Annotated in this window: 200 protein-coding genes and 11 pseudogenes (1 of these 211 running past the window's edge); 114 read left to right on the top strand and 97 right to left on the bottom strand. The window is 69.6% G+C overall.

Annotated elements, in window-relative coordinates; genetic code table 11:
• On the top strand, positions 1-134 hold the 3' portion of the coding sequence (locus ACZ6JY_RS32315) for a Rieske (2Fe-2S) protein (RefSeq protein ID WP_469201591.1). Its footprint begins 118 nt before the window's first position; only the last 134 of its 252 coding nucleotides appear in the window; the start codon falls outside the window, past its left edge; its stop codon occupies positions 132-134.
• A 77-nt stretch (positions 135-211) separates the two neighbouring features.
• On the opposite strand, the gene ACZ6JY_RS32310 is transcribed toward ACZ6JY_RS32315, so the two are convergent.
• Positions 212-1,348 (bottom strand): PQQ-dependent sugar dehydrogenase, encoded by a 1,137-nt coding sequence (locus ACZ6JY_RS32310; protein ID WP_469201589.1) that lies wholly within the window; start codon positions 1,346-1,348, stop codon positions 212-214.
• 302 nt (positions 1,349-1,650) lie between these two features.
• Here ACZ6JY_RS32310 and ACZ6JY_RS32305 point away from each other — a divergent pair, with 302 nt between their 5' ends.
• Together ACZ6JY_RS32305 and ACZ6JY_RS32300 are read left to right on the top strand one after the other, a co-directional pair.
• Positions 1,651-2,814, top strand: coding sequence for a catalase family peroxidase (locus ACZ6JY_RS32305; protein ID WP_469201587.1), 1,164 nt, complete (start codon positions 1,651-1,653; stop codon positions 2,812-2,814).
• Positions 2,807-3,403 carry a cytochrome b gene (locus ACZ6JY_RS32300; RefSeq protein WP_469201585.1) on the top strand — a complete coding sequence of 199 codons (597 nt, stop codon included), beginning with the start codon at positions 2,807-2,809 and terminating at the stop codon, positions 3,401-3,403. The genes ACZ6JY_RS32305 and ACZ6JY_RS32300 overlap by 8 nt, the downstream gene beginning before the upstream one ends.
• Before the next feature lie 117 nt (positions 3,404-3,520).
• Here the strand turns inward: ACZ6JY_RS32300 and ACZ6JY_RS32295 are convergent, their stop codons facing one another.
• On the bottom strand, positions 3,521-4,627 hold the full coding sequence (locus ACZ6JY_RS32295) for a YncE family protein (protein ID WP_469201583.1): 1,107 nt from the start codon (positions 4,625-4,627) through the stop codon (positions 3,521-3,523).
• A 236-nt stretch (positions 4,628-4,863) separates the two neighbouring features.
• On the opposite strand from ACZ6JY_RS32295, the gene ACZ6JY_RS32290 reads away from it, so the two are divergent.
• Positions 4,864-5,046 carry a hypothetical protein gene (locus tag ACZ6JY_RS32290; RefSeq protein ID WP_469201582.1) on the top strand — a complete coding sequence of 61 codons (183 nt, stop codon included), beginning with the start codon at positions 4,864-4,866 and terminating at the stop codon, positions 5,044-5,046.
• Between the two features lie 41 nt (positions 5,047-5,087).
• On the top strand, positions 5,088-5,501 hold the full coding sequence (locus ACZ6JY_RS32285; protein WP_469201580.1) for a DUF6086 family protein: 414 nt from the start codon (positions 5,088-5,090) through the stop codon (positions 5,499-5,501).
• 51 nt (positions 5,502-5,552) lie between these two features.
• On the opposite strand, the gene ACZ6JY_RS32280 is transcribed toward ACZ6JY_RS32285, so the two are convergent.
• Complete coding sequence (locus ACZ6JY_RS32280; protein WP_469201578.1) at positions 5,553-5,687, bottom strand: hypothetical protein; 135 nt, start codon at positions 5,685-5,687, stop codon at positions 5,553-5,555.
• A 485-nt stretch (positions 5,688-6,172) separates the two neighbouring features.
• On the opposite strand from ACZ6JY_RS32280, the gene ACZ6JY_RS32275 reads away from it, so the two are divergent.
• Entirely contained in the window at positions 6,173-7,246 is a 1,074-nt protein-coding gene (locus ACZ6JY_RS32275; RefSeq protein ID WP_469201576.1) for an alkene reductase, read from the top strand.
• A 69-nt stretch (positions 7,247-7,315) separates the two neighbouring features.
• Here ACZ6JY_RS32275 and ACZ6JY_RS32270 read toward each other — a convergent pair whose 3' ends face one another.
• Positions 7,316-8,671, bottom strand: coding sequence for a WD40 repeat domain-containing protein (locus tag ACZ6JY_RS32270; RefSeq protein ID WP_469201574.1), 1,356 nt, complete (start codon positions 8,669-8,671; stop codon positions 7,316-7,318).
• Between the two features lie 154 nt (positions 8,672-8,825).
• Positions 8,826-9,758 carry a hypothetical protein gene (locus tag ACZ6JY_RS32265; protein WP_469201571.1) on the bottom strand — a complete coding sequence of 311 codons (933 nt, stop codon included), beginning with the start codon at positions 9,756-9,758 and terminating at the stop codon, positions 8,826-8,828.
• Between the two features lie 551 nt (positions 9,759-10,309).
• Here ACZ6JY_RS32265 and ACZ6JY_RS32260 point away from each other — a divergent pair.
• Positions 10,310-11,440 carry a glycosyltransferase family 39 protein gene (locus ACZ6JY_RS32260; protein ID WP_469201570.1) on the top strand — a complete coding sequence of 377 codons (1,131 nt, stop codon included), beginning with the start codon at positions 10,310-10,312 and terminating at the stop codon, positions 11,438-11,440.
• Positions 11,441-11,492: 52 nt separating this feature from the next.
• Here ACZ6JY_RS32260 and ACZ6JY_RS32255 read toward each other — a convergent pair whose 3' ends face one another.
• The 3 genes from ACZ6JY_RS32255 to ACZ6JY_RS32245 form a co-directional block, all read right to left on the bottom strand.
• Positions 11,493-12,542, bottom strand: coding sequence for a medium chain dehydrogenase/reductase family protein (locus ACZ6JY_RS32255; protein WP_469201568.1), 1,050 nt, complete (start codon positions 12,540-12,542; stop codon positions 11,493-11,495).
• Positions 12,543-12,611: 69 nt separating this feature from the next.
• The gene (locus tag ACZ6JY_RS32250; protein ID WP_469201566.1) at positions 12,612-13,964 is read right to left on the bottom strand and encodes a carotenoid oxygenase family protein; all 1,353 of its coding nucleotides are present in this window, start codon (positions 13,962-13,964) and stop codon (positions 12,612-12,614) included.
• Between the two features lie 133 nt (positions 13,965-14,097).
• Positions 14,098-14,661: a TetR/AcrR family transcriptional regulator gene (locus tag ACZ6JY_RS32245; protein ID WP_469201563.1), complete on the bottom strand. Its 564-nt coding sequence runs from the start codon at positions 14,659-14,661 to the stop codon at positions 14,098-14,100.
• 316 nt (positions 14,662-14,977) lie between these two features.
• Between ACZ6JY_RS32245 and ACZ6JY_RS32240 the strand changes: the two genes are divergently transcribed.
• From ACZ6JY_RS32240 to ACZ6JY_RS32220, 5 genes are all read left to right on the top strand, one after another.
• Entirely contained in the window at positions 14,978-15,142 is a 165-nt protein-coding gene (locus ACZ6JY_RS32240; RefSeq protein ID WP_469201562.1) for a hypothetical protein, read from the top strand.
• 136 nt (positions 15,143-15,278) lie between these two features.
• Complete coding sequence (locus ACZ6JY_RS32235) at positions 15,279-15,833, top strand: MauE/DoxX family redox-associated membrane protein (RefSeq protein ID WP_469201560.1); 555 nt, start codon at positions 15,279-15,281, stop codon at positions 15,831-15,833.
• A gap of 138 nt (positions 15,834-15,971) precedes the next feature.
• Positions 15,972-16,526 (top strand): TlpA family protein disulfide reductase, encoded by a 555-nt coding sequence (locus tag ACZ6JY_RS32230; RefSeq protein ID WP_469201558.1) that lies wholly within the window; start codon positions 15,972-15,974, stop codon positions 16,524-16,526.
• 199 nt (positions 16,527-16,725) lie between these two features.
• On the top strand, positions 16,726-18,564 hold the full coding sequence (locus ACZ6JY_RS32225) for an ABC transporter ATP-binding protein (protein ID WP_469201622.1): 1,839 nt from the start codon (positions 16,726-16,728) through the stop codon (positions 18,562-18,564).
• Positions 18,561-19,265: a S26 family signal peptidase gene (locus ACZ6JY_RS32220; RefSeq protein WP_469201556.1), complete on the top strand. Its 705-nt coding sequence runs from the start codon at positions 18,561-18,563 to the stop codon at positions 19,263-19,265. Before ACZ6JY_RS32225 ends, ACZ6JY_RS32220 begins: the two co-directional genes overlap by 4 nt.
• Here ACZ6JY_RS32220 and ACZ6JY_RS32215 read toward each other — a convergent pair.
• The 5 genes and pseudogenes from ACZ6JY_RS32215 to ACZ6JY_RS32195 form a co-directional block, all read right to left on the bottom strand.
• Positions 19,172-19,816, bottom strand: a complete 645-nt coding sequence (locus ACZ6JY_RS32215; RefSeq protein WP_469201555.1) for an RICIN domain-containing protein — start codon at positions 19,814-19,816, stop codon at positions 19,172-19,174. The genes ACZ6JY_RS32220 and ACZ6JY_RS32215 overlap by 94 nt on opposite strands.
• 514 nt (positions 19,817-20,330) lie before the next feature.
• Complete coding sequence (locus ACZ6JY_RS32210; RefSeq protein ID WP_469201553.1) at positions 20,331-21,839, bottom strand: DUF4246 domain-containing protein; 1,509 nt, start codon at positions 21,837-21,839, stop codon at positions 20,331-20,333.
• 217 nt (positions 21,840-22,056) lie between these two features.
• A pseudogene (locus ACZ6JY_RS32205) lies at positions 22,057-22,766 on the bottom strand (EamA family transporter); the annotation flags it as partial.
• Between the two features lie 206 nt (positions 22,767-22,972).
• Complete coding sequence (locus ACZ6JY_RS32200; protein WP_469201551.1) at positions 22,973-23,650, bottom strand: response regulator transcription factor; 678 nt, start codon at positions 23,648-23,650, stop codon at positions 22,973-22,975.
• Positions 23,647-24,915, bottom strand: a complete 1,269-nt coding sequence (locus ACZ6JY_RS32195) for a sensor histidine kinase (RefSeq protein ID WP_469201549.1) — start codon at positions 24,913-24,915, stop codon at positions 23,647-23,649. Before ACZ6JY_RS32195 ends, ACZ6JY_RS32200 begins: the two co-directional genes overlap by 4 nt.
• A 137-nt stretch (positions 24,916-25,052) precedes the next feature.
• On the opposite strand from ACZ6JY_RS32195, the gene ACZ6JY_RS32190 reads away from it, so the two are divergent.
• From ACZ6JY_RS32190 to ACZ6JY_RS32175, 4 genes are all read left to right on the top strand, one after another.
• On the top strand, positions 25,053-26,042 hold the full coding sequence (locus ACZ6JY_RS32190; RefSeq protein ID WP_469201547.1) for an ATP-binding cassette domain-containing protein: 990 nt from the start codon (positions 25,053-25,055) through the stop codon (positions 26,040-26,042).
• A complete protein-coding gene (locus ACZ6JY_RS32185; protein ID WP_469201545.1) occupies positions 26,039-27,637 on the top strand; it encodes an ABC transporter permease subunit in 1,599 nt (532 codons plus the stop codon). The genes ACZ6JY_RS32190 and ACZ6JY_RS32185 overlap by 4 nt, the downstream gene beginning before the upstream one ends.
• Before the next feature lie 23 nt (positions 27,638-27,660).
• Positions 27,661-28,467: an ABC-2 transporter permease gene (locus tag ACZ6JY_RS32180; protein WP_469201543.1), complete on the top strand. Its 807-nt coding sequence runs from the start codon at positions 27,661-27,663 to the stop codon at positions 28,465-28,467.
• A gap of 123 nt (positions 28,468-28,590) precedes the next feature.
• Positions 28,591-31,665, top strand: a complete 3,075-nt coding sequence (locus ACZ6JY_RS32175; protein WP_469201541.1) for an NACHT domain-containing protein — start codon at positions 28,591-28,593, stop codon at positions 31,663-31,665.
• Here the strand turns inward: ACZ6JY_RS32175 and ACZ6JY_RS32170 are convergent.
• Together ACZ6JY_RS32170 and ACZ6JY_RS32165 are read right to left on the bottom strand one after the other, a co-directional pair.
• Positions 31,604-32,131: a hypothetical protein gene (locus ACZ6JY_RS32170; protein ID WP_469201539.1), complete on the bottom strand. Its 528-nt coding sequence runs from the start codon at positions 32,129-32,131 to the stop codon at positions 31,604-31,606. The two genes, ACZ6JY_RS32175 and ACZ6JY_RS32170, sit on opposite strands and share 62 nt — an antisense overlap.
• A 244-nt stretch (positions 32,132-32,375) precedes the next feature.
• Positions 32,376-32,837 carry a DNA/RNA non-specific endonuclease gene (locus ACZ6JY_RS32165; RefSeq protein WP_469201537.1) on the bottom strand — a complete coding sequence of 154 codons (462 nt, stop codon included), beginning with the start codon at positions 32,835-32,837 and terminating at the stop codon, positions 32,376-32,378.
• 21 nt (positions 32,838-32,858) lie between these two features.
• Here ACZ6JY_RS32165 and ACZ6JY_RS32160 point away from each other — a divergent pair, with 21 nt between their 5' ends.
• The 8 genes from ACZ6JY_RS32160 to ACZ6JY_RS32125 all read left to right on the top strand — a co-directional run bounded on the left by ACZ6JY_RS32160 (position 32,859) and on the right by ACZ6JY_RS32125 (position 41,556).
• Complete coding sequence (locus ACZ6JY_RS32160; protein ID WP_469201536.1) at positions 32,859-33,194, top strand: hypothetical protein; 336 nt, start codon at positions 32,859-32,861, stop codon at positions 33,192-33,194.
• 255 nt (positions 33,195-33,449) lie between these two features.
• The gene (locus tag ACZ6JY_RS32155; RefSeq protein ID WP_469201533.1) at positions 33,450-34,097 is read left to right on the top strand and encodes a hypothetical protein; all 648 of its coding nucleotides are present in this window, start codon (positions 33,450-33,452) and stop codon (positions 34,095-34,097) included.
• Between the two features lie 37 nt (positions 34,098-34,134).
• Entirely contained in the window at positions 34,135-34,800 is a 666-nt protein-coding gene (locus ACZ6JY_RS32150; RefSeq protein ID WP_469201532.1) for a hypothetical protein, read from the top strand.
• 110 nt (positions 34,801-34,910) lie between these two features.
• Positions 34,911-38,279, top strand: a complete 3,369-nt coding sequence (locus ACZ6JY_RS32145; RefSeq protein ID WP_469201530.1) for an NACHT domain-containing protein — start codon at positions 34,911-34,913, stop codon at positions 38,277-38,279.
• A 167-nt stretch (positions 38,280-38,446) separates the two neighbouring features.
• Entirely contained in the window at positions 38,447-39,142 is a 696-nt protein-coding gene (locus ACZ6JY_RS32140) for a 2OG-Fe(II) oxygenase (protein WP_469201528.1), read from the top strand.
• On the top strand, positions 39,139-39,903 hold the full coding sequence (locus tag ACZ6JY_RS32135) for a hypothetical protein (protein WP_469201526.1): 765 nt from the start codon (positions 39,139-39,141) through the stop codon (positions 39,901-39,903). The genes ACZ6JY_RS32140 and ACZ6JY_RS32135 overlap by 4 nt, the downstream gene beginning before the upstream one ends.
• Before the next feature lie 13 nt (positions 39,904-39,916).
• Positions 39,917-40,669 (top strand): hypothetical protein, encoded by a 753-nt coding sequence (locus tag ACZ6JY_RS32130; RefSeq protein WP_469201524.1) that lies wholly within the window; start codon positions 39,917-39,919, stop codon positions 40,667-40,669.
• The gene (locus tag ACZ6JY_RS32125) at positions 40,567-41,556 is read left to right on the top strand and encodes a glycosyltransferase (protein WP_469201522.1); all 990 of its coding nucleotides are present in this window, start codon (positions 40,567-40,569) and stop codon (positions 41,554-41,556) included. The genes ACZ6JY_RS32130 and ACZ6JY_RS32125 overlap by 103 nt, the downstream gene beginning before the upstream one ends.
• Before the next feature lie 128 nt (positions 41,557-41,684).
• Here ACZ6JY_RS32125 and ACZ6JY_RS32120 read toward each other — a convergent pair whose 3' ends face one another.
• Positions 41,685-42,515, bottom strand: a complete 831-nt coding sequence (locus tag ACZ6JY_RS32120) for an isocitrate lyase/PEP mutase family protein (protein WP_469201520.1) — start codon at positions 42,513-42,515, stop codon at positions 41,685-41,687.
• A 259-nt stretch (positions 42,516-42,774) separates the two neighbouring features.
• Between ACZ6JY_RS32120 and ACZ6JY_RS32115 the strand changes: the two genes are divergently transcribed.
• Positions 42,775-44,214 (top strand): FG-GAP-like repeat-containing protein, encoded by a 1,440-nt coding sequence (locus ACZ6JY_RS32115; protein WP_469201517.1) that lies wholly within the window; start codon positions 42,775-42,777, stop codon positions 44,212-44,214.
• Positions 44,215-44,390: 176 nt separating this feature from the next.
• On the opposite strand, the gene ACZ6JY_RS32110 is transcribed toward ACZ6JY_RS32115, so the two are convergent.
• Positions 44,391-45,275: a calcium-binding protein gene (locus ACZ6JY_RS32110; RefSeq protein WP_469201515.1), complete on the bottom strand. Its 885-nt coding sequence runs from the start codon at positions 45,273-45,275 to the stop codon at positions 44,391-44,393.
• 968 nt (positions 45,276-46,243) lie between these two features.
• Between ACZ6JY_RS32110 and ACZ6JY_RS32105 the strand changes: the two genes are divergently transcribed.
• Positions 46,244-46,528, top strand: a complete 285-nt coding sequence (locus ACZ6JY_RS32105) for a hypothetical protein (protein WP_469201514.1) — start codon at positions 46,244-46,246, stop codon at positions 46,526-46,528.
• An 80-nt stretch (positions 46,529-46,608) separates the two neighbouring features.
• Here ACZ6JY_RS32105 and ACZ6JY_RS32100 read toward each other — a convergent pair whose 3' ends face one another.
• From ACZ6JY_RS32100 to ACZ6JY_RS32090, 3 genes are all read right to left on the bottom strand, one after another.
• Entirely contained in the window at positions 46,609-46,941 is a 333-nt protein-coding gene (locus tag ACZ6JY_RS32100) for a glyoxalase superfamily protein (protein WP_469201512.1), read from the bottom strand.
• Between the two features lie 81 nt (positions 46,942-47,022).
• On the bottom strand, positions 47,023-47,892 hold the full coding sequence (locus ACZ6JY_RS32095) for an NAD-dependent epimerase/dehydratase family protein (protein WP_469201510.1): 870 nt from the start codon (positions 47,890-47,892) through the stop codon (positions 47,023-47,025).
• Entirely contained in the window at positions 47,889-48,413 is a 525-nt protein-coding gene (locus tag ACZ6JY_RS32090; RefSeq protein WP_469201509.1) for a nuclear transport factor 2 family protein, read from the bottom strand. The genes ACZ6JY_RS32095 and ACZ6JY_RS32090 overlap by 4 nt, the downstream gene beginning before the upstream one ends.
• A gap of 135 nt (positions 48,414-48,548) precedes the next feature.
• Here ACZ6JY_RS32090 and ACZ6JY_RS32085 point away from each other — a divergent pair, with 135 nt between their 5' ends.
• Entirely contained in the window at positions 48,549-49,394 is an 846-nt protein-coding gene (locus tag ACZ6JY_RS32085; RefSeq protein WP_469201507.1) for a helix-turn-helix transcriptional regulator, read from the top strand.
• A 138-nt stretch (positions 49,395-49,532) separates the two neighbouring features.
• Here the strand turns inward: ACZ6JY_RS32085 and ACZ6JY_RS32080 are convergent, their stop codons facing one another.
• Entirely contained in the window at positions 49,533-50,825 is a 1,293-nt protein-coding gene (locus ACZ6JY_RS32080; protein ID WP_469201506.1) for an alpha/beta hydrolase family protein, read from the bottom strand.
• Positions 50,826-51,428: 603 nt separating this feature from the next.
• Here ACZ6JY_RS32080 and ACZ6JY_RS32075 point away from each other — a divergent pair.
• A complete protein-coding gene (locus ACZ6JY_RS32075) occupies positions 51,429-51,959 on the top strand; it encodes a VOC family protein (protein ID WP_469201505.1) in 531 nt (176 codons plus the stop codon).
• A gap of 295 nt (positions 51,960-52,254) precedes the next feature.
• Here the strand turns inward: ACZ6JY_RS32075 and ACZ6JY_RS32070 are convergent, their stop codons facing one another.
• Together ACZ6JY_RS32070 and ACZ6JY_RS32065 are read right to left on the bottom strand one after the other, a co-directional pair.
• Positions 52,255-52,509, bottom strand: coding sequence for a helix-turn-helix domain-containing protein (locus ACZ6JY_RS32070; RefSeq protein ID WP_469201503.1), 255 nt, complete (start codon positions 52,507-52,509; stop codon positions 52,255-52,257).
• The gene (locus tag ACZ6JY_RS32065) at positions 52,509-53,093 is read right to left on the bottom strand and encodes a DUF2975 domain-containing protein (protein ID WP_469201502.1); all 585 of its coding nucleotides are present in this window, start codon (positions 53,091-53,093) and stop codon (positions 52,509-52,511) included. Before ACZ6JY_RS32065 ends, ACZ6JY_RS32070 begins: the two co-directional genes overlap by 1 nt.
• 232 nt (positions 53,094-53,325) lie before the next feature.
• Between ACZ6JY_RS32065 and ACZ6JY_RS32060 the strand changes: the two genes are divergently transcribed.
• Positions 53,326-53,856, top strand: coding sequence for a hypothetical protein (locus ACZ6JY_RS32060; protein ID WP_469201500.1), 531 nt, complete (start codon positions 53,326-53,328; stop codon positions 53,854-53,856).
• 63 nt (positions 53,857-53,919) lie between these two features.
• Here ACZ6JY_RS32060 and ACZ6JY_RS32055 read toward each other — a convergent pair whose 3' ends face one another.
• Positions 53,920-54,834: an alpha/beta hydrolase gene (locus ACZ6JY_RS32055; RefSeq protein ID WP_469201498.1), complete on the bottom strand. Its 915-nt coding sequence runs from the start codon at positions 54,832-54,834 to the stop codon at positions 53,920-53,922.
• A 115-nt stretch (positions 54,835-54,949) separates the two neighbouring features.
• On the opposite strand from ACZ6JY_RS32055, the gene ACZ6JY_RS32050 reads away from it, so the two are divergent.
• From ACZ6JY_RS32050 to ACZ6JY_RS32035, 4 genes are all read left to right on the top strand, one after another.
• Positions 54,950-55,366, top strand: coding sequence for a MarR family winged helix-turn-helix transcriptional regulator (locus ACZ6JY_RS32050; RefSeq protein WP_469201496.1), 417 nt, complete (start codon positions 54,950-54,952; stop codon positions 55,364-55,366).
• Positions 55,367-55,729: 363 nt separating this feature from the next.
• Positions 55,730-56,056, top strand: coding sequence for a PadR family transcriptional regulator (locus ACZ6JY_RS32045; RefSeq protein ID WP_469201494.1), 327 nt, complete (start codon positions 55,730-55,732; stop codon positions 56,054-56,056).
• The gene (locus ACZ6JY_RS32040; protein ID WP_469201492.1) at positions 56,053-56,409 is read left to right on the top strand and encodes a DUF1048 domain-containing protein; all 357 of its coding nucleotides are present in this window, start codon (positions 56,053-56,055) and stop codon (positions 56,407-56,409) included. Before ACZ6JY_RS32045 ends, ACZ6JY_RS32040 begins: the two co-directional genes overlap by 4 nt.
• 1 nt (position 56,410) lies before the next feature.
• Complete coding sequence (locus tag ACZ6JY_RS32035; RefSeq protein ID WP_469201490.1) at positions 56,411-56,737, top strand: DUF1048 domain-containing protein; 327 nt, start codon at positions 56,411-56,413, stop codon at positions 56,735-56,737.
• A gap of 182 nt (positions 56,738-56,919) precedes the next feature.
• On the opposite strand, the pseudogene ACZ6JY_RS32030 reads toward ACZ6JY_RS32035, so the two are convergent.
• Positions 56,920-57,099, bottom strand: a pseudogene (locus tag ACZ6JY_RS32030) (ABC transporter); the annotation flags it as partial.
• On the opposite strand from ACZ6JY_RS32030, the pseudogene ACZ6JY_RS32025 reads away from it, so the two are divergent.
• Together ACZ6JY_RS32025 and ACZ6JY_RS32020 are read left to right on the top strand one after the other, a co-directional pair.
• Positions 57,094-57,371: pseudogene (locus ACZ6JY_RS32025) on the top strand (ABC transporter permease); the annotation flags it as partial. The pseudogenes ACZ6JY_RS32030 and ACZ6JY_RS32025 overlap by 6 nt on opposite strands.
• A gap of 352 nt (positions 57,372-57,723) precedes the next feature.
• Positions 57,724-58,335: a hypothetical protein gene (locus ACZ6JY_RS32020; protein ID WP_469201488.1), complete on the top strand. Its 612-nt coding sequence runs from the start codon at positions 57,724-57,726 to the stop codon at positions 58,333-58,335.
• A gap of 88 nt (positions 58,336-58,423) precedes the next feature.
• On the opposite strand, the gene ACZ6JY_RS32015 is transcribed toward ACZ6JY_RS32020, so the two are convergent.
• Both ACZ6JY_RS32015 and ACZ6JY_RS32010 read right to left on the bottom strand, forming a co-directional pair.
• Positions 58,424-59,656: an MFS transporter gene (locus ACZ6JY_RS32015; RefSeq protein WP_469201620.1), complete on the bottom strand. Its 1,233-nt coding sequence runs from the start codon at positions 59,654-59,656 to the stop codon at positions 58,424-58,426.
• The gene (locus tag ACZ6JY_RS32010) at positions 59,653-61,008 is read right to left on the bottom strand and encodes an FAD-dependent oxidoreductase (protein ID WP_469201486.1); all 1,356 of its coding nucleotides are present in this window, start codon (positions 61,006-61,008) and stop codon (positions 59,653-59,655) included. The genes ACZ6JY_RS32015 and ACZ6JY_RS32010 overlap by 4 nt, the downstream gene beginning before the upstream one ends.
• 119 nt (positions 61,009-61,127) lie before the next feature.
• Between ACZ6JY_RS32010 and ACZ6JY_RS32005 the strand changes: the two genes are divergently transcribed.
• A complete protein-coding gene (locus tag ACZ6JY_RS32005) occupies positions 61,128-61,493 on the top strand; it encodes an ArsR/SmtB family transcription factor (RefSeq protein WP_469201484.1) in 366 nt (121 codons plus the stop codon).
• Positions 61,494-61,600: 107 nt separating this feature from the next.
• Here the strand turns inward: ACZ6JY_RS32005 and ACZ6JY_RS32000 are convergent, their stop codons facing one another.
• The 3 genes from ACZ6JY_RS32000 to ACZ6JY_RS31990 are packed head-to-tail and all read right to left on the bottom strand — an operon-like array spanning position 61,601 to position 64,923.
• Entirely contained in the window at positions 61,601-62,512 is a 912-nt protein-coding gene (locus ACZ6JY_RS32000) for an MBL fold metallo-hydrolase (protein WP_469201483.1), read from the bottom strand.
• 49 nt (positions 62,513-62,561) lie between these two features.
• The gene (locus ACZ6JY_RS31995; RefSeq protein ID WP_469201481.1) at positions 62,562-63,527 is read right to left on the bottom strand and encodes a D-2-hydroxyacid dehydrogenase family protein; all 966 of its coding nucleotides are present in this window, start codon (positions 63,525-63,527) and stop codon (positions 62,562-62,564) included.
• Positions 63,520-64,923: an MFS transporter gene (locus ACZ6JY_RS31990; RefSeq protein ID WP_469201480.1), complete on the bottom strand. Its 1,404-nt coding sequence runs from the start codon at positions 64,921-64,923 to the stop codon at positions 63,520-63,522. Before ACZ6JY_RS31990 ends, ACZ6JY_RS31995 begins: the two co-directional genes overlap by 8 nt.
• A gap of 137 nt (positions 64,924-65,060) precedes the next feature.
• On the opposite strand from ACZ6JY_RS31990, the gene ACZ6JY_RS31985 reads away from it, so the two are divergent.
• Positions 65,061-65,663, top strand: coding sequence for a TetR/AcrR family transcriptional regulator (locus ACZ6JY_RS31985; protein ID WP_469201478.1), 603 nt, complete (start codon positions 65,061-65,063; stop codon positions 65,661-65,663).
• 88 nt (positions 65,664-65,751) lie between these two features.
• Here the strand turns inward: ACZ6JY_RS31985 and ACZ6JY_RS31980 are convergent, their stop codons facing one another.
• Positions 65,752-66,804, bottom strand: coding sequence for a LacI family DNA-binding transcriptional regulator (locus ACZ6JY_RS31980; protein WP_469201476.1), 1,053 nt, complete (start codon positions 66,802-66,804; stop codon positions 65,752-65,754).
• A gap of 140 nt (positions 66,805-66,944) precedes the next feature.
• Here ACZ6JY_RS31980 and ACZ6JY_RS31975 point away from each other — a divergent pair, with 140 nt between their 5' ends.
• The 4 genes from ACZ6JY_RS31975 to ACZ6JY_RS31960 are packed head-to-tail and all read left to right on the top strand — an operon-like array spanning position 66,945 to position 72,503.
• Positions 66,945-68,246 carry an ABC transporter substrate-binding protein gene (locus tag ACZ6JY_RS31975; RefSeq protein ID WP_469201473.1) on the top strand — a complete coding sequence of 434 codons (1,302 nt, stop codon included), beginning with the start codon at positions 66,945-66,947 and terminating at the stop codon, positions 68,244-68,246.
• A 32-nt stretch (positions 68,247-68,278) separates the two neighbouring features.
• A complete protein-coding gene (locus ACZ6JY_RS31970) occupies positions 68,279-69,214 on the top strand; it encodes a carbohydrate ABC transporter permease (RefSeq protein ID WP_469201471.1) in 936 nt (311 codons plus the stop codon).
• Entirely contained in the window at positions 69,211-70,032 is an 822-nt protein-coding gene (locus tag ACZ6JY_RS31965) for a carbohydrate ABC transporter permease (protein WP_469201470.1), read from the top strand. The genes ACZ6JY_RS31970 and ACZ6JY_RS31965 overlap by 4 nt, the downstream gene beginning before the upstream one ends.
• On the top strand, positions 70,029-72,503 hold the full coding sequence (locus ACZ6JY_RS31960) for a beta-xylosidase/alpha-l-arabinosidase (protein WP_469201469.1): 2,475 nt from the start codon (positions 70,029-70,031) through the stop codon (positions 72,501-72,503). The genes ACZ6JY_RS31965 and ACZ6JY_RS31960 overlap by 4 nt, the downstream gene beginning before the upstream one ends.
• Before the next feature lie 83 nt (positions 72,504-72,586).
• Here the strand turns inward: ACZ6JY_RS31960 and ACZ6JY_RS31955 are convergent, their stop codons facing one another.
• On the bottom strand, positions 72,587-73,975 hold the full coding sequence (locus ACZ6JY_RS31955) for a glycoside hydrolase family 10 protein (RefSeq protein ID WP_469201467.1): 1,389 nt from the start codon (positions 73,973-73,975) through the stop codon (positions 72,587-72,589).
• Positions 73,976-74,158: 183 nt separating this feature from the next.
• Between ACZ6JY_RS31955 and ACZ6JY_RS31950 the strand changes: the two genes are divergently transcribed.
• Positions 74,159-74,854, top strand: a complete 696-nt coding sequence (locus ACZ6JY_RS31950; protein ID WP_469201465.1) for an HD domain-containing protein — start codon at positions 74,159-74,161, stop codon at positions 74,852-74,854.
• On the opposite strand, the gene ACZ6JY_RS31945 is transcribed toward ACZ6JY_RS31950, so the two are convergent.
• Both ACZ6JY_RS31945 and ACZ6JY_RS31940 read right to left on the bottom strand, forming a co-directional pair.
• Positions 74,818-75,480 (bottom strand): response regulator, encoded by a 663-nt coding sequence (locus ACZ6JY_RS31945; RefSeq protein ID WP_469201464.1) that lies wholly within the window; start codon positions 75,478-75,480, stop codon positions 74,818-74,820. The two genes, ACZ6JY_RS31950 and ACZ6JY_RS31945, sit on opposite strands and share 37 nt — an antisense overlap.
• A complete protein-coding gene (locus ACZ6JY_RS31940; RefSeq protein WP_469201462.1) occupies positions 75,477-76,601 on the bottom strand; it encodes a sensor histidine kinase in 1,125 nt (374 codons plus the stop codon). The genes ACZ6JY_RS31945 and ACZ6JY_RS31940 overlap by 4 nt, the downstream gene beginning before the upstream one ends.
• Before the next feature lie 230 nt (positions 76,602-76,831).
• On the opposite strand from ACZ6JY_RS31940, the gene ACZ6JY_RS31935 reads away from it, so the two are divergent.
• The 10 genes from ACZ6JY_RS31935 to ACZ6JY_RS31890 all read left to right on the top strand — a co-directional run bounded on the left by ACZ6JY_RS31935 (position 76,832) and on the right by ACZ6JY_RS31890 (position 86,831).
• Positions 76,832-77,317, top strand: coding sequence for a DUF6223 family protein (locus ACZ6JY_RS31935; protein ID WP_469201460.1), 486 nt, complete (start codon positions 76,832-76,834; stop codon positions 77,315-77,317).
• Between the two features lie 320 nt (positions 77,318-77,637).
• Positions 77,638-78,942, top strand: coding sequence for a B12-binding domain-containing radical SAM protein (locus ACZ6JY_RS31930; protein ID WP_469201458.1), 1,305 nt, complete (start codon positions 77,638-77,640; stop codon positions 78,940-78,942).
• Positions 78,939-80,465: a B12-binding domain-containing radical SAM protein gene (locus ACZ6JY_RS31925; RefSeq protein WP_469201456.1), complete on the top strand. Its 1,527-nt coding sequence runs from the start codon at positions 78,939-78,941 to the stop codon at positions 80,463-80,465. The genes ACZ6JY_RS31930 and ACZ6JY_RS31925 overlap by 4 nt, the downstream gene beginning before the upstream one ends.
• Positions 80,462-82,231: an AMP-binding protein gene (locus ACZ6JY_RS31920; RefSeq protein WP_469201454.1), complete on the top strand. Its 1,770-nt coding sequence runs from the start codon at positions 80,462-80,464 to the stop codon at positions 82,229-82,231. Before ACZ6JY_RS31925 ends, ACZ6JY_RS31920 begins: the two co-directional genes overlap by 4 nt.
• Positions 82,221-82,496: an acyl carrier protein gene (locus ACZ6JY_RS31915; RefSeq protein ID WP_469201452.1), complete on the top strand. Its 276-nt coding sequence runs from the start codon at positions 82,221-82,223 to the stop codon at positions 82,494-82,496. Before ACZ6JY_RS31920 ends, ACZ6JY_RS31915 begins: the two co-directional genes overlap by 11 nt.
• 14 nt (positions 82,497-82,510) lie before the next feature.
• Positions 82,511-83,779: a beta-ketoacyl-[acyl-carrier-protein] synthase family protein gene (locus tag ACZ6JY_RS31910; protein WP_469201450.1), complete on the top strand. Its 1,269-nt coding sequence runs from the start codon at positions 82,511-82,513 to the stop codon at positions 83,777-83,779.
• Between the two features lie 27 nt (positions 83,780-83,806).
• Positions 83,807-84,241, top strand: a complete 435-nt coding sequence (locus ACZ6JY_RS31905; RefSeq protein ID WP_469201448.1) for a PaaI family thioesterase — start codon at positions 83,807-83,809, stop codon at positions 84,239-84,241.
• A 19-nt stretch (positions 84,242-84,260) separates the two neighbouring features.
• Positions 84,261-85,046: an enoyl-CoA hydratase/isomerase family protein gene (locus tag ACZ6JY_RS31900; protein ID WP_469201446.1), complete on the top strand. Its 786-nt coding sequence runs from the start codon at positions 84,261-84,263 to the stop codon at positions 85,044-85,046.
• Positions 85,043-85,948, top strand: coding sequence for an MBL fold metallo-hydrolase (locus ACZ6JY_RS31895; RefSeq protein WP_469201444.1), 906 nt, complete (start codon positions 85,043-85,045; stop codon positions 85,946-85,948). The genes ACZ6JY_RS31900 and ACZ6JY_RS31895 overlap by 4 nt, the downstream gene beginning before the upstream one ends.
• Before the next feature lie 106 nt (positions 85,949-86,054).
• Positions 86,055-86,831: a tryptophan 2,3-dioxygenase family protein gene (locus tag ACZ6JY_RS31890; RefSeq protein ID WP_469201442.1), complete on the top strand. Its 777-nt coding sequence runs from the start codon at positions 86,055-86,057 to the stop codon at positions 86,829-86,831.
• Between the two features lie 49 nt (positions 86,832-86,880).
• On the opposite strand, the gene ACZ6JY_RS31885 is transcribed toward ACZ6JY_RS31890, so the two are convergent.
• From ACZ6JY_RS31885 to ACZ6JY_RS31870, 4 genes are all read right to left on the bottom strand, one after another.
• Positions 86,881-88,092, bottom strand: a complete 1,212-nt coding sequence (locus ACZ6JY_RS31885) for an ABC transporter substrate-binding protein (RefSeq protein WP_469201440.1) — start codon at positions 88,090-88,092, stop codon at positions 86,881-86,883.
• A gap of 331 nt (positions 88,093-88,423) precedes the next feature.
• Complete coding sequence (locus ACZ6JY_RS31880) at positions 88,424-89,776, bottom strand: outer membrane protein assembly factor BamB family protein (protein WP_469201438.1); 1,353 nt, start codon at positions 89,774-89,776, stop codon at positions 88,424-88,426.
• A complete protein-coding gene (locus tag ACZ6JY_RS31875) occupies positions 89,773-90,324 on the bottom strand; it encodes a SigE family RNA polymerase sigma factor (protein WP_469201436.1) in 552 nt (183 codons plus the stop codon). Before ACZ6JY_RS31875 ends, ACZ6JY_RS31880 begins: the two co-directional genes overlap by 4 nt.
• A 107-nt stretch (positions 90,325-90,431) precedes the next feature.
• Entirely contained in the window at positions 90,432-91,676 is a 1,245-nt protein-coding gene (locus ACZ6JY_RS31870) for a GNAT family N-acetyltransferase (protein ID WP_469201434.1), read from the bottom strand.
• Between the two features lie 133 nt (positions 91,677-91,809).
• Between ACZ6JY_RS31870 and ACZ6JY_RS31865 the strand changes: the two genes are divergently transcribed.
• Positions 91,810-94,563: a helix-turn-helix transcriptional regulator gene (locus tag ACZ6JY_RS31865; RefSeq protein ID WP_469201432.1), complete on the top strand. Its 2,754-nt coding sequence runs from the start codon at positions 91,810-91,812 to the stop codon at positions 94,561-94,563.
• Between the two features lie 13 nt (positions 94,564-94,576).
• Here the strand turns inward: ACZ6JY_RS31865 and ACZ6JY_RS31860 are convergent, their stop codons facing one another.
• On the bottom strand, positions 94,577-94,972 hold the full coding sequence (locus ACZ6JY_RS31860) for a VOC family protein (RefSeq protein WP_469201430.1): 396 nt from the start codon (positions 94,970-94,972) through the stop codon (positions 94,577-94,579).
• A 116-nt stretch (positions 94,973-95,088) separates the two neighbouring features.
• On the opposite strand from ACZ6JY_RS31860, the gene ACZ6JY_RS31855 reads away from it, so the two are divergent.
• The gene (locus tag ACZ6JY_RS31855) at positions 95,089-95,265 is read left to right on the top strand and encodes a hypothetical protein (protein ID WP_469201428.1); all 177 of its coding nucleotides are present in this window, start codon (positions 95,089-95,091) and stop codon (positions 95,263-95,265) included.
• 94 nt (positions 95,266-95,359) lie between these two features.
• On the opposite strand, the gene ACZ6JY_RS31850 is transcribed toward ACZ6JY_RS31855, so the two are convergent.
• The 4 genes from ACZ6JY_RS31850 to ACZ6JY_RS31835 all read right to left on the bottom strand — a co-directional run bounded on the left by ACZ6JY_RS31850 (position 95,360) and on the right by ACZ6JY_RS31835 (position 101,602).
• Complete coding sequence (locus ACZ6JY_RS31850; RefSeq protein WP_469201426.1) at positions 95,360-97,114, bottom strand: PP2C family protein-serine/threonine phosphatase; 1,755 nt, start codon at positions 97,112-97,114, stop codon at positions 95,360-95,362.
• A gap of 218 nt (positions 97,115-97,332) precedes the next feature.
• On the bottom strand, positions 97,333-98,433 hold the full coding sequence (locus ACZ6JY_RS31845; protein WP_469201424.1) for a C45 family autoproteolytic acyltransferase/hydolase: 1,101 nt from the start codon (positions 98,431-98,433) through the stop codon (positions 97,333-97,335).
• Positions 98,430-100,097, bottom strand: coding sequence for an amidohydrolase (locus ACZ6JY_RS31840; RefSeq protein ID WP_469201422.1), 1,668 nt, complete (start codon positions 100,095-100,097; stop codon positions 98,430-98,432). Before ACZ6JY_RS31840 ends, ACZ6JY_RS31845 begins: the two co-directional genes overlap by 4 nt.
• A 74-nt stretch (positions 100,098-100,171) precedes the next feature.
• Entirely contained in the window at positions 100,172-101,602 is a 1,431-nt protein-coding gene (locus ACZ6JY_RS31835) for a purine-cytosine permease family protein (protein WP_469201420.1), read from the bottom strand.
• Between the two features lie 91 nt (positions 101,603-101,693).
• Between ACZ6JY_RS31835 and ACZ6JY_RS31830 the strand changes: the two genes are divergently transcribed.
• The gene (locus ACZ6JY_RS31830; protein WP_469201418.1) at positions 101,694-102,371 is read left to right on the top strand and encodes a TetR/AcrR family transcriptional regulator; all 678 of its coding nucleotides are present in this window, start codon (positions 101,694-101,696) and stop codon (positions 102,369-102,371) included.
• A 37-nt stretch (positions 102,372-102,408) separates the two neighbouring features.
• Here the strand turns inward: ACZ6JY_RS31830 and ACZ6JY_RS31825 are convergent, their stop codons facing one another.
• Positions 102,409-103,731 carry an APC family permease gene (locus ACZ6JY_RS31825; RefSeq protein WP_469201416.1) on the bottom strand — a complete coding sequence of 441 codons (1,323 nt, stop codon included), beginning with the start codon at positions 103,729-103,731 and terminating at the stop codon, positions 102,409-102,411.
• A 100-nt stretch (positions 103,732-103,831) separates the two neighbouring features.
• Between ACZ6JY_RS31825 and ACZ6JY_RS31820 the strand changes: the two genes are divergently transcribed.
• Entirely contained in the window at positions 103,832-104,866 is a 1,035-nt protein-coding gene (locus ACZ6JY_RS31820) for a helix-turn-helix domain-containing protein (RefSeq protein WP_469201414.1), read from the top strand.
• A gap of 9 nt (positions 104,867-104,875) precedes the next feature.
• Here ACZ6JY_RS31820 and ACZ6JY_RS31815 read toward each other — a convergent pair whose 3' ends face one another.
• Positions 104,876-105,508 (bottom strand): TetR/AcrR family transcriptional regulator, encoded by a 633-nt coding sequence (locus tag ACZ6JY_RS31815; protein ID WP_469201412.1) that lies wholly within the window; start codon positions 105,506-105,508, stop codon positions 104,876-104,878.
• Positions 105,509-105,656: 148 nt separating this feature from the next.
• Between ACZ6JY_RS31815 and ACZ6JY_RS31810 the strand changes: the two genes are divergently transcribed.
• The 3 genes from ACZ6JY_RS31810 (at position 105,657) to ACZ6JY_RS31800 (ending at position 112,286) form a co-directional block, all read left to right on the top strand.
• The gene (locus tag ACZ6JY_RS31810) at positions 105,657-106,391 is read left to right on the top strand and encodes an SDR family NAD(P)-dependent oxidoreductase (protein ID WP_469201410.1); all 735 of its coding nucleotides are present in this window, start codon (positions 105,657-105,659) and stop codon (positions 106,389-106,391) included.
• A 218-nt stretch (positions 106,392-106,609) separates the two neighbouring features.
• Complete coding sequence (locus ACZ6JY_RS31805) at positions 106,610-106,945, top strand: trypco2 family protein (RefSeq protein ID WP_469201408.1); 336 nt, start codon at positions 106,610-106,612, stop codon at positions 106,943-106,945.
• Between the two features lie 31 nt (positions 106,946-106,976).
• Positions 106,977-112,286 carry a trypsin-like peptidase domain-containing protein gene (locus ACZ6JY_RS31800; protein ID WP_469201406.1) on the top strand — a complete coding sequence of 1,770 codons (5,310 nt, stop codon included), beginning with the start codon at positions 106,977-106,979 and terminating at the stop codon, positions 112,284-112,286.
• 436 nt (positions 112,287-112,722) lie between these two features.
• Here ACZ6JY_RS31800 and ACZ6JY_RS31795 read toward each other — a convergent pair whose 3' ends face one another.
• Positions 112,723-113,193, bottom strand: coding sequence for a GNAT family N-acetyltransferase (locus ACZ6JY_RS31795; RefSeq protein ID WP_469201618.1), 471 nt, complete (start codon positions 113,191-113,193; stop codon positions 112,723-112,725).
• Between the two features lie 564 nt (positions 113,194-113,757).
• Positions 113,758-114,336: a TetR/AcrR family transcriptional regulator gene (locus ACZ6JY_RS31790; RefSeq protein WP_469201404.1), complete on the bottom strand. Its 579-nt coding sequence runs from the start codon at positions 114,334-114,336 to the stop codon at positions 113,758-113,760.
• A gap of 171 nt (positions 114,337-114,507) precedes the next feature.
• Between ACZ6JY_RS31790 and ACZ6JY_RS31785 the strand changes: the two genes are divergently transcribed.
• From ACZ6JY_RS31785 to ACZ6JY_RS31775, 3 genes are all read left to right on the top strand, one after another.
• Positions 114,508-115,365 (top strand): SCO6745 family protein, encoded by an 858-nt coding sequence (locus ACZ6JY_RS31785; protein WP_469201616.1) that lies wholly within the window; start codon positions 114,508-114,510, stop codon positions 115,363-115,365.
• Positions 115,366-115,447: 82 nt separating this feature from the next.
• Positions 115,448-116,389, top strand: a complete 942-nt coding sequence (locus ACZ6JY_RS31780) for an aminoglycoside phosphotransferase family protein (RefSeq protein ID WP_469201402.1) — start codon at positions 115,448-115,450, stop codon at positions 116,387-116,389.
• Between the two features lie 78 nt (positions 116,390-116,467).
• Positions 116,468-117,001, top strand: coding sequence for a GNAT family N-acetyltransferase (locus ACZ6JY_RS31775; RefSeq protein ID WP_469201399.1), 534 nt, complete (start codon positions 116,468-116,470; stop codon positions 116,999-117,001).
• Positions 117,002-117,623: 622 nt separating this feature from the next.
• Here ACZ6JY_RS31775 and ACZ6JY_RS31770 read toward each other — a convergent pair.
• Positions 117,624-119,144 carry a glycoside hydrolase family 43 protein gene (locus tag ACZ6JY_RS31770; protein WP_469201397.1) on the bottom strand — a complete coding sequence of 507 codons (1,521 nt, stop codon included), beginning with the start codon at positions 119,142-119,144 and terminating at the stop codon, positions 117,624-117,626.
• A gap of 104 nt (positions 119,145-119,248) precedes the next feature.
• Between ACZ6JY_RS31770 and ACZ6JY_RS31765 the strand changes: the two are divergent.
• Positions 119,249-119,743: pseudogene (locus ACZ6JY_RS31765) on the top strand (IS5 family transposase); the annotation flags it as partial.
• Here the strand turns inward: ACZ6JY_RS31765 and ACZ6JY_RS31760 are convergent.
• Both ACZ6JY_RS31760 and ACZ6JY_RS31755 read right to left on the bottom strand, forming a co-directional pair.
• A pseudogene (locus tag ACZ6JY_RS31760) lies at positions 119,727-119,992 on the bottom strand (transposase); the annotation flags it as partial. The pseudogenes ACZ6JY_RS31765 and ACZ6JY_RS31760 overlap by 17 nt on opposite strands.
• Positions 119,993-120,032: 40 nt before the next feature.
• Complete coding sequence (locus tag ACZ6JY_RS31755; protein ID WP_469201395.1) at positions 120,033-120,518, bottom strand: hypothetical protein; 486 nt, start codon at positions 120,516-120,518, stop codon at positions 120,033-120,035.
• A 728-nt stretch (positions 120,519-121,246) separates the two neighbouring features.
• Here ACZ6JY_RS31755 and ACZ6JY_RS31750 point away from each other — a divergent pair.
• On the top strand, positions 121,247-121,372 hold the full coding sequence (locus ACZ6JY_RS31750; RefSeq protein WP_469201392.1) for a hypothetical protein: 126 nt from the start codon (positions 121,247-121,249) through the stop codon (positions 121,370-121,372).
• Between the two features lie 277 nt (positions 121,373-121,649).
• Here ACZ6JY_RS31750 and ACZ6JY_RS31745 read toward each other — a convergent pair whose 3' ends face one another.
• The gene (locus tag ACZ6JY_RS31745; RefSeq protein ID WP_469201390.1) at positions 121,650-122,069 is read right to left on the bottom strand and encodes a winged helix-turn-helix transcriptional regulator; all 420 of its coding nucleotides are present in this window, start codon (positions 122,067-122,069) and stop codon (positions 121,650-121,652) included.
• Positions 122,070-122,172: 103 nt separating this feature from the next.
• Here ACZ6JY_RS31745 and ACZ6JY_RS31740 point away from each other — a divergent pair, with 103 nt between their 5' ends.
• From ACZ6JY_RS31740 to ACZ6JY_RS31730, 3 genes are all read left to right on the top strand, one after another.
• Positions 122,173-123,024, top strand: a complete 852-nt coding sequence (locus tag ACZ6JY_RS31740; protein ID WP_469201388.1) for an alpha/beta fold hydrolase — start codon at positions 122,173-122,175, stop codon at positions 123,022-123,024.
• Between the two features lie 493 nt (positions 123,025-123,517).
• Positions 123,518-123,682: a hypothetical protein gene (locus tag ACZ6JY_RS31735; RefSeq protein ID WP_469201386.1), complete on the top strand. Its 165-nt coding sequence runs from the start codon at positions 123,518-123,520 to the stop codon at positions 123,680-123,682.
• An 829-nt stretch (positions 123,683-124,511) separates the two neighbouring features.
• Complete coding sequence (locus ACZ6JY_RS31730; protein WP_469201384.1) at positions 124,512-124,961, top strand: DUF4383 domain-containing protein; 450 nt, start codon at positions 124,512-124,514, stop codon at positions 124,959-124,961.
• A gap of 119 nt (positions 124,962-125,080) precedes the next feature.
• On the opposite strand, the gene ACZ6JY_RS31725 is transcribed toward ACZ6JY_RS31730, so the two are convergent.
• Positions 125,081-126,007: an MBL fold metallo-hydrolase gene (locus tag ACZ6JY_RS31725; RefSeq protein WP_469201382.1), complete on the bottom strand. Its 927-nt coding sequence runs from the start codon at positions 126,005-126,007 to the stop codon at positions 125,081-125,083.
• 90 nt (positions 126,008-126,097) lie between these two features.
• Between ACZ6JY_RS31725 and ACZ6JY_RS31720 the strand changes: the two genes are divergently transcribed.
• The 3 genes from ACZ6JY_RS31720 to ACZ6JY_RS31710 all read left to right on the top strand — a co-directional run bounded on the left by ACZ6JY_RS31720 (position 126,098) and on the right by ACZ6JY_RS31710 (position 128,856).
• A complete protein-coding gene (locus ACZ6JY_RS31720; protein ID WP_469201380.1) occupies positions 126,098-126,958 on the top strand; it encodes an AraC family transcriptional regulator in 861 nt (286 codons plus the stop codon).
• A gap of 162 nt (positions 126,959-127,120) precedes the next feature.
• Entirely contained in the window at positions 127,121-127,462 is a 342-nt protein-coding gene (locus tag ACZ6JY_RS31715) for an ArsR/SmtB family transcription factor (RefSeq protein WP_469201378.1), read from the top strand.
• 11 nt (positions 127,463-127,473) lie between these two features.
• Positions 127,474-128,856 (top strand): alpha/beta fold hydrolase, encoded by a 1,383-nt coding sequence (locus ACZ6JY_RS31710; RefSeq protein ID WP_469201376.1) that lies wholly within the window; start codon positions 127,474-127,476, stop codon positions 128,854-128,856.
• A 3-nt stretch (positions 128,857-128,859) separates the two neighbouring features.
• On the opposite strand, the gene ACZ6JY_RS31705 is transcribed toward ACZ6JY_RS31710, so the two are convergent.
• Positions 128,860-129,330 carry a barstar family protein gene (locus ACZ6JY_RS31705; RefSeq protein ID WP_469201614.1) on the bottom strand — a complete coding sequence of 157 codons (471 nt, stop codon included), beginning with the start codon at positions 129,328-129,330 and terminating at the stop codon, positions 128,860-128,862.
• Between the two features lie 29 nt (positions 129,331-129,359).
• Entirely contained in the window at positions 129,360-129,701 is a 342-nt protein-coding gene (locus ACZ6JY_RS31700) for a hypothetical protein (protein WP_469201374.1), read from the bottom strand.
• Between the two features lie 147 nt (positions 129,702-129,848).
• Between ACZ6JY_RS31700 and ACZ6JY_RS31695 the strand changes: the two genes are divergently transcribed.
• Entirely contained in the window at positions 129,849-130,427 is a 579-nt protein-coding gene (locus tag ACZ6JY_RS31695) for a hypothetical protein (RefSeq protein WP_469201372.1), read from the top strand.
• Here the strand turns inward: ACZ6JY_RS31695 and ACZ6JY_RS31690 are convergent.
• On the bottom strand, positions 130,365-131,045 hold the full coding sequence (locus tag ACZ6JY_RS31690; RefSeq protein WP_469201370.1) for a TetR/AcrR family transcriptional regulator: 681 nt from the start codon (positions 131,043-131,045) through the stop codon (positions 130,365-130,367). The two genes, ACZ6JY_RS31695 and ACZ6JY_RS31690, sit on opposite strands and share 63 nt — an antisense overlap.
• A 108-nt stretch (positions 131,046-131,153) precedes the next feature.
• Here ACZ6JY_RS31690 and ACZ6JY_RS31685 point away from each other — a divergent pair, with 108 nt between their 5' ends.
• Complete coding sequence (locus ACZ6JY_RS31685) at positions 131,154-132,119, top strand: NAD(P)-dependent alcohol dehydrogenase (protein WP_469201369.1); 966 nt, start codon at positions 131,154-131,156, stop codon at positions 132,117-132,119.
• 154 nt (positions 132,120-132,273) lie between these two features.
• Here the strand turns inward: ACZ6JY_RS31685 and ACZ6JY_RS31680 are convergent, their stop codons facing one another.
• The 10 genes from ACZ6JY_RS31680 to ACZ6JY_RS31635 all read right to left on the bottom strand — a co-directional run bounded on the left by ACZ6JY_RS31680 (position 132,274) and on the right by ACZ6JY_RS31635 (position 142,232).
• Complete coding sequence (locus ACZ6JY_RS31680; RefSeq protein WP_469201367.1) at positions 132,274-133,647, bottom strand: tryptophanase; 1,374 nt, start codon at positions 133,645-133,647, stop codon at positions 132,274-132,276.
• A gap of 31 nt (positions 133,648-133,678) precedes the next feature.
• Positions 133,679-134,896: a tryptophan dimethylallyltransferase family protein gene (locus ACZ6JY_RS31675; RefSeq protein ID WP_469201365.1), complete on the bottom strand. Its 1,218-nt coding sequence runs from the start codon at positions 134,894-134,896 to the stop codon at positions 133,679-133,681.
• Between the two features lie 348 nt (positions 134,897-135,244).
• Positions 135,245-136,591: a cytochrome P450 gene (locus ACZ6JY_RS31670; protein WP_469201363.1), complete on the bottom strand. Its 1,347-nt coding sequence runs from the start codon at positions 136,589-136,591 to the stop codon at positions 135,245-135,247.
• Positions 136,588-137,193 carry a GTP-binding protein gene (locus ACZ6JY_RS31665; RefSeq protein ID WP_469201361.1) on the bottom strand — a complete coding sequence of 202 codons (606 nt, stop codon included), beginning with the start codon at positions 137,191-137,193 and terminating at the stop codon, positions 136,588-136,590. Before ACZ6JY_RS31665 ends, ACZ6JY_RS31670 begins: the two co-directional genes overlap by 4 nt.
• Positions 137,168-137,557 (bottom strand): DUF742 domain-containing protein, encoded by a 390-nt coding sequence (locus ACZ6JY_RS31660; RefSeq protein ID WP_469201360.1) that lies wholly within the window; start codon positions 137,555-137,557, stop codon positions 137,168-137,170. The genes ACZ6JY_RS31665 and ACZ6JY_RS31660 overlap by 26 nt, the downstream gene beginning before the upstream one ends.
• Positions 137,554-137,952, bottom strand: coding sequence for a roadblock/LC7 domain-containing protein (locus tag ACZ6JY_RS31655; protein WP_469201358.1), 399 nt, complete (start codon positions 137,950-137,952; stop codon positions 137,554-137,556). Before ACZ6JY_RS31655 ends, ACZ6JY_RS31660 begins: the two co-directional genes overlap by 4 nt.
• The gene (locus tag ACZ6JY_RS31650; RefSeq protein WP_469201356.1) at positions 137,949-139,148 is read right to left on the bottom strand and encodes an ATP-binding protein; all 1,200 of its coding nucleotides are present in this window, start codon (positions 139,146-139,148) and stop codon (positions 137,949-137,951) included. The genes ACZ6JY_RS31655 and ACZ6JY_RS31650 overlap by 4 nt, the downstream gene beginning before the upstream one ends.
• A gap of 632 nt (positions 139,149-139,780) precedes the next feature.
• Positions 139,781-140,413, bottom strand: coding sequence for a DUF2461 family protein (locus ACZ6JY_RS31645; RefSeq protein ID WP_469201354.1), 633 nt, complete (start codon positions 140,411-140,413; stop codon positions 139,781-139,783).
• Positions 140,414-140,654: 241 nt separating this feature from the next.
• Positions 140,655-141,293 (bottom strand): hypothetical protein, encoded by a 639-nt coding sequence (locus tag ACZ6JY_RS31640; protein WP_469201352.1) that lies wholly within the window; start codon positions 141,291-141,293, stop codon positions 140,655-140,657.
• Between the two features lie 72 nt (positions 141,294-141,365).
• The gene (locus ACZ6JY_RS31635; protein ID WP_469201350.1) at positions 141,366-142,232 is read right to left on the bottom strand and encodes a helix-turn-helix transcriptional regulator; all 867 of its coding nucleotides are present in this window, start codon (positions 142,230-142,232) and stop codon (positions 141,366-141,368) included.
• A gap of 197 nt (positions 142,233-142,429) precedes the next feature.
• Between ACZ6JY_RS31635 and ACZ6JY_RS31630 the strand changes: the two genes are divergently transcribed.
• Positions 142,430-143,353, top strand: coding sequence for an SDR family NAD(P)-dependent oxidoreductase (locus ACZ6JY_RS31630; RefSeq protein WP_469201348.1), 924 nt, complete (start codon positions 142,430-142,432; stop codon positions 143,351-143,353).
• A 48-nt stretch (positions 143,354-143,401) separates the two neighbouring features.
• Here the strand turns inward: ACZ6JY_RS31630 and ACZ6JY_RS31625 are convergent, their stop codons facing one another.
• The 3 genes from ACZ6JY_RS31625 to ACZ6JY_RS31615 form a co-directional block, all read right to left on the bottom strand.
• Complete coding sequence (locus tag ACZ6JY_RS31625) at positions 143,402-144,772, bottom strand: amidohydrolase family protein (RefSeq protein ID WP_469201346.1); 1,371 nt, start codon at positions 144,770-144,772, stop codon at positions 143,402-143,404.
• 25 nt (positions 144,773-144,797) lie between these two features.
• Complete coding sequence (locus tag ACZ6JY_RS31620) at positions 144,798-145,871, bottom strand: DMT family transporter (protein WP_469201344.1); 1,074 nt, start codon at positions 145,869-145,871, stop codon at positions 144,798-144,800.
• Between the two features lie 172 nt (positions 145,872-146,043).
• Positions 146,044-146,922, bottom strand: a complete 879-nt coding sequence (locus ACZ6JY_RS31615; protein ID WP_469201342.1) for an NAD-dependent epimerase/dehydratase family protein — start codon at positions 146,920-146,922, stop codon at positions 146,044-146,046.
• A 145-nt stretch (positions 146,923-147,067) separates the two neighbouring features.
• Here ACZ6JY_RS31615 and ACZ6JY_RS31610 point away from each other — a divergent pair, with 145 nt between their 5' ends.
• Positions 147,068-147,967 (top strand): LysR family transcriptional regulator, encoded by a 900-nt coding sequence (locus ACZ6JY_RS31610; RefSeq protein WP_469201340.1) that lies wholly within the window; start codon positions 147,068-147,070, stop codon positions 147,965-147,967.
• 198 nt (positions 147,968-148,165) lie between these two features.
• On the opposite strand, the gene ACZ6JY_RS31605 is transcribed toward ACZ6JY_RS31610, so the two are convergent.
• A complete protein-coding gene (locus ACZ6JY_RS31605; RefSeq protein ID WP_469201338.1) occupies positions 148,166-148,552 on the bottom strand; it encodes a VOC family protein in 387 nt (128 codons plus the stop codon).
• Positions 148,553-148,770: 218 nt separating this feature from the next.
• Between ACZ6JY_RS31605 and ACZ6JY_RS31600 the strand changes: the two genes are divergently transcribed.
• Positions 148,771-149,538, top strand: a complete 768-nt coding sequence (locus ACZ6JY_RS31600; RefSeq protein WP_469201335.1) for a class I SAM-dependent methyltransferase — start codon at positions 148,771-148,773, stop codon at positions 149,536-149,538.
• 7 nt (positions 149,539-149,545) lie between these two features.
• Here the strand turns inward: ACZ6JY_RS31600 and ACZ6JY_RS31595 are convergent, their stop codons facing one another.
• The 4 genes from ACZ6JY_RS31595 to ACZ6JY_RS31580 all read right to left on the bottom strand — a co-directional run bounded on the left by ACZ6JY_RS31595 (position 149,546) and on the right by ACZ6JY_RS31580 (position 160,625).
• Positions 149,546-153,202 (bottom strand): hypothetical protein, encoded by a 3,657-nt coding sequence (locus ACZ6JY_RS31595; protein WP_469201334.1) that lies wholly within the window; start codon positions 153,200-153,202, stop codon positions 149,546-149,548.
• Positions 153,199-155,928 (bottom strand): hypothetical protein, encoded by a 2,730-nt coding sequence (locus ACZ6JY_RS31590; RefSeq protein WP_469201332.1) that lies wholly within the window; start codon positions 155,926-155,928, stop codon positions 153,199-153,201. Before ACZ6JY_RS31590 ends, ACZ6JY_RS31595 begins: the two co-directional genes overlap by 4 nt.
• 73 nt (positions 155,929-156,001) lie before the next feature.
• Positions 156,002-157,093, bottom strand: coding sequence for a hypothetical protein (locus ACZ6JY_RS31585; RefSeq protein ID WP_469201330.1), 1,092 nt, complete (start codon positions 157,091-157,093; stop codon positions 156,002-156,004).
• A 271-nt stretch (positions 157,094-157,364) separates the two neighbouring features.
• A complete protein-coding gene (locus tag ACZ6JY_RS31580) occupies positions 157,365-160,625 on the bottom strand; it encodes an AfsR/SARP family transcriptional regulator (protein WP_469201328.1) in 3,261 nt (1,086 codons plus the stop codon).
• Positions 160,626-160,789: 164 nt separating this feature from the next.
• On the opposite strand from ACZ6JY_RS31580, the gene ACZ6JY_RS31575 reads away from it, so the two are divergent.
• Positions 160,790-161,551, top strand: a complete 762-nt coding sequence (locus ACZ6JY_RS31575; RefSeq protein ID WP_469201326.1) for an SDR family oxidoreductase — start codon at positions 160,790-160,792, stop codon at positions 161,549-161,551.
• Between the two features lie 530 nt (positions 161,552-162,081).
• Positions 162,082-162,600, top strand: a complete 519-nt coding sequence (locus tag ACZ6JY_RS31570; protein WP_469201324.1) for a hypothetical protein — start codon at positions 162,082-162,084, stop codon at positions 162,598-162,600.
• Positions 162,601-162,754: 154 nt separating this feature from the next.
• On the opposite strand, the gene ACZ6JY_RS31565 is transcribed toward ACZ6JY_RS31570, so the two are convergent.
• Both ACZ6JY_RS31565 and ACZ6JY_RS31560 read right to left on the bottom strand, forming a co-directional pair.
• Complete coding sequence (locus ACZ6JY_RS31565; RefSeq protein WP_469201321.1) at positions 162,755-163,459, bottom strand: response regulator; 705 nt, start codon at positions 163,457-163,459, stop codon at positions 162,755-162,757.
• On the bottom strand, positions 163,456-164,685 hold the full coding sequence (locus ACZ6JY_RS31560) for a sensor histidine kinase (RefSeq protein ID WP_469201319.1): 1,230 nt from the start codon (positions 164,683-164,685) through the stop codon (positions 163,456-163,458). The genes ACZ6JY_RS31565 and ACZ6JY_RS31560 overlap by 4 nt, the downstream gene beginning before the upstream one ends.
• Before the next feature lie 441 nt (positions 164,686-165,126).
• Here ACZ6JY_RS31560 and ACZ6JY_RS31555 point away from each other — a divergent pair, with 441 nt between their 5' ends.
• From ACZ6JY_RS31555 to ACZ6JY_RS31545, 3 genes are read left to right on the top strand one after another with little or no spacing between them, the layout of a single operon-like run.
• Entirely contained in the window at positions 165,127-166,059 is a 933-nt protein-coding gene (locus ACZ6JY_RS31555; RefSeq protein WP_469201317.1) for an ABC transporter ATP-binding protein, read from the top strand.
• Entirely contained in the window at positions 166,056-167,588 is a 1,533-nt protein-coding gene (locus ACZ6JY_RS31550; protein WP_469201315.1) for an ABC transporter permease subunit, read from the top strand. Before ACZ6JY_RS31555 ends, ACZ6JY_RS31550 begins: the two co-directional genes overlap by 4 nt.
• A complete protein-coding gene (locus ACZ6JY_RS31545) occupies positions 167,585-168,343 on the top strand; it encodes an ABC transporter permease (protein ID WP_469201313.1) in 759 nt (252 codons plus the stop codon). The genes ACZ6JY_RS31550 and ACZ6JY_RS31545 overlap by 4 nt, the downstream gene beginning before the upstream one ends.
• 99 nt (positions 168,344-168,442) lie before the next feature.
• Here the strand turns inward: ACZ6JY_RS31545 and ACZ6JY_RS31540 are convergent, their stop codons facing one another.
• Entirely contained in the window at positions 168,443-169,126 is a 684-nt protein-coding gene (locus ACZ6JY_RS31540; RefSeq protein WP_469201311.1) for a GntR family transcriptional regulator, read from the bottom strand.
• Positions 169,127-169,287: 161 nt separating this feature from the next.
• On the opposite strand from ACZ6JY_RS31540, the gene ACZ6JY_RS31535 reads away from it, so the two are divergent.
• Together ACZ6JY_RS31535 and ACZ6JY_RS31530 are read left to right on the top strand one after the other, a co-directional pair.
• A complete protein-coding gene (locus ACZ6JY_RS31535) occupies positions 169,288-170,637 on the top strand; it encodes an MFS transporter (RefSeq protein WP_469201308.1) in 1,350 nt (449 codons plus the stop codon).
• 189 nt (positions 170,638-170,826) lie between these two features.
• Complete coding sequence (locus tag ACZ6JY_RS31530) at positions 170,827-173,535, top strand: type 1 periplasmic-binding domain-containing protein (RefSeq protein WP_469201307.1); 2,709 nt, start codon at positions 170,827-170,829, stop codon at positions 173,533-173,535.
• A 146-nt stretch (positions 173,536-173,681) separates the two neighbouring features.
• On the opposite strand, the gene ACZ6JY_RS31525 is transcribed toward ACZ6JY_RS31530, so the two are convergent.
• Entirely contained in the window at positions 173,682-174,593 is a 912-nt protein-coding gene (locus ACZ6JY_RS31525; RefSeq protein WP_469201305.1) for a LysR family transcriptional regulator, read from the bottom strand.
• A 250-nt stretch (positions 174,594-174,843) separates the two neighbouring features.
• On the opposite strand from ACZ6JY_RS31525, the gene ACZ6JY_RS31520 reads away from it, so the two are divergent.
• The 4 genes from ACZ6JY_RS31520 to ACZ6JY_RS31505 all read left to right on the top strand — a co-directional run bounded on the left by ACZ6JY_RS31520 (position 174,844) and on the right by ACZ6JY_RS31505 (position 179,110).
• A complete protein-coding gene (locus tag ACZ6JY_RS31520; protein WP_469201303.1) occupies positions 174,844-175,476 on the top strand; it encodes an NADPH-dependent F420 reductase in 633 nt (210 codons plus the stop codon).
• Between the two features lie 133 nt (positions 175,477-175,609).
• A complete protein-coding gene (locus ACZ6JY_RS31515) occupies positions 175,610-176,551 on the top strand; it encodes an SDR family oxidoreductase (protein WP_469201301.1) in 942 nt (313 codons plus the stop codon).
• A gap of 85 nt (positions 176,552-176,636) precedes the next feature.
• The gene (locus ACZ6JY_RS31510) at positions 176,637-177,344 is read left to right on the top strand and encodes an NADPH-dependent F420 reductase (protein ID WP_469201612.1); all 708 of its coding nucleotides are present in this window, start codon (positions 176,637-176,639) and stop codon (positions 177,342-177,344) included.
• Positions 177,345-177,601: 257 nt separating this feature from the next.
• Entirely contained in the window at positions 177,602-179,110 is a 1,509-nt protein-coding gene (locus tag ACZ6JY_RS31505; protein WP_469201299.1) for a multicopper oxidase family protein, read from the top strand.
• 376 nt (positions 179,111-179,486) lie between these two features.
• Here the strand turns inward: ACZ6JY_RS31505 and ACZ6JY_RS31500 are convergent, their stop codons facing one another.
• Positions 179,487-180,377: an NAD(P)-dependent oxidoreductase gene (locus ACZ6JY_RS31500; RefSeq protein ID WP_469201297.1), complete on the bottom strand. Its 891-nt coding sequence runs from the start codon at positions 180,375-180,377 to the stop codon at positions 179,487-179,489.
• Between the two features lie 113 nt (positions 180,378-180,490).
• Between ACZ6JY_RS31500 and ACZ6JY_RS31495 the strand changes: the two genes are divergently transcribed.
• Both ACZ6JY_RS31495 and ACZ6JY_RS31490 read left to right on the top strand, forming a co-directional pair.
• Positions 180,491-180,868, top strand: coding sequence for a winged helix-turn-helix transcriptional regulator (locus tag ACZ6JY_RS31495; RefSeq protein WP_469201294.1), 378 nt, complete (start codon positions 180,491-180,493; stop codon positions 180,866-180,868).
• Positions 180,869-180,907: 39 nt separating this feature from the next.
• Positions 180,908-181,123 (top strand): annotated as a pseudogene (locus ACZ6JY_RS31490) (telomere-associated protein Tap); the annotation flags it as partial.
• A gap of 48 nt (positions 181,124-181,171) precedes the next feature.
• Here the strand turns inward: ACZ6JY_RS31490 and ACZ6JY_RS31485 are convergent.
• Together ACZ6JY_RS31485 and ACZ6JY_RS31480 are read right to left on the bottom strand one after the other, a co-directional pair.
• Positions 181,172-181,780, bottom strand: a pseudogene (locus tag ACZ6JY_RS31485) (hypothetical protein).
• 230 nt (positions 181,781-182,010) lie between these two features.
• Complete coding sequence (locus ACZ6JY_RS31480) at positions 182,011-183,249, bottom strand: FUSC family protein (protein ID WP_469201292.1); 1,239 nt, start codon at positions 183,247-183,249, stop codon at positions 182,011-182,013.
• A gap of 203 nt (positions 183,250-183,452) precedes the next feature.
• On the opposite strand from ACZ6JY_RS31480, the gene ACZ6JY_RS31475 reads away from it, so the two are divergent.
• Positions 183,453-184,283 carry a hypothetical protein gene (locus ACZ6JY_RS31475; protein WP_469201610.1) on the top strand — a complete coding sequence of 277 codons (831 nt, stop codon included), beginning with the start codon at positions 183,453-183,455 and terminating at the stop codon, positions 184,281-184,283.
• Between the two features lie 35 nt (positions 184,284-184,318).
• Here the strand turns inward: ACZ6JY_RS31475 and ACZ6JY_RS31470 are convergent, their stop codons facing one another.
• Together ACZ6JY_RS31470 and ACZ6JY_RS31465 are read right to left on the bottom strand one after the other, a co-directional pair.
• Positions 184,319-184,663, bottom strand: coding sequence for a globin domain-containing protein (locus tag ACZ6JY_RS31470; RefSeq protein ID WP_469201290.1), 345 nt, complete (start codon positions 184,661-184,663; stop codon positions 184,319-184,321).
• Between the two features lie 268 nt (positions 184,664-184,931).
• Positions 184,932-185,528: a TetR/AcrR family transcriptional regulator gene (locus tag ACZ6JY_RS31465; RefSeq protein WP_469201288.1), complete on the bottom strand. Its 597-nt coding sequence runs from the start codon at positions 185,526-185,528 to the stop codon at positions 184,932-184,934.
• Positions 185,529-185,676: 148 nt separating this feature from the next.
• On the opposite strand from ACZ6JY_RS31465, the gene ACZ6JY_RS31460 reads away from it, so the two are divergent.
• A complete protein-coding gene (locus tag ACZ6JY_RS31460) occupies positions 185,677-186,102 on the top strand; it encodes a RidA family protein (RefSeq protein ID WP_469201286.1) in 426 nt (141 codons plus the stop codon).
• A gap of 211 nt (positions 186,103-186,313) precedes the next feature.
• On the opposite strand, the gene ACZ6JY_RS31455 is transcribed toward ACZ6JY_RS31460, so the two are convergent.
• On the bottom strand, positions 186,314-186,814 hold the full coding sequence (locus tag ACZ6JY_RS31455) for a transposase (RefSeq protein WP_469201284.1): 501 nt from the start codon (positions 186,812-186,814) through the stop codon (positions 186,314-186,316).
• Between ACZ6JY_RS31455 and ACZ6JY_RS31450 the strand changes: the two are divergent.
• From ACZ6JY_RS31450 to ACZ6JY_RS31440, 3 genes and pseudogenes are all read left to right on the top strand, one after another.
• Positions 186,707-187,530, top strand: a pseudogene (locus ACZ6JY_RS31450) (transposase family protein). The gene ACZ6JY_RS31455 and the pseudogene ACZ6JY_RS31450 sit on opposite strands and share 108 nt — an antisense overlap.
• Positions 187,531-188,058: 528 nt before the next feature.
• Entirely contained in the window at positions 188,059-188,268 is a 210-nt protein-coding gene (locus ACZ6JY_RS31445) for a hypothetical protein (RefSeq protein WP_469201282.1), read from the top strand.
• 401 nt (positions 188,269-188,669) lie between these two features.
• Positions 188,670-188,954 (top strand): hypothetical protein, encoded by a 285-nt coding sequence (locus tag ACZ6JY_RS31440; protein ID WP_469201280.1) that lies wholly within the window; start codon positions 188,670-188,672, stop codon positions 188,952-188,954.
• 38 nt (positions 188,955-188,992) lie between these two features.
• On the opposite strand, the gene ACZ6JY_RS31435 is transcribed toward ACZ6JY_RS31440, so the two are convergent.
• A complete protein-coding gene (locus ACZ6JY_RS31435) occupies positions 188,993-190,108 on the bottom strand; it encodes an NAD(P)/FAD-dependent oxidoreductase (RefSeq protein ID WP_469201278.1) in 1,116 nt (371 codons plus the stop codon).
• A gap of 47 nt (positions 190,109-190,155) precedes the next feature.
• Positions 190,156-190,288, bottom strand: a pseudogene (locus ACZ6JY_RS31430) (ATP-binding protein); the annotation flags it as partial.
• 52 nt (positions 190,289-190,340) lie between these two features.
• Here ACZ6JY_RS31430 and ACZ6JY_RS31425 point away from each other — a divergent pair.
• The 15 genes from ACZ6JY_RS31425 (at position 190,341) to ACZ6JY_RS31355 (ending at position 205,739) form a co-directional block, all read left to right on the top strand.
• The gene (locus ACZ6JY_RS31425; protein ID WP_469201276.1) at positions 190,341-190,697 is read left to right on the top strand and encodes a hypothetical protein; all 357 of its coding nucleotides are present in this window, start codon (positions 190,341-190,343) and stop codon (positions 190,695-190,697) included.
• Positions 190,698-190,901: 204 nt separating this feature from the next.
• On the top strand, positions 190,902-191,543 hold the full coding sequence (locus tag ACZ6JY_RS31420) for an SMI1/KNR4 family protein (RefSeq protein ID WP_469201275.1): 642 nt from the start codon (positions 190,902-190,904) through the stop codon (positions 191,541-191,543).
• A 1,164-nt stretch (positions 191,544-192,707) separates the two neighbouring features.
• Positions 192,708-193,631 carry an AfsR/SARP family transcriptional regulator gene (locus tag ACZ6JY_RS31415; RefSeq protein ID WP_469201272.1) on the top strand — a complete coding sequence of 308 codons (924 nt, stop codon included), beginning with the start codon at positions 192,708-192,710 and terminating at the stop codon, positions 193,629-193,631.
• 205 nt (positions 193,632-193,836) lie between these two features.
• Positions 193,837-194,064, top strand: coding sequence for a thioviridamide family RiPP peptide (gene tvaA / locus ACZ6JY_RS31410; RefSeq protein ID WP_469201270.1), 228 nt, complete (start codon positions 193,837-193,839; stop codon positions 194,062-194,064).
• A gap of 152 nt (positions 194,065-194,216) precedes the next feature.
• A complete protein-coding gene (locus tag ACZ6JY_RS31405; protein ID WP_469201269.1) occupies positions 194,217-195,173 on the top strand; it encodes a phosphotransferase family protein in 957 nt (318 codons plus the stop codon).
• Positions 195,170-196,180: a T3SS effector HopA1 family protein gene (locus tag ACZ6JY_RS31400; RefSeq protein WP_469201267.1), complete on the top strand. Its 1,011-nt coding sequence runs from the start codon at positions 195,170-195,172 to the stop codon at positions 196,178-196,180. Before ACZ6JY_RS31405 ends, ACZ6JY_RS31400 begins: the two co-directional genes overlap by 4 nt.
• Before the next feature lie 35 nt (positions 196,181-196,215).
• Positions 196,216-197,079, top strand: coding sequence for a phosphotransferase family protein (locus tag ACZ6JY_RS31395; protein WP_469201265.1), 864 nt, complete (start codon positions 196,216-196,218; stop codon positions 197,077-197,079).
• A complete protein-coding gene (locus ACZ6JY_RS31390) occupies positions 197,076-197,702 on the top strand; it encodes a flavoprotein (RefSeq protein ID WP_469201263.1) in 627 nt (208 codons plus the stop codon). Before ACZ6JY_RS31395 ends, ACZ6JY_RS31390 begins: the two co-directional genes overlap by 4 nt.
• A 17-nt stretch (positions 197,703-197,719) precedes the next feature.
• Positions 197,720-198,916, top strand: a complete 1,197-nt coding sequence (locus ACZ6JY_RS31385) for a 50S ribosomal protein L11 methyltransferase (protein WP_469201261.1) — start codon at positions 197,720-197,722, stop codon at positions 198,914-198,916.
• Positions 198,913-200,268, top strand: coding sequence for a YcaO-like family protein (locus tag ACZ6JY_RS31380; RefSeq protein WP_469201259.1), 1,356 nt, complete (start codon positions 198,913-198,915; stop codon positions 200,266-200,268). Before ACZ6JY_RS31385 ends, ACZ6JY_RS31380 begins: the two co-directional genes overlap by 4 nt.
• An 11-nt stretch (positions 200,269-200,279) precedes the next feature.
• Complete coding sequence (locus ACZ6JY_RS31375) at positions 200,280-200,993, top strand: TfuA-like protein (protein WP_469201257.1); 714 nt, start codon at positions 200,280-200,282, stop codon at positions 200,991-200,993.
• On the top strand, positions 200,926-201,852 hold the full coding sequence (locus ACZ6JY_RS31370) for a phytanoyl-CoA dioxygenase family protein (protein ID WP_469201255.1): 927 nt from the start codon (positions 200,926-200,928) through the stop codon (positions 201,850-201,852). Before ACZ6JY_RS31375 ends, ACZ6JY_RS31370 begins: the two co-directional genes overlap by 68 nt.
• A complete protein-coding gene (locus ACZ6JY_RS31365; protein WP_469201254.1) occupies positions 201,836-202,663 on the top strand; it encodes a C1 family peptidase in 828 nt (275 codons plus the stop codon). Before ACZ6JY_RS31370 ends, ACZ6JY_RS31365 begins: the two co-directional genes overlap by 17 nt.
• A gap of 32 nt (positions 202,664-202,695) precedes the next feature.
• Complete coding sequence (locus ACZ6JY_RS31360) at positions 202,696-203,589, top strand: hypothetical protein (RefSeq protein WP_469201252.1); 894 nt, start codon at positions 202,696-202,698, stop codon at positions 203,587-203,589.
• Complete coding sequence (locus tag ACZ6JY_RS31355) at positions 203,574-205,739, top strand: B12-binding domain-containing radical SAM protein (protein ID WP_469201250.1); 2,166 nt, start codon at positions 203,574-203,576, stop codon at positions 205,737-205,739. The genes ACZ6JY_RS31360 and ACZ6JY_RS31355 overlap by 16 nt, the downstream gene beginning before the upstream one ends.
• Before the next feature lie 217 nt (positions 205,740-205,956).
• Here ACZ6JY_RS31355 and ACZ6JY_RS31350 read toward each other — a convergent pair whose 3' ends face one another.
• The 7 genes from ACZ6JY_RS31350 to ACZ6JY_RS31320 form a co-directional block, all read right to left on the bottom strand.
• On the bottom strand, positions 205,957-206,955 hold the full coding sequence (locus tag ACZ6JY_RS31350) for a nuclear transport factor 2 family protein (protein ID WP_469201248.1): 999 nt from the start codon (positions 206,953-206,955) through the stop codon (positions 205,957-205,959).
• Positions 206,956-207,043: 88 nt separating this feature from the next.
• Positions 207,044-208,411 (bottom strand): MFS transporter, encoded by a 1,368-nt coding sequence (locus ACZ6JY_RS31345; protein WP_469201247.1) that lies wholly within the window; start codon positions 208,409-208,411, stop codon positions 207,044-207,046.
• Positions 208,412-208,570: 159 nt separating this feature from the next.
• Positions 208,571-209,347: an HpcH/HpaI aldolase family protein gene (locus tag ACZ6JY_RS31340; protein WP_469201246.1), complete on the bottom strand. Its 777-nt coding sequence runs from the start codon at positions 209,345-209,347 to the stop codon at positions 208,571-208,573.
• Positions 209,344-210,123 (bottom strand): SDR family NAD(P)-dependent oxidoreductase, encoded by a 780-nt coding sequence (locus ACZ6JY_RS31335; protein WP_469201244.1) that lies wholly within the window; start codon positions 210,121-210,123, stop codon positions 209,344-209,346. Before ACZ6JY_RS31335 ends, ACZ6JY_RS31340 begins: the two co-directional genes overlap by 4 nt.
• Positions 210,120-211,430 carry a histidinol dehydrogenase gene (gene hisD, locus ACZ6JY_RS31330; RefSeq protein ID WP_469201242.1) on the bottom strand — a complete coding sequence of 437 codons (1,311 nt, stop codon included), beginning with the start codon at positions 211,428-211,430 and terminating at the stop codon, positions 210,120-210,122. The genes ACZ6JY_RS31335 and hisD (ACZ6JY_RS31330) overlap by 4 nt, the downstream gene beginning before the upstream one ends.
• Before the next feature lie 45 nt (positions 211,431-211,475).
• A complete protein-coding gene (locus tag ACZ6JY_RS31325) occupies positions 211,476-212,171 on the bottom strand; it encodes an alpha/beta fold hydrolase (protein ID WP_469201240.1) in 696 nt (231 codons plus the stop codon).
• Between the two features lie 5 nt (positions 212,172-212,176).
• Positions 212,177-213,316, bottom strand: coding sequence for a cupin domain-containing protein (locus ACZ6JY_RS31320; protein ID WP_469201239.1), 1,140 nt, complete (start codon positions 213,314-213,316; stop codon positions 212,177-212,179).
• A 226-nt stretch (positions 213,317-213,542) separates the two neighbouring features.
• On the opposite strand from ACZ6JY_RS31320, the gene ACZ6JY_RS31315 reads away from it, so the two are divergent.
• The gene (locus ACZ6JY_RS31315; RefSeq protein ID WP_469201237.1) at positions 213,543-214,541 is read left to right on the top strand and encodes a LacI family DNA-binding transcriptional regulator; all 999 of its coding nucleotides are present in this window, start codon (positions 213,543-213,545) and stop codon (positions 214,539-214,541) included.
• A 4-nt stretch (positions 214,542-214,545) separates the two neighbouring features.
• Here the strand turns inward: ACZ6JY_RS31315 and ACZ6JY_RS31310 are convergent, their stop codons facing one another.
• The 3 genes from ACZ6JY_RS31310 to ACZ6JY_RS31300 all read right to left on the bottom strand — a co-directional run bounded on the left by ACZ6JY_RS31310 (position 214,546) and on the right by ACZ6JY_RS31300 (position 218,472).
• On the bottom strand, positions 214,546-215,955 hold the full coding sequence (locus ACZ6JY_RS31310) for an amino acid permease (protein ID WP_469201235.1): 1,410 nt from the start codon (positions 215,953-215,955) through the stop codon (positions 214,546-214,548).
• 133 nt (positions 215,956-216,088) lie between these two features.
• Positions 216,089-217,450 carry a histidinol dehydrogenase gene (gene hisD / locus ACZ6JY_RS31305; protein WP_469201233.1) on the bottom strand — a complete coding sequence of 454 codons (1,362 nt, stop codon included), beginning with the start codon at positions 217,448-217,450 and terminating at the stop codon, positions 216,089-216,091.
• A gap of 110 nt (positions 217,451-217,560) precedes the next feature.
• Positions 217,561-218,472, bottom strand: a complete 912-nt coding sequence (locus ACZ6JY_RS31300) for a LysR family transcriptional regulator (protein WP_469201231.1) — start codon at positions 218,470-218,472, stop codon at positions 217,561-217,563.
• A 122-nt stretch (positions 218,473-218,594) separates the two neighbouring features.
• Between ACZ6JY_RS31300 and ACZ6JY_RS31295 the strand changes: the two genes are divergently transcribed.
• Complete coding sequence (locus ACZ6JY_RS31295) at positions 218,595-219,482, top strand: carbon-nitrogen hydrolase family protein (RefSeq protein ID WP_469201229.1); 888 nt, start codon at positions 218,595-218,597, stop codon at positions 219,480-219,482.
• A 220-nt stretch (positions 219,483-219,702) separates the two neighbouring features.
• Positions 219,703-220,068, top strand: a complete 366-nt coding sequence (locus tag ACZ6JY_RS31290) for a gamma-glutamylcyclotransferase family protein (protein ID WP_469201227.1) — start codon at positions 219,703-219,705, stop codon at positions 220,066-220,068.
• Positions 220,069-220,385: 317 nt separating this feature from the next.
• On the opposite strand, the gene ACZ6JY_RS31285 is transcribed toward ACZ6JY_RS31290, so the two are convergent.
• On the bottom strand, positions 220,386-221,156 hold the full coding sequence (locus tag ACZ6JY_RS31285; RefSeq protein ID WP_469201226.1) for an aminoglycoside adenylyltransferase family protein: 771 nt from the start codon (positions 221,154-221,156) through the stop codon (positions 220,386-220,388).
• A 425-nt stretch (positions 221,157-221,581) separates the two neighbouring features.
• On the opposite strand from ACZ6JY_RS31285, the gene ACZ6JY_RS31280 reads away from it, so the two are divergent.
• Positions 221,582-222,331, top strand: a complete 750-nt coding sequence (locus ACZ6JY_RS31280) for a class I SAM-dependent methyltransferase (RefSeq protein ID WP_469201224.1) — start codon at positions 221,582-221,584, stop codon at positions 222,329-222,331.
• An 18-nt stretch (positions 222,332-222,349) separates the two neighbouring features.
• Here the strand turns inward: ACZ6JY_RS31280 and ACZ6JY_RS31275 are convergent.
• Positions 222,350-222,634, bottom strand: a pseudogene (locus tag ACZ6JY_RS31275) (transposase); the annotation flags it as partial.
• On the opposite strand from ACZ6JY_RS31275, the pseudogene ACZ6JY_RS31270 reads away from it, so the two are divergent.
• Positions 222,627-223,142: pseudogene (locus tag ACZ6JY_RS31270) on the top strand (transposase); the annotation flags it as partial. The pseudogenes ACZ6JY_RS31275 and ACZ6JY_RS31270 sit on opposite strands and share 8 nt — an antisense overlap.
• A gap of 143 nt (positions 223,143-223,285) precedes the next feature.
• On the top strand, positions 223,286-223,690 hold the full coding sequence (locus ACZ6JY_RS31265) for a hypothetical protein (RefSeq protein WP_469201222.1): 405 nt from the start codon (positions 223,286-223,288) through the stop codon (positions 223,688-223,690).
• Positions 223,691-224,077: the final 387 nt, after the last annotated feature.

The raw sequence follows: 224,077 nt of genomic DNA, 5'->3' as shown, positions 1-224,077 counted from the left end.
ATGTCAACGCCGCGCGGCTGCGGATCAGCTGCCCACTGCACCACTCCAGCTTCTCGCTGGAGACGGGCGAGGCGGTCACCGGGCCGACGGAGCGCCGCCTGTGCACGCGGGAGGTCACCCCAACCACCGACTGACAGTCATGGTCACCGCCGGGCGGCGTGCCCCGAACCTTCCGGGCACGCCGCCCGCAGTGACCTTCACCCGGTGGCTGTCACGCCGGGTCGATGCGGAAGACGCTGCCGCCTATGTCGAGGACGTACAGCTCGCCCCTGCCGTCCTGCGCGAACGAGATGACCTCGCCGCCGCTGGCACCCAGGTCGTTCACGCCGGTCACTTCGCCGTCCCGCATCTTCAGGGAGCGCATGGTGCCGTCGCAGTAGTCGCTGAACACGTACTGACCCGCGAGGGCCGGGATGGCCTTGCCCCGGTAGACGAAGCCGCCGGTCACCGAGCATCCGAGGCCGGTGCGGTCGTACTCGTGGATCGGCGGCGTATGGTTCGCGGGCTCCGTGCCGCCCCGGAAGGGGTGGGTGCCCTCCATCTGGGACCAGCCGTAGTTCTCGCCGCCTTCGCTGTTCGCCGGGGCCCGGTCGATCTCCTCCCAGGCGCTCTGGCCGACGTCCCCGATCATCAGGTCTCCCGTACGGGAGTCGAAGGAGAACCGCCACGGGTTGCGCAGCCCGTACGCCCAGATCTCGTCCTTCGCCTTCGGGTCACCCACGAACGGGTTGTCCCGCGGAATCGCGTACGGTTTGCCGCCACTCGGGTCGATCCGCACCATCTTGCCGAGCAGCGTGTCGAGGTTCTGCCCGTTGCCGTGCGGGTCACCGCCGGAGCCGCCGTCGCCGAACGCGATGTAGAGGTAGCCGTCAGGACCGAACTTGATGTCACCGCCGTTGTGGTTCGCGTACGGCTGCGTCTGGGTGAGGACGGTGCGCCGGGTGCTCGGCCGGATCTTGCCGTCCTTCACGGCGAACTCGTCCACCGTGCTGGTGCCCTCGAGGTCGGTGAACGAGATGTAGAGATGAGTGAAGTCCGGGTCGAACGCGATCCCCAGCAGACCGCGCTCACCGTCGGTGGTGGTCTCGCGGGAGATGTCGAGGACGGGGTCGCTGAGCTTCTTGCCCTTCAACACCCGTACGGTGCCCGCGCGTTCGGCTAACCAGACGGTGCGGCCCGGTCCTGCGGTCCCGGCTGTCGGGTTCTTGGCCATGGCTACTTTGGTGAGCGAGACCTTGGCTGCCTGCCGGGGTGTGGCGGGTTCATCGGCGGACGCCGTGGTCAGGGCGAGAGATGCGACGAGACAGAGCGTGCCGATGATCGCCGAGCTTCTGGTGTGAACTCTCACCGTGATCCTCCTGGAGGCGGCGATTGGGGGATTCACCCGGCTGCCGGACAGTGGGATGGGGGTGCTGCCCGTACCAGCACGCAACGTGGGTGGGGGAGGGGTGCCACTGGTTACGCATGAGGGTACTGGGGAGCCCAGCCCTGGTACAGACCATGAACGCGGGTATCTCGGAGGGGATCCCATGTCCGGGAGATCGGCAAGCCCTTCAACATCGCGGCACATGCCCGCGTATCCCTCAACAACGTCATCGTCGTCCGGCGCCACGGTGTGCCGGACGACAGGAAGTCGGAGGGAGAGTTCTCTTGGAGAACGAAGACATACAGCCCGCCGCGACCCCCGCTCGTGCGCTGCGCCGCAGAACCGCGCTGCTCGGGATCGGCGCGGTGGCCGGTGTCGGGGCAGTGGATGTCGGGGCGTTCGCGTACGCGGGCGGTTGGCTGACGCCGGACAGGCTGACGCCGGCCCGGTTGGCGGACGGGTTCGAGACCGTGGCAGGCAAGCATCCGGGGTTCAGACGCAACCACGCCAAAGGGGTCAGCGTCACCGGTTCGTTCGTCGGCAACGGAGCCGGAACCGCGGTGTCGGAGGCCGTGGTGTTCGAGGACGGCAGACGGACCCCGGTGACGGGGAGGTTCTCACTGTCCGGGGGCGTCCCGGACGTCGCCGACGCCACCAAGACCGTACGGGGACTCGCGCTGCGCTTCGAACTCCCCGACGGCGAGCAGTGGCGCACCGCGATGGTCAACCTCCCCGTGTTCCAGGACCGCACCCCGCAGGGCTTCTACGACCGGATGCTCGCGTTCAAGGCGGTGCCTGATACGGGCCAACCCGATCCGCGGAAGAAGGCCGCGTTCCTGGCCGAGCATCCCGAGACGGTGCGCGCGATGGAGCTGGCCAAGAAGCACCCGCCCACCTCGGGCTTCGCGGACAGCACCTTTAATGGCCTCAACGCCTTCCATTTCACCAACGGTTCGGGCGGCAGCGTCCCGGTCCGCTGGTCGATGGTCCCCCTCCAGCCGGTGCGCGCGGCGGTCAAGGGACCCATCGGCAGGAACGAGCTGTTCGAGACGCTGATCAGCGCACTCGGCAACGGACCGCTGCGGTGGCGGCTGGTGCTCACCGTCGGCCGCCCCGATGACCCCGTCGACGACGCCACCATCGCCTGGCCCGACAGCCGCCGCAAACTGGACACGGGGGTTCTGACCCTCACGTCCGCGCACACCGAGGCGCCGGGCAACGCGCGGGACATCAACTTCGATCCCACGGTGCTGCCACGCGGCATCACACCGTCCAGCGATCCGCTGCTGAGCGCCCGTTCGTCCGTGTACGCGCAGTCGTTCGCGCGGCGCACCGGAGAGCCGGATACGACGGGTACGGTGAAGGTGACAGGGAAACGCGATGAGAAGCGCAATGAGAAGCGCGACGAGAAGCGCAATGATGAGCGCGACGAGAAGCGCGATGACTGACGCCGCGACAGGGGCCCGCGAGATTCCCGCCCCGCAGGAGCCGGTCACCGCCGGCGTACCGGAGCGGTTCTCGCTCTTCTCCCGCTGGCTGCACTGGGTGATGGCCGTCCTCGTCGTGGCCATGCTCTTCATCGGCGCGGCGATGGTGGCCTCCCTGGCCGACTACCGCCTTCTGGTGTCGGTGCACAAACCCCTGGGCCTGGCCGTTCTCCTTCTCGCGGTGATCCGCCTGGTGAACAGGTTGACCCATCGTGCGCCCCCGCACCCCCGGTCGATGGGCCAGGGCGAACGCAGGGCAGCCCTGGCGTCCGAGTGCCTGATGTACGGCCTGATGGTGTCCCAGCCGCTGGTCGGCTGGGCCATGGTGTCGGCATCCGACACACCGTTCGTCGTGGCGGGCGTGCACGTGCCCGCCATCGCGCCGGCGGACCCGAGCCTCTACTCCGCCCTGCACGAGACGCACCTGGTGCTCGGCTACGCGCTCTTCATCCTCTTCACCCTGCACATGCTGGCCGTTCTGGTCCACGTGCTGGTGCTGCGGGACGGCCTCCTCGACCGGATGGCCCTGTGGAAGACTTCGCGGAAGTAGCTACGCGGGAAGTAGCTACGTGGACTGCCCTCCTGCCTGGGGGGGGGAGACGCAAGCGGTCCGCCGACGTGGCCGGCGGACCGCGGTGAAGGTGAGAAGGGTCTGGGAGGGGGACGGTCAGTCGCCCAGTATGTCGGTCACCTCAAGGCGGTCCACGTCGACCTCGGCGACGGTCAAGTCGTCGTTGAGCACCCATGCGGTCTTCGAGTCGGCGCTGAAGCTGATCGCCTGCCGGGGCCCCTTCAGGGCGCCCTTCGGACCGCTCTTCACGGTGCCGGTCACGGAGTTGTCCTCCGGATCGATGGCGGTCAGCGTGTTGCCCTTCATGTTGCCGGAGAACAGGACCGATCCGTCGGGGGAGAGCGCGGCACCGTAGGGCTTCTCACCCACGGGTACCCTCGTGATCGTCTCGCCGGACTCGGTGTCGACGACGGAGATCTTGTCGGTCTCGCTGTTGGCCGCGTACAGACGATCGCCGGCACGGTTGACGGACACCGCACGCAGTCCTTGGAACCCGCCGATCTGCTTCGTCGCGTGGTCCTCGCCCTTGAGGTCGACGACCGAAACCTTGCCTTCGCCGTAGTTGGTGACATACAGCTTGTCACCCGCGTACGAGAGCTTGACCCCCTGCCGCGGCTCGGAGAAGCCGGTGAGGACGTCCGTCGGTCTGTTGTGGGCGAGGTCGATCACCGTGACGGTGTTCGCCGCCGCGTTGTTGGCGTACAGCGTCTTGCCGTCCCTGCTCTGCGCGGTGCCGAACACACCGGCCCCGAGCGGCAGACGCTGCTGAACGTGGAAGCCGGACATGGAGATGCGGTCCACGACACCGCGTGCGCTGTCGGACACGGTGAAGCTCTTGCTGTCCGGGGCGAAGAGGATGTTGCGCGGGCTGACGTACCCCTTGATCTCGGCGACCTTGCGACCGCTCGGTACGTGGATCACGACCAGGTGGTCCGAGTAGGAGTTCGTCGCCACGGCGAACCGCTCGTTCGGGCTGACGGCCAGGGTGTTGTTGGTGGCGTTGACGGTGGGGTCGCGGTCCTCCGGCTCCTTGGGGTTCTCAACCCTGGCCTTGCTGGTGTAGGCACCGAAGTCCACCACGGTGGTGGTGAACCCCTTCGACGACTTCGTCGCCGGTGAATCGGCGTTGGCCGTGGTAACCGCCGCGCTGCCGGCCAGGGCGAGTGCGGCGACCGCGGCGAGCGCGGTGGTGCTGACCGTCATCTGACGTGTGGTCCTGAGGCGTTTCACCTGAGCTGTCTCCTTGATCTGCGTACTGAGGCAGCGCACCGGAGCCACCTACGGACGACCGGTTCGCGCGCTCTGTCGGCTCTGTAACTGTTGTCGTGAGGTGATACGCGGCAGCGCTCCGTCGCGTTGAAAGGAAAAGAGGAAAGCCGAAGCGGGTGTGCGGCCTGGCCGCACGAGGTCCGGCTCGCCGAACTCCACGGCTACGAGAAGTGGCGTGGCAACTTGGGGCAGGGCTGTTCGCCGCGCACGAGAGGGACGGCGGCGCGTTCATCGGCTGGTTCATCCTGCGCCCCGAGCCGGAGGGCCCGCTGGACGAGGTCGAACTCGGCTACCGGCTGCGGCAGGAGACTTGGGGCAGCGCGGGTTCTGGTTCACTTTCCGTGGAGGGCTGACTGACCGAATGTTCCCCTATGACCAGCAGTGAGAGGCTGACGTGAGCCAGTACTACGACTTGGGCGACCAAACCCTGTGGAACCCATCCAACGGGGCGTCCAAGCTGTTCATGAGCCAGGTCGCCGTCTATCAAGCCGAAGTGGGTCTGCCATCCGGCATTGGCCCCATGGAAGCTGACGAGTGTCAGATCGACCCCATCGCATTCGCAGCGTTCGTCGATGCTCTTCTCGTCTGGCATAGCAAGACCAGGCATGCCGTCATGGCCGCCCTGTCCGAAGGGTTCGTTGCCACGGTGCTGGCCTTGGCTCAGACAGCGAACTTCGAGGTGAACTGGCAGGCGGCCGAGCACGCCGAGAGCGGCCATTTCAAGACGGCTTCGGCTCCCCATGCAAATGAGTGGACAGCGGCACTGCAGCAGAAGTCACGTGAACTCGCCCGGCACATGGCTACCTGAGGCTCTTCTGCCGACAGCCGCGGCAGCTGCGGCAGGCTCGTAAGCGTTGCCCTACGTGGAGCGGGCCACGCTTGCGGAGGAGATCGAAGCCGACTCGGCCGCGAGGCCGACCGCGGCCGGCGTCGACCACAGCGGCTCGGTCCACCGGCCGTACCGCCGCATCAGCCCGGCCACCAGCCTTCGCACCAATGCAGTTGACCCCGGCAGCAGGCTATCGCCTTGGCTGGGTGGCATGGCTTGCCGCTGCTTCCCTCTGCCCGGCAGCCCTGGAGACCGACGCGACCAACGAGTGCCTGTGGCAACATCCTTGCGCGCTGCGTGTGGCGTGCAGAATCGCCGCGCTCGGGTTCTGGGCCGCCGGTGAGGGGTCCGCGGACGAAGGGCCCGCGGGAGGGACCGTGTGCAGCACGGCCTCACGGTGGGCCACCGGGCTTGGTGAGCAGCCCCTGCTGCTCGTAGTAGCGCAGTTACCGGACACTCACCCCGGCACGTGCCGCGAGTTCCCCGGTCCGCACCGCGTGGTCACCTCCCGCGGTGTTCACCTCACCGCCCCTGTGGTGCACCCCACACGGCTTCGCGCCGTCCACCGGTTGCCTCTGACACTGGTGTCAGGTTTTAGCGTGCTCGTGGGCTTCGAGATCCGGAGCACAGACGTACGTGAGGACTACGACATGCCGTCTCTCTTCAGCGATTTCCACCTCGGTGAGCTCGTCCTGCCCAACCGGACCGTCATGGCGCCCATGAGCCGCGTCCGGGCCGCCGACGGCGGTCTTGCCACCCCCTCGATGGCTACCTACTACGCGCAGCGCGCCACGGCCGGTCTGATCGTCACGGAAGGCGTCCAGCCCAGCCTCGTGGGACAGTCCAACCCGGGCACGCCCGGCCTGCACACCGACGAACAGACTGAATCCTGGCGGCAGGTGACCGACGCGGTCCACATAAACGGCGGACGCGTCTTCGCCCAGATCATGCACGGCGGCCGGGTCTCGCACCACGAGACCACGGGTCTGCAGCCGGTCGGCCCGTCGGCCGTGCCCGGCGAGGGCAGCGTGTTCACCCCCACCGGTCCGCAGCCGATGCCCGTGCCGCGGGCGCTTCGGACCGACGAGGTCTCCGATCACGTCGGGTCCTACGCCAACGCCGCCCGCCGTGCCGTCGACGCGGGCTTCGACGGGGTCGAACTGCACGGCGCCAACGGTTACTTGATCTCCCAGTTCCTGTCGTCCAACGCCAACCTGCGCGACGACCGCTACGGCGGCTCGGTCACCAACCGGATCCGTTTCGCCGTCGAGGCAGCCGCCGCCACCGCCGAAGCCGTGGGCGCCGCCCGCACCGGCATCCGCCTGTCACCCGGCGGCGGTTTCTGGGGTGTGACCGAGGACGACGCGGCCGAACTGAACGCCGCCCTGCTGACGGAACTCGCCCGCCTCGACCTCGCGTACGTACACCTGGAGGCCACCACCGACGAGGAGACCCTCGTCCAGCTGCGCAAGACCTGGCAGGGCACCCTGATCGTCAACCCCAGCGTGCCCGGCGGCCCCAAGCAGGCCGGGCGGGCGGAGGCCGACCACTGGCTGGGCCTGGGCGCTGACCTGATCGCTTTCGGCCGCGGCTTCCTCGCCAACCCCGACCTGGTCGAACGGCTGCGCTCCGGCCTGCCCGTCGCACCCGTCGACGAGAACACCTTCTACCAGGGCGGCGACGCCGGCTACCTCACCTACCCGACGTACCAGCACACAGCCTGACCGAGCCACCCGGGCGCGCTGGACGCGATGCGACCCGACCAGCCGGTCGATCCGCCGCGTCCCACCGCGTCAGCAGGTCCGCCGGTATTCCACCGAGGGCAGATACGTGTGCCACGCCTCGCGTCCGAGCCCGACCCGAACCCGCGCGCAGACGTCACGGGCGGCACGCCCGGGGCCGACGAGCAGACGGCGGCTCGCGGTGTGCGGTGTGGCGACGCGCACCTCACTCCCGGTGAAGCCGATGGCGAGGACGGGCCCGTCCGCCGCCGGGTACGCGGCACCGGGCAGGCCGGGCGTGTCCGTCTCCCAGACACGCACCGTACCGTCGGCCGTGCCCGCCGCCAGGTGGCGGCCGTCGGCGGAGAATTCCAACACGGGTGCGCCGTCCGCGTCGCCTGCGTCCCAGGAACCGGCGGCGAGCACGCCGAGAGGGCGGGTGCCGCGCGCGTTCCACAGGGTGATCCGGCCGTCGTCATCCGCGACCGCGAGGTAGCGGCCGTCAGGACTGAAGGCCGCGGCGATCACCTCGTCCTCGCCGTGCAGCACCCGTGAGGAGCGTCCGCTCGGCACATCGACGAGGCTGCCGTCCCAGGTCAGCAGGGTTCGGCCGTCGGGTGTCAGCGTGCTGGAGGACCCGGAGGTGGGCCGGTGCAAGGCGCGCACGCGTTCCGTCTTCCCGCCGCCCTTCCATACCTCGACTCGTCGGTTGTCGTTGTCCCGTGCGGTGAGGGGTACCCCCGAGACGACGACGGGCCCCCTATCGGCAGGGACGGCCAGACTGTCCGCGTCGGCCGGCACGGTGGCGGCCCGTCCCGTCGCCCTTCCCTTTGTGAGATCCCAGCGCCGGACTGCCGTTCCGCGCTCGCCGTCGGCCCCGTACGCGAGTACGGTGCCGGCCTTCGAGAACACCGGGCCGCGCACACACTCTTCGCAGGTCCCACCCGGCAGCCAGTCGGTCACCCGGCCGCCGCGCGCGTCGCGCAACTGGAACCGCCAGTCGTGGCCGCGCCGTTGCGCTGCGGCGAGGGTGCGGCCGTCGGGGCTGAAGCGCGCGGACTTGAGCGGGTGCTCCAGTGGCTCCGCCGACAGCGCCTGGCGTATGTCGAGCGTCCGTACGACTCCTCCGGCCCGGTAACGGATGACCCCATCGGCCGTGTCCATACGGACATCGTCGGCGCTGTGGTCGTCGACGGGATGGGTGAGCAGGGGAGCGGCAGGAGACGCGGTGGCCCACAGCATGATCTGCCGTCCCGCCATGGTGAGCGCGAAGGCGCCGTCCGCGCTGAGGGCGCGCGGCGCGTTCGCCGCGTCGCCGCCGTCCGCGCCGGAGAAGACGGCGAGCTCCCGCTGCGCCGCCGCCGACCGCACCGCCTCCCGGGTCTCCGGCAGGTCCGCGATCCGCCAGGCCGCGACGCCCAGCCGCATGGAGGTGACCGGATCGGAGGTACGCAGCGTCCGGGCAACGGGCCGCCGCCTCCCGCGCCTCCAACTCCCCGATCAACGACCCCATCAGCATCGCCTCCTCCACCCACACGGTAGAGACCCGACCACGCCGCCGCCCCTCATGCGCAGTCGTACGTCAGCCCGCCCGCTCATAGGTAAGGACGGTCTTCGGGTGGTTGCCGATCTTGCGGAGGCGCAGCGGGCCGTCCGAGGACTTCACGTCGAAGGAGTACTCGGTCTCCTCCGGCGGACAGTTGACGGTCCTGGTGCCCTGATCGAGCTTGAAGTTGCTCATGGACAGGTCGTGCTGGTCGATGCCGGAGACAGTGGCGCTGCCCTTGCATCGCGGGCCGGTGCGGGACTCGATGACCACGCGTGCGCGTCTGCCCGACTCGACCTGGTGGAGGGTCAGCTGCTGGCTGCCGTCCCTGGCTCGCCACCGGCCCACGAACCAGGGGTGGATGGGCTTGTACTTCGTGGCCACCCCGGCGAAACCGGAGCCTTTGCGCCAGGTCAGCGTGGTGGTTTCCAGCATGCTGGGATCGACGAAGTCCACTCGGGCGCCACCGTCGCGGATGCGGGCCTTCGGCCAGGCGATGGTGCTTTTGGTCGGGTCGGTGGTCCAGGAGGAGAGGTCCCCGGTGGCGACGGCCGCGATCACCTCTTGCGGTTCTTCGCCGTCCCTGCAGTACGCGCCGAAGCCGGCCGCGAGCCACACGGTGTCCCGGTACGCCTTTGCCCTGATGCCGTGGCACGGTTTGGTGCCGGTCTCATAGACCGTCTTCCGGGCGGACCAGGCGTCGTCAGAGGCGTGGCGATGCTGTGCCTCCAGGCCGCGGCGAGTGAAGCGGAGGGACACCTGCCGGCCGTCGGACAGTTCGAGGACGGTGTGGTCGTCGTCGTCCTCGACGACCCGTGAATCAGGCTTGTCCTCGGGTTCGCGGTGGGACTTCGTGTGCTTCGCGCTGCTGCCGGACGGTCCCCTGTCCGATTGCTCGGCGCAGCCGCCGACGGCTGCGCCGAGCATCAGCACCGCTACCGCCCACGCCGCTGCGCTCTTCGTTCTCATGCCGTGTCCGCTCCCCTGTACGCCGTGCCGCGATGCCCGGGCCGGTGGGTGGCACGAACTCGGCGATGCTAGTCGGTGGGCGGCCCGCCCCGCTCGGCCCCCGCCCCGCTCGGCCCCCGGCACGGTGCGGCCCCGGCGGTTCCGTCACTCGTCGAGGACGGCGGCGACCGCACCCGGGCCCGGGCCGCCGCCTCCCGCGCCTCCAACTCCCACGATCAACGACCCCATCAGCGTCGCCTCCTCCACCCACACGGTAGAGACCCGACAACGCCGCCATCACCCACCACCACGATCTCCCAGCTCAAACCATCGGGGCCGTCCCCGGAAGAGAGCTACACCCCGCGGAGCAGGGAACGCGCCGCGCCGGGCCGCTGAACTCGACTTTCGCGGCCCGCTTCCGGGCCCGGAGCAGTCGGCCACACGATCCGCAGCGCACGCACGGGGAGCCCGTCATCACCACCAAGGCCCAGCAGTACGTCGACTCCGCCCGCCCGGCCTCACCCGGCCGTTCCGCGCCACCTGCCGTCTCGCGCGGCCACCTGGGCGCCACCATGGCACCCGTCCTGCGCTGCTGCCTGCTGCTCCGGGCCGGGCTGTTCGCCGGAGTCGTCTTCACGGCACTGCCGGCGGTGCAACGCCACACCCAGGAAGGACGCTCGTACGCGATGGTCTGCGCGCTGGTGATCTGGGCGACGTACCTCCTGTTCCTGGCGCTTGCGGCGACACCGGGCCGGCGCGCACGACCGAGGTGGATCGGCTACGGCACGCTGATGCTCCTCGCGTGCCTGCTGCACGAGTTCGCGGTGTTCGCCCTGCCCGCCCACGCGGTGATGGTGCCCCGTGAGGCACGGCGGCCCTGGGCCATGGCTGCCGGTGCGGTGACGGCGGGGGTGGCCCCGTTGGCCGTGGTGAGCCATCGCCAGCAGGACCAGGTGCACTGGCTGCACTTCGACGTGGTCGTGTACGCGGGGGCGGCCGGGCTCTGCGCCCTGGGGGCGTGCTGTGCCGTGCTGCTGCGCAAATGGACGGCGGGGCAGGGATCCGCCGTCATCAGGCCCGCCACGGCGCTGCTCACCGTGCCCACCTCGCTGCTCATGCTCCTCGCCCCGGTCAAACCGCTGTTCACGGAGCGCTATGTCCTGTACTGCATGGCAGGCGCCGCCCTGCTCTGGGGCGCGCTGCTCGACCGGGCCCTGGCCGGCGGCCGTCGCCGTGCCACGTCGGCCGTGGCGGTGGCGAGCGCGGGACTCGTGGCGTTGACCCCGGTGACTCTGGAACTGCGTACTCCCGGCGGCCGTCTGGACGACGCTGTCGCCGCCGGGCACGCCATCCGTACGGCGGGCAGGCCGGGCGACGCCGTGGTGTACATGCCGCTGCGGCGAAGGGTGTGGTCGCTGGCGGTGCCCGGGGCCACCGCGGGCCTGCGGGACATCGCCCTGGACCAGAGCCCGGCCGCCTCGGACACCTTGTACGGCACGGAGGTCCCCGCCCGTGCCATCCGCGGCCGGATGAGTGCTGAGCCGCGGATCGTGCTCGTCACGGATTCATCAGGCACGACGAGTGACCGGATCGAGCGGGAGACGGTGAAGCGCCAAGTCATCGGCAGCCGCTTCGACAAGTGCCGGTCCTGGAACGTCCAGGGCGCACGCGTCACGCTCTACGCGCGCCGCGGCCGCTGTTGACTCCGCGAAACCACCGGCATGCCCCATCCGCCGATCTGTAGCCGCGCGCCCCCTACGGCACCAGGACGACCTTGCCCACCACCGTGCCGGATTCGGCGAGGCGTACCGCTTCGGCGACCTCGGTGAGCGGGACGCGCGCGGCGACCTGCGGGGCGAGGGCGCCGTCGGCGAGCAGCGTGAAGACCTGGGTCAGGTCGGCGCGCAGCCGGGTGCGGAACGTGTCGAGCCTGCGGCGGCCGGCCCAGATGTTGTAGAAGTGGGCGCCCTTGCCGTTGGGCAGGGCGTTCCACAGCATCAGACGGGCGAACAACTTGAGGACCGGGGCCTTGGACGAGCCCTGGACGTCGCGGGTCGAGGCGGTGCCGTAGGAGACGAGGGTGCCCTTGTCGGCGAGCAGGCGGTAGGAGGTGACGATGCCTTCGCCGCCCACGTGGTCGAAGACCGCGTCGTATCCCTGCGGGGCGTGGGAGCGCAACTGCTCGGTGAGGTCGGGGGCCCGGTAGTCGACGGGGGCGGCGCCCAGCGCCCGTACGGCGTCGTGGTGCTTGGCCGACGCGGTGCCGACGACCCGGGCGCCGGCGATGCGGGCGAGTTGTACGAGGGTGGAGCCGACGCCGCCGTTCGCGCCGTGCACGAGGACGGTGTGGCCGGAGCGGACCTTGGCGAGGCGGTGGAGCATCTGCCAGGCCGTGATGCCGTTGACCACGAAGGTCTCCGCGTCCGCGGAATCGACCGCGTCGGGCACCTCGGTCAGGTCACCGGCGTCGACGGTGACGTGGCTGGCCCAGGCGCCTGTCTTGGTCAGTACCGCGAAGCGCCGCCCCAGCAGGTCGCCCGGTACGCCCTCGCCGACGTCGACGGCCCGCCCGACGAGGTCGTAACCGGGGACGAAGGGGAAGGGCGGCTGGTCGTAGTACTTGCCGCGGCGCATCTGCTGCTCGGCGAAGGAGACCCCGGCGGCCTCCATCGCCAGCACCACCTGCCCGGGCCCGACCGGGCGCTGGGGCCGGGTGCGCACCTGGATGCCCTCCGGATCGACGATGCCGGGCAGCAGCACTTCGGTGACGGCGGCGGTGGCGGTGCGGATCTGGGATTCATGCATGGCAGTGCTCCTCGTCAGATGTGGGCCGGTGCGCGTTCGGTGTGTGTTTCGGGGTGGGGCCGGGGCCTGTCAGAGGGCGGCGTCGGCAATCCATGAGCCGTGGATCATCGCGGGCACCCGCCGCGGGAGGTGGATGGTGGCGACCGGGGGCACGGTGAGATCGGAGGCGTCGATGACGAGCATCCTGGACGCGTCGGCGTTCAGGTCGCTCACGATGGTCAGGAGGTATCCCTCGTCCTCGCCGCTGGTGCCTTCCGCCTGGACGAACACCGCCTCACTGGGGAGTTGGCCGGTGCCGAAGGGCAGCAGCTGACGGGCGCCGGTGGTGCGGTCGTACTTCACCAGGGTGTGGTTGCCGATGCCGAGGTCGTCGGGGAACGACAGGGCGTACTGGAAGCGGTGCTCGCTGCCGGTGAAGTGGTCGTTGATGGTGGGGAACTCCACCGTCAGGTCATCGGTCGGCTGCTCGCTCACGATTCCCGCGGTCAGGTCGACGGTCCAACGGTGGCTGCGGGAGCCGGAGGTGGGCTCGGCGCTGCGGTCCGGGGCGCCGACCCACCAGTTCCAGGAGCGCTGCCAGCCCTCGCGGCCCACCGTGGGGCCCTCGACCACGATGTGCCCGGCGGCGTCCTCGTAGGCGTTGGCGAAGTGCATGCCGTACCCCTGGCCGATCTCGAACCAGCGGATCCGCCGGGCGCCGCCCGCCCCGCGCGGCATGACACCGATCCGCGAGGCCTGCGCGTCGCTCCAGCCGTACGGGATTCCGGACTGCTCGGCGGGGTCGAAGGTGACCGAGCCCTCCAGGAAGACCACGTAGTGCTCGGTGATGGCGAAGTCATGCTTCAGCGCGGCGCTCGCGCCGGGCACCTCCTGGCTGTCGAGCACCTGGCCGTCGGCGGAGGCGACGTGGTGGATCAGGAACGGCGGGAGGGGCGAGGAGGCGAAGAAGTGCAGCTCACCGCTGACCGGGTCCTCCTTGGGGTGGGCGGTCATGGCGGAGGTGAGCTTGCCGCCGAAGTCGTAGGCGCCCACCGTCTCCAGGTCGGCCGTCAGCTCGAAGGGCAGCGCCGCCTCCGACAGGGCCAGGAGCCGGCCACCGTGTTCGATGACGTGCGTACCGGCCGTGCTGGCCGTCAGGTCGGGGCCCCGGTCGGTCATGTACGGGGTGCCGTCCAGGGCGGGGGTGTGGACCCAGCGGTTGCGGTACCACTCCGCGCGGCCCCGGTTCAGCCGGATGCCGTGGACCATGCCGCTGCCCTTGAACCAGTGGGTGGGGGTGATGCCGGGCTTGGGGTTGTGGCTGTTGCGGACCAGACGGCCCGTCAGCTCGGGCGGCAGGGCGCCTTCCACGGTGAGCTCCGTCGCGGTGATCTCGTCGGCGACGGGGGTGTAGTGGCCGGTCAGATAGGGCTTGCTGGTCATCACGATGAGCCTCGATTCCGAAAGGCGCGGGTGGCGAGCAATAGGGATATGTGTGGTTGACCACTCACTAGGAGGGTCCAAAAAGAGACGGCCGCTGGGTCCGTGGACGTGCGGCCGTCCGTCCGGAGGAGTGTCAGTAGTGCGTGATCCCGGCGGCCAGGGTGCGGGTCCAGGGCGCGGAGACCGCCTCGGCGTCGATGGAGACCAGCAGGTGGCAGAGCATGCCGGTGGCGAAGAACTGCTGCACCTGCCCCTCGCTGCCCCCTGAGGCGCTCCGGACGTACTCGACCGTGCGGGCGTACCCCGCCCGGACCGCCTCTCTGATCGCCGGCTCGGAGACCGCGGCGGCCTGGGCGTGCAACTGGACCAGCATGAGGTCGTTGTCGCTGATCAGGTGGGCGTAGGCGTCACCCATCGAGGTGAGCACGGCCTCGGGGGAGCTGCTCTCGGCCTTCGCCGCGCCACCTTCGAGGGCGGCGCGGACCCGGACGAAGCAGTGCTCCACGACCGCGGAGAACAGGACTTCCTTGTTCGGGAAGAGGCGGTAGACGTAGGCCTGTGAGATGCCGGCGGCCTTGGCGACCTCCGTGGTCGTGGTACCGAAGTACCCCCGCGCCGCGAAGGCCCCGATGGCGGTGCGCAGCACGGTCTCGCGCCGTTCCTCGGCCGTGGACAGCCGCCGATGTTCCGTCTTCATGTGAGTACTCAACCACTCACTCTTTTTCGCGTCAAGCGTGGACCGCGAGCCCCAGGCTGGACAGTGTCCGGGACGCGTCTGGGACACCTCCGCCTGTCCCAGACGCGTCCCGGACAGCCGGACAGTGGAGCCGTCACATCAGGCGTCGCTAGGCTGCGGCACCGTCGCAGAGCAACAGGCGGCACAGCATGGGCGATTGGGCCTCACATGCCCCAACCGTGCGTCGCCCGATGTCCCTTCCGCTGCGCCGCCCCGCTCAGTGGCGCCCTCAGCTCGCCTCTTCAGAAGGAGGATCATGCGTAAGACAGTGGAATCCATGAGCAACAGGCTCCTGGGCCTGTTCGTCCCCAAGGTCGAAGCATCCGCCTCGGCACGGGCGTGTCAGTGCTTCAACGAGTGCTGGCAGTGCGCGCGCAGCGCCTGCTGCGTCAACACCTACTGCGGGTCGATCAACTGCTGGCGCAGCTGCCCGGGCTGCTGACCAGGTGACCAGGTGACGTGATCTGACGAACGGCTGGGGACACCGGCGGGAGGCGATCCGCGGCACGATTGTCGCCGCCCACCGCCTCGGTGTCCCCGGTACACGTCGCGTCCGCTCGCGGGAGGTGAGGAATCTGATGCAGTACGCGGAGTTCGGCATCCGCATTCTCATAGGTACGGTCTTTCTGGCCGCCGCCATCGGCAAAGTGGCCGGCAGACGGTCGTTCGCCGCGTTCACCGCCTCTCTCGGCCGGCTCGATGTCGTGCCCGACGCGATGACCCGCGCGGTCGCCGTGCTCGTGGTGGCGGCCGAATGGCTCGTCTGCCTCTTGCTCCTCGTGCCTCGGGCCGGCGCGGTGAGTCTGGGACTGGCCCTTGCCGCGGTGCTGCTGACCGGCTTCGCGGTCGCCATCCTCTCCGTCCTGGCCAGGGGTACGCGCGAGGCCTGCCGCTGTTTCGGCAGTGCGTCCTCGTCCCCACTCGGGGTGCGGCACATCGTCCGCAATCTCCTGCTCGGTGGGCTCGCCGCAGGCGCGGCGGGCACGACGCTGCTGGCCGAGACGCCACCCGGGCACGCGGCGGGACTGGTCGTGGCGGCTCTGGCCGGGCTGATGGGCGGCGGTTGTATCGCCGCACTCGACTCCATCGTGGCGCTGTTCCGCCCTCTGACCGCGACGACTTCGCACATGTAGCACGTCCGCACGCGAGCACCCAGCACGTCCGCACGCGAGCACGTAGCACGTCCCCACGGCAGCACGCCGCACGCCACGTCCACCGTCCGCACCTCCGCACCTCCGCACGAGATCCATTCCACGAGAAGGGAGACGCACGTGCCCATCCTCATCGCCATCGTCGTCCTGGTCGGTGTGCTGTGCACCCTCGACCTCATTCTCACCGTCGGTGTCATCAAACGGCTGCGGGAGCACACCGACTTGCTCTCCGAGCGAGGTGGCGGCCGGATGTCGCTCGGGCCCGGTGACGAGGTGGGGGAGTTCTCCGTCGCCTCGGTGGAGGGCGAACCGGTGCGGGGCGCGATGATCGAGAGCGAGACGGTCGTCGCGTTCTTCTCGCCGACCTGCGGCCCGTGCAAGGAGAAGCTGCCCAAGTTCGTCGAATACGCGCGTGGCGTGCCCCGCGGGCGTGAGCAGGTGCTCGCCGTGGTGACCTCCGACACCCCGGAGGACGCGGAGGCCGCCGCGCCCAGCGTGGCCGCGCTCACTCCCGTGGCGCGCGTGGTCACGGGGCGGGATGCCGAAGCCGTCGCGAGCGCGTGCAAGGTACGGGGCTTTCCGGTGGTCCTCAAGGTCAACCGGAGCACGGACGGCCGCCTTCTCGTCATGACCGACGAGGTCGACGTGGAGCGCCCGGCCGTCGCCTCGTACTGATCGAGCGGTCGTCCGACGGACCGCACCGGCTCCCCACCCACCTCGGGACCGCGGGACACAGGGAAGGATGAGCATGTCCCCTCGGACACCGCGAAGGCCTGGCCGTGGCACCCGGAAGTCCACCTCTTCGGCCCCGTCACGGGGCGCGGGGCCGCATGAGCGCCAGGGCCTCCGCCGCTGCGCGCAAGCGCTCAGTGCGCTGCGGCTGGTGGCCCGGGCGGCGTGCGGGACTCTCGTGCTGTACGCGGTGCCCGCCCTGGCGACCGGGTTCGTTCCGGTCGTCACCGCGTGGTCGGTCAAACTCATTGTGGACCGGCTCGCCGCCGGGGCCACCGCCCACGAGCTGCTGCTCCCGGCCTTGGTGCTCGTGGCCACCGGCATGGTGACCGGGGCGCTGCCGCACCTGGCGCACTATCTGCGGACCGAGATGGACCGCAGGGTCGGCCTGTGCGCGCAGAACCAGTTGTTCGAGGCCGTGGGCAGCTTCGCCGGGCTGGAGCGGTTCGAGAATCCTGAGTTCCTGGACCGGCTGCGTCTCGCCCAGCAGACCGTCGTCGCCTCACCGGCTGCCACACAGGCCGTCGACGGAGTGCTCGGCGCCATGCGATCGGTGTTCACCGTCGTGGGCTTCCTCGGCTCGCTGCTGGTCATCAGCCCGCCGATCATGCCGCTCGTGCTGCTCGCCGCCATGCCCTCCCTGGTGGCCGAATTCATGCTGTCGCGCCGACGCGCCGCGACCGCCTGGGAGATCGGACCGGACGAACGGCGCCAGTTCTTCTACATGGGGCTGCTGGCCAACGTCGAGGCGGCCAAGGAGATACGCCTCTTCGGCACCGGTGCCTTCCTGCGCGGCCGCATGATCAGCAGCAGGCGCGGCGCGGACGCGGCCCGCCGGATCGTCGACCGCCAAGAGGCGCGGCTCCGTACCGGACTGGGACTGCTGGCCGCCGTGGTGGCGGGCCTCGGACTGCTGTGGACGGTGCGCGCCGCGGGATCAGGCGGCCTCACCCCCGGCGACGTGGCCGTCTTCCTCGCTGCGGTGGCCGGGGTGCAGGCAGCGCTGACCACGTTCGCGGGCGACCTCGCGGGGGCGCACCACGCCCTGCTGCTCTACGGCCACTACCAGGCCGTCGTTGATGCCGGGCCGGAGCTTCCCCTGACCGCCGAGCCACGCGAGCTGCCGCCGCTGCACGACTGCATCGAACTGCGAGACGTTTGGTTCCGCTACTCGCCCCGCCATCCTTGGGCGCTGCGCGGCGTCAGCCTACGGTTGCCCGCAGGGACCGCCATCGCGCTCGTGGGACTCAACGGGTCGGGGAAATCCACACTGGTCAAGCTGTTGTGCCGGTTCTATGACCCGACCCGTGGCAGCATCCTGTGGAACGGCGTCGATCTGCGTGACGCCGACATAGCCGAGCTGCGCCGCCGCATCAGTGCCGTCTTCCAGGACTTCATGGAGTACGACCTGACGGCCGCCGAGAGCATCGCGCAAGGGGACCTCGAAGCGCTCGACGAGCCGCAGCGGGTGCGTGACGCGGCGAAGAGCGCCGGAGTCGACGACGTGCTCAGCGCACTGCCCCAGGGCTACGACACCCTCCTGTCCCGCATGTTCTTCGCCGCGGAGGACAAGGCGGACCCGGCGACCGGGGTCATCCTGTCCGGCGGTCAGAGTCAACGCCTGGCACTGGCGCGGGCGTTCGTACGCGACCGGCGCGACCTCATGATCCTCGACGAGCCGTCGGCGGGTCTCGACGCGGCGGCCGAGCATGAGATCCAAAGCTCGCTGCGAGCCCACCGGCAGGGCCGGACCAGCCTGCTCATCTCCCACCGTCTCGGCACCCTGCGCGACGCCGACGTGATCGTCGTCCTGGACAGGGGGCAAGTCGTCGAGCAAGGCACCCACGACGAACTGGTGGCACACCAGGGGCAGTACGCGCGCTTGTACGCCCTCCAGGCATCCGCCTACCGGTCCTCCACGGACCCGCCCGCACCCTCCGCGCCTACCCTGCCCCGCGTCCGAACAGGAGAAAGCGCATGAGTTCAGCCGACGGTTCCCGTACTTCACCCGTGTACGCGGAACAGCGCTCGTGGGCGGAGAGTGCCGTCACCCGCGCGCAGGCCCGCGCACGGCGTGCGCGGGCCGTCCGGGTCACCCTGTACCTGGCCGCCACCGGCCTCTGGGCGGGAGCGGCAGCCCTCGCGGTCACTGCTGGCGGCCCGGCCCGGACCGCGCTGTGCGGCGTGCCCGCTCTCGTGGTGACCGCCGTACTCGCGATCGCCCGTGCCGCGGAGAGGCGGCTGGTCACGGTGAACGTATCGGGAACCAGCATGGAGCCGGCCTATCGCGAAGGAGACGGCGTCCTGGTACGCCGCCGGATAGCCCCCGTCCGCGGAGCGGTGGTGGTCGTGGAACGGCCGCCGTATCGCGCCCCCTGGCCGGATGCCCCCTTGGCGCCGAATGCTCCCGCGCACGCCATCTACGCACGCCACTGGTTCATCAAGCGCGTGGCCGCGGTGCCGGGCGACCCCGTGCCGCGTACGGAGGTCCCCGCACTGGCGGACGCACCCGCGCAGCGCGTACCCGAGGGCATGCTCGTGCTGCTCGGTGACAACCGCGGCGAGAGCTACGATTCACGGTCCTTCGGCTACTTTCCCATGGCACGCGTTCTGGGCACGGCCGAGGAACCGGAGCGGCTCGTGCCGTCGCCGCGGTCCACGGCGCGGACGAGGAACACCTGACGGCCCTTGCCGGTGCAGCGCTGCATGACGGCTTCCGCACCCGGGGCCGTGCTGGAACCGGCGATGCCCACACACCCCTTGCCCTCGACACGCAGCACGAACCGGCCGAGAGCCAGCTCTCCCGACGGCTCGATGCTGAACAGGCTGCCGTCCGTGCAGTCGTCCATGGGCTCCAGCAGGCCCTCGCCACTGCCGCCGGTCAGCACCTTCAGGCAGCCTTTGCCATAGTCGGGATGGTGCCACTGGATGCGGTACCGGTCCTCACCCACCGGCTCCAGCAGCGTGCTCTGCGGGGCGGCCGCCGCACAGGGCCGCTGCACGGCGACCAAGGGTGTGTACCGCCAGTCGCGAACCCGCCCGTCGGACAGACACAGCTCGGGATCGCTCGCGACACGGACCGTCACCCATCCGCTGGGCGGCAGGTGTCCGGAGCCGACCGAGGCGGCCGTGCCGGGCGAGGTGTCGGCACTGGCCTGCTGGTCACTGGAGTCCCGCAGCGAGACGAGCCCGATGAGGACGGCCGCCGCCAGGAGCGCGACCCCCGTGGTCAATCGGCGTCGCCGATGCCACCTGCGCGGTCCGAGTGCGCGAGTGGGGCCGCGATCCGGCTCGAAAGGACCTGGCGGCCTGGCAGGGACGTCCGATGCGGGCGAAGCGGTTGCCGGGGGTGATGTGGCCGCGGTGGTCGCCGGGGCCGGCGCCGGTGGGTGCCCGTTGAGGACCCGGTCCCTGGCCTCGACCCACTCCGCGGCCCTGTCCCCGTCACCGCATGCCCGCACAAAGGCGACCAGGAGGTCGGGCCGTGGCGCCACATCCCGGTTCAGCATGCAGGACAGAGAGCTGCGCGGCAGCACCTCTCCGGCTGCCGCCGCGCGCTTCTCGAGCTGACGGAACGACAGCCCGGAGCGCTGCTTGAGGTGACGCAGGGACTCCGAGAGGGCCTGTACGGTTTGTATCTCTCCGGGTTCGAGACTGCCCTGGTTCTCCATGCACACGATCGTGGGGTCCGCTTCCGCGGTCCGGCAACGTCAATGTCTGCCACTTCGGACCGGAACGCACCGGCCTTCAGTGCTCGCAGAGCGAGAATTCGCGCTCGTAGAGCTGCTCATTGTGTTCGTCGACGAAGAACTTGCGTTCCCGCATGAGTTGCTCGCGGTGGTCCTTGGCCTGTGCGAGCGTCATGGTCGAGGTACTGGACCATGGTTGCTGCGGTGGTACGTCGGAGGTCGAGACGATCTTTTCCGACGGGTCGACCAGGAAGAACGCAAGAATTTTACGGTGTCCAGGGCGCCTGGGGTCGGTGAGGCGGAAGGAGCCGACGCGGTGTTGGAGGATGTTCGGGAACGCCAGGCAGCGGCCCGCCGGGGTCGATGCCGAGCCCAGTACCTGGTTCAGTGCGTCTTCGTTCTCCAGGCCGTAGACGTCGCGCATACCGTTGTTGTCGTTCTGCTCGTAGTCCGGGTCGTCGAGTGCCGCCCGGAAACTCAGCCGGCTCTCGGTGATGTTCTCGCTGTCCCAGTAATAGATGCCGGTCGAGACGATCCGCTCGTTCATCATCCCCTCGACATGCCAGGAACCGCCGGGGTACTCGGGCTTGTCCGAGGTGAGATGGATGGTGGCGAGTTTGACGATGACCTGGAGACGGCGGCCGCGCAGGTTGACCCGGGCGGATTCCTCGGGCGACTCGGGCGGGGTGAAGGCGGGGGCGTCGGGGATGGACGGGCGGCGATTTTCCCACCAGTCGTCCTGGGCCTCTTCCCATGCGTCAAGGGCTTCGGCATAGGCGCCCTCGTCACTGAAGGATGCTTTGTCCGGACACTCCGGCTCCGAGTCGTACCACCCGTAAGGATCGGCTTCGATTCGCGTGGGTCGCGGATGGCGCAGATCAGTGAGTACGTTCTCCAGCAGTGGGCGAAAGCGCGCGAACACGTCCGGCAGGACGGAGGCCAGTTCACGGTGGTTCTCGGGGTGGACGTTGTTGACGTACGAACGGAAGGCGACGGCGCCGTCGTCACTGACGTCGACGTCAGTGGGCAGCCACTGGAATTTCTCCGAGAATTCGTACTTCGAGTAGCGGTCCGTCGGATTCCGCCAAGCCCGCTCGGGCCCGCCGCTCACGTCTCTCACCAGGCAGAAAAGTGAGGGATGAACCAGGTCCAGTACCTGGCCGTCGGATCCGGGATGCCAGTCCTGTTCCGCTTCGGGGACCTGCTCCAGAACCCGGACCGCCTCACGCAGCCGGGATCTGAGTCCGTCGTCGATCAGAGTGTCCGACTGCCACACCCCGTCGACGGCGGACGCCTCGATGCCGGTTCGTCCGTCCCGAAGCGCGGCGTAATACTCGAGTTCGGCAAGCACGTAGCGAACTTGCGCCTCGGTGAGTCCCTGGGCGACCGCTTCTCGCGTCCACCTGGTGACGATGTCGGCATCATGCATCTTGTCGAACCACCCGGGCTTCGCCCGGATATGTGAGCTGCATTGCATCATCTGCAGTTCCCGCAGCGTTCGGGGTGTCGCGAACGCTATGGAACGTGAAGCGTTAAAGGGCAGCGGAAAAGCAGTCAAGCCGGTCAATTCTCCTGGTCTCCCCAGTCGGTGTGCGGTGGCGGGCAGGATACTTCAGCGGACTGACACTCACTCAGCGGTGGTCGCGGGCGCGAGACCTGCGCAGCCACGCCTCAAGGATCACCCCAGCCGTTGTGGAGCAGTCCACGGGCGACCGCGCCGCCCTGGCCACCGATCGCGCCCGTGACCAGAACGGTCTTGTGGTGCGGCATGACGAAGTCTTTCCGGTCTGGCCGAGCACGACGGCGCCGAGCACCGCGGCCACCAGCGGTGAGAGCAGGACGAGAACGGCGACCGAGGTGACGGGCAGCGTGGTGATGCCGCCGAACCACAGGACGTACGAGATCAGTCCGCCGACCAGGCCCGTCCAGAGGTAGCCGAGGGCGGCGGTCAGGTCGATGGTCGGAGGCGCACCCTCGGCCAGAAACGTGATGGGGAGCAGGAACAGCCCCCCTGCGGTGAGCTGCCAGCCGGCAAAAGCGGTTAGGCGCTCGGCCCGATCACCACCAGGCCCACGCCGGCCATGCCGATCAGTCCCCAGGCGAAGCGCCAGACGGACAGCGCCTCGCGCAGGACCGCCACGGCCAGGAGGGCGATGACGAGCGGCTGGGCCGCGGCCAAAGTGGCCGCCACGCCTCCCGGCAGGCGTTCGGCCGTGAGGAACAGGAGTGGGAGGGGTAGGCCGATGTTCAGCACGCCGAGCGCCGCGGCTTTCCCCCACCACCCTCCGCGCGGCAGTGTCCGGGTGAGTGCCAGCGCGATCAGGCCGCCGGGCGCGCGGTCGCCGAGGTGGCCGCAGCCGTCGGTGAGGTACGCGGACGGCTCGCCGGATGATGACGGCCGGTGCCGTGCCGCCGTTGCTGGACGCGGAACGTCTGCGCGTCCATCTGCTGCGCTGCCCGGTTGAGGGTGCGTTGTCCTGTCTACGGTGATCACCTCATCGCGCTCCTGCCGGTGGACCACGAGGGCGTCCACGAGGACGACCGTGCGGGTGGAGGCCTGGCCTCGCTGCCCTGCGGGTGCTGGCGCGGGACAATCAGCACTACGCGCTGGGCATCAGCGCCTCCGTGCCCTTACCGGCCACCGCTCAGGCCCTGCGGCCAAGCCCTGGAGCGGGGCGGAAACCCACTCCGGCCAATCACTCAACTCGGCGCGGCAGTTGCGTCCGTGATCCGATAGCCCACGCCGGGTGTGGTGGTGATGGCCGGGGGGTCGCCGAGTTTGCGGCGCAGGCGGCTGATGGTCACCGTGACCGTGTTGGTGAACGGGTCGGCATGCTCGTCCCAGACCTGTTCGAGGAGGTCCTCGGAGCTGAGAAAGGCGGGGCTCGCGTTCAGGAGGGCTTCGAGGACCGCGAACTCCTTGAGGCTCAAGTTGAGTTGGTGTCCGTCACGGGTGGCGATGCGGCGCAGCGGGTCGAGTTCGATGCCGGCCGCGCGCAGTGTGCGGGACCGGGCGGCAGGACGGCGGCGCGCCAGAGCGCGGATACGGAGGACGAGTTCGGGGAAGTGGAAGGGCTTGGCGAGGTAGTCGTCGGCGCCCAGGGTCAGCCCACTGACGCGGTCGCCGGGTGAGTCGGAGGCGGTCAGCATCAGGACCATCACGCGGCTGTACCGCTCGGTGATCATCCGGCAGAGGGTGTCGCCGTGGATGCCCGGCAGGTCGCGGTCGAGTACGACGACGTCGTACGCGTTGACGTCCAGCTTGGCCGCGGCGTCGACCCCGTCGTGGGCCATGTCCACGGCCATGCCCTGGTCGCGCAGCCCCTCGGCGATGACCTCGGCGAGCGGGCGGGCGTCCTCGACCACCAGGACTCTCAACGCGATGCGACCATCTGTGTGCCGGGGCCTTCTGCTGTCCTGCCGCCCGGGTGCGGGAGGGTGATGGTGACGCGCAGGCCGCCGTCGGGGCGGGCGCGCAGGTCCAGGGTGCCGTGGTGGGCCTCGGTGATGGCCGCGACGATGGAGAGACCGAGGCCGCTGCCCCGGCCCGTGCCGGTCCGGTCGGCGCCGAGGCGGCGGAAGGGCCGCGCGAGGTCCGCCACCCGCCGCTGGTCGAGGACCGGTCCGCTGGACTCGACGACGAGGGACACTGTGCCGCCGCCGTCGTCACTTTTGCCTGCTTCAGCCCGTACCACGACGTCGATCCAGCCCCCGGAGTCGTTGTGCGTGATCGCGTTGTCGATCACGTTGTCAACCACGCGGCGCAGCAGCGTATGGCTGCCCCACACCTGCGCCGAGTCGTCGATCGGTTTCTCGCGCACCGTCAGGCCCTTGGCCGCGATGTCCTCGGCCCGTCCGGCCAGGGCGGTCAGTGTGAGCCGGCCGAGGGCGAGCGACCCCGAGTCGGTGAACTGGCCGTGCTGCGTGCGCGCCAGGACGAGAAAGCTCTCCAGCAGCCGGTCCACCTGGTCGAGCTCGACGCGCATCCGGGTGGCCAGGGTGGCCGTGGTCTCGGGTACCGGGCCCGGTTTGGCGAGGGCCACGTCCAGGGATGCCCGCATCGTGGTGAGTGGGGTGCGCAGCTCGTGCGAGGCGTTGGCAACGAAGAGGCGCTGGGCGTCGAAGGAGCCTTCCAGGCGGCCGAGGAGGTCGTCGATGGTGTCGGCGAGGTCTTTCACCTCGTCGCCTGGGCCACCGATGGCCAGGCGTTCGTGCAGGCTGTCGGCGGTGATCCGGCGCGTGGCCGCAGTCATCACGCGCAGCGGGCGCAGCACCCGGCCCGCGACGAACCACCCCAGGCCGACCGAGATCACCGCCATGACACCGAGCGCGATGGCGGACCCGGTCAGGATCTCCTTGGCCTGGGTGTCGTGTGCCTGGGCCAGCTGTTGTTCCAGTTCGGCGACGCGGTCCCGGGCTTGGGCCGCCGTGGCGGGCTGACCGTTGCCGCTGCCGTTGCCGGGCGCGGCCTGGCTGTCGCTCGAACCGCCGGATGCCACCACGGCGGTGATGGCGAGCAGTGCCGTTCCGGACAGCAGGAAGAGAGTGACGTACAAGGCGGTGAAGCGGGCGCGGGCGGTGCCACGGCGCAGCCCGAGCCGGGCGGTCAGGCCCGTGAGCCGTCGGGGCGTACCCCACGTCATCCGCTGCTCCCTTCTCGTACCCGAACCAGGGATCTCCCGGCCAAGCTCCCGCGACCAGGTTAAGCGGCGGCACCTAACAGCGAGGTGACAGCGTCCGTTCGGCCCCTGTAACCCGTGCCGTCACAGGGTTGGGGCCCATGAGCGATGAGAGCGCTGCCGACGGTGGCAGCTACGACACGTACGCCACGAGGGCGACGAAGGCGACGATCGAGGTCATCGGCCTCCGCAAACGCTTCGGGGCCCAACTGGCCCTGGACGGCATGACGTTCAGCGTGCGCCCAGGGCGGGTGACCGCCTTCGTGGGCCCGAACGGCGCGGGAAAGTCCACCACCATGCGCGTGATCCTGGGCCTGGACGCGGCCGAGGAAGGGGAGGCGCTGGTCGGCGGGGTGCCGTACCGGAGCCTGCGTCGCCCGCTGCGGCACCTGGGGGCACTGCTCGACGCCTCCGCACTCCAGCCCAGCCGTACCGCCCGCAACCACCTGCTGTGGCTGGCCCATTCACAGGGGCTGCCCGCCGGGCGGGTGGACGAGGTCATCGACCAGGCGGGCCTGGGCCCGGCGGCCCGGCGCAAGGCGGGCGGCTTCTCCCTGGGCATGCGCCAGCGCCTGGGCATCGCGGCGGCACTGCTCGGGGACCCACCGGTGGTCATGCTGGACGAGCCGTTCAACGGCCTGGACCCTGACGGCATCGTGTGGATGCGCGGCTTCCTGGCCACGCTTGCCCGGCAGGGCCGCGCCGTCCTGGTCTCCAGTCACCTGATGAGCGAACTCGAGGACACCGCCGACCATCTCGTGGTGGTCGGACGCGGCCGGGTCGTCGCGGACACCACCGTGTCCCGGCTGCTCGCCGAGGCGTCCGGCGACCGGGTCGTCCTGCGGACCGCCGCGCCCCCGCACGCCACCCAGGTGCTGCACAGCGCGGGCGCCACCGTGGTCGCCACCGGCCCCGGCACTCTCGACGTCACGGGCCTGCCCGACGAGGAGATCGTGGCCCTGCTCGCCCGGAACGGGGTGCCGTTCTCGCAGGTTTCCGCACACCGGGCGACGCTCGAAGAGGCGTACATGGAACTCACCCGGGACGCGGTGGAATACCGGGGCATCCCGGCCGGGGAGGCCACGCGATGACCACCACCCTCACCCCACGCCCCCCGGCCACGCCACGTGCCGAGCGAGGTGGATTCCTCGCGACGCTGCATGCCGAGTGGACGAAGTTCCGTACGGTACGGGGCTGGGTGCTCGCCATGGCGGCGGCGCTCCTGACGACGATCGGGGTCGGCCTGCTCGGCACGGCCGCGCCGGGCCCCACCGGCCCCGGCACCGGTTCCGGCCCCAACATCGCTTCCGGTTCCGGCCCCGGTTCCACCTCCTACCCGAAGGGCCCCGGCGGCGAGGCCGTCAACGACAACTTCTACCTCGTCCACAAGAAACTGTCCGGCGACGGCAGCCTCACCGTCGAGCTGCGGTCCCTGACCGGAGTGGCCGACACCGGGACCGGCGGCCGGCCGGCCAAGGGCGCCCAGCCCTGGGCAAAGGCCGGGATCATCATGAAGGAGAGCCTCACCCAGGGCTCCCCGTATGCGGCGGTCATGGCCACCGGCGGCCACGGCGTGCGCATGCAACACGACTACACCCACGACACGGCGGGTCCCTCCGGCAAGGTGTCCATGAGCTCCCCGCGTTGGCTGCGCCTGGTCCGCTCCGGCGACGGCCTCACCGGTTACGCCTCCACCGACGGCTCCCGCTGGACCAAGGTCGACAGTGTGAAGCTGCCCGGCCTCACGCGCACCGTGCGAGCCGGGTTCTTCGCGGCGTCACCGGAGGCGAAGCAGGACACCGCGGTGGGCACGGGCTTCAGCCCCGCCGCGGCCACCGGCACCTTCGGTGCCCCGGCCCTCAAGGGCGGCTGGTCGAAGGGCGCGTGGAGCGGCACACAGGTGGGCGGCGACGCGGGCACCTCCGGCAGCTACACGAACACCACCAAGGGCGGTTTCATTCGGACCGTCGGTACGTTCACCGTGACCGGGGCCGGTGACATCGCGCCGGTCGTCGGCGGGCCCGTCATGGGCGCCGGCTTCTCCGTCGAGAACTTCCTCGTCGGCACATTCGCCGGGCTCATCGTGGTGATCGCCGTGGCCACGGTGTCCATCACCGGCGAATACCGGCGCGGTCTCCTGCGCACGACCATGACAGCAATTCCGCTACGGGGCACGGTACTTGGCGCCAAAGCCTTGGTGACCGGGGACGTCGCGTTCGCCGTCGGCCTGGTCTCCGCCGCGATCACCATCCCGATCGGAGTACGCGGCGCGCTCGGCAGAGGCTTCCACGTCTTCCCCGTCACGTCCGCGACCGAACTGCGCGTCGTGCTCGGCACCGGACTGCTCTGTGCGGCCACCGCAGTGCTCGCCCTCGGGGTCGGAACTCTGCTGCGGCGCAGCGCCACGGCCGTCGCGCTGGTCATCGCGTCGCTTGTGCTGCCTTTCCTGCTCGCCACCTCCGGCGTGTTGCCCCCGGGCGTATCGGAGTGGCTGCTGCGGGTGACTCCGGCAGCGGGCTTCGCCATCCAGCAGACCCTGCCGTACCACCCGCAGGTGCTCAGCGTGTACGAGCCGTCGACCGGGTATTACCCGCTGGCTCCGTGGACCGGCTTCGCCGTGCTGTGCGGCTACGCCCTGCTCGCCCTCGGCCTGGCCGTGGTGCGGCTGCGCAGGAGGGACGTGTGAGCCGCCTGAGCGATGCACGACTCATGAGCAAGGCGAGCGGCGGGTACGGGGACTTCGGCCGCGCCCTGCGCGCGGAGTGGACGAAGCTGCGCACCGCGGGGGGAACGGGCCGGCTGCTCCTGCTCGCCGTCACTCTGACCGTGGCCGTGGGCTGTGGCACCGCCAAGGCCGTGAAGTGCCCGGACACGGGGTGCGGCCAGGACGCCGTCAAGCTCGCCCTGACCGGCGTCGCCGTCGGGCAGGCGGTCGTCGTCGTCCTCGCGGTGCTGGCCGTCAGCGGCGAGTACGACTCCGGGATGATCCGCACCACCCTCACGGCGGTGCCGAACCGGCTCACCGTCCTCACCGCCAAGGCGACGGTCCTCACCGCGGTCGTCCTGGCGTCCGGGACGGCCGCCGTCCTGGCCTCCCTCCTCGCAGGCCGCTACATCCTGCCCGGCAACGGATTCACCGAGGCGCACGGCTACGCCCCGCTGTCCCTGGCCGACGGTCCGACCCTGCGCGCGGCCGCGGGCTCGGTCCTCTACCTCGCGCTGATCGCCCTGATCGGCCTCGGCGCGGCGACGGCGGTACGGCAGGCGGCGACCGCCATCGGGCTCGTGCTCGGGTTGCTCTACCTCTTCCCGGTCGTCACTCAGGTGGTCCACGATCCGCAATGGCAGCACCACCTCCAGCAGATCGCGCCGATGCCCGCCGGACTCGCGGTCCAGGCCACCGTAGATCTGCCCGGGATGCCCATCGGCCCGTGGGAGGGCCTGGGCGTGCTCGCCGCGTGGACCGCGGCCGCGCTGCTGGCCGGCACGCTGCTGCTGCGAGGGCGTGACGCGTAGTCACCCGGAGCCGAGCCGTTCCGCTGCCCGCGGTTGTCGCGGCGTAATAGCGTGGGACCCGGCCGCAGTGGGGGACACCCGCGGGGGCGTGGCGAAGTCGGGCGGCAGGTGGGTGGAGCAGGAATGCAGGGGCTTGAGACGGTAGTGATCCGGTTGGCGGCGACGGTCGTCTCCGCCGTGGTGAAGTCGGTCGTGACGCCGCAGCCCGGAGCCAACCTGGTCGAGCATCGGGTGCGGCCACTGCCGAAACCGCCTGGCCCCGAGAGACTGGCCCGAGTGCTTTCCCGGCGTATCGAGGAGGCGTACGCACCGCTGCCGGAGCACGAACGGCTCGCGGCGGTGGCCGCCGTACAGGACACGTTCGCGGCAGCGGGACCGCTGGACGCGCGGCGGTTGTTCGCGGTGGACCTGGACCCTCAGCGGCTGACGGACGACCTGCGCCGACCGGTGCCGGACCTCGCCGAGCGGGCGCGGGAGCTCTACGCCGAGCTGCTGGCGCTGTGCTGCGCGCACCTGGTGGAGCAACTGACGGCTCATCCGTCGTTCGCGGCTCGCGCGGCGGTGGAGCAGACGCGGCGCACCGGCGAGTTGCTGCGCGACCGGCAGCCGCCCGCGGCACCGGCGCTCGACTTCGAGCGGCGGTACGCGGCATACATCGCCGAGACCCACGGCCGACTGGAGCTGTTCGGCGTGTCCCTGGGCCGGCGCGCCCATGCCGAGTGGTCACTGGACACCGCGTATCTGAGTCTCACGGTGAGCGCCGACGGCCGGCCGAGCGGCCCGCACGCCGAGCAAGGCCTGTCGGGCGACGCGGCGCAGCCAGTCGTCCGGGTGGAGCAGGCCCTGGCCGGCTGCGATCGGCTGGTGCTGCGCGGAACGGCCGGGTCGGGCAAGTCGACTCTCGTGCAGTGGCTGGCCTGTAACGCCGCGCGCCAGAGCTTCGGACCGGAGCTGGCCGACTGGAACCGCTGCGTGCCCTTCGTCCTCCGGCTGCGCGCGTTCCACTCCCCTGACGGGCTTCCGCTGCCCGAGGACTTCCTGGCCGCCGCCGGAGTCCCGCTGCGAGCCCCTGAAGGCTGGACGGAGGGCTTGTTGGCCAGTGGGCGTGCGCTGGTGCTGGTCGACGGCGTCGACGAGGTGCCCGCCAAGCTCCGCGGCCGCGCGGAGGCCTGGCTGCGGTCACTGATCACCGCGTTCCCGCACGCACGGTATGTGGTGACCACGCGGCCCTCTGCCGTGCCGCAGGACTGGCCGACGGGCCAGGGCTTCACCGCGTACTCCCTGCTGCCCATGGAGCGCGGCGACGTCCTGGCCTTCATCGCACACTGGCATGAGACCGCCGAGCGGGAGTGTGAAGGCGCGGGCGAACGCGACCAGTTGAGCCGGTATGAGGCGAGTCTGGTCGAGGCGGTGACGACCCGGCGCGACCTCGGCCGCCTGGCGACCAACCCGCTGATGTGCGCCCTCCTGTGCGCCCTCAACCGCGACCGCCGCATGCATTTGCCGCGCGCCCGCAAGGAGCTCTACGACGCGGCCCTGGACCTGCTGCTGATCCGCAGAGACACCGAGCGCGACATCTCCTCGGTCGAGGACGTGAACCTCTCGCGCGACGAACAGACCGCGCTGCTCCAGCGGCTGGCGTACTGGATGATCCGCAACGCCCAGATCGTGGCCGACCGGCAGGAGGTCGTCGCGATGCTGGGGGAGTGGCTGGAGGCGATGCCACAGGTGCGTGCGCAAGGCGATGCCGAGAAGGTCTTCACGCATCTGCTCATCCGCAGTGGCCTGCTCCGCGAATCCGCGCCCGGGGACATCGACTTCGTGCACCGCACCTTCCAGGACTACCTGGGCGCGAAGGCAGCGGTCGAGGCCCGTGACTTCGGGGTGCTGGTGCGCAATGCCCATGACGACCAGTGGGACGACGTGGTGCGCATGGCGGTGGGACACGCACGGGTGGAGGAACGTACGCGGTTGTTGCGGCAGTTGCTGCGCCGCGCAGACAAGGTCCGCAGGCATCGGGAGCGCCTGGTGCTCCTGGCGGCGGCGAGCCTGGAGCACGCGCCCGAGCTGGATCCGCGGGTGCGCGGGGAGGTGGAGGAACGGACGGGCGCCTTGATGCCGCCGCAGAGCACCACACAGGCCGAATCCCTGGCCAGGGCAGGTGAACTGGTGCTGGAACTGCTGCCGGGGCCGGAGGGGCTCACCGACCGGCAGGCGGCGGCGGTCGTGGCGACGGCCCGGCTGGTCGGGGGAGACGCGGCGCTGCGGGTGATCTCACGCTTCCGTACGGACCAGCGTGGGCGGGTACGGATCGAGCTGGGCCTGGCGTGGTCGGCGTTCGACACCCAGGAGTACTTCGAGACGATCCTTGCGGGAACCGTCGGCGAGGGATACTTGCCCATCGCCAAGGCGGAGCAGTTGGCCTTCCTGCCGCATCTCCCCCACCTCGCCGAGCTGGCTCTCAACGGCGATCACGGCATACCCGACGTCGTCCTGAGGCACACGAGCCTGAAGGCCGTGCAGTTCATCAACAACAATTCGCTCGCCGACCTCACCCCCCTGGGCGGGCTGCCCCACCTGACCTCCTTGGCTCTCAACAACTGCCCGGCCGTCACCGACCTCCACTCACTGGAGGGGATGCCCCTGCGCGCGCTCTACCTCTACGCTCCGGGCGAACGCTGGTCGCTGGCTCCTCTGAGTGAGACGCCTGAACTGCGGCACATGGTCCTCGACTTCGCTCCGGTGGAGAAGTCGCTGGACGAGCTCCCGTTCGCTCCCCGGCTCGACGGTCTCGGGTTCTTCGGGCAGGGTGCGCGCATGCGGTTGTCCGGGCTTAGGGAACTGACGTCCCTGCGTTGGCTGACCGTCAACGAGGAGCACCAGTGGCAGGACTTCCTGGCTGCCGGGACCTTCTCCCCGCTGGCCTCACTACAGATCCTGGACGTCCCCGCCGTCGATCTGGCCGAGCTCACCGCGCACCAGGAACTCACCAAGCTGTACGTGGGACATGTGCCGCAGGTGGACGGGATCGCCGCCCTCGCCGAGCTGCCACAGCTGGAGGAGGTCGAGTTCGGCTCGTGCGGCCCGCTGGACCTGACACCTCTGGCGCCGCTGGAACACCTCCACGTCTCCGTCCTCAACTGCCCCCAGGCCACCGGCCTCGACCGCTTCCCGCCGGAGCGCCTGTCCATCGACTGACCCCGACTGGCGCGCAGCATGATGCCGTCGCCGATGGGTGCCGTGTGCGGCAGGAGTCCACCGGACCGGGCGATGCGGAGCAGGTCCGGAAGCGTGTACGGCTCGGCGCGCCGTCGAGGTCGACCTGGTAGCCGAGATCGCCGAGGCTCGCCGCGGTCATCCGGCTGAGGGGGTTGTCGCTGCCCGAGATGAACGGTGACATGAGCTCGTTGACGAACACCGCTTCCCGCCAGTAGCTGTCCCTGGTGCCCGGTCCGCCGCCGCCGGCTCCCGTGAGGAGGCCGAGGTGCTTCCACAGGTTCCCGATGCCCTGTACGTGGCCCATCTCGTGGGTGATGACGTCCACGAAGGTGCCGTCGGTCTCCATCCGTGCGAGATCGTCGGAGTCGAACCGCATGATGCCCTTCGCGGGGAGCATGGCACCGAACTGGGCGGTGCCGTCCCGGCAGTCAGTGCGGCCCGCCATGCCCAGGACGCCGCTCGGGCCGTCGATCGTGACGCCTTCCGCCTCGATCAGCAGGTCGTCGAGGGTGTCATCGCCGACGGCCGCGAAGGCATCTCGCTGATTAACCGTCAGACCACCAAGGATGCGGACTTCAGTTGGGCCGAATGGGGTACCTGTGCCCTCCGCTCACCGGGCCGGGGAGGCCGGGCGAGCGGAGGCGATCGGCGACGCGTCGTCGGATGTGGCCACGGGCCACCGTTGGTTCCTACTGGCTCAAGGCGATGTCGTCGTACGACTCCAGTCGCGTCCAGCGGCGCGCGGCTCGTACGCCAGGAGGCAGCAGGTCGGCGTCGGGCAGTGGTCCCAGGTTCAGCCCCGTGATCTCGGCGACGTCGGCCACCGGCACCTGGAAGGTGCGGAAGGCCCCCAGCGGGGGAGGATCGCCGGCACGCTCCGCATCCGCCATGGCTGGACCAGACGCCCGACCTGTCGAGGGATGCCGCCGCCCGGGCCCCCAGACGGGGTCGAGGCGGCGGACCATGTGCCCCTTGTCCAGGGGATTGTCCCGGTAGACGGGGTGGTCGGCCTGCTGACTCTCGGGCAGGCGGGGGTCGAACTGCCGGTCGTCGTCGCGGCCGAGCTTGATCAGTTTCGCGCCGTCGATAGTGACGCCGGTGGCGGCGGCGAGCCGCCGGTCGGGACGGAACAGACTCGCGACCCGGACCACATCGAGGTCACCTCCCGCGTCATGCCGCCGGCCGCACAGCACGAGGCGTACGCGAGGGACAAAGACCTCTACGACACGATCCAGCGGAGCCTGAATCCGAAGGACACCCTGGAACTGGCGGCCAGCGTTCTGCTCATCTCCGCCTGCGCGGACAACCAGCTCGCCGCCGACGGCTGGGAGAACGGGCTGTTCACCGGAACACTCCGCGAAGTGTGGGGCGAGGGGATTTTCACCGGCGGCCACAAGTCCTTCCAACGCGAAATCCTCCGCAGAATGCCGCCCAACCAGAGCCCCGGCCTCTTCGCGACCGGCAGCGCCAACAATGAATTCCTGCGGCAGCGGCCCTTCACCGTCTGAGGAACCGAGCTGCACCGTCCGAGGAACCGGGCACCACCTGAACAGGCGATTGCTCCCGGCAGGGCATCGCGGAATGCTCGCGGTATGCCGCCTGAATCACCCGATTCACCCGATTCACCTGGTTCACCTGGTTCATCTGATCCCCGTTACGGGGACATTCCTCGGGTCTCCGACTCGTTTCGCGCGGAGCGCCCGCGCGTACGGTCCGAGCCCAGCGCGACAGGCGCCCTGCTTCAGGGGCTGTTGGCCGCCGCCATGACCGCCGACGGAGAGGGCGCGCAAGCCCGCTACGACGAGATGCTGGGCCGCCTCCGCGAGCGGCCCGAGGACGCCGTCGCCGAGATCGCCCGCGCGGAGGGTCACCTCGACTCCCGCGACTACGCCGGTCGCTGGGCCCTGATCCACATCGCCTCCGCATTGCGGCACGATGGCGCCCTGCCCTATCTGCGCTCGATCGTCGCGACCCCGATCCCGCCCGAGGAGTCCGCCGACGCGCACAGCTTCTCGACGGTCACCGAGGAGACGATCCTGCGTACGACGGCGGTGGAAGGCATCGAGCACCTCGCGATGGAGGGAAGCGGAGAGGCCGTCGAAGCCCTGTTCCTGGCCCTGGAACAACCCTCCCTGTCGATGCGCCGCGCCGCCGTCCAGGCACTGCTCGCCACCCCCGGAGGCGAGCGCCACCGGCCCCGGCTGCTGGAACTCCTGCCGGAGGACCAGCGGTTCCTGCTCGACGTACGGCGGATCGACGTACGCGAGGCACCGCAGGTACGCGATCCCCGCGCACACCTCGCCGAAGGCGCGGGGACCGACCCCTCCCCGCCACACCCGCTCCTTCCGGAGGACCGGAACGGCCGCAGCGGGCCGAACGGCTCCGACGCCCCGCGGCTCCGGCCCAGCTGAAAACCGTGCCCCACCCCCACCCGGAAGAGGAAAGCCGATGGCCGTCTGCAGCGCGACCGTGCCCGACAAGAACACCAGCGGCGACAACCTGTACGAGCCACGCGTCACCCAGGAGTTCATCGACTGGGCGTGGCCGGCCTACAAGTTCAAGAAGAGCGAATGGGACGACGGCTTCGGCTGGGAGAACGTCGCCGACACCGACCTCCCTCTCGCCCGGATCCTGAATTCGATCTGGCTGTTGAACTACTCGGCCGAGGACTACATGAATGAGGACTACAACGGCGACGCCCTGCACTGGGCCTGCCGTTATGTCCGCGAGCAGATGAACGAACTGTGGGCCAGATGCGGCGACGGCAACGCGGTCGCGGCCGCCTTCAGCGACCGTATCGAGCTGTACTCCCTCTGCTTCTACACCAAGGACGTGTCCGGCCGGGCGGAGACCCTTGTCCACGAGGCCCGGCATCGGGGCGGCCAACCGCACAACGCGAACTTCCCCGCGGGTTCCACCTTCGGCGCGGGCAAGAGCGGAGCCGACTCGACCTGGGATTACGAGGGTGCCTGGATGTACGGAGCCCTCTACCTGTGGTGGTTCTACGCCGACGGGCGACGCACCACGACGGCACTGCGTGAAGCCGCCAAACAGCGGGGAAACGTAGTGATCGACAATGCCTTCGCCACACATCCGGGATTCACCATCGTGTGAAGGGACTCACCGGGCCTCCGCCCGCTTCGGACGGGTGAATGGCGGCGCGCGAGGTGTTGAATGCGCGGCGCGGCGGCTACATTCTCCGGCCCGCGTGGAAACGCTCTCGGGTGAACTTCGACAGGGCTTTCTCGCGACGGCTGATGGAACGGGGCTATGACCGCGCCCGCAGGTGGAGGGGGCGCAGAGGCCGCTGGTACTTCCTCCTCCTCGGCCTGACGTTGCTGGGCGCGCTCGCCCTGCTGCTCCTGGTGGTCATGGCCCTGGTCACGCTGGGTGTCGCGGACCGGTCGTGGTCGCCCATCCAGTGGGCCGACCGGCAGTGCGAGAAGAGCCCGTTGTCGTGCAGCATCCTGCAGAGCGTCTTCATGCCGTTCCTCACGCTGGCACTGGCCACGCTCGCGTACCTCCTCTTCCGGTTCACCCGTGTGAGCAGGGCCTACCTCGGCAAGGCCGTGGAAGCTCCCCAGGACCTGGTGGAGACGGCAGGCGGCATCTTCGGCCGGGTGGTCGGCCGCGACCAACTGTGCGAAGTCCTCATGGAGGACCTGCGGGACAGCCGCTTCCGCCGCACCCACGTCGTCACCGGCGGGGTCGGTACCGGCAAGACCGCGCTGATCGTCCTGCTGACGGAGCAACTGGCGAGGCGGGGCGCCGTACCGGTCCCGTTGCGGCTGCGCGGCACGGCGGGCGACCTGGACTTCCGACAGCTGGCGTTCGAACGCTTCTGCCGCGAGGTGCAGGGACACGTTCGCTCCAGCGGCGAGGCGGAGAAAGTCTGGCGACGACTGTGCCAGCAGGGACGCATCGTCGTCCTGGCGGACGGCCTGGAGGACGCCCTCGTGGGCGAGGCACTGACCGAACAGCGCGACACCGTCATCAGGCTGGCGATCCGCCGCGCCAACGACGAGCGGTTGCCGTTGATCATCACCTCACGTCCGCACGACTCGCTTCGCGGGCTGGACGCCTCGCTGACCGCTCTTGAGCCGCTGAGCGAGGAGGCAGCCCTCACCTACATCTCCTCCGGCACCACGGCGGAGGACCACCAGCGGCTCGACTGGATCGTCGAGAAGGCCGGCATCGCGGAGGCCCCGACCTATCTCCAGGTCGCCCACGACCTCCACGAGCATGGCCTGCTGGAGCGCGCCCTCACCGGCCACTTCGACGAAGAGGGCGTGGAGACCCGCGGGGCCGATCGGGCGGCGCTCCGCTTCCACCTGCTCGAGACCTGGCTCCGCGCCCTTGTCACCGGACGCCTGCGGCCCGAGATCACGCTCGGCCAGGACGAGCGCCAAGCCACGCTCGACTACCTGTCCGCGCTCGCCTGCGTGGGGTTGGCCGACGACTCCTCCGAGGCCCGCTTCGCCGACGTCGTCCATGAGCAGGACCCCACCCGGTCCCGCTTCCCGGAGATCGTCCGGGAGCTGGCACGGCGCGTCCAGAGCAGCCGGCTCGACGTCCGCCTCGCCGCTCACTGGGGCATGCGCATGGACCTGGTGGAACTCGTCAACGGAAACCAGGCCCGATTCCAGCACAGCGTGATCCAGGCCCACCTCGGTGCCCGGTTCCTCAACGCGGTGCTCCATCCGTACGTACCCGAAGAGCCGACGCCGGGCTTCTACTTCCCGGCGGCCCTGGAAAACCCGGGACGGGAACTGCTGATCGCTCTCGTGCTCCATTCCCGCACGCTGGACGGCTCCTGCCCGCACGGAGAGGCCCACGAGGACGGCGACGCCTGGTGCCCCGTGTCCGCCGCGCGCGATCTCCTCCTGAACGCGGCCTGCCGTGCGCAGGCGTACAGAACCGGCAGGCCGGGCACCTCGCCCCGCGACCTGGCTGATCCGCAGTACGTCTTCGGCCGCACCCTGCACATCAAGGCGATTCAGATGTACGCCGCGGCGCTGGAGATCGACAGCGTCGACGCCGAACCTCGGCAGCACCGGATCGCCATGGAGCTGACGACGTCCTGGTCGGACCTGCGCGCCCACGACCCGCACAGCCTCGTGGCGGCGAAGACACTCCTCGTCTCCCGCTTCGGCGAGGCCATGCGTACCGTGACCGGCCGCAAGACCATGCAGCCCGCCTACCCGGAACTCTTCGAGATCGCGCGCCTCGAACGGTCCTACCGCGTCCGCCTGGCCATCGCACAGGAGATCGGGGCGGGAGGCGACAGCGCCTTCGAGGTCCTCGAGCCCCGCCTGCGCGGACCTGAAATCGTGCGGGCAGCGCCGATGGAACGTGAGTCGGAGTGGATGGTCGCCCTCTGGGAGAGCCAGCAGCCCGAGGCCGTCCTCGAACAGGAGAGCAGGGAACACCGCAGGAGCGAAGGCAACATCGCGCGCACTCGGCGGGAAACACGGGAACGTCACGCACAGCGGCGCGACGCACTCCGGCGAGAAGAAGAGGAACGCGAGGAGGAGGAACGGAAATGGCGGGACAACACCCTGTGTGCATGGCTGGTCCCCCTGCTCGTGGGTTCCGTCACGACCCGCCGCCACAACAACACCCCCTACGAGATCCTTGGCAGCTGGGTGCGGCGGGTCGGCACCCCCGACACGAACGGCGCGTCCGCCCTCGACCTGTCGCTGGAAATCGCTCTCGCCCAAGGCTTCAAATACGCGGCCAACCGCCGCCACCGGCACCCGCACGCCCACCCACAAGCACGCGAATACCTCAGCGAGCAGGCCTGGGACATGCTCAAGCGCGCCCGGTTCTGGTTCACCCGCCTCACACTCCTGCACGCGCTCACCCTGTGGAACCTCCCCGACCACGCCACGACGGCACCCCTCCCCGGAGAGCACGGCTCCGACCCCGCCGAACAGGTCCGACAGTGGCTCGCCCTACCGGACGGGACACCACAGCACCCATTCGTCGATGCGGCCGCCGAGCTCTGCATCTGGGCCCTGAGAACCCGCAGGCCGGAGCGGTTCCTATGGATCGACGAGTCCGGAGTGGCCGCCGTCGTCGGTTCACAGACCGCCGCAGGCGGCGAAGTACGCAAGCACCAGCTGTGGATCCCGCCCTCCACGGGGTGGAGCACCCTGCATCCACGTGCCCAGCAGCTCCTCGCCGATGCCATGCTGCTGCTCAACCTCGCGGAACGCGGGGACTGGCCGCAGGACCGAGTACGACGCCTGGGTCACACCGCGCGGCCGGACCTGCCGCCGTGTCTGACCCTGGACCGCCGCCCGCTCGACCCGAGCCGCGCCGCCATGGGCGCCGCCACTTCCCAAGCCGGGTCCAACTGCCGCGACGACTGCGCATTCGAGCTGTGCCCCTACCCGCCCAAAGGCCTGGACAGCCAGCGCGCGGAACTGAGTGAAGCCTTCTGCCGTGCGCAGCTCACCCTGCTGTCCCGGTCCCGGCTCCGTTCCCTCGCCCGGCCCGAGGCCCCATGGCAGCGGCACACGGATCTGGCCGGCCTGAGACGGTTCTGGGAGCGGATGGGGCAGCGAGCCCAGAACGGCCCGCGCAGCTGATGCCACGGCACCGTCAGCAAGCGGGGCCGGTACACCGACGGGGTGACTCCGGCGCGCGCTTCCCCGGCCGCTCGGGGCTGGTCATCTAGCGTGCCGTCTGCCTGCGCAGAAGCGTGCCCGGCGTCTTCGCCGCCGTCACGCACGCGCCGATCGAGAGGAATCGAACGATGCGGTCCGAGATCTCTCCCCACGCCACACGTCACGAGGCCGCGGCCCTGACGGTCTGGCGTGGCGCGCTGTCCCGACAGGACTGCCGGGCGGCCGTCGAGACCATGACCCGGTCGGCGACGATCGCGGGCCCCGTGCTGCGCGCCAGCAGCGATTCCGTCGATCCGACCATGCGGCGATGCTCCGAACATCTCGCGGCGGCGGACGGGACGGAACCCGTCGTCAACGCCATGCGGACGGTCGCGACCAGGGCGATCGAGGGGGCGAGGCGTCAGCGGGTGGGGCTGGACGGGATGCGACTGGATGGGATGCGGCTGGACGGGGTGGGGCTGGACGGGCCCAAGTTCTGCAGCTACACCGAGCGCGAATTCTTCCGCGCGCACCGGGACCGTTCCGAGGATCCGCGGGACCCGGCCGTCGTACGCAGCCGAATCCTGTCGATCGTCTGCTTGCTCAACGACACGACACCGCACGACGACCTCCCGGCCTTCGACGGCGGAGCGCTCGTCGTCTACCTTCCCGGGCCCGACGGGAGCGTGACGCCCCAGAGCGTCCGGCTGGAGGCGGGCAGCATCGTCACGTTCCGCTCCGACCTGCTCCACGAGGTGCGACCCGTGCGCGCGGGGGTGCGGTACTCGGCGGTGGGGTGGCTCTACGACCGGGACGACGCCGACGACCACAGGGAGCAGCGATGAACAACCTCCAAGGTGAACTCAACGACCGTCTGGAGCTGCGGGTCACCACCGACCTCATGGGTGAGTACGGCCCGGAGCTTGCCGCGTTTCTCCGGCAACTGGGCCTGAGCCACCTGTTGTACGAAGTGCTGACGCCGCTCTCGGCCACGGCCCGCACGAAGGCCGTGGTCGCCTTCGAGGAACGTCCGTGGCCACCGTCCGGCATCGGTGCGCGGACCCTGCGTGCCGTCCAGGTGGCGGTGTCCGGTGCGGACGGCCAGGCGCTGTGCACGCCGGCGTTCCTGTCCCCACAGCACGCCACCAACGTGGGACTGGCCGCGGCGGCCACGAAGCTGCTGTTCGACGATCTGTCCGACGACGGTGTGGAGTGGGTGTCCTTCTTCGTCAACGGGCGGTCGGCGATTGTCCCGGGCGAGCTCGCACGGGCGGGCTTCGTGCCGCGGCAGGCCCGGGTCGTGACCCACGAGACCGAGTTCATGGCCTACACGGCGAGTCCGTCCGAGGCGCTGAAGGGCCTCGGACTGGAGGACGTTCGCCTCGGTGACGTGCTGTCCCTCAACTTCGATCAGCAGCAGGTGTCCCGGCTCACCTCTTTCCACCTCTCGCTCGCAGCGGGCATCGCGCCCCACTGGGCCGGTGACACGCGCTGGGCCGACGTGTTCCCGGGTTTCGACGACTTGCTGACGATGTCCCCACCCGGTGGGATCACGGGGACCGCAGGGCCCGCCGCACCCTCCGACCCGATCATCGTGCCCGAGTAATGATGTGCCGGCGATGACCCGGACGACGGACATCTTCATCCGCTCCTTCCACCGGGACCGGTACTGGCTGGCCCTGGCCCTGCGGTCCATCGCCGCGTTCGTGTCGGGACACCGCCGGGTCGTCGTGGTCGTTCCCCGGTCGAGTCTCGGCCGGATGGAGCCCACGGACATCGCATCGCACGGCGTCCAACTGCGGGTGTGCGGCGACTACGCGGACGACTACCTCGGGCAGCAGGTCACCAAACTGCACGCGGACCTCTACACGGACGCGGACACGATCCTGCACCTCGACTCCGACCAGGTCTTCGTCGCGCCGTGCGACCTCAGCGCCCGACTCTTCGACCGCGGCCGACCCCGTATGGCCTTGGAGCGGGACAGCGTCCGTCCGCGGACGGACGGCTGGCGGCAGTGCCCGACCGCCTTCCTGGGGGAGCCCGTCCAGCCGGATGTGACAGGGCCGCCGCCTCTGGTCGTTCCCCGCGACGTGTACCCCAGGATCCGCGCCTTCTGCCGTGAGGCCCACGGCATGTCGATCCGCCGCTACGCGTTTGCCGTGGGCGCGGCCCGGTTCTGCGAGTTCGCGCTCCTGCGCGGCTTCGTCCTGGCGCGGGAACCGGAACGCTGTACATGGGTCGAGTCCGACCGGCATCCCCTCCTGCCGGAATGCCGGAACTTCTGGAGCAGAACGCAGACGCCGGACTCGGTGGCGGGCAGCCTGCCGACGGAACTGACGGCCGGCGCGCCGCCCACGGCACCGGGGCGGTGACCGCGCCCGTGCGCTCGTACGAGCCCGTCTCGGTCGTGATCTCCGCCTATCAGGAGGGCGACTCCGTAGCGCAGACGATCGAGTCCATCGAGAGCGCTGCCGTGCTGCCCCGGGAGATCGTCCTCGTCGACGACGGAAGTACGGACGGAGGGTGCGAAGGGGACTGGTCGTCACGGGTCCGCGTCCTGCACGGGCCGCACATGGGTATCGCGGCCGCCCGCAACCGCGGAGCGAGAGCGGCGACCCAGCCGGTCGTCGTCTTCCTCGACGCTCACTGCACGGTCGACGGCCACTGGCTGACCCCGCTGGTGCAGACGCTCACACGCGAGCCGGAAGCGCTGGCCGGTCCGGCGGTGCGGGACTCCATGGACACACGGTTCGCCGGCTGCGGAGCCGAGATCGTCGACCCCCTGCTGACCTACCGGTGGAGGCCGGTGACGCGTACCGGGCAGGAGGTCGGTCTGATCCCGGGTGGCTGCCTCGCGGCCGTACGCGAGCGATTCCTGACGGCGGGCGCGTTCGCCTCCTTCACCGGATTCGGCCTGGAGGACGTGGAACTGGCGCTGCGCTGGTGGCGTGCCGGTTCTCCGCTGCTCGGCGTTCCTGACTCCGTCGTGGTCCACCGGTTCCGCAAAGCCCCGCCGTACCGGCCGGACCAGCAAGCCTGGGTGCAGAACATCCTGCGCACCGCGCTCCTGCACCTGCCCGGCCCACAACTGCGGGCCTGCGTGTCCACGTGCTCACGCTTCCCCACGTTCCCGGCCGCCGTGGCCACCGTACTCGGCGAACCGTGGATCCCACTCCACACGAGCTTGCGCGAGGCCGAAGCCCGCCCCGTGACGGCCTACTTCGACCGGTGGGCACCCAACGCTTTCCGCCCCGCGTGAAAACATGGCGACGGCGCGGAGCCACTAGTGACCACCGCCGTCACCACCAGTACTGGATCACCATCCTGGTGAGGCCTTGTCGGGCTCGTCGGCCGCGGTCGATCACGGCGCACGCAGACCCGCGGACCCTAGCCGAGCGTGTCCGGGTGCCCGGGGAGCAGTGCGTTGAGTTCGGGGAAGGCGATGCCCTCGGCGAGGGAGTCGTAGCCGCCGGTGCCGAAGAGGTCCTGCGCGGCGCGTCGGGCGGCGGCGTAGGCGGCCTGCGCCACGCCCGAGCCGAGACTGACGCGCGCCACGCCGAGGGCACCCAGCTCGGCAACGCTCGGGGCGCCGGGGCCGGCCATGATATTCAGCGGTACGGAGACATCCCCGGCCAGCGCGGCGATGGTGGCGGCGTCGGTGACACCGGGGACGAAGACGCCGTCGGCACCCGCGTCGACATACAGGCGCGCCCGGGCCAGCGTTTCCTTCAGCCGGGTGTCCGGGTCGCCGAGCCCGAACAGGAAGGTGTCGATACGGGCGTTGAGGAACAGATCCGTGCCTTCCCTCTCGGCGCTCCGCCGAGCCGCGGCCAGCCGAGCCGCGAGCTCTGCCGGGGGCCGGGTGCCGTCCTCGATGTTGACGCCGACGGCGCCCGCCGCGAGGACCCCGGCGACGGTCTCGGCGACGCCGGCGGCATCCTTCCCGTACCCGCCCTCGATGTCAGCGGTGACCGGCACCGCAACGGCGGCGGCGATCCGGCCGATCAGCTTCAGCGCCCGGTCGCGGGTAAGGATGTCGCCGTCCGGAGCCCCCAGCGACCAGGCGACACCGGCGCTGGTGGTCGCGATCGCGGGGGCGCCCGCGGCTTCGATGACGCGGGCGCTCGCGACATCCCAGGCGTTGGCGAGTGCGAGGGGTGCAGCTGGGGTGTGCAGGGAGCGGAAGAGGCGGGCATTGTCCGGCCGCGTGATGGTCATGGGTGCAGTCAACCCCGACTGCTGCCGGCCTTCTGGCAAGAATCCGACATGGACGTCGGCCTCGAACCCGGCTCGTGGCCCTGCATGCCGCACGCCGCACGCCGCACGATCGGCGAGGTGGCGAGGTGGCGAGGTGGCGAGGTGGCGAGGGCAAGGGGGATACCGGGCGGGAAGTGGCGCGGAAGTTTCGTACAACCGTTCCCCTGCGTCAGGGGTCTTGAAGGCGTATTTTCGATCGAATCCCTAGGGGAAAACTGACGTGCGACGCCACATCCGTCACGCCATCGCCATCGCCGCGGCGGCCACTACGCTGACAGGAGGCCTGCTGGCCTCCACCGGCCCTCAGGCCGAGGCCGCCACCGCGGGCCCCGCGCCCAGCCGCTACTCCGACGACTTCAACGGCGACGGTTACCACGACCTGGCCATCGGTTCCCCGAACGCCGACGTGAACGTCACCGGTGAGGAGGGGGCCACCACGAAGGCGTGGGGCGCGGGCTACGTCACCGTCTCGTACGGCGGCAAGTACGGCGCCCAGAAGACCGGCCTGAAGGCGGTCACCCAGAACACCCCCGGAGTGCCGGGTGAGCCGACGCAGAGCGGGCGGTTCGGGCAGGTCCTCGCCAGCGGCGACTTCAACGCCGATGGATATGCGGACCTTGCCGTGGGCGCGCGGGGAGACCAGGTCAGCCTGCTCTGGGGCAGCCGCACCGGCCTCAAGGGCGGCACCCTGATGGACGACCCGGTGAACCGGCCCGGCTTCGGCCAGGTTCTGAAGGCCGGTGACTTCACCGGCGACGGGAAGACCGACCTCGTCGTCGGCTACTCCACCTCGCTCCGCCTCTTCAAGGGCCCCTTCAAGGCGGACGGCACGCCCGCCTCGACGCGGACGGTGGACACCGGCCGCAACTACCCCGTCTACACGGGGGCACAGGACCGTATCGCCGTGGGCCGCATCAACAAGGGGTCCATCGACGACCTCGTCGTCCTCGGCGAGGAGCGTATGCGGGGCCGCGTACTCCTCGGCGGGGCCTCCGGGCTGCGCCAGACCCCGGTCACCATCCGCGGCGGCAACAGTGTCGCCATCGCGGACTTCGACAAGGACGGCTACGGCGACATCGCGGTGGGCGACGCGGAGTCCGTACTCGACACCGAACGCGCCGCGGGCGTGGTCCGAGTCAACTACGGCGCGTCCAACGGCGCGGACGAGGACCGCAGCATGCGCATGTTCACCGAGGACAGCCCCGGCATCCCGGGCGGCGTGCAGCGGGGTGACCGCTTCGGCTCTGCCGTCGCCGCGGCCGACCTCAACCGTGACGGCTACGCCGAGCTGATCGTCGGCGCTTCCGGCGAGCGCAAGTCCACCTGCGAGCACTGCTACATCACCGGCGGCGGCTTCTACGTGCTGAAGAGCTCGTCCAGGGGCGTGACCGGCACCGGCTCCACGTTCTACGCCCACAACGCCTCCGGCCTGCCCCGCCCCACGGGCACGTACCGCATCCCCTCGCAGCTCAAGACCACGGACCTGAACAACGACAAGCAGCCCGAGATCACCATCCCGGTCCGGGCGACCACGCCGGAGGTCTGGTCGGTCGGCACGAAGGGCGGCAAGGTCGCCGGAGCCTCGCCCACCCGCGTCGTGAAGCCGCCGGTCGACCCCGAGGTCGCCGCCGGCACCGAGTTCGGCGTACTCGCCCGCTGACGGGTTCCCGCCACCGAACGCCCCGGGGGCCGAGCACCGCTGCGGCGGGCTGCCGGCCCCCGGGGCACCTGGGCGGAAGTGGTGCCGCGCTGGGTACCGCTGCTGGGCCCGAGGCTGGGCCCGAGGCTGGTGGGTGTGTGCGGGCCGGGCGGAACCCCGTGTCGAGCGGGGGCTGTTCAGTCCTGGTGGAGTTCGTTGCGGCCCGGGCCGCCGGAGAGCTTGTCGGTGCCTGTGCCGCCCCACAGGGCGTCGTCGCCGCTGTTGCCCCACAGCGTGTCGTTGCCCGCCTCGCCGTACAGCTTGTCGTTGCCCTTGCCGCCGTAGAGGACGTCGGCGCCGCCCTTGCCGTGCAGGACGTCGTTGCCGTCCTCGCCGTGCAGGGTGTTCTTCTCGCCGGTGCCGGTCAGGGAGTCGTTGCCGGGGCCGCCGAAGCAGTCCTGGCTGCAGTGGGTGAGTGTGTCGTTCCCGGCGTCGCCCCACGGGCCGAAGCCGAGCGGGCCGCCGCCGCCGTCGAGGCGGTCGTCGCCGTCACCGCCGTGCAGGAGCGCGGACGCCGACGCCTTGATGTCATCGTTTCCCGTGCCGCCATATACCCCCGCCCAGGCCTGGCTGTCCGGCGCGAGGACCGCGGTGTCGTTCTTGTCGCCGAGGTCGATGTCGTAGCTGTCGGAGTCGTCCGAGTTCTCCGGGATCTTGACCTCGCACCGCACGGCGGCGCGGTCGCCCTCCTCGGGGTACACGCATTTGTCGCCCTCCGCCGCGTCGGCGGAGATGGCGATGTCGTACCGGTCGTGGAAGGTGAGGACGTAGTAGGAGTCGTGGTCGCCGCGGTGGTCGATCTCTTCGTCGACCGTCAGCTTGTTCTGCTGGCCGGGCGCCGCCTTGTACCAGAGCTCGCCATCCGCGAGGACTACGGAGGCGGTGGCCCGAGCGGTGCTCTGGGCGGCGGAAGGGGCGGACGAAGCGGCGTGGGCGGCCTGAGCGATCGACGCCGTTAAGCCGGCCGTGCCGAGAGCCAGGGCGAGGGTGGCGGTGGCTGCGATGGTCCGGTGAATGCGCATGCGGAAGTGACCCTTCAGGGTGTACGTGTGCAGTGATGGTGTACGTGTGCAGTGGTGCTTCCGGTCACCCAGTTAGACAAAAGGCCCGAGAACGGAGTTGCCCGGCGACTCATGAACAGCCGCCGACAGCGTGGTGACCGGTACGTGACCGACGCTGCGGCGAAGACCGTCCGCGCAGCGCTGCCCATCGGGAAGGGCTGCCCGGCCCTTCGAGCGGTGAACCTCTGTTGAAAGACTCCAGCCATGGGATCTTGGGGAATCTTGGGGCCGGCGCTGTTGTCTCTGGCCGGTGTTGCGCTGGGCGCGGGCGGGTCGCTGTTCGGCCAGTACCTGGTGTCGCGAGAAGGCGGCGTTCCCGCGCCCGAACTGTGGCGACACCCCGGCCGATCCCGGGCTCGGTCAACTCGTCGATGACCTGTGGCTCGCCCAGGCGGAGATCGACCTGGCAGCCAGAAGTGAGCCCTTGCGGGGTGCTACCTACCGTTATGCGGCCCGTCTCGCCGAGGCGAGCCGGGGAGAGGTGGCCGACGCGTCCGCGCTGCGCGGCCCGCAGGCGCAATTCATGGACGCCGCGTATGACGACCTGTGGCCGGGCCAGCGGGCGTTGAAAGCGGCCCCACTCGATCCCGCAGCCCGCCCTCCACCAGGGATGGGAACGCAACTCGCCTTCGTGAACGCGGCCCGGCGGTCACTCCATCCCTCACAAGACCCTCTCGACTGGCAACTTGGGGGACCACCGGCCTGGCACGAGATCGAGCCCTACGCTCCTCCTGCGTCACGTACCAGCGAGCCCGCGTAGGTTATGACGCCAAATCAGAGGCCGTCTCAGAGGCCGTCTTCGGCGGTGGCAGGCAGAGTTCATGTGCTCCCGCCACCGGTGAGCTGCCCCGGGGCAGCACGGTGTCTGCGTAACGGTGCCGCAGCCCAGTGCGAGCCGGGGGCCGTCGCGGATCAGCACACTTGGTTCGATGGCGATGGCCAGGGACGTCCTCGGCGGCCGGCTGGATATGGGCACCTACGCCGAATACGGCTCGCCGGACGTGCGTCACCCCGACAAAATCATGCACGCCACGCTCCGCACCTCAGACGGCTACACGCTGATGGCGTGGGACGTCCGGGAAGAGATGCCGCACACCCCGGGCAACGACGTCGCGGTCTTTCTCGACCCAGATAGATCATGGCATCCCGCGGCACCGGCGCGCCGGCCCGGCGAAGCATGGTGGCCCGGATCGCGAACGGTGTGCCGGCCTTGAACGCGGCGATGGCCTCTGCCGCCTCGACGGCAGTTGGTAATGGGTTTTGCGTCACTGCCGCGACGCGCTGCCGGTGAGCGTCATTCCGTCGGCGTGCCGATCCGAAGCCGGTTGCCATCAGGGTCGCGCAGCTCAATCTCACGCGCCCACGGTACGTCCGCCACCTGCACACCGAACTCGGAGGCGATGGCCTCGACATCGAGAACGCGGAGGTATACCAACGTATCCGGGCGGGCGTCACCCTTGTGCTCCGACAAGAACAACCGCACCCTGCCCCGGGCGACCTCCACGAACGCGGGAAGTCCCGGTTCAAAGTGGTGTTCCCACTGCTTGGCGAAGCCCAGTCGCTCGTACCACGCGACCGCCGCCGCAGCGTCCTCGACGCGAAGAATGGGAATGGCTTCCTCGTCCATGGAGCCATCATCGCAGACCGCCCACGGCGAACGTTGCCTGATGCAGCGCCAGGGTTGCGGGTCCGGTCCAGGGGGTGTCGGTCAGTCTTCGGGTATCCCGGCATTCGCCCACTGGGCCGCGTGGTCCTGGACGAACTCGGCGAAGGTGCGGGGCGGTCGGCCCGTCAGGCCAAGCACCTCGGTGCTGACCTGGTCGTCCCGGCCGGTTCGGATGCCTGCGTCGACGGCGGCGAGGGCGGTCGCGAAGGCGTCCGGCATGCCCGACGCCCGGTAGGTGTCCGCCTGCTCCGCGACCCCGACGGGCACGACTCGGACAGTGCGGCCGGTGTGGTGGGTGATGATCTCTGCCGCGTCCTGGTAACTCAGTGCCTTGGGCCCGGTGAGCAGGTAGTCGCGCCGGTCGCCGCCGGGGTGGCCCTCGGGTTCGGTCAGCAGCGCGGCGGCCGCCGCCGCGATGTCGCGAGCGTCGATCCAGCCCACCCGGCCGTTTCCGGCGGCGGTGCGGATCTCGCCGCGTCGCCGGATCCGCTCACCCAGCGGATGCGGAGCCAGGAAGTTCTGCATGAACCCGGAGGGACGCAGCACGACCCACCCAGGCCGGGCCCGCACGTGCGCCGCCAGTTCCAGCGCACCGGGGGCATCGGGCAGCACGATGGCGGAGCCGAGCATCACCACCCGGCGCACACCGAGGCGTTCGGCCTCAGCCAAGAACGGTTCGACCAGCGGCATCGGGTCCGTGGTCTCTACCGGAGGAACCAGATAGACCCGGTCCATCCCGCGCAGCGCGGCCGGATGGGTGACCGGGTCGTGCCAGTCGAACCGGATCGCGTCCGGGGCGTCGGCCGATGGGGTGCGGCTGGCCACCCGGACCGGCACACCGCTCTTGCGGAGCAGTTGGGCCAGGGCACTGCCCGTCTTCCCGGTCCCGCCAGTGATCAGTACGCCGGTCATCGGGTGGCCTGCGAACGCAGCGAGTCGAGCAGTTCGGTCAGCGTGCCGGCCGCCGAGGCGGCGGCCAGGGGGTTCCAGTAGTCCCGGTAACGGGTGATCATGCCCTGGTGGGTGGTGAGCACCGTGACGTAGTCCAACTGGTACGGCTCGTCAGTGGCCACCGTGCGGCCGTACGCGGTGAACTCCACCACGATGGTGTCCGACTGGTGCGACTGGTTCATGAGGTGCGACTGGTTCATGAGGTCCGACTGGTTCGTGAGGTCCGTGTGGTTCACGTGGTTCATGTGGCGCACCGTGACGGTCGCGGTCGGGATCGCCTGTACGTCCATCAGCTCCGGGTAGCGGGCCAGATAGCCCCGGACGGCCTCACGTCCGGTCAGCCGTCTCGGTGAGGCCCCTTCGGCGAAAGGGAACTCGGCGGTGCCGTGCTCCGCCCAAAGATCGGCGATGGCATCCATGTCCTTGGCAAGCAGCAGCTCCAGCAGCCGGTGGAAGGTCTCTTCGCAAGTGCGTGGTGGCACGGTGATTCTCCAGCGTTCAGCAGGACGGGTGACCGCACCAGAGTGGGCGCACCGGACGGCACCATGGAACGCCCCAGTGAGCCCCGGACCACTGGTCCGTGGTTAAGCCGCATGCCGCTGTGCCAACCTGGCCGGATGAGCAGAGCCGAACTCGCCGACTTCCTGCGCCGCCGACGCGAGGCGCTGCGCCCGGCCGAGATGCCGACCACGGCCGTCCATCCACCCGGCCTGCGTGCCCGGCGCACCCCCGGACTGCGCCGGGAAGAGGTGGCCGCCCTGGCCGGGATGTCCACCAGCTACTACGAGCGACTGGAGCAGGCCCGTGCGCCGCGTCCGTCGCCGCAGGTGCTGACAGCGCTGGGCACGGCACTGCGCCTCACCACCACTGAGCGCGAACACCTGGCGCGGCTCGCCGGGCAGATCTTGCCCAGTACGGACGCCGATCGCGCGCCGGTGCCTGCCGATGCGCACCAACTGCTGTACCGGCTCGGGCCGATACCCGCCTATCTGGTGAACGACCTGGAGGACATCGTGGCCTGGAACGCCACAGCGGCCGCGTTGATCACCGACTTCGCACGGCTGCCCCTCCACGAGCGGAACACCGTGCGCCTCGCCGTCCGGCTGGGCGGCACGCTCTGCTCGGCACCCGCCGGCGCGGAAGGCGACTTCGCCCGGCAGTCCGCCGCCCATCTGCGCGCGGCCGGTGCCCGCCACCCGGCGGACCGTGCGCTGGGCGAGCTGGTCAACGAGTACGCAGCGCACGACCCGGACTTCGCCGCCGGCTGGCGCAGCCACGACGTCCGCCCCCGGCCGACACTGCGCAAACGCCTGCATCATCCGGAACTCGGCGAGCTGGAACTGGACCGTCAAACCCTGCTCATGCCCGGCACCAACCTGCGGCTGGTGCTCTACACCGCAGACCCCGGCAGCCCGAGCGCCACCGCACTGGCCCGGCTGGGCCCTCCCGACACGGCACCGTGATCGCTGGCCTGGCCCAGCCAGGCCATGCCAGGCCAGGCGCAAGGCATACGAGAAGCTCCCCACTAGCGGGGGCAGCCATAGGCCAGCCGGACCCGTCACACGGAATCCGTGCTGCATGGCTGCTCCCCGGTCGGTGGATCACCGGTTGCTGCCCGTCCGGAGCGTGCTGAACCAGCGCACTATCTCCGCCGTTGCCCGTACGTTCGAGCCGAGGTGCCGTGACTTCTGGTGGTCGACGGCGCCGAGGTCGACCACCGGCACCTCAACTCCTCTCTTCTGAAAGTCCGCGGCGCAGTTGGCCGTGTTCCGGACGGTCGCCTGCTCATCGCCCTGCGCCATGTAGAGCCGGATCGGGGCCGTCGGTCGCCAGTCCTTGCAGACGCTGTCGGTTTCCCGCAGCCCAGCCGCGAGGCCGCCCTTCGGGTTGGCCAGGAGCTCGCGCCCGTACGGCGTCAGTAGTTCGTCCAACGTGCGGGGGAGTGCGCTGATCATCTGTGGGCCGGTGTGCATACCGTCGAACAGTTCTTCCACGGAGGGGTCGCGGAAGACCTCGCCCGGGTTCTCGTACACATCGTGGACGCGGTCGAAGGCGACCAAGGTGTACGCGGCGTACGCCATGCTCGATCTCGGCTCCAACTCCCCGTCGCCCGCGAGCAGCGCAGGGAGCTCCGCACCTCTGAAGTCGTAGGCCCCGCTGATGGGAGCCAGGGCGCCAAGCCTGAAGTGTCGATCCTCGCCCGCCTGGAGCGCCCTGCCGAGCCCGAGCGCGGCCGACGCACCCTGCGAGAAGCCGGTGACGAGGACGTCGCGGTCCAGGGTGTGTCCGGTGCGCGGTGCGAACCGGCGGGCGGCGCGGAGCAGATCCAAGGAGGCCGTGGTCTCGGACGGCACGTCCATCCAGGGATGCTTGCCGGGACCTGTGCCCATGCCGAGATAGTCGGGCGCGACGGTGGCGAAGCCCGCGGAGGCGTACGTGATGGAGGGGCCGGTCAGGAACACCTTCCGCTGCATCGAGGGCGCGTCGATGCGGTGGACCCCAGTGCCGTGGGCGAACGAGACGGTGGGCAGACGTCCTTGGACCCCGCGCGGGACGGTGAACAGCCCGCTGGCAGTGGTGGGTCGGCCCTTCGTGTCGATGGTGCGGTAGACGAGGCGGTACGCGTCCACGCCGTGGCGGGCGGCGCCGGGGTCGTACCCGGAGGAGGTGAGCTCGGCTGCGGAGTCCTTGCGAGACGTGAGGGTGTAGAGCAACTCGGCGGAGAGCAGGGTGCCGCGCTGGGCGGCGTTGGATGAGGGCGCGGTGGACGTCCGTGATCCGGCGCTGGCGTCGGAGCTGGGGATGCTCGCCCCGGCGAGGCCCGTGCAGGCGACGGCGACGGCCGCGGCTGTGGCGACTCGGCGGTGGCGGCGCGAGGTTCGGGTGACAGGCATGGTGCGTTCTCCCTCAACGGATCCGATTGATCTGAAGCGAGTTCAGCCTCCACCGGGAGGGGCGCTGAAGGCACTGGTGCACACCCCCTGGTGCGAGGGAGGGGTAGGCCCCCAGAGCGCCGGTCTCGTGATGGTGGGCTGGCCGGTCATCGGGGCGTCATGGGGGCGTTGTCGGAGGAGCTAGAGCGCGTACGAGGCATCGGATCGGCCCGCAGACCAGGAAGCGGGAATGTCCCACCTCAAGGCTCGCTCGCCCGAGCCGTCGCCTCCCGTCGTCGGGGTGGCCAGCTATGCAGATGCGGACACATTCGCACGCCTTCGGTGAACCCTTCCCCTGAGGGGTTTTGCCAGCTCAGGTGGCCCCCAGAGGTGGAGTCGGGCCTTGCGTGAAGGGACGCAGTCCCGGTCGATGCTCGCTGTTGATACGCGTTCTCGCAGGTCGGCCGGTGGGAGGCCGACGCCGGTCGGGGCGTGCAGGCAATGGCGTGAAGTGGTTGAAGCTTCAACGGAATGGGGCATCCTGGGTAGGTAGTGGGCAGTCGGCAATCGGCAGTCGCCTGATCGTCGATGCCATGCCCTGTCTCATCAAAGGAGATGATCGACATGAGCGAAGCCCTCCCTCTTCGCCTCCACCACCACGCGTGGCTGACCGACGATCAGGAAGCCAACCGTCACTTCTACGAGGACGTGCTCGGCCTGCCCCTGGTGGCCACGTGGAACGAGACTGCCGTGATATCCGGTGCCGAGCGCGCCTACTGCCACACCTTCTACGGCCTGGCCGATGGCGGCGCCCTGGCCTTCTTCCAGTTCGCCGACCCCGCGGACCAGAAGGAGTTCAAGACTGACGTCAACTTCACTCCCTTTCGTCACATCGCCTTCAAGGTCGGGCAAGAGACCCAAAAGGCCATGCGGAAGCGCATCGGCGAGGCGGGCTACACGGAGCCGGACACCTTCGTGACGGACCATGGATTCTGCTTCTCGCTGTACATCACGGATCCGAACGGGCTGATGCTTGAGTTCACCGTCGATCACCCCGACGCGGAGGAGGCCGACACCGAGCGGCGCGCGACGGCACACGCCGATCTCGCCCGCTGGCTCGACGGCGACCACACCAGCAACAACCACTGGCGCTGACGCTGCCGCGGACAGTCGCGCCGACGCGAAGGAAAGCACGGCTGTCCAGCCAGTCACCCGTCCAGTCCCCCGTCCGGTCACCCGTCCGGTCACCCGCCCGGTCGCCCAACCGGTTGCCCGTCGCGTCCGCCCGGTCGCGTCAGACGCTCAGCACCTCACGGTAGAGATTGGCCATGTCGTTACGGGCGGGCCGCAGCACCTGGAACGGACAGCCGATGCGCCGGGTGGTGACGATGCCGGGCATCGTCACCACAGCCACGCTGGTCGTCGGCGGCAGCCCGAGGGGTGGGATCGATCATCTGTCAGTGGTCGGCTGGAGACCCGGTTTGGCGGGGTCGTGGGTGATCAGGTCTCCCGGTTGGCACCGCAAGACCTGGCAGATCCGCGAGAGGGTCGAGAAGCGGATGGCCTTGGCCCGCCCGTTCTTCAGTACGGACAGGTTGACGACGGTGATGCCTACCTGCGCGGACAGCTCCGTAAGCGTCATGCCGCGCTCGGCGAGAAGGTGGTCGAGGTGGATCCGGATCGCGTGAGGTTCCTCTTCGGGCATCAGACGGTCCCTTCGAGGTCCTCTCGCATGCGCACGCCCTCGCGCATGACCTTCCCCATGATCACTGCGGTGAGACCGGCAAGGACGAGTACCAGCGGCCCGGAGACCGTCGGCCCAGAACCGATGATCGGCGCCATGCTCCCGACGAGCCAGGACTGCGACCAGCCGACGACGAGCCCGGCCAGCGGCGTGCCAACGGCGACGAACCAGCCGAGAACGGAGAGGCGTTGCGCCACCGCCTCGGTGAACGGGCCCTGCATCAGGACCGCCTTGAGCATCCGGGAGAAGAGCAGCAGCGCGAGCGCACCGAACAGCAACCAGGGCAGTTCGCCCCCGAGGTCGGCGGCGCGCTGTCCCACAGAGGGGCTGTCCTGGCACAGGCGCGCGGCACTACTGGACGCCTCCACGCCTGCGCCCACCGGCAGTGAGTCCGCCAGTGAGGCGTTGTGCCAGAAGTCCGTCTGCACGCAGACCGCCCCGTCGTCGAGCATGTGCGTGACCCCCGTGCCGAAGAAGGCGAGCCCGCAGAGCACCGCCAGCGCAAAGGTCACCGAGGCCAGGGTCCTCGTGAGTCGCGTGTTCATACATCTCTCCCTATCGACTTTCGATATGCCCAAGGTAGAGGAGCATATCGATATTCGACAAGTGCATGGATCGCTGACGAGACCGGTTCGGCGGGCTGGAGGGCCGGCTGGCCACCGCGGAGGGCTTCCCGCCCTCGTCATCCCGGAGGCTGACACCTGGCTCCCCCGTGAGCGGAGCGAGGTCAACCAACGGAACGATCCACTTCGGCATGCGTACCGGCAGGCTGCAATGATGACGACGACAACGCACTCCCGCCTGGACTCCGAAGCGACGGACCTCGCGCAGCGCGGCGTGCCCGCTTGGGCGGAGCGCGTCGCGCACGCCATTCCGTTGGTTGTACTGCCCGTCGGCATCTGGCGACTGCCGATCGGCTTCGGGTACGGCATGGGTGGCGAGACCATGCCTGCCGCCTGGTACAACGCCCCTTACGTCATCGGGCTGACGGTCCTCACCGAAATCCTCGCGCTGCTCAGCTTCGGACCGGTCCGCCCCTGGGGCGAGGTCGTGCCGCACTGGGTGCCGAGGTTGGGCGGGCGACGCATCCCGCCGGTCGCCGTGATCGTCCCCGCAACCTTGGGCGGCGTCTGCTTGACCGCGCTCGGCATCCACTGGCTGCACGAGGCCACTACCGTCGGCAGGGCGGCCTGGCCGTACGACGAGGGCTGGGACCTCCTCGCGATGGCCATGAGCGGCCTGATGAACCTGTGGGGCCCCCTGCTTCTGGTTCTCACGTATGCGTACCACCGACGCAGGCGGGCCTGACCCCAGCCTTCGGTGGGAACGCGCCCTGACTGGCGGCGGCGAGGCCGCACCGGGGCGGGTGATTTACAGGTTGTTCAAGTAGAAGTTGACGAGCCGGTCGACGGCGGCGTCGACGTACTCGGGCTCGTCGTACATCTCGTAGTGGCCGGCGCCGTCGATCACCATGAGATCGACCGGGTTGGGTGCCAGCTTCCACAACCGCATGCCGGACTCGTAGGAGCCGGTGTTGCCGACGCGTCCGGCGAGGACGACCTGCAGTGGTTGGGTCATGAGCTGGTCGACCAGGTGATACGCGTCGTAGCCCAGCAGCAGCGAGTCGCCGCGCCGGAGGCGGCGGTTCGTGGAGTGTTCGTTCCCGCCACGCTCGGTGCGGTAGTAGGTGACTGCCTGGGTCGTGTCGATATCGGTCAGCCCGACGGCTATGGCCTCTTCCAAGGTGTCGGGCAGCCAGTTCACGCGGGCCAGCTCGCTGGAGCGGATCTCTTCGACGCGCGCGTCGGCCATGGTGTCGAGTGCGGCCGCAGCGCCATCCGGCTGAAAGCTGCGGAACGACGTGCCCATGTTGGCCGGGACCACCGTGCCGACCGCCTTGATGCGATGGTCCGTGCGGGCGGTGTGCACCGCGTAGCCGCCGCCGGCGCAGATGCCGAGGACGCCGATGCGTTCCGGGGCGATGCCGGGGATCGTGCTCAGCTCGTCGATCGCGTACGAGATGTCCTCGCCACGGCGGTAGGGGTCTTCGAGGTCGCGGGGCTCTCCGCCGCTTTGACCCTGATGGGCGGGGTCGAACACGAGCGCCGCGATGCCGCGGGCGGCGAGACGAGATGCGTAGTTCGCGCCTATCTGCTCCTTCACGCTACTGCCGGGCGTGGAGAGCACCACGGCGCGCAGCGGCGCCGCGCGGTCGGTGCTGTCGGGCAGGTAAAGGTCGGCCGCGAGATCGATCGGCCCGCGCGGGATCGTGATGGGCTGAAGCATCTGATGCGCCTTTCGTGTAGGCCGTCGTTCCACATCTGTCCAGTACGAAGAACCAGCTGGTACAGTTTGGAACTAATTCAGAACTGTACCAGCCTGGACGGATGGAGGGGCTTGCGTGGCGGTTGACGGGGCGCAGCTGTGGACGCTGAACCAGCGCCTGCTGAGCGTCGTAATGGACGCCTGTAGCGCTGAACTGGCCGAGCTCGGGCTGGAGACGAAGGAGTTCTTCGTGCTGGCCGAGGTGGCCGCGTCGCCTTACCCTGCCGAACTCGCTGCGGCGCTGATGATCCCGAAAGCGAGCGTGACGGTCTACGTACGCAACCTCGTCGCAAAGGGGTTCATGCGGCGCGAGATCGACGACGAGGACCTGCGGCGGCATCGGCTCATTCTGACTGCCGAGGGCGAGGCGGCGCGGGACCGCGCGCTCTCAGTGCTCGCGGCGGAGTTCGATCGCAGGCTGGCGAGGATTACCCCGCAGGACCGCAGTGACCTGCGGCGCATTCTCCTGGAGATGCTCAAGTCGCCACACTGAGGTGGTGATGACGGGCGTTGGCGCTGCGGCACCAACGCAGGTAGGCGGCGTGCAGGCGGGTCCTGGTCTGCGCCGCAGGGTGGCGTGGGCGCATCGACTTCAGCGCGGACAGCGTATTCACCGCCCCATTTCGGTGGCGATTGACGCCCCGCAGGATGCCGTCATCGGCGCGGACTCCGCCAGCGCGCCAACCGCCTTGCCCCACCTGTCGCAACCTGCACTTTGTGGCCGCGCTGGCATCCGCAGAGGGCGAGACCGCCCCGCTGACGCACCCCGCTGACGATCCCGCTACTCAGTGATACCGTATAGCGGTACTCAGTACTACGCAGTACCGCTAGAGGTTAGGGGTGAGGAGGGCTCGCGATGGATGACCTGACGGAGATGCTGAAGGGCACGCTCGAAGGGTGCGTGCTCGAAATCATCGGCAGCGAGGAAACCTACGGGTACGCCATCACCCGTCAACTGAACGAACTCGGCTTCGGCGATGTCGTCGAAGGGACCGTATACACCATCTTGCTGCGACTGGAGAGGAACAAACTCGTCCAGGTGACGAAACGGCCGTCCGGTGTCGGTCCGCCGCGCAAGTTCTACGCGCTCAACGACGCCGGACGCGAGGAACTCGCGAAGTTCTGGACGAAGTGGCAGTACGTGTCATCACGCATCGACAGGCTCAGGGAGGCCGGGAGATGAACTTCTGGGAGACCGTCACGGGCAGCGATATCACCAGGGATTGGAAGGCGTTCGAAGCCCGGGCCGAGGCCCTGCCGGACGACTACCGGGCGGCGTGGGATCAGATCAAAGTCCAGCTCCTTCCCCATGGGGACTTCACCGGCCGCAACCTGCTGCCGATCCTCGACGCGGCCCTGGGACTGCTCGAAGAAACAGCGGCGGACGGGCAGAGCGTCCACGAGGTCCTCGGCGACGACATCCAAGGCTTTTGCACGGCGCTGGCCGGTGGGGAAGGGGCTCGAACCTACCGCGACCGGTGGCGCGAGCAGTTGAACAGGAACGTCGCAAGGAAATTGAGCCGGCTGGGAGGCTGACATGGGCATCCGGGACATCATCGAGGGCAAGAAGCAGTGGCGGGCGCACCTGGCTCGGGTCAAGGCGCTCCCGCCGGACTACCAGATCGTCTACAAGGAGATGCAGAAGTACCTGTTCAAGGTCGGACCGGTCGACCTGCTCAACGGGACCCTGCTTCCCGGGATCGTCGACTTCTTCGAGGAAGGTGTCGCCGCGAGGAAGGGTGTCTTGGAACTCATCGGCACGGACGTTGCCGCGTTCTGCGACGACTTGGTCAAGGACTCTCGCACGTATGCGGACGCCTACCAGGAGTCCATCAGCCGGGAACCCGGTACGGCCGAGAAGTAACCCCCGTCGTCTCATGCCGGTGGGCGTGATGGCCCGCACGCGCGGTTCATTCGCCTCGGCGCAGCGCGAACAGGCGTGACCCGGCCGGCCGGTCATGATGCTGATGCTCTTCGTCTGCACCCGGGAGCCGGCCAGTTCGACCACCTCGATGCCACCGGAGTCGATCCAGTCCGATCCAGTCCGATCCAGTCGAGAACGGAGCGCGGTTCGCGCTGGCTTCCGTCGCTGGGGATGGACAGCGACAGTGCCTCGTCGTTCCGGGTGACCTCGCGCAGGGCGTCCGCGGCGGACCGGTACGTGACCGGGTCGGTGAAGCGGAGCCGGATGTGCCCGCCCGGCACGAGCCGCTTGAGTTCCTCGGCGCCGTCGGGGTGGCGATGGGCTTCCGGTCCACGGACGCCACGGCACTGAAGTGGATTGCGGCGTTCGGGCTGATCACACTGTTCGCGCTGGCGCTCACCTGGATCCGATCGCCGAGTACCAGCCCTTCGCCCCCGCCATCGAAACTCGCCGAGGCCTCCTCCTAGGCACTGAAATCGGCACCAACGGCTGGATCGCGATCGCCTGGTGCGTCGGCCCGACTGCGCCCGGCCACCGCTGGGCGACGGCGCAGTCCCACCGCGACCCGAAGTAACCGGGACACCATGTCGGCCGCCTCCGCGAAGCGTTTCCCAAGGCCGTGAGTATGCGGCCCATCGAGGAGTGGATCTGGATACGTGCGCGTTCATCGGGGGCCGGGTCATGGGGGCGGATCCACCGGAGATGGCGGTGCGCAGGTGGCCGTACGTACTGGATGGCGCGCTGGGCCGGTCGTGGACGCCGTCCTGGACGCTTACAAGGCCGGAGTCCGCATCGCCTCACTCATCCTCCGGCTCCGCCCGCGAACCCACCCAAGGACCTTAGGGCGCTTCTTCATGTCCGGATCGTCGACCTCCGTCGATCACGGAGCTTGACCTCAATCGCAGCTGAGGTTGGAGACTGGCGCCATGACTGCCATCGTCGCCGGCCTCCGGCCGGTCGCACTGCCCGACCCTGCCCGTCCGGACGCGGGCCTCATCCTGGCGTCGCTATGGCGCACCAGGGGGCTCGAACAACAGCAGAAGGTCATGTCCGGCGTCATGGACGCCTGGGAGAAGGCCCGGCTGCCAACCGCGTACCTTGCGCGGCACTGTCTGGCAGGGTCCGACGGCCGGACCATCCTCAACTTTGCCCAATGGACAAGTCCCGAAGCGCACCGGACCTTCGCCGCCGACCCTCGCAACCAGCAGACTCTTGGCAGTGCCATCCAGGCGCTGTACTCGGCCGATCCGCCGGGCCGTTACGTGCCCTACCGGTTCGCGGGGCAGCAGGATGGAGCCGCCCGCTACTTCACCGCGACGTGGCACGACACCGAGGACGATGGGATGGCCCGGTCGCTCGCCGATGAGTTGGCCCAGCGCGCCCGCGGCGCCTCGGCGTCCTCGGCCGCAGCGGCGGAGTATTTCTACATCGGCGAGGCCGGACGGCAGCTCCTCGTGCTCGCCGGGTTCCAGGACGAACCCGGCGGTGCCGGCCCATGTTTCCGCCCCTTCCGCGGGCTGGTGCGGTCGGCGCGCTGAGAGATCCGCTTCCGCACCACATCCGTCAGCTCGCCGCGACCGGCAAGCCACTGCCGCCCGCTCTCCGCAGCGGGTCAGGGCCCGGCAGTCAACGGCTGTGGGAGCCGGCAGCCAGGGTGCTGGCGAGGAGGGACGTTGCGGCCAGGGCGGCGAAGAGTGCCGGGTAGCCGCCGAGTTCCGCTGCCAGTGCTGCCCCGGCGAAGGGCGCCAGCGCTCCGGCCACCGTGACCGGTGCTGCCAGGAGGCCGGAGAGGCGGCCGTAGTGGGTGGCGCCCCAGCGGTCGGTGACCGCGGTGGCCTGGAGGAGGGTGAGGTTGCCGCGCACCATGCCGGCCAGCACTGCCAGAACTACGAGGAGCGGGATCGGTCCGGGGACAAGGCCGAGCGCCGCCGTCGTGGCGCCGCCCAGCCCGATGAGAGCGACCGTGCGGGCGGTGACTCCCGAGCGGCGGGCGAGAGTCGCGTAGAGCGTGCGCCCGAGCGTCTGGCCCACCCCGCCCAGGCCGAGCGCCCACGCCGCTACGGCGGGGCCGGCGCCTCGTTCCGTCAGGAGCGGTACGAGGGCGATGACGGCCGCGTGGATCGCGAAGCCGTTGAGGGTGAGAGCTGCGGTCAGGAGCAGGAACGGGCGGCTGCGGATGGTCGACCTGCCGGTCGTGGTCTCCCGGCCGAAGCGTGGTGCTGGTACCGGCGGCCAGGGGGCCCGCAGTGCGAGGGCGTGGGCCGGGATGGTGACGGCGCCGAGGACCAGCGCCAGGAGGGCATACGTCGTACGCCAGTCGAAGTGCGTGGCGAGCGCGGCCGTGAGCGGCGCGAAGACGGTGGAGGCCAGGCCACCGGCGAGGGTGACGAGGGTGAGGGCGTGGACTCTCCGCTCACCCCACCAGCGGGTGAGCGCGGCGAACGCCGGGTGGTAGAAGGTGGCGGCCATCGCGACTCCTGCGAGCAGCCAGGCGGCGGTGAACGCGGCGAGGCTGGGTGCGCAGGCGATGGCGAGTACCGCGGCGACTGCCAGTACCGACCCGCCGGTCATCACGGCGCGCGGGCCCCGTCGGTCGAGGATGCGGCCCACGGGTATGCCGACCAGCGCGGAGACCAGCAGTGCCCCGGAGAACGCGGCGGTCGTCGAAGTCGTGGACCAGCCGGTGTCTGCCGTTATACGGGAGTTGAGCACAGGGAAGGCGTAGTAGACGACTCCCCAGCCGGTGATCTGGGTGGCGCACAGCGCCGGCAGGACGGCACGCGGTCGCGACCGTTCCGGGGTTCCTGTTCCGGTGTCGGTCGCGGCCGCGCTCGTGCCGGCGTCGGGCACGTCGGTCAGCAGCCTCCCGGTGCGCCTGCCGGAGCACCGACGCCGACCTGCAAGGTGGAAGGAGCCGCGCAGCAGCCGCCGCCGGACTCCTCGGCACCAGCCGGTTCGTCGAAGAGGCCCGCGCCGCCGCAGACCCCGGTCTCGGGGAGGGTCAGCTCGACGCGCTCGGCGGCTTCCCGGTCTCCGGCGAGGGCTGCGGCGATGGAGCGGACCTGCTCGTAGCCGGTCATGGCGAGGAACGTCGGTGCGCGGCCGTAGCTCTTCATGCCGACCAGGTAGACGTCCTTCTCCGGGTGGGACAGCTCGCCCACCCCGTGCGGGTAGACGGTGCCGCAGGAGTGCTGGTTGGGGTCGATCAGGGGGGCCAGTTCGAGGGGGGCCTGGAGGCGCTCGTCGAGGCCCAGGCGCAGCTCGTTCAGGAAGGAGAGGTCGGGGCGGAAGCCCGTGAGGACGATGACCTCGTCGACCGGGTCGAGACGGCGGCCGTCCTCGGCGACCAGGACCAGTTGGTCGCCGCTCGTTTCGACGGCGTCGGTACGGAAGCCGGTGACGGCGTCGGCGTGACCGTCGTCCACCGCGGCCTTGGCCGCCAGGCCGAGTGCCCCGCGGGCGGGCAGCTGGTCAGCCTCGCCGCCGCCGAACGTCGAGCCGCTGATGCCGCGCCGCAGCACCCAGACCGCATGCGTACCCGGAGCGTCCTCGGCGAGGTCGGCCAGGTAGGCGAGCGCGGTGAACGCGGAGGCGCCGGAGCCGATGACCGCGGTGCGCCTGCCCGCGTAGCGCGCCCGTACGGCAGGGTCCTTGAGGTCAGGCACGCGGTAGGAGACGCGTGCACCCGCCGCACGCTCGCCGAGGGCGGGCAGGCCGTCGCCGCCGATCGGGCTGGGGGTGGACCAGGTGCCGGAGGCGTCGATGACGGCGCGGGCGGTGAGCCGCTGCTCGGTGCCGTCGGCGTTGTGGATGTGGACGGTGAAGGGCTGCTGTTCGCGGTCGGCGTCGACGACGCGGTCGCGGCCCTGGCGGGAGACTCCGGTCACCGTCGCGCCGAAGCGGATCTTGTCGCCCAGGACGTCGGCCAGCGGCTGCAGGTACTTCGCGGCCCAGTCACCGCCGGTGGGGTAGGTGTCGCCGTCCGGCTTCAGCCAGCCGGTGGGAGCCAGGAGCTTCTCGGCGGCGGGGTCCACGACCTCGCCCCAGGTGGAGAACAGGCGTACGTGGCTCCATTCGCGCACGGCCGCACCGGCCCTGTCGCCTGCTTCCAGGACGAGGGGGTCGATGCCGCGCTCGACGAGGTGGGCGGCAGCGGCCAGTCCGGTGGGGCCTGCTCCGATGACGATGACGGGGAGCTGCTGGGTGCTCATGGTGCTCGGTCTCCTCAAAGCGGGGCGTGCGTTCACGACGAGTCCCTGTTTCGATGCATATCGATGTCTGTCGATATCTGGAGCTTGCCACCTGTATCGATGAGTGTCAACATAGACGCATGTCGAAATCGAAGATCGCCGAACTGCCGGTGCTGGACGCCGGGGCCGTGGTGCCGTGCTGCCCGCCGATCACCGCCGGGGAGCTGTCGTCCGAGGACGCCGAGCGGATGGCCGCCATGTTCAAGGCGCTGTCCGACCCGGTGCGGCTGCGCCTGTTCTCCAAGGTCGCCTCGCACGCGGGCGGCGAGGCGTGCGTGTGCGACATCTCCGACGTCGGCGTGTCCCAGCCGACCGTCTCCCACCACCTGAAGAAGCTCAAGGACGCGGGTCTGCTGACCTCCGAGCGGCGCGGGACCTGGGTGTACTACAAGGTTGCGCCCTCCGTGGTCGCGGCGATGTCCGCGATGCTCGACCTGCGCGTCTGACCATGGCCACCGGGCCGTCCCTCTCCGCACAGTCGCGCCGACCCTGATGCCCTCGATGTCGAAGTGACTGGTGGGGCTTCGTGTCGAGGCGACTGTGCGTGGGGGGCTTACCGGTTGTCCGTCTCGTCCTCCCAAGGGCGCCAGCGGCCGGTGCCGTCGACGGTTCCGAGTTGCTGGTCGGCGAAGTGCACACCGAACCCGAAGACGTTCTCCTGGGAAAGGAGTTGTACGAGCCGGCGACGTGAGTGTTCGGCCTGGGCGCGGTCGTGGTCGAGTACGACTTCCCAGTCGGGGTGCTGGATCTGGACGGGGGAGTGCATGGCGTCGCCGAAGGCCACGACCCGGCGGCCGTCACCGGTGTCGAGGATCCAGGCCGTGTGCCCGGTGGTGTGTCCGGGCAGCGCCCAGGCGCGAATCCCCTCGGCTATCTCGGTTCCGTCGGCTACGGCTGTGGTCCGTTGGCCTTGCCCGGCGAGCCGTGGGCCGGAGGCGGGGTTCAGGCCCCGCAGTTCTCCTTCCCCGACGATCCAGCGCGCGTTGGGGAACAGGCTGTGCGGGTGGTCGACGGCGTCCGGCCGGGCCCATCCGGTGTGGTCGTCGTGCAGGTGGGTGAAGGCGACCGCCTCCAGCGTGGCCGGGTCGACGCCCAGGGTTGCCAGGTGCTCGGGGAGGGTTCGTATGTGGTCGAAGCGGTGCTGGAAGTGTTCGGGGTCCTCGCCCGATATGCGGCCGTAACCGGCGTCCAGGAGCAGGCGCTTTCCGCGACGCTCGACGAGCAGCGCGCCGCATCCCATGGCCAGGTGGCGCTCGTCCGTCATGTGGGGGCCGTGAGGCGTCCAGTCCTCTTCGGCGGAGGCGGGGTAGACCCGGGTGGGGATCATGTGGACGCCGGCGTCGGGAACGTAGGTGATGGTCAGGTCGCCCAGGGTCCGCGTCCACAGCTGCGGCAGTCGGCCCCCCGAGTCGTCGGCGGGATCGTGCTGTGGGTGGGCGTTGCTGCTCTGCTCGGTGGTGGTCATGGTAGGTCCCTTTCTCGTTCGGGTGTGGGGATGGTGGGGCGAGGCCCGCTCATGGGGTGAGTACGCGGATCGGCTCATCGGCGGCATGGGCGAGGATGGCGGCGAGTGCGTCGCGGTAGAAGATCTCGTAGGTGCCGGAGGTGACGTAGCCCAGGTGTGGGGTGAGCACGGTTCGTGGAGCGCTGAGCCACGGCGAGTCGTTCGGCAGCGGCTCGGTGTGGTGGACATCCAGGGCGGCTCCGCCCAACGTCTTGGCGTGCAGCGCGGCCAGCAGCGCCTCTTCGTCGACGACGGATGCCCGGGAGGTGTTGATCAGCAGCGCGTCCGGCCGCATGAGGGCGAGTTCGGCGGCGCCGATGAGGGCGACGGTGCGGGCGGAGAGCTGGACGTGCAGCGTCACCACGTCCGAGGTGGCCAGCAGTTCCCGTTTGCTGAGGGGGGTGACGCCCAGCGCTTTCGCGTGCCCGGGATCGAGGTGGGCGCTCCACGCGACGACGTCCATGCCGAAGGCGACGCCGACCTGGGCCACGCGACTGCCCACGCGGCCAAGGCCGACGACGCCCAGGCGGGCACCGTGCAGGTCGCGCCCCATCGTCCGCTGCCAAGCGCCCTCGCGCAGGTCGCGGTCCTCGGCGGGGAGTGAGCGCGTCAGGGCGTGCAGGAGTCCCCAGGTCAGCTCGGCCGTCGAGGTCAGTCCCGCCGCGCGCGTGCCGGATACCACGATTCCGTGCCGGGCGGCCGCGGCTGTGTCGATGGCCGCGTTGGCCGGGCCGGTGGTCACCAGCAGGCGCAGGTTCGGCAGCCTGCCGAGTACCTCGGCGGGGAAGGGGGTGCGCTCACGCATGGCTACGACCACGTCGAACGGCTCCAGCGCGGTGATCACCTCTTCAGGTCCGCCCAAGTGCTCGGAGAAGTAGGTGAGGTGGGCGCCTTCGGGCAAGGAATCCCAGGCGGCGTACCGGTGTGCCGTGTGCTGGTAGTCGTCCAGGATCGCCACCCGGCGGATGTCAGCCATGAACGGTCTCCTTGGCGTGTGTTTCCTCGGCATGTGGGTAAGCGCGGTCTGCGCGTGCGGGGGAGGTACGGGGCGTCCGGACGCTTTCGTTCGCCGCCGACGGGTCGGCGAGCGGTTCCACGGGGCTCGGACGGCGCAGTTCCAGGGCCCAGATCCCGATGCCGATCAGAGCGATCACCGCTCCGAGTGCGGAGACCCCCACCCAGCCCACGCGTGGATACAGCGCGGCCGTCAGTGCGGAGGTGACGGTGCTGCCGGCGAAGGCGGACACCATGAGCGCTGTGGTGACCCGGCTGCGGGCGTGCGGGATGCGGCGGTACAGGACGCTCTGATGGCTGATCAGCAGCGCCTGCTGTGCCAGGTTGAGCGCCACGATGCCGAGCATCAGCGCGCTCAGGCCGAGCGTGCCGCCCTGCCCGGCGAAGACGAGTACGGCCCAGCTGCCCGTCAGCACGATCAGCCCGCCGGTGGTCACCTGGCGCGCGCGACCGCGGTCCACCAGCCGGCCGGCCACCGACGCGGCGGCGGCCCCGACGACCCCGACCAGGCCGAACAGACCGATGATCGCCGGACCGTACCCGTAGGTGGGCCCGGCCAGCAGGAACGACGAAGCGGTCCACAAGATGGTGAAGCCGCCCATGCCGACCGCGGCCAGGGCCATGCGCCTGCGCAGCAGCGACTCGGTACGCACCAGCGTCACCACCGAGTGCAGCAGTTGTGGGTAGGGAGTCGTCGCGGCCGGCGGCACGAGGGGCAGAACCAGGCGCAACGTGATCGCCAGCATCACCATGACGAACGCCGCGAAGACGAAGACCAGCCGCCAGTCCCCGAACTCGGCCAGCACCCCGGCCACCGTCCGCGCGAGCATGATGCCGATGAGCAGGCCGCTCATGACCGTGCCCACCACCGCACCGCGTTCGTGGTCGGCGGCCAACGAGGCGGCCATCGGCACCACTATCTGCGCGACGGCGGAGGTCACCCCGACCAGCGCGACCGAGGCGTACAGCGTGCCCAGCGAGGGGGAGGCCGCCGCACCGAGGAGAGCGACGGAGCTCAGGGCGAGCAGCCCGCTCACCAGCCGGCGCCGCTCCAGTACGTCGCCCAACGGCACCAGCAGCGCGAGCGACAGCGCGTAACCGACCTGCGAGGCGGTGACGATCAGAGCTCCGGCCCCCTCTGAGACCCCCAGCGCTCTGGAGACAACGGGCAGCAACGGCTGCGCGTAATAGATGTTCGCGACCGCCGCGCCGCAGGTCACCGCCAGCAACAGCACCGTCGTGCGGCTCAGCGCGGAGCGGACGCCGGTGTCGCCCTTCCTGAATTCTGGATCGTTCATGCCGGAATACTCGTTCCGACACGACGCGCCGGTCAAGTAGTTATGGATCGATCGGTCCATAAGTGATCAGGGTCACTGCGAGCGTCGGCGTTCGGGCGCTCCGGTACTTGGCGCTTTGTGGAGCACTTGGTCCAATATGGGAGGAAGGAAAGCGCTCCCCGAGTTGGAACGCTCGTCTCGTGATGCAGGAGGTACACATGCCGCCAGCCGGACGCCCCCGCGCCTTTGCTCCGGAGGCCGTGCTGGAGGCCGCGATGCTGCTGTTCTGGGAGCAGGGCTACGAAGCGACCTCGCTGGCACAGCTGCGAGCCGCCACCGGGCTGTCATCCGCGAGTCTGTACGGCGCCTTCGGCTCGAAGGAAGGGCTGTTCAAGCAGGTCGTCGAGCACTACATGAAGGGGCCGGGCGGCGCCGTCGACGTCATCGAGGACGAAACGGTCAGCCCGCGAGAGGCCGTGGCAGGCCTGTTGCACGGCTCGATCGACATGCAGGCCGACTCGTCCCACCCCGTCGGCTGCCTCATCGCCCTCTCCGGCACGATGCGGGCGCCGGGGGAGGAGCACGCCGGAGTGCGCGCGGCCGTCGCGGCACGTCGTGCGGCCGACCGGGTGCGCATCAGGGCCTGCGTGGAGCGGGGCATCGCCGCCGGCGAACTCGATGCCGATGCCGACGTCGACGGGGTGACCGCCATGATCCACAGCTTTCTCCTCGGCCTCTCGACGCAGTTGCGCGACGGGGTGGCCGCGGCGAACTTGCACACGGCGGTCGACGTACTGCTTCGCAACTGGACCCGCGCGTGAAGAAGCGGAAGTAGCGCCCGTTCTCACGGATGAACAACTTGCCTGGTCGGCCAGTACTTTGGGGTCGAGCTGCGCCGAGTGACCCGCGTCAGCCGCCGCCCGTGTTCAGTTCGTTCTCGGGCGGCGGCGCCGTGCTCTTGCGTACGACCAGGCTCGTGGCCAGTTCGAGCCGCGTGGACACCGGTTCCTGGGCCCGCAGCCGCATCAGCATCTGCGCGGCCTCCTCCGCCATCTGACGCAGCGGCTGGTGGACCGTGGTGAGTGCCGGGCTGGCCCAGCGGGCGATGGACACGTCGTCGTAGCCGACCACCGAGAGGTCGTGGGGGACGCGCAGGCCGTGCACACGGGCGGCTTCCAGTACGCCGAGTGCCTGGAGGTCGCTGCCCGCGAAGATCGCGGTGGGCCGCTGGGTACGGGACAGCATTTCGGCGGCGCGGTCGTATCCGCCCTCCACGTGGAAGTCGCCGAACAGGATGAGTCCGGGGTCCACTTCCAGCCCTGCCATGGTCATCGCCGACCGGTAGCCGTCGAGCCGGGCGCGTGAGCAGAGCATGTCCTCGGGTCCGGTGATGATCCCGATGCGCCGGTGCCCGCACTCGATGAGATGACGGGTGGCGGCCAGTCCGCCATTCCAGTTGGCCGAGCCGACCGAGGGTACGTCGGGGTCGGGGTCGCCCGCCGGGTCGATGATGACGAACGGGATCGAACGCGCCCTGAGCTGCTGTTTCACTGCGCTGGGCAGGGCGGAGAAGACCAGGACGACACCGAGCGGCCGACGCTGGAGCATCGCCTCCATCCAGTCGGGACTGGGCGAGTGGCGGGTTCCGCTCTCGGTGAGGACGACCCCGGCGCCGTGCGCCTTGGCGACGTTCTCCACCCCCCGGATCAGCTCCATCGCCCAGATGCTCTCCAGCTCGTGGAACACGATCTCGATGAGCGGCGCCTCGCGGGCCGACCGTGTGGTGCGCCGGTACGCATGGGCCTCCAGGAGGCGCTCCACCTTGACCCTTGTGGGCGGCGCCACGTCCTGCCGCCCGTTGAGCACCTTCGAAACTGTCGAAATGGAGACACCGGCCCGCTGGGCGACCTGGGCCAGGGTGATGCGGCCCATTTCCTCGTCATCACGCATGGCGAGGAGCATAAAGCACGAATCAACTGCCGCCGAGGCGTAACGCTTTGATAACGCGGCGACCGAGGGTTGACCCCCCAGATGGCGAGTCCTAGCGTCCCGACTCAGGAAGTTTCGGTAATCGTACCGAAAAAGTTTCGAGAGGCGAGTCGATGAAGCAACGCGCACGGTTCTCGCGAACCGTTGTCGTCGGTGGTGCCGCGCTGGCCCTGGTGCTGTCCCTGTCCGGGTGCGGAGGAGATTCCGATGCGGCCGACGGCGACACCATCCACGTCCTGGTCTACGGGGACTCGGCGAACAAGGTGGAGAAGGAGCTCGTCGCCACCTTCAACAAGACGTCGAAGGTGAAGGCCGTCCTGGACACGATCCCCGGCGCCGACTACCAGGCCAAGCTGCAGACGATCATCAGCAGCAAGCAGGCGCCGGACGTCTTCTTCAACTGGGGCGGCGGCAGCATCAAGCAGTTCGTCGACGCCGGCCTGCTGCTCCCGCTGGACCCCTTCATGGCCAAGGATCCCGGCCTCAGGACGAAGTTCCTGCCGACCGTGCTCAACAGCGCGGTGGTCGACGGCAAGACGTACGGGGTCCCCATGCGCGGCACGCAGCCCGTGGTGCTGTTCAACAACGGCAAGGTCCTCAAGAAGGCCGGCGTCGAACCCCCGAAGACCTGGGACGACCTGCTGGCGGCGGTCAAGACGCTGAAGGCCGACGGCGTCACCCCGATCGCGCTGGGCGGCGGCGACCGGTGGCCGACACTGATGTGGTTCGAGTACCTCTACGACCGCATCGCCGGCCCGGAGCTCTTCCAGAAGGCCCTGGACGGCGACAAGGACGCCTGGGCGAGCCCGGACAGCCGGAAGGCACTGGGCAAGATCAAGCAACTGGTGGACGCCGGGGCCTTCGGCACCAACTACGACTCGGTGAAGTTCACCGACCAGAGTTCCCCCACGCTCCTGGCGACCGGAAAGGCCGCCTTCGAGCTGATGGGCTCATGGGAGTACTCGACGCAGCAGGACGCGCACCCCGAGTTCGCGAAGAGCGACCTCGGCTACAGCGCCTTCCCCGCCGTCGAGGGCGGCAAGGGCGACCAGGCGAACGTCGTCGGCAACACCAACAACTTCTACTCCGTGCTGAAGAAGACGAAGCACCCGCAGGCCGTCGCCGAGTTCCTGAAACTCATGTACTCGGACCGGTTCGTCAAGGCGCAACTGCGCATCGGCAACGTGCCGACCACGACGAACACCGAAGGCTTCCTGAAGACCGCCGCCAGCCCCGAGTTCGCGAAATTCCAGTACGACCTGGTCAAGAAGGCCCCGGCGTTCCAGCTCTCCTGGGACCAGGCCTACCCCCAGTCGGCGGCCACCACGATGTACCAGTCCCTCCAGCAGTTCTTCAACGGCTCGATGGACGAGGACGCCTTCATCAAGGCCATGCAGGCGCTGCCGACCTCGTGAGCGCTCTGAAATCCGGACCCGGAACACATGACATGACCCGAACCGCCGCGTCCTCCGCGGACAACGAGACGGTCAAGAGGGCAGGCTCGTCCGGCGTCGGAGCGGGCCGCCCGGGATTCCTCTGGGCGGTGCCCGCCGCTGTCTTCTTCGGCCTCTTCGCCATCGTCCCGCTCATCATGGTCGGCGTACTCTCCTTCGCCAGCTGGGACGGTCTGAGCGACCCGGAATTCGCCGGCCTCGACAACTGGAAGAAGCTCTTCGACGACCCCGTCATGATCAAGAGCCTCTGGCTGAGCGTTCTGATCACCGTGCTCGGGGTAGTCGTCCAGACCCCGCTGAGCATCCTGCTCGGAGTCTGGGCGGCGGGACACCAGCGCAACCGGGCCGTCCTGTCCGCCATCTACTTCGTCCCGATGCTGCTGTCCATCGCGGCCGTGTCCGTGCTGTGGCGCGCCGTCCTCGACCCCAACTTCGGTGTCCCCGCGCAGGCCGAGTGGCTCTTCGGCGACGGCAACCTGTTCGGCATGCAGACCAGTGCCATCGGCGTCCTGGTCTTCGTCAGCACCTGGCAGTTCACCCCTCTGCACACGCTGATCTACCAGGGTGCGGCGCGCGCGGTGCCGCAGGTCCTCTACCAGGCGGCGCAGATCGACGGCGCGGGCACGGTGCGGCAGTTCTTCCACATCACACTGCCGCAGCTGCGCAACTCGATCATCACCTCGATGATCCTGATGGTGGTCGGCGGGCTCACGACCTTCGACACCGTGCTCATCCTGACCCAGGGCGGACCGGGCAGCGACACCACCATCAGCGCGTTCTACATGTACCAGAAGGCGTTCAAGAGCTTCGACTACGGAGCGGCGTCCGCCATCGCACTCCTGCTGGTCCTCGTCTCCACGGTCATCTCGCTGATCGTGGTGCGGCTCTCGGGCTACGACAAGATGCGCAGCACCATGGAGGGACTGTGAGGAAGAGCCGCCCCAACTACTTCGCCGGTTTCGGCTCGCTGGTCTGGCTCCTGGTGGTGGGGCTGCCGCTGTACGTGATGCTCGTCGCCACGTTCCAGTCGCGCCCCGACTACGCGGCGAACGGCCCGCTGGCCTTCCCCGAGCACTTCACGTTCGACAACTACATCAACGACCTCGACAGCGGCTTCGCGCAGTACTTCCTCAACACGGTCATCGTCACCGTGTGCGTGGTGGGCATCGTCGTGCTGCTCGTCCCGCCGCTGGCGTACACCATCGTCAGGAGCCGGGGCCGGGCCGCCACCACGGTCTTCCGGCTGTTCCTCCTGGGCCTGGCGATCCCCTCGCAGGCGGTCATCGTCCCGATGTTCTTCGTCATCAGCGAGGCCGGTCTCTACGACAACCTCATCGGCGTCATCCTGCCGACGGCGGCCTTCGCCATGCCGGTGTGCGCCCTGATCCTCACGGGGGTGATGCGTGACATCACCCCCGAGCTGTACGAGGCGATGACGATGGACGGTGCCTCGTCCCGGCGGGTCTTCTTCCAGCTGGTGCTGCCGCTGTCCAAGAGCGGGGTCTCGACGATCATCGTCTTCTCCGCGCTCCAGGCGTGGAACGGCTTCCTCTTCCCCCTCGTCCTGACGCAGTCGGCGGAGACCAAGGTGATCACCATGGGGCTCTACGACTTCCAGACGGAACACGGAGTCGACACCCCCGGCCTGCTCGCCGCAGTCGTCCTGTCCATGCTCCCCATCCTGATCGTCTACCTGTTCGCCCGTCGTGCCCTGGTACAGGGGCTGATGGGGGTCGGAGGAAAGTGACCGCCAACATCGACAACGCCGGCGTGCAGGCACCCGCCGAGGCCACCGAGTCCCTGGCGCCGGTATCCGGCGCCACGGACCACCGCACCGGGCCCTGGCGTGATCCCACCCTCACCCCCGAGGCCAGGGCCGACGCCCTGATCGCCGCCATGACCCTCCAGGAGAAGATCTCCCAGCTCTTCGGCGTCTGGGTGGGCGCGTCCGACGAGGGCGCCGAAGTCGCGCCGTTCCAGCACGACATGGAGGAGGCCGTCGCCCTCGACGACCTTCTTCCGCACGGCCTCGGCCAGCTGACCCGCCCGTTCGGAACAGCCCCGGTCGACCCGGCCGTGGGTGCCCTCTCGCTGTCGCGCACCCAGGAGCGGATCGCCGGGGCCAATCGGTTCGGCATACCGGCGCTCGCCCATGAGGAATGCCTCGCGGGCTTCGCCACCTGGGGCGCGACCGCCTACCCGGTGCCGCTGTCCTGGGGCGCCACCTTCCATCCGGAGCTGGTCCGTGAGATGGCCGCCGCGATCGGCCGCGACATGCGCTCCGTCGGCGTGCACCAAGGGCTCGCCCCCGTCCTCGACGTCGTACGCGACGCACGCTGGGGCCGCGTCGAGGAGACGATCGGCGAGGACCCGTACCTGGTGGGTACGGTCGCCACCGCCTACGTACGGGGACTGGAGTCGGCCGGGGTCGTCGCCACGCTCAAGCACTTCGCCGGGTACTCGGCCTCCCAGGCGGGCCGCAACCTCGCCCCCGTCGGCATGGGTGTGCGGGAGCGGGCCGACATCATCCTCACCCCGTTCGAGATGGCCGTACGCGAAAGCGGCGCACGGTCCGTCATGCACGCCTACACCGACACCGACGGAATCCCCTCCGCGGCCGACGGGCTGCTGCTGACCGGCCTCCTCCGCGACACCTGGGGCTTCGACGGGACCGTCGTCGCGGACTACTTCGGCATCGCGTTCCTGAAGACGCTGCACGGTGTGGCGGGGACCTTCGGGGAAGCGGCCGGTGCCGCACTCGGCGCGGGGGTGGACGTGGAACTGCCGACCGTCAAGGCATTCGGCAGCCCGCTGACCGACGCGATCGCCGCCGGTCTCGTACCCGAGGCGCTGGTGGACCGTGCGGTACGCCGAGTGCTGGTCCAGAAAGCCCAGTTGGGGCTGCTGGACGCCGACTGGAGGCCGATGCCGCCGGTGCTCATGGGAGCCACGGGCGCGGCCGGCTCCGCGGGCGGGAACCCACAGGCGCTGCGCGGGAGCGTCCGTCTCGACACCGACGAGAACCGCGCGCTCGCCCGCCGCGTAGCCGAACAGGCCGTCGTGCTCCTGCGCAACGACGGCACCCTGCCCCTGGCGGCGGACGCGGCCGCCGGCGCCCCGGCCCGTATCGCACTCATCGGACCCAACGCCGACACCCCGACGGCGGTCCTCGGCTGCTACGCCTTCCCCGTCCACGTCGGGGGCCAGCACCCCGAGACCCCGCACGGCATCGAACTGCCCACTATGCGCGAGGCGTTGGCGGCGGAGTTCCCCCACAGCGAGATCGTCACCGCGCGGGGCGCGGACATCGACGGCCCCTCCACCGACGGGTTCGGTGCGGCCGTCGAACTGGCCAGGGGCGCCGACCTCGTCATCGTCGCCCTCGGCGACCGGGCCGGTCTCTTCGGGCGCGGCACGAGCGGGGAGGGCTGCGACGCGCAGAACCTGGCACTCCCCGGTGTCCAGCAGCACCTGCTCGACAGCCTCCTCGACGCGGGCACCCCCGTCGTCGTCACCCTGCTCGCAGGACGCCCCTACGCCCTCGGGCGTGCGGTGGACGAGGCAGCCGCGGTCGTGCAGTCGTTCTTCCCCGGCGAGGAAGGGACGACGGCCATCGCCTCGGTGCTCAGCGGCCGCACCGAACCGTCCGGCCGGCTGCCCGTCAGTGTGCCGCGCCACCCGGGCTCCCAGCCCTCCACCTACCTGGCGGCGCGGCTGGGTCACTCCAGCGATGTGTCCAGTGTCGACCCGACCCCGGCGTTCGGGTTCGGCCACGGCCTGACGTACACCGCCTTCGAGTGGAGCGACCTCGACGTGGAGCACGGGCAGGCCTCGACAGAAGGGGAGTTCACCCTCTCCTGCACCATCCGCAACACCGGTGCGCGGCAGGGCACCGAAGTGGTCCAGGTCTATCTGCACGACCCCGTCGCCTCCGTGGTCCAGCCGGTGCAGCGCCTCATCGGGTACGTACGCCTCGACCTGGAACCCGGACGGCGCGCCAGGGTGCGGATGACGGTCCCGGCGGACCTCGCGTCCTTCACGGGCCGCGACGGCCACCGGATCGTCGAGCCGGGTGACCTCGAACTGCGGCTGAGCGCGTCGAGCACCGACGCGCGCCTCACGGCCCGGGTCACGCTGACCGGGCCGGTCCGCACGGTCGACCACACCCGTCGGCTGCACATGAGCGTCGCGACGCAGACCCTCACGGACACGCCGTAGTCCGGCGCACACCGACCGGAAGGCCCTCGTGGGTGGACGACCACCCACGAGGGCCCTTCTGTCCCTCCGGCCGGACGCTCCGGTCAGGATGCGGTGCAGGCGCTGACGGCGGGCGGTGCCGTGTCGCCGTTCGTCATGACGGTGAAGCCGAAGCTCGTGCTCCCGCCGGCCGCCAGGGCGCCGTTGCCGCTCGGGGTCATGGTCATCACCTTCCCGCTGCCGTCCCAGCTCGGCGTGCCGTTCCAGGTGGCCGAGATCCGCTGCGCCGAGGCGATGGTCACCCGCACGTTCCAGCCGCTGATCGCCGAAGATCCCGCCGTCACGGTCACCTTGCCGTTGTAGCGGTCACCCCACGTCTCCTGCTTCGCGTACGAGACGGTGCACGTGCGGGTGCCGTTTCCCCCGTCACCACCGCCGCTCGTACCGCCGAGGGTGGACAGCACGGAGGCGTAGGCCGGCTTCTTGTTGTAGTTGTCGTCGAAGAGCAGCGGGGTGCCGCTCGCGCGCCAGGAGTACTTGTCGGTGACGCCCCAGACGGTGATGCCCGTACAGCGAGTCACCGCGAGGCACGCCTTCACCACGTTGGCGTAACTCGTGGCCTGCGAGGCCCCGGACCCCTCGATGTCCAGTTCCGTGATCTGCACGTCGACGCCGAGGTCGGCGAAGCGCTGGAGGTTCTGCTGGAAGTCGGCGGGGACGGGGGACTGGCTGTTGAAGTGGCTCTGGAAGCCCACGCAGTCGATGGGCACACCGCGCTGCTTGAAGTCCTTCACCATGGCGTACACGGCGTTGGACTTCGCGTTCACCCCGTCGGTGTTGTAGTCGTTGTAACAGAGCTTCGCGGCCGGGTCGGTGGCCCGCGCGGTGCGGAACGCCTCCTCGATGAAGCCGTTGCCGAGCTTGTCCTGGAACGGCGAACTGCGGCGTGCTCCGCTGCCGCCGTCCTGGAACGCCTCGTTGACGACGTCCCACGAGTGGATCTTGCCCTGGTAGTGCCGCATGACCTGGGTGATGTGGTTGTGCATCGCCGTACGGAGGTCACTCGCACCCAGTGACCCCACCCATCCTGGCAGCTGGGAGTGCCAGACCAGGGTGTGTCCCCGCACCTTCATGCCGCGGCTCTGTGCGTGGCTGACGATCTGGTCGGCCGCCCCGTAGGTGAACGATCCCCGGGACGCCTCCAGCGCGTCCCACTTCATCTCGTTCTCGGGGGTCACCGAGTTGAACTCGGTGTTCAGCGTGGCGGCGTAGGGCGCCTCGCCGAGGTGGTTCGCGGCGACCGCCGTGCCGAAGTAGCGGCCCTTGGCGGCCGCCGACTCGCCGAGGGTGCTCGCCGCGTGGGCGGTGCCGGACAGGGCGACGACACCGGTGGCCGTGAGCAGCCCTGTGACGGAGAGGACCAGTGCTTTGCGTGCGTAGGCGCGTAGGGGGGTGCGGTCTTTCCTGGGGGCGTTCGAAGCCGTTCCGGCCATGCTTCTTGTCCGGATCATGACAATCCCTTCTGTCCGTGGGGCATGGGGTGTCTTCATCGGAGATCCTGCGGGATGCGCGCCGTCGAAACAATGGCGCGTCATGACCGAAACAGTTTCGGTCCGAGCGGCTGCCGCCCGTGTGCCGGAGGCTGCGTGCCGGAGCCTGCGTGCCACGATGAAGGCATGAGCGATGAAGGCGCGAGCGATGAACACAGGAGTCCGCTCGCCGACAAGACGCCCTTCCCCGACGATCTCGATGAAAGGCTGCGTGCCCAGCTCACCTTTCTCGTAGAGGTGGACAAGCTCAAGACCGTCCTCCGCCAGTCGCCCCTCATCGCGGCAGACCGCCGTGAGAACGACGCGGAGCACTCATGGCACTTGGCCATGATGGTCGTGATCCTCGCCGAACACTCCGACCGGCCCATCGACGTGGGGCACACGATTCAGCTCGTCCTGCTGCACGATCTCGTGGAGATCTACGCCGGCGACACACCCCTGTACGACAGCGCCGCCGGTGTCGATCAGCGGGAGCGGGAGGTCGTCGCGGCCGACGAACTCTTCACACTGCTACCCAAGGACCAAGCTCAGCGCATGCGAGCCCTCTGGGACGAGTTCGAGGAACGCCGCACCCCCGAAGCCAGATTCGCCAAGGCCATGGACCGGCTTCAGCCACTCCTTCTCAACTGGATGGCCCGTGGTGGCACCTGGCGCACTCCAGGCGTCACCGCCGACGACGTCCGAGCGCGCAAGGCGGTGATCGGTGATGGCTCCGCGGCGTTGTGGAAGGCCGGGCGGCGACTCATCGACGAGGGCGAGAGGCGCGGCTGGTCGAGGGGCGGAGGTCAGCCGTTGCGTGGGGTTACCAGGCCGGATTCATAGGCCAGAATGACGAGTTGGGCTCGGTCACGGGCGTGGAGTTTGGTCATCGCCCGGTTGATGTGGGTCTTCGCGGTCAGTGGGCTGATCACCATGTGCCGGGCGATCTGCTCGTTGGACAGCCCTTGCGCGACGAGGACGACGGCCTCGCGTTCGCGGCCGGTCAGCCCTTCCAGTTCCACGGCGGCGCCGGTGCGGAGCGGCTGGGTGACATACCGGTTGATCAGTTTGCGGGTGATCGACGGTGCGAGCAGGGCTTCACCGCGAGCGGCAACACGTACGGCGTGGAGGAAGTCCTCCGGCACGATGTCCTTGACGAGGAACCCCGCGGCGCCGGCGCGCAGCGCGTCGAAGACGTACTCGTCCAGGCCGTAGTTGGTCAGGATCACGACGTGTACGTCGGTCAGGGCCGGGTCCGCGGCGATGAGCCGGGTGGCCTCGATGCCGTCGATGTCCGGCATCTGGATGTCGATGAGCGCGATGTCGGGCAGGTGTTGCCTGGCCAGGGCCAGGCCCTCACGTCCGTCGGCGGCCTCCGCCACCACCTCGATGTCGTCTTCGAGGTCGAGCAGCGCACGGAACCCGCTGCGCAGGAGCGGCTGGTCGTCCACCAGCAGGACACGGATCACGATGTTCCGTCCACAGGCAGTTCCGCGTGCACGGCGAACCCGCCCTCGCCGCGCGGCTGCGCGTGCAGGTGACCGCCGAGAGCCGTGACCCGCTCACGCATGCCGAGCAACCCGATGCCGGGCGCCGGAGCGCTGTCCGGCGTGGCCTTGCCGTCGTCCTCGACTCGTACGGTCAGGGCGTGGGGAAGGTGACCGACGTAGACCGACGCGGTCGTGGCACCGGCGTGCCGGGCGATGTTGGTGAGCGACTCCTGCACGATCCGGTACACGGCCCGCCCCACCGCCGCCGACACCTCGTGCCGCTGGCCCTCGATCGTCAACGTCGCGTCCAGGCCGGTCGTACGGGAGCGTTCCACCAGGTCCGGGAGGTGGTCGAGACCGTGCGGCGGGGTCCTGTCGTCGTCGCGCAGCACCTCCAGGGTCGCCCGCAGCTCCCGGGACGCCTCACGACCGGCCTCCCGGATCGCCAGCAACGCCTCTGGTACCTCCTCGCCACGCTTGCGGGCCACATGCACGGCCGCCTCCGACTGCACCTTGATGACCGAGATCTGGTGGGTGAGCGAATCGTGCAGCTCCCGCGCGATGTGCAGCCGCTCCTCGTCCGCGCGGTGCCGCGCTGTCTCCTCCCGGGTGCGCTCGGCCTCGTCCGCCCGCCGCTCGGCCTGCCGCAGGGCTTCACCCGCAGCACCGGCCGCGATCAGCCACGCGATCTCCAGGGCGCCACGGGCCTGCGCGAGGGCCTCACCCATGTCGTGCAGGGAAGCCAGCACCGCGAGCGGGAGGGCGGCCAGTAGGGCCACGGAGGCGGCCACCGTGATGATGTGGTGTCCCGCTCGCATCGCGGCGTACACCGCGAACAGGTACGCGACGGCCGGCACATCGAAACCGGCCGCCTGGTGGCCCAGCGCGCACAGACCGGTGACGGCCAGAACGGGAACCGGGGCCCGGCGGCGCACGGCCAGCGCCAGGCCGCCGACCGCCAACAGCACGTAGCCGAGCAGGTCGAGCCCCGCGGTGGAGTGCCCCTCGGACAGCCCCGTCACCAGCAGCGCCACCGCCACACCGACGGCGATCGCCCCGTCCCTGACATCGGCCCGCACACCCAACCGCCCTGTGGTCATACGCGGACCCTAGCCGGAGGCCGGCGCGGGCGAGTCCCGCCCATGGACGAGCGGCCACCTACCGCACCCGCGGTACCTTTCCGGCGCCTGCGGCGTTCGTGGTAGCCGGATGCACTACCCGCGGCAGCGCGAAGTGCCTCCGTCCGCAGGACGACTGGCGATGGGCCCGGCGGCGAGGATCAAAACGGCATCCCGATCCGGGGAGCGAGACGTACGAAGAGGAGAAGGACATGAGCTTGTCGTCAGGAGCCCTGAGGTCGGTTCGACTGCTGCTCGCCGCGGTCGGAACCGCCCTGCTAGGGGTGTTCGTGTCGGCCGCACCGGCCGCCGCGCAGGTTGCTGCCCAGCCGTCCGCCGCCAGTGTCTCCACCATGAGCGCCGGACGGCTCACGGCCACCTCGGCCGCCGTGCTGGGGCTGATCGGCATGGTCGTCGGCGGGCTGGCCCTGGCCCGCCCCCACGGTCGCTTCGGCACTGCCCGCGGGCGACTCGGGGCCAACGTGGCCCTGGCGGCGGGGTTGATCGCCATGGTCCTCGGCGGGGTGGTGGCAGCGACCTCCGACGGCTCTCTCGGCACCGGCAACGGGCTGGGCGGAGCCATCGTCGCCCTGATCATGGGACTGACCGCCATGGCTCTCGGGGGGCGGGCCACCGCACGCTCACGCCACAGCGTCCGCAAGAGCCGCAGGCCCCGTGAAACTGCGACCGGAGGCTGATCGCCGTGGCCTCGCGCTCGGTTCCGGCCGAGTTGGCCGGGACCCGGAGCGGCTCATGCCGCGGCATACGGACCGCCCACCGGCGGACGAGTTACCCGGATCAAGAAACCCCGCGATCGGCCTGCTGGCGTGAATGCGGTGGCCCTACTCACCGGTGCAGTGGGAGGGTTGACATAAATCTTGAGCCGATCCTAGAGTCGCAAACAATCTGTGCACGCTAAACGAAGTGCTTTTCTGTTATCGCGGGCCGGCCGGAACACGGCATGCCTGAAATGGGCCGTATATAAACAGCACATTTTCGTGGCGATAGGGGTCGGCAGATGAAGAGAGTGCTCCTCACGACCGCTCCGAAGGAGGCTCTGGTCGAACCCGTCGGTATCGGCGGGAACTGGTACGACCGGACCGACACCTATATGGCGTGGACCTGCGCGGTGGATCTCGAAGACCGGCTCTCGGTCACCTGTCCGCCCACCGGCCTCCGCTTCATCAAGCACAATGTGCCGGACGTGGAAATCCTTGAGTACCCGACCTGGGACGAATACCTCTGCGCCCTGCGGTCCGAGACCTGGGACATGGTCGGCATCAGCTTCTACACCTGGTCGACGCCCGTCGCGATCGAGATGGCCAAGATTGCGCGCGAGGCCGGCGTGCCGGAGATATGGGCCGGTAACTATGGCGTCCTGTCGCCGGGAATCGACCCCTATTTCACCAAGAAGGTGAAGGGTGCGGGCGAGGCGCCGATCCACGAGTACGTCTACGGCACGCCACTGCCACGCGTGCGGCACCCCGCCATGCTCGGCGAGAGCGGATTTCGCGGACTGAAGTCCCCGGTGGGCTATCTGTATTCGAAACGCGGGTGCAACATCGGCTGCACCTTCTGTTCGACGCCGATCTTCAATCCCAAAGAAGAAGCCATCTTCATGGAGGACACGTACGCGGCGCTCGACGCGTACCGGGAATCCGACGTCGCGCACGTCATCATCTACGACGAGAGCTTCTTCCTCACCAACGACCTCGCCGAACAGGTCGTGGACGCGCTCGCGGAGCGCGAACTCCCGTGGATCTGCCTGACGCGGGCCGACCTGATCCGAGGAAGAGTCCCGGAGCTGACCGACCGATACATGGACGGTGCGATCGTCGGCATCGAGTCGTACCGGGACAAGAACGTCGCCGACGTCAAAAAGCGCGACGACGTCTACAACGTCCGGCAGACCGTGCGCGAGCTGATCGACAACGGCCGCCGCGCCCTCGGCACCTTCATGGTCGGGTTCGCCGAGGACAGCATCGAGGATATGCAGCACGACATCGAGCAACTCAGCGACGAAGGACTGTTCGCCTGCCAGTTGACGCTGCTCACCCCGTTCCACGGCACCCGTCTCTACCGGCAGATGGAACACCTGGTCGACGAACCGGACCTCAGCAAGCACGACCTGTACAACCTGGTGTGGAAGCACCCCAAGATGAACCGCTCCGAGGCACGCGACCTGCTCGCCTGGGCGCAGCGCCGGGTCAACGAGCCGGAGCGCATCGCCGCCAAGCTCAAGCAGGAGATGAAGGAGAAGGTGCGCAGGGAGATCGCGCGCCGCCGCACGACGCCGCTGAGCCCCTCGGGTTCGGCGTCATGAAAAGCCTCAATATCCTCTGCGTGCAGCTCGGATTCCATGAGGCGTATCCCGACGCGTCGACACTGGCGACGACGTACAACGACGGAATCTATTACGTCGCGTCGTTCGTCCAGCAGGAATACCCGGACGCCCGCGTCGAGATGTGCCAGATGTTCTGGGGCGAGAAGCCGGGGGACTTTCCCCTGGCCGACTACGACTACATTCTGATCTCGGCCCTTGCCACCCACTTCTGGTCGAACCTCGACATGCTGGATTTGATCCAGCGCGGCAAACGGCCCGGCTGCGTGGTCATCATGGGCGGCCCGCACGCCGCGTTCGCCCCCTACGAGGCGCTGCGGTACGCCGATTACGCGGTGATCGCCGAGGGCGAGATCCCCGCCGTCCAGCTCATCAAAGCGCTGGAGGAGGGCGAGCCCCTCACCGAGGTCGACAACCTGGCCTACATCGGGGCCGACGGCAAGCTGGTCCTCAACACGGTCGCCCGCTACGGGAACATCGCCACCGCGATCAACCCGAAGTTCCTGGCGCGCGCGCCGAAGCTGCACTGGGCCACGGTCTCCATGTCACGCGGCTGCCCGTTCGCCTGCTCCTTCTGCTATGCGATCCGCCTGCTCGGGCGGCGATTCCGCACCAAGACGGCGGCGGACGTCCGCAGCGAACTGGACGCCATCTACGAGCAGACGGGCTGCAACCGCTTCTACGTCACGGATCTCAACTTCACGACCCGCAAGGACTACTGCCGGGAAATCGCCGAGACATTCCGGGACCGCGGCTACAAGTTCATCGCCATGAGCCGCGTCAACCACGCCGATGACATCGACCTGGTACTCGACCTCAAGCGGTCGGGGTTCGACGAGTACTGCCTGGGCGTGGAATCGGAGGACCCGAGTGTCCTTCAGGCGTTCAACAAGCGCGTCGATCCCTCCGAGCAGACGCGGCGCCTGCTGGCTTTCGCCGAGAACGACATCGCCATCCATTCCGCGATCATCTTCGGGCTCGACGTCCAGGACCGGCAGGCGATCGAGGCCACCGCCCGCTGGTGTGCCGAGGCCCGCATCATGCACCCGGTGTTCGTGTGCCTCGCGGAGTACCCCTTCCAGAATCTGCTGTACGGGGCGCGTCAAGACGTCGAGGACCACCGGATCATCATGGAAGTGCCGACGTATCAGCATTACTCGTTCGTCGGCATCTTCCCGCGGGAGATGCGCCCGAGCACGTTGCAGCGCGGCATCCTCGACAGCTACGACATCTTCTTCAAGCGGGCGTTCGAGATCGAGACACGGCCCCAGCGGCGGGCCCGCCTCAAGGCGTACGCGCGCAGTGTCGACCGTGGCCGAGCCGGGATGCAGCAGCACATCGACTTCCTCGAACAACTGGAGAAGCCGTACTACACCGCGGCAGGAACCCTGCGGGAGCACGCGCTGAAGGCGGACTTCGACGCCCGCCACGGAGAACTCCGCGCATGGCTGACCCGCTCGGCCAAGTCCACCGACGTGGAATTCGTGAAGAAGTACGCGCGATGACGGCTCAGGACCGGGCGGACACGGTCATCGGCGCGCTGCTCGACAGTGCCGCCCGCACCCCGGACCGGCCGGCGTTCCACGTGATCGAGCGGTCCGAGGAGGAGTTCGCGCTCAGCTACGCGGAGGTATGTCGCCTCGTCGGCAAGGCCGTGGCCGGCCTCGACGCGCACGGGATCAGGGAGGGCGAGCGCCTCCTCGTCGTCCTGCCCACCTCGCGGGACTTCCTCGCGGTCTACCTGGGCTGCCTCTACGCGGGAGTCGTCCCCGTCATCGCGGCGGAACCGACCGGCGGCGACCCCCAGCACTACACGGCAGGCCTGCGGGGCCTCGCCGAACAGGCGCAGGTCAGCGGAGTCATTACGACCCCGGAAGCGGCGGACTCCCTCGCGTCGTACCTGCCGGCCACGGTCACGACCCCCGACGCGCTGCGCGGCGAAGCCCGTACGCTCGACTCCCCGCGAGCCACTCCCGGATCGCTCGCCCATCTCCAGCCGACCTCCGGTTCGACCGGAGCCCCCAAGCTGGCCATGGTCCGGCACGGCAACATCACCGCCAACGTCCGGGCGATCGCCGGGGCCATACGGGCCAGACCCACCGACACACTGGTGAGCTGGCTCCCTCTCTTCCACGACATGGGCCTCATCGGAATCTCCTACGCGCTGCACGCCCACATCCCGATGGTGCTGTCGGACCCCGTCAACTTCCTGCGGAACCCGCTCTCATGGCTGCGGTGGATCAGCCGCCACCGTGGCACCCTCTCGCCCGCACCCAGCTCCGCGTTCCACATCTGCGCGCGAGTGGCCAAACGACGGCCCCCCGCCGACCTCGACCTCTCCTCCTGGCGTGTCGCCCTCTGCGGCGCGGAACCGGTGCACGAGGCCACACTGCGCGAATTCCAGTCGACGTTCGCGCCTCACGGGCTGCCGGACACGACACTCAGGCCTGTGTACGGACTCGCGGAGGTGACGCTGGCGGCCACCATCTCGGACGTCGGCCGCCCCTACTCCGCCGACCGGGTGGACGCGGAGGCCGTCGCGGCCAAGGGGCGTGCCGAACCCCGGCCGGTCGACGATCTCCGCAGCCTGAGCATGATGTGCGTGGGCCCGGCGATACCGGGCCATCGGCTGAGGGTGGTCGACGGCGACGGAACGCCGCTGCCCGACCGCGCCATCGGTGAGATAGAGGTGGCGGGCCCCAGCGTGATCGACGGCTACCTCCCCGAGCGCGGCGCCACGGCACCGGACACGCCGGAACAGGGCGCCGAAGAGACGGCCGTCGACGAGCGGCTCAAGCGCCCCGACGGCTATCTCCGCACGGGCGATCTGGGCTACCGGCTCGACGGGGAGCTGTACGTCACAGGACGCCGCAAGGAGATCGTGATCATCTCCGGGCGCAACTACATACCCGACCAGATCGAGCGGTTCGTCGAAGCCGTCGCCAAGAGCCCGCGCACCCCCGCGGTCGTGGCGATCGGCGTTCCCGACCCGACGCTGCCCACCGAGCAGCTCCACCTCCTTCTCGACGAGCGGATCGGCGAGGGCCGCGACCGGCGGACCATCACCGACCAGGTGCGCGGCGCACTGGCCGAGGCGTTCGGCATCAGCGGCGTCACCTGCCACTGGATCCGGCGGGCGCAGCTCCCCAGGACCACCAGCGGCAAGATCCAGCGCCATCTCTGCCGAGAGATCATCGAGCAACGCCCGCCGTTCCGCCGTACCGACGAGCCGACGCGTGTGACCTTTGGAGGGGCACCTGATGCAGGATGAGAAGCAGGACCAGGAGCTTTTCGAGAAGATCGTCAAGCATATCGGCGAGTTCGTCGAAGCCGACGTGTCCCACCTGACGCGGCAGTCGAACCTCGGCAACTCCATCGAGGGCATGAGCTCACTCAAGATGGTCGAGCTGCTGCTCTTCCTGGAGGACTGCTTCGGTGTCGACTTCGACGAGTCCGTGATGGACGATTTGCAGACCATGTGGGATCTGGAGCAGTACGTCCGGCGCACACTGGACGCGTCGGGGCAGCGAGCCTGACGGCACGGGTCGACGTGGCGCGACACGGCGTGGTGGTCACCGGGATGGGTGTGGTGTGCCCGCTCGGCTCGACGGTCGACGAACTGTGGCAGGGCCTGGTCACCGGACGTTCCGGGATCGCGCCGGTGACACGCTTCGACCCCGGCCGCTTCCACAGCCGCCACGCCGGTCAGGTCGACGACTCCGCCGTCACGTTCGCGCCCGGCCCGCTCCGGTTCGAGACCGGACGCATGAGTGCCTTCGTGCGGTACGCGCTGTTCGCCGCCGAACGGGCACTCGACGACAGCGGTCTGGCCGCGGCAGCCGGGGGCGAGGCGGGCAACGCGGCGGCTCACCGCCCGTGCCCTCCGGAGGGCGGCGTGTACCTCGGGGTGGCCATGGGGGGACTGCCCAGCATCGAGGCGGGCGTGCTGAGACAGGAACAGCAGGGCGTACGCAGGACCAGCCCGTTCCTGATCCCCTCGCTCATCCCCAACATGGCGGCGAGCGTGATCGCGCTGCGTCTGGGCATCGAGGGCGAGCAGATCACGGTCGCCGGTGCCTGCGCGAGCGGCGTCCAGGCGATGGGGCAGGCGATGCGCGCCATCCGGTCCGGCGCCCGCACCTGGGCCATCGCCGGCGGCGCCGAAGCGGTCATCACCCCGGTCACCTACTCCGGTTTCCAGGCGATGAAGGTGCTCAGCCGGCACGACGACCCGAAAACCGTCCCGCGCCCCTTCGACCGCTCACGGGACGGGATCGTCGTCGGTGAAGCGGCCGCCGTCTTCGTCCTGGAGGAGCGGGCGCACGCCGAGGCGCGCGGCGCGGTGATCCACGGCGAACTGACCGGCTTCGACACCAACAGCGGGGGCGACAGCCTCACGGGCCTCTCGGCCCGCCACGTCACGCGGTGCATGGCCGGCGCCGTCGCCGACGCCGGGCTGGAACTGGACGCGATCGACTGCGTCTTCGCCCAGGCATCCGGCATGGTGCAAGGCGACGCCGCCGAGCTGGAGGCGCTGCGCGCGCTCACCGCGGAGACCGGCCACCGGCCGACCGTCACGTCGATCAAAGGGCATGTGGGCTACTCGTTCGCCGCGAACGGCCCGCTGAATCTCGCCACTGCCCTCATGGCACTCCGTCACCAGGCCGTCCCTCCCACACGGAACCTGACGGAGACCGACCCGGAGTTCGACAAAATCGACATCGCCCGCGAGGTCCGCGGGGCGAGATTGCGCCGGTGTCTGATCAACGCGTTCGGGTTCGGCGGGATCAATGCGAGCCTCGTCGTGTCCCTCGTATAGTCGTGCCGCCGCCCATGGAGGATTACTGTGTCGACGCACTTCGAGAAGCTCACCCGTTGCTGCATGCAGTGCAAGATCTCCCGGTTCCTCGGCAAGACCATCGAGATCGAGGAGGCCGGGCGCGCGCGGGTGGCCATTCCGTTCCACGCCGACCTCACCCAGAACGCGGACTTCCTGCATGCCGCCATGATGTTCGAGGTCGGGGACACCGCCGGGTTCGTGGCGGCCAACTCGATGGAGGAGACCTTCAGCGTCCTGACGGTCGACTACCACATCAACCTGATCAGGCCGGTGCAGAAGGAGGGCATCCACGCCATCGGCACGGTGGTGACCGCGGGCAAGACCCTCTACGTCGCGCGCAGCGACATCTACAGTGACAGCGGCAAGCTGGTGGCGGCCGGGCAGGGCACGTACACGGTGTCGAAGATCCCGCTCACCGACCTCGAAGGTTACGCCGACTGACCGGGCGGAGGACCGGCGAGTGATCGATGTATCCGACCACGACGGCATCGCGATCCTGACCCTGAACCACGGGCCGGTGAACGCCCTGGACCGAGAACTGCTCACCCGGATCCCCGAGGCGCTGGCGGCCGTCGGCGACGCCCGCGCGGTCGTGCTGACCGGCAGCGGGCGGTCCTTCTCGGCGGGCGCGGACCTCAAACGGGTGGTCGACGGCGGCCTGGAGTACGCCGAGACCTTCCACCCCGCCCTGCGCCGCGCCACGCTCGCCCTGTTCGGGCATCCGCGGCCGGTGGTCGGGGCGATCAACGGGCACGCCCTGGCCGGCGGCTGCGTGCTCGCCGCCGCCTGCGACATCCGGCTGATGTCCGGCGGCACCATCGGACTCACCGAACTCGCCGCCGGGGTTCCCTTCCCCACCGTGTGCCTGGAGGTCGTGCGCCACGCCGTCGGCCCGGCCCTCGACGCGATGGTGCTGGGAGCCGGTCGCCTGACGCCCGAGCAGGCCCGCGCGAACGGCCTCGTGCACGAACTCGTCGAGCCGGACCGACTGCTGCCCGCCGCGCTGCTGCGCGCACACGACCTGAGCCGCGCGCCCTCGGACGTCTACGCCCTGGCCAAGCGCCAGTTGCACCGGCCGACCCTCGACCGTATCGACGCCGCGCGGTCGGCGGACGACGGCGAGGTACTGAAGATCTGGGGCTCCGAGCACACCGGCCGGACCCTCCACGCATATCTGGCCTCGCTGCGGCCCCGAGCTGTCGGCACAGAGATCAGGCGGCCCGCGCCAGAAGGAGAAGCCCCGTGACGAAACCCGTACTCGACCGCGCTGACCGGTTGCGACGGCCGGCGGGAATCCACCGGCTCCAACTGGGTGACACGAAGGTCCACTACGTGCCCGACGGCGACGCGCGGCTTCGGCCGCGTGCCATGTTCCCCGACACCACTGATGACACGTGGGCCGCCCGCCCGGAGTACCTGGATGCCACGGGCCACCTCGTGGCGAGCATCGGCGCACTGCTGGTGGAACACGGTGACCGCGCCCTGCTGATCGACACGGGCTTCGGGCCGCAGACGCTCCCGGCGGCCCAGGACGGCCCGGTCGGCGGCATCCACGGCGGCACACTCCTGGAGAATCTGGCCACGCTCGGCCACACCCCGTGGAGCATCGAGGCCGTCGCCTTCACCCACCTGCACACCGACCACCTCGGCTGGGCCTGGCATCCCGCCCCGGGCGGCGACCGGTCCGCCTTCGCCCACGCCGATTACCTGGTGTCCGAACAGGAGTGGGCCCAGCGTCACTCGCAGGCGGATCAGGGCATGGCCGAGGAGATCGCAGCCATGACGCCACGCGTACGCACGGTGAAGGACGGCCAGGAGATCTTTCCGGGCGTGCAGGTGAGGGTCTCCGCCGGCCACACGGCCGGTCATGCCGAGTACGTCATCACCTCCGGTGGACAGCGGCTGATCGCCTTCGGCGACGCGCTGCACTCGCCGATCCAGGTCGGCCACCCCGCATGGTCCTCGGCCTTCGACCACGACCCCGCAGGGGCCGCCGACCACCGCCACCGACTCGTCGCCGAACTGGCGGAGCCCGGCACGACCGGCTTCGGCGGCCACTTCGCCGATGTGGTGTTCGGAAAGGTCCGGCAGGACGGCACGGACCTCGCCTGGCACCCCCTCGACTCCCGCACCGCCGGTGGCCACTGAGTGGTGTGCGGGCGCAGGGCCGGCCTGACGTATTGATCTTCCCGCCGTAGGAGTCGCCCTTAGCGGCGCGTGCTCTTTAAGTAACGTAAAGTAATCGAGGCGGTGAGTGAGTCACCGGCCGGGCCGCACACGGGCCGAATCCGCGCGGCGTCGAAGTTCCAGAGGGTGTCGTCGGCCTGTCGAGACGTCGCGAAGGGTGGCTGTGGAAACGCCTTACGAGTGCTATTTGCGCCTGCCGGCTCTGCTGGACCTGCAACGTCCTCGGACGGCCGAGGACAAGCCGGCGCAGTGGGCCGACGAGCACTTCTTCATCGCCGTGCACCAGTCCGCCGAGGTGCTGGCCGGACAAGCCCTGGTCGACCTGGACAGGGTGAGGGACCCGGCTCCGGGCCGCCTGTCCGCGGCCCCGGAGGGCTGTCGGCTTGCGTACGTGCGCCGGGTCACCGCGGTCGTGGAGCTGCTGGAGCAGCACCTCGCGGTCCTGGAGCATCTGTCACCGGCCAGCTTTGCCGCCTTCCGGCCGCTGCTGGAGAACGCGAGCGGCGCCCAGTCCAGCCAGTTCGCCACGCTGTTCGCCCGCATCGACGAATTGGCCTCGGGGTCGACGCCGAAGCCGACGCCCACGCCTACGCCGAATCCGTCGGGCACCGCCGCCACGGCGCGTCCGCCGGACGGCCCGGGCGGGAAAGAGGCGGCGCAGGCGTGGTGGGAACTGCGCGCGGCGGTCGTCCGGTGGCGTACGCGGCATCTGCTGCTGGTCGAGCGGATGATCGGTGACCAGCCCGGTACCGGCGGCACCTCGGGGCTGGCCTACCTGCGGGAGCGTATCGGCCTGCCGCCGCGTGACACCGATGCCGTACACCCCGGCCCGGACGCGACCTGAACCCCGCGGGGTTCGCCCGGCCACGCGACAGCATCCGCACGGGCCCCGCTCAGCCGACGGCGATGAGGTCCGCGGTGACCGGGACGTCGGGAGTACGGGAGTTGGTGACGACCTGAAGGCGCGGACCGTCGTCCGAGGGCTGCCACTGGCCGCCTGCCAGCGGCAGCAGGGCGATGTTGGGAGTGGGCCCCGCGGTCCAGTCCAGGGGGCCGACGATGGTGTCCAACCGCGTGCCGTCCAGGGTCTCGGCGATGGCTTTCCGGTCGGTGGGGTCGGCCGTGGTGGCCAGGGTGTGGTGGGCGACTTCGACCAGGGCGTGAGCCAGGCCCAGAGGCTGTAGCCAGGGTTCGGCGGTGGCCTGCTGGTAGGCGTCGGCGAGGTCCTTGCAGCTACTGCCGTCCAGGCTGGAGCGGTACGGGTGCCCGGGCGACCAGTACACGAGGGTGCCCACCCGCATGTCTGCCAGCTCGTCGCGCACCTCGGCGGAGCGGGAGACCGCGGCGTGCGGGTAGGTAAGCCAGCGCGAGCAGGTCACCAGCCGCGGACGCAACCCGCTCTCACGGGCCTGACGCAGGAACAGCGCCAGGTCGGCGGCGGTGGCAGCGCTGGTGACGACGTCCACGTCGGCGGCCCGCATCCGCTGAAGTTGCGTGGTGAGGTCGTCGGCCGGTTCGTGGTAACCGCCCGGATCGATGAGCCGGTGTCCGCGCCGGGTCGCCGCGGGCGCGAACCCGAACTGTTCATCGCGCGACAGACGGCCCTGTAGCCCGTCGTTCCACAGACACCCGACGGTCACCTCGCCATCGAGCCGTTCCCACAGGTCGGCGAACGCGTGGGCGATGTCGTCCAAGCCCCAGGCGAAGTGGTAGGTCCAGTCGAAGCGGGCCAGCGGATCCCCGCGCCGCGCGGCGCCGAAGGCCTGCCAGGGAAAGGTGGTCGACACACACGGCACGCCGAGCTCCTCACAGGTCGAGGTCACCGCGGGCAGTACCTGCGTACCCGCCATCGTCAGCACCAAGGAGGCCCGGTCCCGCTCGGCCAGCTCCCGCACGGCCTGCCGGGCCGCATCCGGCTCCGAGCGGCTGTCCCGCACGGTGACCCGCAGACGGCGGCCGCCGTAGGTCATGCCGTCGAGCCGTGGCCGCAGGGCCCGCAGCGCGAACGACAACGGTTCGCCCAGCGCCGCCAGCCGTCCTGTGAGCGGTGCCACCACCCCGACGCACACCGTCGCCGCAGTCTCCGCCCGCGTCCCTGCGCCCATCGTGGTCCTCCGCTCATGGCCGGCCGCGTTCCAGGTGCCTTCGCACCTACGGGGGCGACGACGTGCCGGCGGGGACACAACCCCGCCGTGTGAGGATGCGGCGTCGGCTTTCGGCGTCACCGCGCCTTTCGGCGCACCGCGCCGACGCTCCGGGGTCGCGCCGACTCCCGCTGCGGTACTCAGCTCTACGATGCGCCACAAACGGCACTCGCGCACGGCGTGACGGGCCACCGCGGGTGGGTGGGTGCGGCAGGGAGGGCTTTCGGCCGTGCAGCCGGCCGCAGGGCCGGGCCGGGGCGAGGCGAGGCGCCCCGGCCCGGTGTCCGTGGGGTCAGTCGTTGAGCCGCGGCAGGAGCGAGACGAGCCTGCCGTCCTTCTGGGTGATCAACGCGTCGCCGTAAAGCATGACTTGGGACGTGTATCCCATACGCGACCGTGGCCCCGGCTCGCGGGTGTCGACGTGCCCGTGCCAGACCTGCTCGCCCGTCCGCAGATCGAGCCCCGACAGGTCCCCGGTCGGACTGAAGAAGTACACGACCCCCTGCCCCGTCGACACCACGGGAGCAGCGATGGCATGCACGGTGTCCTTGTCGGGCAGCTTGAATCCGACCGGACGTGACCACAGTGTCTGTCCCGTGGTCAGTGAGTGGACCGAGGCCTGGCCCTTCCAGTCCACGGTGATCAGCCGATCGCCGACCACCTCGGATGTGGCGACCCCGGCATGGGCCCGGCGAGTGTGCGAGGTCTGTTCGCCTGAGCCGCTGACGGCGGTGATCAGCATGTTCCTGTCGGATGTGTCCCTCTCCCGGACGAGGAACATCCGGTCGCCCGAGGTCCCGATCAGTTGCTGCCTGCCGGGGACGGTGGTGACCTTCGTGGTGCTTCCGTCGACGGGGTCGAGACGGATGACGTCCGTGTCGTGCGGCTTGTCGGTGTCCCGCGTGCAGAGCAGATGGGGTACGCCGCCCAGCACCGCCCGTTGGCAGGCCGTGCCCTTGGCCCAGGTGTGACGCCACTTCTCCTTGCCGGTCAGCGGGTCGAGGGCCGACAGCGTGCGCAGGGAGGGGGTGTTGGCGAGGACGGCGCCGTTGATGAGCATGGCGGCCTGGTCGGTGCGGTCGTCCTGCGGCATCTCGACCGACCACAGCACATCGCCGTTGTCGGCGTCCACCGCCATCAGGTCGGTGCCTCCCATGTAGTCACCGTCGGGCTGGTTCTTCGCGGTGTGGTTCCGGTACGCGTAGACCACGTCGTCGCGTACGGCGAACGGCCGGTCGATCCCGTCGCCTTCCCGGTTGACCTTGACGGCCCACAGGCGCTTGCCGGTGCCGGCGTCGAACTTCGCGGCATCGTACTTGGAACCGCTGCAGTACAGCGCCGAGCCGTGCACCAGGCAACCCCGGCTGCCCGCGTCCGGGGCGTCGGTCTGCCAGGGCTTCCAGCCCTCCGGCGAGGCGGCCGGCCGTGCGGACCGCTCCGGCCCGGCCTCGGTCCCGCCGAAGCCGAACGCGGCCCCCGCGACGATCGCGGCAACAGCGGCCGTCGCCCCCGCGGCCTGCGAGAACCGGCGCCTGCCGCGCCGCCGCACCACCTGCTCGGCCAGATTCCCGGGTGCCCGCACCCCGTCCAGGGCGACCGAGTGCAGTGTCTCCCGGACCTTCTCTTCCACATGCTCCGTGGTCATCCCCGCATCTCCTTCGCCGTAAAGCTGAGCGGCCGCGGCTGCTCCGCGGACCGTTCGGGACCGAGCTCCGGTACGAGCCCGCGCAGTTTCTCGAGCGACCGGTGCGCCGTGCTGCGGACCGTGCCGACAGGGCACCGCAGCAGAGCCGCCACCTCACCCTCGGGAAGATCCTCGAAGTAGCGCAGGACGACCACGGTCCGCTGCCGTTTCGTCAGTCGGCCGAGCGCCGCCCACAGCGCGATCCGCAGTTCGGAGTCCGACTCGACGCCGGCCTCGCCCCCGCGCTCGGGCAGCACCGGGACCGTCGTCTCCGCGCGATGCCTGCGCAGCCGCCACCGGTTGACCTGCTGGCGGTACAAGATCTGGCGGACATACGCTTCCGGTTGCTCGATCTGCGCCCAGCGTCCGTACGCCTTCATCAGCGCGATCTGCAGCAGATCCTCCGCGGCATGCCGGTCCCCGCCCGTGAGCAACACCGCAAGCCGCAGCAGCGCGGTGGAGCGCATCGCCACGAACTCCCGGAAGTCATCATGACTTGAGGCCTCCATCGACCCTCCCCTTCTTGCCGACCCTCACGACGTGATGAGTCACTCGCGGCTATCCCTCGGCGGGCGAACATTGTTTGTTCCTACAAGGCGGGGAGGCGCGGAGGGCGTCAGAAGGCCGGGAACGCCCCGCCCGAGACGTGGAACGGCTCCCGCTCGCCGCGGAACGCGACAGAGGCCGCGGCCACCGCGCCGGGGCGCAGTTCCTCGATGCGGCCCGCCGCGGCGAGCGCCGCGAGGGTGGGTCCGCCGAGGTAGGCCGAGCCGAGCTCGGTGGCCGACAAGCGCAGGTCGGGTCGGACATCACGTACGCGCTCGCAGGTGACCGAGTCGAGACCGTCGGTGCTGAGCCGGTAGCGGCCGGCGTTCCAGGGGCAGACGTCGTCCTGGACATCGAGGACGACGTCCAGGGCGGTGGCATAGCGGCGGGCCGTGAGCGCACGGTCCACGTCCACCAGGCGGACCCAGAGGTTGTCGACCACCGTGGTGTGCGCGGGGCGCGGGTCGACCAGGAGGTGGCTGAGCGGCTCGTCGACGGCCGCGTCGTAGGTGAGCCGGCTGTGGGCGTCGAGGGTGATCACGAAGTTCCACAGGGCCGCGTACGAGGTGGTGGTGAGGGCGGCCAGTTCGACGAGCCGCACCGTGTCACCCTTGGAGCGGTACAGGGCGTAACCCGTCGCCGTCCCGTCGGGTTCGGTGTGCACCGCGAAGCGCAGAGCCGTGGCACCGTCACGGTCGGGTCCGGCGTCGTCCCGCAGGCGGGCGGCCCAGTACTTTTCGGTGCGGTCGACCCAGCCGACCGTCCGCCGACGGGCCTGGTCGTAGACCTTCTCGAACAGTGGGCGGGCCGCGTCGGGGGCGAGGAGGCGGATGGTGCCGGAGCCCAAGTCGCTCTCCGGGCGCAGCCGCATGGCCCGTTTGTCGGCGTCGACAACCGCCAGGTGGCTGGCGATGCCGTAGCCGTAGCGGCCGTAGATGGTGGCCTCTGCGGCGTTGAGCGCGGCGATCGGCTCGCCCTGCGACTCGTGCAGGTCGGTGAGCTGCCGGCGCATCATCGAGGTGAGGATGCCGCGCCGGCGGTGGGTGGGGAGCACGGCCACGAGCGTGATGCCCGCCACGGGGACGAACGCGCCGGGAACCGTCAGCGTGCGGCCGTACACGGAGACGCCGCCGACGATGTCCTGGCCGTCGTACGCGGCGAGCGTGCGCGCCGGTTCGATGGTGCGGGCGGCGTTGCGCAAGGCACCGTCCCGCCAGTCCTGACCGTACGTCGTCGTGACCATGGTCGCCCAGTCGTCGAACTCATGGGCCTCGATGGTGCGCAGCGGATGGCGGGGGCTGTCACTCGTTGTCACGTGCCTTGTTGTCGCGTGCCGTGTTGTCATGTGTCCACCGTCGCCGGGTAAAGACCCCCGGCGCATCCGGCGAGTTCGGTATTTACGGCGGGCGTTTATGCTGCTCGTCATGGTGGGGGTTCGGGTGGATCGTGTGGCCAGCCCGGTCTACGTCGGCCGGGACGAGGCCCTGGCAACGCTGGCGGACACGATGCGCACGGCGACCCGGCACGGGCCTGCCGTGGTGCTGGTCGCCGGTGAGGCGGGAATCGGGAAGTCACGGCTGCTCGCCGAGTTCGCCCGCTCGCTGGAGGAGTCCGTACGTGTCGTCGAAGGTGCCTGCACGGAGTTCGTGAGTCTTGGGGGAGAGGGCTTCGCGTACGCGCCGTTCGTGGCCGTGCTGCGTCGGCTGACCAAGGGCAGAGCCGTCACCGCGACCGCCCCCGGCTACCGGGAACTGTCACGCTGGCTCCCCGAGTTGGGCGAGCCCAGCGCGGCGGACACCGGGAAGCACCGGCTGTATGAGGAAGTGCTCGCGCTCATCGAGGAGACCGCCGCGGAACGCCCCCTCGTACTGGTCGTCGAGGATCTGCACTGGGCGGACGCGGCCTCCCGCGAACTGTTCGCCTTCCTCGCCCGCAACCTGACGCAACCGGGCATCCTGCTGGTCACCACCTACCGGCCGGACGCGGCGCGGCTCGGCCAGTTGGGGCCACTGCTCACCGAGCTGGCCCGGGGCCCGCGCACCACCACCCTCCGCCTGCCCCGACTCGGCCGGGACGACGTCGGACGGCAGCTCACGGCGATCCTGGGCGCCGCGCCGGACGGCCCCACCATCGACCACGTGCACCGGCGCAGCGAGGGCAACCCACTGTTCGTCGAGGCGCTCGCCCACGCGGACGAGGGGACCCCGGACAGCCTGCGTGAGCTGCTCCTCCAGGGCCCACGCGCGCTGCCCGCCCAGGCCCGCCGCCTGCTCGGCCTGGCCTCTGCCGGAGGCAGCCGGATCACGCACCGCCTGCTGGAGGAACTGGCGGACGAGCGCGGTGACCGCCTGGACGCCGTCGTCCGGGTCCTGGTCGACCACGGACTGCTGATCCCGGACGGTGACGGCTACACCTTCCGGCACGCGCTCGTTCGCCACGCCGTGTACGAGGATCTGCTGCCCGGCGAGCGCGCCCGGCTGCATGCCCGCTACGCCGAAGCCCTGAGCACCGGTGACGCCTACGCCGAACTGGCCGCGCACGCCGCCGCGGCCGGCGATCACGCGGCCGCCCTCACCGCCGCGTACCGGGCCGCAGGCCAGGCCCGGCGCTCCTACGCGCACGCGGACCAGGCCCACATGCTGGAGCGAGTGCTCGACGCGTGGGGCCGTGCACCCGATGCGGGCGCGCGGCTGGGCGTGGACCTTGCGGGCGTCCTCACCGAGGCGGCCGAAGCGTGCATGTTCAGCGGGGACTACGAGCGCGGCGTCGAGCACGCCACCGCCGGTCTCGCCCTGCTCGACGAGCGCCGCGCCCCCGAGCGTGTCGCTCTGCTCCTGGAACACCGCGGCAGGTTGCTGCACCGCCTGAACTCCGTCGGCACCGCCGACTTCCAACGAGCCCTGCGCCTGCTGCCCGACGACCCGGACCACATCCAGCGCGGCAGGGTGCTCGGCATACTGGCCATGGGCCTGCTCCCGGGCTCCGCCACGGCGCGGCGGGCGTTCGACGAGGCGCTGCGCATCGGGCGGCGCACCGGCGACGCCACCGTCACCGTCCGCGGTCTGCTGGGCCGCGGAGCCCGCCACCGTGATCTCGGCGCGCTGGTGGAGGCGAGCGCCCTCGCCGAACGACTGGAGGGCCACGACCTCCTGCTGACCGTGCCGATGTACGAGGCCACGCTGCACACCCGCAACGGCGAACACCGCCGCGCGATCGACACGGCGCTCACCGCCGCGGGACGTGCGCACCGGTTCGGCCTCGGCCTCAGCAGAGGCGCCGACCTGACCTGCTACGCCGTACGCGCACTCATCCTGACCGGCGAGTGGGAGCGGGCGACCGCGCTCCTCGACGAGGCGTCGGCACAGAGCCTGCCGCCCGTGCAGGACCAGTTCCTCCGTTCCCTGGCCGGTCAACTGGCGCTGCTCCGCGGCGATGTACGGGCGGCGGAGGCCGCGCTGGTGGGGACCGCGGACGCCCCGCACGATGCCTCCATGTACCACCAGTACCGGTGGCGGCCCCTGCTCGCCCTCGCCCAGGGCGATCCGGAACGCGCCGACCGGCTGCTCGGACAAGCCCTCGCGGACCCGGGGCTCGCCGAACTGCACGGCATCGACTCCCGCCCCGTACTGATCACGGGAGCGCTGGTGCAGCGGGCCCGCGGCAGCGCGCACGGCCCGGCGGTGACGGCCCGACGCGCCGAACTGTCCGCCAAGGACGCGACGTACGGTGTCGGGGAAGACGGGGTGTACGACCGGGCGCTCCGTACGTACCTGCACGCACTGCTCGACGACACCGGTTGGGAGCGGGCTATCGCCGCGTGGCGGGAGCTCGGCCAGCCCTATGAACTGGCGCAGAGCCTGCTGTACGGCGGGCGGGCCGCACTGTCCGACGGAGACCGCGAGGGTGGGCGGGCGCTGCTCGACGAGGCGGGGAGACTGGCCGCCGGGCTGGGCGCGGCTCCCCTCACCCGGCAGATCGCCCTGTCCGCCGGTCCCGCCCCGGACACGGGCGGCCTCACCCCGCGCGAACACGATGTACTCGCCCTCATCGCCGAGGGCCTGAGCAACCGCCGCATCGCCGAACGCCTCCACATCTCCCCGAGCACGGCAGGCGTCCACGTCTCCCACATCCTGGCCAAACTCGCCGTCACGACACGTACGGAAGCGGCGACCGTCGCCCACCGGAACGGGCTCGTGCGTTAGGCCGCTCGGCACATCAATGCCGCGGTGCCAGGGTGCGCAGGACGCAGAACTCGTTGCCCTCGGGGTCGGCCATGACCACCCAGTTCCGGCCGGGCCCCTGGCCCACATCCGTCGTGGTGGCGCCGAGTTCCAGCAATCTGTTCACCTCGTCCTCGGTGCTGCCGTCGATCGGGCTGACGTCGAGATGCAGCCGGTTCTTGACGGTTCGGCCCTCGGGCACCTGGATGAACAGCACGGTGGGCGGCATCTGGCGGGCTCGGACTTCCTCGACGGTCGGCACCCAGGAGCCGATCTCGACCTTGCCCTCGCTCCGGTCGATCACTGTGAAGTCCAAGACCTCGCACCAGAAGGCCGCGAGCCCTTCCGGATCGTGGCAGTCAACGGCCAACTCGGTGAACCTACTAGTCATGACTCTCCCAGCTAAGGCGAACGCGCGAACGGGCCCCAGAGTATGGGCCCGTGCCGCTGTGTCCGACGCCCGGGTCAGTGCGGGCACCGACCGGGTGTGGCTTCCAGTCGAACCCCATGAAGGCGCACAGCCGGCGTGCCGTACGGGGATGGGCGGGCATAGCGAGCCATGATCTCGCCGCCCTCCTCCGCGCCAAGGAAACGGGCGGTGACGTCGTACTGGCGGTTGCCGACGTCGTGGGCGATGACCTCCAGGACCACCTGCCGAACCCCGCGCCGAGGCCAACCCGGTAAAGCCCGATGGGCAGCCGTACCAGACGTCGCCGCCACCCACGCGGCACCGAGAGCGCACTTGCCGGCCCGACTGTCCGACGGGTTCGCGACCGTGTCACGTCGGGTGTCGGGCCGGGATGTGGCGCAAGGTGAGGAGGGTGGCGTCGTCGGAGCGGTGCGGGCCGTCCAGGAGGTGTACGACGCGTTGGGTGAAGTCCTGGAGTGCGTCATGGCCCGGTGCGGGGGCCCCTTCCGCGCAGGCGGCTTCGACGGCGTCGAGAAGACGGGCGGTGTCCTTGTCGAGGTCGCTGTCACGGCGTTCGATCAGACCGTCGGAGTAGAGCAGCACGATGTCGCCCGGTACGAGTGGTGTTTCCGCGGCGGTGTACTCGATGTGGGACAGGACGCCCAGCGCGGGCCCGGGGCCGCCGAGCGGGGCGGGCAGTTGGGTGGCCCGGCCCTGGCGCAGCAGGATGGGGCATGGGTGGCCGGCGCAGGTCCAGCGCAGCAGAGAGCGTTCGGGATGGTAGCGGGCGATGACCGAGGTGGCCGACGATTCGATGCCGTCGTCGCAGGCCACTTCGTTGAGCCACTGCGTGAGCCGCTCGACGGGCTGTTCGGTGTAGGCGAGCCCGGCAAGGGCGTAGCGGAGCTTGGCCATCAGGGTGGCGGCCTCCAGGCCGTGGCCGCGGGCGTCCCCCACGGCGACGAGGAGCCTGCCGTCCGGCAGCCTGCGGGCCTTGTACCAGTCACCTCCCACTCCTGCCTCAGTGGCGTCCGGCTGGTACACGACGGCGGCTTCGAGTCCGGAGGAGGTCAACTCGCCCTGGAAGTGGGGGAGTACCGCTTCCCGCAGTACATCGGCGACCTCCGCGACCGTCTCGGCGCGCTGGCGTTGACGTCGTGCCTCGCGCTCGGCATGTTCGGCGGCCGCGCGGCGGTGCCACTGGGAGGTGACATCGATGAGCACCGCGCGAACGGCCCACACCAGTGCGCCGGGCGCGATCTGCTCGGGCTCGGCGACCATACGGATCACCCGGTCGGTTCCCGCACCGGTGCCGGCACCGACGCGCAGGTGCAGTTCACACTCGGTCGTGTGCTTGCGCAGGATGACGTCATACAACAACTGGTACAGCGCGCTGACGCTGTCCCGGGTGACAAGCGTGGCCAGATCGAAGAGGCTGGGCAGCGGCGTGGACTCCTCCAGGCCGAGCACGTGGCGGAAGCCGCGTGAGGGCTGGATGCCGGGGTCACCGAGGTTCCACTCGGCCCAGCACGTCTTGACCAGCTTCTGGGCCGCCAGGGCCATGCGCAAGGGATCTCCGTGCTCCCATGTGATCAGCAGATGCCGCCCGCAGGGGATCACTTGCATCAAGATGTGGGACCGCGCGGGGCCGGCCGGGGTACTGCGGAACCACGCGATGCTCTCGGGCCCCTGAGTGACCCCGTAGCGGAGGGCGCGCTCCAGCATCCCGGGCAGTGGGGTGTCGGTCAGAGCAGGGAACCGGTCGAACAACGGCGCCGGCCCACTCCACGCGGACAGACCGCTGCTCGCGGACTGCCCCTCGCCCGGATGGGCACGTGCGGCAGCGTTGTGCCCCAGGTGTACGAAGTCCCTGATCCCTCCTGCGTGGTGCAGAACAGGGGCGACCAGGAGCGCCGGCACCGGCATGGCCTCCAGCAGATCGTGCCCTGACGGCGGCGACGGCAGATCATGGGGCGCGGGCGCGGCAGACGGTCCCGCCGGTGCCGGAGTGTGCTGTTCGGCGTAGGCCCGCACGCGCTCACGCTGGGCCTCCAGCAACTCGCGTACGGCCCGCAGCTCCAGACGCGATCGTGCCGGCTCATGCCCGGGCGGAAGGGGGACCATCACGGGGAAGGGCTTTCAGGCGTAGGCAGCGGCGGATCAGAACAGTATCCGCACGGCACCTCTGGAGCGGCGGGCGACATACCGTAGGCGTCGGCAAGGATCTTTGAGGGTGGCGCGGGGCCCAGGATGACGGCGATCCGCCTCGACCGGCTGCGGGAGAACCCGGCCGGTTGCCGCCGCTGCCGGTGATCGCGACCGACCGCGGCCACGGCCGCGGGTCAGTCGGCGGTGAGGATCCGCCAGTCGCGCGTGCCGATGTCGGCGGGGGTGCCGTCGAGGATCGCGGCGGTACGGGTCGAGGGTTCGAGGGTGATCGTCGCGAGGGTGGCCCAGCGTTGCCCCAGGGGCTTGTCCGGGTCGGGCAGGCAGGTGACCGGCGGCTCGCCGGGGCCGGTCACGAGGAGTTCCGGCAGGCCGTCGACGGTCGTCGGCCGCCCGCGGCTGAGGCGGTCGAGGACGAACGCGCGGCGTGCGCCCGAGTCGGGCTGGTACAGCCGGCTCTTCTCCTCGGCGGCCGGGACCGGCGTGAGGAAGTGGTTGGTGCGGACGAAGGTGTCGTGCTCGGGCGGTGCCTCGAAGACCCCGACGGGGCTGATGTCCAGCAGGACGGCATCCGTCTCGTCGAACAGCGCGAACGACCCGGAGGAGGCGAGGGGAGCGCTGCGGACGATCTCCACGGCCTCGGCGACGCTGCCCGCCTCCTCCAGGACGACGGCTGCCAGCACGTGCATGGGGACGCCGCCGACGCCGTCACGCCGGTGGCCCAGGATGTTGAAGTGCAGGGCGAGGCCGGCGCTGTTGACGCCCATCTTGGCGAGGATGCCGTTCTCGGTGAGGCCGACGACGTCGTGCCGGCCGCCGCGCGACTCCAGGGTGTGCCACAGGGCGCCCAGTTCGATGTGCCAGTCCCACGTCTGGACCCCGAAGGTGCGCGTGGCGGCGCCCTCGCCCAGCACCCGGCGCACGATCGTGGTGCACTCCCCGGGCGGTACGGCGGCGCTGCGGGCGAGGATCTCGGTACGGGCGTTGAGAGCGGCGACGCGCCATTCCTCGACGCCGGCGCCGTGGGCGATGCCCGCGATCTCGGCACCGGCCATCGGACGGAACCGGGCGATGTCGTCCAGGGCGCGTGCGGCGTCGTCCGCCACTCGGGCGGGCGTGATGCCGCCGAGGGCGAACAGCCGGTCGTAGACCTCCGCCGCGGCGGGGATGCCCTCGCGCAGCTGTTCGCCGCGGGCGACGCCGCGGTCGTACGGGTCGGCTGCGGTGGCCTTGATGTGCGGACGCCGGGCGTGAGGGGTCGTAGAGGTGGAGGTCACGGGGTTCCTTCCGCGCTGTTCGGGTGGAGCTGGACGGTGCCCCCGACGACTGTCGCGAGGACGGGGTTGCCGGGCTGCTCGTCGGGGGGCAGGTCGAGGGGGTTGGCCGCGAACACGGTGAGGTCGGCGAGGTAGCCGGGCGCGACCTTGCCGAGTACGTCCGCCGCCCCCGCGGCGTGGGCGGCGGCCGCGGTCATGCCGGCGTACGCCTCACGGGCGGTCAGCGCCTGTCCGGGCTGCACGGGGGGTGTGTGCGGTTCTTCCACGGGGCGGCGCAACTGGCAGTCGGCGAGGCCGACACGCGGGTCGCCGGGGCCGATCGGCCAGTCGGAGCCGAGCGCCACGACGGCGCCGTGGTCCAGCAGGTCGCGGGTGCGCCAGCCGCGGGCGACCCGGTCGGGACCGATGCGCCGGGACCACTTGTCCGTCCCGTCGGCGCGCGTGTGCCGGGTGCCGTGCACGGGTTGCAGGCCGGCGACGACGCCGAGTGCGGCGAAGCGGCCCAGGAGGTCGTCGGGCAGGGACTCGATGTGTTCGATGCGGTGCGGTCCGCGCTCGACCGGGCCGATCTCGTCGATGACGTCGAGGGCGAAGCGGACGGCCTGGTCGCCGATGGCGTGGGTGGCGGTGGGGATGCCCCGTTCGGCGAAGAACCGCATCGCGGCACGGTAGGCGTCGAGATCGCGCCAGAGCGGCTCCCGGTTCTCCCCGTGGGTGTCAGGCCGGTCGAACCACGCGGTGCCGTTGTCGGCCGTACCGTCGAGCATGAACTTCGCGCCCTCGACGTGCCAGCGCTGTCCGCGGAGCCCTTGGAGCCCGGCGATGTCCTGCCAGACGGCGGGGGCGGAGTCGGCGGGGACCAGGGGTGAGCAGCGGATGCGCAGCGGAAGTTCGCCGTGTTCCTCGATGTGCCGGTACACGGCTTCCGACGGATCGGTGAAGTCGAGGGCGTGCAGGCCGGTCAGGCCACCGCGGGCGAGGGTGCGCAACTGCCGCAGGACGTAGTCGGCGGCGGTGGCCACCGGCACCTCGGGGTAGTGGTCAAACACCAGGTCCATCGCCTGGAGTTCGACGACGTACCCGGTCGGGCGTCCGTCGCGGCCTACCGCGATGGCGGACGCGTCGGTGAACGTCTCACGGCCGGTCAGGCCGACGAGTTCCACCACGCGGGGGCTGACGACGAGCGCGTGCGCGTCCCGCGTCATCAGGGAGATGGGTCGTCCGGGGAAGCGCTCCCCGAACACGGCCCCGGCCGGATCGCCGTCGAAGACGTTGACGTCGAGGTCGAAGCCGGTGATCCACGCGTCGGCCGGCAGGCCGTCCGCGGCGTCGGCCAGGTGCGCGCACACCTGCTCGAGCGTGGCCTCGCCGGAGAGGTTCACGCCGCGGCCGATCTCGATGGAGCCCCACACGGGGTGGGCGTGCGTGTCGGTGAGACCGGGAAGGATCGTGGCTCCGGGAAAGCTGTGGACGGCAGTGTCCGGACCGCGCAGGGCGTCGAGGGCGGTGCTGTCGCCGACGGCGATCACGCGGCCGCCGGCGATTGCCACCGAGTTCGCCGCCGTGTTCACCGGCGGGCCGGACCGTTTCCAGGCCGGTTTCCAGGCCGGTTTCTCGGCCGGGTTCTCCACATGGCCGGCCAGCAGGAGAGCGTCGGCGTGCACAGTGTGTTCCTCTTTCGGATGTTCTACGACGGGTGATGCCTGGTGCCCGCGGGTGCGGGCAGGGCGGGGGCGGGTCAGGGGCGCGGGACCGATGTGAGGACCCGGGCGGTCGTCCAGTAGACGGCGGCAGCGACGGCCATGCCGGAGGGGACGGCGAGATCGACGCCGCCCGTGGCCTCGGCGAGTGGGCCCGTCCAGAAGCTGGCGGTCACGCACATCAGGGAGGCGGCGCCGCCCGTGAGGAGCGCGAGGACACCGGCGAGGTGGACACCTCGGTGGTACCAGAACGGCCCGCCGTGCTCCTCCTTGAGGAGGCGGGGTCCGTCGTAGCGGTTGCGCCGCATCAGGAGATCGGTCACGGCCACCGCCATGGCCGGGCCGGTCACGACGACCACGAGCTGGAGCATGGTGTTGACGCTCGTCAGGAAGTCCCAGACGAGGATCGCGTACAGGGTCATGCCCGTGCCGAGGACGCCGATGACCAGGACCGCGGGAATGCGCGCGATACGGACCCCGACCGACTGGATCGACAGGCTGGCGCTGTAGGCAGTCATGCCGTTGTTGGTCAGGGTGTTGACGACGACCGAGAGGACGAAGACCGGGATGAACCAGCCCGGCAGGATGCTCTCCAGGGCGGCCTGGGGGTCGCTCATGTCGAGGCTGGTGGCCGCCAGCGCTCCGACGGAGGTGAACACGACGCTCGGCAGGTAGGCGCCCAGGGCGGTCCATCCCGCGATCGCGGCGGAGCTGCTGCGGCGCGGCAGGTAGCGGGCCAGGTCGGGACTGTTGCTGTAGGACAGCGGGGTGGAGGCGATGATGGTGAAGGCGACGCCGAGCGTGGCGACGAGCGCACCGCCGTGCAGCGGTTCCGCCGGGGCGTAGGACCAGTCGGCCTCGGCGAGCACGTATCCCGTGACCACGATGAACACCACCGTCAGCAGGACACTGAGCGCGGAGTAGAGGCGGACGATCGTCGCGTAGCCGTAGATCGCGATCAGCAGGGTGGCGCCCGCGATGAGACAGATCACGGTCGCGTGTACGGCGGAGCTGTCCGGCAGTCCCGTCCGCACCGCAAGGCCGATACCGGCGACCGAAGCGGCCGACCAGTTCAGGGCGAGGTAGGCCGCCGCGATGAGCCAGCCGGTGACGACGAGCACCGCCTTGTTGCCCAGGACCCCGTAGAAGGCCCGCGAGATCACCGAGCCGCTGGTGCCGGCGACCGGGCCGCTCGCCGCGATGACGCCCGTGCAGACCCACAGCAGGTTTCCGGTCAGGATCACCCCGATCGCCTGTGGAAGCGTCAGCCCCATCAGGATGAGCGCGCCCCCGATCGCGAAGCTCAGATAGCTGACGTTCGGCGCCGCCCACACCGCGAAGAGCTGGCGCGGCCAGCCGGTCCGGTCGGTGTCCGGAACCAGGTCGATGCCCCGGGTCTCCGGATGCCCCGCACGCTCGGGACTGCGTCCGCCGTGGGCTTCCGCGGGTGTCGTGGGGTGGGTCGTCATCGGGGCCTCTCGGATGTCACGGCGGCGCCCGGCCGCTTATTGGGCGCATGACCAACTGCCTGTTGGTCGGTAACCCAATAACCTTTGGTCCATGACGTCAAGACCTCAGCCGAAACACACCCGCAAACTTCCGCAGGAACGCCGCGCCGAGATCGTGCGGATCGCCGCGCGCATCGCGCTGGAGGAAGGGCTCGAACTGATCACGCTCCGGCGGGTCGCCCAGGACCTGGAGGTCCGCCCCGGCCTCATCGGCCACTACTTCCCGGCCGCGGACGAACTCCTCGCCGAGGCGTTCACCCACGCCACGACGCGGGAACGCGAGTCGCTGCTGCCGCCGCGCGAGGCGGACCTGCCGCCCGTCGACCGGCTCGCCCGGTTCCTCGTGGGGCTCGCCGACGGCGACTACCTGGGCCTCAGCCGCCTGTGGCTCAACGCCCGGCACCTCAGCAGGTTCAAGGCACCCCTGCGCCTGGCGGTGCGCGCACAGGAATCGAGGACCCGCGCCGCGCTCGTCGACCTCATCGACGAAGGCGTCCGGGCCGGGGAGTTGACCACCGACGACAGCGTGAGGACGGCGCTGCACATCCTCATCGCCGTCGACGGCCTCGGCTCCTACGCCAACGACGAGGCGCCCCCGGAAGAACTGGACATGCGGGACGTGGCCATCGAGACGGCCGAGACCCGCCTCGGCCTGCCTCCCGGCACCCTCCGCGCCCACGCCCGGCCGGCGGGCCCGGCGTCCGGTACCTGCCCCTCGGTGACCCACTGAACGGCGATGCCGCGGTGGAACTGGAGAAGGGTGGGAGCTATTCGGTCGTCCCCGGCGCATCCCGGCGTCCGGTCCGGACCGTCGCCCACCGATAGAGCAGCGCCACAACGGCGACGATCACCGGAACGAAGATGTAGGCGGAGGCGAACGGGGCCACCAGGGCCGTGAGCGTGAGCGCGGTCACGGCATGGCCTCGGGCCCGCCCTTTCAGCAGCCGTGTTCCGGCGGCTGTGCCGATGAGGTAGGTGACAAGGACCAGTGATGACGGGATACCCACGATGTCCTCGGTACCCCAGTCGCCGAGGTAGCTGAAGAGCAGGCCGGCCGCCCCGATTCCGCCGACGATCAGCACGCCGGGCACGGGCACACCGCGTGCGTTGAGCCGCCCCACCGAGGCCGGGAGCCAGCCGTCACGGCCGAGCGCGTAGCCGAGCCGGGAGACGGAAGCGATGAAGGCGTTGGTCGTGCCCAGGCTGATCAGCGTCGCGAGGACCGCGGCGGTGACGGTCGCGCTGAAGCCCAGCCCCGCCCCCAACACCCGGCCGACGGCGATGCGGTCGAGTTCGGGGTTGCCGTAGGTGCCGGTGCTGACGACGGCGAAGGAAACACCCAGGTACAAGACGACGACCACGACGACCGTGGTCACGGTGGCACGGGTCAGGTCACGTCGGACGTCCCGGAACTCACCCGAGAGATGAGCGACGGCTTCCCAGCCGGCGAACGCGAAGAACAGGGCGACGGCGGCTTGCCCGACCCCGGTCATACCGTGGGGCGCGAAGTGGGTGAACGCGGAGGCCTTGGCATGCGGCAACGCCGTGAGCACAGCCGCCAGCAGGAGCAGCGCGACTCCACCGGCCAGGCCGAGTTGCACCCTGCCGCTGAGCCGCAGCCCGGCCAGGTTGGCTCCGACCGCCAGCATCAGGATGACTGCCGCGACGAGGAACGCGTAGGACTGATCGACGTGCAGGGCGGTGGCGACGTAGTAGCCACCGGTCAGCGGCACGATCGTCTGACCGATCGAGCCGGCGACGAAATACCACCACCCGGCCAGTCCGCCCGCGGTTCTGCCGAAGGCCCGCGTCGCATAGGTGGCGACCCCGCCGGCGTCGGGGAACCGAGTGGCAAGGGCGGCGAACGTCATTGCCAAGGGCAGGCCGAGCAACCCCATGAACAGCCAGGACAGCAACGACGCCGGGCCCGCCATGGAAGCTGCCTGACCAGGCAGGACCAACACGCCCGCGCCGAGCACGGCGCCCACGTACAGCGCCACCGCCTGACCAAAGCCGATGCTGCCCTGCGCCGACGGACTGTCCGCCGGCCCTCCTTGCTTCACACTCCGCGTCTGCTCGGTGGGGCTCACCTACGCTCCTTCGGTGTCGCACGACCGGGCCGCCCGAAGTGCCGCCCTCCGAGCATCATGAAACTTCCGAAACGCGGCAGCCAGTGGCAAGCTTGCCGCCATGCGCACCGATTTTGCCGCCCACCGGGTAGCCGTCGCGGTCACCGAAGGAGCGCCCATCTTCGAGCTGGCGGTGCCGTGTGAGATCTTCGGCATCGACCGGCCTGACCTGGCTGACCCCTGGTACGAGATGCAGATCTGCGGCACCGAACCCTCAACCCATGTCGCGGGCGGATTCACCGCACAGGCGACGGGCGACATGACCGACCTCGCCCGCGCCGACACCGTGGTGGTCCCGAGCTGCGCCGACGTGCACGAGTCTCCGCCGGCGGCACTGGTCACAGCCGTCCGCGAGGCCCATGCCGCAGGCGCCCGGATCGTCGGGATCTGCTCCGGTGCCTTCGTCCTGGCAGCGGCAGGCATCCTGGACGGCCGCCACGCCACCACCCACTGGATGCACGCGCAGGAACTCACCCACCGCTACCCGAAGGTGCACATCGACCCGAAGGTGCTCTACGTCGAAGACGGCGGCGTCTACACCTCGGCCGGTACCGCCGCCGGCATCGACCTGTGCCTGGAAATCGTCCGTGCCGACCACGGAGCCGCCGTCGTCAACGCACTGGCCCGCCGGCTCGTGACACCACCGCACCGCGAGGGCGGCCAGGCCCAGTACGTCGAGCTGCCCGCGGTGGCCCGCGACGACACACGCCTGGCGCCCCTGCTGGAGTGGGCGCGCTCGCAACTCGACCAGCCCCTCACGCTCGACGACCTCGCCCAGCGGGCCAACCTCAGCCGCCGCACGCTGGCCCGCCGCTTCGAGGAGACCGTCGAGATGTCACCACTGCGCTGGCTTCTCCACGAACGCATCCACCACGCCCAACGCCTGCTCGAAACCACCGCTCTACCGATCGAACATGTCGCGGCCAACAGCGGGCTGGGCACTGCCTCGAACCTGCGAAGGCACTTCATCCGACAGGTCGGCGTCTCCCCGCAGAGCTACCGACGCGCCTTTCAGGGCAGACGAGCCCTTCGCCTCGGGCAGGAAGCAGCAGAACCCGACCTGGACCGACGCCCTGCGGCCAGGGCGGATGCATGACGCCCGCCCCTACGGCGTGCCGGCGAGCCTGCTCATCACCTCGTACATCTGCTGTGGGGCCGGCGGGGCGGCGGAGAGCGGCCCTTGCGCTGCTTCCGCGCTCAACCCGTCGAGCAGGAAGGCGACTTGGCGGCGCCAGGCGTCGGGCGCGGTGTCCGCGACTGCGCGAGCGAGCAGAGCGCTGGTGCCGAAGAAGAGCAGGAGGTCCTCGCCGGTGAAGTCCGGGCGGATGGCGCCGGCCAGCCGGGCCCGCTCGATGATCCGGGTGGCGGCGTCCTGCGCCTGGCCGCAGATGGCCATCAGGCACTCGGCGGCCGGAAAGCGTCCGCTGACGACGTCGGCGACCGCGGGGTCGGTGGCCTGCAGTTCACAGACTCTCTGGACGTAGTACGCGAACCCCTCCCCAGCCTCCTCGAAGGACAGGGCGTGCTCGGCGGCTTCGCCGAGACGGTCCGCGGCCAGGCCGGCCACCACTTCGTCGATGAGCGCCTCACGTGTGCCGAAGAGGTTGTAGAGGGTGCCGTGACTGACACCGGCCCGGCGCGCGATTTCCTTCAGGGGCACCTTGAGGCCGCGCTCCTGGAAGAGCTCGGCGGCGGCTGCCCGCAGTTTCTCCGCGTTCCGTTGCGCGTCGGCCCGCATCAGGTCGTTCCTCCTGGCTGTGGATGTGCGGCCTCCATGGTCGCATCCCCCGACAGATTAACTTGACCCCTGGGTCAAGTCGCGTGTTACTGTCCGGCAATAAGTTGACCCTTGGGTCAAGAATGCTGCCGTGGCAAGGAGTAGTCCTGTGTCCAAAGTGATCGCCGTCTTCGGTGCCGGTACCGGTCTGGGTGTGTCCGTGGCCCGCCGCTTCGGGCGCGAAGGTTTCCGGGTCGCGCTGGTGGCCCGCCGCAAGGACCGGTTGGACGCCCTCGTCGAGGTGCTCGCCGGTGAAGGCATTGAGGCGGTCGCGTTCTGCGCCGACCTTTCCCAGCCCGCCCAGGTGCCCGCTCTCGTGGAGGCGATCCGTGACCGCTTCGGCAGGATCGACGTGGTCGAGTACGGGCCGATCAGCGGCGAGCAGGGCTTCACCCCGGCCGCCGAGCTGGACGCGGCCACCCTGGAGGGACTGACCCCGCTGCTCCTGTTCACCCCGGTCGAGGTGGTCCGGGCTGTGCTGCCGGAGTGGACCGAGCGCGGCGAGGGTGCCTTCCTGCTGGCTCAGGGATACTCAGCGGCGCACCCCATGCCCCACCTCAGCGGCCTGGGCCCGGTGATGTCCGCCACCCGCAATTACCTGTACTCCCTCAACGCCGAGCTGGCCGACACCGGTATCTACGTCGGCGCCCTGACCATCGCGTCCCTGATCGCCCGCAGCGAGGTGTCCGCCGCGGCCCAGGCCGCCTTCGATTCGGCCGACGGTCCGCAGTTCCCGGTCGCCGACCCGGACGACCTCGCACAGGACTACTGGACCATGTACACCAGGCGCGACCGCGTCGAGCAGTTCCACCCCGAGTCCCCGGCTCCGCTGACCCCTGCGTAGCGCCCGCGACACCGAGCAGGACGCCCAGGTGGCCAACCGTGAGCTCATGGCCCGGCCGCACCGCGAACGCGACGTACCCCCGACCCCGTCTGAAACACCAGGTCACCGGCGCCCCTTGAGCGAAAGGGGCGCCGAGGCGGTCTCTGCGCGGGGTGCCTGGTCCGGCTGATTAGGCGCTACCATCGCTGGCCCGAATGCAGAGCGGGGGAGGCGTCGTCGTGACTGAAATCCCGTTGGCCAAAGCAATTGCCGAACTGCGGTCGGAGCTGCAGCAAGCGATTCTGGCCGGGGCCGGGGAGCCGTTGCGCTTCGAGCTGGACACCGTCGATCTGGAACTGCAGGTCACCATGACCGCCCGGGGCTCCGCGGAGGCCAAGGCGGGACTCTGGAGCGTACTGACGGCAGGCACCTCCGCCGATTACAGCCGCGGATCCGTGCACAAGCTCACGTTGAAGCTGTCCCCGCGGCACGCCGACGCCTCCAACGGCGACAAGCTGCTGATCGGTGACCAGGAACTGCCGACATTGCCGCCCGCGGCCAAGCCGGAGGGCTGATCACGCCGTTCCGTTCCGGGAAAGGCCGAAGATGGATCACCAGCAGCAGCGGACCGGACAGCATCGCGTGGTCGAGGTCTTCGGGGCGACCTACGGTTCCGGGTACGCGATCAACGATCGCATCGTGCTGACCGCCCGCCATCTGCTGGCCGTGGACGGTGACAAGCCGGTGCCGGGGCAGCCGGTCCAGATCCGGGTCGCGGGGGAGGAGCACGCCCGCCGCGCGACGGTCACGTGGGTCAGCCGGAACGTCGGCGACGCCGCGTTGCTGTCGGTCGACGGAGCACCCTGGGCCGGCGCTCCCGACACCGGGGCCGTCCGCTGGGGCTACGTCGCCGAGGACAACGGCTCGGTGCCGGTCAGGGCCCGGGGCTTCCCCGCCGCGCAGGCCGGTACGCGCGGCGGCAGGAAGGTCAGGGAACCGGAGACGATGCGTGGTGCGGTCGAGGCGCTCAGCGCCGGCACGATGCGCTACGAGATCGACGTCCATTCAGCAGTCCCGCTGCTGCCCGGCGATGGCAGCTCACCCTGGAGCGGCATGTCGGGCGCGGCCCTGATGGACGCCCGGAAGCGGATCCTGGGCGTCGTCATCGCACATCGGATGCGATACGGCGGGGAACGTCTCCAGGCCGCTCCGGTGGAAAGGCTGTTCACCGACCCCGAGTTCGTCGAACAGGTCGGGGCCGACGAGAGATGGCTGGAGGCGGTCACGGCGGCGGAGGCCGTCCCGCTCGACGCCCGGGGTGACCAGCCCATCCTGCGGACCGTTCCAACGATCTCGCTGCTCGCCGGGCTCTCCGACTACGAGCTGCTCCAGGCGAGGCATCAAGCGGTCGGCTTTCTCGGCAGGGACGACGAGCGACGTGACCTGCACGCCTGGTGCGCCGCCGACGAGCACGTCAGCCTCGGCCTGGTCGCCGGGGCCGGTGGCTCGGGCAAGACCCGGCTCGGCATCCAGCTGTGCCGGGAGCTCTCCGAGCAGGGCTGGTCGGCCGGCTTCGCCAAAGACGCGGTCCTGGACGCCTTCCTGGCCGCAGGCAGGGTCGTCGACGTGGTCTGGCCGACCCTGCTGGTCCTCGACTATCCGGATCGGCTGACCGACCGGACCATCGAGTGGATCGAGACCCTGGGCGCGCGGGAGTACGGCCCGAAACTCAGGTTCCTCCTGCTCGACCGGGTGCCCGGCGACGGCGACGAGCCGGTGGGCGCGGCCCGTTCCGAGCTCACGTGGTGGGCCAACGCCAAGCGGATCACCCGCAGTGACTTCATCGCCCGGCCGCGGGTCGTCGTCCGGCTGCGCGTCGGCGGGCTGACGGGCGACGACCGGTTGCAGCACCGGGAATCGGCCCGCCAGGCGTTCGGCGGCGGCGCGGCTGACCTGTCCGGACTCGACCTCACCGACGAGGCGTACGGCAATCCGCTGAAGGTGCACGTCGCCGTGCTGCTGGCGATTCGCGGTGAGGTCTATCCGACTGCCGCGGACGTCATGACGAAGTTCCTGGACCGGGAGATGGGGCACTGGCTGCGGCGGCGCACCGAACACGGGATCGACCAGGTCTCGGCTCCGCTGGCGCACCAGGTCGTCGCGCTGGCCACGCTGACCAAACCCGAGATCGACGTCGTGCCCCGGTTGTTGTCGGCGATCCCGGACCTGGCAGACGCCGGCGGGCTGGTCCGCGGCAACGTCCGGAACTGGCTGGCCGAGCTGTTCGGAGCCGGCTCCCGGATCTCCGCGCTCGAGCCGGACCTGCTGGCCGAGCAGCTGCTCGCCGCCGAACCGGGGCTGTCAAAGCTGGTGGTGTCGGTCTATCGGCACGAGTCGAGCACCGCCGAGCACGCCGCGAACATGCTGGAGTCGCTGAGCCTCGCGGCCGGCAACCGGGCAGGTGTCCGCGACGCCCTCCACAACTTCCTCGCCGAATGCCTCGGCGCGCTCGTGGCCCAGGCCGCGGCGGAGCCCGGCGGCCGGCTGCCCGGCCTGATCGAGATCGCCCTGAACCGGGTCCTGGACGGCGGGCAGGCACAGCCCCCGCTGGCAGCCGCAGCCGCGGCCGTCCGCCGGGTCCCGCGCCGCGAGGACAGCTACCGCCGGCTGATGAGCCTGCTCGCGAAACTGGCGCTCGCCTGGTGTGAGGCCCAGCCGCCGTACGTGCAGACCGTGCCGGTCCGGGTGGACGCGCTGACCGACCTGGCCGCGGAGGCCGCCACTGCCCTCGACGCCGCCGCGGCGACGGCCCTGGCGGCCGAGGCGCTGGCTGTCGCCCGTTCGCTCGGCCCGGACCAGCCCCGGCGCCTGGCGCGCGCCTGGTACAACGTCGGCACCGGCCAGGCGAACAGCGGCGATTGGCCGGCCGCGCGGGAGGCCCTGACCGCGGCGGCCGCCCTGGCGCGCGACGGCGGCGGCACGGACACCGGCGGGCTGATCGAGCGCTGCGACACGCTGGTCAACCTCGCCTCCTGCCTGGCCAGCCTGGATGATGAGGCGGCCGCCTTGGACGTGTGTGTCGAGGCGATCGAGCTGCGCATCGGCCGCGACTTCGCCGGTCATGTGCTTCAGCCACTGGTCGAGCCGCTGGCGCAGCTGGCGTCAAGTCTGCGCGATACCCCAAGTCCCCAAGGTCTTCGAGGCTCCCAGGGTGCCCTCGGGGAGCCGCGACCGCTGCGTCCACCCGCCTGGAGCGAACCGGAGCACGACCGGTGGACCGCGGAACACAGCTCCGCGCTGATCACGCTGGCGGCTTGGCTGAGCACCGGCCTCGCCGAGCGCCTCGCCCCGCGCATCGCCGCGCTGCCCGCCGACGAGGCCCCGGTAAACGCGATCGCGGTGTCCGACGCGTTGCACGGCCTCACGAAGCACCTGTCCGACCACACACTGACCGCAAGGGTGCTCGCGGAGAGTGTCGGGCTTCGCCGACGGTTCGTCACCGACGACCGCTCGCGGGCCGAGTACGCGAAATTTCTCAGCACGATCGCCGACGAACTCGGTGACGGTAATGACGGCAATGACGGTGGTGACAGTGGTGGCGGTGGTGGCGGTAATGACGATGAGGACGACGTGGCCGATGCGGCGCTCGCCTACGCAAACGAAGCGATCGCCGAGTTCCAGCGGCTGGGCCCTGAGCATTTCGCACAGTACGAGGCGGATTTCGGAAAGGCGGTCCTCGCGAAGATCGCCGCGCTGTCGTATGCCGGCATGGACCCGCTGCGGCTGACATCCGCTCAGCGGCAGCGGGCCGCCGCTGAGGTCGAGGAGGCCACGGCGCTCCTGCGCAACCTGCCCGAGACGCCCGAGCTTGCCGCGGTGCTCGCGGAGGTCAGTGCCTTCCGGGGGCTGCATCTGCTGTGGAGCGGCGATGTCGAGGCCGCGGCGGAGGCCCTCACGGAAGCCGTCGACCGACTCGCGGCCGACGGGGGCGTGACCGAGGAGGCAGACGACGTTCGCGGGATGCTGCACGTTCTCGCGGAACTCCTGGCGGGCCGCCAGCCCTACGACTGGCTGACCTCGATGAGCGATGCCGAGCTGGCGGAACTGGACCCGGACGCGCTGCCGCTGCCGCAACAGGCCATGCTGGACGTGTTCGAGGACATCGGCGAGGGCCTGGACACGTTGTCCGTCATGCTCGCCGCCGCTGACCGGATGGACGTCGCCATGGGCTTCGTACATCAGTCGATCGCGCTCGCACGCTTCGAGCTGCGGATCGATGAATACACGGACCCCGAGGAGCGCGACGAGACGCTGCTGAGTCTTGGCAGCGCGTTGGCGCAGCTGTCCGCGTACCAGCTCGGCACGCCCGAGGCGGCCATGCGCAGCGCCCGGGAGGCCGTGGACGTCATTGCTCCGGTGGCCGCCAGTGAACCGCTGTTGCCGCTGGTCCGCGGCATAGCCGAGCTGGCCCTGGCGCGCGCGTCGCTCGCCGTCGACCAGCGTGCCGACGTCGTCGTACTCACGGAGCGCGCGACGGCCGAACTGGCCCGAGCGGTGTCCTCGTTCGGCGAGGACGGCGCGATCGGCCGCTGGCCGAGCCTGGCGGCGATGCAAGCCGAGGCGCAGACCGTCTTGGCGAACGCGTACCTCGCCGTCGACCGGCCGGCCGAGGCAGTCGGCCACGCCGCGCTGGCACGGGCCGCTCTGGAGCAGTTGCCGCCGACGAACCCGGTGGTCGCCACGTTACTGACCTCCCACACCATCGAGGGACGGGGTGAATTCGGCCGCGGGGAGTACGACGCTGCCTTGGCCGCGTTCGATCGGGTCATCGAGGGGTACGAGGCTTCGGATCTGCCCGCTTCCGCCCTGCCCGGGCTGGCCGACGCCGCGTTCATGTCGGCGGTCTGCCTACAGGAACTGGGTCGGCCGGAGCCGGCGCTGCGGCGATCGCGGCTGGCCGCGCGATGGTGGCAGGACAGCGAGCCCTCGCCGACGGTCCGAGGCCGCATTGCGGCGAACCTGGTGGTGCAGGCCGCGGCGCTCACCGTGCTCGGGGACGTCGACGAGGCGTACGGGGTCGGCCTGGAAGCCATCACGATGGCCCGGGCGGCGCACGCGGCCCCCAGTTTGGTGAGTGCCCTGCGGGTGCACGGTCAGTGCCTGACCGTTCTCGGCCGCTTCGCGGACGCGGTGAGCCTGTTCGAGGAGGGCCTGGCCGTGGCCGTGACGGCCGAGCCGCACGAGGTTCCCCCGTTCGAGCTCGGACTCGTCCACCTGGGGCTCGGCAACTGCCGGGCGGAGCTCGGTCAGTTCGATGCCGCGCTGGACGCGTTGCTCGCCGCGGCCGGGATCTTCCGTGACACTCCTGGTCAGACTCCGCTGCTGGTTGGGGTCCTGATCTCCGCCGCCCGCTGTCATCGGGAGATGGGCGACAACCGGGCCGGGCTGCCCCTGGTGACGGAGGCGGCAGGCAGGTGCCGGGAACTCATCGTGGACGAGGGCAGTGCGGTCGGCCTCGCGGACGCGTTCACCGCCGCCCTGTGGGAGGTGGTCGTCGGCCATGACACGGAAGACGACGGTCCCGCGGCCGACACCGCGGCCGTCGAGGGGATCGACTTCTGCCGGACCTGGGGGCTGCCTCAGCGCGCCGAGGTCACCGAGGCGACCCTCCACTACGCCGACATGCTGACCTACCATACCGCCTTCCTCGCCGAGGACGGCCGCGATCTAGAGGCGCTGCCCTTCGGCGTCGAGGCGACCTGGATCCTCCGCAAACTGGCCGGCCTCGATCCGGACGCCTTCCTGCCGGCCTACCTCAACTCCCTGACCGCCCAGGCGGAACTGCTCCGAAGCCTGGGGCGGCTCACCGAGGCCGACGCGACCGAGCAGGAGTACGCCCGCTGGGCCCGGAACTGACCGTGCGGCGCGCTGTGCCTTGTGCTCGTCCGGCGATTTGAATTGACGCTCACTGGGGTGTCTGCCGACCAGGCCGGCCGTGCCGACCAGGCCGGCCGTGCCGACCAGGCCGGCCGTGCCGACCAGGCCGGCCGTGCCGGTCGGGGCCCGGGGCCGGGGCCGGCGCCCGGCTGGCGGCCCCGCTGGGCTTCGACTTCGACTTCGACGTATGTCCGCGACTTCGGCGAGACACCAGCAACCGCCTCGGCTCCACACTCGCTCTCCACCTGGACCGACGCAGTCGACGCCACGTTCACGCATCCTGGTCCACCGCCGGCCCGTCATTGCCCACTTCCGGGCAGTTGGCTCCGCAAGGTCTGTGCCAGGACCCAGTTCGACAGGACTCTGCACCCGGGCGGCTAGCCCCTGTTGAGTACGTGCCGCAGCCGGACGGGGCTCAGAGGCTCTTTCGCATGAGAACGCACATCGTCTCGTGGCGACGGACCGACCCGTCGGGCCCTTCCTCGTCCCAGGCCTCCGGCCCGCGGCCGTACGCGACGTAGCCCAGGCGCTCGTACAAGGCGCGCGCCCGGGAGTTGTCCTCCTCCACAGCCAATTCGGCCCTGCGCAGCCCCCGATGCCGGATCCGCTGTTCGGCAGCACGGACGAGCAGCGTTCCCAAGCCGCAGGACTGCAGCGCCGGCAGCACGGCGAGCTGCCACAGGGTGCCGGCTTCCTCGGAGAGCTGGTAGTCGATGCCGCCGATCGCCACCGGAGAATTCGCAGGAGTGCATACCGCCAGGTAGTCCACCTCACCCGCCGCAGCGCGTGCCAGCTCTCGCTCCACGTGGCGCAGGTGGGTGGCCGAGCCGGACCAGGTGCACGCCGGCAAATCCTGGGGCAGTAAATCGCGCACAGTGACGGGCATGGTGACGGTGGCGTTGGAGTCGACTTGGGTGGTCACGCCCTGAAGTATGCGACCGCGGCGGTGGCGCGACAACGGATTTCTCCCGGCACAGCCCGCACTGCGGTGGGTCCTCAAGCCGAGTGCATGACCGCTATCGCAGAAGGTGACAGTTCTTCCGCTCGGGGGGCAGCGCGCCGTGAACCTGCGCACGGGCCCGGCGGTTCATCCGCGATGCGGCGCACTGCCCGCACCACCCGCCGCTGACCGACCGGCAGTTGACCGGATGGCTCACCCGGATGAGGGAAGACGCACTGGTGGAGCTGGAGTCAGTGACGGATGACGAGATCAAGGAATCCCTGGAAAGAATGGGCGCGGACGGGAACGACGGGACTCCCGTCTCGGAGGTCGCCCGGGCATACGGGCATATGTGACAGCGGTGGAAGGCGCCGCACAGGGCCAGACCATACGTCCATAACCGTCTGGAGAGACAGGGCAGCCGCCGCGACGGCGGTGACGCTCCGGGACCGCTCCGCGGGAGGCACCGAGCAGCTTCGCGATCGAGGCCACGGTGTTCTCGGGGGCGAACTATTCCCGGCTGCCGGAGAACAGCAGCTCGGCCAGTGCCCGGAACACATCTTCCGGATCCCGCTCGCCCACCGGCTCCCGCAGGTTCTCGCTCAGCAGGAGCGTGGCGAAGCCATGGGCGAGCGACCAGGCGGCGACCCCCGCGAGCCGGGCGTCCTCGCCGCGGCCACTTGCCGGTACCCCGGAGATCCCGGCACTCAGTTCGGCCCCGGCCCGTGCGCGGGCGGCGAGCAGGGCCGCGTCGTCACCGCGTAGCAGATCCGGGAGGAACATGACCTGGAAGTGCGCGGGATGCTCGACCCCGAACCGGACATAACGCACCCCGCGTTCGCGTAGACCATCGGCGTCGGCGAGGGCGTCCGCCAGCAGTTCGTAACCGTCCGTGGCGATCGCGGTCAGCAGACCCGTGCGGTCCTTGAAGTGGTGGGCCGGAGCCGCGTGCGAGACACCGGCGCGACGGGCGAGGTCGCGCATGCTCAGGGCGCCGGGGCCCTCGGCCGCGATCACATCGAGGGCTGCGGCCAGGACGGCGTGGCGCAGATCGCCGTGATGGTACGAGCTGCTCTTGGTGGTGGGCATGGTCAGCAGATTACGCCACATCTAGTCATTGACAAGTTTGAGGGAGGGTGGGCAATCTAGTCGGTGTCAAGTTCGGGTGAATGGATGAGCAGAACGGGGAAGCGCATGCCGGATCAGAGGGATCAGAGAGACCAGAGGGACCAGAGGGACCAGAGGGACCAGAAGGATCAGATCGAGCTCAGCCGAGTACGTCAGCTGTGGCATCTGCTGGAGCCACTCCACGCGGTGGTCTATTTCGCCCCGGAGGCCTTCGAGGAGTCGGACCGGCTCGGCATCAAGCCCGGCCGCTGGCCGAGTTACTTCGCCTGGCGGGCCGCGCCGCTCGGGGCGGTCGGGAGTGAGCAGGTGACGTCCGCGTTCTACAGCTTCAGTCCGGAGACGGTCAGGGAGCACATTCCCTCCGTATGGAAGGCCGCGGAACCCGAGGCCGTCCTCGCTGCTCGCCATCGTGCCGTCGACCGCGCGTACCGCGCGCTCTTCGGTGACCGTATCGACAGCCCCGAGCTGGCCGAGGCCGCCGCTCTGGCCCGCCGTGCCGCCGAGGCTGCCGTGCACGCGGGCCGGCCACTCGCCGCCGCCAACGCCGCGCAGCCCTGGCCGGACGCCCAGCACCTGGTGCTCTGGCAGGCCGCGACGATCCTGCGCGAGCACCGTGGGGACGGCCATCTCGCGGCGCTGCTGATCGCGGGGCTCGACCCGGTGGAGTCACTGGTGTCGTTCGCGGCAGTCGGGGCGGCGCCCGAGGAGGTCTTCGGGAGCCGGGGCTGGAGCAAGGAGGAGTGGGTCGCGGCGCGCGAACGGCTGGTGGAGCGAGGCCTGTTGGAGCCGGACGGCACGGCGACCGGCATGGGGCGTGAGCTGCGCGCCGAGGTCGAGCGTCACACGGACGAGTTGGCGGCACCGCCCTGGCAGGCACTGGGTGCATCCGACATGGCCCGGCTCGGCGACCTACTGGGGGACTACTGGGTCGCGGTCCTCGGGTCGGGCATGCTGCCGATGATGAACACGCTGGGAATCGGCAAGGTGTGACGGAAAGGGAACAAGGCGACCCCTCACTTCACCCGCGTAAAGGCCGACATGCCGAGGTCGGCCATCGGTACTGTGACCTCGTATGACCGACATCAAGATCACCGCAGACCTGGTCCGTGACCTGCTGCACGAGCAGCATCCAGACCTTGCGGGGCTGGCCATCCGCGAGGTGCCGGGCGGCTGGGGCAACCAGATGTGGCGCCTGGGCGACGACTTGGCCGTGCGCATGCAGCGCATGGACCCCACCCCGGAGCTCCAGTTCAAGGAGCGGCGGTGGCTACCCGTGCTGGCCCCGCGCCTGCCGCTCCCGGTCCCGAACCCTGTGCGGTTCGGCGAACCGTCCGAGCGCTTCCCCAAGCACTGGACCGTGATGACGTGGGTTCCCGGTGAGCCGCTGGACCACGGCTCGATCAGTCGCGGCACGCACGCGGCCGACACTCTGGCAGGCTTCCTCCGGGCCCTCCATGTGGAGGCGCCCGCCGAGGCGCCGATCGCCACGGACCGCGGTGCCCATCCCAGGAACTGCACGGACGGCTTCGAGGACTTCTTCCAGGCCATTGCCCCCGACGACATCGCAGCCGACGCCCGGACCGCCCGGACCGCCCGGACCGTCCGGACCGTCCGGACCGTCCGGGCTGTCTGGGACGACGCCGTTGCGGCGCCTGGATGGGAGGGCCCGCCGGTGTGGGTGCACGGCGACCTCCACCCCGCGAACGTCGTCGTCTCGGATGGAACGCTCTCCGGCATCGTCGACTTCGGTGACCTGTTCGCCGGCGATCCAGCGTGGGACCTTGCCGCCGCTTGGGTGCTGCTGCCCGCGGGCACGGCCGCACGGTTCTTCGACAGGTACGGGCATGCAGACGAGGCGACGATCCGGCGCGCCCGCGGGCTGGCCGCTTTGAAGAGCCTCTTCTTGATGCTCATGGGGCAGAACGGCGACCGGGGCCTTCCCGGTGGCAAGCCGCACTGGGGACCCGTAGGCCGGGCGGCACTCGACCGTGTTCTGGCAGACAGTTCGATGTAGCCACAGTAGCCACGGGCTGACGAGCTCGTCCTGGACCTGACACCCCTGGGCAATGGGCGGGCGGTAGGCTGGCCCGCCATGCGGTACTACGGGTCGGACATCCTTGCTGTCGCTGATGAGATCGTCGACGCCTACGTCGAGATCTTCACCGCCCCGCCCTGGGAGCATCGGGACGCCGAGGCGACCCAGGCTGCGTTCAGGGAACGGCTGGAGACGGATGCGTACCGCCCCGGATTCCGCGCCTTCCTGGCCATGTCGGACGACGGCACAGTGGAAGGGTTCGTCACGGGGTGGGCCACGCAGGATCCATTCCGTACCGACCGTGCCTACGGGAAGGTGACCAGGCGGCTCGGCGCCGACCGGGTGAACGAACTCCTGGTCGGCGGCTTGGAGATCGACGAGTTGGGAGTACGGTCACACGCCCGCGGGACGGGTCTGGGGCGCCGGCTGCTGTCTGCCCTCACCGCCACCGCACCCAGCGGTCGGGCATGGCTGCTGGCCTGGAACGAGGCGCATGAAACGCTCGCGTTCTACCGCCGCATCGGCTGGCAGGAGCCCGAACCCATACCGGGCAACGAGACAGACATCGTCGTGTTCCTCTCACCGAGCTGATCTTTCCGCGGCTGCAACGTGAACGGGTGCCGCATCCGGGGCTGCTCCGCCGAAGGTCGGGAGCGGTCGGGTCGGTCCTTTCTCTCGACCTTCCGTCGACAGCTGGCGCTTCGCCCGAGACGACGGAGGACGGGGGCCCGCCGTCCTTGTGGTAGACGGTCGCGATGTCCGTGAGCTGCCGGAAGAGGTTCATCTCGGGGGCTGGGGCCGAAGTTGTGGAAGGTGGTGGACACATACGAGGTCGTCTGAGACGGCCGGGGCGGTCGCGCTCGCCGAAGTAATACACGAGCCGGCGTACCGGCCGGTGGGCGCCGTCGAAGTAGTAGACGCGTTGGCCGCCGACCCGGCCTGTCACCGCCGGCGCACTGTCCACGGCGGCGCTGGGGGCAGCGGCCGACACGGTTGCCGCCCACTCGGTGAACCAGCGGTCGCCTCAGCCCTCCGGCGGCGGAGCCGTGCTGTCACGGACCACGAGCCGCGTGGCGATTCGAGTCAACTCGTCGTAGCGCCCGCCCGCCGCCTCCACCAGCCGCGTTGTGTCCCTTCGGATTCGGGAGGGGGTGGGAGGTGCTCCGCCCGCAGGACGACGTGCGTACGGGCGGAATCCATGGGGGCGGTGCGCTCAGGTCGTCGGCTCGTACGTGAACCAGTCCGCGTGGACGGTGCCTTGGGCGGCGTACAGGCCGATGACGCGGCCCGTGAACCCGCCGGCCACCTCGGTCGACAGATAGCGGCCGTCGAGCGTGGCGAGTACGGTGAACGCGCCGTCGGACTGCTCCACGCCCAGGGTGACGACGTCGGGTCCGGTGCGTGAGTCGTGCGGCTGGGGCGGCTGCGTGATCCGTATGGACAGGACGACCGAGCCCGCGGGTACCGGCAGCGTGGCCACGACGGCCCGCACCGAACCGACCCGTGAGATGACCCGCACCTGGGTGCCGTCCGTCTCGATGCCGTAGTGGTGCCGCTCGTCGAGGCGGACGGCGAGACCGCCGACGCCCTGCGTCGCATCGATCAACGCGCCAGCCCGGCAGGCGAGGTGCTGCTGCCGGCGGCCGATGAAGACGGCGTCCGGCTCGTCGAGGGACGCGCCGCGGGCCCGCAGGGTCAGCCGGCCGGGGCGCTCCTTGGTGGTGCAGTGCTCGGGGGACCGGTCGCGTACGGAGATCCAGGACGGGTGGAATTCGGGGAGATCGAAGTCGTCCCGGAAGGGCTCGTCCACCGCAAGGGTGCCGGGCGCGACGAGGTCGCCGACGACCGGCCAGCCGTCCTCGGTCCAGGTGACCGGGGCGAGGAACGTCTCGCGGCCCATCACGTGCCAGCCGGGGGTGCCGCCGCGCGGCCGCACACCGAGGAACACCAGCCACCACGAGCCGTCCGGGGCCTGCACCAGGTCGCCGTGGCCGGTGTTCTGCACGGGGTGGTCCGTGCCGCGGTGGGTGAGGACCGGGTTGTGCGGGCACGGCTCGAAGGGTCCCGCCGGGCTGGGTCCGCGTGCGATCGAGACGCCGTGCCCGCGCTCGGTGCCGCCCTCCGCGATGAGGAGGTACCAGTACTCACCGATCCGGTGCAGGTGCGGTGCCTCGGGAGCCTTGGCGCCAGGCGCCCCGGACCACAGACGGCGCTCCTCGCCCAGCGTGCGCCCTGTGTACGGGTCGATGGCGACCTGGCTCACACCGGCGTACGTACACCAGCAGGTGCCGTCCTCGTCCCAGGCCAGGTCCGGGTCGATGCCGTTGACGCCGGGCAGCCGGACCGGGCTCGACCAGGGGCCCGCCGGGTCGGTGGCGGTGACCAGCAGATTGCCGCCGCCCTCCGCGCAGTTGGTGACGATGAGCCAGAAGCGGCCGTCGTGGTGGCGCAGCGTCGGCGCGTAGATCCCGCCGGACGACGGCATGCCGACGGGCAGCCGCAACTGCTCCGGCCTGTCCAGGACGTTGCCGACCTGGGTCCAGTGCAGCAAGTCGCGGCTGTGGAAGAGGGGGATGCCCGGGAAGTACTCGAAGCTGGAGCAGGCGAGGTAGTAGTCGTCGGCGACCCGGCAGATGCTGGGATCGGGATGGAAGCCGGGGATGACGGGCTGGATGGGTTGGACGGTCTGGTTGGTCTGGTTGGTTTGGTAGGGCTGGACGGGCTGGTCGGGCATCAGGCGTCCTTTCATCAACGTTGCGGGAAATCAAGGTAGTTCAGCGCTTGATGGCGCCGGACCGTAAAAAGGGGGCCCCGGCCGGCGAATCCGGCGACCACGCCATCGGCCGTTCCCGCGGTGGACTGACCACCAAGGCCCACCTCGTCGCCGATGCCCGCTGCCGGCCCCTCGCGTTCGTCCTCACCGCTGGACAAGCCGGTGACGCACCTGCCTTCACCGAGGCCATGGCCCGCCTGGGGGTTCCCCGTCGGCGAGGACGACCTCGCACCAGGCCGGATGTGGTCCTGGCCGACAAGGCGTACTCCGCCCGCGCGATCCGCGAGCACCTGCGCAAGCGCGGCATCCGGGCCGTGATCCCCGTCCCCGCAGACCAGCGCGGCCACCGGCTCTGTCGGGGCAGCCGGGGCGGCAGGCCACCAGCCTTCGACCGCGAGACCTACAAGCAGCGCAACACCGTCGAACGGTGCATCAACCGCCTGAAACAGTGGCGAGGCATCGCCACCCGCTTCAAGAAGACCGCCACCATCTACCAGGCGGGCTCCACATCGCGGGCATCTTCCTCTGGTCCGTCCGATGACCCAAACGAAACGGCCTAGGCCCACACCTGGCCTTCGACCACTCCGAGAACCGCCGGTGGGCGGTCGCTCCGGAGGGACCGAACGACGCCGAAGGCAGTTGCTGCCAGGCGCAATCCGACGTGGCTACGAAGACGATAGCGGCCAGCATTTTCCGATCCCCCTACCGACGCCGACGACCGCCCTGCGGTCGCGAGGGCGCCTCCGGCACCACCCGCTGGAACAACTCCCCAACTCGCCCGGCACCAGCCGCTCAACGATCCCCACCATGATGCACAGAATGCCGATTCGCCCAAAAGGAGATGGCTCCCTAAGCGTCCCTACAGGACTCGGCTTTGCTGACTTTCGCGTCGACGCCGACAACTCCCATTCTCGACGCGCTGGCCTCGTGGAAAAATTTTGGCGCCTCCCCTTTCTTCAGGGAAGATTCCGTACGCAACCATTCCACTCCCTTGGTGTCGGTAAAATGCATGGAAGTGGGTCCCCAGATGCCTTCTAGATTGGCAAGCGTTGACGGCTCCTCGCCCTCGGCCTGAATGAACCCAAGCGTCAGGTCGGAGTCTTGGTACTCGATGTGAGTGCAGGGAGGGATGCTCCTCAAGGAGATAACCCATATCTCACTCTGAATATCATTCTGACTATTTTTGTCGGTAATTTTAATGGCAATATTCGCATATGGAACTGGGTCGGGTGACCTATTTAGCACGTGGAGAGCCGCCGACCCGTCACCGGCGGAGGTAAGAGTTCCCGTGCCGCCCCACTCAAAGGCCGAGCCGCCGCCGCCCCAGTAGGTCACCTTCGCTGCTTGGCTCCGAACCTGTCTGACATCTTCATCGCGGGACTGGGACAGTTGGTCCTTTGCTGTCTGCTGGCTCCAGTAAGTAGCGACTGCCTGGGCCCATAGCCCTCCGACGGCAGCAATTGCTGCGAGCGCTGCCCCTGTGAGCGAGATGACGTGCGTCCAGCCAACCCACCGCGCTGGTGAGGGTTCGGCGTCGGACGTTGGTTTGGGAGGCTCCTCGCGCAGTCGGGGTCGGATACGGCCCGGAGCTGTCCGTTGCCGTGCAGTGCGTAATCGATCTCGTCTGTACGGTCGGGTGACCACTGGTTTCCCCCAATGAGTCAAAGGCTTCTACCGCGATCCTGCATGAGCCTCCTTCGTTCCGTGACCTTTTTAGGCGAAGTAGTCTGAATCGCGAGGTGGAAGCGCTGGTCCAGCAGCAGTCACGCCAGAATCCGAATCCGTTGCCTGGCCGGGCATGCCGGCAGCCGTGACGGGCCGGGCCCTTCGGACCCTTCGGAAGCTCTATTGATCCGAAACGGTTTCGGTTCTGGGGCGTTGGTGGTGTGTGAGCGATCTGGTGGGGGACGCGCAGCATCTGTCGCCGTCGGCGCAGTGGGCCCTGCGGCTGCGGGCGGTGGCCGCGCTGGTGACGGGGTGGGACCGTGAGGACGTGGCAACGGTTTTTGGGGTGTCGCTGAAGGCGGTCGACGAGTGGTGGGCGAAGTGGCAAGCCGGCCGGGGTGCACCAGCGGTGCATCAACCGTCTGAAGCAGTGGCGCGGCATCGTCACCCGCTACAAGAAGACCGCCACCATCTACCTGGCCGGACTCCACATCGCGGGCATCTTCCTCTGGTCCGCCCGATGATCCAAACGAAACTGCCTAGCAGCGGCACGAGTCTCAGCACCACCACGGCCACGGCCATCTGTAGCGAGAGCGGAGCGGTCTGCGCGTGCGTCTAGCCGAAGCCGCCGTTGGCTTGTCCCGGCAGCTCCAGTAGAACGGCCGGACAAGACCGATCAGGCGCGCAACCGTCGGAGGCCCGGCTCACGTGGCGGCCGACCGCCGCGCGATCGAGTGCGGGATCAACCGCCCCAAGAGGCACCGCGCGGTCGCCGAGTGGCTGTGACCATCGCTCTTTCTGTCAGGTCTGTGCGGTCTCTCGGGCTTCGGCGAGCCGGTTACTGCGGTCGATTTCCGGCATGTGTGTCTCGGCCCAGACCCGCAGAGCGGAGAGCGGGCTTTCGAGGGACAGGCCGAGCTCGGTGAGCCGATAGTGGACGGCGGGCGGCACCGTGGGTTCCACACGGCGCGCGACCAGGCCATCACGGGCCAGACTCTGCAGCGTGACAGACAGCATCTTCTGCGAGATGCCCGGGATGCGACGCCGGAGTTCCGCGAACCGGAGCTCGCCGGGATCCGTCTCGGCCAACACCTTGACCACCATCGACGTCCACTTGGTCCCGATACGGTCGAGCAACTGGCGGGTCGGGCAGCGCGGATCCAGCAGATCGCCGCGCTCACCGGGCCGCTGACCGAGTTCGCCGGGCGTGGGCGTGGTCACTTCGGGCTCACCACCTGATGGGAAAGTGCCGTCTTGGAAGGACCAGGGTAGTTCCCTAGCGTGACCCTGTCACCATTCCTCACCGCCTCCCTGGAGCCCCTCCATGCCCGAACTGCGCCGCGTCCCCGTCAACGGTGTCGAACTCAACGTTGCCCTAGCCGGATCCGGCCCGGCCGTCCTGCTGCTGCATGGCTTTCCGCACACCTGGGAGCTATGGACGGACGTCATGGCCGACCTGTCCGACCGCTACCGCGTCATCGCGCCGGACCTGCGCGGATTCGGCGCGAGTGGCCCGGCCGCCTCCGGGTATGACGCCGGCACCCTGGCCGAGGACGCCGCGGCGCTTCTCACCGAGCTCGGCGTGTCTTCTGCCGCGGTAGTGGGCATCGACGCGGGTACCCCGCCGGCCTTCCTCCTCGCCCTACGCCACCCCGGTCTCGTCCGACGCCTGGTCGTCATGGAGTCCGTGCTGGGCGGGCTGCCCGGCGCCGAGGACTTCCTTGCCGGCGGGCCGCCGTGGTGGTTCGGCTTCCATACCGCCGCGCCCGGCCTCGCCGAGACCGTACTGGAAGGCCACGAGGCCGATTACATCGACTGGTTCCTGCACGCCGGCACGCTCGGCGACGGAGTGCCCCCTGCCATCCGGGACGCCTTCGTCCACGCGTACACGGGCAGCCACGCGTTGAGCCGCGCGTTCTCGTACTACCGGGCCCTGCCGGAAAGCGCACTGCAGATCTCGCAGGCGGTCACCACCGCCCGCCTGACGGTGCCGACACTGGCGCTGGGCGCCCAACCTGTCGGCGCCGCACTGGAACGCCAACTCCGCCCCGTCACCGACGACCTCACCGGACACGTCATCGAAGACTGTGGCCACATCATTCCACTGCACCGACCGGACGCCCTGCTCAGGCTGTTGAATCCGTTCCTGGCTGGTGAGGACGCGATTGCGGCGTGACCGGGGCAGCCGCCGACATTCGATACACGCTCCACCGGATCACCAACAGCATCCATAAGTTGGGTCCGGAACCCCGGTTCTGGCGGCGCCACCGCGACAGGCGTCGTCGTCTCGGATGCTGACGAGACGGTAGCGATCAGCCATTCGTGCCGGGCGACTTCCACGTTCTGGTCGTAAACTAAGCACCTGCCCGGTTTCGAACAGCTCCTCTGGCAGCGGCATCAGCAGCGGCTGTCCGACGGCGAAGTACGCGTCGATGGTCCGTGGCCGTGGCCGTGGCCACGATCCGATCCGGCGTCGGCCGTCGTGCAGTTCCCACTACTCGGCGGCCAAGGGCCAATGGTGGGCGAGGAGCAGCAAGTGGCCCAGTGGCCCAACGGCCCCTGAGCGAGATCCAGTTATCCATCACCGGCGTGAGAACGCTTCGTGTGCACCCCACCGCACTGCGTACGCTGCGAGCGTTTGGCCGTCCTTCGAGGAAGAGCTGCTGTGGATGACTGAGGATCTGTCTGTGCCCGGGCCGCGCCGGGACATGGCGGTGCACAACGACTGGTGGGTGTCGGGCTGGGACCAGGTCCTGCCCCGCCAGGGCTTCTCGCTGGCGATGCTGATCGCCACCGCGAGCCACGATGAATCGGGCCGTCCTCTGTGGCGATGACCTCCGCGGCGTGCCCGCCCGGGGTGTGGAGCCTCTGGGAAACGGGTTACCCCACTGCCGGAGGACGCCGCACGAGAGGATCGCCATGGTGTCGTCAGGGCATACGCCGGTGCAGGTTCAGTTCGTCGGCAACGCCACCCTGCTGCTGCGGTACGGGCCGCTGGCCCTGCTCACCGACGCGAACTTCCTGCACCGCGCGCTATCAATTTCCCGAATAATGCGATGCGCCAGGCGGCGTGCGACGTGCCGACAAAGCCCTTCCCAGTGCTGTCACTGTTGAGCATCAGGTTCTGAGCCCGGGCGGGAAACGTGGCGTTCCGTGCACCGGTCGCTGTCAGGCCCGATCAGTGGTGTGATGTTGGAAGAGGCCGAGGGGCCGTGTGCTGCTAACGCCTCACCGGGAGCCGCACTCCGTCAGCGGCACGTACGCCTCCGGCCATAGGCTTCGCGCTGATACAGCAGGGCATCAGGGACGAGGAAGACGAACTCCTGCCCCGGCTGCAGGACTGCAGGACGCCATGGACGCCGCCCAACTGCGTCGGCTCGGCACCGTCTGGGAATCCGTACGCAAGAGCGCCCCCACACATCCACACCCCGCCGTCCCTCGGCGACCGCCTGGCAACGCGCTTGCTGACCGGTGTGCTCCTCTCCTTTGCCGCGGCCGTCGCGGCCGTCGCGGCCGTCGCAGCGGTCCGGCGCAAACGGCGATGAGACGTTGTCGTGCCGTTGAAGCCGAATACCTGAGACCACACAAAGACCCGAGCGATGGAGGGGGCTCACCGCACACCGGCGCTCACCGAGGCGCCTCCTGAGGAGGAAGGCCACCGTCATGACTGCACGTACACACACCACACGGGGTGCCCGTAGCCCGGTCCAGCAGGCGGCCCTGCTCGTCGGATCCGTATTCCTGCTGGTTGGGGTACTGGGCTTCATTCCGGGGATCACCACGGACTACGACACCATGAAGTTCGCGTCCCACAATTCCGGCGCCGAACTGCTGGGCATTTTCCAGACCTCCATCCTGCACAACCTGGTGCACTTGGCCTTCGGCGTCGCGGGCCTGGCCATGGCCCGGACCGCCTCCGGAGCCCGGACGTTCCTGCTGGCCGGAGGCGCCATCTACCTGGTGCTGTGGCTCTACGGCCTGATCGTCGACCACCACAGCAGCGCCAACTTCGTTCCGCTCAACAACGCTGACGACTGGCTGCACTTCGTCCTCGGCATCGGAATGATCGCGCTGGGCGCGCTGCTCACCCGTCGCACCACCGCGGGCAGGTGAGGCGGCCAGGTGGTTTCGAAGATCGCCACACCACTGCGGATGGTGCGTCCGACGGACCGCAGACCGAGCACGCCGACGTGCCCGGCGTGCCCGGCGTGCCGAGGCGTACCCCTGGACGATCAATTCGAAGAAGCGCTGAACGGTGCCCACTTCTTGATGGCGAAGGATGAGCCGTCACGGCGGACCTCAGCCGCTCCGGGGCCGGTGAAGTGCGCGGGGATGAGCAAGGCGTTGGTGTCCGCGGCGTACTCAAGGACACGACGACGGGACTTCGACGCTGCCCGCTGATCCTCGCTCAGGCATGTATCGACGTGCGGCTGGAGTATCTGCAGGGGAGTGTGGAGCAAGTCGCCGACAAACAAGGCGTGTTCCGTACCGGACCGCAGATGAAGCACCGCTGAGCCCGGAGTGTGCCCAGGAGCGGGTTCCAGCCGGAGACTGCCGTCGATGCGATGGGAGGTCTCCCACAACAAGGTCTGGCCGGCGCGGTGAACGGGATCGATGCTGTCCTCGAACATCGGCCCGTTGGCGACGCCGGCGTTGACCCCGCCAATGCCTCCCCGCTTGGGTACGCCATTCCTGGGATTCCAGTACGCGAAGTCATCCCGGTGAATCAGATAGGTGGCGTTGGGGAAGGTCGGCACCCACTCACGGTCGCGCAGGGTGGTGTTCCAGCCGACATGGTCGGCGTGCACATGCGTGTTCACCACGACATCCACGTCCTCGGGCCGCACACCCACTGCCGCCAGGCGGTCGATGAAGTCGGTCTCCAGATGGCTCCACGCCGGCATGTACGAGCGTTCCTTGTGGTTGCCGAGCCCAGTGTCGACCAGAATGGTCCGCCCCTCGCTGCGCACCACCCAAGTCTGCGCAGCGGCCAGGTAGTTGTCGGTCTCGGTGTCCCAGAAGTGGGGGGCGGCCCATGACCTGTGCTCGTGCCATTTCTCGGGGGTGAGGTCCGGGAAGACCACCCCGACCGGAGCGACGGGCCCCTGCCACTCCACGATGCGCGTGACCTCGATGTCGCCGATCTCTATCGATTCCATGTTGACGAGCGTATGGACACGCGGAGAGACGAGCTATAAGAGTTCGTGCTTGTCTAATACGCGTTCGTCTCACTGCCTATCGTTACGGGCATGGATATTCTCAGCGATGTCGTCGCCGCCATGCGGACCGGCAGCCCGTTCGCCAACCGCGAGGACAGAGCGGGCGTGTGGCGCACGCATTTCGAGCCCTTCGCCGGAGCTGGCTTCCACGTGGTCCTGCAAGGGGCCTGCCTGCTCGTGCCCGATGACGGGCCTGCGGTGAACCTCAGCACGGGGGACGTCGTGCTCACTCCGCACGGAACCCGGCACACCCTGACCGACCCCGGCCGCGCCGGTGAGCAGGGGGTGACGGCCCTGCTGTGCGGCGGCTACCAGTTGGACCGCTCCCGGCCGCACCCCTTGCTCGGCACCCTGCCGGAGACCATCCATTGCCCCTCCCGGATCGGACGGCACCAGGACCTGAATGCCGCTGTCTCCCTGCTCGCCGTCGAGGTACAGAACCCCCGGCCGGGCACGGACGCCGCCCTGCCCAACCTGCTCGATCTTCTGCTGCTCTACGTTCTGCGCGCCTGGTTCGAGGACGAGTCGGCACGCGGAACCACCGGTTGGCCGGCCGTCCTGGCCGACCCGGCGATCAGCAACGCACTGCACGCCATCCACGACGACCCGGCAAAGCCCTGGACCGTCGAGGCCCTGGGCAAGAAGGCGAATCTGTCGCGAGCGACGTTCTCCCGCCGGTTCACCGCGCTGGTCGGCGAACCCCCTCTGGCCTACGTCACCTGGTGGCGGCTCACCGTGGCGGCCCGGCTCCTGCGTAGCTCCGACACCGCACTGGCCCCGATCGCCCAACGCGTCGGCTATAGCTCCGCCTTCGCCTTCGCTACCGCCTTCAAGCGAGAACACGGCATCTCTCCGGGCCGCTACCGGCTGCGGCACAGCGGTCAGAGCTAGCGCCCTGCGCGTTCCGCCAGATGATGTAGCGCGGGTTATGCGGCCTGCCCTGCCCAGCCGCGGCCTATTCCTCGACGGGTGACGAATTGCGACCGATCGCGACCGATCACGACAGCGCTACATGCGCTTGAGTGTATATACGTCATCGTGTATGTTCGTGTCGTGGTCAACAGAGTGCAACAGCGATTGACGGCGGTCTCGGAGCCGAACCGCTTCCGGGTCGTCGAATTGCTCAGGGACGGCCCGCAGTCGGTAGGTGGAATCGTCGACGCGCTGGGCCTGGGCCAGCCGCAGGTGTCCCGGCATCTACGGTTGCTCGCCGAGGCGGGCGTGGTCGAGGTGACCAAACGGGCTCAGCAGCGGATCTACCGGCTGCGGCCCGAAGCGATGCGCGAGCTGAGCGACTGGGTGCAGGGATTCGCCGTCTTGTGGTCGGAGCGGATGGATCGCCTCGGCTCCTTCCTCGAAGACGACGGCTCTGCACCTGACGAGACGAACCAGTGAGGAGCTTGAGCATGCCCACAGACACCGCCGACGGCATCCTGATCGACCGGTCGGGCAACACCATCCGCATCAGCCGCACCTACGCCGTCAGCGTCGACCGCGCGTGGTGGGCTTGGACCGATGCCGAGGCGATCAGTCGCTGGTGGGGTCCGCAGGGCTGGGCCGCGACCGTGTACGAGATGGACGTGCGGCCGGGCGGACGCTGGCGGTTCCAGATCGCGCCGGTGGACGGATCAGCCGCCCCCGTCCGCAGCATCGCCACCTACAAGGTGGTCGTCGCCCGAGCCGAGTTGGACTACGACGACGCCTTCGCCGACGACGCGTGGCAATCCGACGGCACAGGCACTTTCCCCACCGCGGTCACCTTCGCCTCAGACGGCACCGGTTGCACCGTCGAAGTCGCGGCGAGCTTTCCCGACGGCCAAGCGCTGCGGCGGGCGGTCGAGCTTCAGATGGCCGAGGGGTACGCCGAGGCTCTCGACCGGCTCGGTGGCCTGCTGGACGCCGTGCCCGGCAATCACACCGACGCGACATCAACCGATGCGGCATTAACCGATGCAGCCTTGACTGAAGGAGAAACGATCATGTCCAACCTTTCTGCCGTCACCTCCGCCGACGGCACCACGATCGCCTACGAGAAGACCGGTTCGGGCCCCGCGATCATCGTGATCAGCAATGTCGCCGAGGACCACACCGGCGTCGCAGGCGTGGCCAAGGCGTTGTCCGAACACTTCACCGTGATCAGCTTCGACCGCCGCGGCCGCGGTGCCAGCGGTGACCCACAGCCCTACGACCCGGCGCGCGAGATCGACGACATCGCCGCACTGATCGATGCCGCAGGCGGCTCTGCGGCTCTGACCAGCGGATCTGGTGGCTGCGGGCTCGCCTTGGACGCGGCCAGTGCGCTGAGCGGCAAAGTGACAGGGCTCTATCTCTACGAGCCGCCCTTCATCGTCGATGACTCCCGGTCTCCGGCGCCCGCCGACTACGTCGAACACCAGGATGCATTGGTCGCGGCGGGCGAGCGCAGCGAGGCCGTCGAGTACTTCATGACCGAGATGATCGGTGTCCCGGCCGAGTACATCCCAGCGATGAAGCAGGACCCTTCCTGGGACACCATGGTCAAATACGCCCACACCTACGCCTATGACGGCCGGATCCTCCGCGGTCTCCAGGACGGCAAGCCGCTGCCGGCCGACCGCTGGTCGATCGACGCTCCGATCGCGGTGGCCGTCGGAGGCAACGGTGAGGCATTCATACGCGAGGGCGCCAACGCGCTGGCAGCGACCCTGCCGAACGTCACCGTGCTGACTCTGCCGGACCACGATCATTCCGCGTTCTGGATGTCGCCGGAACCGGTCGCCCAGCAGGCACGCACTTTCCTGCTCGGCTGAGGATCACGCGCCGGTTCGATGGTGTACGCGATCGTCGGTAGCCGGCCGGAGCCTTGTGGGGCCGCTCTCGCCACATGCTGACCCCGGACCGGGCCCTGAACAGCGCCCCGTTGACGACCTTCCGGTGACCCACCCAGGCCCGTACTCGCGCTCTCCGGTGGGCACAAGCTCCAGCAGCCGTGCCCTGGCCTGGGCCGAGGAATCCCAGTGCAAGGTGAACGGAGCGGTGGCACCCCAGCCGCCTCTCAGGCAGTCGTCCAGAGCGTCAAGGTTCCAGCCGAAGTAGCCGCCGGGGCCGTTGATGGCTTCACCGATCGCGCAGTAGAAGCTGTCCCTGTCAACGATGTGCCGCCCGTCCAAGGCGAATACCTGGCCTGCGGGAGCGTCGGGCTTGCCCTGGCGTTGGTACTCCCGGGACCACAGCGCCACCGACAGCCATGCTCGTCTGTCCTCGGGGGTGAGTCCGTGCCACATGCCGGTGCGGTTCAGGTCCTCCGTGCGGATCAGGTCCCACACAGGCCGGCTCCGCAGGTGGAGGGGTTGACGTCGATGGCGGTGACCTCGTTGACGAAGTAGGACCCCATGGTGGCACCGTCGCCGTCGAGGAGGTCGAACCAGGCGTTCCCCGCCAGGGCGCGACGACTGCCGGCATGGTTGGCGCTCCTCAGTAGGCCACCCTGCGGGAGACAACCCGTGAGATGCACTCGGCGTGCTCCCTCTTCGTCGTCCGGCAGCGGCGTGAACAACCCCTCGGCCTCGCGAGCGAACCCCCAGAAGTCGGCGTCGTCCTCGTCTGAGGTCAGCGCGTACTTCTGGCCCTCACCGTCTTGCCTTGCTGTTCGCATCGCACTTCCCATGAGAGCGCTGATCCTACCGGCGCGCCGGTGACCTGACGGGCGATACGGCCGAAGCGCAGACCTGGACGCCCGTAGGGCAAGCCGCCATGACCGCCATCGCGGCCAGCCCGGCCATTGGCGCCGAGCATCATCCCCATGCACGCGCACGCCCAACTGCTGCACACGCCGTCCGGGCAGGCCACCTTCCCCTCCGCCGGCCGCGACATCACCGGCGGCGTCCAGCAGGCCCACACCCGCGAGGGCGCCCGGCGGCAGGCCCGTGTGGCGTGCGCGGTCTACCAGTCGGTCAGCCCCTCGGCGAACTACGTTCCAGCCGTCTGGACACCGCCGTCGTGGGTGTGTGCGCCGGGCCGCAGGAGCATGACCTCGACGGGCTGCGCCAGGAAACGCTCCTTGAAGACGACCTACGTGTCGCTCTACCCCGGCATCATCCATTGGCCGCCCGTTCCCTGGTGCGGGCGGGCCGACGAATTGCGCCACGACAGTTGGATTGCCGAAAGTGCCACCGGTGGTACCCCGTACTACGGTGCCTGGCCCACCCGCGTTCAGCCAACGACCGCCCATCAGGCGCGGGACCGCGCCTTGAGCCTGTTGCGGCAGTGGCGGCGCGGTCGGCCGGAGGGCGGGACACGTCGCGGGCGCCGCTTCGTATCAGGCTCTGGGGGGCCGCTGGCCCTGGGAGCCGTCGGCCGCGAGCGGGAGGCTGCGCAGTGACAGTGCGCTCGGCGCAGGCAGCGCTCCGTGGGCCGCCTCGGCGCGGAACGACTGGAGCAGGTACGCCACCAGGCGCCGGGACGCCGCACGGTCACCCGGCAGTGCGGTGACCAGACCGCAGTGGGACAACAGGGCTACGGCAAGGTCGGAGGGGTGGAAGTCGGCCCGCAGCGCGCCCGCCGCCTGAGCCCTGCGGACCAGGGTCATGAAGTCCCGCTCGGCCTGTTCCCGTAGCCGCGCGTGTTCTCGCGTGCTGTCCGGAAAGGCCGCGACGAACGCGGCCGGGAAGCCCCGTTCCTCCCGTTGCAGTTCGCAGACCGTCTCGACCAGCCGCTGGAAGCCTTGCCACGGATCAGGGTCGGCCAGCGCCTCGCTGAGCGCCCGAGCACAGGTGTCCATCTGCTGCGCGAACGCGGCCCGCACCAGGGCGTCCCGCGTCGGGAAACGCCGGTACAGCGTCGCCACGCCGACCCCCGCCCGTCGGGCCACGGTCGCCATGGGCGCGTCGATGCCGTGCTCGGCGAAGACCACACGGGCAGCCGAGAGGATGCGCCGCCGGTTGCGCCGGGCGTCCGCCCGCAGACTGTCCTGCCCCGCGATCCGAGAGGATTCCCCCACCGCTGTCTCTCACCTCCGGCCAAACGGACGGTCTCGTCCGCTTCCCAGCCTACGCTCGGCGCCACGATCCCCCGCACGGCCACTGATGGCGAAGGCGAGAACGCAACGATGGACGACCGCACGATGAGAGCCGTACTGTTCGACCGCTTCGGCGGCCCCGAGGTGCTGTATGTGGGCCGGGTACCACGTCCCGGACCGGCACCCGGCGAGGTCCTCGTGCGCGTGCGCGCGTTCAGCGTGAACGGCGGCGAACTGGCGGCCCGTTCCGGCCGCGCCCGCCTCATCACCGGGCGGAAGTTCCCGCAGCGCATCGGGCTGGACTTCACCGGCGAAATCGCCGCACTCGGCCCCGGCGCGACCGGCGTAGCCGTCGGCGACCAGGTGTGGGGCGTCCTGGGCCGCGGCTCCGGATTCGGCAGCGCCGCCGAGTACGTGACGGTACGGCCCGAGCGGCTCGGCCGGGTCCCGGACGGACTGGACCTCGTGGCCGCCGCCGCGCTGCCGGTGGCCACCACGGCCGTCACCGCCCTCCGCGACAAAGCCGCACTGCGCCCCGGCGAACGGCTGCTCGTACGGGGCGCGGCGGGCGGCGTCGGCAACGCCGCCGTCCAGCTTGGACAGGCGTACGGCGCGGAGGTCACGGCCCTGGCCCGCGCTGCCAACCTCGACTTCGTCCGTACGCTTGGTGCCCACCACGCCGTCGACCACCGCACCGTATCCCCGGCCGAACTGGGACTGTTCGACGTGGTCCTCGACACGGCAGGCACCAACCTGCGTACCGTACGGCGGATGCTGAAGCCCGGCGGACGTATGGTCACCATCGCCTTCGACCTGACGCGGCCCGTCGCCTCGCTGGGCTACATCGCGGCCAGCGCCGTCCACGGACGCGGCCGGGTGCGCTTCTTCAGCGGCAACCCCGGACGTGCGCTCTTCGACGACCTCGCCCGCCACGTGACGGAGGGGAAGCTGCGACCGGCGGTGGACACGGTCTTCCCGCTGGAAGAGACAGCGACGGCACACCGGGCGCTGGAGGAGGGCGGGGTGCGGGGCAAGTACGTGATCCGGGTCGAATAGGGGAGCTATCGCAAGAAGCTGTCCATGGGCGCCGCGAGAGAGCCGGCGGCGCTCACATACAGGTCGGCCATTCCGTGGTGAGGACGGCGCCGGTCTCTTGGGGAAGAGAACCGGCGCCGATGGTCCCGCTGTTATACGACTCGTCGAGCAGAGATCAGTCGCCGGACTGCACAGGCTCCAGCTTGATGCTGAAATGGCGAAGGATCGGCGACTGGCCCACGATGCGGTAGCCGCGCACCGTTTCGGGGTTCTTGGCTATGTCCGCCAGGGTGGCCGCGACATGGTCGTAGTGGCTTCGGGTGTAGACCCGTCGGGGAAGCGCCAGCCGCACGAGTTCATAAGGTGCGGTCTTGATGGAGTTGCCCTGTTCGTCCTCTTCCCCGAGGTACAGGCTGCCCAGCTCCGCCGAGCGGATGCCTCCGCGGAGGTAGAGCTCACAGACCAGGGCGGTGCCCGGGTACTGATGCGGGGGGATGTGGGGCAGCAGTCGCCCGGCGTTGACGTAGAGGGCGTGCAGACCCGCCGGCTCCACGATGTCGACTCCGGCCTCGCGGATGCGTGCGGCGAGATAGGCGGCTATGTCGGCGCGTTCGGCGAGGTAGGCCGGTTCGGTGACTTCAAGAAGTCCGCGGGCCATCATCTCGAGGTCACGGCCGGCCAGGCCGCCGTAGGTGGTGAATCCCTCGGTGGCGATGAGCAGGCCCGCGCACTTCTCGGCGAGCTCAGGGTCCTTGAGACCGATGAAGCCGCCGATGTGGACGATGCCGTCCTTCTTGGCGCTCATGACGCAGCCGTCCGCGAGGCGGAAGGCTTCCTCGGAGACCTGGCGGGGGGTGCGGTCGGCGTAGCCGGGCTCGCGCTGGGTCACCAGCCAGGCGTTCTCCGCGAAACGCGCGGCATCCAGGATCATGGGCACGTCGTGGCGACGGCACAGTTCGGCGGTCCGGTTCAGGTTCTCCATGCTGACCGGCTGGCCACCGCCACCATTGTTGGTGACGGTCATCAGCACGGCCGCCACGGGCGCCTGATGTGCGTTCTCCAACGCCTGCTCAAGGGCGATCAGGTCGATGTTGCCCTTGAACGGATAGTCGCTGTCGAGGTCCTTCGCCTCTGCGCAGGGCAGGTCGTAGGCCTGGCAGCCGGTCAGTTCGACGTTGGCACGGGTGGTGTCGAAGTGGGTGTTGGACAGCACGCTCGTGCCGGGCTTGAGCAGCGCGGAGAACAGGATGCGCTCGGCGGCGCGGCCCTGGTGTGTCGGCAGGATGTGGGGGTAGCCGGTGAGTTCGGAGACGACCTCGTGCCAGCGGTAGTAGCTGCGGCTGCCGGCGTAGGACTCGTCGCCGTGCATGCCCGCGGCGAGCTGGTCCGCGGAGATGGCACCGGTCCCCGAGTCGCTCAGCAGGTCGATGGTGACCTCGTCGGCACGCAGATCGAACGGGTTGTAGGCGACCCGCTTCAGCGCGGCCTCGCGCTCCGCCCGGGTGGTGAACGCGAGAGGCTCTACAACTTTGATGCGGTACGGCTCCACGTGACTTCCTTTTGTACGGTGTGTGGGCTGGCTATGCGGTGTGCGGGCCGGCATGACCGGCGGCCTCGCGCCCGGAGTTCAGGGCGCTCTGGGCTCGTTGTGCGGGCAGAAGACCGACGTGCGCGTACTGCTCCTGTGGCGGCCTGGTCAGGTAGGCCTCGGAGGACAGATAAGCGGTGATGCGGGGCTGCCGGTTCTGCTCATACACGAGAGCGAGGTAGGCGATCAGCCCCACACCGTCGGTGAGCTGTCGCTGCGTGAGAGCGCGCAGGCTCCGGCTCAGGACCGTGGCGTCCATACCGAACCGGGTCAGCAGGGCGGTTGCCCGGGCGAGGGCCTCCTCGTCGTCGCGCGCGTAGTCACGGACGGGGATGTGGAGCGTGAAGCCGCTCGGGTCGCTGTCACCCTCGGTGAAGGAGTGGCAGGTGAGCGCAGAGCGCCGCAGAAGCCGCGGCGTACCGTCCCCGTCCTGCCCGGACGGCGGAAGGGATCCGGCAGCCGCGTGGAAGAAGTAGCGGATGTCTGCCGCCGTGGCCCCGGAAGTACGGCTGAGCGCGCAGGCGTCGTCGGCCGACATACGCGGGTGCTTCACATAGACCTTGACGCGAGGTGACTTCCAGGCGCCCAGGTCCAGTGCGAGGAACGGATAGCCCGCCCCGGAGGGAAGGTGCGCGAAAGCCTTGTCGTAGCCGAGTCGGCGCAGGGCCTCCTGCACGGTGCGTGCGGCGTGCTCGGGTCCGGCGGCGGACGGGTTCAGATAGACCTTGACGCCGGGAACCCCTCCCGCGCGCAGGTCGAGCGCGTACCACAGCGAAAGTGGTCCTTCGGCTGCGGCGGGGAGGAACAGGTCCTCCATGGCATCGAGTTGTTCGGTGGAGAAGTTCCACCGGGCGGCCATCGCGCGGATGGCCTCAAGCCCGGCGCGGCCGCTGTCGCCCATGTCCTCGTGGGCCCAACCGGGCTCCACGAGAACCCGCAGTGCCGGGGCACCGTCCGACGTACAGGCGAGGGAGAACTCGACGGGGGTGTGGTCGTCGGAGAGGAAGCTGGGCGACGCCGGGGGCAGGGACAACGGCCGCCGGGCGGAGCCTGCGAGGGAGTCGAGCAGGACCTGCCCGTACAGCGCGGTGTCCGCCTCGCTCAGACCCACCGTGGCGCCGAGGCGCAGCAGTTGTCCGAGCACGTGATCGCCGAGCGTCGTCGTACCGGGTTCAGCTGCCGGTATGCCGGCCTGCGGCAGGGAGGTCATCGCGTACCTCGCACGTCGTGGCGCAAGAGGCGTTCGCACGGTACGGAGGTACGGGGACGTGCTCCGCCGACGAGGGAGGAGGCGAGGGCCGATCCGCCGTGAGCGGCGGGTATTCGGCCCTGCGCCTTGTCGGGATCGCCGCACCCGCACGGGTTTTTTCTGCTGACTGTGGTGCGCCGCTGGCCCGGCCGGTTGCCTGTTGAACGGGGCGCGGAGGTTGCGAGGTGCACTGCCTCTCCTTCATCTCGTGTCACTCCAGACACTCCGCGCTGTCCTACCCCTGTAAGTGATCTTTCATGCAGGCTACAACAACTGCCTGTGTCGCCTGCGTCACAGGGGGTGCGGCGGTCACTCGCCCGTCAGCCACCTCACGAAGCTGCTCCAGCGACCTGGCTTGCCGGTGGCCTGGGGTGCCGCGGGCGTGGGTGCGACGGGAGGGTGCGCCTGGTTGTGATGGCGCGCGGCCGTCGGCTCGGGCTCGGCCGCGGGGCGCGGGGTGACCGCGCCGAAGCGGACGGGCAGGCTGGCCAGGGCCCGGTTGAAGGGGCCGGGCCGCCAGGCGAGGCTGTCCGCGGGGACCGCGAGTTCAACGTCCGGCAGTGCGTTGAACAGGGCCTCCAGGCCGGTCAGGGCGATGAGCCTGGCCGGTTCCTTGGACGGGCAGGCGTGCGGTCCTGCGCTCCATGCGAGGTGACCGCGCGTGTCGGCCCCCTGGTCCGCGAGCGCCGTGTTGGCGGCACCGAAGGACACCAGGAGCAGCTCACCGGCGCGGACCTTGTCGCCGGCCACGTCTGTGTCGGCGACCGGGTAGTGCGGCGCGTAGTTGGACATGGGCGCGTTGCGCCACAGGGTGTCATCGAGGGCCTTGTCGAACTGCCCGTTGCGCGCGTACTCCTCAACGGTCAGCATCGTGTAGAAGGCGTTGCCGATGAGGTTGCCTTCCGGCTCGCCGCCCGCGCCGAGGAGCAGCACCAGCGTGTGCGCCAGTTCCTCGTCGGTCAGCTGTGCCGGGTGCTGCATCAGATAGGACGTGATGTCCTCCCCGGGCTGGGCGCGCTTGAGTGCCACCAGCTCGCTGACCGCCTGGAGCAGGACCTGGCTGGCCTGCTCGGCATTGACGCCGTCGAACATGCCGGAGATGCCGAACAGGACCCGGTCGCCGATCTCCGCCGGGCAGCCGAAGAGTTCGTTGAAGACGTACAGGGGGAGCTGTTGCGCGTAGTCCCTGAGAAGGTCGGCACTGCCGCGGGCGCTGAACTGGTTGATGAGGAACTGGGCGGCCTGGTTGACGATGCGGCTCAGCCGGCTGTTGCTGACGCGGGCCAAGCTCTCGGTGATGGCCTGCCGCAGCCGCACGTGCTCGGCGCCGTCGGTGAACATGCAGTTCGGCCGGTAGGCCAGCAACGGCACGACCGGGCTGTCGGGGCGGATGAGGCCCTCGTTCAGCGCACGCCAGCGGCGTGAGTCCTTGCGGAAGGTGGTCGGGTCCTGCAACAGCTCAAGGGCCGCGCTGTAGTCGGTCACCAGGGTCGCCTCCACGCCGGGCGCGATGGTGACCGGTGCGGTGGGGCCGAGTTGGCGCATGTAGCGGTAGTACGCGTGCGGGTTGGCGGCGAACTCCGGGGTGTCGAGGGGTATGCGCTGCCCGCTGCCGTGTGCGGGGCAGCCGGGCGGAGGTACGGGAGGGGTTGTCATGCGTGCTCCAGGGCGGCGCGCTTCTGCAGATAGCGGACCATGGTGATCAGGGCGTTGACGGACGACGCTTTGTCGCGCGCGTCGATGGTGACGACCGGGGTGTCGGGCAGCAGGTCGAGCGCCTCCCGGACTTCTTCCGGGGTGTGTACCGCGCCGCCGTCGAACTGGTTGATGGCCACGGCGAAGTCGAGGCCGTAGCTCTCGACCAGATCCATGACCTCGAAACTGTCGGCCAGTCGCTCGGGGTCCACCAGGATCAGGGCGCCCAGCGCTCCGCGGGCCATGTCGTCCCACAGGTTGACGAACCGCTGCTGGCCCGGCGACCCGAACAGGTACAGCACGATGCGCTCGCTGAGGGTCAGACGACCGAAGTCCAGGGCGACGGTGGTCGTGGTCTTCCCCTGAACCCCCTTGAGGTCGTCGACGTGCTCCGAGAGGCTCGTCATCTGCTCCTCGGTGGACAGCGGTGCGATCTCGGAGAGCGAGCCGATCAGAGTGGTCTTGCCGACGGCGAAGTGCCCGACGACGAGGATTTTCACCGCGGTCTGCTGTGCACCACTGCGCACATAGGCGTCCTCAGACAGAGAGAGCCTTGAGGCCATCGAGCACCTCCTGAAGCAAGGTCTTATTGGCGAGACGAGCCGAGGGAACTGGCGCACGGGTGACCAGGTAGCCCCCTTCGGCGAGGGAACTGAGCAGCACCTTGACGACACCCAGAGGCAGCTGAGCGTGTGCGGCGATCTCGGCGACCGAGAGGTAGCCGGTGGAGCACATCTCCAGGATCTGCTGCTCCTCCGGCGAGAGCCGCTGGGGGCGCTGCTGCTCATCGGTGGCCGTCGTGACGAGGGTGATGAGGGCGAACGCGCCCTCGTCGGGCAGGTCACGCCCACGGGTGATGACGTAGGGACGGACTAATTCTCCGGCCTCGGACACGACTTCGAGCTCGGTACGGTCAGCATCCGTCATGAGGTGACCGTGTCGATGCGGCGGCCGGTCGACATGGCCTTGCCCAGTCGGCTGACCAGCTGCTGCATTCGATACGTGATGTCTCCCATGTCGACCTCGGCGGACGCTGCCACGGCGAGGTAGGAGCCACCTCCTGCGGCATTCAGGAACACCCAGCCACCGTCGAACTCGATGAGCGTCTGGCGCCAGGCCGTGCCGTCGTCACCACAGAAGAATCCGACGGACCGGCTGAGCGACTGGAGTCCGCTCACGGCTGCGGCCACCTTGTCGGCGTCGTCCCGGCCGATCTCCGCTGTGCGGGACATCTGCAGGCCGTCGGCAGAGATCAGGACCGCGTGGAGAGCGTGGGGAATCGCCAGCGCGTCCTCAAGCATCCAGGACAGATCGTCGCTCACGGGGCATCGAATCCTTCGTGTGAATCGGCAGGAGTGTCGCGTTCGACGGCCGGTACCCCCGCACTTCGGCCGCTGAGAGTGCCGCGCTGAAATGCGCCCATGGCGGCCACCCGTGCCTCCGCTGACCGGGCCGGTGGCGCAGTCGCTTCGTCGGGCTGGTTGTCCGGCACGAGTGCCATGGCGCGGCGCTTGTTCTGTCGCCGGGGCAGCCCGCCCTCCGTCGTCTCGGGAGCCGAACCGCTGCTCCCTGAGCCGAAGTGGGCTCCTTGCGCCGCGGTGGGCTTCGCTGGTTCCGGCATGTCCGTCAGCAGCTCCTTCGGCACCATCACCACCGCTCGGACGCCGCCGTAGGGAGAAGTGCTGTCGATGGTGACGGTGAAACCGAACCGCGCGCACAGCGCACCGATCACCGCGAAACCGAACGCGGGAGGGTTGCCGAGTTCGGAGACGCTCACCGCAGACTCACTGGACAGAAGAGCTGTGGCGGCCGTCTTCTCCTCCTCGCTCATCCCGACACCCGCATCGTCGATCACGATGCAAATGCCCTTGGGTACCGTCCGCACCTCGACGTCCACCATGGAGGACGGTGCTGAATAACTGGTGGCGTTGTCGAGAAGTTCTGCCACCGTCAGTGCGACCGGCTCGACGGCGCGGCTGGTCACCGCGATGTCCACCCGCGAGGCGATGTCGATGCGCTGGTAGTGCCGGATACGGCCCTGGGCTCCGCGGATCACGTCATAGATCGATGCCGCATCCCGCTGCCGGCCAAGCCACCCGCCGCACAGCACAGCAATGGACTGCGCACGCCGGTTGAACTGCGAGTTCATGTGGTCGATGTCCAACAGGTCCCGCAACACGGCCGAATCGCCGTACTTCTTCTGCAGCCCGGAGATGGCCCGCTGCTGCTCCGCCGCGAGGCCCTGAAGGGTCTGCATCGCAGACTTCAGTACGGTATTGGTGGCGTTCTCCGCCTCTTCCTTGGCCTGTCGGACCACCTCGTCGTAGCCCCTGCGGAGCTCTTCGATGGTGGACTGGAGGTCAGCGCGGCTGCCGTGAAGTTCGGTCAGTTCGCTGTCGACGCCCTGCTTCTGGCGGCGCAACGATTTGATCGTTTTTCGCTGGCGAACGACAACTGTGGTGGCGACAGGGACGCCGGCAGCAAGCGCCCAGACTGTCGGATCCTGCAAAATTGTCATGTGACTCTCTTTGAGCGGCTGGAGTCCAGCTCTCGGAATCTGTCCATGCGGACTCTTGGCGTGGGCAGTCTTCACCACCCGGGGAGCCCTCTGGCTGTAGTCATGCCGAGGAGAAAGCCCACATGGCATGTGCCCGAGATCGTAGCACCTGACGATCATGAAGCCCTGTCAAGTACGCCACGCCGTTGCAACGTTGGCGAGAAACCCATGCTGGGGTCGGTGGAGAAGTTGTGGGAGCGACGTGGAGACGTACGACAACTGGCCACGCACTGAGCCGCCCAGTAGTGTGCTGCCTGGCTTTCGCTGGCGCAGCGACGCTCTCACCTTGTAACTGGCTGACTGCAACGGAACGCAGACCAACAAAGCGAAGCTCAGGCGATAGGCGCTGCTGAGCGCAAGATGGCTGATTTGATTACGGCTGCGGGCCGGTGAGGCTCGTTTGAGGCGTGCAGCGGCGCAGACGGGAGCGGGTGGGGTGCGAGGGCCTCTCGCGGACGCTTCAGGTCGACGTTTGGAAACCCGCCTTGACGCGTTCGCGCGGAGCACCGCTGCTGATTGCCTGCGCACAGCGACGGATTGCCTCGACCGCGGATCGCGCTTCCCCCCGTGTCGCGCGAGGCCCTCGTGATGTGTCAGGCGGCGCGCTTCACGTGGCGGACCAGCCACGTCAGCAGGGCGTCCAGGTCAGCGGCGGCCGAGAGGACTCGGTCGACCGCCTCGGGGGTGTGCAGCCACTCCTCGCAACCCAGGGGACGGGCGGCGATCAGCGAACGGTGGCGCAGCAGGTTCGTACGGGAGTGGTCTGTCGGATAGCCGCGCGGGGGGCGTTTCATCACGTCCCCGGAGATGTCGTAGCCCTTCTTCCGTACGTCCTCGACGATGGCGGACAGTTCGCGGCCGCTCCCTTCGGAGGCCACGGCCCTGCGGAACGTGTCCACCTGGCCGGGATCGGGGTACCACCAGGCGCCCTGGATCCGCAGGCCGTCCAGGGAGTAGCGGAGACCGATCTCGATCTTGCGGCCGAGCCGGATCACCGCGACCTGGTGCTGCCACCACCAGGAGTCAGTGCGGTAGTGCCAGACGGAGAAGTCCTCGTACCGGGGGTCGGTGTCCGCGACCTCGTTGAGCAGGGCGATCATCGGCTGCCGGACCAGGCGTTCGCGGTCCGCGCGGTAGCGCTCGCGGGTCGCGTGGGTCGGTTCACCCTGGAGCTGCCACAACACGTCCATGGCCTGTTCCGGCCAGCCGGTGAACTGTCCACGCATGCGCGCAGGATAGCTCACCATGATCCGTGCGCGGAGAGTGAGACGGGCGGGGACGCGTAGCCCCGGACAGGGTGGGAGATGTCGCGGCGGGACTCGCCGGCCGGCTCCATGTGCCATGGGCGCTGGGCGAGTTCGCCCTCGGTTCGAGCACTACGGAGCGACAACGACCTCCGCGAGATCGAGAAGCGTGCGGCGCACCTCGACCTCGGCGGGGTCGAAGTAGGTGATCCCGCGGTCGATGTCATGAGCCCGCCCAGGACGAGGACCCGGCTTCTGGTGTCGCGCAGGGTTCCGGCGCTGGGCTGACGCTCGCGCGCAGAGTGCGCCCGCTACGACGTGAGTAAAGACGTCGGTTCTTCGCGATGTTCCGTATCTTCTTGCCGCTGCCTGACTCGGCGAGCAGGGCGAGCACCGCCGACGACGTCGACGTCTCGGCGAGGACGCGCTGCATCCAGCCCGTGACCTCCGCCAACTCGGCCGGTGTCGGCACGTGTCCGTCCCTGATGGACAGGTAGAACAGCCAGTCGTGGATGCGGCGGCGGATGAACTCGCGGTACCCCTCCGCCTTGAGCCGATCGATCTCCGGCAGGAGATCGGCCGACCATTGCCGGAACTCGGCGGGACCGGTCACTTGCATCGCGATCCTGTCGACGAGGGCGACCACCGCCGTCTTGGACGCGATCTCGTTGGGGTCACGCAGGATCGTGGCCACGATCGCGCGGTCCCGGTCGCGGTCGCGGCTTCGTGAGGAAGCGGTCACCGAGACAACGCGTTGGTACGCGGACGATCGGACGTGCTCGTCCGCGACGGCATCGTCGACGTCCACATCGACGATGCCGGCCCCGGCCAGCAACTCGGCCACATCGGAATGCAATGTCATCGCTTGATCCCTTGCTGAAGGGGTGGTTCTTGGCGGCCTCGCGCTGCTGGTGATGGAGCGCGGGGGCCGGTGTCAGGGGCGTGCGGTGGTGGTACGGCCGCCTGTGACGCGCAAGAGGTCGAGCTTTCCCTCGTCGCTGCTGCCGGACGCCGTTGTGTAGGTGACCATGCGCAGATCCCCGCCCGGAACGATCAGGACGTCGCAGTCGAGCAGGATGTCGCCGATCTCCGGATGCCGGATCGTCTTGCGGTCGGTGGTGTGCTGAGCGGCGGCTGTCCGCGTGGCCCAGTGATGGGCAAAGGCGTCGGATCCTGCCCGCAGTTCCTGTACGAGACGATCGAGCTGGGCGTCCGCGGGATACCGGGAGCCGGCGTCCTTGAGGTCGGCGACGATCGATGCCTCGAAGGCGTCCTGTCCGCGCTCGGACCGCATGGGAAGCAGCGAGGCACGAGCGGCGCCGTTGCCGAAGAGGGCACGCGCGAGGTTGCGCTCGGCGGCCGGGAGCGCCGAAGGGTCTCCGTGCAGCGCGCTCCACATGGTGTTCCACCACACCAGGGACCAGTCAGCGGTGAACACCCCGATCGGGACGGCGCCCAGGCGCGCGGCCAGCCGCTGGATGCTCGGGGGCACATGGGTGCTGACCGTGCCGTCCTGCGGCGGCAGGAGCCCGGCGCTTCGGTACAGCTGGTCGCGCTCGGTCCGGGAGAGCTGAAGGGCCCGCGAGAGGGCGCCGACGACCTGGGCCGACGGATTCTTCGCGCGTGACTGCTCCAGGCGCAGGACGTAGTCGACCGAGAGCCCGGCCAACTGCGCGAGTTCCTCGCGGCGCAGTCCAGGGGCGCGACGGCCGGCCGTCGCGGTGAGGCCGGCGTCGGCCGGAGAGAGGCGGTCGCGCCAGGCGCGCAGGAGTGCACCGAAGGTGGAACGTGAGGCAGCCATGGATTCCATTCTCGCCGCTCTCCACTCAAGGAGCACTCAAGGAGCACTCAAGGTGCACTCAGGGTGCACTCAGGGAGCCTGGGTACTGCCGGTCCTAGTGACGGGGACGGCACTGGTTGGCGGTGGCGCAAGCGGCGAATGTGGTGGTGCGCCCAGCCGGGCGCACACCGGTTGACCAGTAAAAAGAGGGACCTCGCATGCAGCACACCATCGTGATGACGGGCGCGAGCCGCGGCATCGGCCGCATCGCCGCGAAGCACATCCTGCGCCAGTCGCCCGACGTGCACCTCCTTGTCGTCACACGCGGGCCCTCCGGCGCACGCCTGACCGAAGAGCTGAGCGCGGGCGGGCACACGGTCTCGTATGTCTCGGCGGACCTCGGCTCGCTGGACAGCGTCCGATCGGCCGCCGCCGAGATCCGCGAGCGGCTGGAACGTGGTGATCTGCCGCCGCTGCGCGGCTTCGTGGGCAATGCGGGCATGCAGTACACGAACGCGCTGACCGTGGGGCCCGACGGGTTCGAGTCGACCTTCGCGATCAACGTGCTCGCAAACCACCTGTTCGTCCGCATGCTCCAGGACCGGTTCGTTGCTCCCGCCCGAATCGTGATCACCGCCAGCGACACCCATTTCGGCGACTTCAAGCACAACATGGGCATGGTGCCTGGTCCGGCATGGAAGTCCCCGGACGTCCTCGCCCGTCCGGGCGCCTTCCCCAAGCCGGACACCGCGGCCGGCGGGCGTACCGCGTACTCCACGAGCAAGCTGGCCGCGATCTACCTGGTTCACGAGTACGCGCGCCGACTGCCGGCCGGGATCGACGCCGTCGCCTATAACCCGGGGTTCGTCCCCGGCACCGGCCTCGCCCGCAACGCTGGGCCCGTCTCCCGGTTCGCGATGCGCCGCATCCTGCCGGTCATGACCCTCACCCCGTTCGCGACCAGCCGCAGTGCCGCCGGAAGCTACCTCGCCGATGTCGTCCTCGGCACGACGAAGGCGCCGACCGGGTCCTACGTGGACCGCACCCGTGCCGCCCGGTCGTCGAACGAGTCCTACGACCCTCAGCGCGAGGGCGAGCTCTGGGACACCGCCGAACGGTTCACCGCGGCATACGCTGCCTGAAGTGTGGATGCGCATGCGCGTTCACGTTCGCGCGTATGGCCGGTCGGCTCAGGCGGGGAGTGGCAGGCCGGCGGCGTGGAAGAGCCGGTCACGGGAGGCCGCGGCCTCGTCGAAGACAACGTCCCCGGCCTTCAGCGCACCGTTCTCCTTGAGGACGTCCCCGGCCACCACGACCAGGTCGACGTTGCCGGCGTGGCCGCCCGCGACGATCGTGGCGGCGACGTCCGTGGCGGGCAGCGTGTTGGCGTGGTCGAGGCGGATCATGATGAGGTCGGCCTCCTTGCCGGGGGTCAGGCTGCCGGTGCGGTTGTCGATCCCTGCGGCCCGTGCGCCCTCGATGGTCGCGAAGGACAACAGGTCGGCGGCGTCGAAGGTCGGCAGGCCGGGGATCCGGTCCATGGGTCCGGCCGCGCCCGCGAGAATCAGCTGCTGGTAGGCGAGCGTTGCCCGCATGACGCCGAACATGTCGCCGCTCACGATCGTCTCGGTGTCCACGCTGAGGCTCGGGCGGACACCGGCGGCCAGCAGCCGGTTGGTGGCCGGCTGACCGAGGCCCGGCATGAAGACCTCCAGGGCGCCGGCCACGGACGCGGTGGCCCCGTGCGCCGCCAGCATCCTCAGCTCCTCGTCGGTCGACGTGCAGCAGTGGATGAACGTCATGTCGGAGGCCAGCAGCCCCGTCTCGGCGAGCTGCCGGATGGCCTGCTGCTCCGCGCCCCACTCACCGAGGCCCACATGCATGCTGATCCGCAGACCCAGCTCCCGGGCGAGCCGGATGTCCTGCTCGGACACGTCGGGGGTGGACAGCTCCGGTCCGCGGAGCATCGCGTTCAGCGTGACCCGCGCCGAGTCGTCGTACAGCACCTCGTTGCGGATGCGCCGGATGTCGACGGGATGGGTGCGGTCGCTGCCGAACTGCCACTGTTCGGCCTCCGTCGACGGCCAGCCGTGGTCGAAGACGGCTCGGATGCCCGACTCCCGGTGCGCCGCGATCGCCGCGTCCGAATGCTCGGGGCTGTTGCTGATGTGGGACTCGTCCCGCACGGTCGTCACCCCGGAGTCGAGGGACAACAGGTCCGCGGCCAGGTTGCCGACGTGGACGTCCCGGGGGTCGAAGTACTGGCCGAGGCCGACCTGTACCTTGCTGCGGTACTCCTCGTAGGTCCAGGCGGGGCCCAGGTTGCGCAGCGCCCCCTGCCAGTTGTGGCGGTGGGTGTCGATGAAGCCGGGCAGCACGGCGCTCCCCGTGCCGTCGACAATCCGGGCCCGGTCATCGTGCAGGTTCCGGCCGACTTCGAGGATCCTGCCGTCGGCGACGAGGATGTCACCCACGAAGTTGCCGAGCTTGCCGTCCTGCGTCATCAGGTACGCGCCCTTGATCAGGAGGCGTTCTTTGTTCTGCGGCTGGTTGTGGGACATCTGTTGTTCCTTTCGTGAGGGTGGGTCAGGTCCGCTTGCGGTCCAGGAGCGGCGGATGTGAATCACTGCCCGGTCGTGCCCGTGGGCGCCGGGAGGCGATCCAGACGGCGGCGAAGGTGAGCAACGCGCCGAGGACGGTGAGGACGGAGGGGGACTGACCTCCGGAGGGGGCCAGGAAGTCCAGGGTGATCGAACTGGCGAGCTGTCCCGCGATCGAGGCCATGCTCAGCAGCAGGACACCGATCCGGCGTACGAGGAATGCCGAGGCGCCGATGAACACCATGCCGCACACTCCGCCGAGGTAGACCCACCAACTGGTGGGCAGGGGGTGCCCCGACGTTCCCTGGACGAGTGTCTTCACGCCCCAGGCGGCGGTGAGAAACACCGCTCCGACGCAGAAGTTGAGCCAGGTAGCGGCGAGTGGCGAGCCCGACGCGGCGGTCGACGCCCCGTTCAGGGCCTGCTGCATGCCGAGCAGGAAACCGGCGGCGATCGCGGCGAGGGCGGGCAGGACGATCGCGGCGGGCGCGGGGGTGTCCGCGAAGCGGGGCAGCGCGGACACGACGGCGGCCACCAGGATGACGGCCGCTCCCGTGAGCCGGGCGGTGCCGGGGTGTTGCCTCAAGCCGCCGCCGATGCCCCGGGCGTCCACGATCAGACCGCTGAGGGTCTGCCCGGCGATGGCCGACACGGTGAACACGGCGATGCCGGTGATCAGCGCGGCGGTGGACTGGGCCAGCGCGAACGTGCCGCCCAGTACCCCGGCCAGCAGGTACCGGCGGGGGAGCCGGCCCTCCCGGGCGGCCCCGGCCAGTCGGCGCAGCGCGCCACGCAGCCCGGGGGAGAAGACCGCGAGGAGGGACAGCAGGACGAATCCGCCCGAGAAGCTGATCGCCGCTGCGGCGATGCCGTCATCGAGGCGATGACTCAGTTCGCCGTTGAGCCGGGCTTGTACGGGGACCACCGTTCCGGCGGCGATCGCCGCCGCGACGGCCAGGGGACCGCCGCGGGGCCCGGCCGGGCGGGAGTGCCCCGGCGACCGCGGACCGGGCCCGGCAGGACGGCGGTCCGACCCGGGTGGTGCGGTGGGAATGGTCATGTCGTAGCCCTTCAGGAAGGCAGGTAGAAGCCTTTGAGGAAGGCAGGAGCTGGAAGACAGGAGGGGGCACGGCCGGGGGCAGGACAGGGCCCCGCTGTCCCGGCCGCTGGTGGCCGGCGGTCGGGTCGGGCCCGCCTGCGGCGAAGCCCGGGGTGGCGCCGACCTCGCTCGTTCAGAAGTCCGTATGTGCGATGTCGTCGAGGATCGATGGTCCCTGCGGCGACCAGCCGAGCATGCGCCGGGCAGTGTCGCCCGAGGCCTGCTGGTCGAGCAGGAGGGCCTCGCCGAGCAGGCCGAGCCGGTCGAGTGTCCGCACGATGGGCTCGGGCTCGACCCGTCCGGCCAGACCGACGGCACGGCTCACCGCTTCGGTGATCTCCCGTACGGTCGGGTTTATGCCGCCGGCGCCGAGGAAGTACGACCCGGCCGGGGCCTTCTCCAGCGCGAGCACGTACAGCTCGGCCAGGTCGTCCACGTGCACGGTGCTCCAGTGCTGGTCACCGGGCCCGACCATGGTGAGGGCCGGGGCGTGCCCCGCGGTTCGCGGACCGGCGGCGACGAGGTTCAGCAGGCCGCCGCCGTGCCCGTACACCACCGCCGGTGCGATGACCGAGGTCCGGACGCCCTGCGCGTCACGTACGAGCTCGGCGAGCGGCACCCGCCAGGCGGCCAGTCGCGGGGCGTTCATCGCGGTCGACTCGGTGATCACCGAACCGCTGCCGTGCAGCCAGAGGCCGGTGGTGTGCACGAAGGGCCGGTCCGTGCCTCTCAGCGCGCGCAGAAAGCCGGTGACGGCCACCTCGTCGACGGTCGCACTGGTCTCGTCACCCGGTGACGCCACATGGATCACGCCGTCGCTCGCGGCCGCGAGCTCCTGGAGGGAGTCACCGTCGGACAGGTCGGCGATCACCGGTTCCGCGCCCTTGGCCCGCACCAGTTCGGCCTTCTCGGCGGAGCGGACCACGGCGGTCACCTGGTGGCCACCGGAGATGAGCCGGTCGAGCACCGAGGCTCCGATGTAGCCGGTGCCGCCGGTGAGCAGTACTCGCATGGTCATTCTCATTTCACTGACGTCTTCGTGGACGGGGTGATGGCCCGCACGACAACGGTCGCTCCGACTGGCTATCGTGTCCAACGAATGTTTCCGAACATCCAATCGGAAACGTCGATGAATGAGGCATGGGGGTGAGGGATCGGTGGATCAGAGAAAACTGGAGTACTTCATCACGGTCGCCGAGGAACTGAACTTCACGCGGGCGGCCCAGCAGCTGCACGTCACGCAGTCCACGCTCTCGGCCGGCATCAAGGCCCTGGAGCAGGACCTGAGGGCCGAACTACTCGTCCGCTCCACACGGTCGGTCGGACTGACGGAGGCCGGTTCGGCGTTCCTGCCCGAGGCGCGTGCCGCGATCGAGGCACTCGACCGGGCAAGGGCCGCGGTGGAGCCGCTCTCCACGGGGCTGCGCGGCAGCCTCACTGTGGGTGTTCTCAGCGGGTTGACCGTCATCGACGTGCCCGCGCTGGCGGGCGACTTCCACCGGCGCCATCCGGAGGTCCGGTTGCGTACGGAGACCTCCCAGCGGGGAACCTCCGGGCTGATCGAGAAAATGAAGGAAGGCCACGTCGACGTGGCCTTCGTGGGAGCCGACATCACGGACGCGCACCTCAGGGTGACGGTGGTCAAGAAGTACCACGTCCAGTTGCTGGTTTCCGCCGGTCACCCCCTGGCTCTGCGCAAGAGCGTGCGGCTGAGGGACATTGCCGGGGAACCCTTCGTCGACATGCCCATGGGGTTCGGCCAACGCCAGGTCGTGGACGACGCGTTCACGAGGGCGGAGCTGTCCCGGCGTGTCCTGATCGAGGTGTCTGACATCACCACGATCGCGGAGTACGTGGCACACGGTCTGGGCGTGGCGCTGTTGCCACCGGACTTCGCGGAGGCGGCGGGCGACGCGGTGCGTCCCGTACCCCTCGCAGACGCGCATCTGTCCTGGACGCTCAGCGTGGTTGCCCCGGCGACGCGGGCGCCGACGCGGGCACTGCACGCCTTCCTCGACCTCATCCCGCACCACATCCGGCGCGACCGCGTGTTCTGAACGGACGTACGCGACGACGTACGACCCACCCCCCCCGGCAAACGCCGGATTCGCGAGGACAGGGCAGGTGATGCCCCGACCCGAACATGTCTCCCACTCCGGCGGGACGGCCTCAAAATGACGGTGAAGATCAACGGTGAAGATCAACGCAGCCAGTTGGGTGTGGCTCTCCTTGAGCGAGGGCCACACCCAACTGACCTACACCTGCTCCTTGTATACGGCTTCGATGTTGTTGCCGTCCGGGTCGTCAACGAACGCGCAATAGGCGTGGTACTCAGGCCAAAGCCGGGGTTCGTACCGGGACGTGCCACCAGCGGTCAGGGCGGCCTCGTAGAAGGCGTCAACCGAGGCTCGGTCGCGTGCGGTGAACGCGATGTGTGCGCCCCGGGTCACCGTGGCGTCGCCCGCGGGGTACAGACCGAAGGAAGGAGTGTCCAGCTCCTCCTCCCAGAACTCCGCTCCGCCGTCAGCCGCTTCCCCGACGACACCGAGAGGCTTGAGCGCGGCAGTGTAGAAGCGGGTGCTCGCCTCGAGGTCCGAGGCGATGAAGGTGACGTGGTGGATGAAGGGCCATCGTTGTGTCATGACCGCGGAGTCTACGAGTGCCGACGCCAAAGCCGGGCACCGGGCTTGATGCAGCAGCGCGTACGCCGACCTGGCGGCGGCAAGGGCTCATACGCTGCATCCTGTCCGCACCACCTGGGGAAGAGGCCGGATTTCGCGCTGGGAGCATTAGTTGCGCAGTGAGGTCATCTCGCCGTGCACCGTTGGCAACTCGCCTCCCGCCCGGAAAGATCGCAGGCATGGCATCTCACGCGAACGCGAACAAAGCCCGCGCTTTGTCTTTTGACGCCGTTGCTGCTCAATATGGCGCCGCCCGCCCGGGTTACCCGTCGGCCCTCTTCGACGCCGTGGAGGAGCTCGCCGGCCGAGGGCTGACCGGGGCTGAGGTGCTGGACTGCGGGGCTGGAACCGGTATCGCCACCAGGCTGCTGCGCGAGCGGGGGGCCCGCGTCGTCGCCCTGGAGCCGGGCGGCGGAATGGCTGCGGAGTTGCGCAGAACCGAGCCGGAGGTCCCGCTGGTACGGGGTGAGGGGAACCACCTGCCCTTCGCCACCAGCCGTTTCGACGTGGTCACCTACGCCCAGGCCTGGCACTGGACCGATCCTGCTCATTCCGTCCCAGAGGCATTGCGTGTATTGCGCCCCAACGGTGTGCTGGCCTTGTGGTGGAATCATCCCGACACGCGCGTCGCTTGGGTCAAGGCGGAGGAAGAGCGGCTCGCAACCACCTTCACCCACAACTTCCCGACGACTCCGGCTGAACTGCGCGCCCCGCTCTCAGTCCAGGTTGCTGCCCGCGAGATCTCGTGGTCGCGCCGAATCACCGTCGAGGAACACACCCGCAATCTCGGCACGCAGTCACATTTCGTGGTCATGGACCCCGTCGAGCGGGCCCTACTTCTCGGTCAGAACCACGCCGCGCTGGTGCGGCTCTTTCCTGACGGTGAGCTCGATGAGCCGTACCGGTGCGGCCTGACCGTCGTTCGACGAGCCCCTACGCAGGCCTGATCAGAAATCAGAGTCCGGGAAGGAGAACGGTATCGGTGAACACGGTTCGTTCCTTGATCTCGTCGGGAGTGCCCGACTTCAGGGGGGTTCCCTCCTGCGGCGTGCTGTTGGGGATGAACTCGACTTCACGGATGCGTACGCGGAGTGCTCCGGTGTCCGGCGGCGGGTAGAAATCGGATGTCCATTCCCGGACGCGGGACAGGCCGATCTTCTTCGGAGTGGGACTCCGCAGCTCCACACGGCGCCACGACGGCACACCCGTGGTTTGGGAGCCGAACCCGACGAGGTCGACCTGGTCCGGCGGCACGCCACTCGGAGCGTTGCAGCGTTCCAGAAGCATATCGACCCGGTTGACGGCGGAGGCCGGTGACACCGACCCCGTGAGTTTCACCTGGAACCGGTTGGCGAGGCGTGTGACACGGACGGTCCGGTCAGGCAGCAGAGGCAGGATGTCCGTCCTGACCACCGGCGACAGGGAGAGACCGTCCAGACTGTTCGGCTGGTAGCGGGCGACGGAGAGCTGCACCAGCACGTGGTGGAAGGGCGTGCCTCCGCTTCCCGTCAGGGCCACGTCGCACGACCAGTGACCTTCGTCCTCGTGATACTCCGGTTGGTGCGGTTTGACGATGACATCGGCGTCTGCCTCCGGCAGCCGCACACGCCTGTCCTGTCCCGTGGCGCTGGACACCTGAGGTGGGAACGGTGCACCGATGGGGATCCCTTTGGAAGGGTAGAGGGGGTCCGCTCCCGCCACCGAGACGTAGGCGGAGAGGTCGTCGTCCAGATTCGCGCCTTCCGGGCGCATCACCACCGCGAGCAGCTCGCCGGGACCTGAGCTGTGCCACGGCGATTGCAGCGCCAGTCGGATACGACCGGCCGAGCGCTCCCGGGTAAGGCTGTGGGACACGGCGTCGAGGTCCCCGGTCTCCTTCCAGAGGAACGCGGGCCGGGTGGAGAGAATCACCGGCGGGTTCGGACGGGCCGAGCTCGGGACGATCACGGGTGACAGCTCCTTGGCCACGGCGAACTCGTCGATCAGCTCGGGATTTCGGAAGTACTCGCGGAACCGGCTGATGGCCTTGAGCGTGTAGGTCACGGTGCGGTGCCGGGTGTCGCCGAACTCGTGGCGGAAGAGCACCGCCGGCTTGGCCGGCCCGTACGGATCGATCGTGAGCGTCTCGACGGGGACTTCGGTCACCTCCACCGGCCGGTTGTCCGCTTGGTCCTCCCAGCGCGCGGTGACGTGCACCTCCGCGGTGCTCTCCGGGTCGAAGACGTCTGTCTGCGGCTTGAGTTCGGCGAAAGTGGCGTCATGGGCGCGGGCGACGGTCAGCGTCGTGTCGGGAGTGCGCAGCGGATGCTGTACGGCGTGGACGAGCGTGACGGGCCGCGCGGGGGTGACCATGGGGTGACGGCCCAGACCGAACGCCTCCGTGGCGTTCGCCGGTGGATCGGCCACGTGCAGGGCGAAGTGGTCGGTGATGCCCTCCCGGGGGAACGACGACAGGTCCACGGTGAGCTGCTGCGCCGGCGCGAGGCGGGCGACCAGCCGGTCCGCCTCCCAGGCGAGGACGGGGCGGCCGGACTTCGGGGTGGTCAGGTGGAGCGTCCCGGGGGACAGGTCGGCCCAGGCGCCCGTGGCCGTCGCCCAGGCCCGCTGCAGCATGACAGGGGGCTTCGTGTCGGTGCGCGTCACGACGATGCCGCCCGCGGCCGGATCGGGCAGCCGGAGCTGCTCGGCCTCCTTGAACGCCGCCTCCCACGCCTCTTCTGGCTCTGCCCCGGATCTCGCCTCGCTCCCCGCCTCGACGAACGCCCGCCGGACCCATTGCCAGGTCATGTACGCGACCACGGCAGGGTCGCCTTCGATGTCGAACATCCCGTGCTGCTCGGCCAGGTCGGGCGTACCGTCCGGAGGCCGGAGCACCCGCTTGTCGTGCAGCGGGTAGCCGTGGCTTCCGGCGTACGCCGTGACGTCGAGGCCTGCCATCGGGTCGCTGCGCACCACCACCAGCTCGGCAGACTCGCCGGGCGAGACGTTGGCGGGGTCCGTCGCCGGAGGGTACGCGACGACGGGCGCCGGCAGTGGTTCGTGGCGAGCGTAGAACACCGGCTGCGTACTGTGCTGTTCGGCCACCTCGTCGTCGAGTTCGACGCCCCCGCCCGCCAGGTCGGCCACGCGCGCCCGCAGGGTGTAGCGACGTCCGAAGCGCAGGGGAGGCAGCGAGCCGGGCGGGACCTCGAAGGACATGTCGAGGTTCAGCCCGGGGTCGGCCGGAGGCACCGGCGGCGGTGAACCGTCGACGGGTGGCCGCTCCACCGCCAGGCTCCAGCCCCGCCAGGCGGCCACGAGTTCGTCCGCGTGCAGTCCGGTCCAGTCCTTGGTGGCGGCATTGGTCTTGAGATGGCCCTCCTCCAGCATCTCCGGCTGCCCGATCACGAGGGAACTCTCCACCGCCGGGTCGTCATCGAGGCGCTCGTCGCTCTCACGGCGCTCGTCGCTCTCCCGGCCCGTGTGGCTCTCACGGCGGCGCGCATGGCTCTCGTAGGTGGCGGTGCGCCGGTGGAGCGAGAACCATTCGGTGCCGCCGAGTGTGGGCCGGACATCGATGCGGTAGCCGAGGACCAGGTCGTCCGCGGTGAGGACGTCCGGCAGCCCTCCGCGCAGTCCGGCCGCTCTGACCAGCCGTTCCCGCATCTCCCCGCCGCGGCCACGCAGGACGAGCTGAAGGCCGTCGGAGCGCAGGGGCGGCAGCGCCGGGGTGTCGGCCGGATGGGCGTCATGGGCGCGGGCCGCCTCGCGCATCCGCTGGACGGCGACGTCCACGTCGACGGTCGCGACCTGCCACAGGGGTTTCCCCTCGGCGTCGGTCCGGTCAAGGGCGACCATGCCGCCCTTCACCCGGTCCGTCGAGCCGGGACGGAACTCCGGGCCGAACTTCGTCCGCGGGGACACGATCGCGGGCAGGGACGCCGACTTGCCGGGCCATACCACGCGTACCGTCCCCCCGGTGTAGTCCGTGACGTCCTGCGGTTCGAGCCGCAGCTCGAAGACGAGACCCAGGGCCTGGAGGACGGCCGGATGCTCCCGCAGCAGCGACAGGACCTTGTTGAAGCCCGGCCGGTCGGCGGAGGTCTCCACGGGCTCCGCCGGGAGCGGCGCAGGTTCGGGACGCAGCCAGTGCTCGTCGCGCAGGACGAGCCGTACACGGCCGGCGAAGTCCTCCGACCCTGCCCCCAGCTCCGCGTCCACCTTGGCCTTCGCCACCTTCTCGAACGCCTGGGCCACCGCGTCCGCGTCCTCCGAGGTGGCCCGTACGGCCAGACTGGCGGCGTCCACTGCCGTCCGCCGCTCGGTGGCGTCCTCGACGGTCAGTCCGGCGACCAGCCGTTCCCAGACGCCCGTCTGGACCGGGATGTCGGGGGTGAGATCGCGCTTCTTGTCGGGGACGGCGGACGGACCCGCGCCTGGCCGGAACAGCTCGGCCCGTACAGTGCCCGTCCTGAGGGCCTCCGGCGGCCACACGGCCATGCCGTGCCCCGCGAGCGTGCCGCCGTCGAGCCTGGGCACGACAAGGACTCGCAGCAGCGGCTCCTCCTCCTGCGCCGAGGGGTCGCCGTGTGCGAAGCCACCGGGTACGGATATCCACAGCATGTCGCTCATCGCGCGAACGCCCTTCGGTACTGCTCCCAGGCGGCGAACGCCGCCGCGGAGCGATTCCTCGCCGATTCCGGTGTCGGAAGTGCCCGCTCGGCGTCCCCGCCCACGAGCTCGAAGGTCCCGCTGTCGATCGTGACGGACCCCGAGTACAGGGTCAGGTCGAGCTCGATGACGAGCGTCGCCCTGCCGAGCAGCCGCGGCGGGTCGTCCCTGAAGAGCAGGGAGACGCGCAGCTCGATCGAGACGGTCACCAGTCCGAGGAGCCGTACGCTGCCGCCGATCCGTACGAACGCCTCCAGTTCCAGGGAGCCGTCGCTCCGGCGCAGGAAGCGCACCCCGCCCAGGGCGTGGACCTCGGCGCGCGCGACCACGAAGTCGAGGGCCAGCATGGCGCCGAACTCCATGCAGATCTCCACCTTCGGATCACCTGCCCCCGCGATCTCCACGGTGGCGTACCCGCCGCCGGTGAACCCGGTGACGGAGAGGGCGAAGGGGTGCTCCCGGCTCGCGAACCCGAGCACCACCGTCACCGGCTTCTCCTCGTACGGAACCGTCACCGCGAGGCGCGCGGCCACGTGTTGCAGCACGAACGCGCCGGCCGCCGCCTTCGGCAGCGTGACCTCGTAGCCGACGGTGATGCCGTTGGTCGAGACCCGGCTGGTGAGGCCGCCGCCAAGAAGCGGCTCCAGCATCTTCTGCAGTTTCTGGAGCAGCTTCAGCGGACCGTGGAACTCGATCTTCGGCGTGCTGAGGGCGAGATCCGCCGGCTGACCCGGGCGCTGGTTGAACGTCGCCGATTCGAAGGAGAGCGTCAGCAGCTTCTCGGCGGGCGGCGGCGGCAGCACGAGCGCGAAGTTCTTCAGTGCGCAGGTCGGCGGAGGCGGCTCGGCCGCCTCTCCCGTCGTCTCGGCGGGCAGGGACCGTGAGCTGACGAACAGATCGAGCTGCGGAGACTGCCCAGCGGTCCGGGGCTGGAAGACGTTGTGCGCCTTCAGCCGCAGCGCCTTCCACCGCATCTCCGTGGTGATCTCCGTACCGACGCGCCGCTGCACGATCTGCGGGGGACTCGGCCTGGGACTGCCGGTGGTGTCGATGAGGGAGGACAGCGGGAAGCCGAACAGCGTCGCCCCGGCGAAGGCACCGGGGCCCGACGACGCCGACGGGGCGACCTCAGGGAGGGCGCTCGACGCCACCGGGCCCAGCTCGCGGGAGATTCCGTCGGCGGTGAACTTCGGCGCCACCAGCGCGCCCGACCGGTCGGGGTGCGCCGTGAAGCTGACCGGGACGTCGGGCGGGGCGAAGACCAGGGGAACGGGCGGTACGGCAGCCCGCGCGGAGCCCGCGCGCAGCCCCGCGGCGTACTTCATCGGCCGCGGCTGTTCGTGGTCACCGCCAGGAAGAAGGGTGCGCAGCGCGGCGAGTACGACGCCGAACCCCGCCAGGTCCGGACGGTACTCCGGCCCGTTCGTCGTACCGGTGAAGGTCAGCGAATGGACCTCCTGGACGTCTCCGGGCATGCCGCCCGCCCCGATCAGGTCGATGGCGGCACCGGGGATCTGCACCTCGGCGTGAGGCTCCCACTCGTCGAGGACGCTCTGCGCCGGGCCCAGCTCCGAGTCGGCGACGAAGACGAGCGGAATGTCGAACCGCACCGTGGTGTCCCCGGCACGGCAGCGGACGGGGAACCGGACGGGCGAAGAGGCGCCTCCCGGCAGGAAGTTGTCCGCTAGATTCGGGGTCGGTGTTCCGGAGAGATCGAATTCGTCCCCCAGAATCTCCACTTCGTCGAACGGGAACGTCCGGGCCCGGGTCCCCGTCAGGAGCGGTCGTGAGATCACCAGGACCCTCCGCTTGCGCAGGGCGGCGACAGAGCCGACGGCCGTCGATCCGTACACGGGGAGGAACTCGCGCCGAGTGAAGTCCTGGTACACGCAAGGGAACCCGAACGGCCAGAGTTTCCCCTGCGCGGTGGCCTCCGCGATGTTGTCGCGGCCGAGGGCCATGTCGTGCGTCCAGGATGACGTGGGCCACTTCGTGCCGAGCGACAGGGCACCGCCCAGGGAGGTCAGTTCCAGCCGGGTGACGCCCGGCTGGAAGGGCGGCGTGCTCGACGCCACGAACGAGGCCCGCCAGCCGTGCAGGGGCGGCGACTGGAACAGAGCCCCTTCCGGGAGACCGGTGCCCTCCCGGAAGCCAGTGGGCCGGTACGCGAGGAGCGCGTCTGCGGGGCCGCCGTCGCTCGCCCGCAACCGTGCGGCCCACAGGCCGACGGCCCCGGTCCGCGTCGAGGTCGCGGGATGCGACAGATGGTCCGAGCGTATGAGCGCGCCGACGTTCTTGACCAGGGGAAAGCCGTCGATCCCCCACGGCAGTTCGAGCAGCGAGGACGGGCCGTCCACCCGCGCCTGCCCCTGGCGGGTCAGCGCGTCGAGGACGCCCTGGGCGCTCAGTTCGATCACGGCCCCCGGGGCGACCCGGAAGACGAGCCGACTGGGCCGGGACAACCGTGAGTCGCTGTGCACGAAGCCGGCCGTCTGGAAGGCGGCGGGCGTCGTCTGCTCCAGGATCGCCTGAGGGGGGAAGGTGAGGATCACGGTGGGGTCGGCGCCGGTGGCCACCAGCCGGGGTGCGGGGGAGTCCGTGCCCGTGCGCAGCTCGAACCCGATCCACTCCACCGCCAGGATGACGAGGTCCCGCCCGCGTACGATGAGATAGGTCTGCGCCCCCATCACGCCTCACCCGCTTCCTTCCGGCACCCCGCTGACGTCCCGGCTTCCCGGCGCTGTCAGCTCCCCGGGCGACTCACGGCGACCACACCCCGTATCGGAGCTCGCTGCCGTTCATGTGCGCGAAGTGCGCGGTCCCCTCGCTGTCGAACACGAGGTCGCTCCACGCTCCGCCCGCCTCGACGTCCTCGGTCTCGTAGGTCGCGATGCCGGTCCGCCGTGCGAACATCAGCCGGCCCGCCGAGCCGAAGACCACGCAGATCGGCGGGTGCGAGCTCATCTCGCAGGCGGAATACACCGCGTCAGCTTGCATGCCCTCGCTCACGACCTCCGTCGCGGGCGACTCCGGGAAATCGCCGAAGATGCAGAGACGGACCGCGCGTTCATTTCGTTCGTAGTACGAGATGAAGCCCTCTCCGGTGAATGCGTTGCTCATGGAGGGGCGCTCGCCGAGGATCTGGCCGCCGTGAACGACCTCCACCTCCCACTCCTCCTCCTGGCCCGGGAACTCCTCTCCGGCGACCCTGGTCGCCACCCGGAGCCGGCGTGCCGTCTGCCCGGCGGGCGACAGATCGTCGAAGTACGCGATGCGCAACGTCCCCTGGAAGTCGAAGGCCGTCGCGGTGAACCAACCCGTCTCCGTGAGATCGGCCCGGTCGACCACGTGGACGTTCTTCTTCCACCGCGGAGGTTTCGACGGTTCAAGGGAGATCTTCGTGGCATGCCAGAGGGCGAGGCCGGACTGGTAGGAGAGGTTCGGAGCGTCCTTGAGGTCCGACCGGACGATCCCGGGATTCAGTCGCAGCGAGGGGAAACGAACGGGGCCGGTAAGGATGCCTCCCGCGGTCGGGACCTCTTCGAAGGCCCACCCGGTGCCGCGCACGCCGTAGATCAGGTGGTCGGTGGCCGCGCTCTGGTACGCGATGTGCGGGTGCAGGCCGGGGCTGGACGAGATCGCCAGACCGATACGGTACGCGTCACGTGCGGCGGCCTCCGACGACAGGACGTCCCTGGTCCACCCGTTCTCCTCCCGCCTTGCCAGCACGACATTGCCGCCGCCGTTCGCGTAGGCGATCCAGGGGGTGTTCGTCTCGTCGACCGCCAGGGAGACCTGACCCCCGGCAGTGCCACTTCCGTCCACGACTTCGGTGGAGAAATCGGGTGCCATGTTCTTTCTCATCTCCCCGTGCAGCCGCCGGGGCCCGATTACGGCCCTACCCGGCAAAGGGGCGTGCGAACTCTTCCGTTCCTGCGAACGGCCACGTACACAATGGTAGGTCGGGGCCAAAGGGGGTGCCACCCGGACGGGTGACGCCCGCTGTGGCGGCGACCTTGCCGGCCGGGCCGACGCTAGGGGGACATGCAGGTCAGCGCCGCGCCCCCTCCTCGCCGCGCGCGGCGCCGGTGTCCGGGGCCGTGACCCGTTGCGGCTTGACGCGTCAGGCTCGCAGCGACTGCGCCTCCTTGAGCGGGTCCGATGCGGCGCCACGTTCGAACGCCTCCGTGAAGTCCGCCTCGTCAAGTACCGCGCGTACCGCGGCGCTCACCCGGTCCACGTCGCCGCGTTCCCCTGTCGGCAGCGGCGCGCCCACCGAGGCGCGGGCGGCGGCCGCCGCCCCGAGCAGCCGTGCGGCCTGCCCGGCGTGCCCCGCCAGTGCCCGCGCTCCCGCGAGTCCCTCCGCCGCCAGCGCGAGGGCACGCGGATCGCCAGTGTCGCGGGCCGCGGCGAGGCCCTCCAGGTGCAGGGACAGAGCGGCGTCGGCGTCCCCGCGCAGCTCGGCGACGAAGCCGAGTTCGGCGAGGATCAGGGCCGTCCCGTACTCCGCGTCGAACTGCCGGTTCCACGCCAGCCAGGTGCGCAGATACGACTCGGCGGCGTCGAGCCGTCCCTGGCGGCGCGCGCCGAGGGCGAGGCCGAGTTCGGCGTACTCCTCGGCGGGCTTGTCGCCCTGTTCGACCGCGAGGCGCCTGCCGCGCTCGTGGAACTCGTCGGCGCGGGCGTACTCCCCGCTCAACAGGGCGATCCGGCCGAGGTCGGACCAGCGCATCGACGCGTCGGTCCACAGCCCCAGGTCCTCGGCGACACGCAGCCCTCGTTCGTGCAGGCGGGCGGCTTCCTGGTAGTCGCCCTCGATCTCCGCGAGCCGCCCGAGCACCGCCATCGCCTGTAGCCTGCCCCAGCCGTCGCCTGCCTCGTGGAACAGCGCGAGGCTCTCCTGGCCGTCACTGAGAGAAGCCGTCAGGTCGCCGCACACGTAGGTCTGCATGCCTCGTGTGCTCAGTGCCGCGGCGATGCCCCAGGGGTCGCCCAGAGCACGAGACTCCGTGAGCACCCGGTCGATCAGTTCCTCGCCCACCGCGAAGTCCCCGAACCGGGTGACCGCGAACCCGAGGAACCAGCCGGCCCTTGTCCGCTCGTGCGGGTCGCCGATGTCCTCGTACAGCCGGAGAACCGCCGCACTGCGGCGCGCGGAGTCGTCCGGGGCGCCGGACAGCAGGCCCGCCCCGGCCCGCCAGGCCGCGGTCACCGCGCGGCCCGGGTCGCCCTGGGCCGTCGGCCCCGCCTCGCCCGGCAGGCCGAGGGCCACGGTCAGTTGGCGGTTGGCCTCGGTGAGACGGCCGCGCAGGAACCAGTACCAGACCATGGCGTGCGTCAGCCCCCGCATCAGGGTGCCGTCGCCGTCCGCGGCGGCCGCGTCGAGCGCGCCGCGGATGTTGGCGCTCTCCGCGTCCAGGCGCCGCAGCCACTGCCGCTGGTCGCCGTCGCGCAGGAAGGAGTCGGCCCGCTCGGCGAAGGCGGCGTAGTAGTGCGCGTGGGCGCGCCGCACCCGCTCGTACTCCGTGGCGCGCAGCCGTTCGAGGCAGTACGCGGACACTGACTCCAGGAGCCGGTAGCGGGGCCCGTCGGCTTCGTGGCCGGCCAGGACGAGGGAGCGGTCCACCAGGCGGGTCAGCAGATCCAGGACCTCGGCGGGCTTGACACCGTCGCCTGCGCAGACAGCCTCGGCGGCGTCCAGGGTGCAGCCCTCGGAGTGGATGGCGAGCCGGCGCAGGACCGACTGTTCGGCCGCGGTGAGCAGCTCCCAGCTCCAGTCGATCATCGCCCGCAGCGTCTGCTGCCGTGCGGGTGCGCCCCGGTGGCCGCCGGTCAGGAGTCTGAACCGGTCGTCCAGGCGCTTGGCGAGCTCGCGCACCCCAAGGACGCGTATGCGGGTGGAGGCCAGTTCCAGTGCGAGGGGGATTCCGTCGAGACGGCGGCAGATCGAGGCCACGGACCGGGCGTTGTCGTCGGTGAGCTCGAAGCCGGGCGAGGCGGCCGCGGCCCGGTCGAGGAACATCCGGACCGCACTGGAGCGCCGCAGCACCTCGGGGTCGGCCGAGTCCTCGGGGTCCTCGGGCAGATCGAGCGGGTGCACCTGCCACAGCTGCTCGCCAGCGATGTCCAGGGGCTCCTGGCTGGTGGCGAGGATACGGACGCCCGGTGCGCCGCGCAGCACCGCCTGTGCGAGCCCCGCGGCCGCCTCGATGACGTGCTCGCAGTTGTCGAGGATGAGGAGCAGACGGCGGCCGCGCAGGGCGTCGGTGAGGCGGTCGAGCAGCGTACGCGGCAGGCCGCTCGGCAGCGGTCCGGAGCCGGTGTCGTCCCGGATTGCGAGCGTCGCGGCCACGATCTCGGCGAGGTCGTCGCCCGCGGCCGCCCCGGATCCGGCGGGGAAGGCCTGTGAGGCAAGTTCCACCAGCCAGGCGCCATCCGCGTACGCCTGGGACAGGCGGGTCGCCACCTCCACCGCGAGGCGGGTCTTGCCGACCCCGCCGGGCCCGGTCAAGGTCACCAGGCGGCCGGAGTTCACCAGGTCGCGTACGGCGTCCACGGAGTCGGAGCGGCCGATCAGGTCGGTGAGGGGGGTGGGCAGGTTGGTGCGTGGCCGCGGTGTGGTCGAGGGGGCGGGCGCGGCCCGCAGGGCGGGGTCCTGCCGCAGGATCTCCTGGTGCAGGGCCGCCAGTTCGGGCGCCGGTTCCAGGCCCAGGTCCTCGTCCAGGCGGCGGCGCAGGTCCTGGTAGCTGTCCAGGGCCTCGCTGGCGCGGCCCGCGCCGTACAGGGCTCGCATATGGGCGCCGCGCAGCCGCTCCCGCAGTGGGTGGCGCCCGGTCAGTTCACCAAGCTCCGGGGCCAGTTGGCTGTGCTCGCCCAACTCAAGGCGGGCTTCGGCCTGTTCCTCCAGGGCGAGCAGCCGCTGTTCCTCGAGCCGGGTGAGGGCTTCGCGGGCGAACTGCTCGTCCTGGAAGCCGGCGAAGGCGGGGCCGCGCCAGAGCCCGAGGGCCTCGGTGAACAGCTCGGCCCGCTCCCGCGGGTCCGAGGCCGTACGCGCCTGGGCGGTGAGTGTGGTGAAGCGTTCCGCGTCCACCGCGTCGTCCGCCACCTCCAGGACGTATCCCAGAGCCCGGTACGTCAGGAGACCGGGGCCGCCGGCCCGGGTGAGCACCTTCCGTAATCGCGACACCAGGGTCTGCAGTGCGCCCGTGGCGTTGTCGGGCGGCGCGTCCCCCCACAGCTCGTCGACCAGCCGGTCGGCGGAGACCACCTGCCCCGGTGCCGTCAGCAGGGCCGCGAGCAGCGAGCGGACCTTGGCATGCGGCACCCCTACCAGTTCACCGTCCGCCGACCAGAAGGCCAGCGGACCCAGTACCCCGAAGCGCATGAGATCAAGGTAGACGCCCCGTGGTCATCGCTGCCCATTGCCGGGTGTGTCAGCGCACCGAAAGCGGACCGACAGCCGACTGCAAGCCCTTGCCCGCACTCTGCGTGCACCGGTGAAAACCGGCGTAACCAACACTTCGCACGCTGTCTCAGCAGGGAGTCATCATGAGCAAGTTCGCAGGCAAGAAGGCCGTCGTCACCGGCGGCACCCACGGTATGGGCCTGGCCATCGTCAAAGCGCTTTTGGACGGCGGGGCCGAGGTGGTCCTCACCGGTCGCAACGAGACGAACATCGAGTCGGCGCGCACGGAGCTGAAGTCGCACTCCGCGCACGTCGTACGCTCCGACGCCGCGAGCATGGCCGACATCCGGGCCCTGGCGGACACGGCCCGGGAGAAGCTCGGGCGGGTCGACTATCTCTTCGTCAATCACGGCATCGCGGAGGTACAGACCCTCGACGAGGTCACCGAGGAGGTCTGGGACCGGGCGTTCGCGGTGAACACCAAGGGCGCCTTCTTCACCGTGCAGAGCCTGTCGCCGCTTCTCAACGAAGGCGGCGCGATCGTCTTCACCACGGTCGCCAACGACCTGATCTTCCCCGGTCTGAGCGCCTACTCCGGTTCGAAGGAGGCGGTGCGTGCGGTCGCCCATGTCCTGGCGGCCGAGTTCCTGCCCCGGCAGATCCGCGTGAACCTCGTGGCTCCCGGCTACATCAAGACTCCCACCATGGGCGTCGCCGGGCTGACCGAGGACGAGCGCCGCGAGTTCGAGAAGCAGGGCAGCCAGACCACCCCGCTCAAGCGCAACGGCACGGTCGAAGAGGTCGCCGCGGCCGCGCTGTTCCTCGCTGCCGACGCCACCTTCAGCACCAACGTCGAGTTCCCGGTCGACGGCGGCTTCGCCCAGGGTCTCAGCGGCGCCCACTGATCCTGCGGCGCTGGTCCCCGCCCGGCCGCCGCCTCGTCAAGGCCGCCGCCTCGGCAAGCGCGTCTCACCGGCAAGCGCGTCACGCCGGCAAGCCCGCCGCCTCGTCTCCGAGCGGGGCGGCGGGCCCCTCGGACAGTCCGGAGGAAAGGTCACCACCATGACTTCGAAGGACGGTTCGGTGCATGGCGGGTGTGCCGTAACGTATCGGCATGTCCACGCCGCCTCAGTCCGGGAAATTCGGCCCCGTCCCGCCCTCCGGGCCGCCACCCCAACCGCCATACGTGAAACCGGAGTTGCCGTACTACGGCCAACCGTATGGGCAGCAGGCATACCCCGCTGGACAGCAGACATACCCCGCGGGCCCTGGGCCCGCCCCATGGGGTGCCGCACCACCCGTGCCTCTGCCCCCTCAGCGGCGAACGGGGAAGGTCCTGGGCATCACCGCTGGTGTCGTAGGGCTCCTCGTGGTCATTGTCGGGACCGGCGTGTTCCTGAATGGCAGTGGAGGGTTCCCCGAGGCGGAATACCGCTTGACGGTGCCGTCCGAACTGGTCGATGGCAGATACAGACTGTCGCAAAACCTTTCGGACACCGCTGGCCGGGCCATTGTCGAGGAGAACCTGAGCAGGGCCAACGTCCGGGACCCGAAGGCGGTGGTCGCCCAGTACACGGGCCAGGGCAAGGAGGAGGGCGCCGTCATGGTCGTATCCGGCATGTCGGGGCGGTTCAAGGACCCCGCCATGGCACGGAAGGAGATGATGGTCGGCGCCACCGAGGGACAGGGCGCCGAGGTCGCGGTGCCCGTCCGGAACATCACACCCCCGGGAGCCGACATCACGGTCAGCTGCCAGGTGCTCACCCAAGCGGAGGGTGCGGGCGGTGTGCGGAGCAACGTACCGATGTGCGCCTGGGGGGATGACAACACGGCGGTGGGCGTGGGCCTGATCACGGACGAGAACGCCATCCAGGAACCGGAATCAGTCGACCTCGACGAACTCGCGCGGACAGCCCTCCAAATCCGCAAGGAGATGCGCGAGCCCATCGGATGACCCAGCGCCGCGCGTCGCCTGAACCGGTCTCGGCAGGGCGCTGGGGGCGTGTCTGGGCGAACGTGCGGGCCGCGAGCCGCTTCGCCAGTCAGCCGGAGGGCCAGGACCGCACATAACGTCACCACGTCAACGTCACCACATCACATCCTCACTGTCAGTCGGGGGTGCGCACAGGCGACGACGCCTGCGGCACGATCAGGCCCGTCTCGTAGGCGAGGATGACGGCATGGGTGCGGTCGCGCAGCTCCAGCTTCGACAGGACCCGGCTCACATGGGTCTTCACGGTCTCCTCGGTGATCACCAGCCGGCCGGCGATCTCCGCGTTGGACAGGCCGCGCGCCAGCAGGCCCAGGACCTCGGTCTCGCGTGTGGTGAGTGAGCCGAAGTCCGCGGTGGGCGCGTCCTGCGCCTGCGGCCGCAGCCGGGTGAACTCCGCGATCAGACGGCGGGTCACGTTCGGGGCGAGGAGCGCCTCGCCGCCTGCCACCACCCGCACGGCCTCGAAGAGGGACTCCGCGTTGACGTCCTTGAGCAGAAAGCCGCTGGCGCCGGCGCGGAGCGCGTCGTAGACGTAGTGGTCGAGGTCGAACGTGGTCAGGATCAGCACGCGGGGGCAGCCCGGTTCGGCGGTGGTCAGCTGCCTGGTGGCGGTGATGCCGTCCATCCCGGGCATCCGCACGTCCATCAGCACCACGTCGGGGGACAGCTCCGAGCACAGCCGGAGCGCCTCCTGCCCGTCGGAGGCGGTGCCGACCACCGTGAAGTCCGGCTGGGTGTCGAGCATCGCCGCGAAGCCGGTGCGTACCACCTGGTAGTCGTCGGCCACGACGATTCGTACGTGTGCTGGCGAACCGGTCACCGCATGCCCCTCATTCCGATGTTCTCCGAGTCTTCCGTGTGCAGAGCGGACCGCTCCAACCGCGGCGACGGCAGGGACGCCTCGATGAGGAAACCGACGCCCGGTGCCTGGCCGGTGGCCAGCCGGCCGCCGACCGCGGCGGCGCGCTCGCGCATCCCGAGCAGGCCGTGGCCCGCGGCGGCGGGCGTCAGGGGTGGCCCTGGTCCGTTGTCGCGGATCCGCAGGACCAGGGCCGCCTCGGTGTACGTCAGCTCGACGTCCACCGCGGCCCCCGGCGCGTGCCGCCGCGCGTTGGTGAGGGCCTCCTGGACGATGCGGTACGCGGCCAGCTCGACGCCGGAGGGAAGGGGCACCGGCGTACCCCTCATGATCAGCCTGATGCCGGCGCCGCCCGCGGTGCGGATGTCGTCCACCAGGTCGGTGAGTTGCCGCAGGCGCGGCTGCGGGTGGCGCACCTCGGGCTCCTCGCTCGGGGTGTCCTCGCGGAGTACACCGAGCAGCCGCCGCATCTCGGTGAGCGCCGCCCGCGCGCCGTCGCCGATCTCCGTCAGCCGCTGCGCCCCGGCCTCCGGCATCCCGGGGGTGGTCAGCCGGGCCGTCTCGGCCTGCACGGCCACCACCGAGATGTGGTGCGCGACCACATCGTGCAACTCGCGGGCGATGCGGGCCCGTTCACCCCGGGCCGTGTGCTCCATCAGCCGGCCGAGGATGGCCTGCCGGGCGGCCCCGTGCTGCTCGGCGTCCAGGCGCGCCCGCCGATCGGCGCCGGCCCAGGCCGCCAGCGGGGTGAGCGAGGCCAGCACGGCGGCCGGGATCTCGACCCAGCGCTCGGTGTGGTTGAGCAGCGTCACCACGAGGAACGTGACGGCGGCGGCCGGGGCGAGCAGCAGGGCGGCGACGTGGCGCGGACCGGTCCGGCCGAGCCCGTGGAAGGCCATGAGGGCGGCGCAGAGCACCGCCACGGTCAGGGAGTGGAAGCCCACCAGCGACAGGACGGTGGCGACGACGACGAGCGCCGCGGCCGGGGCCGGGCCCAGCAGGGCCAGGGGCAACGTGCCGGCCAGCCCGAGCAGCCAGAACATCAGGATGTTCGGGAGGGGCCAGTCGGAGACCGCGGCCCGGACGACGGCTTCCGCGCTCGCCGCTCCTCCCAGCAGCATGCCGCCCGTCATGGGCGAGGGCCGCGGGCCTCTCCCGGTCCGGGGCTCCTTGCTCGTTGCTCCCATGCCCTCATTGTGCATGTCCGGCAGGTGGACGTGGCGGGCCGGCCGACACGCCGCGACGCCCGGCCGCGCCCGGCGGGGAGGTAGCTCTCCCATCGGTGACGCCGCAGCGTCGTCCTCCACTCGTCACCCGGGCCCAACTCCAGCAGCCCGGGCGACCCGGCCGTCACGGCGTCGGCCGATCCGTCCAGCACTACGCCGCGCCGGTGCACCGCACCGAGGAACTCCTCGCCGCTCTCTGGCCGGAGTACCGGAGAACCACCGGAGTACCGGAAAGCCCCCGGAGTCCCGGCCGCCCTGCTCCGGCGGCCGTCCCCCGCATGTGGGAGCGCCGCGTCCCCCTCACGGGGGACTCCGCGTTCCGGGCGTCCCTCGTGCCAGGGGCGGAGAACGTGGCACCGGCGCGCGATGTAACGGGCAGCGGGCGTCCATAGGCTTGGCGGCATGCCAGCCACCATCCAGGTCTCGGGACTTCGTAAGCGCTTCGGTCGCACCATGGCACTGAACGGGATGACCTTCGACGTCCAACCCGGTCAGGTCACCGGCTTCGTCGGTCCGAACGGCGCCGGGAAGTCCACCACGATGCGGTCGATCGTCGGGCTGGACACGCCGGACGAGGGCACCGCGCTGATCAGCGGGAAGCCGTACCGCAGTCTCCGGCATCCGCTGAGCCACGTCGGTTCGCTGCTGGACGCGGCCGCGCTGCACCCCAGCCGGCGCGCCCGCAACCACCTGCTGTGGCTGGCGCATTCGCAGGGCATGTCCACGCGGCGCGTGGAAGAGGTGCTGGAACTGGTCGGCGTGGCGTCGGCGGCCCGGCGCAAAGCCGGTGGGTACTCGCTGGGCATGCGGCAGCGGCTCGGCATCGCCGCGGCGCTGCTGGGCGACCCGGCGACGGTGATGCTGGACGAGCCGTTCAACGGCATGGACCCGGAGGGCATCGTCTGGATCCGCGCCTTCCTGCGGTCGCTGGCCGCACAGGGCCGCGCCGTACTGGTCTCCAGTCATCTGATGAGCGAGCTGGAGGACACCGCGGACTGGCTGGTCGCCGTCGGGCGCGGCAAGGTCGTCGCCGACACCAGTGTGGCCGAGTTGATCGGGGTCGCGTCCGGGACCAGCGTCGCCGTCCGAACCCCCGCCGCTCCGGACGCGATGAACGCGCTCGCCCATGCAGGCGGCACGGTGGCGGCCATCGGCCGCGACACCCTCACCGTCTCCGGGCTCGCCTCCGAACGCGTCGTGGCACTGCTGAACGGGCGCGGTGTGCCGTTCTCGGAGGTGTCGGCGCATCGGGCGACGCTGGAGGAGGCCTATATGGAACTGACGCGCAACGAGGTCGAGTTCCGTGCCGGGACGCCGAAGGAGGTCACCCGATGACCGCCACCACGGCTCCCGTTCGCCCGCCCGGCCGCAAGCCCGGACGGGACGGCTTCCCGCAACTGCTGCACGCGGAGTGGACCAAGTTCCGCACCGTGCGGAGCTGGGTGTGCGGCACGGTGGTGGCCGCGCTGCTGGTGGTGGCGGTCGCCCTCCTCGCCGGGTTCAGCAGCGATCAGAAGGGCGCGGCGCCTGTTCCGACCGGGCCGGGCGGTGAACCGGTCGCCGACACCTCCTACTTCGTGCACCAGCCGCTCACGGGGGACGGCAGCGTCGTCGTCTCCGTCTCCGAGCTGAGGAGCGGCCTCTCCGACGGGCTGACGGGACCGCGGTCCAAGGCGGTGCCGTGGGCGAAGGCCGGGCTGATCATTCGCGAGAGCACCCGTCAGGGTGCGCCCTACGCGTCGGTGATGGTCACCGGCAGCCATGGCGTGCGGATGCAGGACAACTACGTCAACGACAGGGCGGGGATGACCGGGGCGGCCTCCGCCGACGACCCCCGCTGGCTGCGTCTTGACCGCTCGGGGAACACGGTCACGGGCTACGACTCCGCCGACGGCAGCCGGTGGACCAGGCTCGGCTCTGTGAAACTGGCCGGGCTCGGCTCCACCGCGCAGGTCGGGATGTTCGTCGCCTCCCCGCCGACGGTGGGCGAAGGGGGGACCGCCGGCAGTGTGTCGACGGCCGTCTTCCGTGACTTGGACGTCCGTGGAGGCTGGCGGGCCGGTGAGTGGGCCGGTGAGCAACTGGGGGCCCGCTCGCCCACCTTCGCCGGGTACCCGGACAACGCAACGGGCTCGTTCGCCCGGGCCGGCGACCGGTTCACGGTCACCGGCGCCGGCGACATCGCACCCGCGGTCCGCGACACCCTGCCGACCGGCGGCCTGCTCAAGGACATCCTCACCGGCACGTTCGCGGCGCTGATCGCGGTGATCGTCGTCGGGGCGCTGTTCATCACCTCGGAGTACCAGAGCGGCATGGTCCGCATGACGCTGGCGGCCAGCCCGAGGCGCAGCCGGATCCTCGTGGCCAAGGCGATGGTGGTGGGAGCCGTCACCTTCGTCGCCGGAGCGGTGGGCACGGCCGCGGCGATTCCGATCGGCACCCGCCTGTCCAGGGCTCATGGCGTCTTCATCTTCCCGGTGTCGTCCTCGACCCAGCTGCGGGTGGTGTTCGGGACGGCGGCGCTGCTCGCGGTGGCCGCGATCATGGCCATGGCGGTCGGGGCGATCTTCCGCCACAGCGCCGGCGCGGTCACCACCGTCACGGTGGCCGTGGTGCTGCCCTACGTCCTGACGGCCATCCCGTTCATGCCCGCGGGCGCGGCGACCTGGCTGTCGAAGGTGACGCCGGGAGCCGCCTTCGCCGTCCAGCAGACGCTGACGCCGTACCACCAGGTGGCCAGCAACTACACGCCCTACTACGGCTACTACCCGCTGCACCCCTGGGCCGGCCTCGCCGTACTGGCCGGCTACGCGCTGGTGGCCCTGGCCGTGGCTGCCGCGCTGCTGAAGCGCAGAGACGCATGAGGACGGCACTTCACGCGGAATGGACGAAGCTGCGGACCCTGGCGAGCCCGCTGTGGCTGCTGATCGGCACCGTCGTGGTGACGGTGGGCCTGAGCGCGGTGGCGGCCTCGGTGGTCACGTGCACCGACGGCAGCTGCGGCAGCGACCCGACCAGGATCAGCCTCGTGGGCGTCGCTCTCGGCCAGGCGCTGGTCGCCATCCTGGCCGTGCTGGTCATCAGCAACGAGTACGGCACGGGCATGATCCGTACCACCCTGACGGCGGTGCCGCGGCGGACGACCGTCTTCGCCGCCAAGTGCGCGGTCGTCGGCGGTGTGGTCGCCGTCGGTGGAGCCGTGGCCGTGCTCGGAGCGCTGTTCGCCGGGCGGATGGTGCAGGCCGACCCCGGTATCCGGGCGCTGTCGCTGTCCGAAGGGCCGACGCTGCGCGCGGTCGTCGGTTCGGTCATCTATCTGATCCTGATCGCCCTGCTCAGCCTCGGTGTCGCCACCGCGGTCCGCGACTCCGCCGCCAGTATCGGAGTGGTCCTCGGAGTGCTGTACGTCTTCCCGGTCATCGCCGCGACCATCAGCAACGCGCGTCTCCAGCACGTGCTGGAGCAGATCGCGCCGATGAGCGCGGGACTCGCCGTCCAGGCCACCACCCATCTGGACCGGCTGCCCATCGGCCCCTGGGCCGGCCTCGGCGTGACCGCCGGCTGGGCGGCCGCCGCGCTGCTGCTCGGCGGTCTGCTGCTGGGGAGGCGCGACGCGTAGGACGGGACGGGGCGGCGGGCCCGGCCGCCCGGTGCCGCGCTCAGCCGCTGGTCTGCCCCTAGGCGCTCCGCTGGGCCCCTTGGGCTCGCAGCGGGGCTCTTACGCCTGGCCGCTCGTGGCGCGGGTCAGGTTGCTGCTGGAGTGAGCGAGGTAGCCCTCGAGGAGCTGCTCGGCCAGAGCTGTGTCGCCCCTCTCCAGCGTCTTCAGCAGGGCGCGGTTGCGTTCCAGGTAGGGGGAGTGGAGGGCCTGCGGGTCGTTCAACGCGTGGAAGGCGAGCCGGAGTTCGGCCAGTACCGTACGCATGCATTCGTCGATGCGAGGGCTGCCGGCCAGGGCGACGAGTTCGCGGTGGAAGTGGAAGTTCGCCGTGCCGAGCGCGTCCCAGTCGTGTTCCGCGGTGGCCCGCTCACCGTCGGCAACGGCCTCCGCCAAGCCGTCCAGGGCATATGGCGGCTCTCCCAGCGAGCGGACCACGGCACACTCCACCAGCAGCCGTACGCGGTAGATGTCGGCGACATCCGCGGCGCTGGGTCTGCGGACGAAGACGCCTCGATTGAGTTCGTGAACCAGCAGTCGCTCATGGGTCAGCAGGCGGAAGGCTTCTCGCAGGGTGTTGCGGGAGACGTCGAGGGCTGTGCCGATCTCGTCCTCGGACAGTTTCGCGCCCGGCTTGAACTGGCCCTCGCCGATGCGTATGCGCAGGAGATCCGCCACCCGTTCGGAGATGCTTGTGCGCCCCAACAGGTATTTGTCGCCTGCTAGTTGATCCGTCTGGCGGCCCATGAGTGCTCCTTCTTGAGGGAGGCCTCTGGAGTGATCATATGACACCCCTCGGCGAGAAACAATGATGCATCCTCTTGTCGGATTGTTCACCAATCCCCTACGGTGACGAGGCATCAACTCGCGGCCCCGACAAGCCCCTTGAGAGGTGCACGGCCATGAGCATGAGTTCTCCTTCGCCGGACAAGCCCGCCTCCACGGACGCGGCCGTCACGCCGGACCAGGTCACCGCAGCGGAGCAGTGGAGCCCACTGTCGCGGGAAGGGGAACAGACGCCGCACGGCGGCCGTCGGTTCGCCTGGTTCCACGAACTCGGCCCTGACGGGCGGCGAGCCTTCGTCGGCGCGTACGGCGGCTACGGCCTGGACTCGTACGACTTCTACGTACTGCCACTGAGCCTGGCAGCCATCGGCGTCTACTTCGGGCTCGACAACGGCCAGACCGGCCTGCTCGCCACGGTGACTCTGCTGATGTCCGCCGTGGGCGGGGCCCTGGCCGGAGTGCTCGCCGACCGCGTCGGCCGGGTACGCGCGCTGATGTGGACGGTGAGTGTGTACGCCGTCTTCACGGTTGCCTGCGGCTTCGCACCCAACTTCGGCACGCTCTTGGTCTTCCGGGCCCTGCAAGGGGTCGGGTTCGGCGGGGAGTGGGCGGTCGGCGCGGTCCTGGTGGCCGAGTACGCCGCGAGCCGTCACCGCGGACGCACCCTCGGCTGGATCCAGTCGGCCTGGGCCGTCGGCTGGGGCCTGGCGGTTGTCTCCTACACCCTGGTGTACAGCCTCGTCGACGACGACCTCGCATGGCGGGTGCTGTTCTTCACCGGCGCACTGCCCGCGCTGCTCGTGTTCTACGTTCGGCGCAACGTGAAGGACGCGCCCGCCGCGAGCGAGCGGTTGAAGGCCGCCGGGCGCTCGCGATCGTTCGCGGACATCTTCCGGGGACCGCTGCTGCGTACGACCCTGCTGGCGGGCCTGCTCTCCACCGGCGTGCAGGGCGGCTACTACACGCTGGCGACCTGGATTCCCAAGTACCTCCACGACGAGCGGGGTCTCTCGGTCACCGGCGTCGGTGGATTCCTCGTCGTGCAGATCATCGGCGCCTTCTCCGGATACGTGACGGGCGCCCACCTGGCCGACCGGCTGGGACGCCGACTCACCATCCAGACGTTCGCCGTGCTGTCGGCCCTGTGCGTCCTCTGCTACTCCCAGGTCCCCGCGGACTGGGACGAGGCATCCCTGCTGCTCGGCTTCCCGCTCGGGTTCTGCATGTCGGCGATCTTCTCCAGCTTCGGCGCCTTCCTCGCCGAGCTCTACCCCACCGAAGTGCGCGGCACCGGGCAGGGGTTCACGTACAACACCGGCAGGGCCGTCGGAGCGGTATTTCCCACCCTCGTGGGGTTCCTGTCCGACAGCTGGGGCGTTGGCGGCGCGCTCGGCTTCGCCGCCGCCGGCTATGCGCTGGCGTATGTCTCGCTGCTGGGGCTTCCCGAGACCCGCGGTATCGAACTGCGCTGACCCCGGTCGGCCTGACCGAGTCGCGCTGAGCCGCACGGAGCACACCGCGACCGGCAACTCATCGATCATGAGGAGAGCTGGAGGCTTTCCATGAACCGTCGTGCAGCCACGAACCAGCAGCCAGGGGATGGGGAGAGGTTCCCGGCCTTTCCCAGTTCACGTGATTTCCTGCCCGTCTTCAGGAAGGCGGTGGTCCCTCCCCGGGCCGAGTGGAAGGACCTGCGGGACAAGGTGCTGCCGGCGATGCTGCTGGACACGGGGGACGAGGGCTTCTCCGATGAGCTCCTGGACAAGTTCGCCTTCATCCTGGGCCACGAGGAGAAGCTGGTCGCGTACGCCAGGACGCGCGGCCTCCCCGATGCTTCGGCCGACCAGGCACCACAGGTCTCTTTGACCCTGCGTGCGGGCAACGGCCTGAACGGAGCGAATCCTCCCAGGGTCGGGAAGCTGCGGCTGCGGACCTTTCAGCTGATGAAGGAGCTCGTGGAGCGGGCCCAGTCGGAGGAGGCCCGGACGGAGCCGCTCCGGGCGGAGCAGACCCAGGCGGGTCAGCGAGTCCTCGATGAGAAGCCGCTGCGCGACCACGTCTACTCGCTGCGCGCCAAGAGTGGGTTCCTCGGCACGCTGACGAAGCTGAGCTGTGCGGAACAACCCCCGCAGTGGGGCGGCTGGGTGGACAAACTGTGGCCGGTGGTGGGGACGCCGTTGTTCTACGCCTTCCCGCGGTGGTGCTGGGCGAGCTGGTGGAGCGGGCGGCTCATCAGGTCCAGGCGCAGCTGGTTCGTGTCCTGGCGGGGGATTGATTCGTCGGGCCGGTTCTTCGAGCGGATGAGCAACCTGCTGACGCTGCAGGGCGGCGGCCCCGACGGGCAGCTCGAAACCTTCGAGGAGCTGCTGTTCCGCGCCCTGCTGGCAGACCTCGCCCGAGCAGGGCCGGGGTGGTTCGGCGCCTGGGCGCGGCGCCGCAGAGCCCGGCGAGTGGTGCTGTTCGACCTGCCGCGGGAGGGCACCTCCGGTGCGGAGCTCACCCGACGGTTCCTGGAGACGTATCTGAGGGTCCGCACCGAGGCGGGCAGCGCCTCCCTGCTCCTTGTCGGAGCGGGACATGCCGCCGCCTACGCGGAAGAGGGCTGGCCGAAGTGCCGGAACCTGAACGAAGCCGCGTACAGGCTGGTGCCGACGGCCGGTGGCCGGGGCACGGCCGGTGGTGGGGACACGGCCGATGGCCGGGGCGCCGCACTCCCGATGCTGGTGTCGTCGCGGCGGCCGGCCTGCGCCGCCGATGGCGATCTCGAACAGGGGGAACGCCTCCATCCGGCCCCCGTGAAGAAGTTCCGCTGGGGGCCGCAGACGGAGCTGTCCGGCGAACTGGCGATCGGCGGCGTGATACTGGCCGTACTGGCCACGACCGTGCATGGGTGCGCCTCGCCGACGGCCCAGGACTGCCTGGACGGAGAGATCGTGCAGGGGCGGGCCGCCCCTCGCACGGTGCCCGAGGCCACGGACGAGGGCAAGACGCCCCAGGAGCAGTACGACGAGGTCCTCGGCGCGATCAAGGACCTCAACGCCAAGGCAATGACCGCCGAGAAGAAGTTTCACAAGCCGGTGCGCAGGGTGGTCTACCTGGGGGCGGGCGTGGATCCTGACCCGGATCAGGTGGTCATGAACGGCATGATCCCCGAACTGCGCGGCATCCTCCTGGCACAGGAAGAGCTGAACCGTCTGGCGTCGCAGGACGAGGACCGGGTGCGGCTGTATGTCGATGTCCGCGACACCGGCAGGAAGTTCAAGAACGTCGTCCGGCACGCGAAGGACGTCGTCAAGGACACCAAGGCGAACGAGGAACGGCAGGACAGCCGGACGATCATCGGCGTGATCGGGTTCAGGGAGAGCCGGCAGCTGACGAAGGAGGCCGCGCGCATCCTCAGTAACGGGAAGGTGCCGGTGATCGGCACGACGGCCACGGCGGACGCCATGCAAAGGGCCGGCGACTACTACCGGCCGATGTCCCCGGACAACAGCCGCGAGACAGCCGTCGCCGCGCAGTTCGCACGGGACGGGAACATCATCGAGACGCAGCCCGGCCACTGTGCCACCTCCACGCGCGCCCTGGTCATCAAGGACCCCAACGATCTCTACACCCACGAACTGGGCGCGAAGTTCGTCCGCAACTTCGGTGCGGGCACCGAGACCTGGGAGTTTCCCGGCGGGCAAGGCGCGGACATCTCGGCCCGGGACACCGCCCAGCACGTGTGCGACGTCATCAAGAAGGACCGCCGTACGGTCGTCTACTGGGCCTCCCGCGTCGAGAGCTTCACCAAGTTCGTCAACGCCTATGGACCCGACGCCGGCTGCGCGGGGATACCTCTGACGGTGATCGGCAGCAACGAACTCACCAATGCCGCGCTCGGCGGCCTGTACCTGGACAAGGAGTGGCTGCGGCTCTACCACACCGTGCATGTGCTGCCGGACGGGCACGCGGACGAGAACGATCAGGCCAAGGAGTTCATCACGCGCTACATCCGCCGTTACACGGACCGCGATCCCTGGATCAACGACGGACATGTGGCACTGGCACACGACGCGCTCAAGGTGCTGTCCTCGGTGGCGGACAGGCAGTACACGAGCGTGGACGCCGTGGACGCGGAGGGAGTGAAGTCCAAGCTCGACGAGGGTGTTCACTTCGAAGGCGTGAGCGGGGAAATCAGGATACCGGAGCGGCACGGCTCCAACCCGCCTGAGAACAAGGCGCTCGTGATGCTCAACCACACGCGGGACGGGCAGCGGCTGGTCCTGCACTGCGGCGCGTTCGGCCAGAACGCCGCTGGCCCGGTGGCCCGTTGGGGCCCCGATGGGCAGTACGAATGCCCCCGGGACAAGAGTGAACCCACTGACTGAGGCGCCAACCCCGCAGCGCCGCACCCCGAATCGTTGGCCGATGTGGCTCGTCACCCCCTCGCTGCCGAGAACACCGGCCAGAAGCCGGTCAAGGCCCAGGACGCCAGACCGGACCGCCGGGCGAACCGGCAGTGCAAAACCTCTGCTCAACCGTGCTGTGAATCGGCAGCGATTCCGCGCTGCCACATCTCATAGTTCCCACATTCCGCCGTGATCTCGGCCGTCGCCTGAGCCGCGGTGAAGAAGTCATCGACCACTGGCGAGGTGCGCGATGCCGCCATCGCGAGGCACACCTGGTCGGGCGCCAGATCCGGGATGGGTACGTAGCTGATGTCGGGATGCGAGTAGAACACGGTCGCCGAACGGGCCAGGAACGAGACGCCCCGGCCTGCGGCGACATGCTCAAGTGTCTCCTCCACCCCGCGCACCAGATACCCGGCGTTGGGGTGCGGGCGCCTGGTGGGCTGCGTGCTCGGGTCGGCATGCCAGACCAGCGGTTCGCCGGCCAGGTCGGCCTCCGTGACCTCCTCCTTGCCGGCCAACCGGTGGCCGGCGGGCAACACCGCCACCCGCGGCTCGGTGTACAGCGGGGTGACGCGCAGGCCGGCCTCGTCGATGGGCAGCCGCACATACCCGACATCGATGCGGCCGTCGAGCAACATCGGGGCTTGGTCGTCCCCTTCGATCCGCTGCACGTCCACGACCACGTCCGGGTGCCGGGCCTCGAACGCCCGCGCCGCCGGGATGACCGCAATGCCTGCCCGGAAGCCGACCGTCAGCCGCTGTCTGCCGCGCGCGGCCACGGTCACCCGGCGGCGGACCGCGTGCGCGGAGGCGAGCAGCGGACCGGCGTCGGCCAGCAGTTGTCGGCCCGCGTCGGTCAGCGCTACGCCGTGGCGGTCCCTGGTGAACAGCGAGGCGCCGAGATCCTGCTCGAGCGCGCGGATCTGCCGGCTGAGCACCGGCTGCGCGATATGTAGCTCATCGGCGGCGCGGCCGAAGTGCAACTGGTCGGCCACGGCGGCGAAATAACGCAATTTGCGCAGGTCCAGATCCATGGCGTCTCCCAGTCCGGTGATGCCTTCAAGGTATCACCACGGTTAAAAGAAGTCTTGGACACCCACTCAGGCCGATGGCAACCTGAATAAGTACCCATTGAGGCCGAAGCGAATTCGGCACAAGAATTCATCATCGGACCTTGATGGCAGGGTCCAGGCCCAGGTTTAAGACCAGGCCCAGGTTTAAGGCCAAGCCCAGAACAACGGGGTGGGCATGGTGTCCTACCCGGCTTCAGAAAGCAGGCACTCCATGAGCAGCATCAGCATCGTCGGCCTGGGGAACGTGGCCCGCGCCCTGGCCGCCCGGGCGCTCGCAGGCGGCAACGCCGTCGAGCTCATCGGCCGCGACCCGGTCAAGGCCAAGGAGTTGGCCGCCGCGCTCGGCGGGGCCACTGCCGGGGCGGTCGGCGCCGCCCCGGCCGGGGACATCGTCATCCTCGCGGTGCCATACGCCGGCGCGGCAGCGGTGGTGAGCGAGTACGGGGACGCACTGCAGGGCAAGGTCATCATTGACGTCACCAACCCCGTCACCCCCGATCTCAAGGGCTTTGTCACCCCCGACGGCAGTTCCGGCGCGCAGGAAATCGCCAAGGCCGCCCCGGCCGGCGCACATGTCGTCAAGGCGTTCAACACCCTGTTCTCCCATGTTCTGGCAGCCGGCCCAGCGGAGGACCGCCCATTGGACGTGTTCATCGCCGGCGACGACGCGCAGGCAAAGGCACGCGTGTCAGCGTTCGTCGAGAGCCTGGGGCTGCGCCCGATGGACACCGGGGAGCTGCCGATGGCGCGGGCACTGGAGAACGTAGGCCTGCTGGAGCTGGGTCTCATCACCCACTCCGTCAAGCACACCAATTTCTCCCTCGGCATCACGATTCTCGGTTGAGCGCACCTGCACCACCACTTCTCGCGCCACACCATGCCAGTTGAGCTAGGGCACGAAAAGAACAGCTTCTCCACCCACCCTCATTCCACCCACCCTCATTCCACCCTCGTGTCACCGTCATAAGGACAGTCAAATGCGCGTTTTCGTCACTGGTGGGACCGGCCATTCCGGTTCGTACATCATCCCCGAGCTCATCGCCGCAGGACATGAAGTCACCGGCCTGGCCCGGTCGGACACGGCCGCGGCGGCGGTGTCCGCGCTCGGCGCGAAGGTGCGTCGCGGCGACCTGGAGGATCTCGACGGGCTCAAGGAGGCGGCTGCGGACTCCGACGGCGTCATCCACGTCGCGCACAGGCAAGACCTGCTTTTCTCCGGCGGGATCGACGCCGTGGCCGCCGCGGAGCTCCCGATCATGCTCGCGTACGGCGAGGCACTGGCGGGAACCGGAAAGCCGCTGGTCGCGGCGGGGAGCATAGGTTCGCCAGGGAACCTGGGCCGGCCGGTCACCGAGGAGGACCCGGCCCTTCCCGGCGGCGACGAGTACAAGGGCACCCTGCGGGTTCGCAACGTCGTGGAAACCGCCGTAGTCGGCCTCGCTGAGCGGGGAGTGCGGTCCTCGGTCGTACGGATCGCCAACATCGCGCACAGCACGACCGATCGTGCCGGCTTCCTCCCCACGCTGATCGCGCTCGCGAAGGAGAAGGGCTTCGTCGGCTACCCCGGAGACGGTGCGAACCTGTGGAACGCCGTGCACGTCCGCGATGTCGCCTCCTTGTTCCGCTTGGCGCTGGAGAAGGGGCCGGCCGGCAAGTACTGGCACGCGGTCGGGGACGGGGACGGGGCCATCCCGTTCCGCGAGATAGCCGAGGCCATTGGCAGCCGACTGGGCCTGCCAGCCGTAAGCGTTCCCGCGGACGTACTGATGGTGCCGGGATACTTCGGGTTCCTCGCGAACATAGTCACGCAGAACTATCCGGCGTCCAATCTCATCACCCGCAGGACCCTCGGCTGGGAACCCGCTCAGCCCAGCCTGTTCGCCGATTTGGACAACGGCCATTACTTCCCCGCCGGCTGACGGCAGGGACCCGAATCGCATCGCAATGAGTCCGGCGAATGGCAAGGGTTGGGCTCATCTGGAAGGACGCTGAGATATGACGACTGTGGGATTCATCGGGAGCGGATACATCGGCAGTACCATCGCGCGGCTCGCCATCGAGGCTGGGCACGAGGTCGTGCTCAGCAACTCGCGCGGTCCCGAAACACTCGCGGGCACGGTGGCGGAACTGGGTCCGCGGGCGTCCGCGGCGACGAGCGGGGAGGCCGCGGCGGCCGGTGACATCGTCGTGGTCACGGTGCCGGTCAAGGCATTCCCGAACTTGCCTGCGGCGCCACTGACCGGGAAGACGGTCATCGACACGTGCAACTACGGCCCCGAGCGTGACGGGCACATCCCCGAGCTCGACAGCAAGTCGCTCACCTCGAGCGAGCTGCTGCTGCGGTACATCCCGAACGCCATGCTCGTGAAAGCGTTCAACAACATCTCCTTCAAGCACCTGCTGTCACTCGCCCGCCCGGCGGGAGCGGCCGACCGCTCGTACCTGCCGATCGCCGGGGACTCCGCCTCGGCGAAGGCGGCGGTGACCGAATTCATCGAATCCATCGGGTACAGCGTGGTGGACGCGGGACCGCTGGCCGATAGCTGGCGGCAGGCGACGGGCACGCCGGTGTGGGGGACCCCGTACGGGCCGACCTCGAACGAGAAGGGCCGGCCGGTCGGCGAGGACGCCATCCGCGCGGCACTGGCGAGCGCGCTCGGTGCAGAGCATCGAACCGAAGTGGGGCAATCACTCGGCCGCCGCCGAGGCTGACCCAGCGTGGTCACGGCGCGCGACCCAGCGTCACCAGGCCTCCAAAGCTTCGAGCCATGCACACGCGGGAGCTGTCCCCCAGCTGCGGACCGACGTCGATCACCTGGTGCGAGCTGCCAACCAACTGACCGTGGAAAACCGGCAACACTCCGGCAACACTAAGGGTCGGATCCCTGAGAACCCTCGGGGTCTGGGTCGGGGCTGGATCGGGGGCGTTCCCCGATGTCTCGGGCGGGGCTCCTCGCGAAACTTGAAGCATGTCCCCACTCAAGCGCTTCCTCGTTGTGTTTGGCTCGTTCGTCACCGTCGCGGCGCTGGCGATCGGCGGCGGTGTCCTGTGGCTGTGGAACGACGCCAAAATCAGCACGGTCGGCGAGGAGCGGTTCGACAACGAACTGTCGATACCTCCGCTCGCGAAGTCCCGCGTGGACAGGGACGGAACCCGTGTCTTCGACCTGCGGATGCGGGCGGGTGAGAAGGAGTTCGAGGACGGCCGGAAGACATCCACTTGGGGTTTCAACGGCGATTACCTGGGGCCGACGCTGCGCGCGGAGCGCGGCGAGAAGGTCCGCGTGCGGATACGCAACGGCCTGGATGAGGCGTCGACGGTGCACTGGCACGGCATGCACCTGCCCGCGAAGATGGACGGCGGCCCGCACCAGATGGTCAGGCCGGGCGGCAAGTGGAGTCCACACTGGACGGTGGATCAGCCCGCATCGACGCTCTGGTACCACCCGCATCCGCACGGCGCGACGGAGAAGCACGTGCAGCGCGGCCTCGCAGGGATGTTCCTTGTCGACGACAAGCAGTCGACGCGGCTCACGCTGCCCAAGAAGTACGGGGTCGACGATCTGCCGGTGATCGTGCAGGACGTCAGGTTCGACGGCGCGAAGTTCGACCACAGTCACGACATGATGCGCCACGTCGGCTTCCTGGGCGACCGGACCATGGTCAACGGCACGCTCCGCCCGTACCAGGAGGTCGGCGACGAGCTCATCCGGTTGCGGCTGCTCAACGCCTCGACGGCCCGCACATACGACTTCGGCTTCCCGGACGACCGCTCGTTCTCACTGGTCGGCACGGACGGCGGTCTTCTCGAGCAGCCGGCCCGCATACAACGGATACAGCTGTCACCCGGCGAACGGGCCGAGATCGTCGTGCGCATGAAGCCGGGCGAGAAGACCGTCCTGCGCAGCTTCCCGCAGGACAACTACGGCAGTGCGTGGGAGCAGCGGTTCAGTGGGGGCGACGACTCCTTCGACGTCCTCCAGCTGAGGGCCGCAAAGCAGCTGCGCGCTTCTGGCGACATTCCACAGAAGCTGGGCGAGCTGGAGGTGCCCGACGGTAAGAACTCAGCACGCGGGCGGTTCTTCGACCTGAAGGAGTCCGGGATCAATGGGCGCGCGATGAAGATGGACCGAATAGATGAGACCGTCACGCGGGGCACCACCGAGACGTGGACCGTCAGGAACCACAACGGCATGCCGCACAACTTCCACGTGCACGATGTCCAGTTCCGGGTGCTCGAGGTGAACGGCAAGGAGCCACCGCCCGAGCTGCGCGGGGCCAAGGACACGGTGTTCCTGCCGAACGGCACGACGATGAAACTGGCGATGCGATTCGAAGGTCCGGCCGACCCCGATACCCCATACATGTACCACTGCCATCTGCTGTCACACGAAGACGGCGGAATGATGGGGCAGTTCGTCGTCGTGGAGAAGGGACAGCAGCCAGGCACGCCGCCACAAGGGCACGACAACCACTAGGGCGTGTTCTGGGTTGAGATCACCCGGTGGCACGCGTAGGTGGAGCCCGGCGAGGTAGCTGGCGGAGGTCTTGTCGTAGCGGATGGTGAGGCCCCGCCAGTCGCGTCGTGACTGCCGGGGCGTCCGCCGCGTGAGCCCTTGTTCCTGCGGTTCGCAGTCTGGTCCTCCTTCTCCGGGAAGACGGGCCTTGATGTTCCGTTTACGCAGGTGGGCGCAGGTGGGCGCAGTTGGCACGGTTGGCGCGGGAGGAGTACGCCTTGTCTCCGGCGACGGCGTCCGGGCGTGTGCGGGGACGGGAACGGGAACGGCCGACTAGGCCGCGGACCTTGATGCCGGCCGGCGGGACAGAGCCAAGAGTCAGGCACCTCCGCCGCTGTCATGCCGCCTGCCCGGGCCTTCTGAGCAACTCGTACAGCACAGAGATGCTCTCCTCGCGGTGGCCTTCGGCGACAGCACGCCGCAGCAGATCGTGCATCGGCTCGGTCCAGGCGACATCGAGGTTCGCCTCTTCGCCCAGTTCCTTGTCGTAAGCGATCCCCTCGTAGAAGTTGCCGACGGAGGACAACGGTCTGCTGTAGTCGCCGCTGTCGATCTCCTCCGCGATGCCCGGCAGGAGGGCGATAATCATCTCCAGCCATTTCATGGAGTACGGAACCGTGCTGGTGGCCTTCAGCCCACGCGAGGACACAAGCGCGGCGCCGTGGAAGAACCCGATGAGAGAGGGCAGCAAAGTGGCGCCCACGGCCGACTCGTACAGAGCCGCGAGGTCAGGCTCCTCCCCGAGGTGCACGGTGTCACCGCCCAGCACGCGCAGCGTCGCCTCGTGCTCCTCGAAGGTGGCCCGGTCGCCGCTGTAGTAGAGCAGCGTGTCCGGCAGTCCAACGGCCACGGGTACGTTCTTCACAGCCCCGTCGAGGAACCTGGCTCCGTACCCGGCGGCTTCGTCAGCCATCTGGCGCGCCCCGCCGGGCGTACCGGAGTTGAGGGTGACCAGGGTGCGCCCGGTGAGCGCGGCGGCGGCCGGGGCCAGGGCGGCGAGTGTGGCGTCGTAAGTGGTCAGGCAGGCGACGACCAGCGGGCTGGCAGCGACCGCCTCCGCGATGTCCTCGTGGTGGACGGCGCCCAGAGCGACGAGGGGCGCGGCCTTCTCCGCGCTGCGGTTCCATACGGTCGTCGGGTGCCCGGCGTGGACAAACGCCTGGGCAAGTGCCGCGCCCATCGAGCCGAGCCCGATGACGGTGACAGGGGTGCGGTTGATGCCGCTCATGTGTGCTCCATTTCCGGTTCTTGCTTAACGCCTCCATGCTGGTCGTCACACCCACATATCCTCAAGTACCGACAATTTTGTGGGTACTTACATTTCTGTCTGTGGGAGCGCCGATGACGCACGCGAACGACACGAACAAGACGCACACCAGGAAGCGGACTTACACCTGCGGGCTCGACGCCGCGATTGACGTCATGGGCGGCAAGTGGAAGGGCCTGATCCTGTTCTCGCTCGACGAGCGGCCGCTGCGTTTCGGGGAGCTGAGGCGGGCGGTGCCCGGCATCAGCGAACGGGTGCTGATCCTCCAGTTGAAGGAAATGGAAGCCAGCGGGCTGCTGCACCGTCAGGACTTTCACCCGGTCCCGCCGAAGGTGGAGTACTCCCTGACCGACTTCGGCCGCTCACTCAACAAGGCAATGGCCCCGCTGGGGCAGTGGGGCGAGGAGAACATGGCCCTCATCGAGGCTGCCCCCCACACAGAAGCGCGCTAGGAGACGGTGGGCAACTCGCCTGGAGCGCGAGGACCGTACTGCGTCGTCCACCCGAGCCCTGGCGACAGCCCGCTGGACTTCCTGCCCTACGCGGCGTCCGGCAAGCCGCAGCCCGGCGGGTTCCGGCTCGGGACTACGCCCGGCCTGGCGAAACTGGAGGGCGTCCAGTCGATGCTGTGGGCGGTCGACCTGATGGAGAAGGGCCTCAACCCGTCCCGACACATCAAGGGCGGCGACGCCGTCCTGGACGAAGGAGTAGGCGCGCCCGCCGCCATGGCCAACGCGCCGTCACCGTCGGCGGGGTCAGCAGCCGCCGCAGTTGTAGTAGGTGACGTCCCAGTGGTTGCTCTCGCGGGCGTAGATGTTGCCGGAGCCCGACTTGTGCTGCTTGGCGCCGTCTCTGCGGTCCGCGATGCGGGTGAAGTTACCGGTGATGTAGTTCGACACACAGGTCGTCGGGCTGAAGTCCAGCCTGTAGCCGTTCCAGTGGCTGTAGGTGCCGCTCGCGTGGCCGACCTCCGTGCCGCCGGTGATGGTCAGCGTGCAGCCGCTGGCGCTGTCGAGGGTGACGGCGCCCCGGGCGGTGTTGAGATTGAGCTGGTCGAACGAGGTGCAGTTCGGGCGTTGGCGGTCGGAACAGCCGCCGCTGGACGATCACTTGATGCCTGCGGCACGAAAGCGGTTCGTCGCGGCGGCGTGACTGACCTCGGTCACCGCCGCGGCTCGTTCCCCGGTGGCCGCGGTACCGCTTGCCGACACCGCGGCCACGGCTGACGCTGACACGGCTGACGCGGGCACGGCCCGCGTGCTCTGCCGTGTCGTGCCGTGCGGTGCCGTGATGACTCCTGCCCCGCTGACCACCGATGCACGCGGCGCACCCTGCGCCGCGAGGAGCACGCTACGGTCCGGCATTCGCCCCGGACATCGCGTGGCCGACTGACATGCGCCTACCACGCAGGTTCAGCCGGGCCCTCATCTCCACCCGAGGGTGTAGAGCACCACCAACCCGCGGCGGACAGACACGCACGGGGCACCCGCTGCGCAGTGCTGCGGGATCGCCCCACCCGCACCAGGTCCGGCCGAATCGGGGGCGGTGAGAGCACGGTCCGCTCACCCCGCACGTCTTCCACGCCTGTGGGGCCTCAGGTCTCCACGGTCGGCCGCCGCTCCGTGCCGCTCCCGCCGCGCAGACGGCGGCGCAGCGCCGCGAGCCGCGGGTAGCGCTCGTTGACCTCCGCCGAGCGGCGGTCCAGCTCCTGCATGAGGCGCTCGGTACGCTTGTCGAGATCCAGCTCGTCGAGGATCCGGTCGACCTCGGCGAGCAGCGCGCCGTGCAGCTGCCACTGCCTGGGATGCTCCTGCACGTCCTCCAGCAGCAGCTCGGCGACCCGGTCGCGGGTGAGCCGGCTCGCGGCCAGGGCGCCGGTCAGCCGCTCCTCGGCCTCCTCCCCATTGGCAGCCACCTGGGTGGTGATCAGCCGGGCGAAGCTCTCGATGGCGTCGGCCAGTTGCTCGAACAGCTCCTGGAGGCCGGCCGACACGTCCGGCGGGAACAGCGACTCATCCGCACGGAACTTCGCCAGGTCGGTCAGGCTCCGCGTCAGCACCCGCAGCACCACCGCGCAGATCTCCAGGGTGTCAAGACCCGTCCTCAGCACCACCCGGGACAGCAGTCCCTCCCGTACACGCGGATTCATCCGCAGACTGTCCTCCGCCTGCCGCAGCGAGGCGTCGACCTGCACGATGTCGTGGTCCAGCCGCCGTGCCTCGTGCAGCCGGGCGGCCGCGTGCGGAAAGGGGATGTGGCCCTCGGCGATCTCCGCGGCCATGCTGCGGAACATGTGGCCCATCCCGCGCGCCAGCCCGTCGATGGATGCCCCCGCCGGCTGCGTCCACACCGGGGGCGCGAACAGCAGGTTGAACAGCAGGCCCACCCCGGCGCCGATCAGCGTCTCAAGGACCCGGTGCCAGGCCGCCGACGTGGCCTGGGAGACACCCAGGACCAGCATCGCACTGATCGCCACCTCGGGCACGAACTCGTTCACCCGCACGTAACGGCCGATGATCAGAGAGGAGAAGATCGTCAGGCCCAGGCTCCACCAGGTCAGCCCGACCAGGGCTGTGAAGCCGATGGCGATGAGGACACCGACGACGACGGAGTTCACGCGCCGGATACCGGTGGTGAGGGTCGCGTACAGGGTGACCTGAACGACCAGGAGCGCGGTGAGCGGGGCCGTCAGGGGAGCGGGTTGCGCGGGCAGGACCGTCAGGGCGACGACGAAGGCGATGACGGCGGCGGCCGTGGAACGCAGCGTCTGCGCCGCGACGGGTTCGGTGGTCCGCCGCACCAGTTTGATCACGGGTGCTGATACGTCCGGCATCCCCTTCACGTGCCCGATCTTGAGCCCCTCACCACACTTCACCCCCAGGAACCCCCCAGAGGACGTGTGCACCGCCCGTCAGATGGCGTCACCGACGCCGCCCCTGACGCTCTTGGCGCTTCAGTCGGCCCGACAGGCCAAAACGGATACGCGCTCACTATCCGGTGGCAGCGATCCGCAGAGTCCCCTACGGTCGGTCCGTGATGATCAAGGTGGACCAGACGCGCAGGCTCGGTGTCCCGGCCCCCGAGGCGCGGCTGCGCTTCGAGCCGGAGCAGTCTGCGAGTGGTGGCGGGCCGGGGCGCAGGTTGCTCGTGGTCGACGGGGAGCCCGCCTTCGAGCTCAGCTCCTGGTGTGGAACGTGCCCGTTGCTGTTCCGCCGGTTGGAGACCGCGCGGCAGACGTTGTCGTTGGAGGGTGTACAGGAGCAGCTCAGCGGGACGCCGGCCGCGCTGGGCGACAGCGGCGTGGTCGATGCGTTCGGTGCGTTGCTGCCGCTGGGCGACTACCTTCCGATGCTCCTGCGCCTGGAGCCCCGCCTGGTCATCCCCGGCCAGGGAGGCGACTACTTCAGCGGCGAGCAGGTGGCCACGTGGGGGCTCGACCAGTTCTGGGGCCTGCCGGAGTATCCGCACACGCCGTACTACCGGACCTTCGAGACCGCGGTCGACGCGTCAGCTCACCTCTATGAGTTCGTCGTGCCCATGGTTCCCCCGACGTGGAACGTGGGGGAGCGCGTCGAGGAGTACGTCGAACTCATGGGCCGGGGGGCGGTCCCGACGGCGGTGGCAGTCTCCACCCTGGACGTGTGCGAGCCCGCCGCCGGTCCAGGGGACGACCACTGCCGGCATTGGGGTCTGACGCACTTCCTCCTCGACGGTCACCACAAACTGGAGGCCGCGGCCACGGCCGGCCACCCGGTGCAGCTCCTCTCGCTCCTGGCCCTCGGTGAGGGTCTGGCCGGAGCTGAGGACTGTGCTCGACTGCCCGCCCTACGCGCTCAAATCCGCTCGGCACGGGCGACCGGAACCTGATCCCAGCACCGACGACCACCCCTGCGGGCCGGCTGCTACCACTCCCGGTGCGGGACCTCGCGCAGTGGGTGGCGTTGGTCGTCCGTCTCGGCGTGGGAGTTCTGCTGGGCCACGCGGGATCCGAACTCAACGTGCGAGCGGACCGCCGCGCGGAAGCGTTCGCCATCGGGCAGGCCCGCTTCATCCAGGGACTCCAGGTAAACCTGGACGAAGCGTTCGCGCTGTTCCTCGGTGATGCGCAGCCCTTGGTGCACCTTGACGATGTACTCGAAGCCCAACTCCTGCGTGAAGCGGTCGGGACCGCCGAAGGACTCGGCGGTGAACCAGGTCAGATGGTCGACGTGCGTCGGCACGCCGTGCGGGAACGCCTCGCGCAGCACGGGATCGGCGAGCGCCTTCGCGTAGAAGATCTCTTTCCAGGTGGTGCAGTGCCCCGTCGCCGCCCGCGTGGTCGTAGAGAGTCGTCATGCATCCCAGCGTCCGCCGGACGACTGCATTCCGGCCGAGTGTCACGGACAGCGGATTCCTCTGCCGCTCGGCTACTGCCCCCGGGCGCCGACGCCTCGCCGCACGGCGGTTACTCGGCAGAGTCCGCCCGGCAGTTGCTGCGGTGTCGTCTGCTCAAGGGCGGTGGCGGGCACCGGACGTTCACCCCGCGTCCGGCCGGGGCCGCAGGCCCAGCAGGACGTCCTGGACGAGATCGGCGCTGCGCCTGACCGCGTCGTCGCCGAAGCCCAGGAAGTGCCGGTAGTGGACCGGCGCGTAGAAGAGGTCGACCATCACGTCGGTGGGCACGTCGGAGCGCAGCTGCCCGGCGGCGACGGCGGAATCCAGGCGGGCCCGGCACTCCGCGATGCTGGGTTCGAGGATCGTTTCGCGGAACGCCTTCATCAGCGCGGGGTCGTTCTGGGCCTCGCCCATGACGCCCTTGAAGGCCTCGCTGATCCTGCCGGTGATCAGCCGCTGGGTCACCGCGGTGATCTGGGTCGTGAGGTCGGCGGCGATGTCGCCGGTGTCGGGGAAGGAGAAGTCATCGCCGAGCTCCTCGGTCATCGCCTCCAGTACCACCGCGCCCTTGGAGCGCCACCAACGGTAGATCGTGGGCTTGCCCACGCCGGCCTGGGCAGCGATGGCCTCGATGGTCACCTTCGCGAAGCCCTTGCGGCTGACCAGGTCGAACGCCGCGTCGAGGATCGCCCGGCGGGCGCGCTCGCTGCGCCGTTCACTGTTCGGGTCGGGGGTCATGGACCTCACTCTACCGCTCGCGTGACGTTACGTTTCGTTTTGACAAGCGCTCGGAGGTGCCCTAGCTTCTATGGCGTTACGGAACGTTTCGTAATGTAGCAGCGGTGCGGGGCCCGGTGCCGGGAACCCGCCGAGACAGGGGAGAGGCATGTCCAGCAACGAGAGCGCGGCCACCGTGGGACGCGTCGAGAAGATCGCGACCACGCCGGACTGGTACGCGCCGTACCGGATCTCGCAGGCCGTCCGGGCCGGGGGCTTCGTGTACGTGTCCGGACAGGCGGGCTTCGAGGAGGACGGGACGACCGTCGAGGGCGGATTCCTGGCACAGGGGCGGCAGGCGTTCAGGAACGTCGGACGGGTCCTTGAGGCGTCCGGCCTGGGCTTCGCGGACGTGGTCAAAGTCGGCATCTTCGTACGGGACATGGCAACGAACCTCCCGCACGTGATCACGCTGCGCGGCGAGTTCCTGGCCGAGCCCTACCCCGCCGACACCCTCGTCGAGGTCGTCTCGCTGGCCCAGCCCGACTGGCAGATCGAGGTCGAGGTCATCGCCCTTGACCGGAGCGCCGCATGAGCGCGGGGTCGTGACGAGACGAGACGAGACGAGACGAGACGAGACGGGCACGGGACGCGGAAATGCGGGAGGAGGATGGGGGAATGCGGGAGTTGCTGGAGCCGTAAAAGGCGGGGCGCCTTGAGCTGGCGAACCGCGTGGCGATGGCCCCGATGGCGCGGGGCCGGGCCGACGACGTGACGGGGGTGCCGAGCCCGCACGCGGCGACGTACTACTGACCTTCTCGGGATGTTGTCGGATGGTGGGCCAGCTCAAGTCCGGTGCCGGTGAGGCAGCCGTCGATGAGTTCGGGGTGGTGCTGGATGTGCCGCAGGCCGCGGCGGAGGGCGCGTTCGAGGTGGTCGTCGTCGGTGAAGGCGACGTTGGCCAGCGGTCCACGCCGCAGCAGCGACCGGATGCCTTGCACCGGGTTCAGGTCCGGTGCGTAGGGCGGCAGGTGGACGATGGCGAGCCAGTCGTGTTCGGCGGCGTACTGGCGCATTCCGGCGGTTCGGTGCGTGTTGAGGTTGTCCCAGATGAGGACGATGGGGGCCTTGAGCTGGATGTGTGCGCGGACGATGAGGTCGCGGTAGTCGGTCCAGGCAAAGCTGTTGCGTCCCTTGCCGTGGTGCTTGCAGTGGCGGCGGGGCCGGTAGATCAGCCGGGAGGGCTCGCCCGGCCGGTAGCAGCACAGGGCGGCGATCGAGTAGCGGCGCCAGGACCGGCCGCGCACCCGCACCACCGGCGTATCTCCGCGCCGGCCCCAGGTGCGGGCCCGCGGCGGGGTCATCCCGGTGGTGGCCGTCCCTGGTGTCTGCCGCTGGCCGAACGTGTTGCTGGTGGCGGTGTACTACCGCACCAACCTCACGATGCGACAGCTCGCACCGCTTTTGGGGATCTCCTCGGCCACGGTCTGCCGGGTCATCCAGCGCCTGCGGCCGCTGCTGGCGCTGGAACCAGCCCCGCGGCCGGTCGCCGACGCAGACCGGTTGTGGATCGTGGACAAAACGTTGACCCCTGTGCGCGACCGCACGGTTGGCGCCTCGTCGAGGAATTACCGGTTCTCGGCGAACGTGCAGGTCATCATCGACGCGGACAGCCGCCTGGTCATCGCGAGCGCCCGCCCGGCGCCGGGGAACAAGGCCGACGCTCACGTCTGGCGCGAGTCGGATCTGCCGGCCGCGGCAGCCGGGAGGACGGTCATCGCGGATGGCGCCTGCCTGGGCACCGGCCTGATCGTCCCGGCACCGCAGAAGGGCCGGACGGCCTCTCCTGCGCGGGCAGGAGGAGGACAACGCCGAACACCGCAGGGTCAGAGCACGCGTCGAGCACCCCTTCGCCCACATGCAGAACTGGAAGATCCTCCGCGACTGCCGCCAGAGGGGCGACGGCCTCCATCACGCCGTCCAGGCCGTCGCCACCATGCACAACCTCGCCCTCACCGCATGAACCAGCAGGTCAGCCGCCCACTTCCGACTGCGTGATCACGGGCCGCCGAGATGCGCCAGTGGCGGCCACTTCAGCGCTACGTCGTGAAGGTTACGCCGAGACACACCGTGCCATCGCGGGCCTGGTCTCCGACCGCGCCGCAGGCGATCCGGGACGGCACCACGGGCGAGGCCCGTCGGCCCAGACTGCCACCCCCCTCTCAGGTGCGTAATGCCGAACGAGCCCTCCGGCCGTATCGTTTACCCAGTACGATTGATGCTCTGCACGAGTGGCAAAATCTCGTTTTGTTCGCTCGCACCGTTCGTGAACCGCTATCACCGGTACATGAAACAAACCTCCTTGCGCTTCGCCGCAGCCGCCCTCCTTGCCCTCCCCCTCCTGGCCGCCGCACCCGCTCAGTCAGCACCCGCAGCAAAGTCGTCTCGTGCTTTGCCATGTACGAACATCGCGCATGTTCCCATCAGTGATGGTTTCGCCAGGGCCAAGGCCACGGTTGAACGGCGTGGCGGCGGTTGCGGCAACGCCACCGTGGAGATCAAGATCTGGTCCGACGTCTCCCTCAACCCGGACAAGCAGTTCGCCCACAACAAGCAGTTCTTCTCCGTTGGTTCACTGGACGCGGCAGGCAGCTGCTACACCGGGTTCGTCTACATCCGCGGCGTCTACAGCGAGATGTACGTCAACGGTCAGAAGGTCGCCGAGTCCGGGCGGGCCAAGCTGCCCGGCTGCACGAGCTGAGACACCTTGCGCGCCCGGTGGCCCGGCCATCACGATTCACCGGCAACGTGGCATACAACGGGCTGAGGTCGGCAATGCGCCGGCGTCCACCCTGCGAAGGGTGGCCTGACACATCGAGGTAGGACCGTCGACAAGCTGCGGCCCTACCTCAACTCAGGAGATAACCTGCCTGGCCCAGCTGGACCAGACAGAGAATCGTTTGGTTCCGATCCACGCGCCAAGCCGGAGCTCCCGCTCCTCCTGCTCCTCGCCGACGACGATTCGTTCGACGTGCTTCCTCGGCACACGAAGGTGCCCTTCGTGCTCGTAGAACCGGCGGGGCGGACGCTAGGTTGGCGGCCTATTTGTCGGGCTGAGTGCGGTGCGGGGCGGCTGTGCTGTGGCACCCAGCGTCCTGCCCCATGACCACCACCACCGACACGATTGCGGCCCTGGCCCTGGCTCTGGCCGTCGCGGGTGTCGCTGCCGTTGCCGCCATCGGCTCCTGGATGGCCGCCCGCAACGCCAACGGGGCCGCGCAGACTCGGTCCCGGATCGAGCAGCAGCGTCCGCATGCCCAAACCACTCCGCACTTCCGCTGCACGGTCGTGGCCAACGAGGTCCGCACCACGGCCATGCTGCGGGTCCACCTTGAACTGTGTCAGTGGCTGCGGATGCCGATTCGCGATGGCTTCGGGAGTCGCTGAGCTCCCATCTTCTCTATCGATGTCGTCGAGAAGTGATGTCAGCGGGCGCGCGGGCGGCAATGGCGTAGTTGGGGGGCCGGCCTGCCGGTCAGAAGTTCGTCTGCGATGAGTCGTCCGACAGTGGGTGCCAGGTTGATGGCGGAGTGCATGACGGCGACGTAGACGGACCGGTCGTGTGTCGCGTAGCCGATGATGGGGCCGTCTGCAGGCATGGGGCGTTGGCCGGTGCGGTAGCCCAGCAAGCGGCACTGGTCGCTTCCTTGGAAGGCCGCCTTCAGGTGCTGGAGCGCGTCTTGCGCTGATCGCTCCAACGCTGCCGTGCCTTCAACATGCGGCACGACCAACAAGAGGTCCCCGCTCCGGACTTCTCGGACCTCGAAGTCAGGTCTGGCCACGATGGTCTTGACCAGGCCAGGCGGTGCTGTGACCCGCGCGAGGGTGGCTGGGGAGGCGGCAATGGCCAGGTCGGCCGTCAGTGGCTCGCAGAGCTTGGGGATGCCTGTTCCGGCAGTGAGTACGACGGTTGCGGCAGTGTGGAGCCCGGTCGACGTCAGTACTCCCTGGACGCGCCCGTTGGTCATCTGCAAGGAGGTGACCGAGGTGTTGTGGAGGACGGTTGCTCCGTGGGCGCCCGCGGCCGTCACGAGTGCCTGGGCCAGGGCTGTTGGGTCGACGCCTGCGTCGCTGGGGGTATGGATGGCCTGGTCGGGTGGGTGGCGGAGGTTGGGCTCCAGGGCTGCGATGTCACTTCGTCCGATGCGGAACTGGCCTGGCCCTGGCCGTGAGTCCTGCGCCGGTGTGCCGGCCCAGGACAGTGAGCCGGTCCGGCGGACGGTGACATGGGGCAGTTCGTTCTCCAGGCGTCGGTAGTCTGCCAGGACGTGCTCACGAAGGTCTTGCGCTCCGCCTGGCCAGTGACGTCCCGAGCTGCCGATCCAGGCGAAGGAGTCTCCGGTGACACCGGTGGCCGGTGCAGGTCCTTGCTCGAGCAGGGTGACCTGGACGCCCCGACGTGCCAGGTGGTAGGCCACTGAGGAGCCGACGATTCCCGCACCGACAACAACAACGTCTGGCATGAGGTCCTTTTCGATAGGCCAACGACCGTTCAGGCTGTGGCAGCAGCCGTAGAGACACAGTCGGGTCACTGCTGGCATGACGCAACGGGATTTGCTGCGACTGGTCGTGCTCAGCTGGCTTCGGCTCATTCAGCCTGGGCTTTGGTGTGGGCGAGGCGGTAGGAGCCCGGTGCCGGTCTCGATGATGGCGCCGTGGAAGGTGAGCCGGTCGACGATGGCTGCGCAGAGCCGGGGATCGGCGAAGGGCTTGGTCCATCCATCTGGGGCCGGCACTTGCTCCCTCACAAGGGTTGCCACTGTCACCTGGCCGATGGAGATCGACTCGGCTCCGCTGGATGTGCTGTTCGTTCACGACGACGGCACGGTGGACACCGTCGAGCTGCCGGGAATCATGGATGTCGCGGACCCGCACGCTGCCCGCGGCGGTGCTGCGGCCGTCGACGAAAGCAGTGGACGCCGTGCTGCTGCTGGCGCGGGCGATGACGCCGGAGCCGATGCGGCCGGGCCGGGCTGGCACCTGCGGATGACTCCTCTCGTGCGTGTGCCCGCATCGCTGATCGCGGTGGAGTGGTCGTTTGGCGCTCCACCAGCGCTTGAAGTCTTTGGAGCAGTCGGCTCCTTCCGGTGGCACGAGCGTCCGGCGCAGGCCGCCGCCGTCATTTGGTGATCACGCCGGGACCGATCGTATGTGACCGCGGCAGGACAGAGGTTTCCGTCACCCGTCCGGTCGGTCTACCGGTTGCCGGGCATCACGCTCCCGCCCGACCGTCGCGGCGCCCCGACGGACAGGCCGTGCATCGCGAGGATGCTGGTGCCCAGTGGGGCCGCAACCGACATTCAGTGGGCGCCTGTTGTCGGTACGGTGCTCGGCATGAGCGAAGAGATACGCCGGGTGCAGGCGGCCTGGGCCCGGATCGAGCAGTGGTTGGCCGAGCATGCGCCGCTGTCGCATCAAAGTTTGCTTCCGCCGGTGCCTGAGGGGGAGATCGGCGCGGCGGACGCGGAGCTTCGCCGGCAGTTGGGCTTCGGGCTTCCTTTGGAGCTGGTCGCCCTGTGGCGGTTGTGCGGGGGAGTGGAGCACCAGGTCATCGAGGAAGACGAGCAAGGCGAGGTCGGCTCAGGGGCGTTTTTGCCCGACGGGATCATCCTGCCCCCGGGCCAGGCGCTGGGGCTGCGGGTTCCCGGCGTCGGGAGGGAGGATGGGTGGGGCGGTCTGGCCACGGTGCCGTGGCTGACCCGTGACGAGGCCGGCCCTGAATCCGGTCACTGGGTGTCCGACGACGGCATGGGCCGCTGGGACCTGAGCGAGCCGCCGGAAGGTCTTGCCCGATTTCCCTCCATCGCCGGCTACTTCGACGAGGTGTTCTGCACCCTCACCGAGGGGCCGGCCGATCGGATGGGATCCGATGTGCCCGGGCTGGTGTGGGGCTGCCTGATCTGGGACGACCCGACGCGGGAGCAGCCGTGGCGCACTCTGGACGAGGCGTCCGCCTACTGGAGGCCGGTGCACTGACCGTGCAGCCGGGGCCCCACCGCCACGTCCACGGCGGGCCCGTGATGCGATGGCGCTGTTAGGGATTGGCCATCGTGCAGACCCTGTCCGCCTTGGAGGGGGCCTCACGCCGCCTGCTCATCCGACGCCAGGCGTTCTGTGCCCTGCAGGCATCACCTGGCACCCGCCACTAATACGACGAGCAACGAGCCCGGGATGCCGACTACAACCCCGCCCTCCGTCAGGTCAGGTCGGCAACCGTCTCGTCGGTATCCTCCACGGGCTGCTGCCTCAAAACCGCGCCCACTACGACGAAGCGACCGCATGGTCGCACCACGCACACCTCCATGCCGCTTAACCCAAACGGCATGGGGTGTCTGACACAGACTCCGTCGTGGGACGCGGACCTCACCGAGGCAGGAGACTGCTTCAAGAACCTGGGCCGGCCGGTCCGCTCCGCGGCGATCAGCCGCTGCAACTGAGTGGCTGGGACCAGACGGCCGTAACCGAAGCAGCCCGTACCTGCGCGCTGCACGAGCCGCCTGCGCCACGCCTGCGCCACGCCTGCGTTCTGCCCGCGGTCAGGACGCGTCCGAGGTCAGGACGCTTCCGCCGTCAGGACGCGTCCGCGGGCAGCGTGCAGCCAGCCGCATCAGGTCGACCACCCGATGATGGACCCTGGGAGCAGAAAAGAATCGTGATAGGCGCTGTCCATATTTGGCGTTGTGTCACAACAGGCCATGATCGTGGCGGCCGCCCTGGTAACTGTTCGGCTGCCCTGACCAGGCATTCGCGTGGAACGACAGGCTCATATGGCCTCAATCGTCCTATTTCGTGGGTCGTGTGAAGCGAATTCGAGTATCTCCGCACGTCACTGACCTGCGGAGATGCCCGCCGGGGGGTCCTGAACAGTTTTACCCGCCCTCGCATCCGCGACCACCCCTGTCACATCGACGACCAGCAGTGATGCGCGCCGACGGAGCGGTTTGCAGCTACCTCGATTATGTCCGATTCCATGGGTGGCAGTCACGAACCTGGTCAAGGTTGCATGTAGTCAACGTCGCGGACGGCATCTTCGCTTCAGCGGTGTCAACAGCGTTCAGGCTGATGTAAGCCAACAGTGTCCGGCCATCTGGGCCGGCTGTGGTTCCAACGGTGCTCCTGTCCGCTGCGGAGACCGTCGGCATGACGACCATGAAAACCGGGGGAATTCACGTGGAACGACCGGGCATAACCGTGCCTTTAGCGCGGACGCGCGAAGAAATGGGCGACCTGATCGCGAGCCGGGGAGCGCAGTCAGGTCGGTCTTCAGCACTGAGGTTCGGCCTCCTCGGTCCCGTAGTCGTCTGGAGTTCTGATCCGAACCGCGACGACACTGTTGACCGGCTGCTCTCGGAGAACAAGGCCCGGGGTGCACTCGCCGCCTTGCTGCTGCGGGCCAACCTGTTGGTGACCCAGACGCAGTTGGGCAACTTGCTGTGGGACGTTCCGCCCGAATCCGCGCGGCCGAATATCCGGTCCTACGTCGCCCAAGTACGCAAAGCACTCAACTTCGCCGACCCGGGGGCGGCGCGACTGTCGTCGGTCAAGCGCGGAGGGCCGTCGGACGGTGCGTCCTATCGCCTGCGCGTGGATCCCATGGAACTGGACGCCGACACCTTCGTGCGCCTGGTGCGGCACGCGGGTGAGGAGACCAGGGCAGGCGCTCTGACCAGTGCCGTGGCGACGCTGCGACTCGCACTGAGCCTGTGGCGGGGTGACGCCGGCCGCACGGATCTCGCCGTCGCGGACGTCCTGGGCAGGCAGCTCGACTCCCTCAACGCGCTCCGGTTGGTGGCGCAGGAGGACCTGCTGGCGCTCCAGTTCCGCCTCGGGGAGCACCGGCTCCTGATTCCGGAGATCCGGGCTCTGCTCGCCGAACACCCGATGAGGGAAGGGCTCTGGGCCCATCTGATGCGCGCGTATTACCGAACCGGTGACATCGGGTCGGCCCTGAACGCCTATCAGGAGTGCCGGCAGCTGCTCGACCGCAATCTCGGAGTGCAACCGGGTGCTGAGCTGCGAAAGTTGCACACGGCTGTCCTGCAGCGCGACGACGATTCCGTCTGAGGTTTGAAACGATCTGCGGCACCCCGGGTTTCGCGAAAATCGAACGGGGTGATCCATGGTGGCTTCTTGCCTTTTCTGAACAGTGACGCAGGTTGCAGAGTCTGTTGTTGCCCATTCGTAGGCGATGCGTTCACCATGCGCGGCTGTGTAAGGATATATTCCGGCAGCCCAATTCGGGTTGCGAAACACGATGGGGAGGAATCAAATGGAAGCGCCAGCCCCGAATATCGAAGAACTCATCGATCAGATCCAGGCCGATGAAGCGAACTCGGCGACCACAGTCGACTCGATCGACGCGTCGTTCAGTGAGCTGGCCGGGGTTTCCGCCGAGGAACTTCAGAAGTTTCTTGAGGAGCAGGTGGGGATGAACCCTGACGAGGGCGTCCAGGGCACCTTCGTCTCCGTCGTCGTCACGCCTGCGACGCACTGCTGATACCAGCGGTGACGACAGAAAGTACAGGAGCACTCGAGCTTCTGCGCGCCCGGGCGTTGGGGTTCTTCACCCCGCGCCCGGGTCGGCGCCTCGCGCCGCGTCAGGCCGGAAGCCTCGGGGAGGAGTTTCAGCCCGACCGCGCGGCGCTGGACATGCTGGGGCTCACAAAGGACCGAGTGGTCAAGGTGGAGCGGTGCGCCTCGCGGCGGGTTGTTCTCATGGTGGAACTCGCCGACGGATCGGCCTGCCTGGTGAAGTTCCCCGACACCGACACCGAGCTGGACAACGACTACGAACGCGTCGTGCTGGGCATGGTCAACGACCTGGAGCTGTCACCGAGGGCCAGGCAGGCGGTGCCCCGGCTGGTCGCCAGCGGCGGCGGCACGCGCGCGATAGCTCTGGACGTGCTCAAGGACTGCGACAGCCTGCGTGAACTGACGCAGCGCGACCCGGTGGTCGACGTCCGCCACCTGGTCAACCTGGCAGCCGTCCTGGCGGACCTGCACCGGGCACCGGTCCAGGACGCGTACCGCAGGTTTCCGGAGTGGTTGCTCCACCCTCCCGTCCCCATGACCACTCAGCTGACGCCCTATGAGTACGCCCACGGAGCGGGGCTCGACTTCGACATCTATCTGCGGGTCATGCAGGAGCTGGAAGGGCACTTCCGTGAGCTCCACGAGCAGTGGCGGCCGGACACGATCGTCCACTACGACCTCAGGGACGACAACATCCTGTTCCCCCGTGAGCCCGGCGCGGACTGTGTGGTGCGCCTGATCGACTGGGAGCTCGCCGGGTTCGGGGACCCGTGCTACGACGTCGGCTATCTGGTCGGCCAGTTCCTGGTCGAGTCGGTCCGCAGACACGGTGACACCGAGGCCCTCGGCGCAGCGCGCCGCAACGCCCGCACGTTCCTGAACGCCTATCGCACGCTGTCGGGGATCACCCCGGACATGGAACTGCGCGTCTTGAGGTACGCAGGAGTCTCCCTGCTGCTCCAGGCCGCGATGCGCCTGCAGCAACTAGGCATGCTCACCCAGGTCGGACACCTGTGCCTCCTGTACGGCAAGCGGCTCATCGCCGACCCGACACTGAAGGTGATCACGAAATGACGGAGTACCTCGACGTCGTCCGGCGCATCGCCGACGAGGTGGTCATCCTCGACGAGCGCACCTTCTGGCACCCCCGGTTCGGCACGCTGACCCCGCCAAGGGACATGGAGGCGAGAGCCGACTACCCGGTGGTCTCCTATCTCTCCCGCCTGATCTACCTGACCTACTACGCGGGAGACGACGCCGCCGCCCGTCTGCTGGTCGGCGGTGGCCGGGCGGTCGCGGCACTGGTGGACCACGAGGACTACGCATTCACCGAGCTGCTCCACGCGGCGAACACCTGCACCGGCTACCGCGTGCCGGGGTGGCGGGTCCGCGAGGCCAGGGAAGGCGGCTGGCTGGTCGAGAAGGACGGCATCTCGGTGCTCGCGGCCCCCGAGGAACTGGTGCACGACGATCCGGTCGAGGTCGGCGCGTCGGTCTCGGTGATCCTGCCGCCGTGCCGGCGCTACGCGGTGCTCGGCTGGTACATGGCCGTGGGGGACGAGGGGCCGCCGCACAAGTCCGACGATTCCACGATGGTCCGGATCTACTTCACGCCGACCGGGCCGGAGGTAGCCCCTGAGGTCATGCGCGTCGTGACGACGGCCGTGAACCGACGGCGTGTCCCCTTCAGCTTCAAGATGGCCAACGACCCGACCGCCTACGTCCGGCGCGATGCCGGTGTGCTGTACCTGCGCGAGTCCGACTGGCTCGCACACCGGGCCGTGGTACCGGAGATGCACGCCCAGCTCGCCGGCAGCCTCCGCGACGACCGGCCCTGCTTCGTCAAGCCGTTGCTGCCCGGCATCTCCTTCGCGGTGGAACCGCAGCTGCGCGGACGCACGGTGAGCTTCGGGGAGAACCGTTGCGCCCTGGTGGCCGAAGGTCTCGTCGACGCCCACGCCCGGGGGGTCACCGACCTCGACGGCCGGGTCGCGGCGGTCGCCGCTCGGTTCCGCCGCGAGGGCCTGTCGGTGGAACGGCCCTACGAGGCCCCCCGGCCCTTGCTCGGGGTGCCGCAATGACGGCCGGTGCCGCCACGGCGGCCACCGTGCGGTCAATGGACGGCCCGTTCGTGGCACGCCGCTGCGTACGCTCAAAAGCCGGGTACCGGTGGTTCGAGCAGACGGTGGCGCCGGGTGACTACCTGGACGCCACCGGGATGCGGCGGCTGGCCGACCTGGTGCCCGCCGCCGGCGGGGCAGTGGCGGCGCTCCCCGAACTGACCCGTCCGGACCTTGCGGCCTGGCCGGTGATGCCCACACCCGCGCTGCTGTGCGACGCCCTCTTCGGCGCCCCACCCGATGCCGACGCCGACCACTGGGCGAGCGCGTGCGAAGACCTCGGGGCCTTCCTCGGTCGCCTGCACGCCACACCCGCCGCCGAGGCGGGGTTTCTGCCCATCCGTCGCCACGCGGCATGGCTGCCCCCGGGCTCCGCCCGTACGGACAGGGTGGATGCCGAACGTGCCGGTCTGGCCGGGTTCGGCAACGGAGTGCTCGCGTCGGCCGCGGTCTCGGCAGGCGCACGGCCCCGTCCGGACAGCGTGGTGCACGGCCGGTTCTCCTCCGGTCTGGTGGTGCCGCTGGACCGACCTGTAGTGCAGGGCTGGCGGGAGGCCGGGGTGGGCGATCCCGACCGGGACATCGCCTTCTTCCTCGCCGAACTCGTCGAGTCGGCCGCCGTGGGCACCGGGGGCCGCCGGTTCCCGACGCTCGTCCGTGCCTTCCTCACCGGCTACGCGGGCGCGGAGGCCGACCCCGTACCGGGCCGGCTCCCCGCCCTGGTCGCGGACCGGCTGCTGGAGCACTACGCGCAGGCCGCCGTCCGGACCGGCTCGGCGGACGAACTCGAACAGGTGGTGGCCAAGGTCACCGAGCGGTGGCGGGAACTGGTGGACCTCGTGGAGGACGGAGGCCGATGAGCGAGACACGACACGACCTGAGCAGGGTCCAGCTCATGGTGTTCGGCTCCTGCTCCGTCGCAGTGCTGGGCCTGCCGCACATCCTGCTGTGGCTCAAGGACCGGCTCCTGCTGCGCCGGATCCGGGTCGTCCTGACCCCGATGGCCACCCGCCTTGTCACCGTCGACTCGATCAAGCGGGTCGCCGGGTGCGAGGTCTACGTCGACTGGGACGACCTGCCGGATCAAGCACGTTCGCATGTGTCACTGGCGGACTGGGCCCAGGTTGCCATCGTGTTGCCCGCCACGGCCGGCCTCGTGGGCAAGCTGGCCAACGGCATCGCGGACAACCTCGCGACATCGACGCTCATGGCCCTGTCCTGCCCGGCGATCGTGGTCCCGTCGACCAACGCCACCACCTGGGCGAAGCCGGCCGTGCGCCGCAACGTACAGCAGCTGCGCGAAGACGGGTTCACCGTCGTGGAACCCGAAGAGGGCCTAGCGGTCGCGAGTGAGACGACGGAGCGGGGCTCCATGGGCGACTACCGGCCCGCCTTGCTGCGAGAACTGGTCCGCGCCGCGGAGGTCGCACCACAGGCTCCATCCGTCAACAACGAAGAGAACGAACAAGGGGGATTGACGTGACCGTAGGTGCCACAACCGTGCTTCGTCGCGTTCCCGAACTCCTCGTCGAAGTGGACAGCGCCCATCAGGTGCGCGTCCATCACGATCGGCGGATCTTCGAGTTCGGGCACCACGCGATGTCGCTGCTCGATGTGTTCTACGAACCCCGCACGTTGGCCGAGGGGGTCCAGCGGCTGCGGCCCAGGCTCACCGGGCACCGGGCCGTCGAGGAACTGATCGGCACGCTCACCGCGATGGTGAACGCGGGCGTCCTCACCGCGGAGGCCCCGGAGGGCTACACCGACCTGATGTTCCCCATCGGGGGATACGGCCTGGCCTACCTGAACATCGCCATCCTGGAGGACCCGCTGCGCAAGGGGCTCTTCGTCAAGGCGATCGAGGAGACCGTCACCCCCGACGACGTCGTCCTCGACCTCGGCACCGGCTCCGGGATCCTCGCGCTCGCCGCCGCACGCGCCGGCGCCCGGCACGTCTACGCCCTCGAACCCGCCCGCTCTGGCGACCTCGCCGCCAAGGTCATCGCGCACAACGGATACGCGGACAAGGTGACGATGATCCGCGGCTGGTCGACGACGACGGAACTGCCGGAACGGGCCACCGTGTTGACCACCGACATCGTCGGCAATGACTGCCTCGACATGGTGATCTGGGAGAACCTCCAGGATGCCCGCAGGCGGCTCCTGACGCCGGACGCCCGGCTCATCCCCGAGTCCTTCGAGAGCTATGTCTACCTCGCGTGCATGCCGGAGGACATGCGGGCGCGCCACCGCATCCTCCCCGAGCACATCGAGCGCTGGCAGGACAGGTTCGGAATGGACTTCTCCCCGATGCTGGACGAGGACAACAAGCGCGTCGCGGGTTTCTACGAGCGCCCGGAGAACGTGCAGCACTGGGAGCGGATGTCCGATCCCGTACCGCTGTACGACCTCGACCTGCACACTGACGTACGGAAGTTCGCGAACACCGTGACCGTGCCGGTGTCGCGCCCCGGGGTGGTGAACGCCGCCATCGTCTTCTTCAAGGGCCGGATCGGCCCCACCACCTATCTGTCCACCGCACCATGGGACGGCAGCGACCGGAGCCACTGGTACACCGCCGGATGGGCCTTCGCGCACGGGCGCACGGTGAAGCCGGGAGACGAACTGACACTGACCTACCACTACGAGGGCGACGGCCGGGCCAGCGTCGTGCTGGACGGGGAGGAGACGCGGTGAAGCTTCGTACGAACGCACCCAAGGCGAACGGCATCGGCGTCCACCGGGAGATCACCAGCTCCGAGACCTACGCCCGGGTCGCGCCGCACCTCCTGCGCGCCGGCATCACCCGGGTCGCCGACATCACAGGCCTCGACCGGATCGGGATACCCGTCTACAACGCCATCTCGCCGCGCTCCAACGACATCATCTCGGTCTACAACGGCAAAGGCCTGACCGCGATCGACGCCAAGACCTCAGCGGTGATGGAGGGCATCGAGCGGTTCTCGGCCTGGCTGCCGAGGCGTCCCGACGCGATCGCGTCGTACGACGAGCTGATCGCTCAGGGCAGGTCCGTGATGCACCCCGGCGAGTACGTCTTCGAGCTGGCCCCCTACTACGCCGACGACCTGCCGATCTCGTGGACCCTCGGGTACGACATGCTGAACGAGGAGGAGGTGCTCGTCCCGCAGGACGGCGCCTGCTATTCGCCGAAGTTCCACGAGGCACCCTGCTACAAGATCACTACCACGAACGGTCTGGCCTCGGGCAACACCCTCGAAGAAGCGATCTGCCACGCGCTGTGCGAGGTGATCGAGAGGGACGCGATCACCATCAGCGAGGTGCTCAGCAGTCAGCTCTGCCAGGTGCTGGAGAAGGGGCTGTCCTCGGTGCCCACGCAGTCGCGTGAGATCACCGGCTACCTGAGGGAGCTCAATCCGCACGTCTCCGTCGCCTCCCTGCCGGAGCGGGCCCAGTCACTCATCGCCAAGATCCATGCCGCACGTCTGGAGATGCGGGTCATCCAGCTCAACAGCGACCTCGGCATCCCCAGTTTCATGGCCGCCACGGCCGAGGACATGGGTCCCACGGTGTCGCAGGGGCACGGTGGGTTCGGCACCCACCCCGACGCCGAGGTGGCGATCATCCGCGCCATCACCGAATGCGTACAGGGCCGGGTGGTCGACATCCAGGCGATGCGGGAGGACATCTCCCTGCCGGGCACCGACGTGCCGAAGCACATGTACCACGTGCGCCGATCGTCGACCTTCGACAAGGGCGCCTGGATCTGGAATCCGATGGAGAAGGTGCTCGACGCCGCGGACCTCACCACGTACCGGCACGACGATGTGATGGACGATGTCCGGCTGATGCTGGACCGGTTGCGGCGGTCCGGGATCCAGCGGGCCATCGTGGTCGACTTCTCGCCGCCCCACATCCCCGTCAGCGTCGTGCGGGTGATCGTTCCCGGCCTGGAGTCGTGGGCGGTGGACCACTGCAAGCTGGGCGACCGCGCGCGGTCGGCCTGGAAGCGGGCCGTTCAGGACATCTCAGCACGGCACCAAGCCCTCGCCACGACGAACGCGGGATGAGGAGACCACTGATGAACGCTGTTGTGTATCTGGGGCCGAGCCTTCCCCGGGCCGCCGCCGCGGAGGAACTGGACGCGGAGTACCTGCCCCCGATCGCCCGGGGCGATCTGGCGGAACTGCTGAAGCGGCCGGAACTGCCGAAGGCCGTCGGCATCGTCGACGGCAAGTTCCTCTCGGCGCTGTGCGTCTCCCCGAAGGAGGTGCTCGAGATCGTCGACCGGGGCATAAAGGTCTTCGGCTCCTCCAGCATGGGCGCGCTGCGGGCGGCCGAATGCCACCACTGGGGCATGGTGGGCATCGGCAGGATCTTCGATGCCTACCGCACGGCGGAGCTGGACGCCGATGACGAGGTCGCCATCGCCTTCGACGAGGAGACCGGGGCACCCATCTCCGAGCCGATGGTCAACCTGCGCTTCGCCGTCGCCGCCGCGCTGGAGTCCGCCGTCGTGGGCCCGGAGACCGCCGAGGCGTTCCTGCGCGCGGCGACGAACCTCTACTTCCCCGAGCGGACCGCGCGGGCGGCCCTGCACGCGATCCGAGGTGCCGTGCCCGACGAGGAACACGCGGCCCTGACCCGCTACTTCGAGACCACCGCACCCGACACCAAGGCCGATGACGCCCGGCTGCTCCTGCGCGCCATGCGGGAGTACCTGACGGGTGACCGGCAGCAGACCGTCGAGCGAGCCGTGGGGGTGCACCGTGGCGGAGTCGGCATGCCCGCTTAGTCCGGAACAGATCGGCCTCTTTCACCGGCAGGGCCATCTGATGCCCGTCGACGTGCTGACGCCCTCCGAGGTCGCGCAGGCCGTGACCGCCTACCGGACCTACCGCACGGTGACCAGCCGGGCGGGTGGCCTGTTGAAGCGCCGGTGGAACTACCCCAAGATCCACTTGGTCGCGCGCTGGGCGGACGAACTCGTCCACCACCCACGCCTTCTGGACCTCGCCTCCAGTCTCCTCGGGCCGGATCTCCTGGTCTGGTCGACCAACCTGTTCGTACGCGAGGGACACAGCGGCAGCCGACTGGCCTGGCACCAGGACGCCCCGTACTTCGGCTGGGAGGGGGCCGAGGGCAACGCGGTGCGCATCTGGCTCGCGCTGACGAGGACCAGCCGGGACAACGGCACGATGCTGTACTGCAGCCGGTCGCACAAGGCCGGCCTCCTCCGGCACGACTTCACCGACCGCACACTCGCCGGCCTCATGCGGGGCGAGCGGGCGGACTACGACATACACGAGGACGACGTGGTCGCGGTGGAGATCGAGGCGGGCCAGGCCTCGCTCCACCAACCGACGACGGTGCACAGCAGCGGCCCGAGCACTGTGGCCGAGGAGCGGATCTGCTTCGCGGTGGACTACCTGGCTCCGCCGGTCCGCCCGACGCACGGCCCCGACAGCGCGCTGCTCGTCCGGGGCGAGGACCGATACCGCCACTTCCTGCCGGAGCGACGTCCGGAAGCGGACTTCGCGCCGGACGCCCTCCGCGCCTTCCGGCAGGCGGTTCTCATGCGCGACCAGCGGTTGGCCGCGGTCATGCGAGGGATCCACGACGAACGGGAGGCCGAGCGTGTCAGCGGCGGCTGAGCGGCTGGGCGACCTGGACCACCACCCCGCTACGTTCCACTGGCGGGGCACCGGCATCACACCACCATGGCCCCAGGAGCGGGACGACCCCGCCGGCCGTGTGGCTCTGGACGAGTGGTTCCCACCGGTGATCAACCAGGGAACGGTGCCGTTGTGCACCTCGGCGGTGGTCACAGCGCTCGCCGCCTACTTCGCCCGGCGGGCCCGGCAGGCGGACATCGAGCCCTCGATCCTGTTCAACTACCGGATGGCACGCCGCCTGATGGGGCAACCTGATCGGCGCGGCGCGCACATCGACTCCAGCATCGCCGCCTGGCAGCAGTTCGGACTGCCGGACGAGGCGTCATGGCCGTGGACCGCCGCGACCGTGGACACCGACCCGGAGGTCGGCCTCCGACCGGTAGCGCACTGCACTGCGGACGTGGTCTCCTGGCGGATCCGCAAGGAGGAGATCACACCTGAGCGGTACCTCGGCACGCTGCGTGCCGCGTTGCGTGCGGGGCTCCCGGTAGCGTGCGAATTCCCCTTGTACGCCTCGCAGTTCTCCTCCTTCGGGACCGGTGACCTCCCGTTGCCCGGGAAGGGGGAGCGCTCATGGGGCATGCACATCACCCTGCTGGTGGGCTTCGACGACACCGAACGCCATTTCCGGGTCCGCAACAGCTGGGGTGAGGAGTGGGGCGAGCGGGGTTACGGCGCACTGCCCTATGCCTACGTCGAACGGAGACTGACGGGGGACAGTTGGCTGGTCGTCGAGCGGGACTGGATCGTGTCGACCGATTCGACCGAGGACAACATGGATGGTGCGTAAAAGGCCGTTATCCGCGCGTCGGTGGGGAACGTATGGGATCTGATCAACAGCGGTTAGAGGCATCGGCCGACTCCGGGCCGAACAGAATGGTGCGCGCCCTCAAGTGGGTGGCGTGCACCCTGATCGCCGTCCAACTGACCTTGGCAGCGTCCGGAGTGCTCGATCTGGGTGACGCCGTGCTCATCGCGATCGGGGGCGAGATCCTGACCGGAGTCGCGGCGCTGGCCCTTGCCGCGACCGCCCGGGTGGTCTACCGGCGACTGCGTCGCAGCGGTGTGTCCCGGTGGGACGCGTTCCTCGAGGCGGCAGGCACGGTCATGCCTCGTCCCATGCTCATGCTGATCCGCCATGAACTGGGCGGAGTCATATCGATCGCCCTGCTGGTGCGCGGCCGCAAGGACGTCCCGGCGGACGCCACCGTGATCCGCTACGGGGCGAACCAGAAGGTGTTCCTGCTGCTGATGATGTTCCTGGGGCCGGTGGAGATCTTCCTCGCCGAGCTGCTGGTGCCCTGGTCATGGCTGCGTACCGTGCTGCTCATCCTCGGGATCTACGGCGTCCTGTGGCTGTTCGGCGTCTACGCGGGCGTGCACACCCGCCCCCACTACATCGATGACAAGCACCTGGTGATCCGCACCGGCCACCTGGCGGCGGTCTCCGTCGACGTCGGAGCCGTGCAATCCGTACGGCGCGAGACTCACGACTCCTACCAGGGGGAGAAGGCCAAGGGGATGGTTTCCGTCAAGGACGGCGTCGTGACCGTGCCGGGAATGAGCGGCACCATGCTGGCGGTGGCCCTGGAGCCGGCGACTCCGGTCCGGGTGCAGGGCCGTGGCACGGTGCCCGCCCACACGCTCCGGTTCGACGCGGACGAGCTGGAAACGTCCATCCGCACCATCAGGGAGAACATATGCGCCCGGCCCTGATCTACCCACCGCTGACCGATCCGACCTGCGGATACCACTCGCTGTGCTACTTGGACTCCTACGCCCGGGCGCGCGGACAGGCCGTGGCAGCGGTCATCGACGCCAACATCGAGGCGTTCCACCACTCATACACCGACCTGCCCCCCGACTGGATTGCCCAACAGGTGTCGGCCGCCTCCGTGTTCGACGACCGGATGTCACCCACGGCGGCTGCCGCGATGCGGCTGCGTGCCGGGCAGATGTCACCCGAGCAGACCGCCGAGGCCGTCCGGGTGCTTCAGGATCCCGAGCGGTTCTACGACTACTCCCAGTACCAGCACGCGGTGGAGACCATCACCGGCTGGATGAACATCATGGGCGCGGCAGGGTTGCCCGGGCAGTTCCACAACGGATTCGAATTCCAGCCCTACGACAGGTTCAACGTCTCCTCGGTCCGGGATCTCACGGACGAGGCGTTGCTCGCCCGGCTGGGCAACCCGTTCACGCCCTACTACTCCGACGTCCTGGTGCCGCGTCTGATCGCGGACCGCCACGATGTCATCGGCATCAACATCACTTTTGTCTCCCAACTGCCGTACGCACTGTGGCTGGCACGGCTCATCCGCCGGGCACTGCCAGACGTGTTCCTGATGGCGGGCGGCACCGAAGTCGCAGACGTCAACAAGTACGCAGTGGACAAGAGCAGCGTGTTCCAGGTCTTCGACGTGTTCGACGCGCTCGTCGTGGGTGAGGGCGAGAGCGCGTACGTGGAGATCCTCGACTCCCTTGACGAGGACCGCCTGCCGAGCGGCCACCCCAACATCCGCCTGCACCCAAAGCACGGGGGCAGCAGAGCACTGCCGGTGTTCAGCTACGAACAGCTCGCCGATCTGCCGACTCCGGACTACTCGACGCTGCCGTGGGACAAATACCTGAGCCCCGAGCCGTTCGTGTACTACTCACCCACCCGAGGCTGTTACTGGAACAAGTGCACGTTCTGCGACTACGGCCTCAACGGGGACAGTCCGACCAGCCCGTGGCGGCAGGACCCGGTCGACAAGATGGTCGCCGATGTCGTGGAGATATCCAAGTTCGCCAAGTTCATCTATTTCTCGGTGGACGTACTGGCACCGGCGACCATTCTGAAGTTCGCGGAGCGGGTGATCGAGTCGGGCGTGGACTTCCGTTGGGGAGCGGAGATCCGCCTGGAGAAGTACTGGTCGACCGAGCGGTGCCGCATCTTGCGGCGTAGTGGGTGCGTTTCGGTCTCGGTCGGCTTTGAGTCCGCCAACCAGCGCATCCTCGATCTGATCAACAAGGGCACCACGCTCGCCCAGGTGTCGCAGACCATCGACGCCATGACACAGGCGGGAATCGGTGTGCAGATGATGGGGTTCACCGGCTTCCCCACGGAGACCGTGGACGAGGCCATGGAGTCGGTCAACTTTCTGCGTGAGCACCGCGACAAATGGACTTTCGGCGGCCTGGGCACGTTCATGCTCACCGCCGGAGCCATCGTGGCCAAGCGGCCCGAAGAGTTCGGGCTGCGTGACGTGATGCCGTACCCCGATCACGACATCGCTCGGGCGTTGGACTACGACGAGGTCGACGGCGGGTTGAGCGAACACGAGCTGACCGCGGTGGAGGAGGCCAAGGCGACCCTGACGGGCAACGACCTCGGGCGACCGTGGGTGGGCGGCACCGATTGCGCACACACGTACTTCTACCAGGATCGGTACGGCGAGGACATCATGAAGGTCGTGGGCCCGCCCCAGCCGGATCGCGAAACGCGCTACGTCATCAACGGCACGGTGATCCGCCGTCCGGACCGCGAGGTGGTGCAGCAGTACACGTTCTACTACTGGACCGGCCGCGGCGACTCCGACCAGCCGGGCCGATTCGCCTTCCGGCGGGTCGACGGTCGGCTGTACTTCATCCCGGACGGCCTGATGGCCCTGCTCCAACTGTTCACCGTGCCGCGTGCTCTGCCGGAAGCGGAGCTCGCTGTCCCCGCCATGCCGGCCTCCGTCGCCCAGCAGGTCTGGGACTTCCTCGTCAGCCGTCGGATGGTCCGCGCCGCACCGGCGAGGGAAAGCGGCGCGGCCGAGCGCGCTCTCGTCGGAGGACAGGAGGATGTGCAGGCGGAAGGGGCATCCGAAGGGGGGCCTTGACCCAATGCCGGGTGCGCGAGTCGGCGCCCACCCGTGTCAAGGACCGGCGGACGGATGCCCTGCATGACGGAAGCCCCGGCCGCTCGGACCAGACGCCGTCACCAGTGCCGCCGACCCGGCCTGGCGCGAAGCCCGTGACGCTGGTCCCGGCCTGCCGGAAGGACCTTTCCGAGATCCCCGACCATCCTGGCTGGCCCAGCAGGTACCTGGCAGATCCCTAGTAGATATTGGCCGCCACGTCCGCGCCGTCCTCCCGCCCCGCGTTGATCTGCGCGCGCAGCGCGATCTCGTCGTACACGCGGACCTCCTTCACTATGCGGCCGTCCTGGATCAGGAACTGGGAGACACCGAGCACCGTGACCGGCTTGCCGGTGAGCGGGCCGAAGGCGGGGGTGCCGCGGTACGTGCCGTGCATGGTCCAGGTCACGGCCACGCGCAGACCCGCGTAGCGCTCCGCGTAGTGGGTTTGGATGTCCCGTACGGCGAAGCGCGCGTCGGGGAAGGGGCCGACCATCTCCAGCAGATCGGCCTGGTAGCGCTCCGGACGGATGACGGTGCGGTCGCCGATGGTGTGCAGGAAGAGGTCGCGCGCCATGAAGTCGTTGACCTTGTTGAGTTCGCGCCGTGACCAGACCCGGTCGATGAACTCGAGGACCATCTCGCACTCGGGACGGAAGTCGTCGGGGCGCGGCCCGCTGACACCTTCCAGGAGCACGTCCTTCGGCGGCTCTTCGGTCATCGACCCGGTGTAGCCCTGGAACTGGCGGCCGCGCGCGGCCTCGTCCGGGTCGATGCCGAGCTGAAGGCAGTCCGCGAGGTCGTCGCGCACCACCCACTCCTCGACCATGCGGCCGCGCCGGTAGAGGCAGTTGGCCACCGTGCGCTTGCGGACGCGGACGTTGCGGCCGTCCACGAGGTGCTCGTCGGCGGAGAAGACCAGGTGTGAGCTGAGGAAGGCGTCGTCCCCGCGGGCCTCCCACACCACGTCCTCGGCCTGGCCGATGTGTCCCGGTACGGTGGCCATCCGCATCGTGCTGCCCTCGATGACGCCGTCGCGGCCGACGACCGTACCGAGACTGGCGTGGACGATCGAGTCGGGCTCGTAGTTGTCGACGATGTGGGCGATGTCGCGCTCGACCCAGATGCGGTCGGTCACCTCGCGGATGAACTCGTCCGGGTCGTTGTAGGGCTCGTACGCGACGGGGTCCAGGGCCATGGTGTTATTTCCGTTCCAGTGTGGTGTGAATGCGTATGCAGGGTGAATGAATTGGTGGTGGGCAGGGCAAGGGCGCGGACCCACGGGGTCAGGCGGGCTGTGGTGGGTCCTGGCGGGCGAACTTGTCCGCGCCCAGCTGGCTCCGGTACGTCTCGGTCATGAAGGCGGTGACGACGACGAGGGCCAGGACGGCTCCGACGGCCAGGTAGGCCCACACGGCGTAGATCGTGCCGAAGGTGTTGACCAGCAGCGTCGCGACGAACGGGGTGATCCCCATGAAGATGGAGAACGAGCTGTTGTACGCGATGGCGCTGGCGCTGAACCGGGTGCGGGTGGAGAAGAGTTCGGCCGCGCAGACCGTGATGATGCCGGTGAGGAAGAACTCCGGTATGAGGTAGATGAGCTGGCTGGCGACGGCGGCGCCGAAGGTGCCCGCCTCGCCGACCCAGAAGGCGAGCGGGACCAGGACGATGCAGGCCACGGCGCCCGTGATGAGCATCGGCTTGCGCCCGATGCGGTCAGAGAGCATGCCGGCCAGCGGCAGCAGCGGGATGAGGACGGCGATCGAGATGGCGTTGGAGGCCAGGCCCATCCAGCGGGGCAGGCCGAGCGTGTCCGTCAGGTACTGCGGATAGAACGTGACCCAGGTGTAGGACAGGATCGCGCACATGATGGAGATGCCGCAGTAGACCAGGATGGGGCGCCACTGCGAGCGAAGGGCCTCGCGCACCGGCGACTTGACGACGTCGGCGCCGTCACCGGTGGCCCGCACGAACTCCGGGCTCTCCGAGATGCGGCTGCGCATCCACAGGCCGATGAGGCTGAGCGGGATCGCCAGCAGGAACGGCATGCGCCAGCCCCACGAGTCCATCGCGGGCCCCTCGAACACCCAGCTGGTCAGCGCGGCGACGCCGGCGCCGGCGAGCGTGCCGACGAAGCAGCTGTTGGAGGCGTACGAGGCGTAGTAGGCGCGTCGGTCGGGCTCGGCCCACTCGACGATGAACGCCACCGCCCCGACGTACTCGCCGCCGGAGACGACACCCTGGACCACACGGAGCATCAGGAGCAGGAGCGGCGCCAGAATGCCGACCTGGTGGTACGTGGGCAGGACCGCGACGAGGGCGGTGGACGCGCCCATGGCCACCAGGGTCCACAGCAGCGTCTTCCTGCGGCCCACCCGGTCGCCCCAGCGACCCAGGATGGTCCCGCCGAGCGGACGGAACAGGCAGGCGATCGCGATGATCGCGTACGTCCCGAGCACCGCGACGGTCTTGTCGCTCTCGGGGAAGAACGCCGGGGCCATGATGGGTGCCATGTAGCCGTACAGGCCGTAGTCGAACTGCTCGACGAAGTTACCGATGCTGCCCGCGCCGATGGCGCGGCGAATCGCGCTCCGCTTCTCTGCCGCTTCCGGGGTGGACGCGGGGGCTGTGCGGGGTGGCGCTGCAGAGGACATGGCTGCTCCGATCGCGCGTTGAATGGGGAATGCATACGTATGAACTAGGCGTGAACATTAGAGTTCCCGGGGAGGGGCGTCAAGAGATGGAGCCGGGGTGGACGGAGACGTTCCGCAGGTGGGGCGGAGCGCCTCCGGCGCCACACAAGTGGAGGCCCTTCAGCGGGTCTCCGCGGGCCCCGTGGGCCGGGCGAGGGCGCCCATGGTGTCCATCAGCACCTGCGCCATGTTGAAGACGATCAGCCGGGCCCCGGTCTCCTCTGCGGCCTGCGCCGCCGCGAGGTGGGGGACGATCGTCATCACCGTACGGCCGTTCTCGGCGGTGGCCCGGTGTGCCTGCTCGACCAGGTCGTCGACGACCGCCGGCGCCGGGAAGCCGCAGTCCGCCGCGAGGTCGGCGGGACCGACCAGGACCGCGTCCACGCCCTCGGTGCCGGCGATCTCGTCGGCCGCGGCGCACGCACGCCGCGTCTCGATCATCGCGATGACCAGCGTCTCGCGGGAGGCCGCCACATGCTCGGCCGCGGTGACCGTACCGAATCGCCCCGACCGGCTGTACGTGGCGAAGCCTCGCTCGCCCCATGGCGGATAGTGGCTCGCGGCCACGGCCCGCCGGGCGTCCTCGGCGCCGTCCACGTGCGGGTGGATGAGTCCGGCCGCGCCCAGGTCCAGGCAGCGCAGCGCCAGCATGGGCTCGGCGGTTCCCACCCGTACCAGGACGTCGATGCCGTGGGCCTCGGCCGCCATGATGTGCTGCTGGAGCAGCGCCGTGTCCGCGGGCCCGTGCTCGCAGTCGATGGCGACGTAGTCAAGACCGGCGACGCCCGCCATCTCCAGCAGGGTCTCCGAGGGCAGCCGCAGCATCACGCCGCGCAGCGACTCACCGGCCGCCAGGCGTTGTTTGAGGCTGCGCCGCGGGGTGCGCGGGACGGTCATCGGGCCACCATCCCCGCCGACAGGTCGATATCGGCGCCGCACATGCCACGCATCCGCAGCATCGCGCTCACCGCCTCGCCGACCTCCTCCTCGGTCACCATCCGCCCGAGCGCGGCACGTGAGACGAAGGACTCCTCGGCCTCGGCGTAGCTGCTGCCCGTGCGCTCGGCCTCCAGGCGGAAGTTTCGCTCCATGCGCGGCCCCGAAACCGGCCCGGGGGACAGCGAGTTGACCGTGACGCCCCGCGGCCCCACCTCGCCCGCCAGCGTGGTCGTCAGGCCGATGACCGCCATCTTCGACGCGCAGTAGGGGGTGCGCCGCAGCAGTGGCCGCTTGCCCGACACCGAGGCGACATTGATGACATCACCGGAGCCACGGCGGGTCATCGCGGGAAGGAAGGCCCGGCACATCAGGAAGACGCCGCGCACGTTGATGTCGAAGACCTCGTCCCACTCTCCGGGCGAGATGTCGGTCAGTGAAGCCACCGGGCCCGCGATGCCCGCGTTGTTGACCAGGATCGATATCTCGTCGTCCGCAAGGGCCGAGGCGAGTGCGTCGACGTCATCGGGGCGGGAGACGTCACAGACGTGGGGGGTGACGCCGGGGCCGAGCTCGTCGGCGGTGCGCTTCAGGGTGCCCCCGTCGCGACCCGTGATCACCACGCGGGCGCCGTCGGCCAGCAGCGAGCGGGTGATGGCCCGGCCCAGGCCGCTGCCGCCCCCGGTCACGAGGGCCGTCCGCCCCGCGAGGGGCGTCATGGTGCGGTCGGCCGTCATGCGCCGGCCTCCTCGTTCCACTCCAGCGTCTTGTCGCCGTACTTCGCGGCACGGACGTCACCGGAGCGCGCGTGCCCCTCGAAGAGCTCGACGCGGGCGGCGCGCCCGCACACCTCACCGAGCAACGCCGACGAAGCGGTGTCGGTGACCTCCTGGTAGGTCACCGTCTTGAGGTACTTGCCGACCCACAGACCACCCGTGTAGCGCGCCGCGCCACGGGTGGGAAGGACGTGGTTCGTGCCGATGACCTTGTCGCCGTAGCTGACACAGGTGCCCTCGCCGAGGAACAGGGCGCCGTAGTCGCGCATCTTGTCCAGCGCCTGGCGCGGGTTCTCGGTGAGTACCTCGACATGCTCACTGGCGTACGAGTCGGCGATCTCGAAGGCCTCGTCGAGGGTGTCGGCCACGACGATCTCGCCGTGGTCGCGCCAGGCCGGCTCGGCGAAGTCCTTGGTCGGCATGCCGGGCAGCAGCCGCTCGATGTGCCGCTCCACCTCGAGCGCAAGCTCCTCGGACGTGGTGACGAGGACGGCGGGGGAGTCCGGACCGTGCTCGGCCTGGGACAGCAGGTCGACGGCGACCACGAAGGGGTCCGCGTGCTCGTCCGCGATCACCAGGATCTCCGTGGGCCCGGCGAACAGGTCGATGCCCACCTCACCGAACAGCTGACGCTTGGCCTCGGCCACATACGCGTTGCCGGGGCCCGCCAGCATCGGCACGCTGCCGATCGTCTCGGTCCCCACGGCCATCGCCGCGACGGCCTGGACGCCGCCCAGCAGGTAGATCTCGTCGGCGCCCGCCAGGTGCATCGCCGCGACCGTCGCGGCCGGGATCTCGCCCCGGATGGGCGGGGTGCAGGCGACGACCCGGCGCACGCCCGCGACCTTGGCGGTCACGATCGTCATATGGGCCGAGGCGGTCAGCGGGTAGCGGCCGCCGGGCACATACGCGCCTGCGGCGGAGACGGGGACGTGCCGGTGGCCGAGCCGGACGCCTGGCAGCGTCTCGATCTCGACGTCGAGCAGCGCGTCGCGCTGCGCCTGGGCGAAGGTGCGCACCTGCTCCTGGACGAACCGGATGTCGTCCAGAACCTGCTGCGGGACACCGGCGACAATGCGCTCGATCTCCTCGGGCGACAGGCGGAACGACTCGGGGCCCCAGTTGTCGAACTTCTCTGAGTACTGGCGCACCGCCTCGTCGCCGCGCTCACGGATGTCGTCGAGGATGGCGCGCACCCGGTCGGCGACGTCCGCGCGGGCGGCGCTCACTTGGGCGGCGGAGACGGAGGACTTGAGGAATCGGGGCATGACGGCTCTCTTCGGTTCGCTTCGTTGGATACGGGGGATGGGATCTCAGGCGGCGGTGACAGCGGCGACCAGGTCGCTCAGCGCCGCGCCCACGGCGTCCGGCCGCTGCCACGGCACCAGGTGGCCGGCGTCGGGAAGTTCGCGCAGGTGGGAGTGGGGCAGAGCCTCGGCGATGGCGTGGTGGAAGGCGGGCGGGCAGAGTGTGTCCCGGCTGCCGGCGAGGACGACGGAGGGGCAGCGCGCCGAGCGCAGCGCCGCGAGTGCGTCCTCGCGGGTGTGCTGGGCGGCGAGCTGGGCGCGGGCGGCATCGGGGCCCACCGCCTGAGCCATGCGGCGGTAGCGTTCGGCGTCCGCCACGGACCGGCGCCGGTCGGGGAACATGTCCGGCAGCGTGCGCTCGACCACCTCCGCGAACCGGCCGGCCGCGACGAGGGCATCCGATTCCCGCCAGGCCACGTGCTGTTCGGGGCGAGGGGCGGCGGCGTTCGTCGCCATCACGCACATTCCGGCCACGCGCTCAGGTGTCCGCCTCAGCACCTCGAACCCGACGATGGCGCCCAGGCTGAGCCCGACGAGCAGGAACGGCCCGTCCACCGCGGACAACACATCGTCCGCGAGCGCGCCGATGTTCGGCCGCCGCAGCGTGACGTGATGGACGGCGTGGCCCTCGGGGAAGGTGACGTCCGACCACAGGCCCGCGTCGCAGAGCATGCCGGGGACCACGACCAGGGGCAGCGGCACGCCGGTCACCAGCGGCGCGCGGAGCGGGGGAGCAGCGCGTACGGGGCGACGTACCCGTTGTGGTCCAGGCCCAGGCCCGCGTCGGCGGCGGCCTTGAGGACCTCCTCGTCCCACTCCAGACGGACCCGTCCGTCCCCGGAATTGACCACCAGGAGGTCGGCCTCCTCCTCGCCGACGTTGCGCAGCGTGCGCCAGGCGTCCTGCGGCACCGACAGCATGTCGCGCGGGCCCAGGCGCACCGAGACCGGGTCGGTGCGGTTGAGGGTGACCTCCCACAGGCCGTCCTTGACGATCAGCGTCTGCGTCTCCTGTTGCCGGTGCTGCGAGACACCCTGGCCGGGCGCGGCGCGCAGCCAGGCGACGTTGTGGCCGTGCGGGTTGAACACGCGCGGCTCCTGGTGCGGGTCCTCGGTCATGCCGTAGCCGATGACGCAGCTCAGGCGCGCGCCGCCGCCCGGCAGGCCGCTGTCGAGGAAGGGGTGCTCCGACCACACGAGCTCGTCGGCCGCGGCGATCCGGCGCTTCATCTCCTCGGTGCTGTAGTGGCGCAGCCGGTCGATGTGCTCCTGTGCCATCGGAGTGACCCGTTCGGACTCCGGCGGGAGGGCGTCCCCGGCGACGGTGTCGACGAGCTGGTTGTCGGCGCTGAGGTAGAGGCCGTGCTGTGCCGCCTCACGCAGGACCGAGGGGCCCCAGATGATGCCGCCGGTGCGGTCCATGCCGAGCACGGTGAACAGCCAGCCGTCGTCCGGTCCCGTGTTGGTGAAGCCGCGGAAGATCCAGGTGGGCACGGACACGATGTCGCCGGCCTTCAGGGGGAGTTCACCCTCGTTGCCGTCGGCACCCCAGCGCAGAAGGTACTCGCCGGCGGTGCAGATGAACACCTCGGCGGTGTAGTGCAGGTGCAGGTTGTTGGTGATGCCGTGCGGCATGGCGGCGGCACCGATGTTGTAGCCGTGCGGCAGCCGCAGGTTGACGTGCTGGCCGGAGGACTGCGAGACGCCCGGCCCGATCATGGCGTAGTTCTGCTTCCGGTCCGAGCCGGGCGTACGGCAGTCGATGAAGGCCTGGTTGCAGGAGACGAAGTCGCTGCGGCGCACCGTGCGGCGCTCGAGTTCGGGTATGGACACGACGGCATCGGACATGGGGGGCTCCCTGGTGGAAAGCAAGATTGGAATACGTATGCATTGCCATGACAGGCTCCCGGGGTGGGTCCTGTCAAGGGGCTCGAATCGAATTTCCCGGCAGTCGCCGGGTGAGCCGCGACCGAGGGCCACAGGGCAGACATACGTATTCGGCGCGGCGTACGTATACTGTCCGGGCCGCCGGTTCTGGTTCCGTGCGGTACGAGGTGTCGGCGAGGAGAGAGACATGGCGATCACGAGTCACGACGTGGCGAAACTCGCGGGTTTCTCGCAGCCCACGGTGTCCCGCGCCCTGCGTGACGACCCCCGTGTGTCGCAGGCCACCCGCGAGAAGATCAAGCGGGCCGCCCGGGCGCTCAACTACGTACCCAGCGAAGCGGGCCGCACTCTGTCGACCCGGGCCACCCACCGGGTCGGCGTCATCGTGACCGACATGACCAATCCGTTCTACCCGCACGTCGTCGCACCGCTCCACGACGAACTGCAACGGCTCGGCTACCGGATGATGCTGCTCACCGAGCGCTCCGACGAGGCGGTCGCCGAGGAGAAACTGCTGGACCAGTCACTCGACGGCGTCGTCCTCGCCACCGCCACCACCGATTCGCGTCTGCCCGCCCTGCTGGAGCGTCGCGGCATGCCGTACGTGTTCCTCAACCGGGACACCGGCCGGCCCGGCGACTTCGCCTCCGTCGTCGACAACGAAGGTGGCGGACGCCTTGCCGCGCGAGAGCTGGTCCGGCTCGGTCACCGCCGCATCGCGGGCATCTTCGGCGCGGCCAACACCACGACGGGGCGCGAGCGCGAGCTGGGCTTCCGGCTGGCCCTGGCCGACAGCGGCATAGGGCTGCCGGATGACCGCGTGGTGCGCGGCGCGTTCGAGTACGAGACCGGGTACGCGGCACTGCCCTCCCTCCTCAAGGCGGCCGAACCGCCCACCGCCGTCTTCTGCGGCAACGACGTGGTCGCCATCGGCGTGCTCAACGCCGCGCTCGCGGCGGGCGTCAAGGTGCCCGACGACCTCACCGTCATCGGCTTCGACGACCTGCCCATGGCGGCCTGGGAGGTGTTCCGCCTGACGACCGTCCGGCACGATCTGGATGAACTCGCCTGCCAGGCGGCCAGGTTGCTGGACAGACGGATCGTCGGCGAGGTCGACCCCGACGGCGAACGCCTCGTCCTGCCGACCGAGTTCGTCCCGAGAGCCACCCACGCCAAGGCACGCTGAACCGTCACGTCCCGGAGGCCGCGCGCACGGGCTCGGCGGCGGCGTCCTCGGGCGCCGCACCACGTCGCTGCCGCACCACACCCACGGTGGCCAGCACCGCGGCGAGCCCGAGAGAGAGCCACAACTCCTGCCGGTGGCCGGGCAGTACGGCCATCAGGACAAGCACCCCGGCGATGAACGCGATGGTGGCCAGCGTCAGAAAGGGAAAACCCCACATGCGTACATCGGTCGGCCGCTCGCCCTTGCGGCGCACGGCGTACTGCGTCAGTGCGATGACCATGTACATCATCAGCGCGATCGCCCCGCTGGAGGCGATGAGGTAGGAGAACACGTCCGGCAGCAGATAGTTGCCGATCACCGCGGCGATGCCGACGACCGTCGACGCGAGCACCGCGTTGCGGGGCACTCCGTGCCGCGAGGTCCGGGCGAAGGCGGCCGGGGCGTCACCGCGCCCGGCCAGCGAGAACAGCATCCGTGAAGCCGTGTAGACGGCGGAGTTGAGACAGCTGCACACGGCGACCACCAGCACCACGTCCATGATCCGGGCGGCGCCCGGGATGTTCATCCGGTCAAGGACCGCCTGATAGGACCCCGCCCCCAGATCGTCGGCGTTCCAGGGCACGAGGCAGACCACGACGAGGATCGAGCCGATGTAGAAGAGGCCCAGGCGCCACACCACCGCGCGTATCGCCTTCTTGATGTTCTTGCGCGGCTCCTCGGACTCCGCGGCCGCGATGGTGACGATCTCGCTGCCCTGGAAGCTGAACATCGCGGTGAGCAGACCGGCCAGGATCGCCGTGACACCTTGCGGGGCGAAGCCGCCGTGGCTCCACAGATTCGACACACCATGGGCGTCGGACCCGGGCAGCACCCCGAGCACCGCGAGCGCCCCGAGGACCAGGAACGCCACGATGGCGACGACCTTGATCAGCGAGAACCAGTACTCGAACTCGCCGTAGTTGCGCACGGCCAGCAGGTTGCTGCCGGTCAGCACGAGGATCACCGCGAGGGCCGGTATCCAGCTCGGGACCGAGGTGAGCCCCGCGACGACCTCCCCGGCCGCGATGGCCTCGATGGGGATGACGAGGATGTAGAACCACCAGTACAGATACCCGATGGAGAACCCGGCCCAGCGGCCCAGCGCCCGGTCCGCGTACGTGGAGAAGGAGCCCGTGTCGGGGTTGGCGACGGCCATCTCGCCGAGCATCTGCATGACGAGCACCACCAGGGCGGCGGCCAGCAGGAACGAGATGATCACGGCCGGGCCAGCGGTGGCCACGGCGGCCGACGAGCCGACGAAGAGACCGGCGCCGATCACCCCGCCGATGGAGATCATCGTGATCTGGCGGCCCTTCAGGCCCTGGGTGAGCGTCGCGCCCGCGGCGGGGGACGGCTCAGGAGGAGGGTGTTGCATGTGAGGATCCTTGGCTCGCGGACGAGGGGGAGCCACGCCGCGCCTGAACGGCACGCAGGGTCCCGGAAGAGGGGTGGGCCGGGGACGGGCGCCGATGACGACGCTGCCCCCGGCCCGGCGGTGAGAGGAGCGGTCAGAGCTGCTCGCGCAGCGCGGCCGGCACGTCGTCGAACGCGCCCGAGGTGCGGCCGATCCTGTCGATGCGCAGCGTCGCGGTCGCGCCGTGGGCCGCGAGGCCCTCGAAGGCGGAGATCCGCTCGACGGCCGGGGCGAGCGCCGCCGTGCCCTCCTTCGCGGCCCGCTGGTACGTCAGTGGCTTGAGGAACCGGGAGACCGACAGACCGGCGTTGTACCGCGCGGTCTTGCCCGTCGGCAGCACGTGGTTGGTGCCGGCGATGCCCTTGTCCGAGTACGCCACGGTGGACCACGGCCCGATGAACAGCGAACCGTAGTTGGAGAGGTTCTCCAGGTAGAAGTCGTCGTCCTCGGTGTGCACCTCAAGGTGCTCGGGGGCGATGACGTCCGCGACGGCGACAGCGGCGTCCCGGTCCTCGACCACGATGACGGAGCCGAAGTCACGCCAGGCCGGACCGGCGATGTCACGGGTGGCGAGGGAGGCGAGCTGGCGCTCCATCTCCGCGACGACGGCCCGCCCGGTCCCCTCGGACGTGGTGATCAGCGCGGCGGGGGAGTTGGGGCCGTGCTCGGCCTGGCCCAGCAGGTCGGCCGCCACCCACACCGGGTCGGCGCTCTCGTCGGCGATGACCGCGACCTCGGAGGGGCCGGCGAGCAGATCGATGCCGACCCGGCCGAACAGCTGCCGCTTGGCCTCGGTGACGAACGCGTTGCCCGCGCCGACCAGCATGTCCACCGGAGCCTCGCCCAGCAGACCGAAGGCCATCGCGCCGAGCGCCTGCACGCCGCCGAGGGCGAACACCCGGTCGGCACGGGACAGGTGGGCGCCGTACAGCACCGCGGGGTGGGCGCCGTGCTCACCGGACGGCGGTGTGCACGCCACCACCGTGGGCACACCGGCCGCCTTGGCGACGTTGACCGTCATGAACGCGCTGGCGAGCAGCGGGAACCGGCCGGCCGGAAGGTAGGCGCCGACGCGGGAGACCGGCACGTACCGCTGACCGCCCTTCACACCGGGGGCGAGCTCGACCTCGAAGTCCGTGAGGTGCTCGCGCTGCGCGGCGGCGAACCGGTGGGTGCGCTCGTAACCCATCTCCAGGGCGGTGCGGACGTCCGGGGGCAGGGCGTCCCCCGACTTCTTCAACTCGGTGGCGGGAACCTCCAGGCCGCCGGACCAGCCGTCCAGCTCCTGGGCGTAGGCGCGCACCGCGTCCATGCCCTTGTGCTCGATTTCCGTGAGCATCTCGGAGACGCGCTCGACCACCTTCGGGTCGCGCTGGGCGGGCGGGCCGTCGACGGAGGGCTTCTTGAGCCACTGGAGGGGAGGAAGGGCCTGGGCTTCGTCGTGCGTGATCTGCATGGCGAGGACGCTAGACGGGCTTCTGCCACAGGACTAGAGGGGCGAGTCCTGTCCCATCCACAGGGTTGTCCTGTGGAGCTGTGGCACTGTCCCGCCTCGCGGGATGCCCCTCACACGCCGCGTGCGACGCGGATCTCGCGCAGGGTGTCCTCGGCGATGCGGGCCATCTCACGGGTCGCGCGGGACAGCGGGTGTCCCCGGCGCCGCACCAGCGCGATGGTGTCGTAGAGAGGGTCGGCGAAGGGAGCCGTGTGCAGCCCCGCGGGGAACGCCGGACTGTCGACCACGGCACGGCTGGCGATCGTGTCGCCGACCCCGGTGGTCACCAGCTTCAGAGCGGCTTCCACGTGTTCGAGCTCGATCAGCGGGTCGACACGGACCCCCGCGAACTGGGCGCGTTCGGCGAGCTGCCGCCGCGTCGGGTCCTGCCAGCCGTAGTGCGCGTCGTACAGGACGAGGGATGCCCGGGCGAAGTCCTCGATGGTCACCGGCGTACGGGTGCGCTCCTCGCTCGCGCTGACGTAGTACACCTCGTCGCGCAGCAGGGGTGTCACCTGGAGTTCCTCGTCGTCGACGGGGAGCACGACCAGGCCCGCCTCGATGCGTCCCATCGCCACGGCGGCCGCGGTCTCCGCCGAGTTCTGCCCCACGAGCCGCACCCGCACCGACGGGTAGCGGGCGTGGAACAACTGCACCAGGTTGGACAGCAGGTAGTAGTCGGCGTTGCGCAGCACCCCGAAGGTGGCGGTACCACCGCCGAGCGAACCGAGGGAGTGCACGGCCCGGGTTCCGCTGTCGGCCGCCTCCACGGACTGCTGGGCGTAGGGCAGCAGCTCCTGCCCCGCCGAGGTCAGGGCGAGGGTGCGGGTGCCGCGCACGAACAGCTCGGCGTCCAGTTCCGCCTCCAGGCGGCGCACCAGCTCGGAGGCGGATGCCTGGGCGATGTCCATGGCCCGCGCCGCCGCGGTGAACGACCCGAGCCGCTCCGCTTCGACGAAGGCCCTCAGCTGGTTGAGGGTCATGCGGCCACAGGCTAGTCCTGTGCCTGCCGCAGGAAACAGGGGGGTTGTCCGCTGATCAGCGGGCTGATTGGCTGGTCATCGGCCCCCGTACACCGCTCCTGCCCGGAAGGTCCCGCCCCCCGATGACCAGCCCTCTGTCCATCTGTCTGGTCCAGTCGGCCGCGTACCATCACGCCGCGGACGACGGCCTGGACGCGTTCGCGGCGGACGTACGCCGCGTCATCCGCGCCCACCCGGGCGCCCGGCTGCTGGCCTACCCCGAGCTGCACCTGTGCGGCCACCGGCCGGACGAGGACCCGGCGACGGTCATGACGGCGGCCGCCGAGCCGCTGGACGGCCCCCGCGGCGCCCACCTGGCGGACCTCGCGCGCGAGACGGGTGTGTGGCTCGTGCCCGGCAGCGTCTACGAGCGCGGTGCCGACGGCCTGGTCTACAACACGGCGCCCGTGTACTCGCCCGAGGGCCGGCGCGTCGCCGCGTACCGGAAGATCTTCCCCTGGCTCCCGTACGAGACCACGGCGTCCGGCACGGAGTTCGTCGTCTTCGACATGGACGGGTACGGGCGCGTGGGCCTGTCCATCTGCTACGACGCCTGGTTCCCCGAGGTCACCCGGCACCTGGCCTGGCAGGGCGCCGACCTGGTCCTCAACCTCGTGCGCACACCGACCGTCGACCGCACCCAGGAACTCGTCCTCGCCCGGGCCAACGCGATCGTGAACCAGGTCGCCGTGGCCAGCGTCAACGCGGCGCGGCCCGACGGGATCGGCTGCAGCCTCGTCGTCGACCCCGAGGGCCGGGTGCGCGCCGAATCCGAGTCCGCCACGGACCAGATCGTCACGGATGTCCTCGACCTGGCCGAGGCCTGCCGGGTGCGCACCCATGGCACGGCGGGCCTGACACGGGTGTGGGACCCGTTCGCAGCCGGTCAGGCACCGCTCGAACTGCCCTTGTACGAGGGCCGGATCGACGCCGAGCGCTGGCGGCAGGCGCTCCCGGCCGACCACCGGTAGCACCACGACGGGTCTCGGCGGTCACTGTGTCCCTTGGCGGTCCACGATCACGTGGCACTAGCGGACACGCGCTCGGATTGATGGGCGTTCATTCAGATCACCGGCGATGCCTCCTGCAGCCCGGCGTCCAGGGTGATGGATGGAAGGTTGTAGGGCTCGCTGGCCTGAGCTTGCTAGCCTCGTAGGCGTCCTAGACGATACAAACCCAGGTGCCAACGACATGACCTTTCCAGCCCCCCACGCCCTTTTCACTTACGGGACGTTGCAGATGCGCGAGGTGCAGCTCGCACGCTTCGGCCGACTCCTGGAGGGGCGCCGCGACGCGCTGCCCGGATACCGCACCACGGAGCTTCGGATCACGGACCCTGACGTCATCGCGGTCAGCGGCACCGACCGGCACCTGCTGGTCATACCGTCGGACGACCCGAGTGACTCGGTCGAGGGCGCCGTGCTGGAACTGACCGACGAAGAACTGGCTGCAGCAGACGACTACGAGGTCGACGACTACGCGCGCGTCGAGGTGACTCTCGTGTCGGGCACGAAGGCGTGGGCGTACCTTGAATCCGCCCGAAGCGCCGTTTCGTAGCGGGTGGCAATGCCTCGGCACTGCTTGGGCGGTTGCTGCACCGCTCGACTCGACCACCAAACCGCATTTGGCCGTCGAGCAGGGTCAGAAACCTCTGTCGATCGTGGTGACGGCAGAGCAGCGTGGAGACTCGCCGCAGCTCGAACCGGTGCTGGAGAAGATTCGCGTGCCCCGCATCGGTCCGGGTCGGCCACGCGTTCGTCCCGGTCGGGTGCGGGCTGACAGGATGGAGTGCGGGATCAACCGCCTCAGGAGACACCGTGCTATAGCCCACGCGATACGACAAGCACGCCGTCCGCAGGGCTCGGGAGTGGTTCTTATGTCCGCTGGTTCCGGATGCTCAACCGGTCGATCTCGGCGAGCACGTGGTCCACATGCGGACGGACCTGTCGCTGCAACGTGTCGCTCCAGCTCTCCTGGGAGTAGTGGCAGTTGAGGTAGAGCTGCCTGGCGTGCTCGAGCACGGGGCGGTGCTCAGGGGGGAGCTGGGCGAGGGCCCAGTCGGCGGCAACGTCCTTCGGCCTGATCTGGCCGGTGGCGAGCGTGGTCCAGATACGTGCGAAGGTCAGCAGGACGTTGCGGGTGTCGCCATCCAGGTCGCCAAGCAAGTCGGGAATGCCAGCCACGCTTGCCCGGACCAAGTCGGAGTGCGGGACGGGGTCGAGGACCTGTGCCGGCCGCGGGCCAGCGAGGGGGAAGTCGCCAGTCAGCGTCATTGTGATCAGCAGGGCCAGATCGGGCGACGGCTCCGGCCGGGGAACCTTCCCGGCCTCGTACTCGGCGCGCAGCCACTCGCCGTACAGGAAGTCGCAGGCCGGAGGGTATCGCCATGGCTGCACCTCGGACTGGACGACCACGGTGAGCTCGACCGGGCGGGCCATGTTCCGGGAGCCGGAAATAGCGAGCAGGCCATCAAGAAGCGCCCGTCGCTCCCGCTCGTCCATCGACATCCGGGAAACGAGCAGTACGTCCACGTCGCTGGCTGGTTTCAGACCTCCGAGCACGGAAGATCCGTGAAGGTAGGCGCCCATGAGATTCTCGCGCAGCACACCACCGGTCAATTCCACGATGTCCTGAAGCTGATTCACCAGGCCAGTGTCTCCCGTCGTCCGGTCCGACTGCACGGCGTTATGGGGGGGGTGGCTCACAGTGCGCCGTCACACCAGCATGCTGGTCGCAACCGTCAATGGGTGACTGGCCCAGCCCGGATCGGACGCTCGACTGCCTTGTCGGCCGGGCGGACCGACGCATGGCGGCGGAGCGGGACTGTAACTCTCCTTGAGAGCCCTGTCGCCAGGTGAGGAAGGCGAACGCAAGCATGTGTCAGGGCCAGCCGCCACTTCTCGCGGTGCCCGGCCTCGGGCGGGGTGCGGGTGGCGTGGACGGACCACGATCGATGCGAGTGCTTGTTACCGCCGTTGGGCCGAGCAAGGACCCGCGCTGGCGTGCCCTCATCTCGGCTGCGCCGAAAGTGCGTTGACGTTCCTCGGACGGTGGTCAATCATCGCTGCTCATGCTTCAAAGTGAGATTTGGGATGACCAGGCCGCTCAGAGCTATGACACCCCTGGGACCGGCATGTTCGCACCGGAGGTGCTGGGGCCGACGGTGGACCGCCTGGTCGAGCTCACCGAGGATGGGCGGGCGTTGGAGTTCGCCATCGGGACCGGGCGGGTGGCAGTGCCGCTCGCGGAGCGGGGAGTTTCGGTCAGTGGCATCGAGCTGTCGAAGCCGATGATCGATCAGCTTCGTACCAAAGCCAACGAGACGGCCATCCCGGTCGTTGTCGGCGACATGGCCACTGCGCGAGCCCCTGGTGAGTTTCAGCTCGTCTACCTCGTCTACAACACCATCTCGAACTTGCTCACGCAGGCCGAGCAGGTCGCTTGTTTCCGAAACGCCGCACGCCACCTCGCGCCAGGCGGACGGTTCGTCGTCGAGCTGTGGGTACCCGAGGTTCGCAAGTTGCCGCCAGGTCAACAGGCCGTGGTCTGGGAGTCGGCCGCGGGCTATATCGGGCTCGACACCTACGACGTCTTGCGCCAGCAGGTCGTCTCGCACCACTTCCGGTTCGATGCCGAGGCCGGCCATGAGGCCCGGCTGTTTCGCAGCCCGCACCGTTACATCTGGCCGAGCGAACTTGACCTGATGGCCGAGCTGGCCGGAATGACGCTGGAGTCCAGGCATGCCGACTGGACCGGGGAGGAATTCACCGCAGATTCGCGTTCTCACGTCTCTGTCTACCGGACGGCCGACTCTCTCTGACCGGGGCGAGTCACCGATGCTGGCGGCCTGGTCCTTCTTCTCCGGGATGACCGCCTTGATATCGCGTTGCCGCAGGTGGGCCCGGTTGCCGCGTGACGAGTAGGCCTTGTCCCCGGCGACCGCGTCCGGCCGGGTGAGGGGGCGGCCGACGGGCCCGCGGACCCTGATTTCCTCAGTACGGGGATGACTGGGGCTGTCCGCGACCTGCCCGGCAGTCAGGCCGAACGCCAGCGGGCGGCACTTGCGGTCGGCGGTGAGGTGGACCTTGCGGGTCTGCCACCCTGGAGCGTTCGCCCTGCTCAAACGGCATGGCTGGAGCTGCCGGCTCCCTGCCCGCCGGGCCCTGGAACGCGATGAGACAGCAGCGGCCTGCTGGGTGAAGGAAACCTGGCCGCGCGTGGACTGATCGCGGCGGTGCTCGACGCCTGGCTCGTCTTTGAAGACGAGGCCGGCTTCTCGATGACGCCGCCGACCGCCCGCACCTGGTCCTGCCGCGGTCACACGCCGCTGGTGCGCGTACGGGGCCGCTCGCGCCGACGCTTGCCCGTTGCTGCTCTGGCTTGCTGCAAGCCGGCGAACGCTCCCGCCTGACCTACCGGCCCTGCCCGGATGCCCGGCCAGACCAGCTCGGCGGCCCGATCGTGCTGGTGTGGGACAACGTGAACATCCGTGTGACGGCCAGGATGCGCCGCTACATCGCCGAACGGGACTGTTTCACTGTCCACCGGCTGCCGCCCCACGCACCCGACTCAATCCGGTCGAGGGCATCTGGTCGGTACTGCCGTGCACCACCACGGCCAACCACGCCTTCGCCGATCCGCCCTGGGGCCGCACCCGTACGACCACGGGGGTGATCATCACACCAGCTGTCTTCAGTGAGCGGCCTGAGCCGCCGATGAGGGAGCTGAGCCTGTGACTGTTCCGGGCCGAACTCCCGATCAGCAAAGAGGAACAATGACTACCAACGCATGCCGCACCGTGAGCGTCGTGGCCCCGTTCGTTGTGGCCCTGGCTGCCTTGACCGCGCCGGCGTATGCCGCTGCCGATCCCGGCCACAGCGGGCCGACCTGCCAGGCCATCGACTCCTTCGCCCCCAACAAGTACGAGGAGCACACCGTCGTCCTCTCCGATGGTCACGCCTACGCCGGTGCCTGGGACAAGAAGGCGAAGAACATCAGGTGGCAGGAACTGTCCGACAACAAGGGTTACCCCGCACTCGCCTGTGACATCACCCTCAGCGAGCAGGGAGACAAGGTCTGGATCAAGGCCATCACCACCGACGGCAAGGTGTACGAGACCTCCTGCGTCAGCCCGGGCAAGAAGCTGATCTGCGGCAAGCCCTGGACCCGCCTCCACTGAGGCGCCCACACCCGCCGGTAGTGCCGTTTCGAAGAGTGCCGCTGGGCTCGAGCTTTTTCCTGGCCTGGCAACGGTTCGGTGCCTCCTGTGGCGTCGCCGCAGCGGTCGCGTTCGGTCGGGTCCTCGGCGGCTGCGGCGGTGCGTGGCGCTGTCGCACGGGCGGCGGCCGGTGCGTCGCGCCGAGCCTCCATGGTGGCGACGCCGCGCTGGGGCAGCGGTGCAGCGGCGCGGCGTGGAGTCCGGCCGCTCGGCGTGCGTGGGCGCCTGTGCTTGTCGGGGGAGGCCTGAAGGGTTGCGGGACCGCCACCGAGGGGGGGGGGGGGGGGGCGGCCGACCCAGAGGGGGGGAAGAGGTATTGGGTGTGGTTTTTTCCCTGGTTCCCCGCAG

This window comes from Streptomyces sp. NPDC046335, assembly GCF_055587985.1.
This window is presented reverse-complemented; position numbering and strand designations above follow the sequence as displayed.

Excerpts from the sequence above, each read along its gene's own strand:
- ACZ6JY_RS32300 (WP_469201585.1), top strand. The coding sequence starts at position 2,807 with ATGACTGACGCCGCGACAGGGGCCCGCGAGATTCCCGCCCCGCAGGAG.
- ACZ6JY_RS32295 (WP_469201583.1), bottom strand. The coding sequence starts at position 4,627 with ATGACGGTCAGCACCACCGCGCTCGCCGCGGTCGCCGCACTCGCCCTG.
- ACZ6JY_RS32275 (WP_469201576.1), top strand. The coding sequence starts at position 6,173 with ATGCCGTCTCTCTTCAGCGATTTCCACCTCGGTGAGCTCGTCCTGCCC.
- ACZ6JY_RS32270 (WP_469201574.1), bottom strand. The coding sequence starts at position 8,671 with ATGCGGCTGGGCGTCGCGGCCTGGCGGATCGCGGACCTGCCGGAGACC.
- ACZ6JY_RS32265 (WP_469201571.1), bottom strand. The coding sequence starts at position 9,758 with ATGAGAACGAAGAGCGCAGCGGCGTGGGCGGTAGCGGTGCTGATGCTC.
- ACZ6JY_RS32260 (WP_469201570.1), top strand. The coding sequence starts at position 10,310 with ATGGCACCCGTCCTGCGCTGCTGCCTGCTGCTCCGGGCCGGGCTGTTC.
- ACZ6JY_RS32255 (WP_469201568.1), bottom strand. The coding sequence starts at position 12,542 with ATGCATGAATCCCAGATCCGCACCGCCACCGCCGCCGTCACCGAAGTG.
- ACZ6JY_RS32250 (WP_469201566.1), bottom strand. The coding sequence starts at position 13,964 with ATGACCAGCAAGCCCTATCTGACCGGCCACTACACCCCCGTCGCCGAC.
- ACZ6JY_RS32245 (WP_469201563.1), bottom strand. The coding sequence starts at position 14,661 with ATGAAGACGGAACATCGGCGGCTGTCCACGGCCGAGGAACGGCGCGAG.
- ACZ6JY_RS32240 (WP_469201562.1), top strand. The coding sequence starts at position 14,978 with ATGAGCAACAGGCTCCTGGGCCTGTTCGTCCCCAAGGTCGAAGCATCC.
- ACZ6JY_RS32235 (WP_469201560.1), top strand. The coding sequence starts at position 15,279 with ATGCAGTACGCGGAGTTCGGCATCCGCATTCTCATAGGTACGGTCTTT.
- ACZ6JY_RS32220 (WP_469201556.1), top strand. The coding sequence starts at position 18,561 with ATGAGTTCAGCCGACGGTTCCCGTACTTCACCCGTGTACGCGGAACAG.
- ACZ6JY_RS32195 (WP_469201549.1), bottom strand. The coding sequence starts at position 24,915 with ATGACGTGGGGTACGCCCCGACGGCTCACGGGCCTGACCGCCCGGCTC.
- ACZ6JY_RS32190 (WP_469201547.1), top strand. The coding sequence starts at position 25,053 with ATGAGCGATGAGAGCGCTGCCGACGGTGGCAGCTACGACACGTACGCC.
- ACZ6JY_RS32185 (WP_469201545.1), top strand. The coding sequence starts at position 26,039 with ATGACCACCACCCTCACCCCACGCCCCCCGGCCACGCCACGTGCCGAG.
- ACZ6JY_RS32180 (WP_469201543.1), top strand. The coding sequence starts at position 27,661 with ATGAGCAAGGCGAGCGGCGGGTACGGGGACTTCGGCCGCGCCCTGCGC.
- ACZ6JY_RS32175 (WP_469201541.1), top strand. The coding sequence starts at position 28,591 with ATGCAGGGGCTTGAGACGGTAGTGATCCGGTTGGCGGCGACGGTCGTC.
- ACZ6JY_RS32170 (WP_469201539.1), bottom strand. The coding sequence starts at position 32,131 with ATGGCGGGCCGCACTGACTGCCGGGACGGCACCGCCCAGTTCGGTGCC.
- ACZ6JY_RS32160 (WP_469201536.1), top strand. The coding sequence starts at position 32,859 with ATGCCGCCGGCCGCACAGCACGAGGCGTACGCGAGGGACAAAGACCTC.
- ACZ6JY_RS32155 (WP_469201533.1), top strand. The coding sequence starts at position 33,450 with ATGACCGCCGACGGAGAGGGCGCGCAAGCCCGCTACGACGAGATGCTG.
- ACZ6JY_RS32150 (WP_469201532.1), top strand. The coding sequence starts at position 34,135 with ATGGCCGTCTGCAGCGCGACCGTGCCCGACAAGAACACCAGCGGCGAC.
- ACZ6JY_RS32140 (WP_469201528.1), top strand. The coding sequence starts at position 38,447 with ATGCGGTCCGAGATCTCTCCCCACGCCACACGTCACGAGGCCGCGGCC.
- ACZ6JY_RS32135 (WP_469201526.1), top strand. The coding sequence starts at position 39,139 with ATGAACAACCTCCAAGGTGAACTCAACGACCGTCTGGAGCTGCGGGTC.
- ACZ6JY_RS32130 (WP_469201524.1), top strand. The coding sequence starts at position 39,917 with ATGACCCGGACGACGGACATCTTCATCCGCTCCTTCCACCGGGACCGG.
- ACZ6JY_RS32125 (WP_469201522.1), top strand. The coding sequence starts at position 40,567 with ATGCCGGAACTTCTGGAGCAGAACGCAGACGCCGGACTCGGTGGCGGG.
- ACZ6JY_RS32120 (WP_469201520.1), bottom strand. The coding sequence starts at position 42,515 with ATGACCATCACGCGGCCGGACAATGCCCGCCTCTTCCGCTCCCTGCAC.
- ACZ6JY_RS32110 (WP_469201515.1), bottom strand. The coding sequence starts at position 45,275 with ATGCGCATTCACCGGACCATCGCAGCCACCGCCACCCTCGCCCTGGCT.
- ACZ6JY_RS32105 (WP_469201514.1), top strand. The coding sequence starts at position 46,244 with ATGGCGATGGCCAGGGACGTCCTCGGCGGCCGGCTGGATATGGGCACC.
- ACZ6JY_RS32100 (WP_469201512.1), bottom strand. The coding sequence starts at position 46,941 with ATGGACGAGGAAGCCATTCCCATTCTTCGCGTCGAGGACGCTGCGGCG.
- ACZ6JY_RS32095 (WP_469201510.1), bottom strand. The coding sequence starts at position 47,892 with ATGACCGGCGTACTGATCACTGGCGGGACCGGGAAGACGGGCAGTGCC.
- ACZ6JY_RS32085 (WP_469201507.1), top strand. The coding sequence starts at position 48,549 with ATGAGCAGAGCCGAACTCGCCGACTTCCTGCGCCGCCGACGCGAGGCG.
- ACZ6JY_RS32080 (WP_469201506.1), bottom strand. The coding sequence starts at position 50,825 with ATGCCTGTCACCCGAACCTCGCGCCGCCACCGCCGAGTCGCCACAGCC.
- ACZ6JY_RS32075 (WP_469201505.1), top strand. The coding sequence starts at position 51,429 with ATGAGCGAAGCCCTCCCTCTTCGCCTCCACCACCACGCGTGGCTGACC.
- ACZ6JY_RS32070 (WP_469201503.1), bottom strand. The coding sequence starts at position 52,509 with ATGCCCGAAGAGGAACCTCACGCGATCCGGATCCACCTCGACCACCTT.
- ACZ6JY_RS32065 (WP_469201502.1), bottom strand. The coding sequence starts at position 53,093 with ATGAACACGCGACTCACGAGGACCCTGGCCTCGGTGACCTTTGCGCTG.
- ACZ6JY_RS32060 (WP_469201500.1), top strand. The coding sequence starts at position 53,326 with ATGACGACGACAACGCACTCCCGCCTGGACTCCGAAGCGACGGACCTC.
- ACZ6JY_RS32055 (WP_469201498.1), bottom strand. The coding sequence starts at position 54,834 with ATGCTTCAGCCCATCACGATCCCGCGCGGGCCGATCGATCTCGCGGCC.
- ACZ6JY_RS32045 (WP_469201494.1), top strand. The coding sequence starts at position 55,730 with ATGGATGACCTGACGGAGATGCTGAAGGGCACGCTCGAAGGGTGCGTG.
- ACZ6JY_RS32040 (WP_469201492.1), top strand. The coding sequence starts at position 56,053 with ATGAACTTCTGGGAGACCGTCACGGGCAGCGATATCACCAGGGATTGG.
- ACZ6JY_RS32035 (WP_469201490.1), top strand. The coding sequence starts at position 56,411 with ATGGGCATCCGGGACATCATCGAGGGCAAGAAGCAGTGGCGGGCGCAC.
- ACZ6JY_RS32020 (WP_469201488.1), top strand. The coding sequence starts at position 57,724 with ATGACTGCCATCGTCGCCGGCCTCCGGCCGGTCGCACTGCCCGACCCT.
- ACZ6JY_RS32010 (WP_469201486.1), bottom strand. The coding sequence starts at position 61,008 with ATGAGCACCCAGCAGCTCCCCGTCATCGTCATCGGAGCAGGCCCCACC.
- ACZ6JY_RS32005 (WP_469201484.1), top strand. The coding sequence starts at position 61,128 with ATGTCGAAATCGAAGATCGCCGAACTGCCGGTGCTGGACGCCGGGGCC.
- ACZ6JY_RS32000 (WP_469201483.1), bottom strand. The coding sequence starts at position 62,512 with ATGACCACCACCGAGCAGAGCAGCAACGCCCACCCACAGCACGATCCC.
- ACZ6JY_RS31995 (WP_469201481.1), bottom strand. The coding sequence starts at position 63,527 with ATGGCTGACATCCGCCGGGTGGCGATCCTGGACGACTACCAGCACACG.
- ACZ6JY_RS31990 (WP_469201480.1), bottom strand. The coding sequence starts at position 64,923 with ATGGACCGATCGATCCATAACTACTTGACCGGCGCGTCGTGTCGGAAC.
- ACZ6JY_RS31985 (WP_469201478.1), top strand. The coding sequence starts at position 65,061 with ATGCCGCCAGCCGGACGCCCCCGCGCCTTTGCTCCGGAGGCCGTGCTG.
- ACZ6JY_RS31980 (WP_469201476.1), bottom strand. The coding sequence starts at position 66,804 with ATGCTCCTCGCCATGCGTGATGACGAGGAAATGGGCCGCATCACCCTG.
- ACZ6JY_RS31975 (WP_469201473.1), top strand. The coding sequence starts at position 66,945 with ATGAAGCAACGCGCACGGTTCTCGCGAACCGTTGTCGTCGGTGGTGCC.
- ACZ6JY_RS31970 (WP_469201471.1), top strand. The coding sequence starts at position 68,279 with ATGACCCGAACCGCCGCGTCCTCCGCGGACAACGAGACGGTCAAGAGG.
- ACZ6JY_RS31955 (WP_469201467.1), bottom strand. The coding sequence starts at position 73,975 with ATGGCCGGAACGGCTTCGAACGCCCCCAGGAAAGACCGCACCCCCCTA.
- ACZ6JY_RS31950 (WP_469201465.1), top strand. The coding sequence starts at position 74,159 with ATGAGCGATGAAGGCGCGAGCGATGAACACAGGAGTCCGCTCGCCGAC.
- ACZ6JY_RS31940 (WP_469201462.1), bottom strand. The coding sequence starts at position 76,601 with ATGACCACAGGGCGGTTGGGTGTGCGGGCCGATGTCAGGGACGGGGCG.
- ACZ6JY_RS31935 (WP_469201460.1), top strand. The coding sequence starts at position 76,832 with ATGAGCTTGTCGTCAGGAGCCCTGAGGTCGGTTCGACTGCTGCTCGCC.
- ACZ6JY_RS31930 (WP_469201458.1), top strand. The coding sequence starts at position 77,638 with ATGAAGAGAGTGCTCCTCACGACCGCTCCGAAGGAGGCTCTGGTCGAA.
- ACZ6JY_RS31925 (WP_469201456.1), top strand. The coding sequence starts at position 78,939 with ATGAAAAGCCTCAATATCCTCTGCGTGCAGCTCGGATTCCATGAGGCG.
- ACZ6JY_RS31920 (WP_469201454.1), top strand. The coding sequence starts at position 80,462 with ATGACGGCTCAGGACCGGGCGGACACGGTCATCGGCGCGCTGCTCGAC.
- ACZ6JY_RS31915 (WP_469201452.1), top strand. The coding sequence starts at position 82,221 with ATGCAGGATGAGAAGCAGGACCAGGAGCTTTTCGAGAAGATCGTCAAG.
- ACZ6JY_RS31885 (WP_469201440.1), bottom strand. The coding sequence starts at position 88,092 with ATGGGCGCAGGGACGCGGGCGGAGACTGCGGCGACGGTGTGCGTCGGG.
- ACZ6JY_RS31880 (WP_469201438.1), bottom strand. The coding sequence starts at position 89,776 with ATGACCACGGAGCATGTGGAAGAGAAGGTCCGGGAGACACTGCACTCG.
- ACZ6JY_RS31875 (WP_469201436.1), bottom strand. The coding sequence starts at position 90,324 with ATGGAGGCCTCAAGTCATGATGACTTCCGGGAGTTCGTGGCGATGCGC.
- ACZ6JY_RS31860 (WP_469201430.1), bottom strand. The coding sequence starts at position 94,972 with ATGACTAGTAGGTTCACCGAGTTGGCCGTTGACTGCCACGATCCGGAA.
- ACZ6JY_RS31855 (WP_469201428.1), top strand. The coding sequence starts at position 95,089 with ATGAAGGCGCACAGCCGGCGTGCCGTACGGGGATGGGCGGGCATAGCG.
- ACZ6JY_RS31850 (WP_469201426.1), bottom strand. The coding sequence starts at position 97,114 with ATGGTCCCCCTTCCGCCCGGGCATGAGCCGGCACGATCGCGTCTGGAG.
- ACZ6JY_RS31835 (WP_469201420.1), bottom strand. The coding sequence starts at position 101,602 with ATGACGACCCACCCCACGACACCCGCGGAAGCCCACGGCGGACGCAGT.
- ACZ6JY_RS31830 (WP_469201418.1), top strand. The coding sequence starts at position 101,694 with ATGACGTCAAGACCTCAGCCGAAACACACCCGCAAACTTCCGCAGGAA.
- ACZ6JY_RS31820 (WP_469201414.1), top strand. The coding sequence starts at position 103,832 with ATGCGCACCGATTTTGCCGCCCACCGGGTAGCCGTCGCGGTCACCGAA.
- ACZ6JY_RS31815 (WP_469201412.1), bottom strand. The coding sequence starts at position 105,508 with ATGCGGGCCGACGCGCAACGGAACGCGGAGAAACTGCGGGCAGCCGCC.
- ACZ6JY_RS31800 (WP_469201406.1), top strand. The coding sequence starts at position 106,977 with ATGGATCACCAGCAGCAGCGGACCGGACAGCATCGCGTGGTCGAGGTC.
- ACZ6JY_RS31795 (WP_469201618.1), bottom strand. The coding sequence starts at position 113,193 with ATGCCCGTCACTGTGCGCGATTTACTGCCCCAGGATTTGCCGGCGTGC.
- ACZ6JY_RS31790 (WP_469201404.1), bottom strand. The coding sequence starts at position 114,336 with ATGCCCACCACCAAGAGCAGCTCGTACCATCACGGCGATCTGCGCCAC.
- ACZ6JY_RS31780 (WP_469201402.1), top strand. The coding sequence starts at position 115,448 with ATGACCGACATCAAGATCACCGCAGACCTGGTCCGTGACCTGCTGCAC.
- ACZ6JY_RS31775 (WP_469201399.1), top strand. The coding sequence starts at position 116,468 with ATGCGGTACTACGGGTCGGACATCCTTGCTGTCGCTGATGAGATCGTC.
- ACZ6JY_RS31770 (WP_469201397.1), bottom strand. The coding sequence starts at position 119,144 with ATGCCCGACCAGCCCGTCCAGCCCTACCAAACCAACCAGACCAACCAG.
- ACZ6JY_RS31740 (WP_469201388.1), top strand. The coding sequence starts at position 122,173 with ATGCCCGAACTGCGCCGCGTCCCCGTCAACGGTGTCGAACTCAACGTT.
- ACZ6JY_RS31735 (WP_469201386.1), top strand. The coding sequence starts at position 123,518 with ATGACTGAGGATCTGTCTGTGCCCGGGCCGCGCCGGGACATGGCGGTG.
- ACZ6JY_RS31730 (WP_469201384.1), top strand. The coding sequence starts at position 124,512 with ATGACTGCACGTACACACACCACACGGGGTGCCCGTAGCCCGGTCCAG.
- ACZ6JY_RS31725 (WP_469201382.1), bottom strand. The coding sequence starts at position 126,007 with ATGGAATCGATAGAGATCGGCGACATCGAGGTCACGCGCATCGTGGAG.
- ACZ6JY_RS31720 (WP_469201380.1), top strand. The coding sequence starts at position 126,098 with ATGGATATTCTCAGCGATGTCGTCGCCGCCATGCGGACCGGCAGCCCG.
- ACZ6JY_RS31710 (WP_469201376.1), top strand. The coding sequence starts at position 127,474 with ATGCCCACAGACACCGCCGACGGCATCCTGATCGACCGGTCGGGCAAC.
- ACZ6JY_RS31705 (WP_469201614.1), bottom strand. The coding sequence starts at position 129,330 with ATGTGGCACGGACTCACCCCCGAGGACAGACGAGCATGGCTGTCGGTG.
- ACZ6JY_RS31700 (WP_469201374.1), bottom strand. The coding sequence starts at position 129,701 with ATGCGAACAGCAAGGCAAGACGGTGAGGGCCAGAAGTACGCGCTGACC.
- ACZ6JY_RS31695 (WP_469201372.1), top strand. The coding sequence starts at position 129,849 with ATGCACGCGCACGCCCAACTGCTGCACACGCCGTCCGGGCAGGCCACC.
- ACZ6JY_RS31685 (WP_469201369.1), top strand. The coding sequence starts at position 131,154 with ATGGACGACCGCACGATGAGAGCCGTACTGTTCGACCGCTTCGGCGGC.
- ACZ6JY_RS31675 (WP_469201365.1), bottom strand. The coding sequence starts at position 134,896 with ATGACCTCCCTGCCGCAGGCCGGCATACCGGCAGCTGAACCCGGTACG.
- ACZ6JY_RS31670 (WP_469201363.1), bottom strand. The coding sequence starts at position 136,591 with ATGACAACCCCTCCCGTACCTCCGCCCGGCTGCCCCGCACACGGCAGC.
- ACZ6JY_RS31665 (WP_469201361.1), bottom strand. The coding sequence starts at position 137,193 with ATGGCCTCAAGGCTCTCTCTGTCTGAGGACGCCTATGTGCGCAGTGGT.
- ACZ6JY_RS31660 (WP_469201360.1), bottom strand. The coding sequence starts at position 137,557 with ATGACGGATGCTGACCGTACCGAGCTCGAAGTCGTGTCCGAGGCCGGA.
- ACZ6JY_RS31650 (WP_469201356.1), bottom strand. The coding sequence starts at position 139,148 with ATGACAATTTTGCAGGATCCGACAGTCTGGGCGCTTGCTGCCGGCGTC.
- ACZ6JY_RS31645 (WP_469201354.1), bottom strand. The coding sequence starts at position 140,413 with ATGCGTGGACAGTTCACCGGCTGGCCGGAACAGGCCATGGACGTGTTG.
- ACZ6JY_RS31640 (WP_469201352.1), bottom strand. The coding sequence starts at position 141,293 with ATGACATTGCATTCCGATGTGGCCGAGTTGCTGGCCGGGGCCGGCATC.
- ACZ6JY_RS31635 (WP_469201350.1), bottom strand. The coding sequence starts at position 142,232 with ATGGCTGCCTCACGTTCCACCTTCGGTGCACTCCTGCGCGCCTGGCGC.
- ACZ6JY_RS31630 (WP_469201348.1), top strand. The coding sequence starts at position 142,430 with ATGCAGCACACCATCGTGATGACGGGCGCGAGCCGCGGCATCGGCCGC.
- ACZ6JY_RS31625 (WP_469201346.1), bottom strand. The coding sequence starts at position 144,772 with ATGTCCCACAACCAGCCGCAGAACAAAGAACGCCTCCTGATCAAGGGC.
- ACZ6JY_RS31620 (WP_469201344.1), bottom strand. The coding sequence starts at position 145,871 with ATGACCATTCCCACCGCACCACCCGGGTCGGACCGCCGTCCTGCCGGG.
- ACZ6JY_RS31615 (WP_469201342.1), bottom strand. The coding sequence starts at position 146,922 with ATGCGAGTACTGCTCACCGGCGGCACCGGCTACATCGGAGCCTCGGTG.
- ACZ6JY_RS31605 (WP_469201338.1), bottom strand. The coding sequence starts at position 148,552 with ATGACACAACGATGGCCCTTCATCCACCACGTCACCTTCATCGCCTCG.
- ACZ6JY_RS31600 (WP_469201335.1), top strand. The coding sequence starts at position 148,771 with ATGGCATCTCACGCGAACGCGAACAAAGCCCGCGCTTTGTCTTTTGAC.
- ACZ6JY_RS31595 (WP_469201334.1), bottom strand. The coding sequence starts at position 153,202 with ATGAGCGACATGCTGTGGATATCCGTACCCGGTGGCTTCGCACACGGC.
- ACZ6JY_RS31590 (WP_469201332.1), bottom strand. The coding sequence starts at position 155,928 with ATGGGGGCGCAGACCTATCTCATCGTACGCGGGCGGGACCTCGTCATC.
- ACZ6JY_RS31585 (WP_469201330.1), bottom strand. The coding sequence starts at position 157,093 with ATGGCACCCGATTTCTCCACCGAAGTCGTGGACGGAAGTGGCACTGCC.
- ACZ6JY_RS31580 (WP_469201328.1), bottom strand. The coding sequence starts at position 160,625 with ATGCGCTTCGGGGTACTGGGTCCGCTGGCCTTCTGGTCGGCGGACGGT.
- ACZ6JY_RS31575 (WP_469201326.1), top strand. The coding sequence starts at position 160,790 with ATGAGCAAGTTCGCAGGCAAGAAGGCCGTCGTCACCGGCGGCACCCAC.
- ACZ6JY_RS31560 (WP_469201319.1), bottom strand. The coding sequence starts at position 164,685 with ATGGGAGCAACGAGCAAGGAGCCCCGGACCGGGAGAGGCCCGCGGCCC.
- ACZ6JY_RS31555 (WP_469201317.1), top strand. The coding sequence starts at position 165,127 with ATGCCAGCCACCATCCAGGTCTCGGGACTTCGTAAGCGCTTCGGTCGC.
- ACZ6JY_RS31550 (WP_469201315.1), top strand. The coding sequence starts at position 166,056 with ATGACCGCCACCACGGCTCCCGTTCGCCCGCCCGGCCGCAAGCCCGGA.
- ACZ6JY_RS31545 (WP_469201313.1), top strand. The coding sequence starts at position 167,585 with ATGAGGACGGCACTTCACGCGGAATGGACGAAGCTGCGGACCCTGGCG.
- ACZ6JY_RS31540 (WP_469201311.1), bottom strand. The coding sequence starts at position 169,126 with ATGGGCCGCCAGACGGATCAACTAGCAGGCGACAAATACCTGTTGGGG.
- ACZ6JY_RS31535 (WP_469201308.1), top strand. The coding sequence starts at position 169,288 with ATGAGTTCTCCTTCGCCGGACAAGCCCGCCTCCACGGACGCGGCCGTC.
- ACZ6JY_RS31525 (WP_469201305.1), bottom strand. The coding sequence starts at position 174,593 with ATGGATCTGGACCTGCGCAAATTGCGTTATTTCGCCGCCGTGGCCGAC.
- ACZ6JY_RS31520 (WP_469201303.1), top strand. The coding sequence starts at position 174,844 with ATGAGCAGCATCAGCATCGTCGGCCTGGGGAACGTGGCCCGCGCCCTG.
- ACZ6JY_RS31515 (WP_469201301.1), top strand. The coding sequence starts at position 175,610 with ATGCGCGTTTTCGTCACTGGTGGGACCGGCCATTCCGGTTCGTACATC.
- ACZ6JY_RS31505 (WP_469201299.1), top strand. The coding sequence starts at position 177,602 with ATGTCCCCACTCAAGCGCTTCCTCGTTGTGTTTGGCTCGTTCGTCACC.
- ACZ6JY_RS31500 (WP_469201297.1), bottom strand. The coding sequence starts at position 180,377 with ATGAGCGGCATCAACCGCACCCCTGTCACCGTCATCGGGCTCGGCTCG.
- ACZ6JY_RS31495 (WP_469201294.1), top strand. The coding sequence starts at position 180,491 with ATGACGCACGCGAACGACACGAACAAGACGCACACCAGGAAGCGGACT.
- ACZ6JY_RS31480 (WP_469201292.1), bottom strand. The coding sequence starts at position 183,249 with ATGCCGGACGTATCAGCACCCGTGATCAAACTGGTGCGGCGGACCACC.
- ACZ6JY_RS31475 (WP_469201610.1), top strand. The coding sequence starts at position 183,453 with ATGATCAAGGTGGACCAGACGCGCAGGCTCGGTGTCCCGGCCCCCGAG.
- ACZ6JY_RS31465 (WP_469201288.1), bottom strand. The coding sequence starts at position 185,528 with ATGACCCCCGACCCGAACAGTGAACGGCGCAGCGAGCGCGCCCGCCGG.
- ACZ6JY_RS31460 (WP_469201286.1), top strand. The coding sequence starts at position 185,677 with ATGTCCAGCAACGAGAGCGCGGCCACCGTGGGACGCGTCGAGAAGATC.
- ACZ6JY_RS31440 (WP_469201280.1), top strand. The coding sequence starts at position 188,670 with ATGACCACCACCACCGACACGATTGCGGCCCTGGCCCTGGCTCTGGCC.
- ACZ6JY_RS31435 (WP_469201278.1), bottom strand. The coding sequence starts at position 190,108 with ATGCCAGCAGTGACCCGACTGTGTCTCTACGGCTGCTGCCACAGCCTG.
- ACZ6JY_RS31425 (WP_469201276.1), top strand. The coding sequence starts at position 190,341 with ATGGAGATCGACTCGGCTCCGCTGGATGTGCTGTTCGTTCACGACGAC.
- ACZ6JY_RS31420 (WP_469201275.1), top strand. The coding sequence starts at position 190,902 with ATGAGCGAAGAGATACGCCGGGTGCAGGCGGCCTGGGCCCGGATCGAG.
- ACZ6JY_RS31415 (WP_469201272.1), top strand. The coding sequence starts at position 192,708 with ATGACGACCATGAAAACCGGGGGAATTCACGTGGAACGACCGGGCATA.
- tvaA (WP_469201270.1), top strand. The coding sequence starts at position 193,837 with ATGGAAGCGCCAGCCCCGAATATCGAAGAACTCATCGATCAGATCCAG.
- ACZ6JY_RS31405 (WP_469201269.1), top strand. The coding sequence starts at position 194,217 with ATGCTGGGGCTCACAAAGGACCGAGTGGTCAAGGTGGAGCGGTGCGCC.
- ACZ6JY_RS31400 (WP_469201267.1), top strand. The coding sequence starts at position 195,170 with ATGACGGAGTACCTCGACGTCGTCCGGCGCATCGCCGACGAGGTGGTC.
- ACZ6JY_RS31395 (WP_469201265.1), top strand. The coding sequence starts at position 196,216 with ATGGACGGCCCGTTCGTGGCACGCCGCTGCGTACGCTCAAAAGCCGGG.
- ACZ6JY_RS31390 (WP_469201263.1), top strand. The coding sequence starts at position 197,076 with ATGAGCGAGACACGACACGACCTGAGCAGGGTCCAGCTCATGGTGTTC.
- ACZ6JY_RS31375 (WP_469201257.1), top strand. The coding sequence starts at position 200,280 with ATGAACGCTGTTGTGTATCTGGGGCCGAGCCTTCCCCGGGCCGCCGCC.
- ACZ6JY_RS31360 (WP_469201252.1), top strand. The coding sequence starts at position 202,696 with ATGGGATCTGATCAACAGCGGTTAGAGGCATCGGCCGACTCCGGGCCG.
- ACZ6JY_RS31355 (WP_469201250.1), top strand. The coding sequence starts at position 203,574 with ATGCGCCCGGCCCTGATCTACCCACCGCTGACCGATCCGACCTGCGGA.
- ACZ6JY_RS31350 (WP_469201248.1), bottom strand. The coding sequence starts at position 206,955 with ATGGCCCTGGACCCCGTCGCGTACGAGCCCTACAACGACCCGGACGAG.
- ACZ6JY_RS31345 (WP_469201247.1), bottom strand. The coding sequence starts at position 208,411 with ATGTCCTCTGCAGCGCCACCCCGCACAGCCCCCGCGTCCACCCCGGAA.
- ACZ6JY_RS31340 (WP_469201246.1), bottom strand. The coding sequence starts at position 209,347 with ATGACCGTCCCGCGCACCCCGCGGCGCAGCCTCAAACAACGCCTGGCG.
- ACZ6JY_RS31335 (WP_469201244.1), bottom strand. The coding sequence starts at position 210,123 with ATGACGGCCGACCGCACCATGACGCCCCTCGCGGGGCGGACGGCCCTC.
- hisD (WP_469201242.1), bottom strand. The coding sequence starts at position 211,430 with ATGCCCCGATTCCTCAAGTCCTCCGTCTCCGCCGCCCAAGTGAGCGCC.
- ACZ6JY_RS31320 (WP_469201239.1), bottom strand. The coding sequence starts at position 213,316 with ATGTCCGATGCCGTCGTGTCCATACCCGAACTCGAGCGCCGCACGGTG.
- ACZ6JY_RS31315 (WP_469201237.1), top strand. The coding sequence starts at position 213,543 with ATGGCGATCACGAGTCACGACGTGGCGAAACTCGCGGGTTTCTCGCAG.
- ACZ6JY_RS31310 (WP_469201235.1), bottom strand. The coding sequence starts at position 215,955 with ATGCAACACCCTCCTCCTGAGCCGTCCCCCGCCGCGGGCGCGACGCTC.
- hisD (WP_469201233.1), bottom strand. The coding sequence starts at position 217,450 with ATGCAGATCACGCACGACGAAGCCCAGGCCCTTCCTCCCCTCCAGTGG.
- ACZ6JY_RS31300 (WP_469201231.1), bottom strand. The coding sequence starts at position 218,472 with ATGACCCTCAACCAGCTGAGGGCCTTCGTCGAAGCGGAGCGGCTCGGG.
- ACZ6JY_RS31295 (WP_469201229.1), top strand. The coding sequence starts at position 218,595 with ATGACCAGCCCTCTGTCCATCTGTCTGGTCCAGTCGGCCGCGTACCAT.
- ACZ6JY_RS31290 (WP_469201227.1), top strand. The coding sequence starts at position 219,703 with ATGACCTTTCCAGCCCCCCACGCCCTTTTCACTTACGGGACGTTGCAG.
- ACZ6JY_RS31280 (WP_469201224.1), top strand. The coding sequence starts at position 221,582 with ATGCTTCAAAGTGAGATTTGGGATGACCAGGCCGCTCAGAGCTATGAC.
- ACZ6JY_RS31265 (WP_469201222.1), top strand. The coding sequence starts at position 223,286 with ATGACTACCAACGCATGCCGCACCGTGAGCGTCGTGGCCCCGTTCGTT.